Genomic DNA, 210,355 nt, shown 5'->3' on the forward strand with positions numbered 1-210,355 from the left:
TATTATGTATGCTGATAAAATGACGAATTCGATGGATATTGCGATTAATGAAACAAAACGTCGTCGTGAGATTCAGGAAGAATATAACAAAAAACATGGAATTACTCCTAAAACGATTATTAAGCAAGTACGTGATGTGATTCGTGCTACTTCTGTAGCTGAAGAAGAAGAAGTTTATGAAAACGGCATTAGTGCTAAATATAAGAAAATGAACAAAAAAGAACGTCATTTATTTATTCAATCAATTGAAATGGAAATGAAGGACGCAGCGAAGGCGCTTGATTTTGAACGAGCAACAGAACTTCGTGACTTAATATTAGAATTGAAGTCTGAGAGGTGAAGAACTTGAAAAGTATGAATGAAATAATCATTAAAGGGGCCAGAGCGCATAACTTAAAAAATATTGATGTTACGATTCCTCGTAATCAATTAGTAGTTGTAACTGGTTTATCTGGATCAGGTAAGTCATCTCTAGCATTTGATACGATTTATGCAGAAGGTCAACGCAGATATGTAGAATCATTATCTGCGTATGCTCGTCAATTTTTAGGTCAAATGGATAAACCTGATGTTGATTCAATCGAAGGACTTTCACCTGCGATTTCAATTGATCAAAAAACGACTAGCCGAAATCCTCGTTCGACAGTTGGTACTGTAACAGAGATCTACGACTATTTGCGACTTCTTTATGCTCGTATTGGAACGCCGATTTGTCCAAATCATGGGATCGAAATTACTTCTCAAACAGTTGAACAAATGGTAGATCGTGTAATGGAGTATCCTGAACGAACGAAAATTCAAGTGCTTGCTCCGGTGGTGTCTGGTCGTAAAGGTACACATGTAAAAGTATTTGAAGAAATTAAAAAACAAGGGTTTGTGCGCGTTCGTGTTGACGGTGAATTATTTGATGTATCTGATGAAATAGAATTAGAGAAAAATAAGAAGCATTCAATCGAAGTTGTAATTGACCGTATTGTTGTAAAAAATGGTGTAGCATCTCGACTAGCTGATTCTCTTGAAACAGCATTAAAACTAGGAGAAGGTCGAGTTATTATTGATGTAATAGGTGAAGAGGAATTACTTTTTAGTGAACATCATGCATGTCCACTATGTGGATTCTCAATTGGAGAATTAGAACCGCGCATGTTTTCGTTTAACAGCCCATTTGGTGCTTGTCATTCATGTGATGGATTAGGAACGAAATTAGAAGTAGATATAAACTTAGTGATCCCAAATGATGAATTAACTCTTAAAGAAAATGCTATAGCACCGTGGGAATCCATTAGCTCGATGTATTATCCGCAATTACTAGAAAGTGTATGTAATCATTACGGGATTGATATGAATATTCCATTTAAAGACATACCAAAAGATCTACAAGATAAAATTCTTTATGGTAGTAATGGCGAACAAATCTATTTTAAATATGATAACGAGCAAGGTCATGTACGTGAAGCAATGATTGAATTTGAAGGGGTAATTTCGAATGTAGAAAGACGTTTTAAAGAAACATCTTCAGATTTTATTCGTGAGCAAATGGAAAAATACATGGCGCAACAACATTGTCCAACTTGTAAAGGGCATCGTCTAAGAAAAGAGGCCCTTGCAGTATTTATTGGTGGCTTGCATGTCGGTGAAGTAACAAAAATGTCAGTTAAAGAAGCGTTTGATTTCTTTGGATCGCTTGATTTAACGCCAAAACAAGAAAAAATTGCAAATCTAATCCTTCGAGAAATTAGAGAGCGTTTAGGCTTTTTAGTAAATGTAGGTTTAGATTATTTAACATTGAACCGAGCTGCAGGTACATTATCTGGTGGAGAAGCTCAAAGGATTCGTTTAGCGACTCAAATTGGTTCGAGATTAACTGGTGTATTATATATTTTGGATGAGCCATCAATTGGATTACACCAACGTGATAATGATCGTTTAATCTCAACATTGTTAAATATGAGAGACATCGGAAATACATTAATTGTTGTAGAACATGATGAAGATACGATGCTAGCAGCGGATTATTTAATTGATATCGGACCGGGAGCTGGTATTCACGGTGGACAGGTCATATCACAAGGAACGCCAAATGAAGTAATGAATGATCAAAATTCATTAACAGGGAAGTACTTATCGGGTGAGAAATTTATTCCTGTACCGCTTGAGCGTAGAAAAGGCGATGGACGTGAAATTAAAATTGTTGGAGCAAAAGAAAACAATTTAAAAAATGTATCAACTTCATTCCCATTAGGTACATTCGTTGCAGTAACAGGTGTATCAGGATCAGGGAAAAGTACATTAATTAATGAGATTTTATATAAATCATTAGCTCAAAAATTAAATGGATCGAAAGTACGTCCAGGGGAGCATAAAGAAATAAAAGGGATTGAACAATTGGAGAAGGTTATTGATATTGATCAATCACCAATTGGTCGTACTCCTCGTTCAAATCCGGCTACTTATACTGGTGTGTTTGATGATATTCGAGATGTATATGCCGCTACGAATGAGTCAAAAGTTCGCGGTTATAAGAAAGGTCGTTTTAGCTTCAACGTTAAAGGTGGTAGATGTGAAGCATGTCGAGGCGATGGAATTATAAAAATCGAAATGCATTTCTTACCTGATGTTTACGTACCATGTGAGATTTGTCATGGTAAACGATATAATCGAGAAACTTTAGAAGTTAAGTATAAAGATAAATCGATCTCTGAAGTTTTAGATATGACAGTTGAGGATGCAGTTTCATTCTTTGAAAATATTCCTAAGATAAAACGTAAACTTCAAACGTTAAATGATGTAGGTTTAGGTTATATTACATTAGGACAACCTGCTACGACTTTATCTGGCGGAGAAGCACAACGTGTAAAACTAGCTTCCGAGCTTCATAAACGTACGAATGGAAGAACTTTATATATATTAGATGAACCTACTACAGGGCTTCATGTTGATGATATTGCTCGATTATTAGTTGTTTTACAAAGACTAGTAGATAATGGGGATACTGTTCTTGTAATTGAACATAACTTAGACGTTATTAAAGCAGCCGACCATCTAATCGATTTAGGACCAGAAGGTGGAGACAAAGGTGGTACGATCGTAGCAACTGGTACACCAGAGAAGCTATGTAAAGTTGAAGCATCTCATACAGGAAAGTATTTAAAAGCAGTTTTAGAACGTGACAAAGCTAGAATGGAAAAAAGATTAGCAGTGATGGAATCTTAATGTGAAAGAGTAGTTGATTGAAACGAAAAGGGTGCTCAACTCCAGTTGAACTAGCTAAGATAGCAAGCATTCTGAAACGGAAATCAACTATTCTTCTTTTTCTTTGTCAGAATGTTGATCTATAATACGGTCAATACTGTAGTGAAAATCAAGCTCACTAAACTCCTTTTACGAAAATTTGGTCATTAATTGACAAGTAGGACTTAATGACATTCTTAGTTCCTTTTACTTGAAAAGTAGTCCACATTTCTTTAATGTTTTAACATAGAATAAATAATGAAATAGAAAAATAGTAATGATAAAAAAATGAGGGCGTATCGATAGAGAGGAGATTTTTGTGAAAAAACTATATCGATCTTCTAAAGATTCTATGCTTGCAGGTGTTTGTGGTGGATTAGGTAAGTATTTTAATTTGGACAGTACATTAATCCGTTTACTGTTTGTAATATTATTCTTCGTAGGGTTTGGGGCACTTCTATTTGTGTATTTAATTTGGATATTCGTTGTTCCAGAAGAAGGTGACGTGAAATAAATGAGATGGTTATTTTCATTAGCTATTAATAGCTTAGTATTTATTGTAGTAGCAGGATTTCTGCAACCTGATTTTTATGTAAAAAATATTCCAACGGCTATCATTGCTGCGTTGGTGTTATCAATCTTAAATACAATTATTCGCCCAATCTTAATTTTAATCACTTTACCTGTAACCATTTTTACAATGGGATTATTCCTGTTTATTATTAATGCATTTACGCTAGAAATTACTGATTATTTATTAGGGGATGCCTTACGAGTAAATGGATTTGGAACTGCTATTATTGCATCGATTCTAATTAGTACATTCAGTATGTTAATTCAATATTTTGTGTTTGGTTCAAAGGACAAAAAAAAGCATAGTCATCGGTAGAAAAAGAGGAGTCTCTTAAGTTAAAGTACTTTTGAGAGTCTTTTTTTTGTTTTTTAGATTAATGGGATTTGCGAACATTATGTGAACTCCGTTGTTATCTAACTGATGCTAAAACTGATTGGAGTTACTTAATATCGTGATAAATTCACTTTTACATTAATGATTTTTAATCGTTTTAGCGTAGTTAGTGACTTGTCGACATTTTCCCGCAAAGTTTAAAAATGGTACAATATGAGTGATAATACATAATTATTAATCCTTAGGAGGCTTGTATGGCTAAATTACGTACAAAGAATTTAGTTGAGTATTTTAAATTAGAGGTTATTAGTGGAAGTGCGGGTTTGAATCGTTCGATTAACACGACTGACTTATCTCGCCCAGGTATAGAGGTTGCAGGTTTTTTTACATACTATCCATCTGATCGAGTACAATTATTAGGGAAAACAGAATTAACTTTTTATCATAGCTTAACTGACGAAGAAAAACATAATCGATTAAGAAAACTTTGTGCAGATGATACGCCTTGTATAATCGTGACACGTGGTTTAGAAATTCCATCCGAATTAATTGAAGCGGGTGAAGAAACTGGCGTACCTATTTTACTCTCAAACAGTAAGACAACTAAAATGTATAGTAGACTTACGAGTTATTTAGAGGCTAAACTTGCTCCAACTACAGCATTACACGGTGTACTAGTAGATATTTATGGTGTCGGTGTATTAATTACTGGTAAAAGTGGAGTAGGTAAAAGTGAAACGGCTCTAGAGTTAGTAAAACGTGGTCATCGATTAGTAGCAGATGATTCAGTAGAGATTCGTCAAACTGATGAGGATACGCTGATTGGTTCATCACCAGAATTAATTGAGCATTTATTAGAAATTCGTGGATTAGGAATTATTAATGTAATGACTCTTTTCGGAGCAGGATCTGTACGTAATTACAAACGTATTACGTTGAACATTGATTTAGAGACTTGGGACTCCCAAAAGGTTTACGACCGAGTTGGCTTAGACGATGAAAAACTTAAAATATTAGATACAGATATTTCGAAAATCACATTGCCTGTTCGACCAGGTCGAAATTTAGCTGTTATTATTGAAGTAGCAGCGATGAATTTCCGTTTGAAAAATATGGGTGTAAATGCTGCTCAGCAATTTGCAGATCGTTTAGAGAAAGTAATTCAAGGCGGTAATAATGTTAGTGATTTAATTTAATGAAAAAGTGGGGAAATTGAAATGGAGTCAAATATTCAGCCATTAGATAAAGTATTTTTACACTTAGGTCCTCTTTCAATAAAGTGGTATGGGGTATTGATCGGTTTAGGTGTTGTATTAGGTTTATGGTTAGCAATTCGTGAAAGTAAACGACGTGGAATACCTGATGATACATTTTTGGATCTTATTTTAGTAGCTCTACCCTCAGCAATTATAGGGGCTAGAATTTATTATGTACTCTTTGAGTGGAGCTATTATTCTAAGCATGTTAGTGAAATTCCGGCCATTTGGCATGGAGGATTAGCTATTCACGGTGGTTTGATTGGAGCATTTATTGCTAGTTACTTCTTTTCAAAGAAAAGAGGCATTTCATTTTGGAAGCTTGCAGATATTGCAGCACCAAGTATTTTAGTAGGCCAAATGCTTGGACGTTGGGGAAACTTCATGAACCAAGAGGCTCATGGTGGACCAGTAACTAGATCATTTTTAGAAAGTCTTCATTTACCTACTTGGATCATTAATCAAATGTATATTGATGGAACATATTATCATCCAACGTTTTTATATGAATCCTTATGGAGTTTGTTAGGGATTATTTTCTTACTAATTTTAAGAAGAGTGAATCTAAGACGTGGTGAAATGATTTTAACTTATTTAATTTGGTACTCAGTTGGTCGTTTCTTTATTGAAGGACTAAGAACAGATAGTTTAATGTTAACAAGTACAATTAGAATGGCTCAATTTATTTCAGTCGTAATTATCATACTATCTATTATCATTCTTGTTTATCGTAGAGTTAAAGGGTTATCGAATGAGCGTTATTTAGACGCATAAGTTTGTAAAACAGGAGTGGGGAGCACGTTGGAAACTTTAAAGAGAGGGTTACTAGTTGGTTTACAAACTTCTTGGAAAATAGGGAAAATAATTTTCCCTATTTCTTTCATTTTAACGATTATTAAAGAAACTGCACTAATGGACTGGTTTGTTAATATTCTTGAACCATTAATGAGTTTTATCGGTTTAAAGGGAGATGCAGCATTAGTATTAGTTTTAGGAAATGTTTTAAATCTATATGCAGCCCTTGGAGCAATGCTACCGATGGATTTAACTGTTAAGGAGGCATTGATCCTTGCAGTTATGTTAAGTTTTTCTCATAATCTATTTGTTGAAACGACAGTAGCTACTGCTGTAGGAGTTCGAGCATCTTTTGTTGTTTTAGTAAGGATTGGATTTGCAATTATATCTGCTATTTGTATTCATTTCTTTTGGTCTGGTGGAACAGAATTTGTTCATAAAGGCATTGCTGTTGCAGAAAGCGTTAACCAGTCAGGATGGGATATCGTTTATAATGCCATCATCTCGTCATTAATTGGTATTTTAAACCTTATTAAAATTGTTTTTCCATTAATGTTAGTTATTCAAATTGCAAAAGACTTTGGGTGGATGAATTATATAACAAAAGCATTATCTCCATTTACTAAATTAATCGGTGTTGAAGCAAAAGCTGGAGTTACATTAGCTGCGGGATTGTTTTTTGGATTAGCTTTTGGAGCAGGTGTTATGATTCAAGCCGTTAAAGAAGATGGTGTTTCGAAACGAGATTTATACCTCGTTTTCTTATTTTTAGTAGCTTGTCATGCTGTAGTAGAAGATACACTTCTCTTTATTCCTTTAGGGATTCCAGTTTTATACTTATTTTTAATTCGTTTCTTTGTCGCATTAGTTGTTACTTGTATAGTTGCAAGAATCGTAGGAAGAGTAGGTAGAAAAACTGAATCAAGTTTAAAAGCTGAAGTGAAATAGAAAGGAATTTCTTATGAAAATTAATACAATCCTATTTGATTTAGATGGTACTTTAATCAATACAAATGAATTAATTATTGCTTCATTCTTGCATACTTTGAATAAATATTATCCTGAACAATATAAACGTGAACATGTTATACCTTTTATGGGTCCAACTTTAACTGAATCATTCTCTACGGTAGATGCAGAAAGAGTTGACGAGTTCATCTCGGAATATCGTAGTTTTAATATGGAGATGCATGATGAGTTTGTCGAGGAGTATGAAACGGTTTATGAGACGATTGAAACTTTACACAAATTAGGATATAAAATTGGGATTGTCACAACAAAGGCACGAAATGTTGTTGAAATGGGTTTAAGTTTTAGTCGATTAAAGCAATTCTTTGATACTGTTATCACAATTGATGACGTGCAAAATGCAAAACCACATCCAGAACCGATTCAATTAGCTTTAAAAAAATTAAATTCTATTCCTGAAGAGAGTATAATGGTGGGCGATAATTACCATGATATTGAAGGTGGTCGAAATGCTGGAACGAAAACAGCAGGTGTTGCTTGGTCACTAAAAGGTAAAGAATTTTTAGCAACTTTTAAACCTGATTTTATGCTTGAAAAAATGAGTGATCTGTTACCAATTTTAGGAATTGATGAGAATTGAGGAAAACGAAACGCTACCTAATTGAAGGTGAAAATTCACTTTGGCAAGTCTACAAGACTGTTTCGTTTTGGAAAACATTTCGAAATACGATTGTCATTGAAATAGCTCGTTATATCCCTTTCTTTAGACTAAAAAACTGGATGTATAGGAATCTCATTGGAATGAAAGTAGGAAAGTATGCAGCGTTTGCATTTAAAGTAACGCCTGATTTAATGTTTCCGGAATTAATTTCAGTAGGTAAGAATTCGATTATCGGCTATAATACAACAATCTTAGCGCATGAATATTTAATTAATGAATATCGATTAGGAGAAGTCATTATTGGTAATAATGTGTTAGTTGGTGCAAATACGACAATCCTGCCGGGTGTCACAATAGGCGATGGTGCGAAAGTTTCAGCTGCAACACTAGTCAACAAGGATGTTCCAGCTGGTGCATTCGTTGGAGGTAATCCGATGGTTATTATTTCATTACCTCAATCTGAAACTACTATTTAAAAAGTGGTTTTCAATATTTTTTGTTTCGGTTAAAATAATACTTTGACAACTTATTTAGATAATGTGGAAATTGTACGTTCGTCTAAAATTCTTATAATTTGGACGGCGACTATTTCCTCTTTTTATGTGATATACTGTGATAAGCTTGAAAAACTGGAGGATCGAATGTCTGAAAATTTGGGGAATCAAACAAATCAATTTCATAATGTCGTTTCGTTCTCGTTACCGAAAGATTATTTCTATGAAAAAGGGATGAAAGCTTATAATAGTAACGATTCTGAACAAGCGATTTATTATTTAAAAAAAGCTGCTGAAAATGAAGAAAATCAAACAGTTCTTATAGATATTTCTAGAAAGCTTTTATCATTACATCAATATCAAACTACAATAACCATTTTAGAATATATTTTAGATAAATTTCCAACAAATGAGGATGTATATTATTTATTAGCATTTGCATTTTTTGAATTAGGATTATTCCAAAAAGCTAATTTGTATGCTCAAAAGTATTTAGAAATTGGCACAGATGAAGAGCAATTAGAAGAACTAGAAGACTATTTAGATATTATTCATAGTGAAGAAGATGATGATTTAAGTATTAATGATGATTTATTAGTGCTTCAAGAGCGAGTTACAAGCTATTTGGCAAATCATGATTGGAAATCTGCTAAAACAACTTTACTTACTATTGTTGATAAGTATCAAGAATTTTGGCCAGCTTATAATAACTTAGCTTTAGTAGAGCTTCATTTAGGTAATCCTGAGGAAGCTGAAAGAGTATTACAATATGTTTTAGAACAAAATCCAGGTAATTTATCAGCCTTAATTCATTTAACAATGCTAAAAAGAATATTAAATGAACAGGAAATTGCTCTGCAATATCTTGAAGGCTTATCAAATATTGTTCCAATCTCTGAAGAGCACCGTCACAAGCTTGGCGTACTTTTCTATCAGTTCAAGAAGTATGAAGAAGCTTATAAGTTATTTAATTTACTTTACATGGAAAGACCAGATCGAGAAATACAGTTTTATTATATGTTCTGTGATGCAGCTTATCAATCTGGAAGAATTGAAACGGCGGAGCGTATTTGGAATTTTGAAATGACAAGTGAATTTGATGATCATGAGGAATTGGCTCCATGGGCTGAAAAAAAACATTCATCAAATGAAATCGAACAATTAATGGCTGAAACAGAGTACCAAGCAAAATACTCCAATTCGAATAGTGAGAGATGGGGATTAATCTATTTTATGAAGGAATATTATTATGAACAAAAATTCAGTTCAATCCTTCAAGATTTAAATCCATTAGAAAATATTGGTCTTGATGAACAATTAGAACAAGTACTTCTAAATAATATGTGTTATCTAGAGCCGCATCCATCACTGAATATTGCGATTAACGGAGCAAAGAAAGTACAAACGACTTGGGAAGAAGATTATATAATACTACGTAATCATCTTCAATTATGGTTTTTCGCTATATGTGAACTTACATTAAAATATAAAGAATTACCTGTAAATGAAGATGTTTTATTAGCTGCTACACATTATCTTGTTGAAAATGAAGTAAAACGTGTATCACAAAAGAAAATTGCAGCAAACTATAATATCTCTACCTATTTATTAAATAAAGGCATTAACGCCATTCGAAGCTTGTTTTAATACCAGATGGTGTTAATGCAAGCTTTCTTTATTTCTCATTAAGGTAAGTATAAATTGGCAGCAAGGATTTGTACTCGATGTGGTAGCCGATTCTAGAATTAAGTATAAGTGCAACTACGCCTCTGACTTCGCCTTAATGGCTCGTCAGTCGAAGAGTTTTCTTTATCATGAGCATATGATTTGTTGTTTTATGTCATCGCGTATTAGGATAGTGATAGTTAATGAAGTAGGGCAATTAGCCATTTAAGTACAAGGAGTGATTAAGAAATGGAAGAAAAAATTTATGATGTTATTATCATTGGAGCTGGTCCTGCAGGGATGACTGCAGCTGTATATACATCTCGTGCAAATCTTTCTACATTAATGATGGAACGTGGTATTCCAGGTGGACAAATGGCAAATACTGAAGAAATTGAAAACTACCCAGGTTTTGATAGTATTTTAGGTCCAGATTTATCAAATAAAATGTTTGATCATGCGAAAAAATTTGGTGCTGAATACGCTTATGGTGACATTAAAGAAATTATCGACGGTAAAGAATATAAAACAATCATTGCTGGTAAAAAAGAATACAAAGCACGCGCAATTATTATTTCAACTGGTGCAGAATACAAAAAAATTGGTGTTCCAGGTGAGCAAGAGCTTGGCGGACGTGGTGTATCTTACTGTGCAGTTTGTGATGGAGCATTCTTTAAGGATAAAGAATTAGTTGTTATAGGTGGCGGAGATTCAGCAGTAGAAGAAGGCGTATATTTAACTCGATATGCTTCTAAAGTTACAATCGTTCACCGTAGAGATCAATTACGAGCTCAAAAAATTCTTCAAGACCGTGCATTTGCAAATGAAAAAATTTCATTTATTTGGAATTCAACAATTAAAGAAGTTAACGGAACTGATGGTAAAGTAAGTAGCGTAACGCTTGTAGATACTCAAAATGGTGAAGAATCTGAATTTAAAACAGATGGCGTATTTATCTATATTGGAATGCTTCCATTAACAAAACCATTCTTAAGTTTAGGTATTACAAATGAAAATGGATATATCGAAACAAATGATGTGATGGAAACAAGAGTACCAGGTATTTTTGCAGCTGGTGATGTTCGTGAAAAAACTTTACGTCAAGTTGTAACAGCTACTGGAGACGGAAGTATTGCTGCTCAAGCAGTACAACATTATATTGAAGAATTAAAAGAAGAATTATCTAAAACTAACTAATCTTGATTAGAAACAATAAATTGAAATATAAAATTAAGTTTTAGAATTGTGAACGAAATTGTAATATTCTGAAACTTATATGTAATTAGGGTGTAACTCTCTTGAAATATAGTTACTGTAATATAGACAATAACCAGAGAGCCCCCTAATATATATAGGAACATGGATATGCGCTTGTCCATGTTCCCTTTTTTTGTGCACTAAAGTATAAATTTGCAGCGACAAAGAAGGACCGGACGCAGTAAGATTTATTATAAGTTTAACTACGCCTTTAGTCTTCGCGAAAAAGCGCGTAAATCAGGTGAGTTTTCTTTATTTGTCTCCGAAAGTGATCGATTTTGTTCCCTCAACCGTAGTTCGAACCCACAAGATTTTTTCCTTTAGCCAGGATCTTTCAGCCCTAATTCCCACTCTTAACAAGTTGTTGTCTGACTAGTTTAACGGTATAATATAGATTGGGCAGTTTCAACCAACTGCAAGTCCAAATTGTAAGTGAGGTATAAGAAATGCAAAGAGTTACACATTGTGTTTTGGTAAATGAAAATAATATCCTCTTGCTACAAAAACCTAGAAGAAACTGGTGGGTTGCACCCGGCGGTAAGATGGAGCCAGGTGAAAACATTAGAGAAGCAGTTGTTCGTGAATATCGTGAAGAAACAGGTGTTTACTTAAAAAACCCTAAATTAAAAGGTGTTTTTACAATTATTATAGAAGAAGATGCTAAGGTAGTGAATGAATGGATGATGTTTTCATTTTTGGCTACCGAGTTTGACGGCGAAAATCAAGATGAGTGTGAAGAAGGAATTCTTCGCTGGCATGCAATAGATGAAGTGAAAAATCTTCCTATGGCAGCAGGTGACTATCATATTATTGATTATTTACTAAAGGGTAAAGAAATTTTACATGGTACCTTTGTCTATACACCGGATTTTGAACTATTAAGATATCGTTTAAATCCTAGTTAACCTAAATTATAGAAAGGGTTGAGTTAAATGCCTACAAGATCACATGTAAAAATGGTTATTATAACTGGAATGTCAGGTGCTGGAAAGACTGTCGTTGTTCAAGCGTTAGAAGATATCGGTTATTTCTGTGTCGATAATCTTCCTCCTGCTCTACTTCCAAAATTTGTAGAGCTATTAAAGGACCCGGATCACAATACAACAGATAAAGTTGCTCTTGTTATGGATTTACGAGGAAGAGAATTTTTTGATCAGTTAGGAAATTCACTAGATCAATTAATGTCTACTCCTTCAATCATCCCTCAAATTTTATTTTTAGATGCAACGAATGCTGCACTCGTTACTCGATACAAAGAAACTCGTCGCTCACATCCACTTTCTCCAACGAGTTCTCCATTAAAAGGAATTGAGTTGGAACGTACTCTTTTAGCCGAGGTAAAAGGGCGTGCACAATTAATTTATGATACTTCAGATTTAAAGCCTAAAATATTACGAGAAAAAATAATTGAACAATTTAGAGAAAATGAACAAGAAGGTTTTTCAGTAAATATTCAGTCATTCGGTTTTAAGTACGGAATACCGATTGATGCGGATTTAGTATTTGACGTACGATTTTTACCAAACCCATTTTATATTGAATCAATGCGTCCTTTAACTGGCTTAGATGAAGAAGTTTCGTCTTATGTTCTTAAATTTAATGAGACAACCGAATTTATGCTGAAATTAATTGATTTAATTAGTTTCATGTTACCTCAATATAAAAGAGAAGGTAAACGACAACTTATCATTGCGATCGGATGTACGGGTGGACAGCATCGCTCTGTTACTTTAGCGGAGTATTTAGCTAACTACTATAAGGATCAATACGATACGAATGTTAGTCATCGGGACGTTGAAAAAAGGAGTCATAAGTAATGGTTAGTCAACGTTCGAAAATAGTAATAATTGGAGGCGGAACAGGACTATCAGTTTTAGTTCGTGGGTTGAAAAAACATCCCGTTGATATTACCGCTATCGTTACAGTCGCAGATGATGGTGGTAGCTCTGGACGATTACGTGACGAGTTAAAAATTCCACCGCCTGGTGATGTACGAAATGTACTTGCCGCATTATCAGATGTGGAACCGATGTTGGAAGAATTATTCCAGCATCGATTTGCAACATCTGGAGACCTTTCTGGACATTCTCTAGGTAATTTAATGCTAAGTGCAATGACTGCGATTACAGGTGATTTTTACCGTGCAATCATTGAAATGAGAAGGGTATTAAATGTTAGAGGGAAAGTTATACCAGCAGCTAATCAAAGTGTCGTATTAAAAGCTGAATTAGAAGATGGCACAATTGTTTCAGGTGAATCAAAAATTCCTTATTCGGGTAAGAAGATTAAAAGAGTATTTTTAGCACCAGCAAATGTTGAACCTTTAAAAGAGGCTCTTGATGAAATTAATCGTGCTGACTTAATTGTAATTGGACCTGGTAGTTTATATACGAGTATTCTTCCTAATCTATTAGTTACTAAAATTGGGAAGGCTGTTGTAAATTCAAAAGCTAAAAAAGTATATGTATGTAATGTGATGACTCAAGCGGGTGAAACTTTGTATTATACAGCTAGTGATCATGTAAGGGCTCTATACCAGCATTTAGACTCAAGTTTTATCGATACAATTATTGTAAATGAAGGCAAAATGCCTAAAAATATTTTAGAACTTTATAAGGAAGAACATGCTCAACAAGTAGAATTAGATATAAATGAGCTTGAATCTTTAAATCTAGAAATTGTTCAAAAGTCGATCGTTAAATATGATGATAATGTGATTAGGCATGATACAGTAAAGTTAGCTGAAATCTTATGTGATCTAATCCCAACAAAAATAAAAGAATAATGAAAAAATATATAGAGCTAGAAGGAGGGGGTGATTCAAATGTCCTTTGCATCAGAAACGAAAAAAGAATTAACAACGATTGAGATCAAAGATTGTTGTTCAAAGTCGGAGCTATCCTCTTTAATTCGAATGAATGGTTCATTATCAATTGCGAATCGCCAATTTATTGTAGATGTAGTTACTGAAAATGCAGCAATTGCTAGAAGAATATATGTATTAATTAAACGTGTTTATGATGTGGACGTTGAATTGCTCGTTCGTAAAAAAATGCGTCTTAAAAAGAACAATGTATATATTGTTCGAATAAAAGAAGAAGCGAAACATATTTTAAATGATCTTTATATAACTGGTGAAGGATTTACATTTACGAATGAAATAGCGAAAGAGCTAATTGCGAAGAAATGTTGTAAACGCTCCTATTTAAGAGGTGCTTTTCTAGCTGGTGGTTCGGTAAATAATCCAGAGACATCTTCATATCATTTAGAAATTTTTTCACTATATAAAGAGCATACGGAAGAAATTTGTCGTCTAATGAATGAGTTCGGATTAAATGCTAAAACACTAGAAAGACGTAAAGGTTATATTACGTACTTAAAGGAAGCAGAAAAAATTACTGAGTTTTTAAATGTTGTTGGTGCACATTCAGCTTTATTAAGGTTTGAAGATATCCGCATCGTAAGAGATATGAGAAACAGTGTTAATCGTCTAGTAAATTGTGAAACTGCGAACTTAAATAAAACGATTAGTGCAGCCTTTAGACAAATTGAAAATATACGTTATATCCAAAGCTCAGTTGGTTTAGATATATTACCGCCAAAGCTACGTGAAATTGCAGAACTTCGAGTAGCGTATGAGGATGTAACATTAAAAGAGTTAGGTGAAATGGTATCTAGCGGTGCAATTAGTAAATCAGGAATCAATCATCGACTACGTAAAATTGATGAAATAGCTGATAAACTAAGAGCGGGAGAACCAATTAAAATAAAATAAAAGTTAAGAGGGAAGAAAAAATGATTGAGAAAAAAGGGAGAGTACTATTAGAAACTGGAATACAGGCTCGTCCAGCTGCACAATTTGTTCAAGTTGCTACGAGATTTCGTTCAGAAGTATTATTAGCTTACAAAGGTAAACAAGTAAACGTTAAGAGTATTATGGGTGTTATGAGTCTTGCTGTACCTCATGGAGAAGAAATTGTAATTACTGTTACTGGTGACGATGAAGTTGAAGCGATGGAAGCTGTAATGGACTTTATCGGAGAAGAAATTTAATGTAATTGGACATTCACAAGTTGGATGTCCAATTTTTTTCTATAAAAAAACTAGCCGAAGAATTACGGCTAGTTTATTATTATTATTATTATTATTTAATAGCTGCAGTATTAGAAATTACTTTATCAATTAATCCGTATTCTAATGCACGATCTGCAGTCATAAAGTTATCGCGCTCTGTATCACGCTCGATCGTATCTAATGGTTGACCAGTACGATCTGCAAGAATTTTGTTTAATTTATCACGTAAGAACAAGATTCGCTTAGCTGCAATTTCGATTTCAGTAGCTTGACCTTGAGCACCACCTAATGGTTGGTGAATCATAACTTCTGCATTTGGAAGAGCATATCTCTTTCCTTTTTCCCCAGCAGATAATAAGAACGCACCCATTGAAGCCGCCATACCAATACAAATTGTAGATACTTGTGGCTTAATAAAGTTCATCGTATCATAAATAGCCATACCAGCAGTAATACTTCCTCCTGGACTATTTATGTATAATGAAATATCCTTTTCTGGATCTTCTGCCGCTAAAAATAAAAGTTGTGAAACAATTGAGTTAGCTACGTTATCATCGATTGCGCTACCTAACATGATGATGCGGTCTTTTAATAGACGAGAGTATATATCATACGCACGCTCACCACGACTTGTTTGTTCAATAACTGTAGGAATTAAATTCATTTTTTCTCCTCCTTGTTTAAAACAAATGAATGATTAATACAATAATACCTTTAAGGTCAGAAAAGGTCAAATAAAAGAGATGCTATATTTAATGTATTATTTAAACTAAAAAATATTGACCTTTTATAACATATCTATTTATCTAATACTTCAACATCATTAACGACTTTTCCTATTATTAAACGTAACTTTATGTAGTTTTTCTTTTGATTAGTTAAAAAACTAATAACTAAATGATTGGAGTATATTCTAGGCTTGTGGATAGTATGTAGAACCTATCAAAATGAGAACGTGAGAAAGGAAGAAGCAAACAATAAAAAAAGTCCCCTATATACAGAGGACGTCATGAATTTATATTTTTTTGTTTAAATTAAATTTTTGCTTAATTTTCTTTATTAATTTCATACATAAATAAACTATACCACTTAAAATACCAAGTATAATCATTAAATTTAATAAATTTATAGACCCCATTTTTTATCTCCTTTAGTTTTAAAAAGCATACAAATTAAAACTACCAGATGTGGTATTAACTGTAACATACGCATTTGTATATGTATATACAACTAACTCAGCGCTATATTTTTTAGTCTTATCCATAGCTATACTTTTTCCAGTTAAACTAGTACTTAGACTAGAATCGTGTACTAATCCAACTTAAGTACCCCCACTACCTACTACTCTATAAGCAGAATGTGTTGTAACCAATTTCATACTTTTTACTTTAGAAGAACCTGATGCAATACTTGCCTTAATATTTCCTTTATACGAATTTGTTAACAAACCTGAAGTATAATATACCTTGCCTGAAAAATTAACATTTACTCCTTGTGATGTTTTAGTTTTATTAAAGGATTTATTTACTGTGCCTCCCAAAGGCACCCATTTTATAGAACGACCTTGTATAGTAGGTTCAACTGAAATTTGAGCATAATTTTTTATAAAATCTGTATCAGATTTATTAAATGGTTCCCCTATCTTATAAGTAGAATTAATTAAATTAAAAAGTTCTTCAATTTGTTCAGGAGTCAAATCAAGATTTTCAGAAAAAAGTGGCAAATCTGCTGAGCTATTATTATTTTCTGCATGAGATGAGTTAGGAAACAAAAAGAAAAAACCACATAAAATCAAAATAGGAAATAAATATAATATTTTTTTATACAAAATCTCCAATTCAATTAATTTGGAAACGTTCCCTAAAATAATTTTAGCAAAATTTAACAAAAAAATGGAAGTAAATGTGACAACATATCAAAAACTAAAATATTTTTTAATAATGAGTAAACTAGTGGTAATGAAAAAATGCTACGTCTATATATACTAGACAAAGGCATCGAAGGAAAAGGCACACTAAAAAGAATCAAGAAAAAAGCTTATACTGGTATCAACAAGTCATCAAAAAACGGAAAAAACCTATTAAATAATGATCATCAAAGAAGATGCACACAAATCAATCCCATGTGCATCTTCTTCTTTTCCAATTTAAAGAATATTTTCATACTCAAAAAGAAACCTAAATCATTGCGGTCAGAACATTCTAACGATATAATAAAAAACATAAGATTTTCTAAAAATCTCTTTCTAGACATTTCATATTTCTTAATCTTTTTTTAAAACATAACTCAGTGGATAGAGCACGTTTGAATAAGCTACTTAGCGAAACTACAGCGCACCAATCGAGCCACACCTTGAAATTACCTACTGAGATTGGGGTGGGAAATACGAAACTCTTATTTTAACTTATAGTATATTGCCGAGCCGCTACTTGCAATTACATACTGAGGCAAGGGTGGGACAGAGTAAACATATTTATGGTGAAATACCATTCGAGCTGTTCCTTGCTACTACCCCCTGAGATTGGGGTGACAATAAGATATACTTATTTTAACTTTATATTAATATGCGTTCGTAGCTCAGTTGGATAGAGCAACGGTTTCCGGTACCGTGTGTCGCAGGTTCGAATCCTGTCGAGCGCGCTAAAAGAATAAACCGAATGATAAAATCTGTAAATTAACAGATTTATCACTCGGTTTTTATTTTTCCTCCGTTACCTCCTGAATCTCAGTACAAAATCCTACCTTTACCCTACAACTAAAGATGTACTAAAACTCCATCCAATGAAGAATGGGTTCCCTTAACTTAAAATCATATATTTAAAGTAAATAAAGGGAGGTCATTCAAATGGATATGAATTCTTGGTTTCTTGAAGAAATGGCTCAAATCAATAAAGATGAAATAGAAAGAGAATTAAAATTTAAAGAAACCTATAAACTGTACTCAACATGTAAAAAGAAAAAATATTGCATCGACTTAAAAATCATTAAATTCTGTTTCTAATCAAGAGAAGTTTAAAATCATTTTTTTAATTAGAGTCGAGTAATATTATCGATTATTTTTCCTCCTTCTATTTTTTTCCTCTATCCTTTTTCCTAAATATATGATATATTACTCTTTGCGATGAGCTAATTTGAGTAAGACGAGAGATATGCGCAAGCTAAACGCGCGGATGTGGCCGCCCGGTCTCTCGCCTCAAACGCATCAAGACGTCTGCTGCGGCAGGCGTCTTTCTTTTTGTCCATTCCTTTGTGTATAATAGTACATATTAAAATTGAAGGGAATGTTTTTGTGTTAACGATTGCAGAATACACTGTAGAAGAAATAAAAGATCCATTTGGTATCATTGAAGGTGATCGATATGAGTTTATTCTTTATATCAATGTACCAGAGGATGATGAATTATTTAATGAAAAAGGTATATACATAAAAGTGCTTTTTGGAGTAAAAGGTGAAGAGTCGAAATTAATTAAATATGACTTGTATGAAGCTGAGTCTAATCAGTATTTAGATTTTGATTTGGAAGAAGATGAAGAAAAAGAAGTATTTGAATTTTGTAAAACTCATTTAACAGTTGAAGATTAATATTAATGTGTTGTTGAATGACACACTTTAGTTTAGGGAATCGTTTAGATTGAGTAATTTGGCAACACACTATTTTGTGATTGTAAACACAGTACCAATTGAGCTTACACACTGATAAAACACTAATATTTTGAATAAATGTTTCGTCTTGAGGACCTTGATTTATCAAGGTTTTTTTGTTGTGTTTTTAAATAGAAAGATTTTTTAGAATATTGGCATAGAATTTGCAATATTTAAATTGATTCATAACTTGTCCTTGTAACGCGTAATTCTTTTGTCATTATTTGTAAAAATGTAAGCGTTTCATCGACGAGGAAAATTGAGGAGGTGTAGGATGAATATCTTATTGGTATGTTCTGCAGGAATGTCGACTAGTCTACTTGTTACAAAAATGGAACAAGCAGCTAAGGCAAAAGGAATTGAGGCAACAATATGGGCTGTTGCTGGTGATGAGGCAAAAGAAAATTTAGTCAAAGCGGATGTATTACTTCTTGGTCCTCAGGTTCGTTATCTAGTCTCAGAAATGAAAAAGTTAGCTGAACCTAAAGGGATACCAGTAGATACGATTAATCCAGTGCATTATGGATTGATGAATGGTGAAGCTGTGCTGGAAATGGCTTTAAATTTGAAAAAATAAAACGGGGAATTAAAAATCTAGAGAGAAAAGAAGGTGTATTTTGAATGATGCGTTTTGCTGAAAAGTATATAATGCCTGCCGCAGCGAAGTTTGGTAATCAACGTCATTTGTTAGCGATCCGTGATGCGTTAATTGGAATGATTGCCATTACGATGATTGGAGCTTTTGCTGTACTTATTAATAACTTAGGTGGCGCAATCCACGGCTACGATAAAATGATGGAAACAGTCTTTGGTGCAAACTGGAAAACACTAGGCAGTGATATTTGGTGGGGAACATTTGCATTTATGACAGTATTTGCCGTAGTAGGGATCGCGCATAGATTAGCTCGTTCTTATGGTGATGAAGGTTTTGAAGCAATGCTTGTTGCATTAGCGTGTTACTTTGTACTTGTTCCCCAATCATTAGCTGCAGTATCTGTTACGTTAAATGGTGGTAAGACAGCTACAGGTGGAACTTGGGGATTTATTAGTTGGAATTCATTAAACTCAACGGCTTTATTTACAGGAATTATCGTTGCGATTGTTGCGACTGAAATTTTTGTTCGTTTAGCTAGAGTGAAACAATTAGTTATTAAATTACCAGATGGCGTTCCACCTGCAGTATCAAAAGCATTTGCAAAGTTGTTACCAGGTATGTTAACAATCTTTATCGTTGCATTAATTGGCTTATTGTTCAGATTATACATTTCGAACGGCGTATTCTTTAATGATTGGTTAAATTCAGTTCTTGTAAAACCATTAACTGATGCAGCTGATTCATTAGGATTTGCAGTTGCGATTGCATTCTTTGTCCATTTCTTCTGGGCGATTGGATTACATGGTCCAAATATTTTAGGGGGGATTACAACTCCTTTATTAACAACTCTAGGTAACCATAACATCGATTTATATGCAAAAGGTGTGACAGATCTAGATAAGTATTCAGTCTTAGCAGGGCCATTCTTAGATGCATTCGTATATATGGGTGGATCAGGTACTACAATTGGTTTACTTGTTGCAATGTTCTTAGTTAACCGTAAACGTCATAAACAGATGATTGCTTTAGGAACACCTCCAGGATTATTTAATATTAATGAACCAATTATTTTCGGTTTACCAATCGTGTTAAACCCAGTATGGTTAATACCATTTATCTGTACTCCAATTGTTTTAACCATTATTTCTTATTTAGCTGTTCAATCACATATTGTTTTCCCAGTTGTTTCTACAATCCCTTGGGTAACTCCACCAGTAATAGGTGGCTATTTAGCAACAGGTGGTCATTGGAGCGGTGCAGTTTTATCGCTTGTAAACGTAGCGATTTCAATCGTTATTTACTTACCGTTCGTTGTAGTAGCAGAAAGAATGGAAGCTAGAAAATCAACAGAAACGACAAGTAGTAATTCATTAAATGTATAATAGAATGTGAAGGAGAAGAGTGCAAATGCCTACCGACACAAATAATGAACAAATTGCATTTCAGCTTATATTACATTCCGGTAATGCTAAGAGCTTATTAATGGAAGCTATGTATAAAGCCCGTGATGGAGAGTTCGAGGAAGCTCGTAGAAAAGTAAACGAGGCAAATGCCGAACTTAGGCTGGCTCATCATTCACAAACTTCACTTATACAAAGTGAAGCAGGAGGGCAACAATACAAAATTAATATTCTTTTAGTACATGCACAGGATCATTTAATGAACACTTTAACAACAAGAGATTTAGTAGAAGAAATTATTTATTTACATGAGAAAATTTCACTCTAATTATTGATAAAAAAGTGGTGTAGATTAATTCTACATCACTTTTTTTCATAGATCACATAGAACAAAATGTATAATTTAAGTAAGGATCGTAAAGTGTTTTAAAACACTACAATAAAGTACATATAAATCACGACACACTAACAGGGTAATAACACACTAAAACAATTTAAGGAGATTGACGAACAATATTTAACACACTAGATGTTTTAAGTTACTTTCCTTTTAAAGTAAAGAAAAAAGATTTCATAATGATGAGTCCTTATAGGACAAGGTTTCAATGAGTAAATGATCTTATTTTTGAAAATGTCAGAAAAAGTTGGCACGCCATTTGCTATATAAATAGTGTACAAAATAAATAAATAAATAAATTTGTAGATGCTACAGGGGACTGTTTCTTACTTTCAAACAAACCTGTAAGCGCTACACTAATTCTAATACTGGAGGAATAACAATGAATATTTTATTAGCTTGTTCAGCAGGAATGTCTACTAGTTTACTAGTAACCAAAATGGAGGATGCAGCAAAAGCAAAAGGGATTGAAGTGAAGATTTGGGCAGTTTCGGGTGATGCTGCAAAAGAAAACTTAGATAAAGCAGATGTTCTTTTATTAGGACCACAAGTACGTTATTTAGCTGCTGAAATGAAAAAAGTTGCCGAGCCAAAAGGGATACCAGTTGATGTAATCAATCCAGTACATTATGGACTTATGAATGGTGAAGCTGTTTTAGAATTAGCACTTAGTTTAAAAAAATAGTCATGTACGTTGCATACATTTTAAACAAAAGGGAGTCTTAAAAAATGATGAATTTTGTAGATAGATATATAATGCCAGCTGCAGCAAAGTTCGGTAACCAACGTCATTTATTAGCAATACGCGATGCGTTAATCGGGATGATTGCCATTACAATGGTCGGCTCATTTGCAGTTTTATTTAATAATTTAGGTGGAGCGATCAAAGGTTACGACAAAATGATGGAAGCTCTTTTTGGAGTGAATTGGAAAACACTTGGCAGTGATATTTGGTGGGGAACATTTGCATTTATGACTGTATTTGCAGTTGTAGGGATTGCTTATAAATTAGCTCGTTCTTATGGTGATGAAGGATTTGAAGCAATGCTTGTCGCATTAGCGTCATATTTTGTACTAGTGCCACAAACATTAAACACTGTAACGGTTACATTAGAAAATGGAAAAACGGCTACTGGTAGTGTTTGGGGGTTAGTGAACTCTACTTATACTAATTCAACTGCACTTTTTACCGGAATAATCGTTGCCATTATTGCAACAGAAATTTTTGTTCGCCTATCAAGAATAAAGCAATTAGTTATTAAATTACCAGATGGTGTACCACCAGCAGTTTCCAAAGCATTTGCAAAGCTATTACCAGGTATGCTTACAATCTTTGTGATCGCGATTGTTGGATTGTTATTCAGATTATATTTATCGGATGGAGTATATTTTAATGATTGGTTAAGCTCAGTACTTGTTAAGCCATTAACGAATGCTGCAGACTCTTTACCGTTTGCAATCGGTATAGCATTCTTTATTCATTTCTTCTGGATGCTTGGCTTACATGGACCAAATATACTAGGTGGAATTACGACACCATTATTTACAGCTTTAGGAAATGAAAATATTGATTTAGCAGCAAAAGGTGTTACAAAGTGGAGTGAATACAATGTAATGGCTGGCCAGTTCTTTGATGCATTTGTATTCTTAGGTGGATCAGGTGCTACGTTAGGGTTAATCATTTCAATGATATTAATAAATCGAAAACGTAATAAACAAATGATTGGATTAGGTGGGGCACCAGGTTTATTCCAAATTAATGAACCAGTTCTTTTCGGATTGCCAATCGTGTTAAATCCAATGTGGTTAATTCCATTCATTGGTACACCAATTATCTTAACAGTTATTTCATATTTAGCGATTTCTTTAGGGATGGTTCACCCAGTAACTACGAATATTCCATGGGTAACACCACCAATTTTAGGTGGCTGGTTGATTACAGGGGGACATTGGACAGGTGCAGCCTTAGCAGCATTTAACTTAGTGATCTCTGTGGTCATCTATTTACCTTTTGTTGCATTACAAAGACGAATGGAATCTAAAAAAATAAGAGAAGCAGCAAATAATCAAAGTGCTGCAATGTAAGGCAGTTTGAGGAGGATACGAAATGAGTACTTTAACGACAATTGAGCAAACAGCATTCGAATTAATCTTACACGCAGGAAACGCAAAAAGCTCATTAATGGAAGGTATGCAGGCTGCTCGAGCGGGTAATTTAGAAGAAGCAAATAGTAAGATTGAAGAAGCAAAGAAAGAATTAAATCTTGCGCATCAGGCACAAACTTCATTAATTCAAGGTGAAGCACGTGGAGAGAATGTTGAATTAAGTATCTTATTAATTCATGCTCAAGATCATTTAATGAATGCATTAACGATGAGAGATTTAGTAGTAGAAATAATTTTCCTACACGAAAAATTAAATAAATAAGAGAAAATAGAAAAGTAGTTTTCTAGAATGACCGGGCTACTTTTCTCCTATCATATAGAAGGAGTGAAGAAAATGAGAAACGGTATTAAAATAGCAACAATTGGTGGCGGTTCAAGTTATACTCCAGAATTAGTTGAAGGATTTATTAAACGTTATGATGAACTACCTGTAAGAGAGTTATGGTTAGTGGACATTGAAGAAGGTAGAGAGAAACTTGAAATCGTTGGAAACCTTGCGAAAAGAATGGTAGAAAAAGCAGGAGTACCAATGGAAATTCATTTAACACTTGATCGACGTGCTGCTCTTAAAGATGCTGATTTTGTTACGACACAATTTCGTGTAGGCTTACTTGAAGCTCGTATGAAGGATGAGCGTATTCCTTTAAAATATGGGGTAATTGGTCAAGAAACAAATGGTCCAGGTGGTCTGTTTAAAGCACTTCGTACAATTCCGGTTATTTTAGATATCGTTAAGGATATTGAAGAGCTTTGTCCAAATGCTTGGCTCGTAAACTTTACGAATCCTACGGGGATTTTAACAGAAGCGATTTTAAGATACACAAATTTCCGTAAAGTAGTAGGTTTATGTAATGTACCAATTCATATTCACATGAACATTGCAAAAGGTCTAGGGGTAGAAGCTGAGCGTGTGCATATTGATTTTATGGGATTAAATCATATGGTTTACGGAACGAAAGTATTATTAGATGGTGAAGATGTAACAAGTCGTGTTGTAAGTGAATTTGCACGCCCTGCTGAAAGTATGACGATGAAAAATATTAAGGCAATGGATTGGAATCCTGATTTTATTGAAGCACTTGGAGCGATTCCATGTCCGTATCATCGCTACTACTATCAAACGAAAGTAATGCTAGAGGAAGAGCTTGAAGCAGCGAAAAAAGATGGTACGCGTGCTGAAGTTGTAAAAAAATTAGAAGAATCATTATTTGAATTATATAAAGATCCTAATTTAAATAGTAAGCCACCACAATTAGAAAAACGCGGTGGAGCTTATTATAGTGATGCTGCATGCCGATTAATTTCATCTCTATATAACAATAAAGGTGATATCCAACCTGTTAACACAATGAATAATGGTGCTGCTATTGCATCAATTCCAGATGATTGTGCTGTTGAAGTAAGTGCCGTTATTACAAAAGATGGTCCAAAACCACTTACAATGGGTGATTTGCCGGTTGCAGTACGCGGTTTAGTTCAACAAATTAAATCATTCGAACGTGTTGCTGCAGAAGCTGGCGTAACTGGTGATTATAAAACAGCATTACTTGCTATGTGCATTAACCCACTAGTTGGATCTGATCATTTAGCAAAACAAATTCTAGATGAAATGTTAGAGGCTCACAAAGAGCATTTACCTCAATTCTTCAAAAACGAAAAAGTGACAGCAAATTAACGATTAAAAAGAGGGATGTAGCTCGAATGAAAGAGTGCATCCCTTTTTATCATACTAAAAAAAGGGGAATGAATGATGACAAAGCTTATTGTAAATGCAGATGATTTCGGCTATTCAAAAGGTGTAAATTATGGCATTATTGAAGCACATTTGAATGGAATAGTGAACTCCGCGACTATGATGATGAATATGTATGCTGTGGAGCATGGAATTGAATTAGCAAAATTACATCCTACATTAGGATTAGGTGTACATCTTGTATTAACAGCGGGCAAACCATTATTAACTGGTCTACAAACAATCGTAGATCAAAATGGGGATTTCCTTAAAAATAGTTATTGGTATGACAATCCAGTTATTAATGTTGACGAAGTTGAAAAAGAATGGGATGCTCAAATTCAAAAGTTTATTTCTTATGGATTGAATCCTTCGCATCTAGATAGTCATCACCATGTACACATGATCCCAATACTACACCCAGTAATCGCAAAATTATCTCAAAAGTATGATCTCCCAGTCCGGATTTCTCCAAAGAGTCAAATAGACGGAATCACTCCTTTTACGGATCAATTATTAACTGATTTTTATGGTAGTGATATTCCTATAAACTATTTTGAGACAATAGAAGACAGAATAAATAATCGTATTGAGTCAGTAGAGGTAATGGTACATCCTGCATTAATAGATAATTATTTAAAAAATGGTACATCTTATTGCTTTGAGAGATTAACAGAACTAGATATCTTAACGAACTCAAAACTTCCTGAGGGAGTAGAGTTAGTAAAGTATTAATATAGAGTAAAAAGCCAAAAGCCAGTTCCTTCATCGAAGCAACTGGCTTTTTTCTTATTTTATATAAAATTCTTCATCTAATCTGCTAATTTCATTTCTAGAATAAAATTCCATTAAGTAACATATTTCATCATCAGGTATGATAATGTCACAAGTATCCTCTATTTGTTGCATTATTTTTTTAATTTTTAAATATAGCATATAGTCACTATTTATTTTATCTTCTTTATCTTTAAAAGGGATTAGAGGCTGTGAGTTTTGAATTCGGTCGATCATGCAACTCATATGAATAACAATTCCCATTAGATCCTCATTTTTGAAAAATTTATCTGTTTGGACTTGTATATCATTTAAGGCACGTCTAATCACACTAATTACTTTTTTAGCATCCTTTAAAGAAATAGTCTCTTGTAATGTTTCAGCCATTTTTAAATACGTTTCTTCATAAGTGATCAATTCTTGTATTGTCTTTGTAGCCTTCATATTTAATACATCCTGTAAATGAAACGTATTAAATGGAACATTTATATCAAAATTCGAAACAATACAAACGATACTTCGTTCTTTAGATATATCATTTAACATTTTTTGTAATTCATCTTTATTTAAAAGGCTAATTGGCACGATTTCTAGCATCTCTTTATCATAGACCAAGTTATTCGCTAGTATATTTTTAATGGCTATTGCACTTCCCTGACCAGTCAGACATGCAGTTAAAATGACAGAACGATTAAATTCAGGTTGTTTCGTTTTATTCGCATGAGAATTGATGAAGAAAGTAGTTAAGTTTCGCACGTCCTGATAAAGCTCGTCTAAGTTATAACCTAGTGTCGCTTTTCTAGAAGCTTCGATTACATGTGCAGTACTAACCATTTGAATCAATCGTACAGGAATTGAAAATTCAGCTTCAATTATGTCACCGATATATGATAGTGACCCCATATCGATGCAAAGTAGAATTCCATTTAATTTACCTAATGATTTAATATAATCTTTTACACGAATTAAAAAATCCTGAGGTGGTTCACTTAATGGCATATCAATACCGATAACTTCCTCGTTTTCTAGTAGCTCATTTGTTACATTTGCCATCTCTCTAGCAATGCCATTACCGTGAGCTAAAACTATTACTTTTACATTTGAACTAGGCACTTTAAAATCTTCGTTACCATAAACGAAAAACATCGTTATAAATGCTACTTCATCAAATGGGATTGAAACATTTGAAAAATCTTCAATCATTTTTACACATTCAATTGAAACGGAAAACTCTTTTTTATACTGATCTCGGATTTGCGTAATATTTGGATGATAAATTTTCTTGTTTGACTGTATACGTTGTAATAGCGTTTGTATATGTAGGCTAAGTGCAACAAGTATTTTTTCGTTAAATCTCTTACTTAATTTTTCTTCTGCTAGTTTTAGTACTTTTTCACTTAGTGTAACGATTTCAGGCTTGATTATCTTTTGGACATTTTCTTTACTAGATAGTTTACGATTAATAGAAGTTAAATAATGCGTGAAATAGCTTTCGATATCGTTTTCCATTAGTAAGGATAACTCGTCCTGAGCAACGCCACGTTGTTTCAGTTCTTCGTATTTCGTATCAATTCGGTCATAAATTGTATCTGCAGAGTGATCCAATTGTTGGTTACTCGTAATACCCTTTGTTGGTGAAAATTCGAAATGCTCGTTTAACAGTGTGACAGCATGCTTTACTTTTTTTTCAATGAATAAGCCTTCCTTAACATACCAGTTCAAATCAGTGCTATAAATACGTATTTTGTCATGTTTATGTGTAATAAAATCTGCGTAAGCCTTTGCACAAGCTAATTGAATGTCGGCTTTAAGTTGTCCGATATTGTTTTGACACGAATAAAATAGAAAAGAGCGAATAGTATTTGCACTTACAACAATCTCTTTTCCTAGACGAACACTTTCTTCCGTGAAAAATCGTTTAATCAGTGTCAATCTCTCTTCATATGTTCGATCTCGAAGAGCTGGTAATGTAATGACCATTGGGATCCGGCGCGTAAATGTAGATAATAAAGTGGATCCGGGATCCTCTGTTGTTGCTGAAATGATTAAAACATTCGATGTTCGTTCGTTTTCTGTCTCTCCTAGTCTTCTATACAACTTATAATCAATAAACGTAAATAACATTTCTTGACCTTCAGGAGTAAGACGATGAACCTCATCTAAAAATAATATTCCATTATTTGCTTTTTCAAGTAGACCTTTTTGTTCTGTTGCACCTGTATAAGCACCTTTTCTTACACCGAAAAGCTGACCTAATAATAGTTGTGGATTATTTGCATAGTCTGCGCAATTAAAAATAATGAATGGAGAATCCTTTTCTAAAATATTCGAACGAATTGAAAAATCATGCATTCTTTTTGCAAAAGCAGATTTACCAACACCAGTCTCACCGAGAATTAATGTATGCATTCCATTTGGTGGATAGAGTATAGCTGATCTAGCTTTTTCGATGGCAGGTCTTAAACTAATATTTTCCTCATAGAAATATTCATATTGATAGTCTGAACTTGCTGGATTGTATTGAGATTTATTCGGTTGTTGTATACTATGAGACTGAATTTTAAATACAACAGGTCTAGAATTTGTTTTCATTAATAATTCTTCTTTAACTAATTTATTTAAATCACTGCTAACGTTTGCTCTATCTAATCCAAGCTTTTGAGCAATCTCATTTGCGGTAAAACCTTGCTCCTTACTTTGAAGAAAAACTTTATAAATCTGATTTTTTCTGTTCATAATGGCCCACCCATCATAAAGAGTTGTATACTTTTACTATACAGGAAAAAGTAAACGTTTTCACTATATTTAAATTAGTATAACAATTCGTCAAGTACTATGAAAAAGTTAAATATCGAGTAAAATAGTATTAAGGGAGTGAAGTAGTATGGAAATGAATTTAATGCAAAAACAATCATTGAAACTTGCAATGACTCAGGAACTACGACAAGCCATTACAATGCTTCAATTTAATGCCCAAGAACTTACTGATTTTTTATTTGAGCAATCATTAGAAAATCCCTTAATTGAAGTCGAAACTCCTTATAACGATTACACTTCTTCAAAAATCAAACAACAAACTACTTCCAGCGGACAAGGAATGGAGTTATATACTCGAAGAACAGAAACATTACAAGAAGAACTTGTTAGTCAGTTAAATGAGTTGAAAATTGATAATGAGGAATATAAAATTATAAAATATTTAATTTATAACCTAGATAAAAATGGATTTTTGATGGAATCAGACGAAGAGCTTATACATGAATTAAATATTTCTTTCGTTCAATTACAAATCTGCATTGATACACTTCAACGTTTTGAGCCCTCAGGAGTTGGAGCAAGATCGGTTAAAGAGTGCTTATTGATTCAACTAAATGGTCTTGAAGTTGATACAACAATTGCAAAACAGGTTATTAAAGATTATTTTGATTTATTTGTTAATAAAAACTGGAAAGAAATAGCGAAAAAACTAAAGATTAGCTTACCTGATTTACAAAAAGAAATTGACTTAATTTTAACCCTTCAGCCAAGGCCAGGTTTAAATTATTTCCAAGACCAAGTAAATTATGTAGCTCCTGATTTAACAGTTGAAAAAATAGGCGGCGAATTTGTTGTACTGATTAATGATAAAATTATGCCGCGTTTAAAAGTACTTAATGAATACTCTTCAATTTTAAATGGTCAACATGAGAAGGAAGTTTCAACTTATTTAAAGGATAAAAATACGCAAGTTAACTGGTTAATGAAAAGTTTGGAAGAACGAAAATCAACGATGTTAGCTGTAATGAATTGTATTCTTCGAAAGCAAATTGCTTTTTTTGAAAAGGGTCCTGCAAATTTAAAAACTCTTACTTTAAAAGAGATAGCGGAAGAACTTTCATTACATGAATCGACAATTAGCCGTACTTGCAAAAACAAATATGTACAGACACCATTCGGTTTATATGAAATGAAGAAATTCTTCCATCAAGGTGTAAGTGTGGACGGCGAGGAGCTCGCATCAACGAGTGTACAGGTATTCATCAAGCAACTAGTAGATGGAGAAAACAAAGAAAAACCATTATCAGATCAAAAGCTAGTTGAATTATTAGCTGAAAAACATGGAGTGGAAATCTCTAGAAGAACTGTAGCTAAATATAGAGATATACTTAGAATTCCTGGATCATCAAAACGAAAGCGCTTTAGTTAAAAAGGAGAATGGGATGTCGATTAAGTTAACTTTATTTACAAAAGAGAATTGTGGATTATGCGAAGAAGCAAAAGATGCAATTCGTTTGGTCCAATCTGAATATGAAATCGAAATAAATGAAATTGATATTTATTCTGATGACGCATTATTAGAGGAATTTCAACTAATGATCCCTGTTATTCAAATGAATGGGGAAACAGTTGCATACGGAAAAATTCATAAAATTGACATATTAAATGCAATAAATGGGTAGTTATCAGTTGAAAGAAATGATTGACCCTGTTACAATGTAAATGTAGCAGGGTTATTTCACTTCTGGAGTAAATCTTGTTCAAAAAAACAACGTTGAAAAACGCTGTAATTTTTTTAAAACAAGTGGGACATAATATGTCATAGTGGGACACATTAAGACCCAGGTGAATACTCTGTGAAAGAGGAGATGAAAATGAACCAAGTTTTAAAGCTACAACAAAAATTATTACCTGATCTAATACCTGTTATCCAAAAAAGATTTCAAATCCTACAATATATACGAATTATGCAACCGATTGGTCGTAGAAACTTGTCTGCAAGTGTAGGGTTAACAGAAAGAGTACTTAGATCAGAAGTTGCTTTATTAAAAGAGCAAAGACTGATTAATGTTGCATCTTCTGGCATGACATTAACGGATGAAGGACTAAGCTTACTTCTAGACCTAGAAGAACCAATGCGTGAACTGTTCGGTTTGAAAAATATCGAAGACTTGCTTAAGGAAACATTTAATCTTAAAGAAGTAATCGTTGTTTCAGGCGATAGTGACGAGTTGGACTGGGTAAAAAAGGAGATGGGTCGAGCTGCTGTTGGTTGTATAAACCAAAGGCTAGAAACAAATAATATTGTTGCTGTTACTGGTGGTTCCACTTTAGCTGCCGTAGCTGAAATGATGAATGATGACTCTAAAGATTTAAATACCTTATTTGTACCAGCGCGAGGCGGTTTAGGTGAAGAAGTAAGAAATCAAGCAAATACGATTTGTGCAAAAATGGCTGAAATGGCAAAAGGTAATTATCGATTACTTCACTTGCCAGATGAACTTAGTGAAGAGGCCTATGTAACTATGATGGAAGAACCAAGAGTAAAAGAGGTTCTAAATTTAATTCGATCTTCTTCAATTGTCGTACACGGCATAGGAGATGCATTTACGATGGCTAAACGAAGACAATCTTCTTCAGAACAGTTAGAAATCTTAACTGAATCTGAAGCTGTAGGAGAGGCATTTGGCTATTACTTCAATGAAAATGGTGAAGTTGTTTACAGAGTAAGAACAATTGGTTTACAACTGAATGAATTGGAGAATATACCTTATGTACTGGGAGTAGCTGGAGGATCTTCTAAAGCAAAAGCAATGGCTTCTTTCTTAAAGAAAGGTCATGTAAACATCCTCGTCACAGACGAAGGAGCAGCGAAAGAGTTAATTAAAGGATGTACCCTTTAAAATAAAAAAAGCTTCTACCTATTAAAAGGAGGAAATTAAAAATGGCAACTAAAATTGGTATTAATGGATTTGGACGTATCGGACGTATGGTTTTCCGCGCAGCTTTAAACAACCCAAACGTAGAGGTTGTAGCAATCAATGACTTAACAGACGCTAAAACTTTAGCTCACTTATTAAAATATGATTCAGTTCACGGTTCAGTAAACGCTGAAGTAGCAGTTAACGGCGATTCAATCGTTGTAAACGGAAGCGAAATTAAAGTAATTGCTGAGCGTGACCCAGCAGTTTTACCTTGGAGCGATTACGGAGTAGAAGTTGTAGTAGAATCTACTGGTCGTTTCACAGATAAAAAAGATGCTGAAAAACACTTAGGTGGATCAGTTAAAAAAGTAATCATCTCTGCACCAGCTTCTAATGAAGATATCACGATCGTAATGGGTGTAAATGATGACAAATACGATGCAGCTAGCCACAATGTAATTTCTAATGCTTCTTGTACAACTAACTGTTTAGCTCCATTTGCTAAAGTATTAGACGAAAAATTCGGTATCAAACGTGGTATGATGACAACTGTTCACTCTTACACAAATGACCAACAAATTTTAGATTTACCACACAAAGATTTACGTCGTGCACGTGCTGCTGCAATGAGCATGATCCCAACAACTACTGGTGCTGCTAAAGCAGTTTCATTAGTATTACCTCAATTAAAAGGTAAATTAAACGGTGGTGCTGTACGTGTACCAACTGCTAACGTATCTTTAGTTGACTTAGTAGTAGAATTAAATGCTGAAGTTACTGCTGAAGAAGTAAATGCTGCATTTAAAGCTGCTTCTGAAGGCGAATTAAAAGGTATCTTAGGATACTCTGAAGAACCATTAGTATCAATCGACTATAACGGTTGCACAAACTCATCTACAATCGATGCATTATCTACAATGACTATGGAAGGTAACATGGTTAAAATCCTTTCTTGGTACGATAATGAAACTGGTTACTCAACTCGTGTAGTTGACTTAGTAGCTCACATCGCTTCAAAAGGTCTATAATTTTAATAAAAATTAATATGAGGGCGAGGGGATTTTCCTCCCCTCTTTTGTTTGAAAAAATCCTCTTTTGTCACTAATCCAACACAATATTAAAAAATACTCTAGAAATAAATTCCAATTGATGTACATAATCTGTTAAAATTGCGGTGACAATATCACAGAATAGATACGACTTTGTATGAGACGGATCGACCAGTGGAATTGGATATGGATGAATAAAAACAGTACTGGAGGCACCTACTATGAACAAAAAGTCATTACATGACATTGATGTAAAAGGAAAACGCGTATTTTGCCGTGTAGATTTTAACGTACCAATGGCAAATGGTGAAGTAACAGATGATACCCGTATTCGTGCTGCTCTTCCTACGATTCAGTATTTAATAGAAAACGGAGCAAAAGTTATTTTAGCATCTCACTTAGGACGTCCAAAAGGACAAGTAAATGAAGACATGCGTTTAAATGCTGTTGCTACACGTTTAAGTGAAAAATTAGGTAAAAACGTTATTAAAGCTGATGAAGCATACGGACCTAAAGTTCAAGAAGAAATCAGCAAAATGAACGAAGGCGATGTTTTATTATTAGAAAACGTTCGTTTCTACCCAGGCGAAGAGAAAAACGATGAAGCTCTAGCAAAAGAATTTGCTTCATTAGCTGATGTATATGTAAACGATGCTTTTGGTGCTGCACACCGTGCACATGCTACAACTGCTGGTATTGCTAAACATATCCCAGCTGTAGCAGGCTTCTTAATGGAAAAAGAAATTAATGTTTTAGGTAAAGCACTTTCTAATCCAGAGCGCCCATTTACAGCTATTATCGGTGGAGCGAAAGTTCGAGATAAAATTGGTGTAATTGAAAACTTATTAGAAAAAGTAGATAACTTAATCATTGGTGGCGGACTAGCTTATACATTCTTAAAAGCTAAAGGCTATGAAATCGGTCAATCTCTTTTAGAAGAGGATAAAATTGATTTAGCAAATGAATTTATCCAAAAAGCCGAAGCGAAAGGTGTTAAATTCTATATGCCAATTGATGCAATTATTGCAGACAAATTCGGTGAAGATGCAAATACGCAAGAAGTTGATATTGATAGCATTCCTGCAGATTGGCAAGCTCTTGATATTGGACCAAAAACAACTGCTCTTTATGCAGATGTCATTAAGAGCTCTAAATTAGTCATTTGGAATGGACCTATGGGTGTATTTGAAATCGATAAATTTGCACAAGGTACTAAGGGAGTAGCACAAGCATTAGCAGATTCAGATGCTTACTCAATTATCGGTGGAGGAGACTCAGCTGCTGCTGCTGAAAAATTCGGTTTAGCAAATAAAATGAGCCATATTTCTACTGGTGGTGGTGCTTCATTAGAATTTATGGAAGGTAAAGAGCTTCCTGGAGTAGCATTATTAAACGATAAATAAGTCTTATAGCTTTACAATATTTAGTAATTGAAATAGAGTAAGATGTTATGTCTTACCAATTGTAGGAAGGTGTTTCTCATGCGTAAACCAATTATCGCAGGTAACTGGAAAATGAATAAGACGCTTAACGAAGCGATGACATTTGTTGAAGAAGTAAAAAATAGCATTCCATCATCTGATAAAGTAGATTCAGCAGTTTGTGCTCCTGCATTATTTATTGCACCAATGTTATACGGTACAAAAGGAACTGAATTAAAAATTGGTTCTCAAAATGTAAGTGATCAAGATAGTGGCGCTTATACTGGAGAAATTAGCCCAGTAGCACTTAAAGATTTAGGCGTAACTTATGCGATTATCGGACATTCTGAGCGTCGTGAATATTATGGCGAAACAGATGAGTTTATTAATAGTAAAACAAAAAAAGCTTTCGAACATGGTCTTACACCAATTCTTTGCTGTGGCGAAACGCTTGAAGAACGTGAAGGCGGAAAATTTGAGGAAGTTATTCGTACTCAATTAACAGCTGATCTTGCAGGTCTTACAGATGAGCAAGTAAAGAATTTAGTCATTGCATATGAACCGATTTGGGCAATTGGAACAGGAAAATCTGCTACAGAAAAAGATGCACAAGATTCATGTAAATTTGTTCGTGATGTTGTAGCAAGTCTTTATGATGAAACTGTTGCAGAATCTGTACGTGTACAATATGGCGGCAGTGTAAAACCTGAAAACATTAAAGAATATATGGCTCAACCTGATATTGACGGTGCGTTAGTAGGTGGAGCAAGTTTAGAACCAGCTTCTTTCCTTGCATTATTGGAGGCTGTTAAGTAATGAGTAAACAACCAGTAGCGTTAATTATCCTAGATGGATTTGGTTTGCGCGATGAAACATTTGGAAATGCTGTTGCACAAGCGAAGAAACCAAATTATGATAGATATTGGAATAAATATCCTCACGCACAATTAACTGCTAGCGGTGAAGCAGTAGGTCTACCTGAAGGACAAATGGGTAATTCTGAAGTTGGTCATTTGAATATCGGAGCAGGACGTATTGTTTATCAAAGCTTAACGCGTGTAAATAAGGCAATTCGTGAAGGCGAATTCGAAAAAAATGATACATTCATCGATGCAATTAAAAGTGCAAAAGAAAAAGATAAAGCATTACATATTTTCGGTCTACTGTCTGATGGAGGTATTCACAGCCATATTAACCACATGTTTGCTTTATTAAAATTAGCTGCTGAAGAAGGTATGAAAAAAGTATATTTACATGCTTTCCTTGATGGACGAGATGTTGGTCCGACTACAGCTAAAAAATATATCGATCAAACAGAAGCAAAGTTTAAAGAATATGGTGTCGGAGAATTTGCAACAATTTCTGGCCGTTATTATTCCATGGACCGTGACAAACGATGGGATCGTGTAGAAAAATGCTATTGTGCAATGGTATATGGAGAAGGACCAACTTATACAAGTCCGTATGAATTAATTGAAGACTCGTATGCGAATGGTATCCATGATGAATTCGTTTTACCTTCTGTTATGGTAAAAGAAGATGGTACTCCAGTTGCAACAATAAGTGATGATGATTCAATCATCTTCTACAACTTCCGACCTGACCGTGCAATTCAAATTTCAAATGTATTTACAAATGATGATTTCCGTGACTTTGATCGTGGAAGTAAGTTCCCGAAAAATGTTCATTTCGTTTGCTTAACACATTTTAGTGAAACAGTACAAGGTTATGTTGCATTTAAACCAACTAATTTGGATAACACATTAGGTGAAGTTCTTGCTCAAAATAATTTGAAACAATTACGAATTGCTGAAACGGAAAAGTATCCACATGTTACATTTTTCTTTAGTGGAGGCCGTGAAGCACAATTCCCAGGTGAAGAACGTATTTTAATTAACTCGCCAAAAGTTGCAACCTACGATTTGCAACCTGAAATGAGCGCTTATGAAGTAAAAGATGCATTACTAAAAGAAATTGCTGCAGACAAGCATGATGTAATCATCTTAAACTTTGCAAATCCAGATATGGTAGGACATTCAGGAAAACTTGAGCCGACAATTAAAGCAATTGAAGCGGTTGATGAATGTTTAGGAGAAGTAGTTGATGCAATTCTAGCTAAAGGTGGAAAAGCAATCATTACCGCTGACCATGGAAATGCTGATGAAGAAATTACACTTGAGGGTGAACCTATGACAGCTCACACGACGAACCCTGTACCAGTAATTGTTACTGAAGAAGGTATTACGTTACGTGAAGATGGTATTTTAGGTGATTTAGCTCCAACTGTTCTTGATTTATTAAAAGTAGAACTACCAAAAGAAATGACTGGTAAATCACTTATTAAATAAGTGAACAGTTAATATAAAAAGTTATTAATTATGCGTATAACGCAACAAAAGGAGAGATTTTATTATGTCAATGATTATTGATGTTTATGCTCGCGAAGTATTAGATTCTCGTGGTAACCCTACTGTTGAAGTAGAAGTTTATACAGAAGATGGTGGCTTTGGCCGTGCACTAGTACCAAGTGGTGCTTCAACTGGTGAATATGAAGCTGTCGAATTACGTGATGGAGACAAATCTCGTTACCTTGGTAAAGGTGTTGAGAAAGCTGTTGCTAACGTTAATGACGTTTTAGCTGAAGAAATCGTTGGATTCGAAGTAACTGATCAAGTTTCAATCGACCGTCGTATGATTGAGTTAGATGGTACTGAAAACAAAGGTAAATTAGGTGCTAACGCAATCCTAGGTGTATCTATGGCAGTAGCTCGAGCAGCAGCTGATGAATTAGGTTTACCATTATACCAATACCTTGGTGGATTTAATGCGAAACAATTACCAGTTCCAATGATGAACATCATCAACGGTGGTTCTCATGCTGATAATAACGTAGACTTCCAAGAATTCATGATCTTACCTGTAGGTGCTGATAGCTTTAAAGAAGCTATTCGTATGGGTACTGAAATTTTCCACAACCTTAAAGCTGTATTACATGACAAAGGTTTAAACACAGCTGTAGGTGATGAAGGTGGATTCGCTCCAAACCTTGGTTCAAACCGTGAAGCTTTAGAAGTAATCATGGAAGCAATTGATAAATCTGGTTATAAAGCTGGAGAGCAAGTATTCTTAGGAATGGACGTTGCTTCTTCAGAATTCTACAACAAAGAAACTGGTAAATACGATCTTGCAGGCGAAGGACGCACTGGCGTATCTTCTGCTGAAATGGTTGATTTCTACGAGCAACTTTGCAATGATTTCCCAATTCTTTCAATTGAAGATGGTTTAGATGAAAATGACTGGGATGGTCACAAATTATTAACAGAACGTTTAGGTAGCCGAGTGCAATTAGTAGGTGACGATTTATTCGTTACAAACACTAAAAAATTAGCTGAAGGTATCGAAAAAGGTATCTCTAACTCAATCCTAATCAAAGTTAACCAAATCGGTACATTAACTGAAACTTTCGATGCAATCGAAATGGCTAAACGTGCAGGCTACACAGCAGTAGTTTCTCACCGTTCTGGTGAAACTGAAGATAGCACAATCGCTGATATCGCAGTTGCTACAAATGCTGGTCAAATTAAAACAGGTTCTGCTTCTCGTACAGACCGTATCGCTAAATACAACCAATTATTACGTATTCAAGACGAGTTAGGCGAAAGCGCAGTATACCAAGGATTAAAATCTTTCTACAACTTAAGAAAATAATTTAATCAAAACTAAGTGCATTAACAAAAAAACATAATCCATTATAGACACGTTAAAAAGAGAAGGATCGTCACCTTCTCTTTTTTTATTGCCTAAAATATTAAAAAAATGTCATGGATTAACATTCAGTGACATTTTTTTGTAACTTTTAAAGTGAAATTACTTTATTAAGATAAAGTAAAATTATAAATATAACTCTATAAAGATAGGAGGAATTATAATGCGGATATATGAAAAAGTGTTTACAAGTATTAATCGTTTTAAAGAGATTAATTGTAATGAACTAGAAAAAAACATTCAGACTAATTTTAACATCATCGATAAAGTTGCAGTAAACAATGGGGTTATTTTTATACTTGAAAAATTTTCAATCTCATTAGGTTGTAAAATAGTAAGAACAGTCATAATTTATGAAAAAGAAAAAGTTAAAGTAAAGATTGTAACTGCTGGAGGGAAAATAAGTGATTTTCTAGATATGAATTCGTTTAAAAATAAGCATAATGACGTTATAGCTCAGTTGAGAATGATCTAAACTAATTTAATTTTTCCCCTTACCATGGTGACTTTAAATTTTCCAATTAGCAATAATTGGGATTGATTATTAAAGAATTTTAATGTTAAAATAAGAATGTATGTTCTAAGGAACGTTAGTTCTTGTACGGTAAAAATGTAATTGAAATAAGAGAGGGGAAAAAATGTCTAAAACTACTCCAACAGCTTCAAATCCTTCAATGGCTTCTTTGTTAAAAAATCCTTTTATCCAAACGATTCTTTCAGCAGGTTTGTTTATTCAAGTTGGTATTTGGATTCGTAATTTTGCAATCTTATTATTTGTTGTGGAAAAGACGAATGGTGATGCAACTGCCGTATCACTGATTTCAGTTGCTGAATTTGCGCCGATTTTTATTTTTTCTTTTATCGGTGGAACTTTTGCCGATCGTTGGAAGCCAAAGCGAACAATGATTTGGTGCGATCTTTTAAGTGCTGTGTCTATATTTGTTATTTTGTTAGCACTATTATATGGAACTTGGAAGTTTGTATTTTTTGCTACATTAGTTTCAGCAATCTTGTCCCAGTTTTCTCAGCCTTCCAATATGAAATTATTTAAAGTTCATGTACCAGGTGAGCAAATGCAAGCAGGTATGTCTATCTTTCAAACGATGATGGCAGTGTTTATGATTTTAGGTCCAGTATTAGGTACATTCGTATTTCAACAAGCTGGAATGCATGTTTCGATGGGAATCGTAGGTATTGCTTTTCTTATGTCAGCTTTAGTATTAACAAGATTACCTAAAGATGAAGAAGAAGAAAAGGCAGAAAATACAACATCGTTATTGGAAGAGATGAAGTTAGGATTCAAATACGTTTGGTCTCGAAAAATTCTCGTCTATTTAGGTGGAGTATTTGCAGCGGCAGGATTAGGTATAGGTCTTATTCATCCTCTAGCTATTTTTTTAGTAACTGAACGACTGGGATTAGATAAGGAATATTTACAATGGATATTCGCTGCAAACGGAGCGGCTATGATTATAGGTGGTGGCCTAATAATGCTCATATCGAATAAGTTGGCACCGCATGTATTATTATTAATCGGCATGGCGGTCAATGCAATTGGAATATTTGTAATAGGTTGGTCTGAGATATTCTGGTTAACGCTTGTTGCTGAATTCTTTATCGGACTATTTATGCCTGCATTGCACATCGGTATTAATACAATCATCTTAAAAAATACAGATGAAAAGTTTGTAGGCAGGGTAAACGGTATATTAACACCATTATTTATGGGAGCTATGGTCATTACAATGAGCTTGGCAGGAATTTTAAAGGAGCATTTTTCTTTAGTCTCTATTTATCAAGTATCAGCATTATTATTCATTATTGGAATCATCATTATGCTACCAATGTTCAAGATTATGAAGAATGTTGTAGTAGAAATGAAGTCATAAATTTTATTTAAAATATGAAACCTGATTATTCATATAGAGTAATCAGGTTTTTTTATACTATAGTTCCTTATTATCTATTAAAATACTTTTATTTATTTTTTCGATCTACTAGCAAACCCAATTGCGATAATGAGTGCTCCAATTGAGTCTGCGATTAGATCTGTCATCGTATCAAAATTACCGCCGCCTTGAGTATTAGTTCCGAAAAATTGGTCGCTACTGAATTCCCAAATTTCCCATAAGGCTCCACAAAATACGCCAAATGAAAATACAAATAGAAAAATGAATCCAGCGGACATTTCACTTCGAGACTGTTTGGTTGTCAATTTTCCCATTAAATCAATTGCTAAAAACGCGACTAGCGTGCCGCTTAGAAAATGTAAAAACATATCCCACCAGCCTAAACTATAGAATCTTAGCATTGAACCAAGACATAGGGACCCTATTAAAAAAGCAAAATAAGAGAGAATAAAAGGAAATGCAAATCGAATTTTAAAAAACTTATCTAATATGAGAGGCACGAGTGCACAAACAAAGCCACCTAGTGCGATTGGATACCGATAAGAATCGTCTTTCATGAAGAAAATGACGAACAAGACAAGCATTACAATTGCAAAGACAATGCTTAAAATTGTTTGAATGCCTTTTTTCATTTCGAATCCCCCATTCATTCTGTTTTTATCTCAATTCAAACATCAATACATAACATGTTTAGTTAAAATCCAAAAAAATTAGCTTAACTTTGACATAAAAAGTTCATAAAATTGATGAAAAATTGTTAAAAATTAAGCTGAAGAATTAGGGAATCTAGATTAGTATTAAATTGTGGATATGAGTGGCAATTAGTTGGGAGGATAATTATGAACTTTTTCGCATACTTAAAAGATTATATTTGGTATACTATAAAAACATATTTACTTCCATTTATTATTGTTATTGTTTCAATAGTAATTGTTTTTTGGAGATTATTAGGTGATGAATTTACATTTAAATACATACGATTAGAAATAATCTATTTCACTTGTTTTTTCTTATTAGTATCTTTTACAACATATGAGATGAAGGGGCATAAAAATGAATAATTGGGAAGGATTAATTTCGGCGAAGGATCGAACAAAAATCTATTTGCGAAAATATATTCCTGCTGAACCAATTGCTGTGATTCAAATTGTACATGGAATGGCAGAGCATGGTGGAGCTTATGATAAGTTTATTGAATATTTAGTTCATAATCAGTTTGCAGTCTTTATTCATGATCAAAGAGGTCACGGGAAAACTGCTGCGCTCGAAGATGATTTAGGTTTTTTTGGTGAAGAAATTGGCTGGGATGAAGTTGCTAAAGATATCATTTTTATAAGTAAGATGATTGGGAAAGAACTAAAAGATATCCCTTTAATTCTTTTTGGACATAGTATGGGATCTTATTTGAGCAGACGAGTAGTTCAATTAAATGGAGGACTATACGATGGGCTAATTATTTCTGGAACTGGATATGATCCAGGAATACTAAGAAAATTAGGCGTCTTTATTTCAAGTGCAGAGGCATTTTTGATTGGTGCCAATAAGAGAAGTAAAATTTTAGACTTTTTAACGTTTGGAAACTTCAATAATCATTTTAAGTTTCCTAAAACAAAATATGATTGGTTAACAAGAGATGAAGCTGAGATTGATCGCTATATAAAAGATCCATTTTGTGGTTTTATTTGTTCTTCAAGTTATTATCGCGAATTATTGAAAGGGATCGGAATTATACATCGTAAAGAGGAAATAAGGAAGACACCAACCTCATTGCCAATTTATATTTTTTCTGGAGATAAAGATCCAGTTGGTCAAAATGGTGAAGGTGTAAAGAAGGTTTATGGGCTATATAAAGATATCGGATGTACAAATGTACAGTTAAAATTATATGAAGAAGGTCGTCATGAGATGCTTCATGAAACAAATAAAGATGAAGTCCATCAAGATGTGAAAACTTGGATAGAAGAAACGATCTTAAATCATTAAATAAGTGTTGTACTCTCATATTGAAGTATAGTATTCTTCATAGTAGAATAGGAAGTAACAGTACTTTACTGTGGAGGTGAAGAAATGCATACGTTTTTATCTGTACTTTTAATTATTGTTTCAGTACTTATGATTGTTTTAGTTTTACTTCAATCTAGTAAAAGTAACGGCCTATCAGGAGCGATATCTGGTGGTGCTGAGCAACTGTTTGGCAAGCAAAAAGCTCGTGGTTTTGAACTAGTTTTACAAAGAATAACAGTTGTTGTAGCAGTTTTATTCTTCATTCTAACGATTGCTGTAACATATTTTAAACTGTAATAAACAAGCTACCTAAAAGGGTGGCTTTTTATTTTGCTAAACATTTCTCTTCGATAGGAAGATATTTTTCTTAATGATTAAAAAAATACAGCCAGTTTTTCGGCTGTATTTTAGTATGTAGACAATATCTTAAATATTAACCTTTCATTGCAGCCCATTCTTCTTTACTTGGACCGTACATACCTGGAATTGCAAGTCCAGCTTGACGCATTAATACAGTCATTTGGCCACGGTGATGCGTTTGATGTGAAATTGCCATGCGAAGTAATGCATGGATCGGCATTTCAAGGAATCCAAAAGCGTTAATGATTTGATTTAAATCTTTTTCTTTCCATTCTTTTTGTGCTGCTTCAATCATAGCTTTACTAGCTTCTGCGTATTTTTCGGTAATTTCCTTTGCAGTTGCAGGCATCTCTTCCTTGCTCATAGATGCTTCGAATTGCAATCCTGATTGTGAAATGATCGCTTTAATTGCTGTAGTTATATGCCAAGCTAATTCTCCCAAAGAGCTAAAATCTTCACCAATTGATTGATCTAGTGATTCATCTGTCATAGCATTTAGTAATTTGATTGTGCTTGCTTCTTCCATTTTCCATTCAGTAATAAATTCTTCAACATTATTAAACATAACGTATCCTCCTTTTGTTGGGTAAATGACCAACATTATTATTACCACACCTTTCATTAAATCATAACTAGTTAATTAAAAAAACTGTTTATTGGTAAATTATTCAATTGAAAGGTAAAATAAAAGAACAATTTCTTTACGTAAAATTAGTTAAATATTATTGTTTATTATTTATATTGAAGATATCGATTATTAATTTAAATAAACAAAATCATTTATAGATAATATAAAAGTAACGAAAGAAAAAATGGATAGAAAAGTTTTGGAGTGAGTATATATGAGAGTAACAATGCCGAAGCCATTTACGTTTGAAGGTGGAGATCGAGCAGTTTTATTATTACATGGATTTACAGGACATTCTGCGGATGTTCGAATGCTTGGCCGTTTTTTAGAAAAACAAGGTTATACTTGCCATGCACCGCACTATAAAGGGCATGGTGTACCACCAGATGAGCTTGTTCATACGGGACCAGAGGACTGGTGGATGGATGTAATGGAAGCTTATCAACTTCTTAAGGATAAAGGACATCAAAAAATTGCAGCGGTAGGTTTATCTTTAGGTGGAGTATTTGCACTTAAGCTAGGTTATACTGTTCCTTTGAATGGTATTGTCACAATGTGTTCGCCGATGTACATAAAAAGTGAAGAAATTATGTATGAAGGTGTTTTAGCTTACACAAGAGAGTTTAAAAAACGTGAAGGGAAATCTCCTGAACAAATTGAAGTAGAAATGGAAGAGTTTAAAAAAACTCCGATGAATACATTAAAAGCTCTTCAAGGTTTAATAAAAGAAGTGCGTGAAAATGTAGATACAGTATATGCACCAACGTTTGTCGTACAATCTACTGTAGACGAGATGATTAATACTGACAGCGCAAATATTATTTATAATGAAGTGCAATCTGATCAGAAAAAATTAAAGTGGTACGAAAATTCAACACATGTTATTACACTTGGACAGGAAAAAGACATGTTACATGAGGATGTGCTAGCATTTCTTAATGAATTGGAATGGTAGAATGAAATATTTCTGGACAAACTTAAATTAAATACCCTTAACCAGTAAGAAAAAGGAGGGAAAAGTATGAATCAACAATGGAAAGAAAAATTATTGGAATTGATGAAAAGTGAAGATTATAAGCCTTTAAATATTCAAGGGATAGAAGAGGCTATGGAGTTGACTGATGCAAGTGACTTTCGAGAAGTAGTAAAAACGCTCGTTATTCTAGAAGATGAGGGTTATATTGTACGTTCTAGAAATAATAAATACAGTTTACCTGATCAATCTAATTTAGTTAGAGGTAAATTAACTGGCCATGCGAAAGGCTTTGCATTTGTCATTCCAGAAGAAGCAGGAGCAGAAGATGTATTTATTTCACCGTCAGATTTAAATGGCGCTTTACATGGAGACATCGTTTTAGCTCGTATTACAAAAGAAAAAAGTGATGCACGTAGAGAAGGGACAATTGTAAAAATTGTTGAGCGTGGTCAAACGAAAATGGTAGGTACATACCAAGCTCAGAAAAGTTTCGGTTTCGTTATTCCTGATGATAAACGATTCGGAAGTGATATTTTTATTACAAAGAGTAATTCTCAAGGTGCTGTAGAAGGTCACAAAGTTGTTGTAGAACTTACTCAGTTTCCTGAGAATGGGAAAAATGCAGAGGGTATTGTAGTCCAAGTACTAGGACATAAAAATGATCCTGGTGTTGATATTCTATCGGTTATTCATAAGTTTGATTTACCTCAAGAATTTCCTAAGGAAGTAATGGATCAAGCGAATGCTGTACCGGATGAGATTGATGAATCAGCTATTGGCACTCGTCGCGATCTTCGTGATGAACAAATTGTAACGATAGATGGAGCAGATGCAAAGGACTTAGATGATGCCGTTACAGTAACAGCGCTTGAAAATGGTCATTACAAGTTAGGGGTACATATTGCAGACGTTTCATACTATGTGACGGATAGCTCACCGATTGACCAAGAAGCACATGATCGTGGAACAAGTATTTACTTAGTTGACCGAGTTATACCGATGATTCCACATCGTTTATCCAATGGTATTTGTTCATTAAATCCAAAAGTAAATCGATTTACACTTTCATGTGAAATGGAAATTGACCAAAAAGGTGAAGTTGTTAAGCATGAAATTTTTGAAAGTATCATTAAAACAACTGAACGAATGACATATAGCGATGTAAATAAACTATTGGATGAGCAAGATGCTGAATTACGTGAACGTTACGAACCATTAGTCCCAATGTTTGAGGAAATGGCTAAGTTAGCGAAAATATTACGTAATAGACGTATGACTCGTGGGGCAATCGATTTTGATTTTAAAGAATCAAAAGTATTAGTTGATGAAGAAGGTCACCCAACTGATGTCGTTATTCGTGAGCGCTCAACTGCAGAAAAACTAATTGAAGAATTTATGCTTGTAGCGAATGAAACAGTAGCAGAGCATTTTCATTGGCTAAATGTACCATTCATGTATCGTGTTCATGAGGATCCAAAAGAAGAAAAATTACAACGATTCTTTGAATTTATTGCATCATTTGGCTATACAGTAAAAGGTGCTGGAAATGAAATTCACCCGAGAGCGTTGCAACAAGTTCTAGATATGGTTCATGGGCAACCAGAGGAAACTGTCATTTCAACAGTTATGCTTCGTTCAATGAAACAAGCGAAATACGAGGCTGATAATCTTGGCCACTTTGGATTAGCAGCGGAGTATTATACTCATTTCACTTCACCGATTCGTCGATATCCGGATTTAATTGTTCATCGATTAATTCGTAAATATTTAATCGAAGGAAAAATGGATAATGAGACAAAACGTGAATGGGATGATAAATTACCTGCAATCGCTGAACATGCATCCAACATGGAGCGTCGCTCTGTTGAAGCAGAAAGAGAAACTGATGATTTGAAAAAAGCAGAGTACATGCTTGATAAAATTGGTGAAGAGTATGAAGGTATTATCAGCTCTGTTACAAATTTCGGTATGTTTATTGAACTGCCAAATACAATTGAAGGATTAGTTCGAGTTGCTGATTTATCAGATGACTACTATAACTATGACGAGCGTACTTACGCGATGATTGGTGAAAGAACAGGGAAAATTTTCAGAATCGGTGATGAAGTATCAGTTCGAGTAGTGAATGTTAATAAAGAAGAACGAGCAATCGATTTTGAAATTGTTGGCATGAAATCGAATAAACCTCGTAGAAGCGGCGGTAAAGGGCCGGTAAATCTTGGCGGTGGCTCTGGTGGCGGTAGAGGACGAGGTGGACGCGGAAGAGGTTCTTCATCAGATCGAAATGGAGACAGCTCTCGCAGTGGTCGTTCTCGTGGAAGACGAGGAGATAGTTCACGAGGAGATAGTTCACCACGAAATGAAGAGAGAGAAAGCGGACGTGGTGGTAAATCATCGAGAAATAAACGCGATGATCGTTTTAATCCAACGAAAAGTAAAAGTAAAAGCAAAAAGAACAAACCTTTTTACGAAAAAGTAGCAAAAGGTAATAAAAAACGATAGTAAACATAAAAGCAGTGGACATCTTGTCCACTGCTTTATTGACTATTTTAGGTTGCATTATGGTAAAATAAGTAAAGATAGAGAGGTGTTATTTATGCCAAAAGGTGAAGGGAAAGTAATTGCTCAAAATAAAAAAGCGTATCATGATTACTTTATCGAAGAAACATATGAAACAGGAATCGTATTACAAGGTACTGAAATAAAATCATTACGTGCTGGAAAAGCTAATTTAAAGGATTCCTTTGCTCGTGTTCAGGGCGGAGAAGTATGGCTACATAATATGCATATTAGTCCATATGAACAAGGTAATCGTTACAATCACGAACCGCTACGTACTAGAAAATTATTATTACATAATAGAGAAATCGTGAAGTTAATCGGTTATACAAAGGAAACTGGTTATACATTAGTACCTTTAAAAATCTATTTAAAAAATGGCTATGCTAAGCTATTACTTGGATTAGGTAAAGGTAAGAAACAATACGATAAACGTGATGATTTAAAGAAAAAAGAAGCAAAACGTGAAGTGGAACGTGCATTCAGGGATCGTCAGCGAATCTAATTGGATAATTGTTGAAGCATTGGAATTCTGTTTTACTTTTAGAAACAATTGTTAATTGCAAGTTGGACACATTATGCTATAATAAGTTTGTAAGTTAATCAGCAACACAAACGAGCACGATGTGCAGTGTTTATAGATTATGAAGCCTTTTGCTTTATGCTTCGTAAGTCACTCATAGCGAACAGATCTGAATAAGTTCTGGGAGCATTTTATATGGGGACGTTACGGATTCGACAGGGGTAGTTCGAGCTTAAGTCGCGAGTCGAGGGGTCGGCCTCGTTAAAACGCAAAAGCCAATAACTGGCAAAAACAACAATTTCTCTTTAGCTGCTTAATTGCACTAAAGGCTCCTCCTATGTATCGCCCATGTGCATAGCTTAGAGGGGTTCACTCATTAGTGGGCTACGCCGGACCTCGCCGTCTGAGGGGAATGGAAGAGATTAATCAGACTAGCTATCAGGAAGCCTGTCATTGGGCCAAATGGTATGCGAAATTCTAATACAGTGACTACGCTCGTAGAAGCTTAAGTGCCGATATTCTTGGACGTGGGTTCGACTCCCACCGTCTCCACCAATACATATTGTTTGGTGGTTTTTTTATGGTTAAAAATAGGGATTATTAAAACCTCTTAAACACTGGGGTATCAATGTTTAAAAGGTTTTTTTTATTTTAGGAGGATAATGCTGTTTTTTATAGTTTTATTAAATACGGTATATTCTTTGTACATTAATACAGATAATGATAAACGATCTTGATCTATCATTTAGTAAGTTAAAGAGATGGTAAATGTCATGAATGCTGATTATGATGGGGTCAAGCTAGAGGAAGGAATTGAATGTTTGGAAGTTAGATATAAAAAATCAAAATGGATAATTGTTGAAGCTTTGGTAACCAAACTAATGTATTAGAAACAATTGTTAATAGCAACTTCAAATAGTTATGCTATAATAAGTTTGTAAGTTAATCCAACACAAAAGAGCACGATGTGCAGTGTTTATATATTATGAAGCCTTTTGCTTTATGCTTCGTAAGTCACTCATAGCGAACAGATCTGAATAAGTTCTGGGAGCATTTTATATGGGGACGTTACGGATTCGACAGGGGTAGTTCGAGCTTAAGTTGCGAGTCGAGGGGTCGGCCTCGTTAAAACGCAAAAGCCAATAACTGGCAAAAACAACAATTTCTCTTTAGCTGCTTAATTGCACTAAAGGCTCCTCCTATGTATCGCCCATGTGCATAGCTTAGAGGGGTTCACTCATTAGTGGGCTACGCCGGACCTCGCCGTCTGAGGGGAATGGAAGAGATTAATCAGACTAGCTATCAGGAAGCCTGTCATTGGGCCGAATGGTATGCGAAATTCTAATACAGTGACTACGCTCGTAGAAGCTTAAGTGCCGATATTCTTGGACGTGGGTTCGACTCCCACCGTCTCCACCAATACATATTGTTTGGTGGTTTTTTTATGTTTAAAAATAGTGAATTTAAGAGGTTTTTCTTTTTTTGATACAAGTTTTGTTCTAGTTTTATCTGAATTTGTAAACGTAGAGGTTTTTATATAATTATTTACAGCATAAATTTAAAACGACTTTATATCTCATTAGTAACTTGTAATGATTGGAAATATAAATGACAGAATTTTTTTAAAACAAAATTAATTTCTTTAGAGAATAGTTAAAAATCCCCCAAATTAGTAATATCTAATGATGAAAATGATGGAAATATTTTTTTGAAAAAATAAAATTTTTAGAGAAAAGTTAAAAATCCCCCAAATTTGACTGTTTTTATGTTAGTCTTTCGAATCGTCTATATTACTGGGGGTTTAGGTCCTTTGAACTAAAAATAATGAGTAAAAAGACTGATTTCGACGGAAAAATGTCAATATTCTTAAAATTCCACATCGAAAACAGTCGATTTTGGTCATTTTTCGACATCGTATTACTGCAAATTACCCCAATTTAGTTTGCGAATTTTTTAAAGTATTATTAATTTACAGATATTATTTAACATTTTGTAATGTTATTTAATATTTCTACTAGTTAATCACCAAGACGACTTAAAATGGGGGGAAAACATGAAAAAGAGAAAAAATAAACGAAAGATATCGGCTGTTGCATTAAGTGGTGCTATGTTACTAAATGTCGTATTACCTCAAAGTATTATACATGCACATGCAGAATCGAATGTCGATCAAAAAAGCGCATCTGATGGAAAATTTACAGCGGATGAAGTTAATCGCATTTTAGCTGGATTGACACCTGAACAAAAAGCTAGCATCAATAAGCTTACCGGGGCAGATAATTCACAGAAAAACCACGTCGACCAGAAAGATTTAAAAAGTGGGAAAAATATAGATGTAATCGTTCAATTCAAAGTGGATCCAGCAAAGATTCAAATAATAAAGCAATCACTTGCGAAAGGTAGTGCAAATGCTCAAACATTTGCAGCTGACTACTCGGACGCAAAACAAAAGGTTGCTGATGCACACGCAAAATTTAAAGCATTTGTAAATACACAGCCTAGTAAACAAATCGTTGGTGGTAAAGAAGTTTCGACTGACGCAAGAATTACAAGAGAATATACGGATGCATTTAACGGGGTTGCGTTATCGATTCCAGCAAGTATGGTTGAAAAGATTGCAAACCAACCTGAAGTAGCTTCTATATGGTCATTTACAACATATACAGTAGATGAAGGAACACCTTCAAATGGTGAAACAGCTACAACTTCTGAGAGTACTTCTGCTGGAAAACCAACTGCAGCTCTTTCACATTTAGGGATAGATAAACTACAAGCAGAAGGTAATACAGGGAAATTCTTGTCAGGTCCACGTAAAGGTCAAAGAGTTAAAGTTGGTGTTCTTGACACAGGTATTGATTATAATCACCCTGATTTATATAAAGTAACACATGATGAAAATGGAAAAGTATATGAAGGTCACGATTTTATCAATACTGTAGTCGATTCGGATGGAAACGAAGTTTATGTTGATGATCATGATGCAATGGAAACAATTTATCCAGATTGGGAAGCTGCAAGGAAGAAAGATCCTGGTTCAATATCTGCAAATTATAAAGACTATATTACGGAACATGGTACACACGTATCAGGAACGATTGCAGCTAGTACGACAAATAATAGTGACATTTTTTCTGCTAACGGGGTTGCACCAGATGTTGAGCTTCACGGATACCGCGTACTAGGGCCTGCTGGACATGGATCATCTTATTCAGTACTAAGTGGAATTGAACAATCAGTGAAAGATAAAATGGATGTCATTAACTTATCTCTTGGTTCTTTGAATAATGATCCATTTTACCCAACTAGTATTGCGCTTAACAATGCAACGTTACAAGGGGTAATCTGTTCAGTCTCTGCAGGAAATGCAGGACCAGGTGTATCGACAGTTGGTTCACCAGGAACTTCAGCGCTTGCAATCACTGTTGGTGCTAGTACAGTTCCAGAACAAATTCCTGTTCAAACGTTAAAATTCGGTAACACGCCTTACCAAGCACGTTTATTTGGGAAAAATTTTGCAGATGCGGATGATGCATTCAAAGGACTATCTTTACCAATCGTTGATGTTGGCTTAGGAACCCCATCGGAATATGACGGAAAAGATATGAGTGGAAAAATCGCCCTTGTTAAACGCGGAGGAGATACCTTAAATACAAAAATGGCCAATGCGAAAAAATCCGGCGCAAAAGGTATGATTATTTGGAATAATCAAGCTGACGCAGACACACAAGGTTATAATCCAAACTTCTTAGGGATAAGCACTGATAATATATATTCTGTATCAATTACACAAGCACAAGGTCAAGCACTTGTTGATGCAATCAAAGTGGATCCAGGGAACGCAAAGATTACATTCCCGATGATACTTGATAAACCAATCGACAAAAACCCTGACGAATTGGCTGGCTTCAGCTCAACAGGACCAGTAAAAGATTGGAGTATTAAACCAGACGTAGTGGCACCTGGTGTCGACATTTGGTCAACGCAACCATACGATGTGTGGGAACCAAATAGTAATAAAGATTATAAATATGCATATCAATCAATGTCAGGTACATCAATGGCAGCACCTCATGTTGCAGGAATTTCGGCACTTGTTTTAGCTGCACATCCTGATTACACACCAGCAGATGTAAAAACGGCGTTAATGAATACAGCAAAAGATGTAAATACAGATTCAAAAACATATAGTGTATACCAAGTTGGCGCAGGGCGTGTTGATCCGGTTCGAGCAGTTCATTCGGATATTAAAGTCCAAGTGTTAGATAAAACAAATACACTTGGAACAACTGATTCAGGTGAAACGGTTGTAAAACAAATCGATAACATTACTGGAAGCATGTTCTTTGGCTTTAAAGGTAGAGGGGAAGGAGCTCCTAAAGGCTCTGATGATGTTATTCAGACAAAAGATTTTAATGTTGTTAATCAAGGAACTGGAAACAAAACGTTTAACTTAAGTACAGAATTTATTTCTACGAAATTTGCTGGGTCTAATAATGTTGGTCCTGGTACAGGGAATGATGTCAAGATTGCGTTTTCAAATGGTGGTTCGACTGTAAATTCAATTACGGTTAATGGTGGAAACACAGTGAAAACAACTGCGAAAATCACTGTTCCACCAAACGCATTAGACGGAACGTATGAAGGGTATATTCATATAGTAAATGCTACTGATCCGACTGAAAGCTATCGAATTCCTTTCACAATTACGATTGCAAATAAAGGGATTGATTTTGGAGTAGACATTAAGGCGTTTACGATGACAGAGCGATATACAGGAAACTATAATCCAAATAATGGCGGACAACCTGGTTCTGGATATAGATTTTCTGTTAATGGTGCAATGGATAGCGTCTATCTTCTATTGAAAGATAAAGATGGAAAATATTTAGGAATCGTTCAAAATGCTTCAAGTATTAGTAGCGCAGGTCCAGGGATTATTTACGGTCCGATACCAATGCTTAGGAATGGACTATATCTTCCATTTACAAAACCATATGAAGGCTCTCTAGATAATTCTGGAATTGCAACGACGCCAGTTGCAATTAAAGAAGGAGCTTATTCAGTTGAGATGATCGCGACTGATAGTGATGGAAAACAATACACGAAAGAAGATACACTTTATGTAGACTACCAAGCTCCTACAATTAAGATGGATAGTAATTCACAGCCTGGTATTTATGAAATCGATCCTACAGGATACCAGCCAGGACAAGAGATTAAAGGGTTTGATGGTACAGTTTATGATTCAGGTATCGACGTTATGAAAAATAATGGCGAAACTTCGTTGAAAGATTACGATACTGGTAAACCTGCACCTGTAAATCAAGGGCAGAACATGGTCTGGGCTTATCAACCTGGTCCATTTGTAACGAGAATATTTAAAACTGATGCGGATGGTCGATTCCATTTTGGAATTACATCTGATGAGGTTACATCTAAAGGAACTAAATTCTGGTTCTATCCTAGCGACTATGCTGGAGCAGGTGACTTATTATCAACTAAGAAAAAATATTATTTTATTAAAAAAGGATCACCATATGTAACAGTAACATCTTCAGGTGGTGTAGATCCAGAGCAAGAAAGTAAAGGCAAGTTAATCGTTGAACCAAATAAACCTTTCAAAGTAGCAATCACTACGAAAAATGGTAAAGGTATGACAGGTGGTCAATTTACACTTGATACTCGTCGTACGCTGAAATTCTCTAATATTAAGCTTTCTGATGAATATAAACAATATTTAGAAAGTAAAGGAATTACACCTACACTAACAGTTGGTCAGCCATATATTGATGATTATACAGGCAGAGAATCAACAGATATTACAATTTCTGGTATTTCTAATACTGGTGCGCTTGACCAAGATATGAAGATTCTTGAAGCAGATTTGACTTATACAGATGGAGAAGCTTATGTTGGTCCTTTAGATGAAGAATGGTCTGTTCCTAAATCTAGCTTGGTAATCGATAGTAAAGACACAGTAGTCCCTGCTTTCGACACGAATATCGCGTATCTAAAAAACCCGATTTCTCAAATTACAGGCGGTCTATTTGCAGAAAGCTTCCAAGTAAACAATCTGAGCGGTAGCCTTGCAAATATTACGATTGATTCAGGTGCCAAGGTTACGTTGAAAGATGCTGATAACAACAGTTATGTAACTGATAATCCAACGAGTAACACAAACACAATTCAATATTATGGTAATAATGCTGGCACGTATTCAATTACGGCGAAGGCTAGCGATAAACCATATTCAGTTGAAACGTATATGCCAGGTCATTTTAAAGGCTATCAAAAAACACCAGTTATCGGGAATAGCAGATACGGTTTTCAATCAGGAAGTTACTTTGATTTCGCAGACATGGATACACCTAATTTACTTGGTGGAGATGTAAATGGCGATGAAGTGATTGATATGAAAGATTTAATTGCTGAAATAACTGCTTATTATAATTACAAAAATCTTATTTCAACAAATAATCCAGTATTGGCTACTTTAGCTAGCAAAACGGCTTATTTAAATGCTAATAGAAGTGCAGATATTAACTGGATTAAACCAGGAACTATAGGTTATGGACTTGACTATAATGATTTCTATTTCATTTTTAAGAACTTTGGTAAACAAAATCAAAGTGCAATCGACGCTGGTAAAACAGTTTCAGTACCACAGCTTAAAGTTGATCAAGATCAAACGATTTCAACACAATATGGTGGTTCAATTACATTAACGAAAGATGATGGATTGAAGGAAGTCATGAGAAAGCTGAATTTTGCAGGTCCAACGCAAAAGACATCAGTTACACAATTACCAACTTTACAAGATTTGAAAAATGGTTCGTCGGTTTCATTAATACCAACGAGCAATGTATTTTTAGATGATACTGTGTGGAGAAACGCAATTACAAAGGTTGAATTAGGTATTAGCGGTAATTACACTGACATCACGAATGCAATGGTTCCAAATTCAACAAATAAAGCTGTTTCGATCTCAGCTGGATATGTTTATTTCGATCCACAGAAAGGTGTAACTTATGTACCGGCTAAAGTAAGTTTAAACGGTTCAGTATTTAATACGACTGGAACGTATACTGTTCGAATCACGGCCGATGGATATGCTCCAGTAACTAATAGCTTTACAATTGCTTCAGTGCCAATTCCAACACCTACAATTCCAATGGTAACTGATCCAACTAAAGCTCATATTGGAAAAGACATTACGTTTAATTATTCGTTTGCTGACGATGAAAATTGGCGTAAAGGAATCAATAAAATCGTTGTCAAAACAGCTGGTTTTACAACAGGTTTAGATATTACGAATTTGAAGGATGGTAATGGTAATCCTTATTACGATATCAGTCAATCAGGACAAATTACGTTTAAAGCTGATTTATTTAAAACTGATGCAACATTAAATCCGACTAATTTCACAACATATAATGTAGCAATTAATCCAGGTGGAGCAAATTATTTGCCTCAGCAATATAAATTTGAAATCAATTCAACTGGTTTAGATGGCACAATCTATCCAACTGTATCGATTGGTGCAGACTCATCATCAGGTGCTGCTGCCCAACCAATCGGATACGGCATTACGTTTGATACAAAAGGTGGAAATGCTCTTGATACAATCGCTGTGGGGATGAGACCAAACCGAACTAGGTATGGTAGTCAAGGTTTGTTAATTTCAAGTAATGGATCAAACAGCAACCCGCTTCCGGTAAAATCAGGTTATGCATTTGTTGGTTGGTATAATGTCGATCCAATTACGAATGCTTTAACAACTTCATGGGATTCAAATACAATCTTAACAGGAGATATAAAAGTTGCTGCAAAATGGACAGTGAATTTTACACAAAACTATTCTCCTCTTGATAAGAAGAATCCAGAAGGGGCAAAATTAGGTGGTATGGTACTTGGTGAGGGTCCAGTTCAAATTAACTTGCCAGATTATAAAACTACTATTCCATGGTTAACGAACAAGAACGATATTGCTAAAATTGATGCAACATATTATAAAGCAAAAGCAGACGGAACATTTGAAACAACAACAACTACGTACACTTTAGATTCGAGTACGTATGATTTAGTAGATCGTGGAGACGGTAATGGTACGTTAACATTTACGACTGCGACAGAAGCTTATGCAACAGCTCATCCAACTGAAAAGTTTGCATTTAGTCAATCACCAGCTACCACTGGCTATCAATTGACAGTAACTTCTAAAACAGGCGAAACAGTTCAAATTCCAAATGTGAAGCTAGGCTATCGCCGACACATTGATTTAAATGGAGGTACTGTAAAAACTGGACAAGGAGCAATTTTCAATGACGTACTAGCTGCTGGAAAAATAAGTGGTATTGATATGGCATCAGCAGCACAAAAAATTACAAATGGTACACTTTCAATGATGCCGAAGCTTTATTGGGATGCTGCTGGAACAACTGGCAATGATATACCAATGGCGACAGCGGGTGATAGTAAACCGATTAAAGAGAATGAAACTTACTACATCATCTGGGTTAAAACACCTCCGCAAGTAACAAAAGATGTAGTTGGGAATATTGTTGGAAGTGATATTACATTACCATTTGCAGATGACGGTACTTGGAGTAAAAATATCAAGAAAGTAAGCATTGGTTCAAAAGATTTAGTGTTAAATACTGATTATAAAATGACGTATGATTCAGGTACTCATAAAGGTTCGATTATACTTGATAAATCATTATTTACAGCTGGACAAAAAGTAAATGTAACAATTTCATCTGAGGGCTATTTGGATGCAAGCGTTACTGACCAAATAATTGGTTATACAGTAACATTTGAATCAAACGGTGGCGATTCAATTGACTCACAAATCGTTGACTCACGTGTAACAATACCAACAGAACCATCAAAAGCTGGTTATAAGTTTATGGGATGGTACAGTGACGAAGCGCTAACAACACCATTTGATTTCACAAGTGTTGTAACAAAACCAATTAAGCTTTATGCAAAATATGCATTAGCAACATCAATAGTAACACCAGATTCAAGCGATAATGCTTTAGGGAATGATATCACACTAGAATTCAGTGATAAGGAATGGGCAAATGCGATTTCAAGCATCAAAGTTGCAGGTTCAGTTATTGATCCAACGTCATATAAAATCGATGCAATGCACGGCACACTGACAATTGATCAGAGCGTCTTCAAAAAATTAGGTGATTACATTATCAGTATTAGTGCAAAAGATTATGCAGATGTAACAGTGAAACAAAAAATCGTGAATGGATACAATATTCACTATGTCGTAAAAGGTGAAAAGGCACCATTCGAAGTAAAAGACCAAATCGTAGTACGTCGTATCACAGAACCAACAGTACATGGGTACGAATTAAAATGGTTTACAGATGAAGATTGCACAATTCCTTGGGATTTCACAACTTCAGTTTACTCTGCAAAAACACTTTACGGAACATGGAAACCAGCTAAATACACTGTCATTTATAATACACAAGATGCTGGACTTGTAATGTCAGTTAAGGCTGAATTCAACTCATTACTTGATGCTCCAAAACCAACAAGAACAGGCTATACGTTCCAAGGTTGGTATAAAGATGCAGAAGGTAAAACGGCTTGGAACTTTGAAACTGATAAAGTATCAGATGATATGATCCTATATGCGAAGTGGAGTATTAACTCTTACACGATTCACTATAATAGCAATGGCGGCAGTCAAGTGGCTGACAAAACTGCAAATTATGATAGTGTGATTGATTTACCAAAACCAACAAGAACAGGTTATACATTTGTTGGATGGTATACAGATGCAGCGTTAAAGACATCAGTTGGTTCAAGTGTTAGATTAACAAGCGATATCACATTATATGCAAAATGGAGTATTAACTCTTACACGATTCACTATAATAGCAATGGCGGCAGTCAAGTGGCTGACAAAACTGCAAATTATGATAGTGTGATTAATTTACCAAAACCAACAAGAACAGGTTATACATTTGTTGGATGGTTTACAGATGAAACGTTAAAAACACCAGTTGGTTCAACGGTTAAGTTAACAAGCAATATCACATTATATGCAAAATGGAACATTAACACGTATACTGTTAAATTTAACAGTATTGGTGGAAGTTCAGTGGCTACTGTAACAGTGAATTATAATTCAACAATTAGCCAACCAGCATCACCAACAAGAAAAGGCTATGTATTCCTTGGCTGGTATAAAGATGCTACAGGTAAAGTAGCTTGGAACTTTGCGAAGGATCACGTTACAGAAAACACGATGATATACGCGAAATGGGAAGCAATACCAGGTAAACCGTCAAACGGTAAAGCGACAAAGAGCGGTACATCTTCTGTGAAATTAACGTGGTCAAGCGTGTCTGGCGCAGCAGGTTATGAAATTGTTAAATCAACATCAAAAACAGGTTCATATACTCACTTAAGCGATGTTAAATCGACGTCTTACACAAATAATGGATTAAGTAAAGGTAAAACTTACTATTACAAAGTCCGTTCATTCAAAATTGTTGGATCGAAAAAAATCTATAGCGACTGGTCAAGCGTAATTTCAATCAAACGATAAAAATGAAATAACAAGCAGTACAAATTACTCCTAAGTCAAAAAGGGTGGTTAAACACCCTTTTTGAAAATAAAATGATTAGATCAGCTTTTTTCAATTAAAAACTTTCCCTTAAAAATAATTAAAGACAAGAATACAATTTTGTATTTCTTGTCTTCTTTTTTTTGTAATCAGATTAGGAAAAGCAGATTTTAAAGGGAAATTTACAGTTACGGTGAGCATACAAAAAGTTGGTTATTACTTAATATGTCGTTGATAAAGCGGGTAATAAGAGCTGTAATGTAGCATATCAAGTAACTATTAAATAAAATTTAAAAAGGATGTTTCATTCGAATTAAGCCTTTTACAGAGTCTTTCTCTTAATAAGAAAAAAGACAATAATACAATTTAAGTATTCTTGTCTTTTTTTATCATAGTAAAGTTGTATTTATATAAAAGTGCAGTATGAAAAATTCTAAAAAAGTTCTGAATTGCTCCAGAAATTTAGTTGTTTACGATTAGCTGTGCTATTTCCATTGCTTGTACATTTAAATTCATTCTCGAATAATAGTTAAATAATTCCTTCTTAGAGCGCTCTGTTAAAAATGTAAATCCATATTTTATAAACATAGGTAATGCTCGATTATTTAAATAATGATAGTATTCTTTTTCTTTCGACTTTAGTAAATAAATTAAAAGTTTAAATAAATGAACGTATAGAGTGTAACTATTCTTTTTTGCAGTGAAAAGACCAACTTCTGCTTCTTGGATAAGCTCTTCCAATTTAAATGAATTACTTTCATAAGAACTTCGAATATAACCTTCTAAAGAAAGTAAATAGGCTGAACACTCGGTATCTTTTAGTGACATAGAAGCTTTATAATATTTACTTGCTTCTTTAAAGTTTTTACCTCTGTAATATGCATATGCTAAATTATGCAAAACTTTAGCCTTACGATCAGGAGTATTACAGAGTTCGCAGCTCCTAATCAAATTCTTAAAACGATTAATTATTTCTTCTTCTAAAGTGTCTCCTTGTACTTGAATAATCATTAACATTTCAGCGTCAATCACTCGAAGATAGTTATTGATTTGTTTAAAAAATAGATGAGATTTTTCTGCATAATAATAAGCTAAAACAGGTGCACTAATCGTATGATAAGCAACTGCTAAATGGTAATAATATTCGGGGTTTTTGTAAACTGTGTTATCGATTGACTTTAGAATTTGGATTACTTTAGTAAATTCTTGTCTTGCTAAATAATATATTCCTAAAATATGCTTTAATAAATTTTGTTCATATGGAGCTAATTTATCTTCTTTTTTTTGAATTTTTTTGATGATTTTAAATGCCTCGGAACATTTATTATACGTAAGAAAATACTTTGCTCTTAGTAACTGATACATGTCATGATACTCAGAGATTTGGATTAATTCTTCCATTTCAAACTCATAGTTTATTTGGTTCATCTCTTCAGATAACTGCATGATGATTACATCGTGCCAGTGAAGTAGACGCTGTTTGATATTCATAAAACTAGCTACTTCTAATTCCATATCAATACCAAGTCTTTTTGATAATAAATTTATAATTTCAGGTGCGTACTTTGTTTGGCCACATTCTATTTTACTTATATGGGTAACGGAGCAAATATTTTTTCCTAATTGTTCTTGTGTTAGTTTGTATTTTTCTCGATAAAATTTAATAATTTTTCCTTCATACATAACTAAGTCCTCCTCCCATTGCAGGATGTTAAAAAATAGTACCTAATACTAAAATTCTACATTTAACAACAAAATTAGTATATTTAGAATACCGGTATGCAGTGTGAAGTAATACTTAAAGATATATTAAGGAAAAATGAAATATGGATAGGATTTCCACAGGATTGAGCGTAATTAGTGAAGTTATTTATTAATTTTCGAATGACATTACTAATATTTCCATTTATCGATTTAATACTATACAACTAGAAAGTACAATAGATCAACCGAGTTCTCAACTTTATCAAATGTTCACTGTTCAATTGGGGGTAACATAGTCAGAACGATGACTTTGTTACCCCCAATCAAGTGTTCAACCTTGATATGCACTTTATTTTTCTACCTTATTTCCAATTCTAAAAAGTAAAGATAACTGTTTAGCAAGAAAATGAGGTGTATAGGGCATGTCGTTTCTTAACCAAGATACAATCGTTCCTATTAGTGCAGAAGAACCGTACCAAATAATAATATCCCTTTGAATATCCATTTTAACGTGTAAGGAATCAATTTCTCTTCTTTTTGTAATTGTTTCAGTAATGATATCTAATAATTGCTGAGTAAAGATTGGTGTTTGAGTTGAAGCAAGAACAACTTTATAGAACTTAGCATTCTCAGCTATATGTTCAAGCAAGTTTAAGAGCATCAACGAATCGATTTCTTCCATTGATTTAGTATTTATTTCTGACCTTCTTAAAATTTGTTCGATCTCTTTACCCATTTCCTGCGCCATATTTTCTAACATATCCTGTATGTCACGATAATGTAGATAAAATGTAACTCGATTGACCGTTGCTCGTTCCGCTATCCGGTTAACCGTTATTTTACTTATTTCCATTTCCTCAAGTAATTCGATAAAAGCATCCTTAATTAATTGACGTGTACGAGTAATTCGAGGATCTACTCGTTTTTTTGTACCTTCCTTCAAATGAAATCACCTTTCTCATTGAAATTTACAATTATTCCAGATGTGTTTATTATGTTCGGAATGAACTACAGAATTAAAAAGAGTGATAACTACAAAACATTTCTAGAAATATTGTCGGTTGTAAGAATTAGCTATCTATTTATAATGTAATTTATAACATGTTAATTATTAAACACTTTGTAAATTAAGTCCAATATAAAGAGAGAAAGGATTGATGGGGGATTGAGTAAAATTTCTGTTTCAGACACACATTCGATAAAAAAAGGACCTATTATGTTTATTTTGATTTTAGGTGCTTTCCTTGCGACATTAAATCAAACGCTTATGAGTGTTGCCATTCCTGAGCTAATGGTTGATTTTCATATCAAGGCAGCAACAGCACAATGGTTAACAACAGGATACATGCTTGTAAATGGTGTATTAATTCCGATTACAGCATATTTAATGCAACGTTTCACTACTCGTGAACTTTTCCAAGCTTCAATGATAATCTTTTTAGCAGGAACAATTGTATCGGCTATTGCGACCGATTTTCCTGTACTATTAACGGGGCGCTTAATTCAGGCAGCAGGTGCTGGTATTATTATGCCACTACTTACGAACGTTATTTTGACACTATTTCCTCCAGAAAAACGTGGAGGAGCAATGGGGATGGTTGGGCTTGCGATTATTTTCGCTCCAGCAATTGGTCCTACACTTGCAGGTTACGTTATGGAGAATTACAAATGGGAAACGATGTTTTATGGAATGATTCCATTTGCCGTTATTGTAATCGTACTAGGATTCATTTATTTACGTAACGTATCAGATCGAATCATCACTAAATTTGATATTCTTAGCGTTACTTTATCTACAATTGGTTTCGGGGCAATGCTTTATGGCTTCAGCCGAGCTGGAACATTAGGTTGGAAGGATTCAGAGGTAATTAGTACGATTGTTGTAGGAGTCTTATCACTTGTACTCTTCGCATGGAGACAATTGGTATCTAAAAATCCACTACTTGATTTGAGATCATTCAAGTTTAATATGTTCACTTTAACAACAATTATTAATATCGCAGTAACAATGGTGATGTATGCAGATATGATGTTACTGCCACTATATCTACAAAATATTCGTGGTTATACACCGGTCGAGTCAGGACTTCTACTACTTCCAGGTGCACTAGTAATGGGCTTTTTAATGCCAGTTACTGGTAAACTATTTGACCGCGTCGGTGCAAAGTGGCTTGCTATTGCCGGAATGATCATAACTGTTGCCACAACAATTGGATTTACTAACTTAACTGATTCAACTAGTTATACTTATCTGGTTCTTATGTCAACAGGACGCCGAATCGGTATGGCTTTAATGATGATGCCAATCCAAACAGCTGGTTTAAATCAATTACCAAAAGAATTGAATGCACATGGAACAGCCATAACAAATACAATTCGACAAGTTGCAGGTGCTGTTGGTACGTCGCTACTTGTTACAGTTATGACGGACCGCACAAAAACGCATTTACAAGATTTAATTCCTACTGCAGCTACTAAAGGTTTAACACAAGCGCAATTAATTAAAGAAGCATCCATCCAAGGGATTAATGACGCATATCTTGTAATTGTTGGAATTGGAATTTTAGGATTACTACTTTCCTTCTTTATTAAGAAGGTTAAACAAGCATCTTCTGTACAGAATACAGCTCAATTAAAGAAAGTAACAGTAAAAGCATAAATACTAACAATTTAATTGGAGGAATGGATATGAGACTTCAAGACAAAGTAGCAGTAGTAACTGGAGCAGGTTCGGGAATGGGGAAAGCCATTGCTGTCCTATATGCAAATGAAGGTGCAAAAGTTATCGTATCAGATATTAATATAGAAGCAGCAAATGCTACAGTTGAAGAAATCAGATCAAATGGCGGAGATGCTATAGCTGTTATGGCAAACGTTGCAAAAGAAGAAGATATTCAAAATCTAATTAATACAGCAGTAAATACTTTTGAAACAGTAGACATTTTAGTAAATAATGCAGGGATTATGGATAATTTCGAACCTGCTGGTGATATTGAAGATGACAAATGGGAAAGAATTTTTGCTGTCAATACTACAAGTGTAATGCGTGCAACTCGAAAAGTCTTACCGATTTTCTTAGAGAAACAAAGTGGAGTTATAGTTAATGTAGCTTCGGCAGGTGGACTTCAAGGTGCTAGAGCTGGAGCTGCTTATACGGCTTCTAAGCATGCGGTAGTTGGTTTTTCTAAGAATACTGGTTTCATGTATGCAACGAAAGGGATCCGTTGCAATGCCATCGCCCCAGGTGGAGTTGAAACAAATATCGGTTCTTCCATGACGAATATTAATCAATTTGGTATGGGACGTATTCAAGCAGGATTAGGAGTAAATCCAAGAGTTGGTAAACCGGAAGAAATTGCAGCCATTGCGCTATTTCTTGCTTCTGATGAATCGAGCTTTGTTAATGGAACTGTTATTACTGGAGATGCAGGTTGGACTGCGTTCTAATTTAATAAATTGGATAATGATGAGTAAAGACCGTCGTGATATTAGATTGCACCCCTTAAAGTAGATGTTGAAAAAGCCCTCCGTTGGGCAACACTGAATTTAAGGGGTGTTTTTTATGGCAAATTGGAGTATATAAGTTTAAAAATAATCTAAAACCACCAGTTTGTTGTTGGTGGTTTTTTTATGCGTAAACAGTAAAAAGAAAACCCCTCATCTTTTAAAGATGAAGGGTTTTCGAAGGACCATATTATCCAATCTGTTTCTTAGAGTCCTTCTCATCAACCCAAGCCTCTAACTGATCACGACCTGGTAAGTTTTCGATTTTATCAGCAGAGAAAACTGGATCCAATCCTTGTTTCTTTTGAGAAACATAATCTTTTAATAAAGCTTTTACAACTTTAGCTAAACGCGTAATTGCGTAAAGATTAACTAATACCATTAATCCCATGAAAATATCTGCTAAAGACCAAATTAAATCAGCACTATATAAAGCTCCGAATAATACCATTCCAATTACAGCAAAACGGTATAGGTAAATTGATTTTTTCGAATGCTTCATGAAGCTAATATTTGATTCACCGTAGTAATAGTTACCCATAATTGTACTTAATGCAAATAAGAATACTGAAATTGAAACGAATGTTGCAGCAAAATCACCTAGACTTACACGTAAAGATTCCTGTGTTAAAGGAATACCTGATAGTTCAGATGTTTTATAAACGCCTGAAACTAATACGATCATAGCTGTAGATGAACAGATGATAAATGTATCGACAATTACACCTAATGCTTGAATTAAACCTTGTTTTATAGGGTGAGTAACGTCAGCTGTTGCAGCTGCGTTTGGAGCTGAACCCATACCAGCTTCGTTTGAGAATAATCCACGACGAATTCCATGAAGAACTGCAGCACCCATGACACCGCCAAACATTTGTTTAAACGAAAAAATTCCTTCAGAGAAAATTGCACCAAATACATCCGGTAAAATATGGAAATTTGAAAACATTACCCATAAAGCTAGAATAATGTATACACCAGCCTTGATCGGCACTAAAACAGTTGAGAATTTTGCAACTGAATGGACACCACCAAAAATAATTAATGCTGTAATAATAGCAAGTACAATCGCAGTTGTTTTTGTATTTACGCCAAATTCATTATTAATAGAAGCAGCAATCGTGTTTGCTTGTACTGCGTTAAAAATAAGACCAAAAGATAAAGTAATTAAAATACTAAAAATAACACCAAGCTTTCGATTACCTAAGGCTTTTTCCATATAATAAGCAGGTCCACCACGCCATGAAGAACCATCTTTCACTTTATAAAGCTGAGCCAAAGTACTTTCTACAAATGCTGAAGCTGAACCAATTAATGCCATTAACCACATCCAAAAAACTGCACCTGGTCCACCTAATGCCACTGCTGTTGCAACACCGGCAATATTCCCGGTACCAATACGAGCAGCCATTCCGATCATAAATGCTTGTAATGAAGAAACAGTCTTTTTGTCTTTGTCTCTGTTTCGTCCATCAACTAATAATCGAATCATTTCAGGTAAGAATTTAAACTGAATAAATCCTAAATAAACCGTTAAAAATAGGCCAATTGCAACTAATAAAATAACAATTAATTTAGCCCATAAATAGTCGTTGAGTACTGTAATCAAATCTGTCATGAATCCCTCTCCTTTGTATGAATATTCGTAAAATTATTCGTTAATTTTGACTTCAAAGTGTAATAATAAATTATTCTGTCGTTGAAGGCAACGTTTTTTTTAAATGTTTAATCAATTAAAAAAAAAGGCAACATTAAAAAAAGATTAAAAAAGTAAGTGTTCACTTACTTTTTGTTGACGAATTCTATTTCTGTTAATATACTAGAAAAGTAAATAAACACTTACTTTTTTGGATTATGCTAAAAATTGATTTAGTTTCCCTTTTAAACGGTTTTTAAGGAGGTAAATAGTGAATAAGGGAGAAAGAACAAAACATCATATATTAGAGAAGTCGATCCAACTATTTGCGAAAAATGGTTATGATGGTACGACGATTAATCAAATTGCAAAGGAAAGTAAAATTTCCGAAGCGACGATTTATAAGTATTTTAAAAGTAAGCTTGATGTATTGATTACCTGTGTAAAACCTGATATTCAGGACGTTTGGATGGAAGAGGATTTTAGTAAATTTTCAATTGAAGAATTGCTTAGGTTATATGTTGAGAAAAGGATTAAATGGGTAGAAAAGAATCGAAATCAAATTGAGATCTTGATCAGTGAAACTTTACGACACCCTGAACTATCAGAAATTTTCTTTCAACAAATCTATCGTAAAACACCAATTGAAGAAGAAATAGAAGCAAGAATGCTTGCAAAAGAAACAAATTTTCATTTACAAATTCCTATACTAAGTTTAAGTATGATTACAACGATTATATCGATTCTTAATCTACAAAAAGGTGTTCTAGAAAAAGATCCAATGCATATTACAGAAGACACTATAAATAAAATGGTGCAATTAATATTATTTGGGTTAATAGGAAATAAAAGTCCTGAATAAACATGAAAATGTGTTTAGTTTAAATGGGAGAATGGTTTAGTATTACCCTTTATTTTTTTAATAAAAGGGAGTATTAAACTATTTAAATGTAATAAATTGACCAAAATACACGTTTGGTCAATCGGTCTAAAAAGGGGAGTGAGAATGTGTTTAAACAAGAATGGAAAAATATTTTTAAGAAACCAATGACAATTGCTACAATCATTGCGGTTGGTCTTGTACCAATGCTTTACTCATTAATTTTCTTATCTGCATATTGGAATCCTTATAATAATACAGAAAAACTATCTGTCGCAGTTGTTAACAATGACAAGGGTACTGAGTTTAATGATAAAAAGCTTAATGTTGGGAAAGATTTTGTAGAAGGATTGAAAGATAATAAGTCATTCAAATGGAAAGTTACAAATAAAAAACAGGCAATGGAAGGATTAAACGATGAAAAATATTATTTAGTCATCGAATTACCTTCTAATTTTTCCAAAAATGCAGCTACGTTATTAGACGAAAAACCGCAGAAAATGAAATTAAATTATTACACGAATGCGGGTAAAAACTATGTAGGCGCACAAATTGGTACAAATGCAATGAAAGAAGTAAATGCTAATATCTCAAAAGAAATTACAGAACAATATGCTAAATCAGTTTTTGATAATTTCAAGGATATTGGAGACGGCATGACAAAAGCATCTGATGGTGCAGGTAAAATCAATGATGGTGCTGCAAAAATTACAGATGGAACAGATGTATTAAATAAAAATTTAAAAAAATTAAATGACAGCATGATCACATTTGAAAATGGTAGTACAAAACTGAAAAGTGGAGCGACACAATTATCAGATGGTATTAAACAATCAAATGATGGTGCTAATAAATTAAATACTGGTTTAAATACTCTTCTAGAAGGTACGGGTACGTTAAAAGCTGGTTCTGGAGATTTAAATAATGGACTTTCGCAACTTGTTGAAGGCGGTAGTAAAATTGAAACTGGGTCTTCTAAGCTAGAAACAGGAAGTAACCAATTAAATGCTGGACTAAAACAATCTTATGCTGGCGCAACCCAACTGCAAAAAAATGAAGCAGGATTTAATCAGAATCTTGGTGCTACTAATGATGCTCTTAAATCAATCGTTAATGGATTGCAAGATGGTTCTTTAAGTAAAGAAGATTTACAGAAATTAAAAGCAATCTCAAACAGTTTAGATCAACTATCAAAAGGAAGTAATCAAATTAAAAATGGTGTTGATCAAATTGCTGCAGCACAAGGTCAATTATATGAAGGTTCAAATAATCTACTTGCTGGACAAAAAGAATTAAATACAAATTTAAGTTTATTTAATAGTAAATTGAAAGAAGCGTCTAATGGAGCAAATCAATTAGCTCAAGGAAGTAATGATCTATACAATGGTACAAAGGCATTAAGTGAAGGAAGTTCGTTACTTTCAATTGGCCTAGGTAAATTAAATACAGGTGGGGATCAATTAGTCCAAGGGATCAATCAGTTAAATGATGGTTCTAAACAACTATCTGATGGAACGAATAAGTTATATAGTGGGTCTGGAGACTTATTAAAAGGAGCAACTGATTTAACAAAAGGAACAACTGAACTTCATAAATCCCTAAAAGATGGTGGAGATGAAGTAAACAAAGTTAAAACAAGTGATGCAACTGATAAATTCTTTGCAGAACCAACAAAGCTAGTTTCTCATAAAATAAATAATGTAAAAGAATATGGTGTAGGATTAACACCGTATATATTATCTATTGGACTATTTGCTGGTGGATTAATGTTCACTTCAGTTTATCCAATGAGAAAGAACTCTATTGCTCCGACTACTGGTTTAGCTTGGTTCTTTAGTAAATATAGCGTTCTTATTTTCGTGGGGATCATACAATCAATCGTAGCAGATATGGTTTTAATTTATGGTATGGGTCTTGATGTGAAAAACGTGTGGTTATTCGTAGTGTTTACAATTATCACTAGCTTGACCTTCTATTCCTTAATACAATTCTTAACTGTTACATTAGGAAATATAGGGCAATATTTAGTGTTTGTTATGATGTTATTACAAATTGGTGGAACTTCAGGTACATTCCCAATTTCATTAACACCAACATTTTTCCAAACGATTCATCCATATTTACCTATGACGTATGCGATAAAAGGATTCAGAGAATTAATCTCAAGTTCTGTTAGCAAAGGGTTTGTATGGGATCAAGTTTACTATTTATGTGGATTTGCAGCGTTATTCATTATCTTAACAAATGTAACTTTTGCAGTTCGTGTTATAATATCAAAGAAAAAACAATTAAGTGAAATCGAGGCTTAAAACGATAAAATGATAAAAAGGATTGAAGTCTAATTAAAAAAGATTTCAATCCTTTTTTACTATTAGTGAAATAAAAATTTTCTTGAGCTTCAATATGAAGGATAAATTGAATTGAAGATAATGTGAAAATTAGTAGATCAAATAAATAGTGTATATCTAGATAGAATAAACTCGTTTAAAAGATTTCGCCATAAATTTAATTATTGTTATTTAATTTCTAATTTGAAATATGAATTCTCATTTAAGATGCTGAGGATAGGTAATGTATGAATTAAACTAAATATAACAAATGGGTTAATAAATAAAATGTTTTGAGGAGGTGTAAATGTATGTCACATACTGGATATCTAAATTCAAACTTTAATAATTCTTTGTTTGAAAAACAGAAAGTTTATTTACCTTTTGCTTCCAGATCAATTTTTGCAAATCCAGGAAATGTTAAGAGTGCACCGGAATCTATAGAATCGAATGATTATGAGAAACCAATAGTTTCAACCAATAGAAATAATGACGGGGTTTCAGGTTACTTTACAATTAGTTGGCATCCAGATTCCAGGGCAATTATGCACCTAATTGCTATATTTAATGGAATTTACTATCAATATTTGTTTGTAGATGGAAAACAGAATAGTTGGAGTACAAAAGGTAAGGGGATCTATCCTAAAAAACAGCACTTTAAAAAAGAAGATATAGCTTTTCGTGCAGATGGCAGTGGCACGGAATTTGCTATTGATCCATTTTTATTGTATTCAAAATCAAGTAAGCTTTATGGCGGAAACGAAATTCAATCACTTGGTTTTGAAGATACTCAAAAGTATTTTGTTCGTATTTATTCTGTTAATACATATGGAGAAATTAATTTATTATCTAATGAATTGAAAATTACTTTGTAGGAACAAATGATTTTTATTTTTTAAGATGATTGAAAAATTATACAAGAAACCCCAAAAAGGAATAATAATTTTTAAGAAAAACGCAGGCATTGCTAAAGTTTTAACGATAATGTTTGCGTTTTTTGTTTATAAAACATAATCCAATAATTTTAAATAATGTAAACATTAATTCGTTAGTTCTATCTTATTAGTATTAAAATCAGTCGATAATAATAGTGAACTCAAACATTATTAAAGGGTGGAAATTGATGTGGTTCGCTAGGTAAAACGCTAACTAGTAAAATGATTTTATATATTTCAAAAATGAAAACATTATATTCGCTGATAAATGAGAAAATTAAAAAGAATTCCAAATATATAACTCTATTATGTGTAGAAGAAAAAATGAGGAGATTCGAAAAGTTTAATGCAATAATTCCCCAAAGTTTGTGATTTATTAGTATTCCTCACTTGTTATAACAATTTGTTGAAATGGAAATGCTATCTTAAATATATATTTATAAAAGAACATTAGGTGAACTTATGAACAGATTTGATGAACGCCATGCAAGTTTAATTTATTTTCTTTTTGAAAAAAATGATTGGTGTAGTTTAGCTAATTTATCCGAGAAGACAGGGTATTCTCGAAGTACGATTTGGCGAGACATTACTTTTTTAAATTCAGCTTTACCTAAAGGGTGGTTCATTGAAAAAAGTGAAACAGAGGGAGCACGTTTAATTAAATCTCCAAACGGTACCCTTGAGGGCATATGGTCTTATATGAAAAATGAGAATCCATATTTTCAAATCTTAGAGTATATTATTCTTAATAATGGTGTGACGATTAATGAAATTTCAACAGCTTTTCATATAAGTAGATCAACTGTATATAGACAGTTGGATCAAATAAAAGAAGTTGTAGAGGAAGCAGGCATTACTCTTGATACTAGCCCTCTTAAATTAAGTGGTGACGAGAAAAAGGTACGTCGATTTATGATGCAATACTTGGAATATAAGGGGCTAGATTATCTAAACGATTTAAACAATATAGATCTCAAAAATTTTCGAGATACAATCGTAAATTATACTACTGAACTTTCGATTACTCTTCATCTCGGAGCTATTCAACGTTTATCTTTTATTTTAGAAATTATTAATATTAGAATTTCTATGGAGTGTTATGTTTCTTTTTCTAAAGATATTTATGATAAATATAAAAATACTCTATATTTTGATATTGCAAAGAAAATGTTTCCATTTATGGAAAAGTGCCCAACTAGAGAACAACAAACACAAGAAATTTTATACTTTTGTCTCTGTCTTTTAAGTGAAGTTATGCCAAATAATATGACAGAGGAGCTTTATAAAATTCGTATTAAAATGAAAGAGAATAGAGAAGATCCTCGTGTACTGTTTTTAAATGTATTATCAGATTACTTGCACTTTGATTTAGCGCAGGATGATGATTTTCTTTATAAATATTTTTCAACAATTAAACGTACCAAGTATGATACTCAGTTTTATACGGATACTCGCATGAACACTGCGCTTCCATTCTTACCTTATGTGGAGGAACATCCATTATTTATTGGAATTGGAAATTTAGTAAAAAAGCATCTTGAGAATGAAACTATGTCATATGGAAAACTAGAAATTTTAGAATTGTTTTTGTTAGTAGAAGCTTTTTTAATTCGCAAAAAGAATGGTATGAAGATCAATACTGTATTGATTTGTCGTACCTATATTGAAATGGATTATCTTTACGAACTTCTTGATTATCACTTTGGAAAACACCTTGTTATAAAAATTTATGATTTATCAGATATAGATGTAATTAAGAGGCACAATCATTTAGATTTAGTGATATCAACATTAAAAGGTCAATTTTTGAAGGAACATTTACCAGTTTTAAAAATATCTACGTTTCCAACAGAAGCTGAACTAAGTGGAATTAGAAAGTTTATTAATCAATACTTTACTAAACGACTATATTTACATGAAATATTGCCGGATTAATTCTTATAGAAAAAACTCTTAGTCATTATTAGACCAAGAGTTTTTAATATTTTATCAGGTTGTTGTTTGTGAAAAATAACTTATTTAATAATAGTTAAACAAATGAATAAACAATTCTAAAAAAAATTACGTAATTATATATATAAAAGGAGTTCTTTAGATTGTATTATTAAACTAGAATGCTAGAATTTAAAAAATGTTAATAATCGCTAGTATTTTCATACCAGTCTATTATCTATAATTAATTTACTACTCTTGGAACATCTACATTGTACGTTAAATTTATAGTTTTAAGTTCAAAAGGACGCAAGCGATTAATTTAAATTTCGTTTACTAGTGTACGTGTAGCATAGTAATGATTCTTTTCTAAGTAATTTATAATCTCTGTTGTATAAGCACCATATGGGTAAACAATTAATTTGCTACCAGAATCGAACCCGTTATCTAGGAGCCAAGTTTTTGCAGTTTCTATTTCTTCAATTTGTTGCTCTATTGGTAGTGTATCTAGACGTTTATGAGTATTTGTTTGATTTATGATTGCCAAACCATTATTTTGCAGTTCTTTAAGTTGTTCAATATTCCTGAAAATTTTTATATAATGTACCTAGTTAAAAGAAATACTTTAATTTTTAAGATTCAAAATAGTATTATTTGAATAATGAAGAGGTTATAAATAAGAACAAAAAGCATCATCAAGAACGATGATGCTTTTGTTTATTTAACTAAATTTATTGAGAAATAAACATTTGTGTCCATGCGTTAGAACGTGAGTCATAACCTACACCAATTTGATCTAATTTAGAGTTCAAAATATTTGCCCGGTGACCTGCACTATTCATCCATGCTTTTACTACCTCTTCTGGAGTTTTTTGTCCTTTTGCAATATTTTCAGCTGCATGATTATAAGAAATTCCGAATTTTTTCATCATATCAAATGGTGAACCGTAAGTTGGACTATTATGATCAAAATAATTTTTATCAGTCATGTCTTTTGACTTAATACGAGAAACTTTAGATAATTCATTATTAGCTTTAAAAGGTTTTAAACCAGCTTTTGTCCTCTCTATATTAGTTAATTCTATAACTTTTGATTCATATGGAGATAAAGAAGCAGGCACTTCGATTTTTGAAGGTTTTTCAGGTGCTTGATCTATTGGTTTTGATGGTGAATTTGGTATTACTGGTTGAGCAGGCTTAGATGGTGAATTTGGTATTACTGGTTGAGCAGGCTTTGAAGGAACATTTGGTATTACTGGCTGAGCTGGCTTTGATGGGACGTTTGGTTTTATTGGCTGAACAGGATTCGATGGAACGTTTGGTATTACTGGCTGAGCTGGCTTTGAAGGAACGTTTGGTATTACTGGTTGAACAGGTATTAGTGGAATATTAGGTGTAATTGGTTGTACAGGTTTAAATGGTATATTTGGTATTTCTAGTGTTGTAATTTGTTGGTGATCATTGTTAATAGTTTGGCCAAGGTTGCTTACTATATTAGATTTAAACAATTCACTAGGTTGTATGGAATTATTTGAAGGTATTTTATTAGAAAATGTATTATCTATTGATAACTTAGGTAAGATAAAATAATGGTATAAAGCATTATTGAATAGATGATTTTTTTGAATAGAGTGTTTTGTATCAGCATGTGTATGTGTATTAAAAATTAGAGATCCAATTAGAACAGTGAATGTAATTGTTTTTTTCATTTGTAAATCCTCCAATTAAAATTAATGTGTTGTGCTCCTGTCGAGAAGAACAATTTAAGTCTAACAATTATCTATACAAACAATTGTTTCATTATTGAATTGAGTAATTTCTTAGATAATACAATGGGCATTGGTAGTTGTTTTTACTACCTTTTCGAGAAAACGAATAGATAAATTTGGAAACATTACGAAAAAAAATTTGATTTTTTACTTTAACAATATAATCTTCATAATTAAAATAGGTAATTAACTTAAGTTTGCAGACATGATACACTCCGATAATGAGAACATTTGTATCCGATCTAATACAAAAAAAAGCCATCCTTTCTGATTAAGTGAAAGAACGGCTCTTTTTCGTGTGAACTGGTAAATTTAGCTTTTAATTCATACTAAATAATTCATATGTGTATAGAGGTAAATAGAAAATAGTAAATAGACTCAGTGTAATTAAAGAAAGAGTAGCTCGAAACTGTCAGATGTATATCGAGTTTATATCTATCTAAATGGTGAATTAGTTCGTTACCGAAATGTAATTGACGGTGCATTTTATTGGACACGTTTCAAATAGTCTAAAAGCTGGAGATGTTGTACGTTTAGTACCAACAGATGCTAGAGGTGTTCAGGGAAAAGCAATAGAAGTAATTGTACAAGAAAATAATTGGTTAGCTGCTCCAACTTTGAATAAATACCACGAAGGAGATGCGACTTTATCAGGTAAAGTTGCAGAAGGTACTTCTTATGTAAATGATAACTTAATTCGTAAGCGTAACGTAGAAGCAAATGGAGTTGACCTTATTTCTTATTTAGGTGACGCAGGTGCTAAAGTTTGGGGATACCATCAAGGTTGTTCCATTCAAAAGTAGCGCCTACAGTTAATGAATTCATAGGATTGCTTCAATAATGTTTATTTTCATTTAATCAGCTCAGTAATAAGGAATAAAAATGAGGCGACTATTTTATCATAAAAAAGTAACTTAAACAGTAAATGTGAATTATGTCACAAAATAGACAATTTATAGACACGATTTAGACAAATAAGATTAAGTCAAAACCCCTTTGGAAAAGTAAACTAGAAGTAACAAGAGATACCATTGAATGGTTCTCTAAAATTTACTTAATGAATTATTTGTGAAAAAATGTTCAAAGTATGCTCGAGTTTATTGAAAATTTTTTTGAAATGATTTTTATCCTAAGGGGGATGTACTGTGAGTGTGTTAGAGCTTGCAAGAATACAATTTGGTTCCACTACAATTTTCCATTTTTTATTTGTACCACTTTCAATAGGTTTAGTATTTATGGTAGCAATCATGGAAACATTGTATGTTTTTCGAAATAAAGAAGAATATAAAAAGTTAACAAAATTTTTTGGGCACTTATTTTTAATTAATTTCGCAGTTGGTGTTGTGACAGGTATTATTCAAGAGTTTCAATTCGGTATGAACTGGTCTGAATATTCCCGTTTTGTTGGGGATGTTTTTGGAGCACCACTGGCAATTGAGGCACTTTTAGCATTTTTTATGGAGTCTACATTTTTAGGAATTTGGATATTTGGTTGGGAAAAACTTAATAAAAAAATTCATTTAATGTGTATTTGGTTAGTTGCTTTCGGAACGTTAATGTCTGCGTTTTGGATTTTAGCAGCCAATTCTTTCATGCAGGAGCCAGTAGGCTTTGCGATTAAAAATGGTCGTGCAGAAATGACCGACTTCTTAGCAATCATTACAAATCCACAACTTAAAGTTGAGTTTCCTCACACAATTGCTGGAGCATTAGCGACTGGAGCGTTATTTGTTGCGGGTGTAAGTGCGTATAAAATCTTAAAAAAACAGGAAACAGAATTATTTAAAAAAGCATTTAATCTTGCAATGGTGTTCGCGCTAATTGCAGGAATTGGTGTTGCATTTAGCGGACATTCTCAAGCGAAGCATTTAATGAAAACACAGCCGATGAAAATGGCTGCAAGTGAAGGTCTATGGGATGATAGCGGAGACCCTGCAAGCTGGATGGTCTTTGGTCTGATTGATTCGAAAAAGAAAGAAAATAAATATGAGGTAGAAGTACCATATTTATTAAGTTATCTAGCTTATGAGAAGTTTGAAGGTAAAGTACCTGGTATGAATACATTACAAAAACAATATGAAAAAATATATGGTCCTGGAAATTATATTCCACCAGTTAATACAACTTTCTGGAGCTTTAGAATTATGGCAGGAGCAGGAATGGTCATGATCTTAATGTCGATGCTAGGTTTATATTTTAGCTATCGTAAAAAATTAGAATCAAAAAATCTATTCTTAAAGGCATCAATTTTACTAATTTCTTTACCGTTTATTGCAAATACAGCTGGATGGGTTATGACAGAAATAGGTCGCCAACCATGGACAGTATTCGGTTTAATGACTACTGCTGCATCTGTATCACCAAATGTTTCAAAAGGATCACTGATTTTTTCAATCACAACATTTACAACAATGTATGCAATTTTAGCAGCTGTTCTAGTTTACTTGTTTGTAAAAGAAATTAAAAAAGGAACACACCATGTTGAAACTGAAAAAGTTCCTACGGTCGATCCGTTTGAAAGGGAGGTAACAATTGTATGATTGCGTTAAATGAATTATGGTTTTTACTCGTAGCAGTTTTATTTATCGGGTTCTTCTTTTTAGAAGGCTTCGATTTTGGTGTAGGTATATCTACAAAGCTACTAGCCAAAAATGATACTGAAAGAAGAATTTTAATAAACACAATTGGACCGTTTTGGGATGCAAATGAAGTGTGGTTATTAACAGCAGGTGGAGCAATTTTTGCAGCATTCCCAAATTGGTATGCAACGATGTTTAGTGGATACTATATTCCGTTTGTATTTGTATTAATAGCATTAATCGGACGTGGTGTTGCTTTTGAATTTAGAGGCAAAGTTGAAAGTTCTAAATGGGCAAAGGCTTGGGATTGGGTCATATTCTTCGGAAGTTTATTACCACCATTTCTATTCGGTGTATTATTCTCAAGTATTCTTAGAGGAATGCCAATCGATCAAAATATGAATATCTCTGCAGGTTTTACTGATTACGTTAATTTATTCACTGTAGTCGGTGGTGTAACTGTGACATTATTATGCCTATTACATGGATTAATGTTTTTAACATTAAAAACGGTAGGAGAATTAAGAGACCGTGCACGTTCTCTAGCTCGTATGGTAATCATGCCAGTATTCCTATTCTTAGTTGCATTCACTGGTATGGCATATTTTGAAACAGATATGTTTAAAGTAAAAGCATATATAACAGTTCCGCTTATTTTATTAATCGTAGTATCTTATATTCTTGCTACAATATTCATCTTTAAAAAACGTGATGGTTGGTCATTTGCTATGTCGGGTCTTGGAATTGTACTAACAGTCGGGACACTGTTTACTTCCCTGTTCCCAAGAGTCATGATTAGCTCGATCAAAACTACGTATGACTTAACTGTTTATAATGCTTCATCTGGTCCTTATTCATTAAAAGTAATGACAATAGTTGCATGTACACTATTACCATTCGTACTAGGCTACCAAATTTGGAGTTATTATGTGTTTAGAAAAAGAGTGGATGAGAAGGATTTGACTTATTAATGGGAAAAGATCTTATTAAATATAAAGGGATTAATCGTTTATTAATAATCCTATCTTTTTTAACAATTATACAAGTAACGGCAATTATTATTCAGGCATATATGCTTTCACAAGCTATTGTCAGATTGTTCAATGGAAAAAATAGTAGCGATATTTTATACGCTACTATTTTCTTCATTAGCGCATTTGTCTGTCGATATATTATTTCGACGATCAAACAAAAATGTTCGGAGCATTTTGCGGACATTGCTTCAACCGAAATGAAAATGAAAGTTTTGGAGAAGATTTTTAAACTTGGACCTAGATTTGCAAGGAAATCAGGAACTGGTAATATCGTAACGCTTATTATGGAAGGAACTACCCAACTAAGAAACTACCTAGAAATCGTTCCATTGAAAATGATTAACTTAGCAATTGTCTCACCAGTAATCGTGATTTATATTTTCTTTGTTGATAAAGTTTCTGCAATTATACTAATCGTGACATTTCCAATCATTATTATTTTTATGATATTACTCGGTTTGGCAGCTAAAAAGAAATCAAATAAACAATGGAAGGTTTACCGTATTTTATCGAACCATTTTACTGATTCATTACGTGGTCTAGAAACATTAAAATTTCTAGGATTAAGTAGAAAACATATTAAAAAGATCGAAAATGTAAGTGAAAGATACAGAGAAGCAACGATGGGCACATTAAAAGTAGCTTTTTTATCATCATTTGCACTAGATTTATTCACAATGCTGTCAATCGCTACAGTTGCCGTTTTTTTAGGACTTCGTTTGATTGACGGTGTAATTTTATTAGGCCCAGCATTAACAATTTTAATTTTAGCTCCTGAATACTTTTTACCAGTTCGTGAAGTTGGAGCTGATTATCATGCAACTTTAAATGGTCAAGAAGCTGGGAAAGCAATGCAAGATATTTTAGATGAGCAAGAATTTAAGGTTCAAGAACTTACTCATATATCAGATTGGAATTATGCTAGCGAAATTAATATAAAAGATGTATCAGTAAAACCCGAAAAAGATGGTCAAACGATTTTATCAAATATAAATTTGAATATTAAAGGGTTTCAAAAAATTGGGATTGTTGGAGAAAGTGGTTCTGGCAAATCAACGCTTATTGATTTAATAGGTGGATTTTTAGAGCCAACAAACGGGACTATTCAAATTTCTGGTAAAGAGGTATCCCATCTGCAAATAGAAGATTGGCATAAACAGTTAATCTACATTCCACAAAGTCCTTATATTTTCTCAAAAACATTAAACGATAATATAAGCTTTTATAAACCTAATGCTACTACAGAAGAAATTGAAAATGCAGCTGTTCAAGCTGGGTTAACGTCTTTAATAGAAGAATTACCAAAAGGATTAGAAGAAAAAATTGGTGAAGGTGGAAGAGCTTTAAGTGGGGGACAAAGTCAACGAGTTGCGCTTGCTAGAGCTTATCTAGAAAATCGTCCGATTCTTTTGTTAGACGAACCTACTAGTCACCTTGATATTGAAACTGAGTTTGAATTAAAACAAACAATGCTTCAGTTATTCTCTGGTAAATTAGTGTTTTTGGCTACACATCGCCTACATTGGATGAAAGAAATGGATCAAATTATTGTGATGAATGAAGGTAGCATCATTGAAGTTGGTACCCATGAGGAACTATTAATGAAAAAGGGTCATTATTATCGATTAATTCATAGTTAGAAGGTAAGTATATGTTTAATAAAAATGGATGGGTTTTACCATATATAAAAGAAAATCGTCGTTTATTCATAGTTGTGATTTTCTTAAGTTCACTGACTATATTTGCAGCGGCTTCTCTTATGTACACTTCCGGCTATTTAATCTCTAAAGCAGCAACTAGACCTGAAAATATTTTAATGATTTATGTACCAATCGTTGCTGTACGTACATTTGGTATTTTAAGGTCGGCTTCTAAGTATGTTGAAAGATTAGTCGGACACAATACAATTTTAAAAATCTTATCTAGAATGAGAACAAGATTATTTAGTAATCTTGAACCGTATGCACTTACAATCAATTCGAAGTTTAAAACAGGGGATATTCTAGGGTTATTAGCAAATGACATTGAATATTTACAAGATATTTATTTAAAAACTATTTTCCCTGGAATTGCCGCATTGTTTATCTATTTTATATCGGTAGTAGCACTTGGATTCTTCTCCGTACCATTTGCAATATTAACAGCATTAATTTCCTTTGTTTTAATAGGTGTTCTACCGTATTTTTCATTATTAGTTGAAAAAGCGCGAACTTACCAAATAAAAAAGGAAAAAAGTCATTTATATGAAAATCTAACTGATGCAGTTATGGGTATTAGTGATTGGTTATTTAGTGGTAAACATAATAGCTTTATTAAAAATTATAGAGAAATGGATGAATCGTTAAGAAACATCCAAAACAAGGAAAAAAGATTTAGAAGACGTCGCGATCTAGTTGCTCAATGTATTGTAGCAGTCTTAGTTCTGATGATGCTATATTGGGCTGGGAATGAAAGTTTAGCTGGAGAAATTCCAAGAACTTTTATCGCCGCATTTGTTTTAGTTTTATTTCCTTTAACAGAAGCTTTTATTCCACTATCAAATTCTCTTGGAAGTGTCCCTTTATATACCGATTCAATCAATCGCCTTGAAGGGATTAAAGAAGTGAGTCGTGATCAAGAATCACCCAGTATTGAAGGAAATATTGAAGATTATCGAAAAATCGAGTTTAAAAATGTAACTTTTCATTACTCGGAAAACGAAACTATCTTAAATAATGTTTCTTTTACAATTGAGGAAAACAAAAAAACTGCCTTATTAGGCCCGAGTGGTTCAGGAAAATCGACCATTCTTAAGCTAATTGAAGGAGTAGAGAATCCTATTGAAGGAAGCGTTAAAATAAATGAGATCGAAAGTATAGCTTTAGGAGACCAAATATCGAAAGTTGTATCTGTACTTAATCAAAAGCCATATTTATTTGATACTACAGTTATAAATAATATTCGTTTAGGAAATCCAGCAGCAAGTGACGAAGAGGTAATCGAAGTCACGAAAATGGTTGAACTGCATGATTATATAGCATCACTTCCAGAAGGCTATAATACCCCTATGCAAGAAACCGGTGTAAGATTCTCAGGCGGGGAACGTCAAAGAATCGCCTTAGCTAGAATACTTCTTCAAAATACACCAATTGTTATTTTAGATGAGCCAACTGTTGGATTAGATTCAATAACAGAACGAAAACTACTTCAAACGATCTTTAAAGTTTTAGAAGGAAAGACAGTATTATGGATCACACACCATTTAATCGGTGCAGAAATGGCTGATCATATTCTTTTCTTAGATAAAGGTAAAATTGCAATGAAAGGCTCACATGAAGAACTTTTCAAAACTGAGGACCGATATCGCAAACTTTTTGAATTAGATCGACCATTTAGAGTAATTGTATAGATGTTAATCTGAAGACTCTGGCAAATTTGCTGGAGTCTTTATTAGATATTAAATACAGTTTGACGGAAAATGATTTACATGATATATTTATCTCGAATTCGAGATATATTTAATTCAAAATAAATTTTAATAAATTTTTTCAGTATTCTTCAACAATAGATTGACAAAATAAAAAAGCATATATAGATAAATAATTTATATGGAGGAATTAGTATGAACGGTTTAAAAGGGATCCATCACGTAACAGCAATAACTAGCAGTGCAGAAAAAAACTATGAATTTTTTACTTATGTTTTAGGTATGCGTTTAGTAAAGAAAACGGTCAATCAGGACGATATTCAAACGTACCATTTATTCTTTGCAGATGATAAGGGAAGTGCTGGAACGGACATGACATTTTTCGATTTCCCTGGTATTCCAAAAGGAGTACATGGAACAAATGAAATTTCAAAAACATCCTTCCGAGTACCAACTGATGCAGCATTAGATTATTGGGTGAAGCGTTTTGACCGATTAGAAGTAAAACACTCAGGAATAAAAACACTGTTCGGTAAGAAAACATTATCTTTTGTTGATTTCGACGACCAACAATATCAATTAATTTCAGATGAAAATAATAAGGGGATTGCTTCAGGCACACCATGGCAAAAAGGACCAATCCCATTAGAATACGCAATTACAGGACTAGGACCAATATTTATCCGGGTAGCTAATTTCGCATTCTTTAAAGAAGTAGTTGAAAAAGTACTATTATTTAAAGAAATTGATAAAGAAGGTTCATTCCATTTATTCGAAGTCGGTGCAGGAGGAAACGGAGCTCAAATTATTGCGGAGCATAATGAAATATTACCTCAAAGCTTCCAAGGATTTGGTACTGTTCACCATGTAGCATTCCGTGTAAAAGATACGTCTGTATTAAAAGAGTGGATTAAACGACTTGACTCGTTCCGTTTACCAAACTCTGGCTATGTAGATCGTCATTTCTTCGAGTCATTATACGCAAGAGTTGCTCCACAAATTTTATTTGAGTTTGCGACTGATGGACCTGGATTTATGGGAGACGAACCATATGAAACACTTGGTGAAAAGTTATCTTTACCACCTTTCTTAGAACCAAAACGCGATGAAATTGAAGGAATGGTTCGTCATATTGATACTGTAAGAAGTACGAAGGAATTTATAAAAGAATAGAACTTTATATAAAACAACACTTACAATTTATGTGGGTGTTGTTTTTATTTCTACTCCTACTGGAAGCCCGAATACAGTATTTGCATCAAATAGTGCGACAAATCTCCAAAATATTCATGTCAGGACAATAGGGGAAATATAGCACTTACTGATTAAATTAGTGAGTTTTATTAAATAACTCTTAATTAAACTACCAAAAATTACCTAAAAATTTAATGCATAAACCAATTTGTTATTCTAATGAAATATTTCACTGAATAAAAATCTTATGAACTAAAATAATTTTTTAGGAGAGGGAACATGAATAGTACATCTGGTAGGCGTTTATCGAAGGATGATATGGTTACTTTAATACAAAATGGACTAGAGCGGACAACTAATCCGAAAAAGATTGTTATAGTAGGAGCGGGAATTTCTGGTTTAGTAGCAGCTTCTTTATTAAAGGAAGCAGGACATGAAGTGACGATTTTAGAAGCAAATGGTCGAGTAGGTGGTCGGATTTATACGAAAAGAGCACCTTTTATTAATGATCAATATTTGGAATTGGGTGCAATGCGTATTGCTTCTAATCATAAGCTTGTGCTTGAATATATAAATAAATTTAACTTAAAAGTAAATGAATTTGTAAATGGAAAGTCAGAAGATATTATCTTTGTTAACGGGGTAAAGACAACACAGAGGCAATATGAACAAAACCCTGATATTTTAGGTTATCGTATTGCGAATAATGAAAAAGGGGTGAATGTCGATCAGTTAATTGAACGGTCGCTAAAGTCCGCAATGGATTTTATAAATCAGAACCCAGATGAAAATTGGAAAACGATTATTGAAAATTATGATCAGCATTCGATGGATTCATTTTTAAGATATAACCCAATCGGAACACCTTTGTCGCTTGGTGCTGTAGAGAAAGTAAAAGTTCTTCAAGGGATGGAAGGATTTCCGGAGCTTGCTTTTACTGCTATTTTAAGAGAGTTCATTGTATTATTTTCAAAGGAAATTAAGTTTTATGAGATTACTGGTGGAAATGATCAATTACCTAAAAAGTTCTTAACACAATTGAAGGATAATCTATTTTTTGGACAAAAAATGAATAAAATCGTGCAAGAAAATAATCAAGTAACGATTCACTCAGATCATTATACAAGCCATCTGCCTTATCAAACTACTGCTGACTATGCCATTATTACTATCCCCTTTTCATTATTAAACTTTATTGAAGTGGTTCCAAGAAATTTATTTTCTTATGATAAATGGAAGGCAATTAGAGAATTACACTATGTTCCTTCTACTAAAATAGGACTTCAATTTAAAAGTAGATTTTGGGAGAAAGATGGGAAATTAGGTGGGAAATTAACCACAGATTTGCCAATCCGATTTGCATATTATCCGAGTAATCATAATGGTAAAAATGGATCGGGAATCGTTTTAGCTAGTTATACTTGGGAAGATGATGCGTTGATTTGGGATAGTATGTCTGAAAATGATCGGATAATGAATGCTTTAAGTAATTTGGCCACGATCCATGGTAATCAAGTTTATACAGAATTTATTACCGGTTACACTCATAGTTGGGCTCTATATCCATACTCTGGAGGAGCGTTTTCTATGTTCAAGCCAGAGCAAAATAAAGAGCTGACACCTTATATTTCCACTCCTGAGGGGCGAGTACATTTTGCTGGTGAACATACATCTTCTGCGCCTGCGTGGATTGAAGGTGCAGTTGAATCTGGCATTCGTTCTGCTTTTGAAGTAAATAATAGGTCTATTTATGAATGATAAAATTCATTTTTTATATTCGCTTCGAATATAGTGACATTAGTGGATGTCTTTTTATTTGAGGGAGTGATCAGTATGAACGAAAATAATCAAGGACTTCAATTTACCCCTGTGAAATCTTGGAATGTTTTTCATGGCCCAAATGACCCTTGCCCACCAATTGGTACAAAATATTATTCTACACCTCCACACTTATATTTAGGATTTCAGCCACCAGGACTAGAGCAATTTTCATACAAAGAGGCATTGAAAAAAGGTACGTTATGGAAAGTATTTTATGACTTTTACGACAATCCATATAAAGCAAGGAGGGATTAAAAATGACTGAGCAACTTCCTCCAGAGTATTATCAGGATTTAGAGGAACTGCAAGCTGTAGATTTCGTACTTGTAGAACTAACTTTATATTTGGATACTCATCCAAATGATCAAAATGCAATTAACCAATTTAATCAATACGTCCAATATAAAAAACAAATCGAAGCTAATTTCGAATCAAAATATGGACCATTATATCAATTTGGTGGCAGTTATTCAGATCAAAACTGGAACTGGCATAAAGGCCCATGGCCATGGCAGGTTTAGAAGGAGGGAGCATTCATGTGGGTTTATCAAAAAAAATTACAATATCCAGTTAAAGTAAGCACTTGTAATCCTATGCTTGCCAAATTTTTAGTTGAACAATATGGAGGAGCAGACGGTGAGCTAGCTGCTGCATTAAGATACTTAAATCAACGATATTCTATTCCGGATAAAGTTATTGGACTGTTAACAGATATCGGAACTGAGGAATTTGCTCATTTAGAGATGATTGCTACGATGATTTATAAGTTAACAAAAGACGCAACACCAGACCAAATGAAAGCTGCCGGACTAGATACACATTATGCATCACATGATAGTGCTTTGTTCTACCATAATTCAGACGGTGTTCCGTTTACTACTGCTTATATTCAAGCAAAAGGTGATCCAATTGCGGATTTATATGAAGATATTGCAGCTGAAGAAAAGGCAAGGGCAACGTATCAATGGATCATTGATCTTTCTGATGACCCTGATTTAAATGATAGTTTAAGATTTTTAAGAGAACGTGAAATTGTTCATTCACAGAGATTTAGAGAAGCTGTGGAAATATTGAAGGATGATCGACAACAGCGGAAGATTTTTTAGTTGAATGATAGTATTTTGAACCTGTTCCTTGGATTTTATCGGGAACAGGTTTTATTTTTTTGCATGTTTGGAATGATTAGGTTCTTTCATCAGTCAGTTTAAAGGAAAAAGGGGAGGTATTTAAGTAATGCCTCTTATTTTAGACTGATAAAATTGCCCTTTTTTATAGATAATTAGCAGATTTTTATCAAATTTCTGCTTCTATAGAACATATTTGCTAGTTTTCCATTTGAAATGAACTTCTATTGTAGTGTATTCAAGGTCATAATACCTCTACTAGTATAGGTAAATATTAAGTTTATTTGAGATTCTCTTAAGATTAATTGCAGTTCTGCCAAATTTATTTGCGATTCTCTAAATTTAATTGCTGTTTCGTCAAATTTAATTGCGATTTTCAGATTTTAATTGCAGTACACTGTTTAATTGCAGCATATCTTCACTTATTTGCTATTCTAACAGGCTTAATTGCAGCTGAGCCTCAACTCACAACGTCATTCCCATAAAAAAATGAGGGGTCTCCAAGACTCCCTCATTTTATCTTATTTCTTCCTAAGAATCGCAATCAGTAAAGCAATCACTGAAAGGACAGCTGCCCCAATTGACAAAATTAAAGAAGTATTACTTGAACTTGATTTTTCAGTATCTTTCTTAACTTCCGTAGTTTTAACAGTTTCACTTTTAACAGCTGTGTCTTTTACGATATTCGTAATTGAGTGTGGTGCTTCTGATTTTTCGTCACCAGTCCATTCAACAATACTGCCATCTTTATAATATTGATATGCATCCCAAGCTCCATTTACTTCAGCGTCTGGATTTTTGGCCATAAATACGAATTGTTGAAATTGTCCCGCTTGAATACCATCATTTTCTGCACTCCAAGTAACAGATGTAACAACTCCGTTTGCATCTTTTGTTTCGCTAAATTTCCATCCTGAGACAGGCTGATATGAAACAAATTCAAATTTTGATGGTATTTTAAGTGTAACTTTTGTTGTAGCAATTTCTTTTTCAGATGGTACTTTCATTGTGTATGTTTCCCAAGCACCAGGGGTTGAAATTTTAGGGTTAACTACAACATGCGCGCTGGCAATCCCAGTATAGATCATTGTCATCGCGAATGCTGAAGCGATAATTTTAGACGTTTTTAAAATAAATTTTTTCATTTTTGTCAGTCTCCTTTTAATGTAATAATTATTTACTACCTACTATATATTTAAAATCTACATCTACAGAATCGAGAGAGTTCGTTAAAATGTGGACTTTTACATTCCAATGTCCTGCCATATCTGTATAAAATCCTTGTGTTTCATAAACACCTGCCGAATTTTTCTTAACTTGAGTAGTGTTATTTCCCATATTCATGTCAGTATTTTTAAAGGTAAGCGTAACTTGTTGAATAGTGGATACAGGCTCATTATTTTTATCTCGTATATTAATTTTAAATTTGTTTTTTCCGACTATGTTCGGAGTCGCGTGTAATGTAACTGAATAACCTTTATTTAGCTTTGTGTTACTAAAAGGACCAGGTGATTCCATTGCAGTTGGTAGGTTTGTTAATAAGGATGATAGGATTAGAACGATTACTCCGATACTTATTTCAAACCAAACAGATTTTCCTAATTTATTTTTTCTGCGTTTACCTTTGATAAAATGAATCAATCCTAAAAGTAGCATGACTAGAAATAAGATCACTTTTCCGCATAAAACCTTGCCATAGGTTGTATGTAATAAAGAATAAAAGTTAGGTATATACTTTAAGCTTGCGTAAATACCAGTTGCCATTAGTAAAACGACCGATAATGTTGCCCAACTAGAATATCGTTGGATCGATTTCCAGTATACGTCATTTGCCTCATGTTTCTTATGCGTTTTAGGAAGTATATAGCTTATGCCTATTAATCCTCCTAGCCAAATCGAAACAGAGAGTAAATGAATAAAATCAAAGAAAACTGGTAAAAATTCATTTTGCATAGAAGCATGCCCAATAAAAGCTTTTGAGATTAGTAAGAAAATGCCGATTAATAAAGCACTTAACCACCAATAGAAAGAACTTTTTTGTTTACTTCTCCAAGCCATATACAATGAATTAGCTAGAACAATAAGTAGAAGAATTTGGATTACCCATACACTTCCGAATTTAGTACTGTTTATTGTTTCCAATAGCAAATCCTTGTGAAAAATACTTGGCCATGAACCATTGGTATAGTTTTTTGTTTCAACTAAAAGGCTTAAAAGAACACTAAATAAAATTCCAAAATAGAAGATTAACAGTAAAACTTTAGTATTTTTAAAGGTATTAGTTCTATTTTTCTGGTCGTTTTTGTAAATGAATAAACTAAAAAATAAAAGTCCTACAAATAAAAGTAAACTCATGTATTCAATCGAGTAGGTTCCCATTAAGTCTGTATTGGGTAAGGATTGGTTCGGTTTATTCAAGATTATTGATGAAACATCAACTTTTCCTACTCTGAATGGAATGACACCATTTACTGAATGGCCATCACTAGAAATTACCTTCCAAACAATATGATAATTTCCATCTGGTAAATTAGGTTTTAAGTTTCCTTCTAAAATTGAATGATTTTGATTATTTATATTGCCATTTCGCAAATCAACTCGATTCCCTACCTCATCTAAAACTTGTAAAGAATGAAATGCAGACTGTACTGATTCATCAAATTGTATTTGAATACGTTGAGGAGATTTTATAAAAACTTCATTCTCTTTAGGTGTAGATTTGATGATATAGGCATGTGCTGAAGCTAAGGACGGAAATAAAGTAGCAGCAATCAATAATAGTAAGAAAGAAAACCCTATAACTCGGATTTTCATTTTTTTTATGCCACCTCATATCTATTAGAGTGAATTAGAAAATAAAACAACTTCTAAATTTTAAAGTAAAATTGTGATAGAAATGTGATAAACTTTAAAATTTTATTAGAGCAGGGATTAGATAGTAAGATTATTAAACAGTTCTGGACTCTTTATGCAAGCTGGTGAAAACACAAAAAATCCACAAGTAAAACGAATCACTTGTGGATTTTATTTATTTAACAACCAACTTACCAACAGAGTTAGAAGGCTCCAAAGAGATGGTATATTCTCCTTTTAGTGGATTATTTAATAAGAGAATATTTTTTCCAGTTTTCAATGGAATGTTAATACCTAAGTCAGTAGAGGCTAATCTTGTATTGCCCCCAGCATCTGAATCAACATCAACAATAATTTTAGTCATTGTCGCAGGTTTGAATACTGTATTTTTCGGACTAAAACCTGATGGTGTTACGTGAATTGTTGCGTATTGAAGGTCATTTTGATCGTCTTGTTTTGCAGCTTGCTTTTGTGGTTGCCCAATGACACCAACTTTTACTTTATTCATATTAACGGTAAATATGATGACAAATATAAGTAGAATTGAAGTTAATATGATAGTACTGTTTGTTGATTTGGCATGATTTTTTTTATTCTTATTTTTTTGATTTGAATTTGAAACTAGCTTACGATCAACGAAAAATAACAATAGATAAATAAAAATAATAAACAGAATATCCACAATAACAATCGTTTTACTTGAAGTGAATGTCATATAACCGATGACAAACCCGATAAACGCTCCGAGTAGAGATGCTAACGTTTCTGTAACGGCTTTATCAATTAGTTTCTTGGATAGAACAAAAATTAAAATGACTAACAAAAGATTCAAAATGAAAGCCAAGAGTACATTATAATTTGTAGTTAACATGATTAAGAAACTAATTGTAGCTGAGGATACACCGACCAATAAAGAGATCGTTGATTTTAAAGTTCTAGGAAATCTCTCTTTATTTCGATAAAAATGATTAAAGCTATAACACGTAAGAAGGAGTACTAAGAAAAGACTTCCATACTTCAATATCATATAAACACCTCTAAATTCGTTTTAAAGCTAAAGCTTTGAACCAAAGTTCCAATCTGGATACACATATTGAACACTTGGAGCTTTAGCTGGCTCTGATTGTTGAACGTTTATTTTAATGACTGTTTGACCATTAAAGCTTGTTTTTCCGATTGTTCCTGTAATTGTTACCCAAGAATCATTCGTAAATTGCTTTGAAATGGTTGATTCTGCAATAATACCAAACGGTGAAATATCGGCAATACAATGAGTCATACCCATTCGTGCAATAAAAAATTGATTATCTGATAACTTAGGGTCTCTATAGATAAACCCCTTAATTTTAATTTGTTTATTTTGGAAATTGTCGACAAACGTATTCATTGATTGTAGCTTTTCAATAAACCACTTGTCCTTCATCTCGATTGTGCTCTGTTTGTACAGTAGCATCCCAAGTTTAGCGTAATCTTGATCATACACATTTGTTTTGAACATTTTTTTTAAAGCAGGGTCCTCATGACCTTCCACTTCAACAGCCTGTACATTCGTAGAAGCTTGAACAGCTAGTCCTTTAAAATTCATTTCTTTATTATTAGCAAGAGAACTAGAACTCGCATGATTTGGCAAAATATACCCGAGCAATAGAGGGAATAAAAATAAGCTGTAAATAAAAACATCTTTTACGACTGATTTTTTTAAAAGATGATGATGCTCATGACTAAAAACTTGGTCGTGACTATGATCATGATCACAATCACAAATAATGATATGTCTTTTTAATGAAAGAACGGCTATATAGATTTGAACGATTGCGACACTTAACAGAATAGCAGTTGCGATTTTTACATAAATGACAAGCTCTGGAACGATAAATTGCAAGATCTCGTCTGTAAGTGTCAATTGAAAAATATAAATAGCAAGTCCTAAGAGAATAGCAGCTTTTATAAAATGATGAATTGAAGTGGAGTTGATTTTATTTTTCAAAATAGATCACTGCCTTTATAAATTAATAGACTGTAAAACAAGCGTTCCAATGAAAACAAAAATGAAAACTAGCGTACTAAGTAATAAAACAAATCGAGATCGGAAAACAGCAAGCATCATCAAGATCCCTTTAATATTGATCATAGGTCCGAAAACCATAAATCCTATTAAAGAGCTTTTTGTAAAAATCGTTTGAAGTGATTGAGCGACAAAGGCGTCTGATGTTGAACAAAGAGATAAAATAAAGCCTAATCCCATCATTAGGAAGTTTGCCGCTGGACCACTTTTACCTAATTCTATTAAACTATTTTGAGAAATGATAATTTGAAGTAGAGCAACTATGATCGAACCGAAAACTAAGTATTTCCCCATATCAAAAAATTCATTTACTGCATGGCCTACAATCTCAATGAACTTATTATGAGATGCAGTATTGTGTTTATGATCGTGATGATGATGATGATCTTCATTTGATTGAACAGCTTGTTCTCGTAATTGATTTGACTTAACAAATTGAAAAACAATCAGTCCCACGATTAGTGCAACTACAAAAGCAAGTCCCATACGATAATATGCAACAGTTGGTTGATTACGAAAAGCTGTTATTGTTGATAAAAAGACAATGGGATTTAAAATCGGTCCGACTAATATAAAAGTGACCGCAACATACAATGGCATGCCTTTCTTAATCAGTTTACGAATGGCGGGTACCATTCCACACTCACAAATCGGAAAGATGATGCCTAAAACACTTGCTGCGATTATACCTAATAAAGGATTTTTTGGTATAAACCGGCTGACCATTTGATCTGTAACGAACACCTGAAGGATCGCTGAAACGAATACACCGATTAAAATAAAAGGCAAAGCTTCGATAATAATACTAATAAAGATCATCTTAAAGACTTGTAGTTTAGCAATCGAAAAAACTGAACTTAGTCCTGTTGTAGATAAAATATATAATAAAAATACAAATAGTAAGCAAATAATGATTAGAAAATGTCGATTTGAATTGACTGGCGATCTTTTCTCGGTAGCAATACTTCGCAAAGGTTTCACTCTTTCTGTTTAAGATATGATACGTTCAAATAACCAAATTCCACCTAATATAAAGGCAATCGTAGAGGTAGAAATAATTGCATTCCTCGAATACTTCGAGCGATGTAATTGTGCTAATAGTGGTAGTAATAAAAGTACAATCGAAAGCTGAACGACTTCAATTCCAAGGTTAAAGCTAACTAAATCGGCTGCTAATTCACTTTTTGAAAGATGCATTGCTGTTAATAAATCTGCAAAACCCATTCCATGAATTAATCCAAAAATAAAAGTTAATACCCAACGATGGCCTATGTTTTTACGGAAGATATTTTCAATCGCTACATAACATATACTAATCGCAATTGCAGGTTCGACGATATAAGAAGGAATTGAAATGAATCCTAAAACAGTTAGTGTCAAAGTCAAACTATGTGCGACTGTAAAAGCAGTAATTACTTTAGCAAACTGCTTAAAGCTTTGTCTTGCAATCAGTAGTGAAAGTAAAAATAGTAAATGATCATAACCGGTAAGTATATGATTCATACCAAGCTTTAAAAACGTTAACCATCCCTTTGATGATGTATTTGTAGTAGAGTCCGAATGGGATTCTTTTTTTATTACGGCCTGTTGCTGTTGTTTTGAAGGTTGAATTGTGTCCGGATTATTGCTTAATCCCTCAAATGCACTGTCACTAAGAATCATAGACCACATACGGCCTTGATCTGAAAGAGCGGCAGTACTACTATCATGTCCGTATTTCACTTTCAACAAATCAACATAAGTTTTACTTGTACTTGTATCTTTTTCATACAAATGGTCAACAAGACTAATAGATTGAGAAGGTTGAATTGCAGGGTAATCAACCTCAAGGATGAGTTGGGTAGCATCACCTTTGCGGTTAAGTTCCAATTTATTTACCTTTGTCCAATTTTGTTTTTCTCCATTCATTTTCAAAATAAGATTACTCTGGATTGTGGTTTCTATTTTCTTCTTTATTGCTTCAAATTCATCTGGGTCTAACATTCCGTTTTTATTAACATCCCCGCCTGTTAATTCCATGACAGAAACTTCATCTAAAGCAAAGTTCATTGTATTTTTTGATTTTAAGAGATTTAGTGTAGTGTAACTAGCACTTAATGAATGAGCTTCTGCAGTTCGAAAAGATGTACTAAAAAAAATGAGCAAGCAGAAAACTAGGGGAAAAGCACGACTGAATCTATTTTTTGATAAGTAAAAAATACTATTATTCATTTGTTTCCTCCGGGAAATAAAAAGTAAGAAAGACATAGTTATCGTACAAAGTAGATGTTACAGAATTGTCTTAGAATTGTAAAGAGTTCGTAAATTTAGACTAGTATTGTAGAATTTTCTATGATATACATTATATAGTTAACTGGCGTTAACTAAATTCAAGTGAGGAGAGGAGAGCATTTTGTAATTATTTCCCAATGGTAAAATAGTCCCGTGTTTTCAAGAAAAGGTTTTGGTTATTTAGAAATAATCCAATGGTAAAATAGTCCTGTGTTTTTGAAAGAAGGTTTTGGTTAATTAGAAATAATAAATTAAAGTGGGGAAATTTTCATGCACAAAATAATGCATAAGTACAAAAGGTATTTTGGTCTTTTTGCAACGATACTATTGCTATTATCAACAATTAGTCCACAAATGGCTAAAGCAGCCACTTCAACTACTTTAGCAAAATGGGATTTTAGTAATGGACAAGTAACAACACCATCTGCTGGAATACCAGAAAATATGAATAGTAATATAACAACAACTGGTTCTAAGGTTACTGGTTATAATGCTGGCCCTTCTGGGAATACAGTTATTAACGCAAATACATGGTCAAATAATAGTTCTTATTGGGAAGTTTCATTATCAACAAAAAACTATGAAAATATAACTCTTTCATCTAAACAATATAGTTCTTCAACGGGGCCAAAAGATTTCAAACTTCAATATAGTTTGGATGAAAATTCATGGGTTGATGTACCTGGTGGTTCTGTTTCTACGGGAAGTGCTACATGGTCAAGTGGGGGACAACTAAATAATGTAGCGTTGCCAAGTGAGGTAAATGACAAGAATTTAGTTTATTTAAGATGGATTGTCAATTCACCACTAGCTGCAAAAAATGACGGTTCTAATTTTAGTACGACAACTGGTACAAGTCGTATTGCTGATATTGTTATTAATGGTGAGCCAAATGGATCTCCAACTTTAGAAAAAACAGCTACACCTGACGCAACAAAAATTAATTATTCTACAAATTCAACAGTAACTGGAAATGCTGGTGCAGTCGCAAGTAATTCAATTGTAAGGGTTTACAATAATGATAATAAACTAGCTGGTACGACTACGGCTTCAGCGGATGGTGCATTTACCTCTACAGTTACCAATTCACAATCGGTTGTATATATCACTGCACAAGAAAATGGAAAAGCTGAAAGTGATAAAGTTTCAGTAAATTTCTCAGGTTCTGTCGTTCAGAAAACAGCCGCTCCAATAGCTACAAAAATTACTTTTAATTCGTATACAAATGTATCAGGTACTGCAGGAGCAGTTACTGGTAATGCAAGCATAAATCTATATTTCGATGACAATACAATCGTAGCAACTACAACAGCTGCAGCAGATGGTTCATTTAACGTAACATTTGCAAATCCCGGGTCGAAATCAGTAGTTAATTTAGTTGCTCAAGAAGCAGAAAAGAATCCAAGTGATCGAACTGCTGTAAACTATACTGGTCCAACTGAAAACCCAAAAGTCATTTCACCAGGTGACGTAGTATTTAGCCAAATCTATGTAAATGGTGGTAATGGGGGAGCATTCTACAAAACAAAATTTTTTGAACTTTATAATAATACAGATAAAGACATTAATTTAACAGGCTGGTCTATTGCTTATACTTCAGCATCAACAATGAACTTTGGAGCAGGGCAAGCTCTATCAGGCATTATTAAAGCGCATAGTTACTTCTTAGTAGCAGGTAGTACAGGTACGACAGGACAAGCACTTCCTGTGATTCCAGATAGTACGACTACTTTAAACCCAAGTGGTTCAACTGGTGGCGCATTAGTACTTGCAAAGAAAACGACAGCTGTTACAGGAGTAGATGATCCAGACGCAATTGATTTACTAGCGTATACAAATGGTACAGCCGTTTATAAAAACCCTTTATATTGGGGAAATCCAATCTCAGATTCTACAATTGGTGGGGGGACAATCCAACGTAAAACAAATATCGGCACAGACCCACGTTCAGCATATGGACTTGGAAATGGCTGGTTTACAAAAGATCCTTCAAAAGATTTCGTCCTGAATAAACCATCAAGTGCGAACTATTCTTTCGAAATGGTCGTACATAACTCAAAATTTATGCTTTCTCCAGATGGCTCTAAAATAACTTATACAAAATCTAATGGTACATCTAGCGTTACAGGGCAAGCTGGATCAGTACCTGCTTCATCTACTGTAAAAGCCTATTTTGAGAGTGAAGGTAAATTAACTAACGGGCAAGAAGTAACTGCAGAAGCTGACGGTTCTTTTTCACTAAGTTTTGCAGATTCTAGTGATCAGACATCTATCTACTTAACAGAAACTGATTCCACGCAACCTACTCCAAAGGAAAGTTACTATGCGAGAGTAGATGTTGCTGGTAAGGATAAATCAGTTACTTCAATTAGTGAATTAAGAAAAAATGATGAAATAGGATTTCCAATCAACACTGGTTACTCCACTACAATTGAAGGAGTAGCAACTACAGATAATCAACCTAAAGGCGATGTAAGTACAAATTTCTTTATTCAAGATCAGGCAGGTGCAATCAATATTATCAATCATATGAATCCTGCTACTACGATTCAAGCAGGAAATAAATATAGTATTGATGGACGAGTAGTATTTACAGCGGGGATGACTCAGTTTATTCCAACGGCGATTCGCTTTGTTGGAAATGATCATTTACCGGCAGCTACAAATATTACAATCGGCGAGCTAAATGAGGCAACTGAAGGTAAATTAGTTTCATTTACAGGAAAAGTAACAAATGTTCCTACAGAAGGTCCAAATTATGATATTACAGTAAGTGACGAATCTGGTGAAAAGTTAGCAATCGTCCGTATTCAAGGATCCCTAGGTAATATTGAACAAGGTCAGACTTACACTTTTACGGGTATTGTCAACCAATATAAAAAAGCTGCACCTTTTACGAGTGGATATCTACTTTTACCTAGAAACGGAAGTGATGTAAAAGGTCAATTAGTTTTAAATCATACTCCAATTACAAAAGCTTATACAGGAATGGATGCTGCTTTTAATGCCGTTGCAAAGAATGCAGATTCAGTTACGCTTTATTATAAAGGAGAAAGTGACACTTCTTATCGTTCAGTGATTATGGACACTGCAGACCATATTAATTATAATGGGAAAATTTTAGAAGCAGATGTTCCAAAAGTAAAGTTCTACTATTATATCGAAGCGGAAAATGCAGAAGGTAAACAAGCTGTAGGTAGTATTTCAAAGCCTTTAGAAGTGAATGTAGTAGACGATCAAGATGGTCCTAAATTTTTTAATGAGTTACCTGCAAATGGTGATAAAACTGATTCAAGACATCCTGAAATCGTTGTGAAAATGGATGACCCAAGTGGAATCAATCTTTCATCAGCAGCTATTTCCATCGATGGTCAAGATAAAACTTCGATTGCAACAATTAATGACACACAAATTAAAGTAAATCTTACAACTGCAAATGAATTAACTGAAGGTGACCATACCATAACGGTAACTGCAAAGGATAAATTAAATAATCCTTCTACCTTTACATGGAAATTCACAGTTACAGAAAGATTTACTGGTGGAAATCATTACCGTGGAACAACACATAATCATACGAATATTTCTCATGATGCTGCAGGTACTCCTGAAGAAGCATTAAAAGCTGCTGAAAAGTATCATTATGATTTCTTTGCCTTCTCGGATCACTCTCACGATATCGATGCAGATCTTGTTAATAAAGATACTGTTGATCGTAAAGGTTTTAAAGAGAGAACAGGTGGTACCGATTGGCAATTAACAAAAGATTTAGCAAAACAATATACGAAAGATGGTCAATTCGTAGTTTTCCCTGCGTTTGAAATGACATCAACAACATGGGGTCACTCAAATGTATTCGGAACTGAAAATTTCATTGATCGCGTTGTAGAAGGCGGTGCTTACCAAAATTTACAAAAGTATTATGGTTGGGTATTAACATATGACAATATCGTAGCGCAATTCAACCATCCAAAAATGTCTGCAAATGCATTTGATAACTTCATCCCTTATAACAAAAATTTAGACAAGCTATTCACAATGCTTGAGGTAGGGAATGGATCAGGAAAATATTCATATGCGAACGCAGAAGATAAATACTATAGTGCTCTTGATATCGGCTGGCATGTCGCACCAACTTATGGTGAAGATAACCATGATGGAACATGGGGGCAAACGAAGAAGCGTACTGTAATCGTAGCAAAGGATTTAAGTCAAGATGCTCTACTTGATGCAATGAAAAACAAACGCGTTTATATGTCAGAGGATCCTAACTTTTCATTAGATGTATCAGCAAGTGGCTTTTATATGGGATCCACAGTGGATACTGATACATTAGATTTTAATATTTCAGGTAAAGATCCTGTTTTAGAACAAGCTAGTGATTCAGATTATAGCTATATAAAAACTGCTTCTAACGATGCAATCGCAAAAGTAGAATTAATTACAAATCACGGAACAGTGATTGATAAGTATGTTCCAACAGATGATTCAACTACATTTAATTGGAAGCCTAGCTTTACAGTTGTAGGCGGACAACAATGGTTTGTTGTAAAAGTTACACAAAAAGATGGAGACCAAATTTACTCAGCACCAATTTGGTCACAACAGAAAGACTTAGCGGTAAAAGTAAGTGATGTTACGACGAAAGATGGAGCGATTATTGGTGGACTTTCAGCTAATTTAACAGCAGGAATAAGTAACCAAGGATCTTTAGATGTTAAACAAGTAACTGCTCATTTCTATTATGATAGTTTTGATGCAAATCATTTTATTGCGGATGCTTCAATTGATTCGCTTCCATCTAACTCATCAGCAAGTGCTAGTGTTACATGGACGGATCCAGTTCCAGGTACACATAATATCATTGTTGTTTTATCAGCAGCTGATGGACATGATCTCGGTAATAATAAATACGAGCAATCATTTACAATTAAAGCTCCATTAAACAAAGTGGTCATGATTGATGGTTCTCACAACAATGAGAATTCAAAACAAGATACTGGCACATATAAAGATAATTTTAAATTATTTACAACTTTAATGAAGCAACAAGGCTATACTGTAGCAGAAAATTCTTCACCACTTACAGAACAAGTATTAAAGAGCGTTAGTGTATTAGTCGTTACACACCCGGCTACAGCATATTCTGCTAGTGAAATTTCAGAGATTAATAATTTCGTGAAAAATGGTGGTTCTTTATTACTGACAGAAAAGAGTAACTTTGGTGCTACAAATCAAAACATAAATAGTATTTTATCAGGTGTAGGTTCAAGTATTTTAGTAAACAATGACGGTATTTTTGATGAAACAAATGACGGTAACTTCTGGGGAACACCACTGACAGCTAATTATGCAGTTAGATTACACCCAACGCCGAATCAAAAAACAACGTTAACGGATTTTATTCAACCGATTGAGTTTTATAGTGGATCTAGTCTTGCTAAAAATGATGGATCGGGGAATAAAATACCACTAACCGATAGCGATACTGTAAAAGTTCTAGTTCAAGGAAATGAATCTACATTCCAAGATACAACTAGTATTAAATCGGATACTGTAAAATACAATGTTCAAACTTCGAATGGAAAAAATGGTCCAGCATTAGAGCAAGTCACTGGTGGCTCTAGCATTCCGGTCATTGCTTCTGAACAAGTTGGAAATGGTAGAGTATTCGTTTCAGGTATGAATATCTTTAATGATAAACAAATGGATCAAACATATAATCCAAAAGGGAATGACCCGTTTGCAGTAAACGTTGTAAATTGGTTGTCTCATCTTGATCCCGAAGTAAAGTCGATTGGTGATGCTCGTAAGCTTGCAGAAGGAACGAACGCTGTTGTTGAGGGAACAGTAACAGCTACTTCATTCTTTGATGCTGCTTACATTCAAGATGATACTGGTGGAATTATGGCCTTTAATGATGTGCCAGCAGGAAGTCTACAAGTTGGCGATAAGGTACGCATATATGGTCATATAAAAATATTTGAAAATAACTTTGAATTAGAGTTTGGTAGTTTTACAGAGAGTGTTGTAAAACTAGGTAAAGGAACGCCAATCGAAGCGAAGGTTGTTAGTACAAAAGATTCAAATAATGAAGAGAATCAAGGTCAATTAATTAAAGTAACTGGTAAAGTTGTTTCTAAGTATGACGATAATTCCTATGTGATTGATGATGGTTCAGGACCAACATTAGTATTTACAGATGGATATGTTGTGAACCAAAGCGGACCTGTACCAAGCCTAAATATTGGGGATACATTAGAAGCAACTGGTCTAGCAGGTAAATTCTCAGAAGGAAATCGTATACGGGTAAGGGATACGATAGAATTAGTTGGAACTCATACTGCTGCTCCAAAAGCTCCTGTAGTGAATGCTATTTCTGATCAAGATGAGAAAATTACCGGTACATCTGAAGCTGGAGCGAAAGTAATTGCAAAAGTAAATGGTAATGAAATTGCTAATGCAATAGCAGATCATACTGGAAACTTTGAAATGAAAATTACAAAACAAGCAGCTGGTACGAAAATTGTTGTAACAGCAGTTAACTCAGCAAATAATGAAAGTGACAGAGTAGAAGTAACTGTAAGTGATAAGACTGCGCCAAACGCGCCTGTTGTAAATGAAGTACAAGATAATAGTACGTATGTAACAGGAAAAGCAGAGCCGGGATCAACAATCACAGTTTCAAAAGGCATCGTAATTCTAGGCCAAGCAGTAACAAATCAAGATGGTAACTTCAGCGTTTTATTAGATACAAAACAAAGTGCAGGAACAAAACTATCAGTTGTTTCAACAGACAACGCAGGTAATAATAGTTCAATAACTGAAGTAATTGTAGTAGATAAAACAGCACCAAATGCTCCTGTCGTAAATGAAGTACAAGACTATAGTATGTATGTAACAGGAAAAGCAGAGCCGGGAACAACAATCACAGTTTCAAAAGGGATTGTCATTCTAGGTCAAGCGGTTACAAATCAGGATGGTGACTTCACTGTTTTATTATCTTCAAAACAAAGTGCAGGAACAATATTATCAGTTTTTTCAACAGACAAGGCCGGTAATAATAGTTCAATAACTGAAGTAATTGTAGTAGATAAAACAGCTCCTATAAAACCAGTTGTTAATGTAGTAAGTGATTCTGACACACATGTGACTGGGACGGCCGAAGCAGGATCGACAATTTTCGTTTCTGTAGGAAATAAAATTATTGGTTCAGCAAAGACAAATAGTAATGGAAGTTTTGATGTATTAATTGCAAAACAATTAGCTGGAACAGTATTAACAATTGTTTCTACTGATTCAGGAGGCAATAGTAGTGAAAAAGTTGAAGTAACAGTAATAGACAAAACACCTCCAACAGCACCAATTGTTAATACGGTAACGAATAAAGCTGATGTTATTACCGGAACAGCTGAGCCAGGATCTGAGGTGGTTGTTAAGAGTGGTTCTACTAAATTAGGGGAAGTAATTGCTAGTAGTAGTGGTAAATTTACTATTACAATTAATTCTCACTTAAAGGCTGGAACAATATTAACAATAACATCCACGGATAAGAGTGGAAATGTGAGTCCTACGACTACTATAACTGTTGTCAAATTCAATAAAGTTTAAAAAGAGGATTTTAAATCTACACTTTTAATAAGGAAAGCTAAATTTTGGTAAAAAAGATAATACTCATCGTAAAATGTACTGGAATAGATTGGGGCTGTCTCATAAGTCAGGATAACTGACATAAGGGCGGCCCCCTTTTTAAATTCAAAAATAATATGGACGCCCCAGTTAGTGGGAGGTATCCTAGCTAAGATTTTCAATTATAGTTGAAATGATTGCTCTTTTTATGGGTAATTAACAGACTTTTATTAGATTTAGTAAGAGTTGGAACATATTTGAAAGCTTTCAATTAAAAGTAGCTACCATTTGATCATTTTTAGCTCGTAATACCTTAGCTGGTATGGGTAATATTTAATTTTAATTGCGATTCTTTGGAATTTAGTTGCAGTTTCGGTATTATTAATTGCGATTCTCTAATTTTAATTGCAGTTTTACCAATTTTAATTGCGATCTTCAGAATTTAATTGCAGTCCACTGTTTATTAGCACAAATAGACTCCTTATTTGCATCCACTCACCCTCAATTGAACTTAGACAATCTACAAGGCTACCCAAGTAAGCTCATCAAATGTTTTTATGACATAAAATTGTAACATATTCCACAAATCACCATGTTGTTAATAGTATTTCCAAAGTTTATATGATAATATGAAACTATAAATCACGCAAGCGTGATTAATACATGATAAGGAGTGTTAATAGCATATGGCAATTTCTTTACAAAAAGGTCAAAAAGTCGACCTTACAAAAGGAAGAGCGGGACTTTCCTCTTTAATTGTAGGTTTAGGTTGGGATCCAGTGAAAAAAAGTGGTGGTTTCTTCGGATTTGGTAAACAAGAAAACATTGACTGTGATGCTTCTGTTTTAATGTTAGATGAGAATGACAAGTTAAGAAGTGCAAGTGATGTAATCTATTTTGGAAACAAAAAAAGCTTATGCGGTAGCGTAGTTCATTCTGGAGATAATCTAACGGGTGATGGTAACGGTGACGATGAGCAAGTATTTGTTAATTTAAATAAGGTTCCTTCTTATGTACATAAACTTGTATTTGTTGTAAATATCTATGCTTGTGTTCAACGTAAGCAAGATTTCGGTATGATTAAAAACGCATTTATTCGAGTAGTAGACAAGTCAGCAAACGCTGAGTTAGTAAACTACAATATCACTGATAATTATTCAGGATTAACTGCGTTATACCCTGGTGAGATTTATCGCCATAATGGGGAGTGGAAGTTCTCTGCAGTTGGTGAGGGAACAAAAGATATTGCATTAGATAAAATTGTTCAACGTTTTCAATAAATAAAAAACATAATTGAAAAGGAGTGCATTTAAAATGACAGTAAATTTATTAAAAGGACAAAAGGTTGATTTAACAAAAACAAATCCTGGTTTAACGAACATTGTTGTTGGATTAGGTTGGGACACTAATAAGTACAGTGGCGGCAATGACTTTGACTTAGACTCATCAGTATTTTTATTAAATGGAGCTAGCAAATGTGCATCTGAAAAAGACTTTGTATTTTATAACAATACTGTAGGTGGAAATGGATCAGTTGAACACCACGGCGATAACAGAACTGGCGCTGGTGATGGTGACGATGAGCAAGTTACAGTTAATCTAGCAAACGTTCCTGCTTCAGTTGAAAAGATTGCATTTGCGATTACAATTCATGAAGCTGATGCACGTAACCAAAATTTTGGACAAGTAAGCAACTCTTATGTTCGTATTTTAAATGAATCAAATGGGGAAGAGTTAATTCGTTATGATTTAGGTGAAGATTTCTCAATTGAAACTTCAGTAGTTGTAGGTGAATTATATCGTCACAATGGCGAATGGAAATTTAATGCGATTGGTAGTGGATACCAAGGCGGTTTAATTTCATTAGTTAGAGATTACGGATTAGACGCTTAATTTTAACTAAAAAAAGTATTTTGATAGTCAAAAGGGGAAAGTGTGTGTATTTCCCCTTTTTTATGGACATAGTCCAAAAAACTTCTTTCTTATCGTTTAGTACATCTTTAGAAAATGATTTCTAAAGATGTACTAGATTGTAATCTAAGTTTAAAATGTTTTCCTAATGTAATGTTGCATTATTTGGAAGTTCGGGGTGGGATTTTGAATAAACAAAGTAATACGATAAATTTAAATGATCCAAGTTTACTTAGTTCACGTCAAGCGTGTCAAGAATGGGGGATCAATGACTCAACATTACGGAAACGAATAAATGATTTTCCAGACGGTACGATACGTAAATTTGGTTCCTCTTGGGTAGTAACTCGTGAAGGTATGTTAGCAGTTTTCGGACAACCAAAAATGAAATAATGACATCGGAAAGGAGTATCTATATGTCTGCGATCAACCCAAAAGCAATGGATATTAATCAACATGAGTGGTTGAGTATCTTGAAACAACCTTCGACATTAAGACAATCTTATCAAGTAGAAGGTGAAACCATACAGTTTAATCAAATTGCATGGAGAATTTTAGGAACAAACATGGATGAAGATGAGTATTTTGAAAACCTATATGAACTAGTACATGACGAGTCTTTAAATGTCATTCTATTAAGCGAAGAATTAAACAAGACTATTTCGAATGATATGTTACAAGCAGTTCAAAGAATAGTAACAATAAACAGTGCTGAAAATGGATTGTCAGTGAACAGACTAATTGCATTCCTTGAAGGTGAGCGATTAATTCCGAAGCACGAAAATGAGAACATACATAGACATATTCGAGAGCAAATTAAATCTGTATTATCTAGCTTTAAAGATTCACATAAAAATGGATTCCTTGATAGTAATTTTAGAAGGATCATAGTTGATCTCGTAAAATGGTTACATAACCATGTAAATAAATGGATTGAGAGTTTTCCTACTAGTTCTCCATTGATCTTATGGTATGGTGATACAACGCTAAGTGAATGTTATTTCCTTTACTTGCTAATCATTTTAGGTTTTGATGTTGCTATATTTCATCCTGAAGGAAAAGATTCATTATCTCATTTATTAGGTACCAAGAACGACGGAATTAAAATACTACCTTCAACGACATCTTTCGTACCTTTTCCTAAAGAAAAGCCAGTTAGGAAGAGTACAGTTGCCCATAGAGCAACAAAGGAAATTGAGAAATTATTGCATACTGAGGATTCTTTATTATATAAACCATGGCAATTTAGAAACTATGCTCCAAGATCAATTACGTTAAAAACAACCTTTGATGAACTATTCATTTTACATAAAGAAAGAGCAATGTTACGTCCTAATTTTCAAGTAAAAGACAATAGTGTTGAAATACCGGTTTTCTTTATGAAGATTTTAGGTGTGACGAAAAACCATCGTGAATATTGGGAAAAGATTGGCCAACTAACTGAAACTAATTTAGCACTTAAAATAGATAAATTTCCATTTACCCAATTAGTTAAAGGAAACCAACAATATCATTACCAAAATGCTTTAGGGCGTGACGGGATGCTTGACCCCGATAAGATGTTGGTTAGTAACTGGTGGAGATATAAAGAACTTCCGAGCGGATTACAGTTTGGTCTAGCTTCTGCTATATCCAGATATGTTGACAGAGCAAATATTAAGTCACTACCAAATGAAACAAAGGCTCAGACACAACTATTTTTATTTAGCCAATCTATGAATATACCAAACGAAATATTAAGATTACTGCAACAGTTTGATTATACACAACAAGTTCCAAAATTAATTATTTACAATACAGAAAGAGATGGTGAACTAAATAGAAACGACGCAGCACTACTTCTATTATTAAATGAGTTTGGAGTGGATCTAGTTTTACTTAATCCGACGGGTCAGAATGATATCGAACTATTCGTAGATGACAAATTATTCGATTCCCATTGGCTAGATGAAGTTACTTTTGATACTGAATTTCAAGTGTTGCGAGCATCAGGACAGTCACTAATTAAAAATCTATTTAGAAAAATAGTTAAATAAAAGGGGAACTTAAAATGTCTATAAATACACTTACTAGTTTAGAAAAGCAAGATGAAATTTTACAAACGAATGCAAATGATATGAAATTGCAATTAAGAAATGAACCGGAAGTACACCGTCTAGCAAGTTCAATAGACCATAAAAATCAAATAGCTTTATTGGAGTACGGGAAAGAACCAGCAACTGAAATTTCAACCTTCTCAGGTAAAATATTAAATACAATTAAGGCTTCAAGTATGGAAGAATCTAGCGTTCTATTAAAACAATTAGGAAAAATTATGGACCGCTTTGATGCGAAAGATTTTGCAGAAGAAAAAGGGTTTCTTTCAAAAATTTTTAATCGTGGTCAAAAGTTAATTGATAAATTATTTGATAAATATCAATCAATGGGTACTGAAATTGATAAAGTCTATGTAGAAATTACAAAGTATGAACACGAAATGAAAACATCCACAAATACATTAGAACAACTTTACGAGCAAAACGTCGCATATTATATGGAGCTAGAAAAATATATTGTAGCTGCAGAAATGAAAGCAGAAGAATTAAAAACACAACTTCCTGCTTTAACTGAACGAGCTGGATCAGGTAATCAGCTCGCTATGATGGAGTTAGATTCCTTGAAAAATGCGATCGAGTTACTTGAACAACGTACTTATGATTTAGAAATGGCAAAACAAGTTGCTTATCAATCAGCTCCGCAAATTCGTTTATTACAACGAGGTAATACTAAACTGATTGGTAAAATTAACTCAGCCTTTGTAACAACAATTCCAATTTTTAAAACTGCATTAATTAATGCAATAGCAGCTAAGAGACAAAATTTAGTAGCTCAATCAATGAATGAATTAGATAAGAGAACAAACGAATTATTATTACGTAATGCCAATACAATTTCACAGCAAAGCGTGGATATTGCTAGATTATCAGGATCTCCTAGCATTAAGATTGAGACGATGGAAGAAACTTGGAATATCATTATGAAGGGTATGCAAGAAACGAAAGCGATTGAAGAAGAAAATAAAATTCAACGTGAACAAGGTAAATTGCGTTTAGAGCAACTGCAAGAAAACTTCATTAAACTTAAGCAAGGAAAGTAATGATATTAAGGATTATTCAATCGTTTTTAAAAAGTCAGTGGCCGACAAGCTACTGACTTTTGCTTTTTATTGTACTGAATGCTTATTAACTATCTAGTAATACTAAATTATATAATGCTTCTGATTTAGATAATCGGGGAGCCTTTTTAGAGATTATTCATTCTTTTATTTCGAAAAAATGTTATTATAATATAATGAAATGAAAAGTTAATGCTAAAGTACATAGTGTTGTAAATAAATGGAAGATTAGAATAGTGACTCTTAATTAAATGATTAAAGTTGATAAGTAAATAATTCTGAAAGTTCTGTAACAATGATGGAAATATATTGACAATAAAAGTCGCTTTAGTATAATTAATGATTGAAAATGATTATCAACTTCAATGTTAATTAAGGAGAGAACGAAATGATTAGCAATATCAAAATGCCCAAATTAATTGGGATTATCATGTCTTTATTTTTATTGATTGGTCTAGTTGGCTGTTCATCAGATTCAAGTAAAAAGTCTGATAAAAAGTCTTCAAATGAATCTACTGTCACAGTTGATACTAAATTCGGCAAAGTGGAGATTAAAGGGCATCCGAAACGTGTTGTTGCTCTAGGTTGGGGAGATGCAGAGACGGCATTAAGTCTTGGAGTTGAACCAATTGGTGCAAGTGACTGGCTTGCTTTTGGAGGTGACGGTGTAGGACCTTGGTTAAAAGGTGCATATAAAAAATCACCAACTATTCTTGGAACAATGGAACTTGATTATGAGAAAATTGCTTCTCTTAAACCAGATTTAATTCTTGATGTAAAATCTTCGGGTGATGAAGAACGATACAAACGCCTTTCAGAGATCGCTCCAACGGTTGGGGTTCCTAAGGGTGGAGATAATTATTTAACGACTACTACAGACCAGGTGCGAATGATTGCACAAGCCCTTGGTAAAGTAGATAAAGGTGAAGAACTACTTAAGAATGTAGATGTGGCATTTGATAAAGCGGCTAAAGCAAATCCTGAATTTGCAGGTAAAACGGTTGCAGTTGGTGCTTACGATTCTTCAGGTTTTGGTGCATACGTAAAAGGCGATTCTCGTGTTGATTTTGTAACGCGACTTGGATTCAAAAACAAAGAAGAGATTGAAAAATTAGCTAAAGGTAATTTCTTTATTAAAGTTGCTGACGAAAAGTTAGATCTATTAAATGCAGATCTTACGATTGTTTTACCTATTTTTGTTGATCCAAAAGAGATAACAAATAATAAACTTTATCAAAAGATCCCTTCTGTAGCTGATGGAAGATCAATTATTCTTGATACAAACTCTTCAAACGCATTTTCAACAGGAACGGTTCCTGCATTATTATGGGCAATCGATAATTTACCACAACAGTTTAAAAAAGCATTAGAAGGCGGGGAGTAAAACAGTGACAGCGATGAAGCAACCAAAAAATAAAACGACTCAAGTAGTTGGGGAAAATAAAAAAACAATTACTTCAATGCGGTTGCAACGATTTTTGGGCTTCATCGTAGCACTTTTACTTTTGGTAGCCGTAGTGTTCTTAAGTTTAATGATCGGTGCTAAATCCATACCTTTTGAAGTTGTATGGGACGCGTTGTTTTCACCAAACAATAGCTATGACCACACGATCATTCATAATACTAGGATACCAAGAACACTTATTGCACTGATCGTAGGTCCCGCATTTGGACTAGCTGGAGCATTAATCCAGGTGCTGACTAGAAATCCACTAGCGGACCCTGGTATTCTTGGTGTAAATGCTGGGGCGGCTTTCGCAGTAGCGATAGGGATTGGTGTTTTTTCTGTTACATCGATGTCTGCCTATATGTGGTTTGCACTTGCCGGTGCATTAATAGCGACAATTGCTGTGTATGTTATAAGTGGAGGAGCTGGTAAAAAAGCTCCTACACCTGTACAAATTACACTTGCTGGGGTCGCACTTGGTGCCACTTTGAGTGGGATTACTACATCATTAACATTAATAAATAGTAAAGCATTTGCACGAATGTTGAACTGGAGTGTTGGAACATTAACTAGGAGAAGTCTTGATGACCTTTGGCTTGTTCTACCCATTATAATCGTTGGTGCATTATTAGCTTTTGTCATTACGCCTGCCTTAAACGCAATTGCCTTCGGAGATGATCGTGCATCATCTTTAGGAGTAAATGTTGGTGTGACTCGTGCAATCGGTTTGATTGCAATTACACTTTTAGCTGGCGGGGCAACTGCGATAGCTGGACCAATTGGTTTTATAGGATTAATGGTGCCACATTGTGTACGATGGTTTGTCGGTCCAGACCAATTCTGGATTTTTCTATACTCAATAGTAGCAGCACCGATCATACTTATCCTTTCAGATATTATTGGTAGAGTTATATTGTTACCTTCAGAAGTTCCAGTAGGTATCATTACGGGACTAGTTGGTGCACCGATTCTATTGATTCTTGTTCGTAGACGTAAAGCGAGTGGATTATAAAATGAAGTTGATTTGTGGCAAAGGTTTGAATGTAAGAAGGAGTGATTATTATGCGCCCCATTAATTATGGCAGGCACTATCTACAACTGAAATGGCCTGTAAAGGCGCGAATTGATGTGAGGAGCATGATTGTTACGGCAATCCTTCTTATAGCCACGATTGCAATTGCAATGTTTGCATTAATGGTAGGCACACTGAAATTGAGTGTTCATGAAGTTTTATCTGCTTTAATTGGCCAAGCGACAGGGATGACGAGAACAGTTGTGGTCGAATGGCGGTTACCACGAGTGGTGGCTGCGATTGTTTTTGGAGCAGGTTTAGCAATAAGTGGCATGATTTTTCAATCAATCACTCGGAATCCTTTAGGGTCTCCTGATATCATTGGTTTTACCTCAGGCTCTTATACTGGAGCACTTATTGTGCTTCTTGTCTCTAAGTCGACTTCTAACATTAGTGTAGCTGGTGGGGCTTTGATTGGTGGATTCGCAACGGCTCTACTTATCTATTTGCTTGCTTTTCGAAAAGGAACGCAGAACTTTCGTCTTATTATCGTCGGAATAGCAGTTTCAGCGATCTTAGGAAGTATCAATTCAATGCTCCTTATTAAAAGTGATGCAGAGGTTGCGTTGACTGCAGCGGCTTGGGGAGTTGGATCGTTAAATGGGATTGATTGGAAACAAGTAGTTCCTCCAGCAATTGCTGTCATTATTCTCATTATTTGTGCTGGAATCATGAACAGACCATTGCGTGAAATGGAGTTCGGCATGGATGCTGCGAAATCTCATGGTGTTCGAATTGAACGATCCCAACTATTCCTAATTCTTATTGCAGTTGCATTGACGGCTGCTCCAACAGCGGTTATTGGGCCAGTTAGTTTTGTTGCACTTGTTGCACCACAAATCGCTAAACGTATCACCAAATCAGAGGAGAGTATATTACCAGCAGCAATGATGGGAGCGTTTCTTTTACTTGGTGCGGATGTTCTCGCGCAAAGAGTAATTCCAGGAACAATTTTTCCGGTAGGTGTGGTAACTTTATCATTAGGTGGAATATACTTAGTTTGGCTGTTATTTCGTCAAGCACGATCAGCTTAAACGAAATAAAAATGTACAAGGTTTAGTAGGAACTTTCTCGCACAGGGTTTCATGTATTACGATATTCTGATTGAAAGAAGTTGAAAATGAATTATGAAGTTAACAGCGGCAGAAATTCAAAGCCAAAAGACGATTCAAACAGAGTCTAGGCTTTGGACAGAAAACATTACAATCAAATACGATAATCGGGTAATATCCAGAAACCTTTCAGTAGAAATTCCAGACGGATCATTTACAGTAATTGTTGGTCCGAATGGATGTGGGAAATCAACCTTACTTCGAACACTTTCAAATTTGTTAAAGCCATCTGAAGGGCAAATTTTATTAGATGGAAAAGCTATTACATCTTATAAGTCAAAAGAAGTAGCCCGTAAACTAGGTCTATTACCTCAATCTTCAACTGCTCCAGATGGAATAACGGTAGCGAATTTGATCGCTCATGGCCGATATCCATATCAGAGTCTTATAAGACAATGGACTGATGAAGACGAAGCAGCAGTAATGTCTGCGATGAAGCTTACAAATACGAGCGATTTGTCACATCGATACGTAGACGAGCTATCCGGAGGACAAAGACAAAGAGTTTGGGTCGCGATGGTACTTGCCCAACAAACACCAATGCTCCTACTTGATGAACCAACGACTTACCTTGATATTGCTCATCAAATTGAGTTGTTAGAGTTATTTAAAGATCTAAATCATCAAGGGAATACATTAGTTGCTGTTTTACATGATTTGAACCATGCTGCGAGATATGCAGATAATATTATCGCTATGAAGGATGGCCAGGTGATTGCACAAGGAGATCCTCGGGAGATTATCACTGCAAAACTAGTCGAAGAAGTCTTCGGTTTAAAGTGCATAATAATAGATGATCCAGTTGCCAATACACCACTAGTTGTTCCTTTAGGTAAACAGAGTTAACTTGTGATTTAATTTAATATCACTAATAAAAAAATAAGTGAAAATAAATACATTACACTTATTTCTTTATTAGTGATTTTTTGTTAAGTTAATTTTTATAGCTAACTTACTCCTATTTAAAAATCAATTTATCGTCATTAGTTCAACTATTTTTTTATCCTGTTTTTTATTAAGAAATTTTAATTTGAACTAATTGTATTTGTTTGAAATAATCATAGTGGGATAAAAAAGTATTTAATACAATTGTTCTAGTAAATGACAAAGCGGAGAATTCATATGAATAAAGAAATGGAAGTAGTCGATCATCTTGAGGAACTGCGTAAAAGAATTATCATTACAGCAGTTACTTTTATTGTTTTATTTATAATTGGGCTTGTGTATGTAGAACCAATTTATAAATTCTTAACAAAGGATTTAACATATAAACTAGTCGTTTTAAGTCCTGGGGATATATTATGGGTCTATTTTTCGATATCTGCAGTTTTTGCGGCCGTTTTTACGATACCGGTTGCAACTTGGCAAACTTGGTTATTTGTTAAACCGGGTTTACATCCTTCTGAACAAAAAGGGATCGGATTTTATATACCCGCACTATTTTTTCTGTTTGTTTTTGGATTAGTTATTGGCTATTATTTTGTTTTTCCTAATATCCTTAGATTCCTAACGATAATGGGACAAGGTATGCTTGAACAAAACTACACTGTTGATAAGTATTTCTCTTTTCTTTTTAATCTAGTCGTTCCATTTGCTGCATTTTTTGATATGCCAGTCGTGATTATGTTCTTAACAAAAATCGGCATTGTGAAGCCTAGTTATTTACAGAAAGTGAGAAAATATGCATATTTTATCTTAGTAATCGTGGCGTGTTGTATATCACCACCAGACTTTATTTCACATATTTCCGTCTCAATTCCATTAATATTATTATATGAACTAAGTATATTAACATCTAAATCGGTATATAGAAAAAAAGAGGTAAATGAGTAAAAGCTCATTTACCTCTTTTTGTTTCAAAGCATTTTTATAAGATTTATTAAAAAGTCTATACTCTCATAATCTTTTTATTAGTAAATTTTAAACTTTGAACAAGTTGACTAATCATAAATTCTTCATAGGTTATAAAAAGCTAGGCAAATAACTTTTTGTCGGAAAAAGGATGAAGTAAGGAGCATAAACTATGCATTATTCAATTTGGATTACTGTTTTATTTCTTGCCTTTTCATCTAGTATTGATAATTTTGGAGTAGGAATAACTTATGGAATTCGAGGTATAAAGGTTGGATTATTAGCGAATTTAATTATTTCAATCATAGCTTTTATTTTCAGTGAAGCAGGTATTGTTTCAGGTCAGTATATTTCAAAAGTGTTTCCAGGGACACTTTCGAATGTAATCGGTGCATTTTTTTTACTGGTAATTGGACTTAGAATTGTTCTACTTACTTTTCCAAGAAAAGATAAACAGACCATAATAAATAATGATGACGAATCAGTTTCAAATATCGTTACAAATTATTTAAGTTCACCGGAGAAAGCCGATGTTGACCATTCAGGGGACATAAGTAGTTTTGAAGCAATCATACTAGGGACTGCTGTTTCAATGAATGCACTTACGAACGGCCTAGGTGTTGGATTAATTGGACTTTCACCATTTGCAATATCGATAGCGGCTAGTATTTTTAGCTTTTTGGCAATCTGGTTAGGCGTCCTTTTAGGAAAAAAAGTTGCCAATGTGAAAATTGGTGGTTGGTCGCTCGGACAATTTAGTTCCATTATTAGTGGAATTATATTGGTGTTGATTGCGATACACAATCTTGTTTAATAATAGATAAAAGAAAAGAGCCGATGATCGTATTTGAACATCAGCTCTTTTCTTTGTTAGATACTATGCGATTGTAGATTGGGAGATATCCTCTTGTTCATTTTGAACATCCTTCTTTGAAAAAGAAAGATATCCAACTAGAATAATGATGATAATCGATAATACTAGGGTAACTGGCCCACCACCAAATCCAAGTCCACCATGCTTTTGAGATACAGAGCTCCAATCAGAAAATGATGCTCCAACTGGTCTTGTCATAATGTAAGCAAACCAAAATGAGAAAATTTCATTTAGCTTGAAGAACTTTCTTCCAATAACCGGTATTGCTAATAAAACTGTGAACAGTATACCTGATGAAAAATAGCCTAAATGCATTGTTGATGCAGTCATGTCACCAGCAGCAGTTCCTAAAGCGAAAGTTCCCATAACAACTGACCAATACAAGACTTCACGTCGTCGTGTGTAAATGCTGTGTATGGAAAGAGTTTCCTCCATCTTATACCAAATCATAAAAATAATTGCCAGCGAGACTGCAAAAAACACCGTTGATATCGCATATGGAACACCAAGACCAACGTGTACAACGTCTGCGGCTACGGTACCAAATACACTAATCATTACAACAACTAACCAATAAATACTAGGTACATATTTACGGACTTTAAACTGTAAAATTAAAGACAGAATTAGGACAATTAATGCGACTGCAACACCTATTACTGGTGTTAAAGTTTTTACGATATAATCGGAAAACACTTCACCCATACCAGTTGTTAATAACTTAGTAATCCAGAAAAATATTGTTACCTCTGGAACTTTTTTTAACATATTTTCTAATGGTGGATTTATTTTCTTATTTATATGCTTTTGTTCAATTGATTCCATTTCATAATCCTCCTTACTGGATTTAAATATAATGTAAACAAGTTTTATGAAAGGAAAATGAAAATCGTATGTAATTTAGTAAAATTCCATAATTTAGAAATTATTATTGTATATCCAATCGTATTCTATTAGAATCAATAAAAAGAAAATGGGTGATAAAATGATTAAATATCCAGTTTTAAAAAGTGGTGCAACGATCGGGATAACCGCACCATCATCAGGCTTAAAAGTGCAGTTCCACGAATTGATAAAGCAGTCCATTAACCGCATGGAAAGAGACGGATATAAAGTGGAGTGTGGAGAGGTTGTTTGGACGCAGGACAAAGCAAAATCTGCCAATGCTAACAAACGTGCAAATGAATTAAATTTAATGATGAATGATGAGAAAATAGATTTCATTTTTCCGCCGTGGGGTGGAGAGCTTGCAATCGAGATTCTTGATCAATTGGCAATCGAAAGCTTCAAAGAAAAATGGATTTTAGGATATTCTGATACGAGTATTATTTTATTAGCACTTACTTTAACAACAGGGATTGCTACTGCACATGGAACGAATTTAATCGATTTAAGAGGAGAATATTCTGATGACACAACAGCTATGTGGCAGAAGGTATTAACAACTCAATCCGGTGACTCGATCACACAAACTTCATCCGAATTGTTTCAAGCAAAATGGCAGCATGAAAATCCAACACCATATGTATTTCATTTGTCCGAAAAAACAAAGTGGAAAACTATATCGAATAAAGATGAGAAAATCAAAGGAAGGTTGCTAGGTGGATGTATTGATGTGATTAGACATCTTGTCGGAACTCCTTATGGAGATGTACGTTCATTCAGAAGTAAATATATTGAAGAGGAACCAATCATTTGGTATTTCGAGAATTGTGAAATGAATACAACAGATTTAAGAAGATCCATAGTACAAATGAAACTTGCAGGATGGTTTGAAAATTGCGCTGGTATATTATTTGGACGTAGTGCGGCAAATCAAACTGTCGATAACTATACAATAGAAGATGTATATAATGAGTTAAATAAAGAATTAGCAATTCCGATCATTTACGATATCGATTGCGGGCATGTACCGCCTCAAATTACATTAATTAATGGAGCATTTGCAGAAGTAGATGTAAGGGGTGGAAAAGGTAAGATTGTACAGACTTTTATATAATACAATACAAGAAGCGTTTCTTTACAAAAAGAACGCTTTTTAATTTATTTTATTTACTGAAAAGTTTGACTGTAATGTTGTAATGACAATCCGTGTCTCAAAAAAATACTTAATTTAGAGAGGATGGTGTCATGGGAATTTTATTTATCCGTCATGGTCAATATGAAACAGATTTATTAAATGTACATGAAAGAAGAGCAGATATTTCCTTAACTGATTTAGGGGTTAAACAAGTAAATAAAAAGTCTGAAAAAGTAAAAAATGAATTTTCTCAAGAAGCAATCTGGACAAATACGCTAAAAAGAGTGAAAGAAAACTTCAACAATACTGATGGATCGATCTGACGGGATGCGAAATAAAATTTGAAGACGACTTAATGACAGCTTGTCCTTTCCTCAATCCATAATATTCATTATGGCCACTATCAAAATAGCCAGTGCAAAGAAGAAAATCATAAAATAACCAATGTATCGAATAGGTTTTGGTAAACTATGCAACTTAGCATTCGAAGGGTTAGTTGCGTTTCCTTCAATCTTATTAAAATGATCGGTTACATCGTTAAACGACTTTCTTTCTACTAAAACTTCTTGTTCTTTTACTGGTTCATTATCCTTTTTCATTTGAATCTCCCCTTGTAATTTTTCTTTCATTATACACTTACCAATACCATGTAATACAGGAATATTTTACATGAATTATTAATATTCTGTTACATAAATTAAAATATTTTTAAGATTCGCAATAAAATAGGTATTTTTTACCATTAAATTTATGGAAATTTATGTAAATATGGAATAGTACCACAACATAGGAGGGATACTATTTGAAGTTAAAATCTAAAGTTTTAGGTCTAGCAACAGCAGCAGCAATTTCAATTTCTGCACCAACATTTGCTTCAGCCGCTACTCACACAAATGTCACTAACGATAAAGAAGCGTTTGTAGTGTACAATCCGTCAGGAGGTGTACTGGTTCCATTCGCGTTAGCAATAACGATGAATATGAATATAACTGTAAATACTTCTGGTAAAATTGTTACCGATGAATCAATTTATACAACTATTCCTGGAGGAGCACAATTACCATTTAGTGCATCAGTAAATGCTGGTACGATTAAATACTATAAGAATGGTACATATGTATTCACACATTCATTACCTTTAAGTCCAAGTTATGTGAAAAGTCCAAGTGATTTAGCTGATTACAATGCAGCTAAACCGAATACAGACTTAGCTGATACAGCTACATATAAGGCAATTGGATATGCATCATTTATTAGTACTAGTACAACTCCAGCTGCTTATACTGGCGATTTAACTGAAGGGGTGGTGGACTAAATGAATAAAGTTAAAAAAATAGCAGTTGTATCTGCTTTAGTTGCAGGTCTTGGTATTTCTGGTACATTTTATGCTTCGTCATCAACACAAGCTGATAAATCAGAGAATCAAAGAGCTTTTTCAAATTTAGTTAAAGAACATCAAAGCACGAAATCTTTACAACAAAAATCGATCCTAATGATCAATAAGAAAACATATTCAAACAAAGAGTTCTCAGCTTTCAAAGAAAGTAAAAATTTAGTTCAACGAAATAACGGGAAACAAGCTTTAAGCGATGCGAAAATAAAAGAAGATTTTATTAAAGAATCTGTTTTAGAACAAGAAGCAGAAAAACAAAACATTAATGTAACAACAGCAGAAGCAAAGGCATTTGCTGATCAAATGAAGCAAGCTGTTGCTCAATCGCAAGATCCGAATACAAAACAATTTTTAACTGACTATATCTCTGCATTAGGGATTTCAGAAGATGAATATTGGAACAACTATGCAACCCCTGCATACCAAAAGGCATTAAAAATTGGGAAGTTAAAAGGAAACTTCTTTAAGCAAGAAAAAGCGAAGAATGCAAATCTCTCTGATGTTGATTTAAATAGCGCTTGGGAGAAACAACAAGAAAAATTAGTAAAAGAATCAACTGTTGAATCTTTAAACTAACTAGTAGAGAAAGTCGTTACAGGCGGCTTTCTTTTTTTATGAAACTCATTCATTTCCTGCTATTCTTATCATAGTGATAGAAAAGTGGAAAACCATCAACTACTATCACAACTTATTCAATGAATTACTGGAATACAAATACTTTTTATCTCTTCTCGTAAACTTTAAATGAGGTGTTAAATGGAATTTAAAGTTTTTGTATTAGCGAATGAGAATGCTCGATGTCAAATATGGTTCAAAAGGGAAATAGAACATCTAATCGTCAAACTAGAAATAAAAAATACGTTTGAGTCGATTGATTAAATTGAATTTAATACGATTGACCAAAATATTTTAAAGTATCAGTTCTACCAAATAGCAAAGGTTGGAAGAAAACTGTCGGATAAAATATGTAATGAATTAAAATTAAATTATTTAAAAGATAAAGAGACTAATAGATTGTTTATGGTAGAAGTAGAGTAACCGAATACCAAATTCCAACCTAAAAGGACTCTGCATCATATTAGAAGAGTCCTTATTTTATACACACAATCCAAGACTTAAGCATTGATGTTCTTATGCAACGGTACTATTCTCAAAAATGAATACAATCAAAATTTGTTACAAATGCGGTAAAAAAGAATCTATAAGGTTGGTGAGAAGTTCTTTTTTGTGTTCCGATGCTTTTAAATTGAATTATTTACTTTTATCTACAATAGGTTGTACAGCACCAATCATTTTAAATGATTTTGGAGCGGTTAATTCGATCTTTTGAACATCTGCATTTAATTTAGAAGGATATACACCATATAATGACACGCCATTCTTTCCTGAAGTCAAACCTACAAACTTAGTGTTCTTTACAGGTATACGATATTTATCGCTTAGTAGATTTAAATCTTTATCATAAACAGTTAAATCTACAGTTCCTATAACTCCACCTTCTAAAACATATACATTTCCTTTCTCATCAAAAGCAATACTCTTTATTCCGTTTTCTGTTTGTAATTTGACCGGTTGACCATCTATAAAAATAGGTTTGTTGTTGGTAATATCGAATACTGCTTCAATATTTGATTCAGATATTTCATAAACCATATTATTAGCAGAGTTTACGAAAAACTTAGAACTTAATTGTAGCTCCTCAGGGAATTTTACTTTTATCTCTTTGTTGTTGATTGTGAAAGATGTATACGCTGAATCTATTGCAATCTTTGATTCCATATTAGTACCACCAAATCCGTTTGTTAGTTTTATAAGATGGCTAATACTATCAAAATCGGAATGATCTTTTCTAATGAATTTGTTGTCTTTAAATAAGATGTTTTTATCTAAATGAATTAAATGTTCTCCTTTAACATCATCAGAAACATAAAAATTAATTGAACCGTTATTTTCATCAATATAGAGATAACTATGTGAATTTTGTTTTTTAAATTTAAAATCATACAGATCTTTGGGAATAGATGTATTCCCTAACTTATCATTTCTACTACTAATGAACAGTTGATTTTCAGTTGAACGATTTTGTTGCTCGTTGTTACTCTTGTTTGAATTATTATGGGCCTGTTCCTTTTTACTATTCTGTTCATTCGTACTTGTTTTAGTTTGGCTGATTGGTTTTGAACCATCATTATTGGTGCAACCAGTTAAAAGTAATAGTGCTGCCATACTTGCTGTAACTTTTTTGTTCATTCTCATAATAATCCTCCGCTTTTCTATATGATGATATATGTTATTGTAGAGTGAAAAAATAACCATTTATTTCCAATACCCTATCTATTGATTATAAAACACTATAAATAAATTAAAACTATTACATTTCGACATTTTTTGTAATCTTCTACCTTTGAATTTAAATATCATATATTAACAACAGATTTAAGAGCTCTTTAGTTCAAACTGAACTATCGGAATAGTTTGTAAATTACTCAAGGTTATTATTTGGACGTAGTGCGGAAATCAAACTGTAGATAACTATACAATAGAAGAAGTATATAATGAGTTAATGAAGAATTAGCAATCCCAATCATTTACGATATCGATTGCGGGCATGTACCGTCTCAAATTACATTAATTAATGGAGCATTTGCAGAAGTAGAAGTATATGTTGGAAAATAGAATTGTTCAGTCTTTTATGTAATGCAAATACAAAAAGCATTTTTTATAGAAGAACGCTCATTTTTATTAAAATTTAAAAATGAAAACAAGTGCCATTATCGTAATAACCACTGTGAAAATACCGATGACCACTTTTGTGTAAAGTACATATCCATCAGAAAGTTCAGGTTCTTCTTTATACATCCACCTTCTACCCCATAATAAACTTTCTCTTGTATTAAAAAAAGACCATAACAAAATAGCGTAAACAGGAATTAATAATATAAAACATATAATTTTACCAACCATATTTTCGCCTTCTTTCTGAGAATCAACTTATTATAGTTAATTATATACAGAACGTTGATAACAAAATTGCTGATACTTTGATAAATATGTGACTTTTAGATAGCTTCTATTATTTTAGAATACACTTTGTTTCTTTTATTTACTGAAAAGTTTGAACATTGATGTTATAATGGCATTCCGTGTCTCAAAATAATGTTTAATTAAAAGGGGATGGATATAATGGAAATTTTATTAATTCGTCATGGTCAATCTGAAGCAGATTTATTAAATGTTCATGAAGGTAGAGCAGATTTCTTGTTAACTGATTTAGGGATTAAACAAGTTAACAAAATGGCTGAAAGGGTAAAAAATGAATTTGCCCCAGAAGTAATCTGGTCTAGTACGTTAAAAAGAGCGAAAGAAACTGCAACAATACTTTCGGATTTAACTGGATGTGAAATAAAGTTTGAAGACGATTTAATGGAACATAATAATGACGTTTTAGCAGGAGTATCATTTGAAGAAGCAAAAAAAATCGCTATGCCTAAATATCCTCATGAAAGTGTTGAAAATGGGGAGTCTGCAATCGAATTTCGGATGAGAATGGAAATGATTTTTTCGAGAATTTTAGCAAGCTCTGCTAATTTAAATAGAATCGCAATTGTAGCCCACGGGGGTGTTATACATAATTTAATTCTTTCATTTTTAAAAATGCCGATTCATTCAGACTTTGGATTTTTTACGGGTGATACAGGAATTCATTTATTAGAGATTAATGAAAGAGGTAGATTTATACGTTTTCTAAATGATACGAATCATCTTAAGGATCTAGTAGAGGTGGCAAAATGAAAAAGGTCAATGTGGTCTATACGCTTATCCATGATGAAATAAATAAAAGTATTTTAATGGTACAAAATGAAAATGAAGTATGGACTTTACCTGGTGGTGCTGTTGAAGAAAATGAAACACTAAAACAAGCAGCAGTACGAGAGGCGTTTGAGGAAACTGGATTAGAAGTGGAAGTAGGCAATATTGTTGCGATTAATGAGGCTTTTTTTCCTGAAAGAGGACATCATGCAATTTTGATTACATTTAGTGCAAAAATAATCGGTGGAGATCTAGGCATTTCTCATAAAGAGGAAATTCTTCAACTTAAATGGATGGATCTCCAAACGGCAAATCAATTAATGCTCTATCATAAGGCGGGAATTGAAAAATTATTAGAGTCATCTGTTCCTTATACCTTTCAAGGTTAAATAAATTAGATAATTTTAAGAGACTAGGGAGATTACTAAGTGCTTTAATCTCTTAAAATCGTTCTTGTCTCCTAAACTCCTACCTTTAATCCTGCCTTTTTTGTCTTGTATAAGTGCTTAAAAGACTATAACATAGTAATATTATGGCATAATATAAGAAAGTCAAATTATTAAATAGAATCAGGAGCAGTAAAATGATTATCAATAATGAACAAGAATTAGAAGCTTTAAGAAAGATCGGTCGTATCGTAGCGTTAGCGAGAGAAGAAATGAAGGCAAGAGCTGTCGTTGGAATGACAACAAAAGAATTAGATGAAATCGGTAGACAAGTTTTAGAGGAGCATGGTGCAACTTCAGCCCCACAAAAAGAGTATGATTTTCCTGGTACAACATGTATTAGTGTTAATGAAGAAGTAGCTCATGGAATTCCGGGAGACAGAGTACTTCAAGATGGCGATTTAGTTAATGTCGATGTGTCAGCAGCATTAGATGGATACTATGCAGACACTGGAATCTCTTTTGTAGTTGGGAAAGGTGACTTACTAAAAGAGAAGCTTTGTAAAGTTGCAGAAGATGCATTTTGGGCTGCGATGAAAAAAACAAAAGCAGGTTCAAAGCAAAACCAAATTGGAAGAGCAGTATATAATGAAGCAATTAAAAATGGTTTAAATGTAATTGAAAATCTAACAGGCCACGGAATTGGAAAAAGTCTTCACGAAAGCCCGCAACATATTTTAAGTTATTTCGATCCAATGGATAAAGCCTTATTAAAAGACGGACTTGTATTAGCAGTAGAACCATTTATCTCTGCAAATGCAGACCACATTATCGAGTCAGGAGATGGCTGGACATTTGTGACACCGGATAAGAGTTTAGTTGCACAATGTGAACATACAATTGTTGTAACAAAAGGCGAGCCAATCATCTTAACACAGATTTAAGAAATAGGAAAAGCGAAGAATTTAAGTTCTTCGCTTTTATTTTTCCATTACATTTGCTTAGAATAATTTAACTCCCAAGTAAATCCATTTTTATCTCTTACAACAGCAAATCTAGAATTCCAAAATGTATCTTGAAGCTCCATATGAATTTCTCCATCTTTTGATAACTTTTCATAAATTGTATTAATTTCATCTTCAGAACTCATTTCTAGCGTAGTCCAAACATTGTCGCCTTTTACTAATGGTCTAAAAACATCTGCAAAATAAATTACACAATTTTCATTGATATGTAATTCGGCGTGTATGTATTTTCCTTCATGCCCTTTAAACATTTCCATACCATCGCCGGTTTGTGTGTTTTTAATTTCTCCACCAAAGATTTGTTTGTAGTACTCTAGTTCTTCTTTACAGTTTTCAACGTAAATATGAGGTAAAATATTTTTCATTTTTTTCTCTCTTTCTTTTGAATATTTATGTATGAATTGCGAACAATAAGTCACAGTTTTAAGTATAGCCAAATAGAATAGGTATTGTGCTAAAAGTTAAAATATTTTATAATTTAAATAAATTTAAGTTCGAAAAGGAGGTGTAGAAAAGATGTTACGTTTTCAAATGGTTTGCGCACAAATGATAGAATTTTTATATTATTGTCGTGCAAAATTTGCGTTTTTAGCTGTTAACGGGATAGGTCTGTCCATTTTTAACAATTTAACAACTCAAATAAAACGAAAACGTACTCTTTCCTACGACTTCAATTGATAAAATAATTGTGTGATCACACACTTCTATTTAAATCATTATTTAAGCCATGGATGAGTTCATTAATCTATGGCTTTTTTCTATGGATTGGTACGGAAATAGAAGGAGAAAAAATCATGATTGCATGTAGTATAGAAAAAATTTCAAAAATGTTTGGTGGAAATTCACTTTTTACCCAATTATCATTTCAAATACATCAAGGTAGCCGTGTAGGTTTAGTTGGAGCAAATGGAAGCGGTAAAACTAGTATTTTTAAACTTTTAACGGGTATGGAATCACCTGATACTGGTTCAATCCATTTTAAAAAAGGATTAAAAACAGGGTATTTAGCTCAAATTCCTGTTTTTCCAGATGAGATGACTAGTAGGGATGTTTTATTAACTGTTTTTGAAGAATTACGAAAAATAGAAAATGAAATGAAGCAATTAGAAATAAAAATGTCTAATACAGTAGATGAACGTACTTTAGAACAATTGCTAGTCAGTTATGGATCATTACAAGAGAAGTTTAGTAATAACGGTGGTTATGAGATGGAAGCCTCACTTGCGAAAATAGCTAATGGATTAGGAATCACTGACTTACTTACTAAACAATTTGTTTCTTTAAGTGGTGGAGAAAAAACAAAAATTGGATTAGGAATCGTCCTTTTACAACAACCTGATTTACTATTACTCGATGAACCAACGAATCACTTAGATTTATCCGCTATTGAGTGGTTAGGTTCATACTTAAAGGAGTATGAAGGAACGATTATTGTCATCTCGCATGATCGCTATTTTTTAGATGAGGTAGTTAATCATATTTTAGAATTAGAAGATGGTGAAATTAACGATTACCATACAAATTATTCACAATATGTTATTCAAAAAGAAGAAAGATTACTAAAAGAATTCCAGGCTTACGAAGAGCAGCAAAAGAAAATACAAAAAATGAAAGAAACGATTAAACGCTTAAGAGAATGGGCTAATCAAGCAAATCCACCGAATGCTGGTTTGCACAGAAGAGCTAGAAGTATGGAAAAAGCGCTAGAACGAATTGAGAGATTAAAACGCCCGGTCTTACAAAAAAAGAAAATGGCATTTCAGTTAGAGGAATCTGGCCGAAGTGGAAAAGATGTAATTGTTGCAGAAAATCTTTCAAAATCCTTTGCGGAAAAAGTTTTATTTAATCAGCTTAACTTTTCATTATACTATGGCGAAAGAGCAGTTATTGTAGGAGATAACGGGACAGGTAAATCAACTTTATTGAAGATGATTTTAGGTCAGTCATCAATCGAGGAAGGAAAAATTAAACTGGGTAGTAATGTAAAAATCGGTTATTTATCACAACATTACGAACCAATCCATTCGGATCACACCGTACTTCAGGAATTCAGAGAGGAAGTACATGTTACAGAAGGAGAAGCACGTAATATATTAGCTGGCTTTTTATTTTATGGCTATATGGTCTATCGCAAAGTAAGTCAACTTAGTGGTGGAGAGAGAATGAGATTAAGGTTGGCTCAACTTATGTATCAAGATATTAATTTATTAATCGTAGATGAGCCTACTAACCATTTAGATATTGAATCTAGAGAAGTTTTAGAAGACGCTCTTGAAAAATTCAAAGGAACGATTCTTTCTGTCTCGCATGACCGTTATTTCATTAATAAGCTATTTTCAAAAATTTATTGGCTAGACAATGGTAGGTTTTTCGAATTTATTGATGAATACCAAATTGCAAAAGAAAAAATGACGACCTATCGAAATAATAGAGAAAAAGAAAAAGTGATTAAAATAAATTCGTCTTCGAAACCGATTAAAATAAAAACAAAAATTCGAACGATAGAAGATATTGAAAATGAAATCTATTCTTTAGAAGAAGCAGTCAGTGAAATTAATAAACAAATGTTATTTGAAAATGATCTAACCATTTTACAGAATTATCAACGAGAACTTGAAGAATTAGACATAAAAAGTATTGTTTTATATAAAGAACTTGAAGAATGTATTGAGTAAGAAATTACCGTAAGTATTTAAAATATAGGATAAACTCATAGGCGAAAACATCAATTAAATAAATAAAGTTAGTTAAATGTCTTAGTACTTGCTCATGCCTTTATCAGAATTAATAAGTTATAGGGATATGATTCTATTTAGGGTGGTGAGTGCATGAGTTTTGATGAGCTATATAGTCGATATCCTGGACCAGGATATGCTCAACCAGGACATGGACCAGATCAAGGTCAAGAGCATGGACCAGGTCAAGGACAGGGACATGGGCCAGGATACGGACCAGGTCAAGGACAGGGACATGGGCCAGGATACGGACCAGGTCAAGGACAGGGACATGGGCCAGGATACGGACCAGGTCAAGGACAGGGACATGGGCCAGGGTACGGACCAGGTCAAGGACAGGGACATGGGCCAGGGTATGGACCAGGTCACGGACCAGGATATGGACATGGACATGGACCAGGACATGGACCAGGACATGGACCAGGACATGGACCAGGACATGGACCAGGATACGGGCCAGGACACGGACCAGGATATGGACCGGGACATGGACCGGGACATGGGTTTCCTGGACCAGGAGGTTATTGGCATGGAGGATATTATATCCTGAATGGTAGAAGATGGTACTTTGTGCCAGGGGTTGGATGGGTTGTTGTATACTAAAAAATAATAAAGCTGATTAATCTTTTTAATCAGCTTCTACATAAGTAATCTATACCTCAAATGGGTTATTCTGCCTATTTTATTGATAAAAGGTTTACTTTTTAGACTTTCATAAGAGATCACTAACGATTTATAAGCAATAAGAAAAAATACCAGTATCCAACTGATCGGATAACTGGTATTTTAATTATTTTCACTAGAAAGTATAAATTGGCAGCGCAGAAGAAAACTCGACGTTAGTTGCCAATTTTAGGGATTAAGTATAAGTGCAACTACGCCTCTGTCTTCACCTAAGGATCGCCAATCGGCTAGTTTTCTTTATTTTTCAACTCCAAAAACAATTCCGCCTTGCTTTCTCGCAGATTCAGTTACTGTTAATACTAACTTGCTAAGCTCTTTTAATTTTTCATATTCAGTTATATTTGATTCTTTTATAATGCTAGTAATATTTTGGATTTCATATAGCATATCATTTGGTACTTGGCTAACTTCCAATGATTCTCGTTGCTTCGATTTATGGTTAATCAAAGTAATTTTTGAAATTGGAGATGGTTTATCAAGAACTAAAGTTCCAATTTCACCAGTAATTTCACTTTCAATATATGATTGAGAGACTTTAGAGCATTGGATGCTACAAGTGAAGTTTTCATAATTTAATACTAATGTTCCGCTACCATCTATACCGGTACGCAATTTAACAGGTGTATAATTTACTGAGGCTGGTTTTCCGAATAAACCGATCACTACATAAATTGGATAAACACCTAAATCTACTAATGCCCCACCAGAAAATTCGGGAGAGAAAACATTAGGATTCTCACCTTTAAGGAATGCATCATATTTAGAAGAATATTGTAAATAATGCAGATTAGCACTTCTAATTTGGCCGATTTTTTCTAAACCTTCTTTTAAAGCTGTAAAGTTTGGTGAGTGGAAGTTACGAATTGCTTCGAATAAATAAACTCCATTTTCTTCTGCAACTTTAAAGGCATGATCTAACTCTTTAATTGTTGAGAAAATTGGTTTTTCACATATGACATGTTTTTTATTCTTTAATAATAAAATGCTTTGTTCATAGTGTAATGAGTTCGGAGATGCTATGTATACTACGTCGATATCAGGGCTTGTTGCTAACTCTTCAATATTCGTAAAAAACTTAGGAGCGTTGTGCTTTGTAGCAAATGCTCTTGCAGTTTCTTCATTTCTAGAATAGATCGCAGTTAAATTAAGCAATTTACTATCCTTTGAAGCTTCGATAAAACTTTCTGTAATCCAGCTTGTTCCAATGGTACCTAAATTCATTTTTTCAACTCCTAAAAAATAATTAGTTAACTTTATCTTTACAATCCTAATCGAAAGATATGTTAAAATAAAGTAAAATACATCGAAGGAAGTGACATTTTATGAAGAAAATTTGTGTTTATGCTGGTTCAAATCTTGGGAATAGAGAGTCATTTAGTCTTCAAGCAAAAAAACTAGGTGCCTTATTTGCTAGTAATAATATAGATTTAATATATGGTGGATCAAGACTAGGGATTATGGCAGAAATCGCAAATGAAGTATTAAAACAAGGTGGAAATGTCATTGGCATTATGCCTGGTGGATTATTTCGTGGAGAGGTTGCCCATAAAGGGCTAACGCAATTCATTGAGACAGAATCAATGCATGAGCGTAAAGCTTTGATGAACGAGATGTCCGATGGGTTTATTGCACTGCCGGGCGGAATTGGTACTTTCGATGAATTATTTGAAATTATTTGTTGGGCACAAATTGGAATCCACAATAAGCCAATCGGTTTATTAAATGTTGATAACTTCTTTAGCCCTGTGTTAGATTTACTTAAACATGCTATAAAAGAAGGGTTTATGAACGAGAATACCCTTTCATTATTTGTTGTTGCAGAAAATGCAGACGACCTATTAAAACTAATGCAAAACTATGAGCCACCTGTTATGCAAAATAAATGGAAGCAATTAGAAGGAAAGTAATTTATATTTTTTGTACTTTTTCTACCCACAATTTTGTGGGTTTTTTGCGTTTTATTATGAGTTTTAATGAAATTCTTGCAGATTTAGAGGGTTTCTAGATCAACGAAGTTCACAACTTATCAACAATGTTCGATATAAATTCGTACTTTTCAGTCTGAATTCACTAGTTATCAACATACCAAATACACCTGAATTTGAATCCTATGACTTTATGAATAAAAAATTACAACTTTATAAACATTGTTCACAACTTTATCAACAAAGTTAGCATTATGTTGCATTCTATCCACAACCAATATTTTGCATAAAAAAAGGGCTCTTTATGAGAGCAGCCCTTTATCCATCAATTTTCTTGCTTTCTTCTATTTTTAAACCATTTTGCTGGGCTCAGTTTTTTACGATAGTTCGTCATAACATCTTTACCTACAAATACTCCACCAATCCAAAACATTCCTTCTCCAAGAATAACTAATAGAGCGATCAGACCAGCTTTTAAGCTCCCAGAAACAGGTAAAAAAGGTAAAGCAAAGATTAATAAATATGGGATAAATGAGCCAAATACTAAGTAATATGGTATTCTTTTCATAATGTTCTCCTTTCAATTCCTTCCATGAGAATAGCATTAATTATTCAGAAAAGGAAGGGGAAAACTTTACAGTTAGTAAGAGATTATTGCACATTTAGGAGGCCTCAAGATGAATCGAGATATTGTTCTTGAGCTAAAAAGCGTAAATAAGACGATTAACAATCAAAAGATTATTAAAGATATTAGTTTTGAATTATATAAAGGTGAAGTTTTAGGTTTACTTGGGCCAAATGGTTCAGGGAAAACGACGACAATGCGAATGATCGTTGGACTTATGAGTATCACGAGTGGTGAGATTTATATCCAAGGCAATTCGATTAAAAACAACTTTAAAGAATCGATTAAACAGATCGGAGCAATGATTGAAACTCCTGCATTTTACCCTTTTTATAGTGGGTATAAAAATCTAATGTATTTTGCTCGAATGATAGAAGGTGTTTCAAAGGAAAGAGTTCTTGAGGTTATTGATTTACTTGGACTTTCGAATGCCATACATAAAAAGTTTTCAACGTATTCCTTAGGGATGAAGCAAAGATTAGGAATTGCTCAAGCGTTATTACATAATCCTTCAATTTTAATATTAGATGAGCCAACAAATGGATTGGATCCAGCTGGAGTAAGAGAAATCCGTGACTATTTAAAACGTATCGCTCAGGTCGAACAAACAGCAATCCTACTTTCTAGTCATCTATTATCTGAAATCGAATTGATTTGTGACCGCTCAATTATTATTCAAAATGGTCAATTTGTTGAATCAATTGATCTGAATGATAAAAGTGGTGAGAAGCTATTTATTGAAATAGTTGTAAAAAGCACGAAAGTTTTTGAAAGTAGTTTTACAAATAAAGATAACAAGTACAAATTTGACGTTATTAATGATCGATCAATTATGTTTGAAATTGATGAAGAAGAGATTCCTTCATTAATGAAAGGATTGGTACTGGCAGGGATAGAGATTTATTATGTAACTCGCAAAAAAGAAAGGCTAGAAGATTTGTTCATTCAATTGACAGGAGGAAATGTCATTGAGTAATTTTATTCGATTAATTGAGAACGAATTACGTAAAATATTTGTTCAAAAATCATTTATCATAACGTTAATTTTACTATTTATCCCGATTATTGTTCTAGGAAGATGGGATTATGTAGAAAAGGAAAGCGGAGCAGCAAAAGCTGAAAACTGGAGAACAGAATTAAAAATAGAAAATAAAAAGATAGAAGAAGCATTAGCAGGGCAAAACTCTTCAGATTTACCGGAATTTTCCAATGAACAAAAAGAGACATATGAGATCAATAAGTATCGACTTGCACATAATATTTCACCAATTCAACAACACACTGTGTTGGACTTTATGAAAAAAGGTGCGATCGTAACGAACTTTATAGGAATCCTTCTTATTTATTTTGCAAGTAATATGATGTCAAAAGAGCATCAATGGAAAACGATTAATTTCCTGCTCGTTAAACCATCAACAAGACGAATGATCTATTATGCAAAATTTTTAAGCTTGGTGGTATTATATTTCATCTTTTCTTTTGCAATCATCATCTACTCATTTATTATAGGTAGTGCATTAAACGGCTTAGATTTTAGTGCTCAACCGGTATTACAATATGTGAATAAACATGTAGTAGAGCAAGGTATTTTACCAAGTTTACTAAACGATTACTTAATTAATCTACTACCATACTTATTCTTTGTTGCAGTTGCTTATTTCTTATCAACTGTTTTAAGGACAAGCAGTATTTCTTTATTAATAAGCATAATCCTATTAGCAACATCAGATGTGATCGCAACATTATTAAGAACAAAAAGCTGGTCTAAGTTCTTACCATTTATGCACACTGATTTAACGGTTTACACAGAGGGGATCAATATAGAAAACGGCATGAGAATTGAATTTTCTATAGCAGTATTGGTCGTTTATATATTGTTATTTCTTGTTACTGCTGGCGAACTCTTTAAGAAGAGGGATGTTGCTGGGCAATAGAAAAAAGGATAAGGTAAACGCCTTATCCTTTCAGACTGTTGACATACGCTCACTTTCTTCGTTGTTTCGCCTGTCTGCGGTGCTCGTTACCGTTTAGGGTAACTCCGCTCCTCACCAGGCTTCACGCCTCGAAAGACAAGCGCTTGCAATCAGTCTGAAAATCAAGTTTGTAGTAACTTGTCTTTACACTGAAAGGATAAGGTAAAAGCCTTATCCTTTTTCTATTCTTTTCTTTCCTTCAGCATTGATCCGTATGGAATGGTGTTAGTAGTAGATGTTTTGTAAACCGAGCAAACGTTGACTTGTGCAGATTTGTTATACTCCCATTTTAGACATGCGTTTTGGTTGTATTCGACAGATGAATCTGTTGTGAAAAAAATAACAGCTAGACTAAAAATAGTAAATCCACCAATTAGGCCTCGTTTAATTTCATCGCAATTTTCTTTAAGCCATAGAATAGATTTGCGCATATACTCCTCCAAGAGTTTAAAATAAATATAAGTAATTCATTCTATGAACAAAAAGGGTAAGATAATACAAATCTATGGATAAGTTTACCTAGAAGAATATTCCAAATAAAAAGGCATCTATGCCCAAAGATGCCTTTTTTTATAACTATTCTATTTTAGTCCTCTTGTTTCAGTAATCCATATAAGAATATATTCATAATTTCATCTACTACTTCTTTTTGTTGGATATATTGTGAGGTTGTTTGGTCCATATTTAAAAAGGCTTGGCTCAAGACTTGGATATAGATTAGTAATGTTTTGTTTTGAACCTCATTTCGAACTAAACCTAGTGAACGTCCTTCATCGATTAGGGAAATCAGCAATTTGAATGATTTGTTCATTGTAAAATCTAAAACTAATTCTTGTAGTTCAGGGTCCTTTTTCATTAATGCTGTAAACATTTCAAGATTAATTATATCAAGACCGTTTTTCTTACGAATAAATAATTCTTTAATTTTTTCTTTAAATGGAATATCACTTGAAAGCATTTGTTTTGTTTCTTCGTATTGTTGATCCATTAATCGAATAATTGTAGCTTTTAGTAGGGCTTCTTTACTACCATAATAATTGTAAATTGATACTTGTGATACATTCGCTAACTTTGCAATATCTGCTATTTTTATATCATTTAAAGGTAATGACAATAATTTAGTCGTGCTTTTTTCAATGCTATCCATCTTCTGCAGAGTTCGTTTTTTATATCCATCCAATATCGGTACCTCCGTCGCGATCTATACAATAGTATATCATGTTTTGAAATATTTTATTAAAATTATTTCAAAACATATTCTCTTTTTTAGGATTGAGGTATATACTAGTTTTGTAATAATCACAACGGAATATTTCAAAACAAAGCGGGAGGTTCATTTATGTACGCGATTGAAATTAATAATTTAACGAAGACCTATGGCAATTCAAGGGGTATCACAGATATAAGCTTCAATATAGAAGAGGGAGAAATATTCGGATTTATCGGTCCAAACGGTGCAGGTAAATCAACTACAATTCGAACCTTACTCTCGTTAATTTATCCAACGAGTGGTAGTGCAAAAATATTTGGAAAGGACTGTGTACAGTTTGCTCCAGAAATAAAAAAAGAAATCGGTTATTTGCCATCTGAAGTTTTTTATTATGACAATATGAAAGTGATGGATTTGTTAAAATACTCAGCTAGTTTTTATAAAAAAGATTGCACGAAACGAATAAAAGAATTAGCTGAAGTAATGGACCTCGATTTAACGAAGAAAATTGATGATTTATCTTTAGGGAATAAAAAGAAGGTAGGGATTGTCCAAGGATTACTTCATGAACCGAAGTTAATCATATTGGATGAACCGACAAGTGGTCTTGATCCTTTAATGCAACAAAGATTTTTTGACTTATTAGAGGAGGAAAACAAAAAAGGAGCAACGATTTTATTTTCATCTCACATTTTAAGTGAAGTTCAGCGTTTATGTGATCGAGTTGCAATTATTAAAGAAGGTAAGATTGTGACAGTAGAAAAAATAAGCACATTACAAGAAAACAATTACAAACGATTTAAAATAGATAGTCAAAACGGTGTAGATCCAAATTTCTTCAATATACCAGGTGTAAATAATATTGAAATCAAAGGTAAATCGATTAGCTTTATTTTTAAAGGTAATATCAATAAAGTTTTAAAGAAAATAGCGGAAATCGAAATTGAAAACTTATGGATTGAAGAGCCTGACCTGGAGGAAATTTTCTTACATTATTATGAAAAGGAGGCCTAATAAGCAATGAATATTTTTTTACATGAATTAAAAGCTTATCGGAAATCCACCTTTATTTGGACAGCTTCTTTAATGGCAATCGTCGTTTTTTTCTTATCTTTATTTCCAGCTATAGCAAAGGATTATGTACAATTCTCAAAAGTGTTGGAAGGTTATCCTGAGGGAGTAAGAAAAGCACTTGGACTTGAAATTGAGAGCTTTGGAAATGTTTTAGGATTTTATTCTTACGTATTCATTTATATTTCACTTTGTGGAGCAATTCAAGCCATGATTTTAGGTACTTCAATTATTTCAAAGGAAGTACGTGAAAAAACAGCCGATTTTCTTCTAACAAAACCAGTAACTAGAACAAAAGTTATGTCTTCAAAGATTTTTGCTGGTGTTGCTTCGTTAGCGATTACAAATGTATTCTATTTGGTTGCAACGATTATGATGGCTCAGCATGTAAAAACAGCGGATTATAGTAGTAAGTCAATTATTTTACTCTCTGTATCTTTATTTATTACACAATTACTATTTTTGGGAATAGGCATTTTAATATCAGTTGTATTGCCAAAAATCAAAGCGGTACTATCAATCTCTCTTGCGATTGTTTTTGGATTTTTCGTAGTTGGTATGGTGGTAGCAACAGATGAAAGCAATGCCAAACGTTTTCTATCACCTTTTAAATATTTTGAACCGAAATATATCATTGCTCATTCAAAATTTGAATCAAACTTTTTATTCGCGTCGATTGGAATGATTCTCGTTTCAATCATTGTAAGCTACATGATTTATAAGAAAAGAGATATTCACGCGGTATAACTTATAGGAAAGGGAGGGTGGAAATGAATTTATTTTTAAGAGAAATGAAGACATATCGTAAATCGATTATTTTTTGGTGTATCGGAATTGTTTTTTTAGTCGGTAGTGGAATGGCGAAATATAAAGCTACAGCTTCCAATGGCCAAATAACTGACCTTTTTAATCAAATGCCGAAATCTCTTCAAGCTATAATGGGCTCAGGAGCACTAGAATTGTCAAAGGCAAGCGGATATTTTGGCATCTTAGTTTTATATTTATATTTAATGGCAACGATTCACGCGGCAATGCTAGGCGCTAATATCATTGCGAAAGAAGAGCGAGATAAAACAACCGAGTTTTTATTTGTAAAACCTATTTCTAGAATGAAGATCATAACTTCTAAATTAATGAGTGCTCTAGTAAACGTCCTTATTTTTAACGGTATTACGTGGATATCTAGCGTACTAATAGTAGGAAAGTATAGTAAAGGTGAGCATGTAAATGGTGATATAGCTGTGGTAATGGTCGGGATGTTTATTTTACAACTATTATTTTTAGTAATTGGTTCGGCTATAGCTGCAGTTTGTAAAAATTCTAAAAAGGCTGCCTCTTATGCAACTGGTATTCTACTAATCACATTTATCATATCGATTGCAATTGATTTAAATGATCGGATTGAAGGTTTGAAATATCTTACGCCGTTTAAGTACTTTGAAGCGAAAAATATTATGTATGGTGGAGGATTTGACGGTATTTATACAACTATATCGATCGGATTAATTATTCTATTAACGATTGTGACGTATGTTTCGTTTAAGAAACGGGACTTACATATGTAGGTAAAAGCAATTAAATAGAAGAATAAATTGTGTCAAAATCTAAGATAGGAATATTTTGGATTTGTTGACACCTTTTTTATTAAATATTATATTCAGAAAATATTGACATATATTATTAATCGCAATACCTTTATTATAGTAGGTTATTTCTTGCAAGGGGGTAAAACGAGGGGATGTTTCAACCATCAAAAGAATTTGCAGAATTTCTAGATCAAAAAGATTCATTATCAAATTATCGTGATGAGTTCTACTTACAACCCAATACGATCTATTTAGATGGAAATTCGCTAGGACTTCTTTCAAAAAGAGCAGAACAAAGTTTACTAGATTTATTAGATTCATGGAAGACACTTGCAATCGATGGATGGATGCAGGGCGATCATCCATGGTATTATTTTGCAGAAAAATTGGGAGCATTAAGTGCACCATTAGTCGGGGCAAAAGAGAATGAAGTGATTGTAACTGGTTCAACAACTACAAATCTTCATCAATTAATTGCTTCTTTTTATCATCCAAATGGTCAAAAAACGAAAATATTAGCGGATGAATTAAACTTTCCGTCAGATATTTATGCTATTCAAAGTCAATTAAAATTAAAGGGTTTTGACCCAGCAACTCACTTAATTCAAGTTAAAAGCCGTGATGGTCGAACAATTAGAGAAGAAGACATTATTGAAGAAATGACTGATGAAATTGCCTTAATTATTCTTCCAACTGTTTTATATCGAAGCGGTCAATTTTTAGATATAGAGCGCCTAACAAAAGCTGCACATGAGCGTGGAATTGTAATTGGTTTTGATGGATGCCATTCAGTTGGCGCAATTCCTCACAAGTTCCATGAATGGGATGTGGATTTTGCTTATTGGTGTAATTATAAGTATTTAAATAGTGGACCAGGTGGAGTGGGAAGTTTATTCGTTCACGAAAAGCATTTTGGAACAATGCCTGGATTAGCTGGTTGGTTCGGTTCAAATAAAGAAAAGCAGTTCGATATGAAGCATGAATTTGTTCCATCTGATACAGCTGGTGCTTATCAAATCGGTACACCACATATTCTAAGCATGGCACCGCTTGCTGGCTCACTTGAAATGTATAAAGAAGCTACAATTGAGCGAATTCGCGAAAAGTCATTACACAGTACAGCTTATTTAATGAGCTTAATCAACGAAGAATTAAGTGATTTTGATTTTACAATTGGTAATCCACTTGATGATTCATATCGTGGTGGACATGTTTGTCTTGAACACGATGATGCTGCAAGGATTTGTAAAGCATTAAAGTTAAATGGGATTGTTCCAGACTTTAGAGCACCAAACGTAATCAGATTAGCACCAATCGCACTTTATACTTCTTATGTAGATGTTTGGAATAGTGTACAAATCTTAAAGAAAATCATGGTCGAGAAACAATATGAACAGTTTAAGAATGAACGAGAAATCATCGCTTAGGAGTTGTATAAAATGACATTAATCGATATATCAAGAAGACTTGAAGATGGTATGCCTGTATGGCCAGGTGATACAAATTTTTCGTTCCAATTAAGTTGGACAAAAGAAGAAAGTGGCTCTGTTAATGTTGGGAAGTTAACTTTAAGTACTCATACTGGAACGCATATTGATGCGCCATTTCATTTTGATGAAAATGGAAAGAGAGTCATAGATTTAGATCCTAATTTATATGTAGGCATTGCAAAAGTAATCGAGCTGATTGAAGTAGGTAGCATTAAAAAGTCGGATTTAGAAGCTTTTCAATTCGATGGTGTAGAACGTCTTTTAATTAAAACAAACTCATGGAAAAATGATAGCGTTTTCCCAGAGAGAATTCCACATATTGAAAAGGATGCAGCAGAGTTTTTACACGAAAAAGGCGTTAAATTAGTTGGAGTAGATGTACCTTCAGTAGACCCACTTGATAGTAAAGAACTAGAAGCACATCATGCTCTTCATCATGCCGGTATTCATATTCTCGAATCGATTGATTTAAGAAATGTAACTCCAGGTGAGTATGAGCTTTTTGCATTACCGCTACCATTAACAGATGCAGATGGTAGTCCAGTACGAGCGGTTTTACGTAAATTAGTTTAGGGGGAAAATGGAAATGACACAAGAGCAAAAAAAATTGACAGATTACGAGAAGTATATTCGAACAGAAGAATTATTAAGTTTACAAAAACCTGATGAAGAATTATTTTGTCCGGATGAATTAACGTTTCAAACGGTTCACCAAATTGCTGAGTTGCATTTTAAATTAATCATCCAATCTATTCATTTTGCAGATAAACATATGCGTGCAAAAGAGGTTACGAAAGCAACACATCATTTACAACGCATTAATAATCATTTAGTACATTTACCAGCGGTTTTTGACATGGTAAAACTAGTAAGTCCAAGTGACTATCATATTATTCGATTAGCTTTAGGAAGAGGTAGCGGTCAAGATTCTCCAGGATTTAATGAAATCTTAAAATTAGGTCCAACACTTTGGCAGCCATTTAAAGATTTATTAGATGAAAATTTACTTACACCTGTTCAATTACATCAAGATGCAGCTAAAAACTTTGAGTTATTCCAATTAATGCAAGAATTAACTTGCTTCGATGAAAAATTCCAATCATTCCGCAGACAGCATATTCAACTTGTTCGTCGCATGATTGGTATGAATACAAAGAGCTTAAAAGGAGTACCAGCAGAAGCATTAGAACGTGCTGTACGATTTGAATTTTATCCTGAATTATGGCAAACGGTTTGTGACTTAACAGATTTAACTGGATCAAGCTATAATCCAAAGCCACTTTAATTTAAAAGGTTCATAGGAGAAAAAACAGATTCGATTATTCGGATCTGTTTTTTTTTTTTACTTAAAATGGAAAAATTGCATTATGGGTATGATAAGCCCATATGATTTTTTATTAGAGCGGGGTGAGTTCATGGAAAAAAATCTTCAAAAGCAATTAGACTTTGCTGCTTTTTTAAGTGTTATTTCCTACTTAGTTCTTGCGAGTGTAAAAATACTTGTTAGTTTTTATACAAATTCTAGTGCTCTTTTAGCTGATGGACTTAACAATGTGACTGATATTGGTGCAACTTTGGCTGTATTTATCGGAATAAGAATCGCAAGAAAACCGAGAGATTTAGACCATCCGTATGGACATTCAAGAGCAGAGCAAATAGCTACTTTAATTGCGTCTTTTATTATGATGTCGGTTGGATTACAGGTTATTATTGAAAATATTCGATCACTTTTCGTTGGAGAATATGAGACTCCGAATAGACTAGCGGCTGTAGTGGCATTTGCTTCTGGAATTTTTATGTTTGGCATTTATTTTTATAATAATAAAATTGCCAAGAAAACAAAGAGTAAGGGGCTTGAGGCTTCAGCAAAAGATAATTTTTCCGATGCATTAGTTAGCTTCGGAACGACGATTGGTGTTCTAGGTGCTTCGATTGGTTTTCCTATTATCGATCCAATCGCGGCCATTTTAGTAGGTGCGATAATTTGCAAAACAGCATGGGAGATTTTTTATGATGCAACCCTCCTATTAACGGATGGATTCGATCCAGAAGAAATGAATCTCTTTACAGAAACAGTTGATAAAGTACCAGGCGTACATAAAGTTGTAGATTTAAGAGCAAGAATGTACGGGAATACAACAATCGCAGATGTAGTCATTGAAGTAGACGGCGGAATAGATGTGAGTAAAAGTCACGGTATCACAGACCAAATCGAAATGATCTTAAGTGAACAACATGGAATCCAATATACGCACATTCATGTTGAGCCATTAAGGTCAGGGAGAGCAGGAAAGGATTAGTTGGATAATAACGGGAAAGGGGATTGAAAAAGAATTTAAACTTTTTCAATCCCCTTTTTATTTAATTCATATCTTGCCTAATAAATACGATGAAAGAGATTAGTAATGCTGATATTCCCCATATTGATAAATTCATAATAGAGAAGTGCATGTTTAATCCCTCGATGGACGGGAGTTGACCGGCTAAGTAGTCAGTTAGGCCAAGGTTTACACTAAAGAAATATTTTGCTCCTGACCATGATGTAGCGAGTCCGCTTAGAACGCTTCCTGTTATTAAAGCGGCTAGCATAATACCCATTGCAGCGGGTGTTGTTCGTACTAATACGGATACCATAAATGAAAGAGTTCCGATTATTATACAAACAAACCAAGCAAGTCCAAAGGCCATAATAATGTATTGCCATTGGGGGATCAGTTGAACCGAATTAGTTAGTAGTTGGTTATTTTTGATGACAAATCCTGTTAACACAGGTACTGTCCAGCCCTTAAAACTGAAAACAAATCCTGAAACGACATATGCCAATACGCCGTATAGAACGAGTAGAAAAGAGATTAATAAACAAATGGATATGTATTTACTAAGTAACACCTTCCATCTTTTGATTGGACGGGTTAGTAGGATTTTTATCGTACCGTCGCTTCGCTCACCAGATATAATATCGATTGTGATGACCATTACCAATAAAGGTAAAAGTAGCCACCCAATACTTTGTTCAATTAATTTTCGTATAAATGTAGGTGCACCTGGAGTAGTAGGGTTTATGTCGTTATCCAAATAATATTGCTCTTGATCAATTTGAACCTTTAACCAACTTTTCCATTCTTCAGGTATTCCTGATGAATTTAATCTATTTTGTTGGTCGACTATTTTTTGTTGAAGTGCTACTTTCCAATTATCAGTACCAAGTCTTTTAATTGTTTCTTCAGTTTGCTGCAGTTGAGCATAAACAAAAATAGGGATTAACACTGCTAAAATGAAAAAAATAACAAGTATTCTTCTTTTCCTTACCATTTTTTCAATTTCGTTAAAGACGAGTCTAATTAGTTCAGCCACGAACTTCGCCTCCAGTCATTTCCATGAATAAATCTTCCAATGTTTCAGACATTGTTTTAACGCCATTCACTTGTACATCTTCTGCTACGAATTGTTGAATGACCTCATTTATATTAAGAGGCGACATTCGGCACAGTATAAGCTCATCCTTTATTATGATATCTTGAATCGTAGAATCCTTTTTTAATATATCTAGCCCATTTTGTATTGGAGAAACTCGCCATTCAACTCTTTCAGCAGCTTCCTTTACTAATTCTTTTACTGTTGAAACTCTAATCATTTTCCCTTTATTTATAATTCCTACGCGATCGCAAATCATTTCGATTTCACTTAATAAATGACTTGAAATAAATACACTTATATTTTGCTCTTTAACAAGCATATGAATAAATTCACGCAATTCACGAATACCGGCTGGGTCTAATCCATTAGTTGGTTCATCTAAAATAAGAAGTTTTGGACCTCCAAGTAATGCTTGAGCAATTCCTAATCTTTGCTTCATACCGAGTGAATACGTCTTTACTTTTTCATGAATTCGATCCGTTAATTTTACTAAATTTACGACTTCACTTATTTTTTTATCATCTTTAATCCCTAACATTCTCGCAAATTGATTTAGATTTTCCCATCCAGTTAAATAACCGTATAATTCTGGATTCTCTACAATACATCCAATTTGTTGCATCGCTTCTTTGAAATGAGTTTTAACTGGATAACCAGCGATTTCAATTGTTCCTTTTGATGGTTTGATTAAACCGACTAGCATTCGTATAGTTGTTGTTTTTCCAGCTCCATTTGGACCTAGAAAGCCAAATACTTCACCTTCATAAACTTCAAATGAAACGTTATCGACTAGTACTTTTCCTTTAATACTCTTTGTAACACCCTCTAATTTAAGAACTTTATTCATTCGACTCACCTCGAAGCTGACTTCCTATTTTACTAGTTAAGCGATTGGCCATTTCTATATAACCGTCTTTGTTCGGATGAAAATGGTCAGTGTACAAATATTTCTTTTCTTCGTTAAAAAATAAATCGAATGTTGGAATAACGTATGCATTATTAGTTTGAAGTACCGATAATTCGAGTAGATTGTTCCATCTAGAAACAAAGCTTGAAGATGCATCCAAACCTTGAACATTATGAAATGGATTATAATATCCAAACGCATAAATAGATGCTGTAGTATTTTTTTGACGTATTAGTTTAAAAATTGATTGAAGATTATTTTTAAACGTTTTTTCATCTGGTCGATATGTCTTTAAAAATTGTTCATTTAATTGATTAGCGCCAGGAAATAAATCATTACTTCCAATGGAAAGAACAATTATGTCCGCAGTGCCAATCGTTTCTTGTATATTATTTTTCTTTAAATCGTTAAGTAAATTTGATGTTTTTGCGCCACTAACAGCTAAATTAGTGATTGTTGTTGGCTGTTTATACTCTTTTTGTAGAATGTTTTTTAATCTTCCTACATAACCTGTTCCTTCATCATCACCGACACCACGCGTAAGTGAGTCTCCTAATGCAACAATCTTCAGTTTATTATTTTTGGGAACACTGTCATTTTGATTATTTTTCTGAGCGTTATTATTCACGATTAGTTTGCTTTTTTGAGGATTTAAAACAGAATAAGCACCTTTCACGAAGCCATATGATAATAAAAGAAAACAAAGTAATGAAATGAACATGATAAACCGAACAAAATGATTGTATTTCAAATTTTACACCACCAAAAAAGGAAAAATTTTCATTATAAAATCATTATTACCATAATAAAATTAGATTTGCACGAAAAAACCTGTCCTCATAAAAAGAAGACAGGTTTTTTTGTTTTATGAAGCACGTTTTAATTCTTTTACTTCTAATTTTTGTTCATTATTCAAGTAGTAATATGCCATTCCGACACCAACTGAACCACCAATAATATTTCCAAGTGTAACTGGAATTAAATTATGCAATACATCACTAAAGGAAAAGGCTACATCATGTGGCATTATATAAGATAATGTAAAGACTGCTATATTTGCGATACTATGTTCATAACCAGAGAAGAAGAAAGCAAAGACTAATAAAAAGATCAGGAGCATTTTTGCTAGATCATCTTTAAATCTAGTTGGTAAAAAACAAGCAAGACAAACAAGCCAATTACATAAAATACCTTTAAAAAATAAGTGTAAAAATGATGCGTGAATTTTATGGTCAACTACACCTGTTAAAAAATGATCGGTAGGAAATTCCTTTGCTAGACCTGTAAAAAAATAAATAATCGCAAAAATAAATGCGCCAATAATATTTCCTGAGTAACACGCAATCCAGTTTTTTACTAAATCTAGTTTTGAAGTTTTTTTAGCTAAAGTTGAAAACGTAAAATACATCGTATTACTAGTAAATAATTCTCCACCACCATAAATAATCATAATTAATGCTGTAGAGAAAACCAGTGGATAAGCTACAGATGAAAATGGTGAATTTTGCAGTCTAAATAATTCGGCTAATTTTAAACAGACAATGAGAATAAAGCTTATATAAATAGAAGCTAAGGCAGCACGAGTTAAATATTTAATTAAGCTTTGGTCTAGTATTTTCTTTTTTTTAAGAGCTAAATCAATACAATATTGGATACTATCTCGTTCCAAATGGTTTCACTCCCTATGCGCTCTTTGATTAATACATACATAGTATACAGACAAAAAACGACGATAAGTTTGTGAAAATATGAACAAATTATGAAATTGAACAAGTTATATACTAATTATTATTTTTACTTTACATTTATAAATAATCACCTTAATACTGGTTGAAGATATAATATAATTTCATAGTAAACAGGTTTAGGTAAAAAAGGAAAGATCCAAATTAGATCTTGATAACTTAATAATAATATGGAGAGGTGATTTCGTTTGGAAAATGAATTTGAAGCAAAATTTGATGCGTTACTAAAAAAGTACACGGAATTGTTATTAGGAGATTGGTCAGAGGAAAAACAAGCTAAAGTGGAAAAATGGGTAATGTACACATACATATCAAAATCAATGCCCGCATTAGTAAAACATTGGAATGATACATATCCTCAAGCTAAAGAAGAAGTTGTTAATTTAATTAAAGAGATTAAAACGTTAAATGACCAGCATAGAGAAGCTATGGCTAACAAAAATAAGCAATAATATTTATCCATAATTTTCAAAGATGACGGCACTAAATAATTATGATAATATAATATTAAGTAAGGGCATACATTTTTCAATAAACAAAATTCGACAAATTATTAAATAATTGTTTTAACAAATTTTCATAGATGATACATTAGTAATATATAGAGAGAAAAGTAAAGTTTAATTTTGGGGGTAGAGTAATGGAACAAGTTATGAAGAATGCTTTTTTATTTATGTCTAAAAATAAGTTTTTGACTAAAATGGCTAAAAAATATGGCCTAAGATTTGGTGCAGGACGTTTTGTTGCAGGCGAAACAATCGATTTAGCTACAAAAGTTATTAAGGACTTAAATAAAAAGAATTTAAAAGTAACAATTGATTATCTTGGAGAATTCGTTGACACGGTTGAAGAAGCAAATGAAATGGCTGATCACTGTATCGAAGCAATTGAAGCGATTGGAAAAGAAAAATTAAATTCACAATGTTCTCTAAAAATGACTTCGATGGGTCTTGATATTTCTGACGAGTTAGTTTTATCAAACATGCGTCGTATTTTAGAGGCAGCTAAAAAGAATGGTGTATTCGTTACAATTGATATGGAAGATTTCACTCGTTGTGAAAAAACAATTCGTATCTTTAAGCAATTAAGATCTGAGTACGATAATATCGGAACAGTTATTCAAGCTTATTTATACAGAACTGAAAACGATATTACAGATTTAAACAGCTTAAAACCAAATTTACGTTTAGTAAAAGGTGCTTATAAAGAGCCTGCTGAAGTAGCATTCCCAGAGAAAAAAGATGTGGATGAAAACTTCAAAAAAATCATTAAAATGCACTTATTAAACGGTAACTTTACTGCAATCGCTTCACATGATGAAGCAATGATTGAGTATACAAAACAATTAGTAAAAGAACATAATATTCCAAATGATCAATTTGAGTTCCAAATGTTATACGGAATTCGTACAGAGCGTCAATTAGAGCTTGTTAAAGAAGGCTATAATATGCGAGTTTATGTTCCTTATGGTACTGACTGGTATGGATACTTCATGCGTCGTCTTGCAGAACGTCCTGCAAACGTTGCGTTCGTATTAAAAGGTATGTTCAGTAAATAATTTTAAAATTAAAGGCTAACTAAAAAGGATTGAGTGAGGATCCTTTTTAGTCAGCCTTTTTCTCTTTATACAGGATTTTTTTGTGATAAGTAGTTAGTAGTAAAACAACATTATTCATATCATTGCTTAATTCAGCAAGGTCCTAGTTTTGCTATTAAATTTGAGTGAAAAAAGCTTACTGACCCATGTTTTTTTTACCGTACTGCTGATTATTACTTTGTCTACCTTTTTCTTCTTTTTGATCTCCATGACTTGCATTACCTTGAACACTTGCTGCACTAACTCCACCCTTTGATGGATTTCTTTCACGTTTCATATCTTATCACCTCCATTTCTTAGACTAACCTATTTAAATAAAGTTATTAGTAAAAAATGGATTGTAATAAAAAAAGCAGAGGAAGGTAATTAGATAATAAATAAAATTTTATTAATTTGAACTTTTTGTTTATTGCGAAAAATAAGAATTTATCATATAGTGGAAGAAGAGGGCTCATTGATAATGGATTGGTTTATCCAGAAAGTGAATGAGTATTCATTCAAGATATGAGGAGGAGAAATGCATATGATCCAAAAAATTAAAAAAGCCGCTGTACTCGGCTCTGGTGTGATGGGATCTGGTATCGCTGCACACTTGGCAAACATAGGTATTCCAACATTACTACTTGATATTGTCCCAAGAGAACTATCTGAGGAAGATGCTGCAAAAGGTCTTTCTACTGACTCCAAAGAATTTCGTAATCGCTTTAGTCAAACGGCTATTCAGAAATTATTAAAACAAAAGCCAGCTCCTCTTGCATCTAAGAAAAACTTAACATTAATTCAAGCAGGTAACTTTGAAGATGACATGAGTCGTTTAAGCGAAGTTGACTGGATTATTGAAGTAGTTGTTGAAAATTTAGCAATTAAAAAACAAGTATTAGCTAGTGTTGATGCATACCGCAAACCAGGCTCAATCGTGAGCTCAAATACATCTGGTATTTCAATTGAAGCAATGTCTGAAGACTGTTCAGATGACTTCAAGAAACATTTCTTAGGCACACACTTTTTTAACCCACCACGTTATTTAAAATTATTAGAAGTTATTCCTACTAAACATACATCTGAAGAAGTACTTACATTTATGAAAAGTTTTGGAGAAGACGTTTTAGGTAAAGGCGTTGTATTAGCAAAAGATACTCCAAACTTTATTGGAAACCGTATCGGAACTTACGGATTACTTGTAACTGTACAAGAAATGCTTAAAGGCGGATACAGTGTTGGAGAAGTTGATTCTATCACTGGTCCAATGATTGGACGCCCTTCTAGTGCTACATTCCGCACATTGGATGTAGTTGGATTAGATACATTTATCCATGTTGCAAACAATGTGTATGAGCTAGTAGAAGGCGAAGAGAAGGAAGTATTTAAAGTTCCAGAATTTATGAAGGAAATGGCTAATCGTAATTGGCTTGGTAGTAAGTCTGGGCAAGGATTCTTCCTAAAGCAAGGTAAAGAAATCCTAGAATTAGATCCAAGCACATTTGAATATGGAGAAAGAAAAAGTCTAAAAACAGCTTCAACTGAAAGCATTAAACAAGTTAAAGGCTTAGCGAATAAGTTGAAAGCGCTTGTATACGCTGATGATCGAGCAGGTAATTTCTTATGGAGTATTATTAGCCCGGTATTAGTCTATTCAGCTGAATTGTCTGGTGAAATTTCTGATAACATCGTCGGAATTGACCAAGCAATGAAGTGGGGATTTGGCTGGGATTTAGGACCATTTGAAATTTGGGATGCAATTGGTGTATCTAAATCAGTTGTACGAATGGAAAGCGAAGGCCTAACTGTACCGAATTGGGTTAAGAATATGATCGATAGTGGTAACGAAACATTTTATAAGCAAGACAATGGAGTGACTAGTTTCTATCATAATGGCCAATTTGAAGAGCTAGTAAGAAACGAAAAAGAAGTTAAATTAAGTGTTTTAAAAGAACAGGGTCGTATTATTAAACAAAATTCAGGTGCGAGTTTAATTGACCTTGGAGATGGAGTTGCATGTTTAGAATTCCATACAAAGAGCAATGCAATTGGTATGGATATTACGCAAATGATTAACTTCGCAGTTGACGAAGTTTCAAAGAATTATAAAGGTTTAGTAATTGGTAACCAAGCTAAAAACTTCTGCGTTGGTGCTAATTTAGCAATGATTTTAATGGAAGCGCAAGATGACAACTATTTTGAGATTGAAATGGTTGTTAAAGGATTCCAACAAGCAATGATGAAAATTAAGTACTCAGATAAACCAGTAGTTGTAGCTCCTTACGGTATGACACTAGGTGGCGGTACTGAAATTTGTTTACCAGCTGCTAGTGTAGTTGCTTCTTCTGAAACTTATATGGGCTTAGTAGAAGTTGGAGTAGGCTTAATTCCAGGTGGGGGCGGTAGTAAAGAGCTTTACATTAAACAATTAAAACAGTTCCCAGAAGGTATTGAGTTTGACTTGCAAGGTCTTGCAAATCGTGTATTTGAGACAGTTGCAATGGCAAAAGTATCGACTTCTGCTCAAGAAGCTTTTGAAAATGGATTCTTAAATCATGATGATCGCAAAGTATTTAATGCAGATCACTTAATTTATGAAGCAAAACAACGAGTACTTGAGTTATATGAAGCAGGTTATAGCGCTCCGATTCGTGAAAAAGTACCAGTAGTTGGTGAGTCTGGTTATGCAACTTTATTAGCTGGTGCAAACTCAATGTACTATTCTGGTTATATTAGTGAACATGATTTAACTATTGCTAAGAAATTAGCGTATGTAATTGCAGGTGGAAAAGTACCATTTGGAACGTTAGTAGACGAAGAGTATTTATTAAATATTGAACGTGAAGCATTTTTAAGTTTAATTTCTGAAATGAAATCTCAAGCTCGTATGCAACACATGCTTGTAAAAGGAAAACCGTTACGTAATTAATTGGAGATGGAGGGAAGAACATGAGAGAAGCTGTTATTGTAGCGGGTGCGAGAACACCTGTAGGTAAAGCGAAAAAAGGATCACTAGCAACAGTTCGTCCAGATGATTTAGGGGCATTAGTTGTAAAAGAAACATTAAAGCGTGCGGGAAATTACGATGGTCCAATCGATGATATTATTTTTGGTTGCTCTTCGCCGGAAGCTGAGCAAGGATTCAACATGGCGCGTAATATTGGGGCACTAGCTGGATTATCGCATTCAGTTCCAGGAATTACAGTGAACCGTTATTGTTCTTCAGGTCTACAAAGTATTGCTTATGCAAGTGAACGAATTATGTTAGGCCATTCTGAAGCTATTATTGCAGGCGGAGCAGAATCTATGAGTTTACTTCCAATGGGAGGGCATGTTGCTCGTTTAAATAGTAGATTAGTAGAAAATGCACCAGAGTATTATATGGGCATGGGGCATACTGCTGAGCAGGTTGCCAATCGTTATGGTATTTCAAGAGAAGATCAGGATGCTTTTGCGGTGCGTAGTCATCAACGCGCTGCAGCGGCTATTAAAGAAGGGCGTTTTGTAGACGAAATCGTTCCAGTTGATGTAACGCTACGTTCGGTTAACGCTAACAATAAATTAGAAGAAAAGAATTTTACGTTCTCTCAAGATGAGGGTGTTCGAGAAGGTACATCTACTGAAGTATTAGCTAAATTAAGACCAGCATTTAATGTGAGAGGTTCAGTAACGGCTGGTAACTCTTCGCAAACAAGTGACGGGGCAGCAGCAGTGTTAGTAATGGATCGTGAAAAAGCAGAAGCTGAAGGACTAAGTCCATTATTAAAATTCCGTTCATTTGCAGTAGCTGGCGTAGCTCCAGAAGTAATGGGAATTGGACCTGTTGAAGCAATTCCAAAAGCTCTTAAATTAGCAGGATTAAGCTTATCAGACATTGGAATATTTGAATTAAATGAAGCATTCGCTTCTCAATCAATTCAAATTATTCGTCACTTAGGACTTGATGAAGATCGTGTAAACGTAAACGGTGGCGCGATTGCATTAGGGCATCCACTAGGTTGTACTGGTACTAAACTAACTTTATCTTTATTACATGAGATGAAGCGTCGTGGTGAACAGTTCGGGATCGTAACGATGTGCGTAGGTGGCGGAATGGGTGCTGCCGGAGTATTTGAATTAGTCTAATAGATGTACGTAAATAGATTGGTAGAATCATATCTTCAAACAAGTAAATAGAAAATAGGAGGAATTTACGATGGAAAAAACAATCGGTAACTTACTTAAAGGCGGAAGCTTTTTAACAACAGAAGTGACTTTTGATAAAGTTTTTACACCAGAGGATTTTTCAGATGAGCATAAATTAATTGCAAAAACAACTGAAGATTTTGTAGTTAATGAAGTTTTACCTGAATTAGAATATTTAGAGCAACACGAATTTGATCGTACTGTAAGATTATTAAAACAAGCTGGCGAGCTAGGATTATTAGCAGCAGATGTGCCAGAAGAGTATGGTGGAATCGCACTAGATAAAATTAGCTCAGCATTAATTACAGAAAAAATTTCACGTGGTGGTGGATTCTCACTTTCTCAAGGAGCGCACGTAGGGATCGGTACACTTCCAATCGTATTATTTGGAAATCATGATCAAAAGCAACGCTATTTACCAGGATTAGCATCAGGTGAGAAATTTGCAGCTTATGCATTAACGGAGCCAGGTTCAGGGTCAGATGCATTAGGAGCAAAAACTGTTGCTAAATTAAATGCTGAAGGAACTCACTACATTTTAAATGGTGAGAAACAATGGATTACAAACTCTGCATTTGCAGATGTATTTGTTGTATATGCAAAAATTGATGGGGAGCACTTCTCAGCATTTATCGTTGAGAGAGATTATGAAGGTGTTTCGACTGGTCCAGAAGAAAAGAAAATGGGGATTAAATCATCTTCAACTCGTACATTAATATTAGAAGATGTAAAAGTTCCTGTAGAAAACCTTTTAGGTGAAATTGGAAAAGGTCATGTTATTGCATTTAATATTTTAAATATTGGTCGTTATAAATTAGCTGTAGGTACAGTTGGTGGATCAAAACGTGCTTTAGAATTATCTGCAACGTATGCTAACCAACGCCAACAATTCAAAACACCAATTGCAAAATTTAGTTTAATTCAAGAAAAATTAGCAAATATGGCTACAAAAATTTATGCAAGTGAAAGTTCAGCATATCGTACTGTAGGACTTTTTGAGGATCGCTTTAGTCAATTAACTGAAGAGCAAGCAAAAGATCCAAAAGCAGTAGCAGCTGCTGTAGCAGAGTATGCAATTGAATGTTCATTAAATAAATTCTTCTGTTCAGAAGTATTAGACTATGTAGCTGACGAAGGAGTACAAATCCACGGTGGTTATGGCTTCATGGCTGAATATGAAATTGAGCGTATTTACCGTGATTCTCGTATTAACCGAATTTTTGAAGGAACAAACGAAATTAATCGTTTAATTGTACCAAGCACTTACCTTCGAAAAGCAATGAGCGGAGAGCTTCCATTACTTCAACAAGCTCAACAAATTCAAGAAGAGTTAATGATGTTAATGCCTGAAGAAGTTGGAGACGCTCCTTTAGAGCAAGAAAAATATTTAGTACGTAATGCAAAGAAAATTGCGATCATGATTGCTGGTTTAGCAGTTCAAAAATTCGGTAAAGCATTAAGTAATGAACAAGAAATTCTAGTAAATATTGCAGATATCGTAAGTAATATTTATGCAATGGAATCGACAGTTCTACGTACTGAAAAAGCAATTAATAAAGTAGGCTTAGAAAAATCAAACCAAAAATTACTTTATACTCAAGTATTCTGCCAAGAAGCGTTTAATGAAATCGAAGCACATGCGAAGGAAACACTTGTTGCTGTTGAGTCTGGTGATACATTAAGAATGATGACTTCAGCACTTCGTAAGTTTACACGTCATACGCCAATTAATGTCATTGCGAAGAAGCGTGAAATTGCAGCGAATGTATTAGATGAAGAACGTTATACTGTATAAAATTAAAAAACTGCCGATCTGTTGATTGGCAGTTTTTTTTATTTAACATTTGTCATGCAAACATTAAACGGCTTTTAAAACCTCATTTTAGGCTAATAATTCCATAAATTTATTCTCTATTTCATTAGTCGTATGATTTTTGTATTTCCAAAAAATTTGAAGACATTGTTTAAAGCGTTTTAAATTACCTAATTTATATGCTTTATTTACTACATATAGTAGTTCCTGTAGCCCTTCTTCAAATTCATTTTGTGCACATTGATATAAGGCTTGGGCATAATGGAAATGCAAATACAAATACAGTTCTATCTTCCTCCTCGGTTCTTTGGTAGTAGGAAAATCAATAAATAGATGTTGAGAATGATTTAATAGCTCTTTAGCTTCTTCTAATCGTCCAACCTTTACATACCCTTCTATGATTAGTGGTAAAGCAATATAAAAATAGTCACTCTCTTTATACCAAGAAAGGCATTGATCCAAGTAATCTAGTTGACACAAAGAAAGTTTAGGAAATTAAAATACAATTGTGAAGATAGTGCTAGAACCAAATGGCCGGTCAGCCTTCCTTTAAAATGAACAATTGTATCTTCATTTATTATTTATAAAAGTTTAAAGGATATTTTTTCCATAAATTGTGCCATACTAGTAAATGCTGAGAAAAGCTTAATTCTTCAGTAGAAAAAATTTAGAAAAAACTTTATATCAAAAAAATAATCTGATTTTTGATTTGAAAACACCTATAAACACGAACATTATACTAGTTTGAATGAGTGAATGTTGTTATAATGTTGTTGTGCGACAATTTATTACAGAATTTTCGAACGGAACTATTTTAACTCGCATATTCCCTGTGATAAAATAGAGTTTGGGAGGAGTTGCTAAAATGAGTATCATTTTTTATACATATCCAAAATGTGGAACTTGTCGAAAAGCCGCTTCTTGGCTTAAAGAACATAATATTCCGGTTGAAGCAATTGATATTACATTAAATCCACCTTCAAAGGAGTTACTTGCTGATCTTTATAAAGCAAGTGGAATTTCTATAAATAAATTATTTAATACAAGTGGCGTTAAATATCGTGAGCTTGGATTGAAGGATGTTATTCCAACAAAAACTGAGGACGAGCTATTAGAACTTTTAAGCTCAGATGGTAAGTTAATCAAAAGACCTCTACTTTTTAATGGAGATCAGGCGACAGTTGGTTTTAATGAGGAAGTATTTGAAAAGGTTTGGTTATAAAAATAACTATAAAATTTTAGGTAATTAATCAGAGGAGGATTTCACAATGTCAATTCCAAATGAACTACGTTATTCAGAAGAGCATGAGTGGGTAAAAGTTGAAGGTAACAAATACTATATCGGTATTACTCATTTTGCTCAATCAGAACTTGGAGATATCGTATTTGTTGAGCTACCAGAAGTAGGCGATGAACTTACTATTAATGAGCCATTCGGTAGCGTTGAGTCTGTAAAAACAGTATCTGAACTATATGCTCCAATCAGTGGTAAAGTAATCGAAGTAAACTCTGATCTAGATGAAAACCCTGAATTCGTAAACGAATCTCCATACGAAAAAGCATGGATGGTAGTTGTTGAAGCTACAAACGCTTCTCAACTTGATGAGTTAATGACTGCTGGTCAATACGAAGAAATGATTAATCAAGACTAATTATCTAAAATTAAGCGTCCAAATTGGGCGCTTTTTTATTTTATGTGTATAATTAATGTAATAAAGCTTAACTTATTTACATAAAACATTATTTAAAGGGACATTTTCATTTAGGTAAAAAAAGGAAACAACAAAAGGGAAATCGAATATACTATATACAAAAGATTTTTAGTCAAAAGTTTTTGAGTCCTATACATTAGGTGATGCCCAGTGAATATTGAAGATCAAAGAAAAGTTATCATTGTCGAAGGTACTACTGATAAGAGAAAAATACAGACGATTATAAAGGAGCCTGTAGATATTATCTGTACGAATGGTACAGTTGGTACTTCAAAGCTAGATGAGCTTGCTGAAATGTTAGATTTAAGAGAAATTTATGTGTTAGTAGATGCAGATGAGGCTGGTGAAAAGCTTAGAAGACTGTTAAAAAGAGAATTTCCACAGGCAGAGCATCTGTACATTGATAGAAGTTATCGAGAAGTGGCAACAGCTCCGAGTCAACATTTAGCTAGTGTATTATTAGGGGCGGATATTTTAGTATTTACAGATTATTTACGTACAAATTAAAGAGGATTAAAGATCATGCAGCAATGGACAAAGAATGAAATAATGCAAAGAATTCAATCAAAAGAGACGACAGTTATTTATATTTATACCGCAATGTGTGGTACATGCCAAGTAGCTTCTAAAATGCTAGAAATTGTAAATGAGATTCTGCCAAATTTACCTATAAGCAAGGTGAATATTAATGAAATAGTGGAAGAAGCTCAAAACTGGAAGGTTGAAAGTGTACCTTGTTTACTTATTTTTGAAAATGGGGAAATGAAACAAAAAATCTACGCTTTCCAGTCAGTACCATATTTACATGAATTGTTAAAAAAATATAATTTATATATTAAACGATGAGTGCATACTGAATGTTGCACTCTTTTTATTTGGCTTAAAATATTTCCTGATATTAGACATATTTCTCGGGAAATGAGTTGAATGCTGTAGAAATAAAATTAAAATATAGATTTTTATCAAAGTAAATGTCGAGCGAAATATAAAGAATACACCTCTTATCTATGAGAAAATAAGATTAAAGAATCCAAGAAGAGGTGTTTATTATGGAAATCAAGGAGTGGATAGGACAAGCTAGAAACTTATTTATAAAAAAAGAATATTTACAAATTATTTTGCCCATCGAAGAAAGAATTGTAGAATTTAACTGTCTAAATGAAAAATTATTTATAAAGTTAAGTAAAAAGGCTCCTTTTATAGAGATAATTGATCGTTCGATTCCGCAACTTAGAGTTAATTTTTCGAAAGATGGATGGGAATATTTAAATTCAGGTTCGCAAAGATTAGGACTTTTATTAAAACTGAAAGATGCTTCTTTTGAAGGGAACTATCGATTATTACTACTAATGGAAACGATTTTTCAATATACAAGTGTTGAAAACGAAAAAAAACTTTTAGAAAATTGTTGACAATTAGTGTCTAACTTTGTAGAATTGGACTTACGTTAAAGAAATTACGTTAAACAACTTAATAGATCGTAAGATTACTCTTATCGAGAGAGGTGGAGGGACTGTGCCCTGTGAAACCCAGCAACCGTCAATGAGATCGTCATTGAAATGGTGCTAATTCCTGCAAAGCATGTGCTTTGAGAGATGAGAGAAAGGAATACTTTTTGTATGTTAAACCTTTCTGCTCATATGAGTTGAAAGGTTTTTTTATTATTACGAGACTAAAAAAGTACTTTCTTACAAAAAATTGAAAGATGAGTTGTTAGAATGTTTTGAAAGGAGAACGAATGTATGATTCAAATAAATAATGTAAGTAAAATATACAAAGGTAAAAAGGGCACAGTTACCGCAGTACAAAATGTTTCGTTAACGATTGAAGCAGGTGAAATTTTTGGCATGATCGGATATAGCGGCGCAGGGAAAAGTACGCTATTACGTATGCTAAATGGGCTTGAGGCGCCTACATCAGGTGAAGTCATTATAAATGGTCAATCGATTTCGAAATGTTCATCTAGTCAGTTAAGAAAAGCAAGACAGAAAATAGGGATGATTTTTCAGCATTTCAATTTATTGTGGTCAAGAACTGTATTAGAAAATATACTTTTCCCACTTGAAATTGCTAAGGTTCCAAAAAAAGAAAGCATTAATCGTGCGAAAGAATTAATCAAACTTGTAGGTCTTAAAGGTAGAGAGAATGCTTATCCTTCTGAACTTAGTGGAGGTCAAAAGCAACGCGTCGGAATTGCAAGAGCACTTGCTAATAACCCAGATGTTCTTTTATGCGATGAAGCGACTTCTGCATTGGATCCAGAGACAACAGATTCAATATTAGCTTTACTGACAAATATTAATAAACAGCTTGGTATTACAATTATCCTAATTACTCATGAAATGCATGTTATACAAAAGATATGCCAACGAGTAGCTGTAATGGAAAACGGAAATGTAGTAGAAGAAGGCCATGTTGTTGATGTATTTACTCGTCCAAAACAAGCAATTACAAAGAAATTTGTAACACAAATCAAAGGCAATGATGAAGACAGTAAAGTAATTTCTGAAGGTGATGGGAAGGATAATACTTACAAGCTAACCTTTAAAAATGGTCAAGCAGATCAGCCGCATATTTCTGAGGTTGTTAAGCACTTTGATATTGAGATTAACATTTTACAAGGAAAAATTGTTCAAACTGCTGAAGGCTCTTATGGGACAATGAAGATTCAACTTGTTGGAGACATAAATAACATCAAAGAAGCAATTGCTTACTTAGAATCAAAACAAGTTGAAGTGGAGGTAGCATAAGATGACACAACTTTTTCCGAATGTTGATTGGGATGCAATGCTTTTAGCTACTCAAGAAACATTATTCATGACAGTAATAGCTGCGCTTGCAACGTTCATTTTTGGACTAATTATAGGTTTATTCTTATTTTTAACTAGTAAAGACCAGTTGCTTGAAAATAAATTTTTTAATACAATCCTAGCAGCGTTTGTAAATATTTTTCGTTCAATACCGTTTATCATTTTAATTATTTTATTAATTCCATTTACGATCTTTATACTTGGCTCTATGCTTGGAGCAAAAGCAGCATTACCTGCATTAATTATTGGTGCTGCACCATTCTATGCAAGGATGGTCGAAATCGGATTACGTGAAATTGATAAAGGTGTAATCGAAGCTGCAAGAGCAATGGGGGCTAGTACCTTTACAATCATCCTAAAAGTATTAATTCCAGAAGCATTACCAGCAATTATTTCAGGCTTAACTGTTACTACAATCGCAATTGTTGGTTATACTGCAATGGCTGGTGTAGTAGGTGGTGGTGGACTTGGTAACTTAGCATTTATGGAAGGATACCAACGTTCTAATAACCAAGTAACGCTTGTTGCGACAGTAATTATTTTATTAATCGTATTCATTCTTCAATTTATTGGTGATTTAGTAACAACAAAAATAGATAAACGAGCTTAATCATATAAGGGAGGAACTAACAATGAAATTCAAAAAAATCGTAGGAATTTTAGGAGCAGGTGTTTTAGCATTATCTTTAGCAGCATGTAATAAAGGTGGAGAAGATAAAAATAAAGAATTAGTGGTTGGTGCATCAAATGTACCTCACGCAGTTATTTTAGAACAAGCTAAACCAATCCTTAAAAAAGAAGGAATTAACTTAAAAATTGTTAAATTCCAAGATTATGTATTACCAAATAAAGCACTTGCTTCAAAAGAATTAGATGCAAACTATTTCCAACACATTCCATATTTAGAAGCTCAAATGAAAGAAAATGGTTATAAATTTGAAAATGCTGGTGGAATCCACATCGAGCCGATCGGAGTTTACTCTAAAAAATATAAGAGCTTAGATGAGCTGCCAGATGGAGCTAAAATTATCATGAGTAGCTCAGTAGCTGACCATGGTCGTATGTTAAGCTTATTACAACAAGTAGGTTTAATTAAACTTAAAGCTGGAATTGATCCAACTACTGCTCAAATTAAAGACATTGCTGAGAATCCAAAACACTTAAAATTCCAAGCTGATGTAGACGCTGGAATGCTTCCAAAAGTTTATCAAAACAATGAAGGCGATGCAGTGTTAATTAACACAAACTACGCGATTGATGCTGGATTAAACCCAATGAAGGATGCTATTGCTTTAGAAGGTAAAGAATCTCCATATGTAAACATTATCGCTGTTCGTAAAGGTGACAAAGATAAAAAAGAAATCAAAGAACTTGTAAAAGTTTTACACTCTAAAGAAATTCAAGATTTCATCATAAAAAAATATAAAGGTGCAGTAGTACCTGTAAGTCAATAATATGAAAAGAGTGGGTATCCCAGTTGTAATTTTATGGGAACCCTCTTTTTTATTTGAAAAACTAGTAACTGCAAATAAATTTTGAAAATCGCAAATAAAATTGGCAAAACTGCAATTAAATTTAGAGAATCGCAAATAAAGTTTGGGAATTTGCAATTAAATCCCAAGGAATCGCAAAAAAAAATAGAAAATTACCTATAAAAGGTATTACGACCTTAATATTGTACAATTGTTGAGACTATTATGTGGAAGTTTATCAAATACGCAAACTTCTTTCTGAATCGAATAAAAATCTGCTAAATATTTCTAAAAAGATCGATTACAAACAACAAATGAACGAAAATACCTACGACTCCAAAGTACTTGTAATTTAATAATAAAAAAGGGTTGTACATAAGTCAGTGAATCTAACTTTATGAAACAGCCCTTTTTATTTTTAATTCTTCACAAGGATTTGATTTACAGGTGAGATTGGTGGTCGTTCAGCAATAACCTCAATAATATTTTTAGCTGCTATTTCTGACATAGCATCACGAGTTTCATATGTTGCATTTCCGATATGAGGTGTTAATACAACATTTGTAAGTGATTTTAGTTCTTCTGTTATTTTTGGTTCGAATTCAAATACATCTAGAGCAGCACCTGCAATAACACCTTCTTTTAATGCGTCTACTAATTCCTGTTCGTTCGCTAAAGGGCCTCTAGCTGCATTGATAAAAAACGCAGTATCTTTCATCTTGTAAAACTCTTCTTTTCCAAATAAATGGTGTAGCTCGGGTTTGTAAGGACAATGAAGGGTAATATAGTCAGAAGTCTGTAAAAGTTCATCCATTGATCCGTATGTGGCATTTAATTCTTGTTCGAGTTCAGTACTTAATCTTCTTGGTTGATGATAAATAATATTCATATTAAACGCCTTAGCTCGTTTAGCTACTGCTTGTCCAATATTTCCAAAACCGAAAATACCTAAAGTTTTTCCTGATACTTCTGTTCCTCTAAAGAATAATGGAGCCCACCCTTCAAAACCTTTTGTACGGCAAAGTTCGTCTCCTTCGACTATTCTTCTCGAAACAGCTAAGAGAATTCCTAAAGTTAGCTCTGCAGTTGCGTCTGTAGAAACGAGAGGAGTGTTTGTAACATGGATCCCCTTACTAGTTGCATAATCTACATCGATATTATTAAATCCTGCTCCGTAGTTAGCAATAATTTTTACATTTTTAGCAGCATCAATTACTCTTTTTGTGATTGGAGTCGATAGCAAACTTAAAATTGCATCTACCCCACCAACAAGCTCACACAATTCATCTTCTGTAATTAATTTCTCATTTTCATAAACAATGACATGATGATCTTTTAATAATTCCTCAGCCTTTTCTGGGATTTTTCCCGCTACCAAGATATGTGCCAAATTAGAAACCTTCTTTCAACAGTTTAATAAATGAATAATAACGTTTTTATTATAAATGAAGTTTCAAGTTTTTGTTTAATTTAGTATTTGGCAATTTAAAGAATATATTTATTTTTAAGGTCTATCAGCAACATAAAAAAGCAGACAGATGTCTGCTTTTTCATTGATATCTATGATTTAAACTTGCAGTAGGGGGAGTATGTTTTACTGAATAAAACTTATTTAAAGATTGATCTACATATACCCAGCCCTTCCAGCCTAAGTGAATTGTATCTTTTAAGAAAAACTCATCGTATTCATGTGAAGAAAAATCAGCTACTTGGAATCCAGCATCTTCAATTTGTTTTCTTACCTTTTTGTAATAAACTTCTCTACCTTCTTTTGGGAATCCAGCGTAATCATACCATGGTCCATTTACTGGAACGGAAATAAACAACGCTTGCGTATGCTCTTTTTTTAATAATGCTAATACCATTTGAAGGTCATCATATTCTGGCGATACACCATAGTTACTATTTCGTTTATAATTTTTTAAAACTGGAAGACGATTTTGAATGTGCTTTATATAGTATTTATTAATTATTCCGAAATGGTTAGAAGTTGACTCACGTTTGCCAATTTTATCAGCAACTTGTGCTACCCGACCCCAGGATAAATCTTCATATTTTGATTTTTTTAATCGGAAGTTATTATCAGGATCCATTATAACGGTCTCGAAAAGATCTTTCTTTTCAAGTATTTTAAAATAAGTGTAAGCTAACGGTTTTTCAGCCATAGCTTCAAACTTAATTTTTTTGCTATTTGAAATATAAGCATTTAATTGGGTTACTAATAAAGAGTCTTTTTTGATAATTGATAGCGTTAAAAGTCTCTTTGCAATTTGTCTCTTTACTGAATTATCAATTGTATTATTAAAAACGAATGAATAAGTTTGAAGCGCAGAGTAATTAGGTGAAAAATGAGTATCGTCAATGCCATGTGGAATAAACCACTGTGGAGATAAAACAAACACAATTTTTCTATTTTTTATTCCATCACCTAAAGATGCTAAGTCAAGAAAATGAACGATACTTTGTGATCCCCCTCGACCAATTAGATAGGGAGTAAATTCATTTTTTTCTCCCATAAAAAATCTAGAAGGATGGAAGGGGTCTCTTCTAGCTAGTTCTGAAGACCCGAAAATAGGTAGGAATTTTGGGTCTTTTATCATTTTATCTTGAAGCAGAGTCCCTTGAAATGTTTCAGGGTTTAAGGATGCTGCTGTATTATTTAATCGTTCTTTTGTAATAAATAGTTCGTAAAAAGAATTTGGAAGATACAAAGCTAGTAAAAAAATGAGAATAGCTGTTATCATCCCAAAAAATTGAACTTTTTTCATTTTCTAGCCTCTAAAATCGAAATGATTTTATTTGGTGTTGCCCACTCCTCGCGATCGAAGTCAGAAATCGTCACGTTGATACCGAGTTGTTCTTCAATTTCAACTAATAAGCTAACTGTACCAAATGAATCTAATAATCCTTCTTCAAAAATCAGAATATCTGGGTTTTCAATCACTTCATCTGTATTACATAAATCTGCTAAAATGTTTAAAACTTCTGCTCTTAAATTTTCCATTATACTAATTCTCCTTTAGTTAACTAGATGTCCTGAAAATATTAAAAATCCGAAACAAATAAAATGGAATGTAATTATAACCGCCAATACATGTGTTAGTTTAGTATTTTTCCAAATCTTTTTTTTCTTATTGAATTGTTCAAACCAATCAAAACTACACATCAATATGGCTTGGTATAAACCATAAAGTAGGTAATTAATTTGGATCCCATGCCATGCACCCATTAGTAAAAATAAGGTAGTATAACTGATGTAAGAAATATTTCTTCTATTTTTAATCATTTTTTTCTTAGTCAGTAAGAATACCATTCTCATATATACATAGTCGCGAAACCAAAATGATAAGCTCATATGCCAGCGATTCCAAAAGTCTTTTATATTCCGACTAATGAATGGCATATTAAAGTTTTCAGGTGTTTTAATACCAACTATATAACTAACGCCGATTGCAAATGCACTATAACCTGCAAAATCAAAAAATAAGTACAGACTATATGCATACATATACGTTAGATTTGAGACAAATGTATGCCCGAGTGTAAACTGTGTTTGAAGTATATGAACGTTAATTAAATAACCAATTATATATTTATAGAGAAAACCAATAAAAATTTTATGAACACCAATTTGAAAATACTCCCTGTATTCAATAGCCGTTAGCTTTTTTTGACAATCCTGTTGAAATCTCCTAAAACGATCAATTGGTCCAGAAGAGATTGTTGGAAAAAATAATAAAAACTTCAAGAAATCAACAATCTTTATTTCCTTTATACTGTTGTCACGTATTTCAATAATGACTTGTGTTGCTTTAAATGTTAAATAGGAAATTCCTAAAAAGCCTACAAGTGTAGTACTTTCAAAAACTGGTGAAACCTTTACAATCAATAAAGGTAAAATTGATAGAAAAACACTTAAGTAATAAACAGCTGAATGGTTTGAGTTCTTCCGATAAACACTATAACCTTTTATTAAAATAACTACCCAAATTATATAAGTAACTAAATAGAAGGTTTGTATTTTAGAAGAGGAAAAGACTAATAATAAAAACACAAAAGAAAGAAATGTTGTGTAGTTAGTTGATCTTTTTCCTAAAAACCCTAATATGACTGCTGGGATTAGCAGAACAAATAAAATACCGAAAAACGTAAAACTACTGTATGGAATCATTGGTAAGTTTGCTCCAATAATTTTTTTCGATCAACTTTACCGTTCGTTGTCATTGGTAAGCTTTGTAAATAACTAAATTTTCTTGGAATCATATAAGTCGGCATATACTTATTTAATTCTTGTTTTAAAAAACGTGTTAAATGATAGTCCTTTTCGAAATCGTGTTCTTTAACGACTACTAAGCAATGTAAATCTATACACTTACCATCTTTCATCTCTGGTAATATAACGGCAGAATGAACTAATGGTAATCTTCTAATGTTATTTTCAATGTCCTCAATTTCAATCCGATAACCGTGTAGCTTTACTTGGAAATCAATCCTACCTTTATAGAACAATAATCCGTTATCAAAGTAACCAGAATCACCAGTTTTATAGGCGCGCATGCCATTTATTTGATTGTAGGCTGCATCAGTTTTTAACTGATTATTAAGATACCCTTGACTAACGCTTGGACCAGCTATAATAATTTCTCCTGTTTCACCATCTGGAAGTGGGTTCCCCAATTCATCCATAATGTAAATGATTGTATCGTCTTTCGGCGTACCAATCGGTAATGGGGAGTATTGGTTTATGACTTCCTCAGTAATCTGGACGAATGTTACAGCAACTGTGGCTTCTGTTGGACCGTAAGTATTATAAATCTCTGCTTTAGGAAATCTAGATAAAATCTGTTTAGCACTATTATTCGATAGTACTTCACCACAGAAAAGAAAAGTCTTTAAGTTTGGTAGTAACAATTCTCTGAAATTTGGATTCATCATACACATCTCTATAAATGAAGGTGTAGAAATCCAAACCTCAATATCACTTGCCATTAAATAATCGAATAGTGCCTTTGGTCGCTCAATCAAAGATTTTTCAACAGAAATGAGTGTGCCACCGGATAATAACGATGGATATAAATCCATTACTGATAAATCAAAAGAGAAAGGAGCTTGGTTCAAAAAGCGTTGTCCATTGTGTATATTAAAATCCTTCAATATCCAATTGGTAAAACTACATAAGTTTTTTTCAGTAATTTGTACGCCCTTTGGATCTCCAGTACTGCCAGAAGTATAGATAATATAAAATGTTTCATCGTCTTTAACATTGAAATCAGTTAAAGGTTTGACTAGATTTGTAGAATCAATAATCTTCTGTAGTTCTCCAAAATTTATGATATTAATTGAATCAAACCCTAAAGTAATATCTTTTGGTGTAATTAATAAAGTAGCTCCAGAATTTGTAATCATATTTTTGAGCCTCTCAAACGGAATAGACTCATCAACAGGAATATAAGCACAACCTGCTTTTACACTTCCTAAGAAAATGGAAATCATTTCTGCCTGCATATGGCCATACACAATAATGGGCTTTTTTGTAAAATTATTTTTAATCATCCAGCTAGCAATCGCATCTGATTGTTGCTTTAAAGTTTTATATGTTAACGAATAATCACTATTTTGAAATGCGATAGTGTCTGGGGTGTTAATTGCCCAATAATCTATTTGTTCAATAATTGATTTCATCAGTTCACATCCTAAAAATCGTTATATATAAAGGTCCCTGTAAATGAATCTTTAAATCCATATAAGTAGAGTAGTGCAAGTAAAATTGATAAATAAAACGCAGTATAAAATAAAAATCTTAATGCCTTTGAACGGAAAATATGGATTTTACCCATTTGTTTTCACCTTTCTTAATTTTTAGCTAGACGTATTATAACACCGAAAAAAAGATGAAAAATTAACAAAACACCTTTTAAAATTACAGGCAGATAATAAATTATTAAAGGTTAAGTAAATTTTTTCTAATTAAAATCTAAAGATTAATGGACGAGATTGTTAATACAATTAGGATAAAGTAAATGAAATGAACTTTTGTTCTTAGTTCATTACTTATCATAACTTTAAGATAGTAGGTGATTGGATCTAAAAAAATGAACAGTAAAATAGTGGTAAGGTAAAAATAATGGGGAAAAGGGAATATAGGTAAGTCCTTGGCCCTGCTCTATGGGAGATCGGTAGATGATGAAAAAGATTTTTTTGTTCTTGATTCCTAGTTTCTTAACTGTTTTAATAATGTCTCCATTTTGTAGTTTTATCTGGAATAAAAACTCTTCGAAAGTGACAGTTTCGAATTACTCTACTATGAAAAAAGTTGATTTTACTAATGATCAAAATAAGAATACTGGAGAGATTGATCGCTACTTACAGCAAATTCATTTTAACGGAGTTGTTCTTGTTAGGAAGAATAAAGAAAATATCCTTAATAAGGGATACGGTTATCGAGATATACAAAATCAGTTACAGAACACATCAAATACGTACTTTCCAGTTGGCTCAATTTCTAAATTTTTTGTTTCAACGTTGTTAATGCAATTAAATGAGGAAGGTAAAATATCGTTTAACGATCCGATTTCAAAATATATACCGGAATTTCCAAATGGATCAAAATTAACATTATTTCATTTAATTTCACATACTTCAGGGATTAAGAGAGAAAAAGAGTTATTTAATCCAATTTCATCAACTGGTTTAATAAAGAAAATCGTTAAATCAAATGCTCACTACAAACCGTTAAACAAATGGGATTACAATGATACAAATTATATTTTACTTGCTTACGTTATAGAAAAAGTAACTGGAATTCCTTATGGAGAATATATAAAAACACATATTTTCGATAAAGCGAATATAACTGAAATTGGACAAGGTAATGATTTTTATAAAAAAGGGAATCATGCACTAGGTTATTTATTAATTCAATCTAAAAATAATCCGAAGCAATTACGTATTCCAAATTTTAGCTATTTATTAGGCTGTGGAGATATTTATTCAACGGTTTCAGGAATTCAAAAAATGGACGAGGCACTTATTTCGAATAAGCTTATTTTGGCTAAAAGTTTTACTCAATTTATTAAGCCGTATCAAAATCATTATGCATATGGAATTTATAATAAAGGAAAGTATTTATACAATCATGGGGTAGTTCCAGGAATTAATTGTGTGAATGTATTCGATCCAGTTTCGAAAACATATGTAATTGTGTTTTCTAATAGTCAAATAATGAAGCCAAATACATTTGCGATCGCAATGAACTTATTTAAACTAGTTAACAAAATTAGTTGAGAACAGTTTGTCGTTTGATTGTGAGATTCCAGACTCTTATAAAATATTTCATAAATTAAATAAAAGATACTCATACTATTTTTTGATAAAGAAAATAGGAGGAGTCTAGTGAAAAAGTTTCTATATTATTTCTTATTAATCATAATGACTAGCAGTATTAATTTGGGCTCTATTAAATTTGTTAATGCGGAAACGAAAGCCGGGTTTAATGAAAACTCATTAACGAGACATATTAAAATTATTGAACAAAAACTAAATGATGCCCCGATTAAGTATCCACAAATAAGTGGAGCATCTAATTCAACTGCACAACAAAAGGTCAATAGCATCTTAAAACAAGGTGTTGATTTAGCGAAAAATAATCGTTTAAAGCTATTAGAAGACGAGAAAGAAGCTAAGTCAAAATGGGATGCTAGCCAAGGGCCGTGGAGACCGTATGAATATGTTTTTACTTATAAAGTACTGTACAACAATCTTGATAAATTAAGTGTTATTTATAATGAGTATTCATATACAGGTGGGGCACACGGGATGACAATGGGTACTACATTTAATTTTGACGTGAAAACAGGTGATGTAGTTCCACTATCTAAGTTAATAAACGAAAATACAAAATCCGTACAAGAATATGCTTATCAGCAATTACAAAAGAAATATAAAGGATATGTATTAATAAAATCCCCTAACGAAATTGACTTAAGTGACAAAAACCGACTATGGGCATTTGACCATGCGGGAATTAAATTAATCTTTAAAGAATATGAAGTAGCCGCATATGCTGCTGGCATGCCAGAGGTCTTTATACCTGTACAGGTTTATCAATAATAAACTCGTTTTTCTTACATCAATAGAATAACGTGTTCAACTAGATTAAAAAAAGACTATTTTATAAAAATAAATGATTATTATAGCGTTTAAACTTTTTTAAATTAACAAGAAATAACTTTATTTAATTGGCATAATCCTTTTTCTTAGAGTGTTGAAATATAAAACGGTCTTTAGAAAAAAACATTATTGATGTGAAAATTCATTTAATCTGATTAATAAATTGTTATTTTACACTAAGTCAAAGTAAAGGATATTAAATTAGTTTTTTATCGTTAACTTTTTTTGATGAACAAGTTGATTGGAACGGAATGATGCTCTACTCCTATGGGATAAGCGGGAAGGCTGAGACCCCGCAGGCTTGCCGAGGAGGTGAAAGAATCTCGCCCCATGGAAAGCGAGCATCTTGTAGTGGAAATCAACATCACTAAACTCCCTTTACGAAACAAGAGAGTGATTGTTTTTCAACAACGTGAAAAAAGAACCTTCATTATATAAAAGGTTCTTTTCTTTATTTCTTTATATATTTATTTATTTATTTATTTGCTTATTTAATAAATTTGATTAATGAAATTAAACCTTTTCGTAAATAATGGTAGAGTCTGCATTAAAAACATTCATTTGTTATAACAATATAAGAATAAGTTGAACAACTAAATAAATATTGAATAATCTAAAATTGAGTATGTACGATTAATAAAGTGTGTGCTAAAGGTCGTTAAAAACTAAAAGCAAAGAAGTTTACTAAAACAACTTAATCTTCAATCTGTTCTTTTAATAATAAAGCATAAAGATCTTCAACACGTTCGGACATAAATCTTTGTGAGTCTTCAACTCCCTTATTGTAAAAAATAGGTCCAAGTTTTTGTGATATAAAGTCTACTAGTAACATCGAACTTAATTCACTTAATTCTTCGTCTCTTTCTTGTAAGAAATACGTTTGTAGTTGATTAATCGCAAATTTTTGTTGATCTGGTGAAAGCTTAGTTGTTTTAGACATTAAATTCCCCTCTTTTTTAGTTGTGATATTAGTTTTTTTATTTCCTATATATATAGTATCTCTATTTATTCTTTTTTTGCGATAATAAGTTACACGTAATAAAACTTTTTTGGTAAAATAGTGCACAGCTTGAAAATACTTTTTAATTGCTTTAAGATTAGAATGAGAATAAAATGAGAATGAACTTAAAATAGCCATTTTCTATTTTATAGAATTTTTATGTAATATTATGGAGGGTGTAAAATGGGAGCTTCTACATTAAAAATAAAAGACCTTCAAGTAGCAATTGAAGGAAAGCAAATTTTAAAAGGTGTAAACCTTGAAGTAAAAGGTGGAGAAATTCACGCAATCATGGGACCAAATGGTACAGGTAAATCAACTTTATCTTCTGCTATTATGGGTCATCCTAAATATGAGGTAATCGGTGGTAGCATCGAGCTTGATGGCAACGATGTTTTAGAAATGGAAGTTGATGAGCGCGCTCAAGCTGGTCTTTTCCTTGCTATGCAATACCCAAGTGAAATTAGCGGTGTAACAAACGCAGATTTCTTACGTTCTGCAATGAATGCACGTCGCGAAGAAGGCGATGAAATTTCATTAATGAAATTTATCCGTACTTTAGATAAAAACATGGAATTCTTAGAAATGGATCCAGAAATGGCTCAACGTTACTTAAATGAAGGTTTCTCAGGTGGAGAGAAAAAACGTAATGAGATTCTTCAAATGATGATGATCCAACCTAAAATTGCTATTCTTGACGAAATTGACTCAGGTTTAGATATCGATGCGTTAAAAGTAGTTTCTAAAGGTGTTAACGAAATGCGTGGAGAAGAGTTTGGTTGCTTAATCATCACTCACTACCAACGTTTATTAAACTACATTACTCCAGACTTCGTTCACGTTATGATGCAAGGTCGTATTGTAAAATCAGGTGGCCCTGAATTAGCTGCACGTTTAGAAGCTGAAGGATATGACTGGATTAAACAAGAGTTAGGTATCGAAGACGAGACTGTTGGGCAAGAAGCTTAATCGGATAGGAGGGATTCTCATGACAACTGGTACTACAATTCCATTTAGTCAAGAAACAGTTAAGCAGCTTTCTGCACTGCTAAATGAACCTGCATATTTCACAGAGTTCCGTTTAAATGCACTAGCAAAAGCTGAATCACTTTCTCTTCCAAAGCCAGATAAAACAAACATCTCTAGATGGGATTTCTTTGGAAAAGAATTTAATGTTACAGCTGGAAATGTTCCTACAAAAGATCAATTACCAGAGTCAGTAACATCTTTAATGAATGAAGACACTGATCAATCAGTTTATGTACAATATAATGGTTCTGCTGTATATCACTCTCTTTCTTCGGAAGCAAAAGAAAAAGGTGTAGTATTCGTAGATTTACACACAGCGATTAAAGATCACGAAGATCTTGTGAAAAAATATTTTATGACAGAGGCTGTAAAAGTCGATGAAAATAAATTAATCGCTTTACATGCAGCATTAGTAAATGGTGGAGCATTCTTATACATCCCTAAAAATGTTGTATTAGAAAAACCAATCCAATCTATTTTTGTTGTAGATGGTGAAAACGTACCTGCATATAACCACGTTTTAGTTGTTGCAGATGTAAACAGTGAAGTTACTTATGTTGAAAACTATGTTTCTACATCTGCTGATTTAGATGCGGCTGTTGTTAACGTTGTTACAGAAGTAATTACATTAGACAATGCAAAAGTTCGTTATGGTGCTGTTGATACTTTAGCTAAAGGTGTTACTGCTTATGTTGTTCGCCGTGGTCACGCTGGTCGCGATAGCAAAATCGAGTGGGCACTTGGCCTTATGAACGATGGAAACTCAGTTTTCGAAAATGTTACAAACCTAATTGGAGACGGTTCTTTCGGTGACTTGAAAATGGTTACTGTAGGCCGTGGTGAGCAAACTCAAAACTTTACAACAAGCATTATTCACTATGGTAAAGGATCTGAAGGTTGGATCTTAAAACATGGTGTATCAAAAGATGCTGCTACTTCAATCTTTAATGGTATTGGGAAAATTGAGCACGGCGCTTCTAAGTCTAATGCACAACAAACTTCACGTGTATTAATGCTTAGTGAAAAAGCTCGTGGAGATGCGAACCCAATTCTATTAATTGATGAAAATGATGTTATGGCAGGTCACGCTGCTTCTGTTGGTAAAGTAGATCCAACTCAACTGTACTACTTAATGAGTCGCGGTATTCCGAAGAAAGAAGCAGAGCGCTTAGTTATTCACGGATTCTTAGCACCTGTAGTTTCGGAATTACCAATTGAAGAAGTTAAAAAAATGCTTGTTGATGTTATCGAGAGGAAGGTTAAGTAATGGATGTTAAAGCAATCCGTGAAGCCTTTCCGATATTAAATCAAGAAGTAAATGGACATCCTTTAGTATATCTGGATAGTGCTGCAACTTCACAAAAACCTGTTCAAGTAATAGAAGCTGTTGCTAACTACTATAAAGAATATAATTCTAACGTTCATAGAGGTGTACACACTCTAGGAACAAAAGCTACTGATGCATACGAGGGAGCTCGTGATAAAGTTCGTAAATTTATTAATGCATCATCTATTGAAGAGATTATTTTTACTAGAGGTACAACTACTGCAATTAATACAGTTGCTGCTAGCTACGGAAGAACGAACTTAAAAGCTGGAGATGAAATTGTGATTTCTTATATGGAACATCACAGTAACATCATTCCTTGGCAACAGGTTGCTAAAGCTACTGGCGCAACATTGAAATATTTACCATTAGAAGAAGATGGTTCAATCAGCGTTGAGCAAGCAAAAGCCACAATTAACTCAAATACAAAAATAGTTGCGATTATGTACGTTTCAAATGTACTTGGTTCAATTAACCCTGTAAAAGAAATTGCAGCAATTGCTCATCAAAATGGAGCAATCATGCTTGTTGATGGTGCACAAAGTACTCCGCATATGAAGGTTGACGTTCAAGACTTAGATTGCGATTTTTACGCATTCTCTGGTCATAAAATGTGTGCTCCTACGGGTATTGGTGTACTTTATGGTAAAAAACATCTTCTTGAAAACATGGAACCTATTGAATTTGGTGGGGAAATGATTGATTTCGTTGACTTACAAGATTCTACTTGGAAAGAACTACCATGGAAATTTGAAGGTGGAACTCCTATCATTGCTGGTGCAGTAGGTTTAGGCGCTGCTATTGATTTCTTAACTGAAATCGGTATGGATAATATCGAAAAGCATGAACATGAGATTGCGAATTATGCACTTGATCAGTTATCTACTGTAAAAGGCGTAACAATCTATGGTCCGAAGCATCGTGCAGGTTTAGTAACGTTTAATGTGGAAGATGTGCATCCGCATGATGTTGCAACTGTATTAGATGTGGAAGGTATTGCTGTTCGAGCTGGCCATCATTGTGCTCAGCCATTAATGAGATGGTTAAAGGTATCTGCTACTGCTCGTGCAAGTTTCTATCTGTATAATACAAAAGAAGATGTAGATGCTTTTGTAAGAGGATTAGTTAAAACGAAGGAGTATTTCAGCGATGTCTATTAATCGAAACATTGATCTAGATGCATTATATCGTCGCGTGATAATGGACCATTATAAAAACCCTCGTAACAAAGGGGTAGGGGCAATATCAGAAAACGATGTAACAATAAACATGAATAACCCTACTTGTGGTGATCGCATTGAACTTCGTTTAAAGGTTGATGATGGAATTGTATCGGATGCTCGTTTTGACGGTGAAGGATGCTCAATTTCAATGGCGTCAGCTTCAATGATGACTCACGCAATTAAAGGTAAAAAAATAGAGGAAGCTCTACAGCTTGCTCAACTATTTTCAGATATGATGCTTGGAAAAGAATACGATGAATCAATCGATTTAGATGATATTGAAGCACTTCAAGGTGTTTCAAAGTTTCCAGCACGAATTAAATGTGCAACACTTGCATGGAAAGCGATGGAGAAGGGCTTAAAATCAGAGGAATAATCCTCTGAGCTTTAATCCTCCTCTTCTATAAGAAGGGAGTATGAATAATGTCTACTAATTTGCCAGATATTAGTGATTATAAATATGGTTTTCATGACCGTGACGTATCGATCTTCCGTTCAGAGCGTGGTTTAACGAGAGAAATCGTTGAAGAAATCTCACGTATGAAAAATGAACCACAATGGATGTTAGATTTCCGTTTAAAATCTTTACAATTATTCTATGATATGCCAATGCCTCAATGGGGTGGAGACTTAGCAGATTTACGCTTTGATGAAATTACTTACTATGTAAAGCCATCAGAGAAAACAGAAAAGTCTTGGGATGAAGTACCTGAAGAAATCAAAAATACTTTTGATAAATTAGGTATTCCTGAAGCAGAACAAAAGTATTTAGCTGGTGTATCTGCACAGTATGAGTCTGAGGTAGTTTACCACAGCATGAAACAAGACTTAACTGATCTTGGTATCTTATTTACTGATACAGACACAGCTTTACGTGAACATGAAGAAATTTTCAAAGAGCACTTTGGAAAAGTAATTCCACCAACAGATAACAAATTTGCTGCATTAAACTCAGCTGTTTGGTCTGGTGGATCATTCATCTACGTACCTAAAGGTGTTAAAGTTGATACGCCACTTCAAGCGTATTTCCGTATTAACTCTGAAAATATGGGTCAGTTTGAACGTACATTAATCATTGCTGACGAAGGTGCACATGTACATTACGTTGAAGGATGTACAGCTCCTGTGTATACAACAAACTCACTTCACTCTGCAGTAGTAGAAATCATCATTAAGAAGGATGCATACTGCCGATATACAACAATTCAGAACTGGGCGAATAACGTATTCAACCTAGTTACGAAACGTGCTGTTTGTGAAGCGAACGCAACAATGGAATGGATCGATGGAAACATTGGTTCAAAATTAACAATGAAATACCCAGCAGTTATCCTTAAAGGTGAAGGTGCTCGTGGCCTTACACTTTCTATTGCAATTGCTGGTAAAGGACAACACCAAGATGCTGGTGCTAAAATGATTCACTTAGCTCCAAATACTTCTTCTACAATTGTTTCGAAATCTATTTCTAAACATGGTGGTAAAGTAACATACCGTGGTATCGTACACTTCGGTCGTAAAGCAGCTGGATCACGTTCAAATATCGAGTGTGATACGTTAATTATGGATAATGCATCAACTTCTGATACAATTCCATACAACGAAATCTTAAACGACAATATTTCTCTTGAGCACGAAGCGAAAGTTTCGAAAGTATCTGAAGAGCAATTATTCTACTTAATGAGCCGTGGTATTTCTGAGCAAGAAGCTACAGAAATGATCGTAATGGGCTTCATTGAGCCATTTACAAAAGAATTACCAATGGAATACGCAGTTGAAATGAACCGTCTGATTAAATTCGAGATGGAAGGTTCAATTGGTTAATAAAGTTTTTAGTGGAGGCGAACTTTTGAAGTTCGCCTCTTTTTAATATAACTCAAATTTAAAACTCATTTTTATTATTATTACTTCAATATTTTAAATAGAAATGTCTTCTTAAAGATTAAAAGAGTAGGATTTAGTCTAACTTATTTTTATTTTTTACTAAATGGCATCTTGACAATATGGCAGAATTATCAGAATATATAATTATGAATACGTTTGCAGACAGTGAGGGAATATAGTTTATCTTTCAATTCAATTATTAAAAAGAAATTAAGAAATTTTTTTAATGTAATTTGCATACGTATTCAAATTTAGAAAGGTAAATAAAATTACTTGTATTCCAATTCTAAAAAACTATTAACGCGGGTGGAGGCTATTTATGGAACTAATCATTATTTTATTAGCCCTAGGTATGCTAATGTTTATTGCTTATCGAGGATTTTCAGTTATTTTGTTTGCTCCGATATGTGCACTTTTTGCTGTCTTTTTAACAGATCCAGGGCATGTATTGCCTTTCTTTTCTAACATATTTATGGAAAAAATGGTTGGTTTTATAAAAAACTATTTTCCAGTCTTTTTGCTAGGTGCTATTTTTGGAAAATTAGTTGAAATGTCTGGTCTTGCGGATTCTATTGCAAAGACGATTGTTAATTTAGTTGGTGCAAAACGCTCAATGTTGGCAATTGTACTCTTATGCGCCATTTTAACATATAGCGGCGTGAGTCTATTCGTTGTTGCGTTTGCAGCATATCCTTTTGCTGCAAAGTTGTTTCAAGAATCGAATATTCCAAAAAGACTAATTCCGGGAACGATTGCATTAGGTGCATTATCGTTTACAATGGATGCACTTCCTGGGTCACCACAAATTCAAAATGTTATTCCAACAACTTTTTTCAAAACAGATATTTATGCTGCGCCTATATTAGGGATTCTGGGTGCCTTATTTGTTCTTGGTTTTGGCATGCTTTACTTAGAATCACGCCGTATTAAAGCAAAAAAAGCTGGAGAGGGATATTTCGGCTATGGAAATGCGAAAGAAGAAATGGCAGCTGCTGCTGAAGCGACTCAATTATCTACTCAGCAAATAACAATTGATGAGCCTGCTAGTAAACTACGCCAAGTCATGGCATTTGTTCCTCTTACTCTAGTAGGAGTGATGAATAAATTTTTTACTGTAAATATTCCAAAATGGTATCCGGACGGATTTGATTTTTCAAAAATTGGTTTGGACGCTTTTGGGAAAGTTGAGATCGCTAATGTTGTGGGAATTTGGTCTGTTGAACTTGCGCTAATCATTGGAATCTTAGCAACACTGGCTTTTAATTTTAAAGCAGTGAATCTGGACTTTAAAACTGGAATTAATGCAAGTATTGGAGGTGCCCTGTTAGCTGCGATGAATACAGGTTCTGAATACGGCTTTGGTGGTGTTATTTCTTCATTACCTGGATTTGGTGTTGTCCGCGATGGTATTTCACATACATTTTCAAATCCACTTATGAACGGGGCGGTAACGACTAATATTCTGGCTGGAATTACAGGGTCTTCTTCAGGTGGTATGGGTATCGCTTTAAGTGCAATGGGAGAAAAGTATGTCCAAGCAGCGGTGGAACATGGTATTCCTCTTGAGGTTATGCATAGGGTTGTTGCAATGGCATCTGGTGGGATGGATTCCTTGCCACATAATGGTGCGGTTATTACCTTGCTTGCTGTTTGTGGTTTAACGCATAAACAATCTTATCGTGATATTTTTGCTGTAACGATTTTTAAAACATTAGCAGTTTTCTTTGTTATTGGAGTTTACCAACTTACTGGACTTATTTAATCGTTTCAAGCAGGCCTATTAGTGTCCTGCTTTTTTAGAAAAGAGGGGAAGTTATGGCATATTTTGCAGATCTTAATGGAAAAAATGTGTTAATCACCGGTGGAAGTAAAGGGCTCGGATTTGATATTGCAAAAGCCTTTGCCATTCATGGGGCACATGTAATTATTACAGGTAGGCAGGAAACGGTTCTGGAAGAGTCAGTTGCGAGACTAAAGGAGATTCAAAACAAATGCTCTTATATTGTTGCGGATATGCAAGATGTGAATAGTGTATTTGCAATGGTAGACGAGGCTGTTAAAAGAATGGGTGGGCTCGACATATTAATCAATAACGCAGGTGTCAATTTTCCAAAGCCAGCCCTTGAGGTGACAGAAGAAGATTGGGATCAAATTATTGATACGAATCTAAAAGGGTTATTTTTTTGTTCGCAACGAGCAGGAAAACATATGATTCCACAAAGAAGTGGAAAAGTGATCAATATTGTATCCCAAATGGCGTTTGTAGGTTATTTTAAACGAGCTGCTTATTGTTCAAGTAAAGGAGGAGCGGTTCAGTTAACTAAAGCACTTGCAGTTGAGTGGGCAGAACATCAGATTAAAGTGAATGCGGTTGCACCAACTTTTGTTGAAACGGAAATGACGAAAAAGATGTTTGACGACCACCATTTTTATGAAGATGTCTTAAGTAGAATTCCACTTGGACAACTCGCTCGTCCAGCTGATGTAACAGGAGCTGTATTATTTCTTGCGTCGGACATCGCAAATTTTATTACAGGAGAAACCATAAAAGTGGACGGTGGATGGACTGCAATTTAATTAGAGGAGGGTGAAGAACTTTATGAATATCAATGAGAAAATATCGATAATTGGTTCTGGAACGATGGGACATTCCGTTGCACTGTCAGCCGGACTTGCAGGACACCATGTAAAGGTATGGGGCAATAATTCCGAGGATATTGCACGTGGGAAGAAAGGATTATCTGAAAAGCTTCAAGTACTTGAACGTTATGAGGTGATTAGTGGAGAGGAATCTGACCAGATTTTTCAACGTGTTACATTTACTGACGCCCTTGAAGATTGTCTAATAGAAGCAACTTTCATTATTGAGGCGATCCCGGAAAACTTGTCGTTGAAACAAGAATGGTTTCACAAACTCGATCAACTTTGTAGTCCCAATACAATTCTTGCAAGTAATACTTCGGGATTAAGTCCATCAGAAATTGCTATAAATACAAAATACCCAGAGCGTACGGTTGTGACTCATTTTTGGAATCCAGGCCATCTCATCCCGCTTGTGGAAATCGTTAAAGGAAAATACACTTCGGATGATACAGTAAATAGGGCCTTAACTTTGTTGGAGTCTATGAATAAAAAACCAATAGTCGTTCAAAAAGAGATTCTTGGTTCGATTGGGAACCGTCTCCAATATGCTTTATTCCGCGAAGCACAATACATACTTGAACAAGGTGTAGCTACTATTGAAGATATTGATACAGCTGTACGTTATAGTATCGGGCGCCGTCTTCCTGTAACAGGTCCATTTATGAGTGCTGATATGGGAGGCTTGGATGTATTTGACGATATTTCAAGCTATCTATTTAAAGATTTATCAGTAGAACCAGCTTCTCTATCGGTTATGAGAAGTTTGGTTGATGAAGGAAAATACGGTCAAAAAAATGGCGGTGGGTTTTACCAATGGTCGGCTGAATTCTCTAAAGATATGAATGAAGCACGTGAAAAAGAATTGATTAGATGGCTAAAGCAGGACAATCTAGACCATAAGAAAGATCCTGTGATATAATCAAAAAAAAATCTGCATGGAGGAAAATTTTCGTGCAAAAAAATATTACCGCTTCAGATGTGGCTAAATCTCTAGGTATGTCGCAGTCAACTGTGTCTCGAGTATTTACACCGGGAGCAAGCGTATCTGAAGAAACAAGGAAAAAGGTGCTCCAAGCTGCAAGTGAATTGGGCTATCGACCGAATGCTTTAGCAAGGAGTTTAATCACAAGAAAAAGCAATATAATTGGGATTGTAATGGGCGATATAAGAAACCCGTTTTATCCTGATGTTCTTAGTAAGTTTTCAAAAGAATTAAGTAAAAAAGGCTATCATGTTTTATTTGTAAATGCTGAGAATGAAAAGTTAAGCAGTGATGAGGTCAATCGGTTTTTAGAATACAATGTGGATGGTGCTATTGTCACAGATGCGAGTTTACCTTCAGCTGTTGCATCATATTTAAAAGAAAATCAGATTCCAATTGTAATGTTCAACCGTTATAATCAGGATTCTTTATTTCATGCGGTTTCTTGTGATAATGTGGACGGTGGTTACCAGATTGGTAGATACTTGATTGAAAAAGGACACCGTAAGTTTGCATTTATTTCGGGGACACAAAATACGTCCACGAGTAAGGACCGAGAAAAAGGCTTTCGTAATGCCTTGGTGGAAAGTGGCTATAATCTTATTACGGATGATGGAGATTACACTTATGAAGGAGCAAACGGAGCTGCATTACGACTTCTAGGTAGTAATCATCCCCCAGACGCGATTTTTTGTGCAAATGATATTATGGCACTTGGGGTAATTGATGCTGCAAAGAAATTAGGCGTGCGCATTCCAGAAGATGTTTCAATTGTTGGGTTTGATGATATTAGTCTAGCAGAATGGACAGCTTATTCTCTAACTACATGGAAGCAACCTGTAAATGAAATGATTGAAGCAACGATTAATCTTTTGCTAAATGATATCGATCAGAAGGAATCCAATAGTAAGCCACAGAATAAATCCATTCAAGGTATGTTAGTCGAAAGAAGTACGGTTTGTGATCGTACAAAATAATAAAACGAAAAATGACGGGGCTATCATGAGTGGCACCCGTTTATTTTTTCTTACGCAATATCATTCTTTAACAAGTATTTTAATTTTTTTGAATTTTTATTTTGAAAGCGCTTGACAATAGAGTTTAAGAATTTTAACATTAAAGAGTAATGAATACCTATGCAAAACTTTCATTCTTAAATACTCATATATTTTTTTATTTATATTTGCATACGTATTCAAAATAAGAATACGGGGAGGCGCCATCATGGCAAAAATTTTAAAAAGCGGTAAAAGTAAAGCAGAAATTGCACAAGCAGAAGCACAAGTACGTGAAACTGTGCAAAAGATTCTCGAAGATGTTGAAAAACGTGGAGATGAGGCAGTACGTGAACTTTCCGCAAAATTTGATAAATGGTCTCCAGAAAGTTTCCGCTTAACACAAGAGCAAATTGATGAAATCATCGCAAGTGTTCCTGAGCGTGATATTGAAGATATTAAATTTGCACAAGCAAATATTCGCCGATTTGCGGTAGCACAAAAATCAACATTATTAGACCTTGAAGTAGAAACATTGCCAGGGGTTATTTTAGGTCATAAAAATATTCCGGTTAATAGTGTAGGTTGCTATATTCCTGGAGGACTTTATCCAATGCTTGCATCAGCACATATGAGCGTATTAACTGCAAAGGTTGCAGGTGTTAAACGAGTAATCGCATGTACCCCTCCAATCAATGGAGAGATTCCTGCACATACAATTACAGCAATGGCATTAGCTGGAGCAGATGAAATTTACTTACTCGGTGGCGTTCAAGCAATGGCTGCTATGGCGATTGGAACAGAGTCGATTGCACCGGTTGATATGTTAGTAGGACCAGGAAATGCATTTGTTGCCGAAGCAAAACGACAATTATTTGGTCGAGTAGGAATTGACCTTTTAGCAGGGCCAACAGAAACACTTGTTATTGCCGATAAAACGGCTGATGCAGAAATGATTGCAACAGACCTTTTAGGACAAGCAGAGCACGGACCTACTTCACCTTGTGCTTTAATTACTACTTCTGAAAAACTAGCACAAGAAACTTTAGTAGAAATAGAGCGTCAATTAAAATTACTTCCTACTGGTGAAATTGCACGTATTGCATGGGAGGATAATGGAATTATTATTTTAGTTGATAGTTTAGAAGAAGCAGTTGTTGAAGGAGATAAACTAGCTTACGAGCATGTTGAAATTCTAACCGAAGATCCTGAATACTTCCGTCAAAATCTAACTAACTTTGGTGCTTTATTCCTTGGAAAAGAAACAAATGTTGCATACGGTGATAAAGTAATAGGTACAAACCATACACTTCCAACAAAGGGCGCAGCACGTTACACTGGAGGACTATGGGTTGGTAAGTTTATTAAAACTTGTACATACCAAAAAGTTGCACCTGAAGCAACTGCCATGATTGGTGAATATTGCTCACGTCTATGTAATCTTGAAAACTTTGCTGGCCACGCAGAACAAGCTAACTTGCGCGTTCGTCGCTACAGCAAAGTCGCGGTAAAACAATGAGTTAATGAGCGTTACAAAAAACCATTCCTCAGTAATAGTGAGGAATGGTTTTTATGTGAATCTTTAGTAAAACTCCTTCTACTTTACACCCACTTAATTGTTCAGAAAAATAAAGGTTTTTATAAAATAAGATAGTTCTATTTGTGGTAAAATTTAACTTGAAAGGTAAGAGATGTATGAGGAATTTATATATAAGTGGGAGGGTTTTTATGAATTTTAACCTTAAAGAAGCGATTGAAGTTTTAGAAAGAACACCCAAATCATTAGAGTTCCTTCTATCGGGTTTATCAGAATCTTGGTTACAGTGCAATGAAGGGGAAGGAACTTGGAATGCCTCTGAAGTAATCGACCATCTAATTGAGTGTGAAAAAACAAATTGGATTCCAAGGTTGAACTGCATTCTTAACAAAGAAGGAAGTAACCATTTTCCGCCATTCGATCGTTTTTCGCATTTAAATGAAAAACATGAAAAATCAATAGAAGAAAGATTACTTGAATTCAAGAATTTAAGAATGGAAAATATTAATAAACTACAATTATTAGTGGACCCTAATAACCATCTGGAATTAGAAGGGATTCATCCTGACTTTGGCTCCGTTAAATTAAGAGAATTATTATCCACTTTCGTCGTACATGATCTAACCCATATAACTCAAATTACAAGAGTGATGGCAAAAAGATACAAAACTGACGTAGGTCCTTGGATAGCAAATTTAAGTATATTAAAATAATAGCAAGTGTTTATAAAAAGGTATTATTTATACTCGGGGAATTCCGAGTTTTTTTATGTTATGTTAAACTGTTAGTTAAATTAAAGAGAAAATATATTTTTAGTGTATGTAAAAAGGAGAGAAATATAGGTTGGATATCATTCTACAAATTCTTATACTCATCAGTATTGGACTTGCTGCAGGAACAGTCGGATCATTGATTGGTTTAGGCGGAGGAATTATTATTGTTCCAATGCTGCTTAATATTGATCACTTTTTATCCGCATTTTCGACTGTACCTATTCATGTTGCAGTGGGAACTTCACTGATTACAATTGTGTTTTCATCTCTTTCATCCACCCTTTCATATCATAAGCAAAAACGAATCGATTATAAGAGTGGTATTTTATTTTTAATAGGTAGTGTTCCTGGTAGCTTACTAGGTACATACATCAATTCGCTTTTAAATACAGAGCGCTTTACTTTATTTTTTGGTATATTTTTAATCTGTATATCAGTCTTTCTATTTGTTTCTTCAAAATTAAATAGAAAATCAAAGGAAGTACATAAAGGGATTATACGAACATATACAAATGATGAAGGCGAGGCATATACATATAGCTATAGTCTTCCATTGGCGATTTCTTTGTCTATTTGTATCGGGATTATCTCAGGATTATTTGGAATTGGTGGAGGAATATTGTTAGTACCAATGATGGCGTTTTTATTTGGTTTTCCACCTCAGTTAGCTGTTGCGACTTCAATGTTTGTCGTTATGTTTACGACTCTTGGAAGCTCAATTTCATACATAACATTAGGAGAAGTAAATTTCTATTACATTCTTCTACTTATTCCTGGTGCATGGTTTGGTGGGAAAATTGGAGCATATATTAATCAAAAATTAAAAACTGAAACAATCGCATTAATTTTAAGGTTAGTTGTGTTATTTTATGGCATAAAATTAATTATAGAAAATCTTTAAAAAAGGATGGTGGAACAATGGAAACAAATCAAACGTTAAATATTCGGTTGTTCCATACAAATGACATTCATAGCCACTTTGAAACGTGGCCAACAATTGTCGGTTTGTTGAAGTCTAAAAGAGAGTTAGCTAAAGGAAAAAGTGAGGCGACACTTACATTTGATATTGGGGATTTCGTTGATCGATTTCATCCAATTTCAGAAGCCACTCTAGGAAAAGGCAATGTGGAGCTTTTAAATGATGCAAAGTATGATGCAATTACAATAGGAAATAATGAAGGAATTACCTTATCAAAAGGTGAGTTGTTAAACCTCTATGAAGATGCAAAGTTTGATGTATTAGTTGGTAATTTAAACATTTCAGATGAAGGTACCGAGAGTTTCAGCAAGCCTTTTGAAATATATGAAAAAAATGGAGTAAAGCTAGGAGTAATTGGTTTAACAGTCGCTTATCCTGTGTTTTATGAAACATTAGGATGGAGTATAAAAGATCCGTTTAAAATTTTAAATAGCATATTGCCAATTGTCAAAGAGCAATCAGACATTGTCATTATACTTTCTCATTTAGGTATGAGAGACGATCAGAGAATTGCTGAACAATATTCAGGAGTCGATATTATCTTAGGCGCACATACTCATCATTTATTTCCAAATGGAGAGTATGCTGGTGAAACTCTACTATGTGGAACAGGTAAACACGGTAACTATTTAGGAGAGGTTTTAATCACTGTAAATAAAGAGACGAAAAGTATTATCAATACTGAAGCTTCAGTTACTGAAGTACATACAGTCCCAACATCTTACCAAGATGAAATGACGAAAATGATGTTGGCTAATTTAATGAGATTAAGTAAAGAAATTTTAAATGAACCAGTGACACAACTACCGAGTAACATGGGTGTAAATTGGTTTAAAGATAGTCCATTGCTGAAATTATTAGCAAATGCACTTCGCCAATGGACTAAATCAGATATCAGTATACTAAATTCCGGTATTTTACTTGAAGGTTTAAATAATGGCCTTGTTACTAAGGGTGACATTCACCGGATTTGCCCGCATCCTATTAATCCTTGTGTCGTTAAATTGTCTGGTAAGGAATTATTAAATGTTTTAAATCGTTGTGAAGATAAAGAGCTGACTCATTTAAAGATGAAAGGTTTTGGATTTAGAGGGAAAGTAATTGGGAAAATGGTTTACGATGGAATTACTTTTGTTAATAAAGATAAGAAAAGGAATTTGAAAAAAGAGGATCTATTTATTAATGGTGAGATGTTAGATTTAAATCGAATGTATGCGATCGGTACTTTGGATTTATTTACATTCGGTCATTTAATTCCTGCAATTCGAGATGCTAGTCATAAAAGATTTTTTATGCCTGAATTTATTCGTGATGTGTTATTTTCGGCTTTAAAAGATGTTTAAAATTTATCAAGATTAGACAGGTTACACTTTTGTTTTTTTCTCATATTTTAGAATGAGAAAGGAGCGTTGAACTTGATCAATTTAAGCCCAATTAAAATAGATAATCATACATTTAATGCTGTTACGGTTTTACTTCCAAAAACTACATTATTGGTCGTTATGAATGATAACGGATATATTATGTGCGGAGCATTAGATGTAGCTTTATTAAATGAAAGATTGCGCGATCGTCAAATTATCGCAGGCCGAGCAGTTGGTGTGAAAACAATAGAAGAATTATTAAATGCGCCTTTAGAATCCATTACTGTTGAAGCAGAAAAGTTAGGTATTCAAAAAGGAATGATTGGAAGGGACGCATTATTAAAGATGATATAAAAAAAGCCACTAAATTTTTTTTAGTGGCTTCTTGTGTAAACGAAGTACAAAAAAATTGATTTTTACAGCGTATTAACTGTTATGAAGAGCCATATATTTAATAAAAAATTGTTCAAGGAGAAAACAATGAGAGTTGTTGAAGCATCCACACTTGTTCCAGGTACGATCTTAAGAAAGTCGGTTTATAATGAACATGGAAAAATGATCGTGAATGCAAATATTCCTTTAACAGAAGAGATGATTAATCAAATACATAAATTAGCTATTCAATTTGTTTTAGTACATGCTCAATCATCAGAACATTTAAATGGTAAGACAATTATTTCAGACGAACTTCGCACTGATATCACACAAAAAATAGAAGATACTTTTGTTAAATTAATTAGCGAAGATGTTTATTTAAGGGGGCTATCTTTAGAAAAAAACTCATTGAGGCTTAAAGAAATTATAAAATCACTGCAAAACGAATTATGGCAACAGAAGGATGCTTTATCTTTATTGGTTGACGTATTCCTATATGATGAGTATCTCTTTACCCATTCTCTACATGTAGCTATGTATTCTTTAGGAATTGGAACCGTATTAGATTTAAGTAAAATCGAGCTTAATTTACTTGGATTAGGTGCACTTTTACATGATGTCGGGAAGATGGCTATACCAAAAAAGATTTTAAATAAACGGGACCGTTTAACTGAAGATGAATATGCGTTCATGAAACAACATACAATTGCTGGATACGATATGCTACGACAAGTATCTTCTATTCATCCAATTGTTGCGGACTGTGCCTTACAGCATCATGAAAGGATCAATGGGAGCGGCTATCCAAAAGGTTTAGTTTGTGAGGAAATGCATCTGTTCTCAAAGATCATTGGGATTGCCGACTTTTTTGATGCTGTTACTTCAAATCGAGTATATCGAAAAGCAATGCTCCCGCATGAAGGATTAACATTATTAATTAATGCAAGTGATAAATTTTATGATGCTAAATTAATCAGCATATTTAGTGATCTACTAACCGTTTATCCAACGGGGTTACACGTAAAATTGAGTGATGGTAGACAAGGAATTGTTTTTAGTCAAAATGATGCTTCTACAGATCGACCAGTTGTGCTGATAATTGAAGAAAACGGAAGAAAGTTAAGTATTCCTTATGAAGTGAATCTCTATAATGAGTTAAAATTAGAGATTATCGAATGTGACCAAACAATAAAAAGCATTTATTATTAAATGGGATGTTTCAGAGAAATGACTGGAGCATCTTTTTTATTGTTTTTGTACAAATCCATTAAGAATGAACAGGCATTGACATGCATACCCATTAGAAAGGGGGCATGGATCCGATGAAGAGGTTTAAGTACAGACGTGTTCCAAAAAATAAATTTTTTGTTTCAAAAAGAAAATCTTTTGGCGGATTTAAAACTAATTCAGCTCAAATAACCCAAACAATTCGTAATATATTTCCAAATAAATATGTAGTTAGTTGTATTGTTCTATTATTTTTTTCGTTATATGCTTTTTGGGAAATTGATAAAATTTTCACCCCAACGATCTTAAAATATTCTGAGAAACAAACAAAACGAATTGCTTCATTAGTGATCAATGAAGCGTATGAATCGGCATCTAAGGAACTGCAAGGGCAGGATATTATCATTCGGGATGTTGATGAGAATGGTAAGACGATAATAAGTACGAATACATATTTGATCAATAAAATAATTGGTTCTACTACTTCGCATGTTGAAGAGAATATACGTAGAGTTGAAAATGGGGATTTATCATTTTTATCTTTATCAAAAGCAGAAATGAAGAAAATGAAGGCGGATAATGAGGGGCTTTATTTAAAAGTACCGATTGGGGTCGTTACAAATACAGTACTTTTAGGTAAACTTGGACCTACTATACCAGTTCGCTTTTCTGTAGTCGGTGATGCAGTGGCTAATGTTAAACAAGAAGTTAAGCCATTTGGATTTGATAATTCTGTAGTCGAAATTATTATGAATGTAGAAGTAAATATGAATGTAATTATCCCGTTTAGTACAAAATCAACAAAGGTGAAAGTAGAAGTCCCAATTGCTACTGAAATTATCGATGGGGAAGTTCCAAGTTATATTCCATTTACTCCAAATACTCAGGCTAATTCCATCAAAAACAAAGGAAAAAAATAAATTTAAAATAGAGCAGACTAACTTAGTACATTAGGAAAAGTTAGTCTGCTTTTTCTGACTAATGGTTTTAAATTACCTTCTTTATTTGCTTCGATCCTGACGCTCCCAAAGACGTAATTTTGGATAAGGATCAAATGACCACTCTGAATAACCATTGTCTTTGTAAATACCATAGTGCAAATGTGGAGGGAATTTTCCAGATGTCCCTGGAGGTCCATATCCAGTACTTCCAACATAGCCAATCAGTGTTCCTGGCTCGACTACTTGCCCTCTTTGAAGGTCTTTGTTAAAGCCACCTAGATGAGCGTAGTAATGATAATTATTATATAAGTCTCGAATTCCGATTCTCCATCCTCCAATTCGATTCCAGCCCTTTGTCTCAATAACTCCATAGCATGTAGACCTTACAGGAGTACCATAATTTGCAAAAATATCAGTACCTTCATGAACTCTTCGTCCGCCAAAGCTTCGAGGTGCACCCCACGTACTACGATAACTATGTGTACTGCGAATTGGTAATGGGAAGGCATTGCCTTCTATATTTAATTTTCCGTAATATTGATACAAACTAGCGTATTCATCGATAATATCAACAGTTATTGCTCTTTGGTAGTAATCCCATAGCATCATTCGAATATATTGCCTGGTTGGGCCATAGAAATGCAATCGATGAATGAAAGTGTACAGAATATCCTCATCATCTTCTAATGAAGCTTTTCCGTCATTATTTCCATCTAAACCAATGCCGCTAAATAAATGGATAGTAGGAGCGTATGTGTCTTTCTTTACGGGATTTGATAGGCCACTCCAATCCTCTGGTTTAATATAGATCGAAAGGACCCCATTTTCGCGTTTTGGTATATCGTTCCTAACACTACGTACATTTCGTTCATAAGTATCTATAGCTGCAAAGTAATACCAAGGGATAAAGGTTAGTGTTTCACCTTTTTTATATAAGGCCATTCGTTCTTTATTAAGTTGAGCTTGATCAATTTCTTCTGCATTTGTAAATGATGGCATTATGAAGATAACCACCATACAAAAAAGTACAATTATTTTTTTCAAAACCATCATCCTTTAAATTGATTTACATCTATAGTTTGGTTAAAGGAGCGACTTTCATAAATGGAAATTATAGGGATAATAGGAATAATCAAACGAAAGTTTTTCATATCCGCGAAAAATGTAGTAATATATAAACTATTGGAAGAAAAAATGAAATATGTCGTAAACGAATAAACGTTGGAGGAATTTCAAATGGCATCAAAAAAAGAAGAATATTTGAGAAAGCCCGAGTGGCTAAAAATAAAATTAAACACAAATGAATCTTACACAGAATTAAAGAAAATGATGCGATCTAAAAATCTTCACACTGTTTGTGAAGAAGCTCGTTGTCCAAATATCCATGAATGTTGGGCAGTTAGAAAAACAGCTACATTTATGATCCTAGGTGCGGTTTGTACTCGTGCATGTCGTTTTTGTGCAGTTAAAACTGGTTTACCAACTGAACTTGATCTACAAGAACCAGTTCGAGTTGCTGAATCTGTAACACAAATGAACCTTAAACACGTAGTAATTACAGCAGTTGCTCGTGATGACTTAAGAGACGGTGGAGCAGCTGTATTTGCAGAAACTGTTAGAGAAGTTAGAAAAGCAAATCCATTTACTACAATTGAAGTTTTACCATCTGATATGGGTGGGAAATTTGAAAACCTTAAAATGTTAATGGATGCAAAACCAGATATTATGAACCATAATATTGAAACAGTTAGAGAGTTAACTCCACGTGTTCGTGCAAGAGCTACGTATGAAAGATCACTTGAATTTTTACGTAGAGCAAAAGAAATTAACCCTAGCATCCCTACAAAATCAAGCATCATGCTTGGTTTAGGTGAAACAAATGAGCAAATTTACGAAGCAATGGATGATTTACGTGCTGCAGGTGTAAATATCATTACATTAGGTCAATATTTACAACCAACGAAAACTCATTTATCTGTAAAAAAATACTATACTCCTGACGAGTTTGCAGCTCTAAAAGAAGTTGCTTTAGGAAAAGGATTCTCACACTGTGAGGCTGGTCCACTAGTTCGTTCATCATACCATGCTGACGAACAAGTAGAAGCTGCTAAACAAGCATAATAAAAAAGCACTAGCTTAAGCTTATGCTTTCAGACTGAAAATCAAATTATTTGGAAATTGTAAAAGCACTAGCTCATGCTAGTGCTTTTATTTTGATTATTATTTTGAAATTTGATCAAAATGCATGCTTTGTTTATCCACATCAAAACCTGAAGCTAAATCTTTTATTTGTTGCTCTAATTGGCCATCATTAAGCTGACCATATTTATTTAGGTCCTCAATATTATTAATATTTTGTATCGAATTTGAAGTAAAGATATGATAATAACTAGGAAGCGCTGATTGAGCAGTTTTTTCAACTTGCTTTCTAGCTAGTTTTTTATCACCATCTGATCGATAAGCAATCAATACTTCTTGGTCTGTAACTAGTGTAGCTGCATCGTCTATATCAGGAAGCTTTACAACTAAATAAGAAATGAATTTTGACACTTCTTGTTTATCGATCGTTAAAGTATAATCACCATCTTTACCTAAAACATCTTGCTTTTGTAGTCTAGAAAAGCCATAATCTTTGTAAGAGTTATTTGACATTTTAGCATTTACATCGCCTAAATCCATCGGCTTTGTATTTAATTGTTTAGGTGTTGGATTTGTTCGATGTTCATTTTTATATGTTACGTCCTCATAATCGAATTGTCTGGAATGACTTGGACCGAATGAACATCCTGTTAATAAAAATAAGGTTAATAAACAAACTAAATATTTCCGCATATTAAATACCACCTTTTAATAATCATTGTAAAATTAGTATGCCAAAATATTAGTTACATATTTATGGGAGTAAAAGGAAGGAGAATACAAATTGGTTTGCATACAGAATATTTGCTATGAAGTTGTTGAAGATTACCGTGAAGGATTCAATGAAGAAGCTTTTAAAGCGAGATATGCAGAGATCCTTTCAAAGTATGATTACATTGTTGGGGATTGGGGCTATGAGCAACTAAGACTTAGAGGATTTTTTGATGATTCTCAAAAAAATGTTCCATATGATTCAAAAATAAGTACATTACGTGAATATATTTATGAATATTGTAATTTTGGATGTAAATATTTTGTGGTTAAGAAAGTAAAAAATTAAATGATGGGGAAACCCATCTTTTCAGACTGTTGTCAAACGCTTGCAATCAGTCTGAAATTCAAGTTTAAAGAACTTTGTTTATACACTGAAATGATGGGAAAACCCATCATTTTTTATTTTAGGTAAATTACATAAACAAATTTTGTGGATAAAATATTTTTTGATTTTTTGAAAGAATAAAAACCTTGTGGATAAGTTGGAATCTTTCAACAAAAATGTGAATAACTGAAGACTTAATCACAAAAATAGTGGACAACTTTTTAGTTATCCACTATTTTTCAGATTATTTAGTAAAAACAAATTATTTATCCACAGGTTTGAAAAATTAGAAAATAATTTCACTAAGAAAATCTAATAATTCAGCTGCCTTTTCCTCAGAAATTCCGAAAGCAAATTCTAAGTAACCTTCTTCTTTTAAATCATCTGAACCAATAATTGCAAATCGATTACTTTGCATATCCATAATCATAACTTTGCCGTAATGACGATCAGAATATACTAAAGCAAGATCATGTCTTTGCTCTTCTCCCATAAAGCTTACAAAACGAGTCTTTGCTTGAATAGTGTCATCATATAAGAAAAAACGTTCTGACATTTTTTAATTCCTCCATTATACTAAAATAAGATTTGGCTTATATCTTAAATGGTGATGTGCTTTAATATGTCACACAGTAATCTCGTTACATTTAAATGAGTTTCGACTAAGTCTCCACCTAAAAAAGTAACGCCTGTAGTAGCAAAAATTGCATCGTCACCTATTACTAAATCATTTAATGTTAATAATTGTCTTTGGTTTTAGCTTCATTTTTCTTACCGCATCCCATCCAATAAGCAGAGGTAAGGGCAGTTGCTTCAGTAACTATTACAATCTAAGTGCTAGTTCACGCTCCAAAAGTCCAACCCCCAGAAAAATATTCACCTATATAATATAACAAAAATCGGTAAGAAACGCTTTCATTTGTCGATTTTTTTCGAATTTAGCTATAAAATAAATATAAGTCCATAAAATGTAGAAGATAGAATTGAGAAGGAAGTGTACATATGTACTTTGTAAATCGTCAAAACATATTAGATCGAATTGAAATTTTGAATTCAATGCTTGAATTTTATGAGTCAAACAGCCATCCAAAAAATAAAATAGAAGAATTAGCTTTGGAAAGAATGACACATCTTTTGATTGACAGTATGTTAGATATTGGAAATACAATGATTGATGGCTTTATAATGAGGGACCCTGGAAGTTATGATGACATTGTTGATATTCTAATGGATGAAAAAGTTATTACTGCATCAACTGGAGAATCGATAAAAAAATTAATTCCAATTCGAAAACATTTATTACAAGATTACACATCTTCAATTACAGAAAAAATAGTGACGACATTAAGCGAAAATATAGAAGCATATAAGGAATTCCCGGTTGCGGTTCAAGCTTTTCTTGATAAGGAACTAGGAGTAATTAATGCTTTTAGTAGTGATGAGGAAAAATAATCTATTTCAGACTGCCCGCCAAACGCTCGCTTTCTTCGTTGCTTCGTCTGTCTGCGGTGCTCATTACCGTCAAAGGTAACTCCGCTCCTCACCTGCCTTCGCGCCTCGAAAGACAAGCGTTTTCAATCAGTCTGAAAATCAAATTTTAGTATTTTGTCTATACACTGAAATAATTTTCGAATTATTTCTCTATAAAAAAACTTTGAATATTAGACTGTTCGTTTTTTTGCGAAGTGAACAGCCTGACTAGTAAGGAGTGGCAATATGAAAAAATATAAAGGATACTTAATCGATCTAGATGGAACGATGTACCGTGGCGAGGAGCAAATTGAGGAAGCTAGTCTTTTTATAAAGGCTTTGAAGGAAAAAAATATCCCTTATCTTTTTGTAACGAATAACTCTACACGTAGACCAGAACAAGTTGCTGATAAACTTAATTCCTTTAATATTCCAACTACAAAAGAACAGGTCTTTACAACAAGTAATGCCACAGCAAATTACATAAAAGAACAAAAGGCAGATGCTACTGTTTATATGATCGGTGAAGAGGGCTTACAATATGCCTTAGAGGAAGTTGGCTTAACAATTACAGATGAAAATCCTGATTTTGTAATTAGTGGCTTAGACCGTAGTATTAATTACGAGAAATTAGCAAAGGCTTGTATAGCCGTAAGAAATGGCGCGACATTTATATCTACTAATGGTGACATAGCGATTCCGACTGAAAGAGGCTTATTACCTGGAAATGGTTCACTAACATCTGTTATTGCTGTATCTACTACAGTAAAACCAATTTTTATTGGAAAACCTGAATCAATTATTATGGAACAAGCATTAAAAGTTCTTGGTGTTGCAAAAGAGGATACATTAATGATTGGTGATTATTATGATACAGACATTATGGCTGGGATTAATACTGGTGTTGACACATTGATTGTTCATACTGGTGTAACGACAAGGGATATGTTGTCAAATTACGAAACGCAGCCAACTTATTCAGTTGACTCATTAGAAGAATGGATAAAATATATCTAAGAAAACATCTAAACTTAAAAAACCCCACTAGTAATTAATTTACTTGTGGGGTTTTTGTGTTATTTCAAATGAAAAAGTAGTCTCAAATGTTGATTGACTTATGAGACCACTCTTTTTTATTCATCTTCAGCTTTAATTTGATCAGCCTTTTTATGTGCGGCACGATGAGCAAGTCGGCTAGATGCAGCAGCTGCAATCGCTCCAACAATATCATCTAGAAATGTATTTACTAAGCCTGTAGATTTATCATTTAATTTTTCTAAAATTCCAGGTTTTAATTTATCGATGTAACCGTAATTCGTGAATCCAATTGAACCATATACATTTACGATCGATAAGGCAATTATTTCATCAATTCCATAAAGGCCTTCATCTTTTTTGATAATAGCCAACAATGGCTCCTGTAATTTATCTTGCTCTGCCAAAATATCTAATTCAATACCAGTAATGATGGCGTTTTGTATCTCACGCTTTGTCAAGACTCTCTGTACATTGTGTTTACACTCATCCAAAGATAAATTTTCATGATATTTTTTCTGTAAAAAGTAAACTAAATCAGCAATGTCATCGAGCGTAACACCTCTTTTTTCTAATAGCGATAATGCAGTCTTTTCTAAATCGTGATTTAAATAGTCCATTTCATCACCTTTTCCTTATCGATTGATTTAATTACTATAAAAATAACTAAAATGGAGATTTCATAAAATAATTAAAACCTTTATTATAAATTCTTTTTAAGAAATAAGAGGATTAATTATATATGATTCGATATCGAACAAAATTCCCCTTTATAAAAAAAGTTAAACCATAGTAAAAAAATTGTTAATACATATAATTTAATACTTAATGCCTTACCCTTGAACCATTTAACTACATATTTTTGTATAGTACCCGAGTGCTTGGCCTTTGTCTTATGCTTGTCGGGGCTGACCAACCCGCCTCCACATTTTCGTGATGTCTAGTTCCGGCGGGTAGCCCCTCGAGGTCATAAGCCAAAGTCCAATAAAAGTAAAAAGCAACTTTTCTTGGCCTTTGTCTTATGCTTGTCGGGGCTGACCAACCCGCCTCCACATTTCATATATACTACGTCATTTTCTCCCTTTTTGTGTATGGCCATTCGGGTTTATATATAGAAAGTGAAAAAGTAGGGTACAGGTTTTTAGATTTGTGACATATATATTAATTAAGTAGGTATAAGAAGGATGTGAGTGATGATGTTTATTCGCAACCAAAACATCATTCAAGACATGTTTACTCATTATCAAATTCAACCAGCTGAATTACTTCAAGTACAGTCATATTACATGTTTTGGCAGCGGAATAGGGTGTATTTTCTTGCACCCATTGGAAATTTAAAAGAAGATGATTTGCAGGAAATGAAGAGTTTAAGTGATTTTATGAGTTCAACCGGAGATCAATCGGTCGCAACCTTTGTTCAAAATGTTCAAGGGTACTATGTGAGTAAGATTGATGGAAATAATTATTCCTTATTTAAGAGTAACAGACAAAATGAACGCAGTAATAATAACGGTGAAGAACTTGCAATTTTTCATTTAAGAGGGAAAAAATATTCAGATGAATTGAAAAGATTAAATAGGATTGGGAAATGGAAGAATTTATGGGAAAAACGGTTAGAGCAATTAGAAAGATTTTGGCAAAGTAAAGTGAATAGTCATCCCGAAAATTTTTTCGAACAAATATTTATTGAATCTTTTCCTTATTATCTCGGAATGACTGAAAATGCGATTCAATATGTTGTAGATACTGAACTAGATGATATTCCTCAAGTCGTTGATGCAGCAACAATTTGTCATCAAAAAATGACTGAAAGAAGACAAAAAGAAATTCATTTTGCGAAAGTACCGATTGAATGGATTTACGATCATCCAAGCAGAGATCTTGCTGAATGGGTTAGGGATGAGTATTTAGAGAATCCTGATAATTATCAAAAGAAAATCCTCTCATTTTTTTATGGTTATGAAAAGAAAAGTCCATTATCTACTTTTGCGTGGCGTTTGTTATTTGCAAGACTTCTTTTTCCCGTACACTATTTTGAAACAATTGAAGGATATTATTTGGCAAGGAGCGATGCGGATCGGAAAAGGTATGAGCGTAAGTTAGTTAATTATCTTGAAAACACTAATGAGTTTGAATCTTTTCTAGGTGGATTTTATGATTTGATCGGACTACCAACTGCTAAGTTAGGGATTCGTGAAATTAAATGGCTAAAATAAAAGAGAGGGTTTTATACCCTCTCTTCAGACTGTTGACAAACGCTCGCTTTCTTCGTTGCTTCGCCTGTCTGCGGTGCTCATTACCGTCAAAGGTAACTCCGCTCCTCACCAGGCTTGCGCCTCGAAAGACAAGCGCTTGCAATCAGTCTGAAAATCAAGTTTTTAGAAATTTGTCTACATACTGAAGAGAGGGCTTTATACCCTCTCTTTTAATATTGAAAATATATTAGAATACTTGCTCTACCTCAATTACACCAGGTACTTCTTCTAATAAAGCTCGCTCAATACCAGCTTTTAATGTAATAGTTGAACTTGGGCAGCTGCCACATGCACCTAAAAGGCGAAGTTTAACAATACCATCCTCAATATCAACTAAATCAACGTCTCCACCATCACGTAGTAAAAACGGTCTTAATTTATCTAAAACTTCTTGTACTTGTTCTTTCATGTCCATTCATATCGACTCCTTTCACTAATTTTATTATAATCAGTTAAGAGGAAAAAATCTATTACAGAGTACTTTGTGTGTTTGAAATTATTTTCGGACACACCCTTATTGTATGCTAGGAGGAGAAAATGAGTAATAAAATTTTAGTGGAAGTTTTTGGAGCTGAAGTAATATGTGCAAGTTGTGTAGGAATGCCATCATCAATTGAAACTTTTGAATGGCTTCAAGCTGCACTTCAAAGAAAATATCCTGACTTAGCCTTTGATTTTCAATACATTGATATATTTAATGTAGTGAATAATGAAAAAGAAGATTTCGCTGAACGAGTAAGAAATGATGAATTTTTTTATCCAGTAGTTTTAGTAAATGGAAATGTTGTAGGTGAAGGTAATCCAAAATTAAAAGATGTTTATAACGCTATTGAATTATAATGAATTTAAACCCCTTACAAAAATTTAAGGGGTTTTTTTATTGAATATAGATTGTTTTTCTGTAGGGGTCTTATTGTAATTGGTTCTTTCTCAAAAAATTAAAATGTTTTAATAAAATTCACTATTTTATGTAAAATGCTGAAGATTTACATGATAGAATAGAATTGTAAAGACAAATAAATTACAATTTTTGGCATATATATAGAATTGGGAGGAGGGGTGGAATGGTTGCGATTAGTTTATTTGTAATTGGAGTTTTATTAATTATTATCGAAATGTTTTCGTTAACCTTTGTATTCTTGTGGATTGGTATTGCGAGCATTCTAGCATCAGTTGTAAATTATTTAACAGGATCAAACACCTTTACTTTTATCGTTTTTATTGTTAGTGCATTAATTTTGTGGCTTAGTACAAAGAAATTTGCAAAAAGAATCCACCAGCATAAAACGATAGAAAATGGAGTATATGCATTAGTTGGTAAAGAGGTCGTTGTAGCTTCTGTTGAAATAAATGATGATACAGTAGGCACGACCAAAGTTTATGGTGATGAATGGACAATCCGTTCTACTGAACCATTATTTTTAAATGAAAAGGTAATTGTAACAAAAATAGAAGGTGCAACTTTATACGTGAAAAATAACTAATTGAGGAGAAGTGCTATGTCTGATGTAAGTTCTATGGTTGGTCCAATTATTATTGGTATTATTGTTTTGTTTGTTGTGTTACTTTTATTATCAAGTATTCGTATTGTTAGACAATCTGAAGTATATCTAGTAGAACGATTAGGGAAATTTCATCGTAAGTTAGAGAGTGGAATCCACGTTGTAATGCCATTTGTTGAACGTGTAGCTAGTAAAAAAACATTGCGTGAGACTGTGGTAGATTTTCCACCACAATCAATGATTACAAAAGATAATGTTAGTATCCAAGTAGACTCAGTTGTCTTTTATCAAGTAACTGATGTTGTGCGTCATGAGTACGAAATTGCTAATCCACTGTCTGCGATTTCCAATTTGACTGCTACTACGTTACGTAACTTAATTGGGGAATTAGATTTAGATGAAACTTTAACAAGTCGTGATACAGTTAATAATAAACTCCGTTCAATTCTTGACCAAGCAACTGATAAATGGGGAATGAAGGTTAATCGTGTAGAGATCCGAAATATTATTCCACCTATTGATATTCAAAATGCGATGGAAAGACAAATGCAAGCAGAACGTACACGTCGTGAAAAAGTATTAAATGCACAAGGTGAAAAAGAATCAAAAATCCTGAAAGCAGAAGGGGAAAAGCAATCAAAAATTCTTGAAGCAGAAGGGGAGCGTTTAAGCCAAGTTGAAAAAGCTCGAGGAGATAAAGATTCTCAAGTTTTACGCGCTGAAGGGGAAGCGGAAGCAATCATTAAACTTGCTGAAGCGAAAGCTAGAGGGGAACAACTTGTGTTAGATGTTTGGAGAAATGCAGAGCCAACTAAAGAAATGGTTCAATTGCGTTCAATGGAAGCGTTAGAAAAAGTAGCTTACGGTCATGCATCAAAACTTGTTATTCCGACAGACGCTACAAAGCTTTTAGGGATGGTTGAAAGTGTAAAAGAAGTTATTAAATCTGATAAAACAGAATAAAAAAAAGCCCCTTAGCAAATATGGTAAGGGGCTTTTTAGCATATTAATTTTGTTAAAAAGATTTGTTAATCAACCATTGTGGTATTTATACATCCATAAGATTCCAGACTTAATTAATCTTGGAACTCGTCCGAGTAGTGGGCGTTCATTGAATAGTCCAAAACCATGTTTTTTACCTAATGAGCCCATAATACCTTTTAATTTTATTTTAGGCATTACTTCTGGAAGGTCTTCACCTTTCCATTTTTTTTGTAAAACCATAACGATTTGTTCTGCTTGAGCTTCCGCAAGCTGTGCAGAAGGTGCATATGGTAATGATGCACAATCTCCCACTACATAAACATGCTCATCGTTTGGCATGTGATGATATTTCGTTACAACGATTCTTCCTGTATTGTCTTTTTCTACGTCTAAATTGCGGACAACTTCAACTGGTTGAATTCCCGCTGTCCAAATAACAGCGTCACAATGAATTTCATCATCATGGTTAAATAAAGTATTTTTCTCAACCTTTGTTATGTTTGAATTGCTAACAATTTTTACATCGTGCTCAATAAACCAGTTTTGTACATAATAACTAAGTTTTTCTGGAAACATTGATAAAATTCGGCTTCCACGATCAAAGAGTAAAATTTGTAAATCGCTTCTACTTTCTCTTAGTTCACTAGCTACTTCTACACCACTTAAACCAGCACCTACAACACCGATTACTGAATTAGGAGGTAGACTGTTTACATTTTCATAAGCGTTTCTTGTTTTTTCAATTGTTTGAATACTATAAGTATGTTCCGGTGCACCAGGTACATTATGGTATTTATCCTCACAACCTAAACCGATAATTAAATCATCATAAGAAACTGATTTTCCATTGCTTAATTCTACTTTCTTGTTTGCCGTATCAATTGTAGTAATATCTCCATATACAACCTTTAATTTCTCATGAGTTGGTAATGGAATTCTAATGTGTTGCTCTGGAACTGTACCTGCAACTAATGCATAATACTCAGTTTTAAAGCAATGAAAAGAATTTCGATCAATCAATGTGATATGAACATCCTCAGGTAAATCAGATGTTAATAGACGTGACAAAGCACGAATATTTCCATATCCGGCACCTAGTAATACGAGGTTTTTCATAGTTGATGTTCCCCTTTTGTTTTATTAGCGTTGAATGAAAAAATTTTTCTATTTTTCGACAATTATATTATATATATTTTATGTTAAAATAACAACGCCTAACTCGGTAAAATAAAGCTCATTCCATTTATTCTCAAAAGGATTGACGTTTTAAAAAAAAAAGAGTAACTTTATGATGAGCAAGGAGTGAAAAATAGTGAGACCATTAGTCGAATTTTGTATAAAAAACCTAGCAGACGGTGCACAAAAAGCTTTAGAACAGCTTGAACGTGATCCAAATCTAGACATACTAGAATATGGCTGCCTTGGATATTGTGGAAAATGTAGTCTATCACTTTTTGCACTAGTTGAAGGGGAAGTAGTTACTGGAGAAACGGCAACCGAGCTAGTAGATAATATTTATATTTTCTTAGAAGAAAATATGTTGATATAAGAAGCACTGTTAATAATTAACAGTGCTTTTTTCTATTTTTCGAGCTATTTCAACAATATTTTAATCTTCCTTAAAATTCGTTTTAATCTCTCGAAAATTCCCTAAATCAAACAATTCAATATTAGGGAAAAATTACTATTCTTTATATTCATTACTTTAACCAATATTATTTTTATTACGTACACTATTTTTAATTATTGTGCAAAATTAATGCAAAAAAAATGAGCATTCACCTAAGTGAAGCTCTTAAAATGTTTCTATATCGAGAAACGGGGGATGTTCTTATTGTGCTCAATTCATTTAAATTTTATACTTGTATTAATAAAAAAAGTAAGGAGTCATGAAAATGAATTCTTTTCGTTATACAAAAATGCATGGATTAGGAAATAACTATATTTATGTAAATATGTTTGAAGAAAATTTAAAAGAAGAAGAGCTTTCTAAACTTGCAGTTGAAGTTTCAAATATTAATACAGGTATTGGTAGTGATGGAATGATATTAATCTGTCCATCAGAAGTTGCAGATGTAAAAATGCGAGTATTTAATAATGATGGGTCAGAAGCTAAAAATTGTGGTAATGGTCTTAGATGTGTAGCTAAATATGCATATGAACATGGAATTGCAAATAATACTTCATTTAAGATTGAAACGATCAGTACAATTGTTGAAGCAACAGTACATGTTGAAAATAATATTGTTAATCATGTAACAGTAAACATGGGGAAACCAATATTCCAAAGATCACAAATCCCAATGATTGGTGATGAACAGGAATATGCTAAGGACAGAATTTTCTTTGAAGAAAAAAGCTATGAATTTTCAGCAGTTTCGATGGGAAATCCACATGCTGTTTTTGAAGTAACTGATATTAAAAAGGCACCATTAACAACTTTAGGTCCAATTGTTGAAAAACATGATTTATTTCCGGAAAGCGTAAATGTTGAATTTATCGAATGTTTGCCGCATAATGAGATAAATTTCGTTGTATGGGAGCGAGGTTCTGGTGTAACTCAGGCCTGTGGAACAGGAGCCTGTGCTGCAGCAGTCGCTATGATACAAGAAGGTAAATATAAACGAGATGAACCGATAACTGTTCACCTCCAAGGTGGAGATTTACAAATTACTTGGTCTGCTGATGGGGATGTATGGATGAAAGGCCCAGCAGTTACAATAACAGAAGGCATATACTATACTCAAAGAGGAGTGAAATAAATGATTACAGTTACTGAACAAGCAGGTTTAAAAATTAAAGAAATGATTGAAAACGAAGAAGATCAAAACACTTTTGTACGCTTAGGAGTAAAAGGTGGAGGTTGCTCTGGACTTTCATATGGACTTGGTTTCGATCCACAAAAAAATGATGATGACACAGAATTAGAATATCATGGCATTAAGTTTTTAATTGATAATGAAAGTGCTCCAATTTTAAAGGGAGTTGTAATTGATTTCAAGGAGTCATTACTAGGTGGAGGATTTACGATCGAAAATCCAAATGCAATCGCATCATGTGGATGTGGTTCTAGTTTTAGAACAGCTACGAATGCAGGTACACCTGAAGAGTGCTAATTCAGACTGCCCGCCAAGCGCTTGCAATCAGTCCGAAAATCAAGTTTTTAGTACTTTGTCTAAACACTGATAGGATACGTTTGTATCCTATTTTTTCTATTATACAAACTAGGCAAAATTCTTAATTGTTAATATTTTTACAAATTCAGGGTAAATTATTGAATCTTTTTTGAAGTTGTGTACTATTATATAGTGTAGATAAAAATTTGAATTGGTTTTTTAAGAAGTTGGTTGTGAAATGGTTCACGAATTGTGATGTACTTTGTTCAATGTATCACAAGAAAGTTAAAAAAAGACTGCCTATAAAAAGTCCTTATGATTTAAATCTTGTATTTTAGAAACATTGAAGAACTATGACCTGGTTGTACTTTCGCAGTTGAACCAATATATGTTATAGCATGGTTGATTGCTGTTGGTGCTTCACCAAATCTAGAAGCAATTAGTTTAACTTTTCCATCATATGTACAAATATCGCCAGCAGCATAAATACCTGGACCATTTGTTTCCATGTGTGAGTTAACAATGTATAAATGCATGTCATCTATAATAGAATAATATCATATTTTATACCGATTAACTGAGGTGTGGATCAAAAAACAACCAATTTCGCTTAATATTTTGAGAATTCTACCGATAAGATTTATGCTTGAAATATTACACAAAAAACTTTAATATTGTTATAGGCTAATTGTTAACATTTTGTGACAATTATAACGAAATATTTAGACAAATATCCCTATATAATCGTTTGCTCACTTATGTACTAATTTATAATGAGTTAGATTGCTCACTATTGAGCTTAGTTATAAATTTAGAGATATTACGGCAAATTGTAGGTACTTAATATAATTTAAAAGGATGGTATGTATATCATGAATAAGCCTAAGATTGTAATCCTTGGAGCTGGGTACGGTGGAATTATAACTGCAACTCGACTTCAAAAAACATTATCTGCAAATGAAGCGGACATTACACTAGTAAATAAAAACAGTTACCACTACCAAGCAACATGGTTACATGAAAATGCAGCAGGTACATTACACCATGACCGTACACGTCTTGATATTAAAGACGTGATTAATCAAGATAAAATTAACTTTATTCAAGATACTGTTACTCAAATCAAACCTGAAGAGAAGAAAGTATTACTTTCTAATGGCGAATTAGACTATGATTATTTAGTAGTTGGACTAGGTTTTGAGTCAGAAACTTTTGGAATTAAAGGATTAAAAGAACATGCATTCTCAATTGCTAACATTAATGCTGCTCGTCAAATTCGTGAGCATATTGATTACAGCTTCTCTAAATACTACAACACTCCAGTTGAAAAGCGCGATGAGTTATTAACGATTATCGTTGGTGGTGCTGGATTTACTGGTATTGAATTTGTTGGTGAACTTGCAAACCGTGTTCCAGAATTATGCAAAGAATATGATATCGATCGTGATTTAGTTCGTATTATTTGTGTAGAGGCTGCACCAATGGTATTACCAGGTTTTGATCCTGAATTAGTTGACTATGCTGTTTCTCAATTAGAGAAAAAAGGTGTAGAATTCAAAATTGGTACAGCTATTAAAGAATGTACTGAAGATGGGATTATCGTTGCTAAAGGTGATGTAGAAGAAAAAATTAACTCTGCAACAGTTGTATGGGCTGCAGGTGTACGTGGAAATGCATTAGTAGAGGAATCTGGTTTTGAGGCTATGCGTGGACGTGTAAAAGTTACAAAAGATATGCGTGTTCCTGGAAATGACGATGTATTCATCGTTGGTGACTCTGCTTTATTAATTGACGAAGCAAGTAACCGTCCATACCCACCAACAGCACAAATTGCAATTCAACAAGGATTTAATGTTGCACACAACTTAGCAGTACTAGTTCGTGGAAAAGGTGAATTAGAAGAATTCACACCAGACATTAAAGGTACAGTATGTTCATTAGGACATGATGATGCAATTGGCGTAGTTTACGGTAAAAAATTAACTGGTTGGAAAGCTTCATTTATGAAAAAAGTAATTGATAACCGTTATTTATTCGTACTTGGTGGACCAATGTTAGTTCTTAAAAAAGGTAAATTAAACTTGCTATAAGTATATTAGGATATTAGCTCGACGTAAGTCGGGCTTTTTCTTTGTATATTATTTAAATGTGAATTGGCAGCAGGGGGTTGACGTAGTTTCCAATTTTAAGTATTAAGTGTAGGTTCAACTACGCCTCTGTCTTCACCTAAAAGCTCGCCAATAGACGCGTTTTCTTTATCGTAAAGGTGGTCATTATAGATGAATAAAAGAGGCAATGTATGGTTAGGGGTAGCTGGTTTAGTGCAAGACTCTAACGGAAGATGGTTAGTTGTAAAGAAAAAATATAGTGGCTTAAAAGGTTTATGGTCTTTACCAGCAGGTTTTGTAAAACAAGATGAAACTGTTGACCAAGCAGTTTTAAGAGAGATTAATGAGGAAACAGGCGTAAATGCAACTTTAATTGGTTTAATAGGTGTTAGGACTGGCGTGATTCGCGAAGAAATTAGTGATAATATGTTAATTTTCTTATTACAGGCAGATGATACAACGATATCGATTCAAGAAGAAGAGTTATCAGATGCACGTTTTATATCTGAAGAAGAGCTATTAAAGGATCCTACATCTTCATTACTAATTAAATACTTAATTGAAAATCCGCCGAATAAACCAATGAATGTAGTTAAAGGTTTAAACCCGGGAGATCAATTCCAATATACAACCTATCACTTTATTAAGTGATTTTTCAATAATTTGAATTTTTTTAAAATTGACGATAGGACAAGAAGGTTTTACACTGTATATAGAAAAAATGTGGGGTGTTTTTTATATGGTGATGAGTATTCCAGTTTTACTAATTTCAATTTTGTTATTTTTCGTATTAGCTTTTGGAATCGGTTTCCTTGCAAATATGCTTTTTCGAACAACTTGGTTTATGGTAGTAATCTATCCACTATTAATCGTTATGATTGTGGACAAGATTAGTACGGTAAAATATTTTACGAATACTACTGTCGCTTTTGAGACATTAAAGTCAAACTTAATGGCAGTAGGAACTGGTGATATTGTTATTTTAACAGCAGGTTTAGTAGGGGCAATTATGTCAGGAGTCGTAATCCTTTCATTAAGAAAAAATGGATATCAAATGTTCTGACTTCTAACTTTCTCATATATGAGAAAGTTTTTTTTATATTTTTTTTGTTTTAGGGAAAGATGAAAAGATGAAAAGGAGTGAAATGATTCATTGGGTATAAATAAAAAATTATTTAGACGTGTTATTTTATCTATTTTATTCATTATTGCTTTGTTTTCTTCTTTAAAAATCCTTGCAAATATTCAAGTCGCTACTATAAAAGGCTGGTTTAGTGAATCAATTGCAATAAATAAAGTATTTGCTGAAGAAAATAAAACGATCACAAATGAGAGCATAATGATTACGATGGCAAAAAACATCGAACATAATACGAATTGGAATAATTATAAAAAAGTAACAGTTACTGCAACTGGCTATACAGCTGGAAGAGAATCGACAGGTAAAAGTCCTAAAGACCATTCATATGGAATTACTTATTCAGGTGTGGAAGTAAAGAGGGATTTATTTTCAACCATTGCAGCCGACTTAAACGTATTTCCGATAGGAACGGTTTTATTTATTCCTGGCTATGGATATGGCGTGGTAGCAGATAAAGGTGCAGCTGTAAAGGGACATCATCTGGATTTATATTTTCAAACTGTTGGAGATGTATTTGAGCATTGGGGAAAGAAGAAATTGGCTGTTTATATAATAAAGCAAGGGTCAGGAAGATTTACTGAATCAGATCTTAAAGAATTGAATGAACAAAACTCATTACAAGTATTTAGGCAGCAATCAAAGAATCAAATTGGAGAATAGATTATGGAAAAAATAAATTATAGTTTAACAATTAATGCACCAATTGAAGCTGTTTTTGAAGTTGTTGATTCAGATGAGCATTTAAAAAAGTGGATGGATGGTTTCATAGAGAATAAGTATGACGAAAATTTTAACAGAGAAAAACCTGTTGGTCATAAGTTTAAGCAAAAGTTAGAAGAAGATGGGGAAATTCGAGAATATGATGGTGAAATCATTTCTTATAGCCCGCCAAAAGAATTAGGTATTCGATTAAAGCATACTAATTTTACAGCCGATGCGGTCTATCGCTTTTTTTCTGTTGAATCAAATCAAACCCGCGTAGATTATGAATGTAGCTTGGAAATGTCTTCAGTAGTAGCAAAAATGACGGGCTTCATATTCAGTTGGTTCACAAAACGAATTGTAGTAAAACAAATGAGTAGTTTAAAAGAATATGCAGAAAAGCGATTTGATGGTGTATTATAAAAACATGCCCCTTGCATTAATAGCAAGGGGTTTACAACGTTAATAGGATATTTATTTTGAATAAAAGGAAAATCTTTTCATTATCTCGAATTTAAAATAAGTAAAATTTATAATAAAATAGAAATTGTTAAACATAATCTTTTGTTCAAACAAGTAAGCAAAAAAACAGAGTTGTTTAAAGGGAGTAAGCTTTAATGGAGAGGTGGAGGCGTAATGGAGGAGAAAATGACCTTAATGCATGCTTTAGGCATGAAGATAGAGTCTGTTGAAGAAGGCAAAGTAGTGATGAAAATGGAGGTAACGGAAAAAGTACACCAACCGTTTGGTTATTTACACGGTGGTGCTTCAGTTGCTTTAGCTGAAACAGTTGCGAGTGTAGGAACGTTTTCGATGATTGATCAAGAGAATCAACTTGCTTTTGGTCTTGAAATAAACGCAAATCATTTACGTTCTGTTCGTGACGGTGTCGTAACAGCAATCGGAACTGCAGTACATACAGGTAAAACGACAATGGTTTGGGATATAAAAATTTACTCCGAGGATGAGCAGTTAGTTTGTATCTCGAGATGTACAGTTGCGATTAAAGATAAACGAAATTAACATAAAGAGCTGCTAAATTACGATTGTAATTTAGCAGTTTTTTATGACCGAGGATATTAAGGTAATAACACTTGGTAAATGGATCAGTCAGGTTTCTTAAATATTAAAATGTAATTTAAAATGACTATTTCTAAAAAGAAAAAATAGAAACTCATCAATTTTATCTTAAACTTATGGTAAAATAATTAAGTTGTGTATATAAAATTTCGAAGATAAGTGAGACATCCTCTATTTAAGGAATTAGAAATTTTTGAGATAGAGAAGAAAGGAGACATTCGATGAAAAATATATATTACACAGGCTTTAATGCACTTTTATCAATTATTATGTTTACGGTCGCCATTACATTAAACTTCTTTCAAATGACTATAAACTTTTTATCAGTATCTGGTATTCTACAACCACTTACAGATCTACTTCCAGAGAAGGAAATTAGAATCCTTACATTTCTAGGTATAGCATTTCTTTTCTATTTAGTTTTGAGTGGATTCAAATTAATTTCTGATATGATCTGGCAATTTGCGCTACTACTATTCTCAAAGGACAATGAAGGAGTAGACTTATTAGCAACAAAGAAATATTCTTTCGTCTTTTTAATAGGTGGATTAATTGCTATCTTTTTAAATAAATCTTTAGTGTATATTGCTATTATTTTAATAGTATCAGTAATTGCATTTTATATTTTATTTTTAATAAAGCAAAGATCTAACTATACAATTGTAGGGATCATTGGTTTTATAATGATCCAATTAATCGTTTGGGGATTAGTAGGAAGCGGAGTTGTATATGGCGCTTTTACAGTTCTAGCTAAATTTAAAACATCAATGCCATTTTAAAAAAAGTAGCACTTTTGAGTATCTCAAAAGTGCTACTTTTTTGTTTATAGATTAATATAATTGGCCATTTACAACGATATTTTGCCATATGCGCTGAGTAGGTGGATAAGAATAGTTTTTAGGAATTGGGATTCTTTGTTTATCATTACCAATCCACGTACCAATTGTATAATTTGAAGTTAACCCCATGAACCATAGATTCGTATTATCGTTAGTTGTACCTGTTTTACCGCCAATATAGTTTAACGGCATATAGATATGTTTAGCCGTACCATCTTTTACTACAGAGTTTAACATGCTTCTCATCGTTTCGTTTGTTGATGGATTGTAAACACGAATTGCTTTAGGTTCATTATCGTATAATACAGTACCATCTCTTAACGTGATTTTTTTAATAGCGGTATTTTCATAAAATACCCCATTGTTTCCAAATGTAGAGTATGCATCTGCCATTTCTAATGGTGACATACCGACATTGAAACCACCAAGAGCACGACCTAGCTCTACACGGTCTTCATTTGTAATCGTTCTAAACCCAAACTTATCTAAGTATGAATAACCTACACGTGGTGTAAGTTGCTCATATAATCGAACTGCAGCCGTATTAAATGAGTTCTGCATAGCAGTACGTATAGTTACATCCCCGTATTCTTTTTTACTATCATTTTTAGGACAATACGTGCCTTTACAGTAGTTATCTGCGTTTACTTTTGTATCTGGTGTAGCACCAAAGGTTTCGATATATGGTGCATAAACTAGTAATGGTTTAATTGTTGAACCTGGCTGTCTATATGATTGGAATGCTCGATTTAGATTGTGAGGTTCATAGTTTCTTCCACCAGAAATAGCAATAATTTCATGTGTATCATTTCTTATTACAACTGCTGCGCCTTGTGTATTTGTTGAAAGCGTTCCTCGATTAACTGCGTTAACTGTCGCTTGTTGTACTGAAGGACTTAAGCTTGTATAGACTTTTAAGCCTTGATTTTGTAAATATAATGCTCTCTCTGGAACAGTTTTTAATTTTTTTAATTCAGTTTGTTGCGCTGGTGATAGCTTGCTAGTATTAAATTTTCCTTTTTTACCAGCTAAAATACTCTTCAGTTCAGAATCTACGTAAGAATAGTAATCAGGATATTCCTGTGTTTTACTATCTTTCTTTAGCGTAATTTTTTCTTTCATAGCAGCAGTATACTGTTGTTCAGTGATTTTTCCCTGATCTCTAAGTATACCTAAAATTCTTTCTTGACGCTTTTTAGCATTATTAAAGTTTTTCAAAGGATCATATAAAGTTGGGTTATTTGGAATTGTACATACGAAAGCTGTTTGAGCAATACTCAAATCTTTTGCCGATTTGCTAAAATATGCTTTACTTGCAGCTTCAATTCCATAGTTTCGATTTGCAAAATAAATTGTATTAATGTACATTTCTAAAATTTCATCTTTAGAATACTGCTTTTCAAGTTGTAAAGAGATTTGAATCTCTTTTATTTTGCGTTCGACTGTACGTGCTTGAGTTAAATATAAGTTTCTTGCAAGTTGCTGAGTAATTGTACTAGCTCCCTGTTCTATTCCACTATTCGAAACATTCACCATAAATGCCCTAGCAACTCCAAATAAATCAATACCTTTATGTGTATAAAAATATCGATCTTCGGTAGAAATAAAGATATCTTTTACTAGTTGCGGAATATCACCGCTTTTTAAATTAATTCTATTATCACCAGAAGCAGGAATATAAAAAGGATTATTATTTCGATCATAAAAAACACTGTTCTGTGATAAAGAAACAACAGGCAGTTCTTCTACCTTTTTTTTGGGAATATGTTTTGAAGTCTCGTATGCCATCATAGCTTGCTGAGATGTGAAATAAAAGACAAGAAAGCTTATTATAATAATAATAAATCCAATAATTTTTTTCATAATAGCCCTCTATATACTTTCTATTTTTTAATTCGTTTAAAGAAAAAATTAAACGAACGATATTATTTTAACACGATTTTTCATCTTGATGGGTATCTTATGTTATTTTTTACACAAATTGGTTGTATTAATAAAATAAGGAATAAAGTTGAAAATAGGCAATTTGTCTTACTTGAATATTCGTTAATCATATAAGACAATAAATAAAAATCAGAAAATTTATTTTTCTGGAGGTGAGGAAATGAAAGAGCAGTTCCTGTTTATTGATTTTGAATTTACAATGCCCGATGGAAAATCAAAAGGAATTAAATTTTTTCCGGAAATCATTGAAGTTGGTTTTGTAAGTGTCATTAATGATGAGATTAATCAAACATATTCTTCATTTGTTAAACCGCTGCAATTTCCAACGTTATCCTCAAGATGTAAAAGGTTTCTAAATATCTCTCAAGAAAATGTTGACCATGGAATACAGTTAAAAGAACTTGGAGAAATATTAAATGAAGCGACAAAAAACTATAGAACCACAGTGATTACTTGGGGCAACATGGATATGAGAGTATTAAAACATAATTGCGAGGCTGCGAATATTTCATTCCCAATTCATGGGGAAGTAAGAGACTTATGTCTTGAGTATAAAACCTTCTTCGGTAACCAAAATCAAACTGGCCTTTGGAACGCAATGAAAGAGTATGGAAAAGATGGAACTGGAAATCACCACAAAGCACTAGACGATGCATTAACAACATATCATATTTATAAATTAGTAGAAAAAGATAAGCAATACATGAAAAAACCTGCACCAGCGACTTTGGGAGACTTAATTGATTTCTCATTACTAAAGAAAAGAATATCTTCATACTAAAAACCAATTGATTTTAAATCAGTTGGTTTTTATTTTGTTGAATAACAACCATGTCAATTAAATTACCAAATTTTCGAAAATGAGTAGAGTGATGTTGATTTCCACTACAGGACATCCCGAAGTGGAAATCAACATCACAATACTTAATTATCAGTGAAAAATCTTTTGACCAATACCTCATTTTTCTTTGATTATTATAGAATACTTTGTATAATTGGCAGTGGGAGTGATGGGACTATGATGGAGTTTTTATATTTTCCTGAAGATAAAACAGAGTATATACCTGCCGTTATTTCATTAATCATTTTTATGATTGGTGCATTTATTACTTTTTACTTAATTAAAAAGGCATCGCTGAAAGAAGAAAAGCGTATAACAGAATTAATGGAATCAAAAGAAAAAAAATCATTACGTGAATAAAATAATTCAAAATGGGGACTTACTAAGGAAGGTCTCTTTTTTTTGATTTACATCACATTTTTATCACATTTCTGTGATAGATTTATTTTTGTGAATTTATTAGCTAAATAGACTAATTCAAATCTGCTCAACAAAGCGCGTTTAAAACATTAACTATATCGATCTAAAATTTAAGATCTGTTTAATTTAGCAGAATCTTAGGAGGAAATACATATGAAAAAACTACTAAGTCTATTAATTGTCAGCATTATGATTACTGCAGGATGTTCTAATGAGAAGAAGAAGGAACCAGTAGTTGAAAAACCAGTTGATGTAAATATACTTCTGCCGACATCCGAAATAAATTTAAATAAAGAAATTACAATACGTGCTGAAGTTAGTCAAAATAATAAAGCTGTTTCTGACGCTGATGAAGTTCAATTTGAAATTGGTAAAAATGGTGAAGATAGTATTGCCATGCTTGATGCAAAAAATGGTGCAGATGGTATTTATTCAGCTACATACAAATTTACTGATCCAGGAGATTACTATGTAATTGCCCATGTTACTGCTAGGGATCAACATTCAATGCCTAAAAAGGATTTTAAAGTTCAAACTACTACCGCAACTAGTAATAGTAATGGTGAAAAGAGTGAGCATGAAGCTCACAGTGGAGATGATCATCATGGCGATGTAATGATTCATTTAATGGGTACTGAAAATATAGATGCAAATAAAGAAAATCTATTTACGATTCATCTTATGACGAATGATGGAAAACCGCTAGAAAAAGCGAACGTACGAATTGAAACATGGAAAGATGAGCAAGGAAAGCATGACTATACTGATGCAAAAGAAGCTGCACCAGGCGAATATGAAGTTAAGTATACTTTTAAAGAAAAAGGAACAAATACAGTAAAGGTTCATGTTGAAAAAGAAGAACTACATGACCATACTGAAAAAGAAGTCACTGTAAATTAAATAATAATGAAGGCTATCCTATCTTTGATGAATAGAAGGATAGCCTCTTTTATATAAAAGCTTGAAGTCAAGAGCTACTGACTGATATCGCTTTTATGGGGGTGAATATTTTGAGAAAGATTTATATCTTCAGCACGATTTTACTTTTCTTATTTTGTACTGGCTGTGTGCCAAATAATATGTCACATATTAAGGATTCGGAAAATGTCCTTATTTCAGTAAATAAAAAAGTGGGAAGTTTAACGTTCCTAAATTTAGATGACTTACATAAAGTAACAGATTGGAATTTAAATAGAGATGTAAGTGGAGCAGTATTATTACAAGACGGAGAAGATATTGCCTTATATCATCCAACGAATCCAAAAATAGATATTTATCATCTTTCAACAGGGGACCATGTCGATAGTTGGAACGTTGGTATTGGCATTACTAATATAATTTCTTTAAAAAGTAATCAGGTGATTGCTGTAACGAATGGAAAAAAGAATAACATTACATTTTTAAATCGTAAGGGTAAGGTTCTTAAAAAAATTAAAATAGGTAGAAATCCAATTTCGATGGTTGAAGATGCGATTCATCATAGATTATATGTTAGCTTGTTTAATGAACGAAAAGTAATTGGAATAAACTTAAGTAGTTTTAATATTGAACAAACAATCGAAGTACCGTACACATCGGTAGGCTTAATTTTAAACAAAGATTCATCTGAACTATATGTTGGGGGACATGGAAATGGTGAAGAGGAAAATGAGGACGTAAAAGTATATTCAACGATTACTGGTAAGCAACAAAAGTCACTTCATACGCCTTTAATGCCTATTTCGTTTTTTCAAAATGAAGATGGATTGTTTACGATTGCCCATGGAACCAATCAAATTTATAAGTTAAATCCGAATGTAGTTAATCAGACTAAGTTTATTGAAGTTGGATCGAATCCATATACGGCTATTGGTTTTAAACATACTGCGTATGCAGCTAGCTATGATTTAAATAAGCTGTACGAAATAAATACGACAACGATGAAAATTGAAAAAGAAGTTGCAGTAGGAAGAGGACCTTTTCAATTATTGTTAAGAGAGGGCATTCGTCATGATTGAAAGAAAGATATTGATTGTTGATGATGAACAAGAAATTTGCCAATTGGTTGGAATGTATTTAGAAAATAGTGGGTATAGTTGGGACGAAGCAAACAATGGTGAGCGTGCATTGTCAAAAATAAGTCAATCAAACTATGATTTATTAATTTTAGATATAATGATGCCGATAATGGATGGATGGACCCTTTGTAAAAAGATTAGAGAAACATCAAATGTACCTGTGATTTTCTTGACAGCAAAAGGTGAAGAGTGGGATAAGGTAAATGGATTAAAAATGGGAGCGGATGATTATATCGTAAAACCATTTAGTCCTGGAGAATTAATTGCAAGAGTAGATGCAGTTTTAAGAAGAACGAAAAATTCGGATGCTTCCGTTTTACAGATTGGCCAAATCAAAATAAATGAAAAGTCTAGGAATGCTTTTGTATCAGACAAACCTTTATCACTTACTTTAAAAGAATATGATTTGCTTCTTTTCTTTTGTAAGAACCAAGACCACGTTTTTAGCCGCGAACAAATTTTAGAAAAGGTTTGGGGTTTCGATTATTTTGGTACAGCTAGAACAGTTGATACTCATATAAAAACATTAAGAATTAAATTAGGACAGGATGCAGATTATATTTCTACGGTTTGGGGTGTAGGGTATAAATTTGGGATAAACGGATGAGGAAATTACTCTATTCGTTATCGTTTTTACAAAAGCTTTGGTTAACGATTTGTTTAATCGTAATTTGTACAACAATCTTTTTCTTTTTAATGTTTCAGTTTGCATATAAGCAGTTATATGTTTCATACGTTCGTTCCACTTTAATCCAAGAAGGTACAAGTTTAGTAAAACATTATCATAAAACGAATAATGTTAATGACTTTTCAGAATTTGTTTCAAAATTTGATGCTGTTTCAAATGCCAATGTTTTATTTATTAGTAATCCAAGAGATTTAAGTGCATGTATCCCTTATAATGTAAGCCACCAATCTTTCATTACTGAAGATGATCGTGAAACTTTATTAAAAGGAAAAGTGATTACGAAGACAGGATTTGAAAAAAGATTTAAGCATCAAATTATCGGTGTCGTTGTTCCGGTTGTAAAAAAAGAAAAACTTGAAGGAATTATTTATTTACACTTACCTTTAAGGAGTGTTACTGAATTAATCCAACAATCAAAATGGATCTTTACGATTAGTACATTATTATTTGCTTTCATTATTCTTTTAATTGGCAGAAGTATAATAAAACAAATGATTAAGCCTTTATCAAGAATGGAGCAAATATCTTATAAAATGGCAAATGGTGATTACACCGAACGTATACACTACAATAGTGGTGATGAAATAGGAAAATTAGCTACTGCGTTCAACTCGATGTCTGATTCTTTACAAAAAGAAGATGAAAATAGAAAAGAGTTTTTAGCCAATGTTTCTCATGAATTAAGAACGCCGTTAAGTTATGTTAAGGGATATAGTGAAGCAATTTTAGATGGTGTAATAAAACAAGAACAACAACTAAAATATGTTGGTATCATTCTGAAAGAGGCTAGTCGGATGCAAAGATTAGTTAGAGATTTACTTGACTTGGCCACATTAGATGGTCAGCAATTTCCACTTAGTCAAGAACCTAATGTAATTGCTCAGCTAATTGAAGATACAATCGAAACATATTCTCAGATCCTCATTAAACGGAATATTAAAATTCAAAAGAATTTAGATGAGACGATTATCGCAAATGTTGACCCAGATCGTTTTCAACAGGTAATCCACAATTTACTTGATAACTCAATTCGTTACACACCTATAGGTAAAACGATTTATATTACACTATTTCAAGATAAACAAGTTACGTTGGAAATTTTAGATGAAGGAAAGGGAATTCCATCTGAAGAGATTCCACATTTAGGAGAAAGATTTTATCGAGTCGATAAAGCAAGATCTAGAAACGAAGGTGGAACTGGATTAGGACTTGCTATCGTAAAGCATATTATTGTTCAACACAATGGTAAGATAAAATTTATGAATATAGATGGTAAAGGCTTGAAGGTTATTATTACTTTGCCGATATTTGAAATATAATAAATGTGAAAAAGAGTCCAGGTTCGAGGACTCTTTTTTTATACAAAATTTGAAATACGTTCATAAATATGTTCAGGAATTTCTTCAGGAATTAAGTGTCCTGCTTCTGGATAAGTATATAAAGTTGAGTATCTTAAATCACGATGCAATCTTTCGCCTACTTCTAATGGAACTACTTTATCTTTTTCACCCCAAATTAATAGAGTAGGTACAGATATATTTTGTAAATCTTCAGGACTTAAATCACCTTCTCGATCACGAATCATCTTTGTTAATGCTCTAAAAATTTCATCTTGTAAAAAAGGTTCCTTGTATCCGTTTATCATCTCATCATCGATTAACTTCTGATCATGAACAACTGAAATTAGTGAATTCATAATGCCTTGTTTAGCTAAATGCCTTTTTATATATAGATAGAAAAAAGGAAAATAAGATGAAATAATTAAATGTGGATTTGCCCTTCCTAAATAACCAGAACTACATAATAAAATCACTTTTTTAACAAGCTCCGGTTCTTTCTTTGTTACATATAAAGCAATTTGCCCCCCCATAGAATGTCCGACTAAATAAATGTTTTGTAAATTTAAATGATTTACAAGAGAGATTACGACATTCGCAAAGTTATCATACGAATATTTAAAATTTAAATGTTTTCCACTTTTACCAAACGGGGGGAGGTCAATTACGACAACAACATGATCTTTTGAGATAAAAGGGATTAGTCTTCGGAAACTGAAGCAAGATGATAAAAAACCGTGAATTAATACAAATACTTTTGAATCTTGCTTATTGCTATTATGGTATCCGTAAAGTTCATAATAAACATCAAGTCCAGAAACCTTATATGTTGACTGCATTGTTCTAGAATGATTCATCATCCAAACTCTCCTTTAAGTTTTTGGATTATTATGTCCAAACAAAAGGAATACATTCTATATCTAAGTAATGCTCTGTATGTCACCATATGTTATGCAAATCGCTAAAATACTTTTAAATTATAAGTTTTTCGTCAATTCTAATAGAGACAAAGTATTTATTTAAAATAATTGAAATAGCCCAACCTTTAAAGTGACTATAATAAGTAAAGGGATTTTAGAAAAGAAGTGCCATTTATAAGTAGTGAGCAAACTTTAAAAGTTGGTCTGTGTGTGCTAAAATTTAGTTAGTGGAATTGAACGAAAATTAGGAGTGTTTTGAATGGCACAAAACTACAATATTGGAAAAGTTTACACTGGTAAAGTAACAGGGATTCAAACGTATGGTGCCTTTATTTCACTTGATCACCAAACACAAGGACTAGTACATATTTCCGAAATTATTAATGGATATGTTCGCGATATTCGAGACTATATTTCTGTTGGGCAATTAGTAAATGTACGTGTACTGTCTATTGATGAGATGACAGGAAAAATAAGTTTGTCTTTAAAAGGAGCAAGTATCGATCAAGGATTTAATGGTGACGAGAACTTAAAACATGCAGCTAGACTATTAAGAGAGCTTAAACCTGATGGATTTAGCACCCTGCATAAAAAATTAAATGAATGGCTTCGCGTTGAGATGAAGAAAGAAAATATGACGAATTAAAAAGGAAGGGGATTACCCTTCCTTTTTAATTCTTAGAAAAGTATAGATACAAAAGAGACTAATTTCGTCTGCGATTTATCTAACTTCATTTGTTTCAGGATGTGTTCCTAGCTCTTCTGAAGGTTTAAATAATAAGCCAAGGTTAATTAATCCTGAAATACCAACGATACCATAAATAATTCGAGCAAATGCAGAATCTGCACCACCAAAAATTGCTGCAACTAAATCAAATTGAAAAAATCCAATTAAACCCCAGTTTATAGCCCCAATAATTGTAAAAATAAGTGCAATACGTTGTAATGTACTCATATAGGTTAACCTCCTTTTTTATGACCTTCTAACATAGTTTTCCTCAATTGTTTTTGTTTATGTACTCAAAAATAATTATATGAAGAAATGTCTTTTAAGTTTTTGTTAATTTTTTCACATAAATATAGTTGCATTTACTTGCTTTCAATTATTTAATTAGGTACATTGTAAAGGTATTACAACTATTTAAGGAGGTTTGATGTATGACTTCTCATATTAAATTTGACTATTCAAAAGCAAAAATGTTTTTTCAAGATCATGAAATATCATATTTAAGGGATGCAGTGAAATTATTTCACCATACAATTCATGAAAAAACAGGAGCAGGTAGCGACTATTTAGGATGGGTAGAGTTACCTAATGACTATGACAAAGAAGAATTTTCTCGAATTCAAAAAGCAGCAGAGAAAATTAAATCAGATTCAGACGTTCTTTTAGTAATTGGTATCGGTGGATCTTATTTAGGTGCACGCGCTGCAATTGAAATGTTACAACATTCATTTTTTAATATTGCTTCTAAAGAAGAAAGAAAAGCACCTCAAGTTTTCTTCGTAGGAAATAATATTAGTTCTACATATATGCACGATTTAACTCAAGTTTTAAAGGATAAGGATTTTTCTATTAATGTTATCTCAAAATCTGGGACAACTACTGAACCAGCTATTGCATTCCGTATTTTTAGAAAGCTGTTAGAAGAAAAATATGGTGTTGAAGAAGCTAAACATCGTATTTATGCTACAACTGATAAAGCACGCGGGGCATTAAAAACGGTTGCTGATGAAAAGGGATATGAAACATTTGTTATTCCTGACGATGTAGGTGGACGTTATTCAGTATTAACTGCTGTTGGTTTATTACCAATTGCTGCAGCGGGTATTGATATTGAACAAATGATGAAGGGTGCACAAGATGCATATAGAGAATACAACTCTTCAGAATTAGAAGATAATCAAGCATATCAATATGCAGTTGTTCGTAATGTTTTATATAACAAAGGTAAAACAATTGAGATGCTTGTTAACTACGAACCATCTTTACAATACTTTGGAGAATGGTGGAAGCAATTATTTGGAGAGAGTGAAGGGAAAGACCAAAAAGGGATCTATCCATCTTCAGCAAACTTCTCAACGGATTTACATTCTCTTGGACAATATGTACAAGAAGGTCGACGTGATTTATTTGAAACAGTTTTATCTGTTGAAAATTCTCGCCATGAATTAACAATTGAACTTGAGGATAACGACTCTGACGGATTAAATTATCTTGCTGGTAAAACTGTAGATTTTGTTAATAAAAAAGCTTTTGAAGGTACAATATTAGCTCATGCTGACGGTGGAGTACCAAATCTAATTGTTTCATTACCAAAATTAGATGAGTATACTTTCGGTTATACAGTATACTTCTTTGAACTAGCTTGTGCGATGAGTGGATATTTACTTGGTGTAAATCCGTTTGATCAACCAGGTGTTGAAGCATACAAGAAAAACATGTTTGCATTATTAGGTAAACCAGGATTTGAAGAACTAAAAATGCAATTAGAAGAACGTTTAAAATAATATAAAGACAAAAGGACCGTTGTTAAATTTACTTTAACAGCGGTTTTTTTATTGAAATTACAAATTAATATTCATGTTTTTACTTAATAAGAAAATACTATTGAAAAAGGAGGAGAAAAGCATGTATCCTTTAAAATCAAAATTAGAGAATGCAATATTTCCGCTTAATGATATTGAGGGGAAATTAAAAAATCATGGATTTGTAATTGGAGCAAACTGGGAATATGATCATGGGAGTTTTGATTTATTAATGCAGGATGATGACGGGTATCAATATTTAAGATTACCTTTTAATGTTACTTCAGGTTCGTTAGATATGAATGGAGCAGTTATACAATTTGACACTCCCTTTTTATTAACTCATATTTATAATGAGGGGCTAGATGATAATGTTGGTTTAGAGGGGAATTTAACTGGATCATTAAACCAGTTCCAAGAACCAATTGAAAAAGATGGAAAAGTTCCTAGAAAATATCAAATAAAAGGGTTTGAAATTCTTAAGAGAATTGAGGACGAACTTTTATAAAAAAAGAGCCAACCCTTTTGGATTGGCTCTTTTTTGATAGCAATTGTTAAGTAAGTAAGATAAGAAAATCATCTTTTGCAATTTTAATACTTTTATCGGGTCTGATGATTGTTTGTTTATCTCGAATGATTCCAATAATCATTTTATCGTTGTTTAATTCTTCAACTACAATATCGAAATAAAATTTTCCAATCATTTTTTGTTCAACTTCCAAGATTTTTACTGTAAAGTTTTCTAATTGATTTGTTAACTTAAGTACAACATCTGAATATCCTCTATGCATAATCGAACCTGACATTACAAAGGAAGTTAACAAATTCGCTTCAATGATTTCATTGGCGCCAGCTCGATTTGCGTTAATAACTTGATTTTTGGTTAAGATTTCTGCGATACAATTAATTGATTGGTTAAGACCTTTCGTAGCGATGATTGTTAATATTGTTTGCATATCAGCATCTTGCTCATTTTTATTTTGATCAGCTGTAATTAAGATTGTTTTAGCAAATTTTATATTTGCTTTTTCTAAAACTGAGTCATTAGAGGCAGAGCCTTTTACAAAGTGCACCTTATCTAAATCATTAGGTAATAACTCTAAACTTTCATCAATTAATACGATAGAGATCTGGTTTGAAGATGCACGTAGTTGTTTAATAACATTCTTAACTCGTTCATTCCAACCTACTATTATAATATGGTTCTTTCTTGTAAATGTAAGTGTACCTCTAAAATCCGCGTCTTGGTTCCTAAATGTTTGTGCCGTGAACGAAATCATATAAAAGGAACCAAATCCAGTACCTAGTAGAATTAATATAACTGCAAAAAAACGTCCAACTGGAGATAAAGGTACGTAATCACCGTAGCCTACTGTAAACGTAGTTACTATTGACCACCACATACCGTCCCAAACAGTTGGAAAAGTAAATGGCTCAGCGAAATGGATGATCGATCCGAAAATAGCAATCAACGATAATAAAATTAAAGTAATTTTTAATAGTGTATAGGATTTAAAATAGATAGGTTGGTTACGAAATACTTTCAAGCTTATACCTCCATCGCAATTTCGTAACACTTATTTTTACCAATATGCAATAACTTATCACTACTATATACTTTCTATTTCAATTCCACGGATGTTTTTTATTTGTTCAATATCATAATAAATTTCTGTCGTTCTTCGTTTATTAAACACTAATAATTTCATTTGGACATAATGTTCATCATTATTTAATCCTTTTATTTTAATGTTTTTAACTGTAATATCGTGAGCGGTAATTTGATCAATGACAATATTTATATTTTCGCTTCCTAATACTGTTAGCTTCAAACTTATATCTCTTTCTTTTAATCTTTTAGGACCAAGCTTGTTAATTAGGTAAGGAATTAATTCTACACTTATTATTAATAAGCCTACACCTGCTAATGCCTCGGCGTAAAAGCCAGCTCCAACAATTATTCCGATACCCGATGCGCCCCAAATCATAGCAGCTGTTGTTAATCCGGCTATTGTATCATTACCTCTTCGGAGAATTACCCCAGCTCCAACGAAACCGATTCCTGATACTATTTGAGCCGGTAAACGTAACGGATCCATGGTTATATTTAAATAATCACTCCCATGAAATGAAAAGGCAGAACTAATAGAAACAATTGTTAATAGGCAACTCATTATTGAAATAACAAGGCATGTTTTTAATCCAAGAGGTTTTCTTTTTAACTCTCTTTCTAAACCGATAACGGAACCTAACATTGCTGATACTAGTAATTTTATGAGGATATCTGGTTGTAGATCCATTTTCTAAACCCCTTTTCTATATAGTTTATGGCTAATTCGACATTGCCTATTACACTTCCTTCGTACTATATATAAATTTTTTTATCATTTATAAAAAAAATGAAAAAAAGGGCTTGTCATAATCTAAATGGGATGTTATATTTATATACGTCGCCAAGATGGTTCGACAAAAAACGAAATGAAGCAAAAAAAAATAAAAAAATATTGACTCACTGTTGAAGAGATGTTAATATGAAAAAGTCGCAAATGACGCGACAAAG

198 protein-coding genes, 1 tRNA gene, 2 other RNA genes, 3 pseudogenes and 1 riboswitch (1 of these 205 running past the window's edge) are annotated in these 210,355 nt (G+C 33.4%); of the genes and pseudogenes, 153 read left to right on the forward strand and 51 right to left on the reverse strand.

Features of this window, described 5'->3' with window-relative positions; genetic code table 11:
- The 16 genes from uvrB to V5E38_RS23195 all read left to right on the forward strand — a co-directional run.
- Positions 1-340 carry the final stretch of an excinuclease ABC subunit UvrB gene (gene uvrB, locus V5E38_RS23120; protein WP_499211604.1) on the forward strand. The gene continues 1,646 nt to the left of window position 1, outside the view, so only the last 340 of its 1,986 coding nucleotides appear in the window; the start codon falls outside the window, past its left edge; the stop codon is at positions 338-340.
- A gap of 14 nt (positions 341-354) precedes the next feature.
- A complete protein-coding gene (gene uvrA / locus V5E38_RS23125) occupies positions 355-3,213 on the forward strand; it encodes an excinuclease ABC subunit UvrA (RefSeq protein WP_499213631.1) in 2,859 nt (952 codons plus the stop codon).
- 337 nt (positions 3,214-3,550) lie between these two features.
- Positions 3,551-3,745 carry a PspC domain-containing protein gene (locus V5E38_RS23130; protein ID WP_025568734.1) on the forward strand — a complete coding sequence of 65 codons (195 nt, stop codon included), beginning with the start codon at positions 3,551-3,553 and terminating at the stop codon, positions 3,743-3,745.
- Entirely contained in the window at positions 3,746-4,120 is a 375-nt protein-coding gene (locus tag V5E38_RS23135; protein ID WP_025671435.1) for a phage holin family protein, read from the forward strand.
- Positions 4,121-4,392: 272 nt separating this feature from the next.
- Complete coding sequence (hprK, locus tag V5E38_RS23140; RefSeq protein ID WP_097973553.1) at positions 4,393-5,334, forward strand: HPr(Ser) kinase/phosphatase; 942 nt, start codon at positions 4,393-4,395, stop codon at positions 5,332-5,334.
- A 21-nt stretch (positions 5,335-5,355) separates the two neighbouring features.
- The gene (gene lgt, locus V5E38_RS23145; RefSeq protein WP_097973551.1) at positions 5,356-6,168 is read left to right on the forward strand and encodes a prolipoprotein diacylglyceryl transferase; all 813 of its coding nucleotides are present in this window, start codon (positions 5,356-5,358) and stop codon (positions 6,166-6,168) included.
- A gap of 27 nt (positions 6,169-6,195) precedes the next feature.
- Positions 6,196-7,137: a nucleoside recognition domain-containing protein gene (locus tag V5E38_RS23150; protein WP_499211605.1), complete on the forward strand. Its 942-nt coding sequence runs from the start codon at positions 6,196-6,198 to the stop codon at positions 7,135-7,137.
- Positions 7,138-7,150: 13 nt separating this feature from the next.
- Positions 7,151-7,798: a pyrophosphatase PpaX gene (ppaX, locus tag V5E38_RS23155; RefSeq protein WP_097973547.1), complete on the forward strand. Its 648-nt coding sequence runs from the start codon at positions 7,151-7,153 to the stop codon at positions 7,796-7,798.
- Complete coding sequence (locus V5E38_RS23160) at positions 7,795-8,295, forward strand: acyltransferase (RefSeq protein ID WP_097973546.1); 501 nt, start codon at positions 7,795-7,797, stop codon at positions 8,293-8,295. Before ppaX ends, V5E38_RS23160 begins: the two co-directional genes overlap by 4 nt.
- A gap of 165 nt (positions 8,296-8,460) precedes the next feature.
- Positions 8,461-9,960 (forward strand): tetratricopeptide repeat protein, encoded by a 1,500-nt coding sequence (locus V5E38_RS23165; protein ID WP_335479200.1) that lies wholly within the window; start codon positions 8,461-8,463, stop codon positions 9,958-9,960.
- A gap of 267 nt (positions 9,961-10,227) precedes the next feature.
- Complete coding sequence (gene trxB, locus V5E38_RS23170; RefSeq protein ID WP_335448213.1) at positions 10,228-11,175, forward strand: thioredoxin-disulfide reductase; 948 nt, start codon at positions 10,228-10,230, stop codon at positions 11,173-11,175.
- A gap of 506 nt (positions 11,176-11,681) precedes the next feature.
- Positions 11,682-12,140 (forward strand): NUDIX hydrolase, encoded by a 459-nt coding sequence (locus V5E38_RS23175; protein WP_056469826.1) that lies wholly within the window; start codon positions 11,682-11,684, stop codon positions 12,138-12,140.
- A 27-nt stretch (positions 12,141-12,167) separates the two neighbouring features.
- Entirely contained in the window at positions 12,168-13,052 is an 885-nt protein-coding gene (gene rapZ, locus V5E38_RS23180; RefSeq protein ID WP_335483871.1) for an RNase adapter RapZ, read from the forward strand.
- Positions 13,052-14,020 (forward strand): gluconeogenesis factor YvcK family protein, encoded by a 969-nt coding sequence (locus V5E38_RS23185; RefSeq protein ID WP_499211606.1) that lies wholly within the window; start codon positions 13,052-13,054, stop codon positions 14,018-14,020. The genes rapZ and V5E38_RS23185 overlap by 1 nt, the downstream gene beginning before the upstream one ends.
- A 39-nt stretch (positions 14,021-14,059) precedes the next feature.
- Complete coding sequence (whiA, locus tag V5E38_RS23190) at positions 14,060-15,010, forward strand: DNA-binding protein WhiA (protein ID WP_097973535.1); 951 nt, start codon at positions 14,060-14,062, stop codon at positions 15,008-15,010.
- Positions 15,011-15,030: 20 nt separating this feature from the next.
- The gene (locus tag V5E38_RS23195) at positions 15,031-15,288 is read left to right on the forward strand and encodes an HPr family phosphocarrier protein (protein WP_025568719.1); all 258 of its coding nucleotides are present in this window, start codon (positions 15,031-15,033) and stop codon (positions 15,286-15,288) included.
- A 91-nt stretch (positions 15,289-15,379) separates the two neighbouring features.
- Here the strand turns inward: V5E38_RS23195 and clpP are convergent, their stop codons facing one another.
- The gene (clpP, locus tag V5E38_RS23200) at positions 15,380-15,973 is read right to left on the reverse strand and encodes an ATP-dependent Clp endopeptidase proteolytic subunit ClpP (RefSeq protein WP_097973533.1); all 594 of its coding nucleotides are present in this window, start codon (positions 15,971-15,973) and stop codon (positions 15,380-15,382) included.
- Between the two features lie 657 nt (positions 15,974-16,630).
- The gene (locus V5E38_RS23205) at positions 16,631-17,137 is read right to left on the reverse strand and encodes a hypothetical protein (RefSeq protein ID WP_499211607.1); all 507 of its coding nucleotides are present in this window, start codon (positions 17,135-17,137) and stop codon (positions 16,631-16,633) included.
- Between the two features lie 738 nt (positions 17,138-17,875).
- Between V5E38_RS23205 and V5E38_RS23210 the strand changes: the two genes are divergently transcribed.
- From V5E38_RS23210 to chbG, 11 genes are all read left to right on the forward strand, one after another.
- Positions 17,876-17,949: transfer RNA gene (locus V5E38_RS23210), tRNA-Arg, on the forward strand.
- Positions 17,950-18,154: 205 nt separating this feature from the next.
- Positions 18,155-18,310 (forward strand): hypothetical protein, encoded by a 156-nt coding sequence (locus V5E38_RS23215; RefSeq protein WP_499211608.1) that lies wholly within the window; start codon positions 18,155-18,157, stop codon positions 18,308-18,310.
- A 288-nt stretch (positions 18,311-18,598) separates the two neighbouring features.
- Positions 18,599-18,892 (forward strand): DUF6509 family protein, encoded by a 294-nt coding sequence (locus V5E38_RS23220; protein WP_025671447.1) that lies wholly within the window; start codon positions 18,599-18,601, stop codon positions 18,890-18,892.
- A 334-nt stretch (positions 18,893-19,226) separates the two neighbouring features.
- Entirely contained in the window at positions 19,227-19,529 is a 303-nt protein-coding gene (locus tag V5E38_RS23225; protein ID WP_499211609.1) for a PTS sugar transporter subunit IIB, read from the forward strand.
- Positions 19,530-19,573: 44 nt separating this feature from the next.
- Entirely contained in the window at positions 19,574-20,929 is a 1,356-nt protein-coding gene (locus V5E38_RS23230) for a PTS sugar transporter subunit IIC (RefSeq protein ID WP_499211610.1), read from the forward strand.
- A 25-nt stretch (positions 20,930-20,954) separates the two neighbouring features.
- Positions 20,955-21,275, forward strand: coding sequence for a PTS lactose/cellobiose transporter subunit IIA (locus V5E38_RS23235; protein WP_387325798.1), 321 nt, complete (start codon positions 20,955-20,957; stop codon positions 21,273-21,275).
- A 451-nt stretch (positions 21,276-21,726) separates the two neighbouring features.
- Positions 21,727-22,029, forward strand: coding sequence for a PTS sugar transporter subunit IIB (locus tag V5E38_RS23240; RefSeq protein ID WP_097973524.1), 303 nt, complete (start codon positions 21,727-21,729; stop codon positions 22,027-22,029).
- Positions 22,030-22,073: 44 nt separating this feature from the next.
- The gene (locus tag V5E38_RS23245; RefSeq protein WP_499211611.1) at positions 22,074-23,429 is read left to right on the forward strand and encodes a PTS sugar transporter subunit IIC; all 1,356 of its coding nucleotides are present in this window, start codon (positions 22,074-22,076) and stop codon (positions 23,427-23,429) included.
- Between the two features lie 22 nt (positions 23,430-23,451).
- Entirely contained in the window at positions 23,452-23,772 is a 321-nt protein-coding gene (locus V5E38_RS23250) for a PTS lactose/cellobiose transporter subunit IIA (protein ID WP_499211612.1), read from the forward strand.
- 72 nt (positions 23,773-23,844) lie between these two features.
- A complete protein-coding gene (locus V5E38_RS23255; RefSeq protein WP_499211613.1) occupies positions 23,845-25,185 on the forward strand; it encodes a 6-phospho-beta-glucosidase in 1,341 nt (446 codons plus the stop codon).
- Positions 25,186-25,260: 75 nt separating this feature from the next.
- Positions 25,261-25,977 (forward strand): carbohydrate deacetylase, encoded by a 717-nt coding sequence (chbG, locus tag V5E38_RS23260; protein ID WP_499211614.1) that lies wholly within the window; start codon positions 25,261-25,263, stop codon positions 25,975-25,977.
- Between the two features lie 54 nt (positions 25,978-26,031).
- Here the strand turns inward: chbG and V5E38_RS23265 are convergent, their stop codons facing one another.
- Complete coding sequence (locus V5E38_RS23265) at positions 26,032-28,752, reverse strand: sigma-54-dependent transcriptional regulator (RefSeq protein WP_499211615.1); 2,721 nt, start codon at positions 28,750-28,752, stop codon at positions 26,032-26,034.
- A gap of 148 nt (positions 28,753-28,900) precedes the next feature.
- Between V5E38_RS23265 and rpoN the strand changes: the two genes are divergently transcribed.
- The 10 genes from rpoN to V5E38_RS23315 all read left to right on the forward strand — a co-directional run bounded on the left by rpoN (position 28,901) and on the right by V5E38_RS23315 (position 39,821).
- Entirely contained in the window at positions 28,901-30,202 is a 1,302-nt protein-coding gene (gene rpoN / locus V5E38_RS23270) for an RNA polymerase factor sigma-54 (RefSeq protein WP_499211616.1), read from the forward strand.
- 19 nt (positions 30,203-30,221) lie between these two features.
- A complete protein-coding gene (locus V5E38_RS23275; RefSeq protein ID WP_097973595.1) occupies positions 30,222-30,455 on the forward strand; it encodes a glutaredoxin family protein in 234 nt (77 codons plus the stop codon).
- Positions 30,456-30,647: 192 nt separating this feature from the next.
- The gene (locus V5E38_RS23280; RefSeq protein WP_097973593.1) at positions 30,648-31,676 is read left to right on the forward strand and encodes a sugar-binding transcriptional regulator; all 1,029 of its coding nucleotides are present in this window, start codon (positions 30,648-30,650) and stop codon (positions 31,674-31,676) included.
- A gap of 41 nt (positions 31,677-31,717) precedes the next feature.
- Entirely contained in the window at positions 31,718-32,725 is a 1,008-nt protein-coding gene (gene gap, locus V5E38_RS23285) for a type I glyceraldehyde-3-phosphate dehydrogenase (protein WP_097973513.1), read from the forward strand.
- Positions 32,726-32,967: 242 nt separating this feature from the next.
- Positions 32,968-34,149, forward strand: a complete 1,182-nt coding sequence (locus tag V5E38_RS23290) for a phosphoglycerate kinase (protein ID WP_499211617.1) — start codon at positions 32,968-32,970, stop codon at positions 34,147-34,149.
- A 78-nt stretch (positions 34,150-34,227) separates the two neighbouring features.
- Positions 34,228-34,983, forward strand: a complete 756-nt coding sequence (tpiA, locus tag V5E38_RS23295) for a triose-phosphate isomerase (RefSeq protein ID WP_097973509.1) — start codon at positions 34,228-34,230, stop codon at positions 34,981-34,983.
- Positions 34,983-36,515, forward strand: coding sequence for a 2,3-bisphosphoglycerate-independent phosphoglycerate mutase (gpmI, locus tag V5E38_RS23300; protein ID WP_499211618.1), 1,533 nt, complete (start codon positions 34,983-34,985; stop codon positions 36,513-36,515). Before tpiA ends, gpmI begins: the two co-directional genes overlap by 1 nt.
- 64 nt (positions 36,516-36,579) lie before the next feature.
- Positions 36,580-37,875, forward strand: coding sequence for a phosphopyruvate hydratase (eno, locus tag V5E38_RS23305; RefSeq protein WP_387325828.1), 1,296 nt, complete (start codon positions 36,580-36,582; stop codon positions 37,873-37,875).
- Between the two features lie 220 nt (positions 37,876-38,095).
- Positions 38,096-38,407, forward strand: coding sequence for a hypothetical protein (locus V5E38_RS23310; protein ID WP_499211619.1), 312 nt, complete (start codon positions 38,096-38,098; stop codon positions 38,405-38,407).
- Positions 38,408-38,570: 163 nt separating this feature from the next.
- A complete protein-coding gene (locus tag V5E38_RS23315; RefSeq protein WP_499211620.1) occupies positions 38,571-39,821 on the forward strand; it encodes an MFS transporter in 1,251 nt (416 codons plus the stop codon).
- Between the two features lie 92 nt (positions 39,822-39,913).
- Here the strand turns inward: V5E38_RS23315 and V5E38_RS23320 are convergent, their stop codons facing one another.
- Positions 39,914-40,474, reverse strand: coding sequence for a DUF2238 domain-containing protein (locus V5E38_RS23320; protein WP_499211621.1), 561 nt, complete (start codon positions 40,472-40,474; stop codon positions 39,914-39,916).
- Between the two features lie 207 nt (positions 40,475-40,681).
- Here V5E38_RS23320 and V5E38_RS23325 point away from each other — a divergent pair, with 207 nt between their 5' ends.
- The 3 genes from V5E38_RS23325 to secG all read left to right on the forward strand — a co-directional run bounded on the left by V5E38_RS23325 (position 40,682) and on the right by secG (position 42,143).
- The gene (locus tag V5E38_RS23325) at positions 40,682-40,903 is read left to right on the forward strand and encodes a hypothetical protein (RefSeq protein ID WP_098428546.1); all 222 of its coding nucleotides are present in this window, start codon (positions 40,682-40,684) and stop codon (positions 40,901-40,903) included.
- Positions 40,896-41,825, forward strand: a complete 930-nt coding sequence (locus V5E38_RS23330) for an alpha/beta fold hydrolase domain-containing protein (RefSeq protein ID WP_499211622.1) — start codon at positions 40,896-40,898, stop codon at positions 41,823-41,825. The genes V5E38_RS23325 and V5E38_RS23330 overlap by 8 nt, the downstream gene beginning before the upstream one ends.
- 84 nt (positions 41,826-41,909) lie before the next feature.
- A complete protein-coding gene (gene secG, locus V5E38_RS23335) occupies positions 41,910-42,143 on the forward strand; it encodes a preprotein translocase subunit SecG (protein ID WP_025569105.1) in 234 nt (77 codons plus the stop codon).
- A gap of 136 nt (positions 42,144-42,279) precedes the next feature.
- On the opposite strand, the gene V5E38_RS23340 is transcribed toward secG, so the two are convergent.
- On the reverse strand, positions 42,280-42,771 hold the full coding sequence (locus V5E38_RS23340; RefSeq protein ID WP_335483835.1) for a DinB family protein: 492 nt from the start codon (positions 42,769-42,771) through the stop codon (positions 42,280-42,282).
- Between the two features lie 277 nt (positions 42,772-43,048).
- Here V5E38_RS23340 and V5E38_RS23345 point away from each other — a divergent pair, with 277 nt between their 5' ends.
- The 6 genes from V5E38_RS23345 (at position 43,049) to V5E38_RS23370 (ending at position 57,471) form a co-directional block, all read left to right on the forward strand.
- Complete coding sequence (locus tag V5E38_RS23345; RefSeq protein WP_499211623.1) at positions 43,049-43,789, forward strand: alpha/beta hydrolase; 741 nt, start codon at positions 43,049-43,051, stop codon at positions 43,787-43,789.
- A 66-nt stretch (positions 43,790-43,855) separates the two neighbouring features.
- Complete coding sequence (gene rnr, locus V5E38_RS23350; RefSeq protein ID WP_499211624.1) at positions 43,856-46,312, forward strand: ribonuclease R family protein; 2,457 nt, start codon at positions 43,856-43,858, stop codon at positions 46,310-46,312.
- A gap of 94 nt (positions 46,313-46,406) precedes the next feature.
- A complete protein-coding gene (gene smpB / locus V5E38_RS23355; RefSeq protein ID WP_056469927.1) occupies positions 46,407-46,874 on the forward strand; it encodes an SsrA-binding protein SmpB in 468 nt (155 codons plus the stop codon).
- A 215-nt stretch (positions 46,875-47,089) separates the two neighbouring features.
- Positions 47,090-47,447: a transfer-messenger RNA gene (gene ssrA, locus V5E38_RS23360) on the forward strand.
- 506 nt (positions 47,448-47,953) lie between these two features.
- Positions 47,954-48,311, forward strand: a transfer-messenger RNA (tmRNA) gene (ssrA, locus tag V5E38_RS23365).
- Positions 48,312-48,945: 634 nt separating this feature from the next.
- A complete protein-coding gene (locus tag V5E38_RS23370; RefSeq protein WP_499211625.1) occupies positions 48,946-57,471 on the forward strand; it encodes an InlB B-repeat-containing protein in 8,526 nt (2,841 codons plus the stop codon).
- Between the two features lie 481 nt (positions 57,472-57,952).
- Here V5E38_RS23370 and V5E38_RS23375 read toward each other — a convergent pair whose 3' ends face one another.
- Together V5E38_RS23375 and V5E38_RS23380 are read right to left on the reverse strand one after the other, a co-directional pair.
- Positions 57,953-59,173: a helix-turn-helix domain-containing protein gene (locus V5E38_RS23375; RefSeq protein ID WP_499211626.1), complete on the reverse strand. Its 1,221-nt coding sequence runs from the start codon at positions 59,171-59,173 to the stop codon at positions 57,953-57,955.
- Between the two features lie 370 nt (positions 59,174-59,543).
- A complete protein-coding gene (locus V5E38_RS23380) occupies positions 59,544-60,137 on the reverse strand; it encodes a TetR/AcrR family transcriptional regulator (RefSeq protein ID WP_499211627.1) in 594 nt (197 codons plus the stop codon).
- A gap of 273 nt (positions 60,138-60,410) precedes the next feature.
- Between V5E38_RS23380 and V5E38_RS23385 the strand changes: the two genes are divergently transcribed.
- On the forward strand, positions 60,411-61,853 hold the full coding sequence (locus V5E38_RS23385; protein WP_499213632.1) for a DHA2 family efflux MFS transporter permease subunit: 1,443 nt from the start codon (positions 60,411-60,413) through the stop codon (positions 61,851-61,853).
- 29 nt (positions 61,854-61,882) lie between these two features.
- On the forward strand, positions 61,883-62,641 hold the full coding sequence (locus V5E38_RS23390; RefSeq protein ID WP_499211628.1) for an SDR family oxidoreductase: 759 nt from the start codon (positions 61,883-61,885) through the stop codon (positions 62,639-62,641).
- A gap of 247 nt (positions 62,642-62,888) precedes the next feature.
- Here V5E38_RS23390 and V5E38_RS23395 read toward each other — a convergent pair whose 3' ends face one another.
- Positions 62,889-64,316: an alanine/glycine:cation symporter family protein gene (locus tag V5E38_RS23395; protein WP_499211629.1), complete on the reverse strand. Its 1,428-nt coding sequence runs from the start codon at positions 64,314-64,316 to the stop codon at positions 62,889-62,891.
- A gap of 289 nt (positions 64,317-64,605) precedes the next feature.
- On the opposite strand from V5E38_RS23395, the gene V5E38_RS23400 reads away from it, so the two are divergent.
- From V5E38_RS23400 to V5E38_RS23415, 4 genes are all read left to right on the forward strand, one after another.
- Positions 64,606-65,196, forward strand: coding sequence for a TetR/AcrR family transcriptional regulator (locus tag V5E38_RS23400; RefSeq protein ID WP_499211630.1), 591 nt, complete (start codon positions 64,606-64,608; stop codon positions 65,194-65,196).
- 146 nt (positions 65,197-65,342) lie between these two features.
- Positions 65,343-67,523, forward strand: coding sequence for a YhgE/Pip family protein (locus V5E38_RS23405; protein ID WP_499211631.1), 2,181 nt, complete (start codon positions 65,343-65,345; stop codon positions 67,521-67,523).
- Positions 67,524-67,852: 329 nt separating this feature from the next.
- The gene (locus V5E38_RS23410; RefSeq protein ID WP_499211632.1) at positions 67,853-68,416 is read left to right on the forward strand and encodes a hypothetical protein; all 564 of its coding nucleotides are present in this window, start codon (positions 67,853-67,855) and stop codon (positions 68,414-68,416) included.
- A 522-nt stretch (positions 68,417-68,938) separates the two neighbouring features.
- On the forward strand, positions 68,939-70,411 hold the full coding sequence (locus V5E38_RS23415; RefSeq protein ID WP_499211633.1) for a BglG family transcription antiterminator: 1,473 nt from the start codon (positions 68,939-68,941) through the stop codon (positions 70,409-70,411).
- 319 nt (positions 70,412-70,730) lie between these two features.
- On the opposite strand, the gene V5E38_RS23420 is transcribed toward V5E38_RS23415, so the two are convergent.
- Together V5E38_RS23420 and V5E38_RS23425 are read right to left on the reverse strand one after the other, a co-directional pair.
- Positions 70,731-71,006, reverse strand: coding sequence for a polysaccharide deacetylase family protein (locus V5E38_RS23420; RefSeq protein WP_499213633.1), 276 nt, complete (start codon positions 71,004-71,006; stop codon positions 70,731-70,733).
- A gap of 133 nt (positions 71,007-71,139) precedes the next feature.
- A complete protein-coding gene (locus V5E38_RS23425; RefSeq protein WP_499211634.1) occupies positions 71,140-72,117 on the reverse strand; it encodes a CAP domain-containing protein in 978 nt (325 codons plus the stop codon).
- Between the two features lie 539 nt (positions 72,118-72,656).
- Here V5E38_RS23425 and V5E38_RS23430 point away from each other — a divergent pair.
- The 10 genes from V5E38_RS23430 (at position 72,657) to V5E38_RS23475 (ending at position 83,317) form a co-directional block, all read left to right on the forward strand.
- Positions 72,657-72,980 (forward strand): hypothetical protein, encoded by a 324-nt coding sequence (locus V5E38_RS23430; protein ID WP_499211635.1) that lies wholly within the window; start codon positions 72,657-72,659, stop codon positions 72,978-72,980.
- Between the two features lie 342 nt (positions 72,981-73,322).
- Positions 73,323-74,717, forward strand: coding sequence for a cytochrome ubiquinol oxidase subunit I (locus V5E38_RS23435; RefSeq protein ID WP_499211636.1), 1,395 nt, complete (start codon positions 73,323-73,325; stop codon positions 74,715-74,717).
- Entirely contained in the window at positions 74,714-75,727 is a 1,014-nt protein-coding gene (gene cydB, locus V5E38_RS23440) for a cytochrome d ubiquinol oxidase subunit II (protein ID WP_499211637.1), read from the forward strand. The genes V5E38_RS23435 and cydB overlap by 4 nt, the downstream gene beginning before the upstream one ends.
- Positions 75,727-77,430: an ABC transporter ATP-binding protein/permease gene (gene cydD, locus V5E38_RS23445; protein WP_499211638.1), complete on the forward strand. Its 1,704-nt coding sequence runs from the start codon at positions 75,727-75,729 to the stop codon at positions 77,428-77,430. The genes cydB and cydD overlap by 1 nt, the downstream gene beginning before the upstream one ends.
- A gap of 11 nt (positions 77,431-77,441) precedes the next feature.
- Positions 77,442-79,178 carry an amino acid ABC transporter ATP-binding/permease protein gene (gene cydC / locus V5E38_RS23450; RefSeq protein WP_499211639.1) on the forward strand — a complete coding sequence of 579 codons (1,737 nt, stop codon included), beginning with the start codon at positions 77,442-77,444 and terminating at the stop codon, positions 79,176-79,178.
- Positions 79,179-79,391: 213 nt separating this feature from the next.
- Positions 79,392-80,369, forward strand: coding sequence for a ring-cleaving dioxygenase (locus tag V5E38_RS23455; protein ID WP_499211640.1), 978 nt, complete (start codon positions 79,392-79,394; stop codon positions 80,367-80,369).
- Between the two features lie 300 nt (positions 80,370-80,669).
- Entirely contained in the window at positions 80,670-82,148 is a 1,479-nt protein-coding gene (locus tag V5E38_RS23460) for a flavin monoamine oxidase family protein (protein WP_499211641.1), read from the forward strand.
- 75 nt (positions 82,149-82,223) lie between these two features.
- Positions 82,224-82,466 (forward strand): spore coat associated protein CotJA, encoded by a 243-nt coding sequence (locus V5E38_RS23465; protein WP_235821857.1) that lies wholly within the window; start codon positions 82,224-82,226, stop codon positions 82,464-82,466.
- A 2-nt stretch (positions 82,467-82,468) separates the two neighbouring features.
- Positions 82,469-82,732, forward strand: a complete 264-nt coding sequence (locus V5E38_RS23470) for a spore coat protein CotJB (RefSeq protein WP_056468917.1) — start codon at positions 82,469-82,471, stop codon at positions 82,730-82,732.
- A 15-nt stretch (positions 82,733-82,747) separates the two neighbouring features.
- Complete coding sequence (locus tag V5E38_RS23475) at positions 82,748-83,317, forward strand: manganese catalase family protein (protein WP_025569244.1); 570 nt, start codon at positions 82,748-82,750, stop codon at positions 83,315-83,317.
- 539 nt (positions 83,318-83,856) lie between these two features.
- Here the strand turns inward: V5E38_RS23475 and V5E38_RS23480 are convergent.
- The 6 genes from V5E38_RS23480 to V5E38_RS23505 all read right to left on the reverse strand — a co-directional run bounded on the left by V5E38_RS23480 (position 83,857) and on the right by V5E38_RS23505 (position 90,464).
- The gene (locus tag V5E38_RS23480; RefSeq protein ID WP_499211642.1) at positions 83,857-84,480 is read right to left on the reverse strand and encodes a YcnI family copper-binding membrane protein; all 624 of its coding nucleotides are present in this window, start codon (positions 84,478-84,480) and stop codon (positions 83,857-83,859) included.
- Positions 84,481-84,508: 28 nt separating this feature from the next.
- Complete coding sequence (locus V5E38_RS23485; protein WP_499211643.1) at positions 84,509-86,149, reverse strand: copper resistance protein CopC; 1,641 nt, start codon at positions 86,147-86,149, stop codon at positions 84,509-84,511.
- 214 nt (positions 86,150-86,363) lie between these two features.
- Positions 86,364-87,215, reverse strand: coding sequence for a hypothetical protein (locus V5E38_RS23490; protein ID WP_499211644.1), 852 nt, complete (start codon positions 87,213-87,215; stop codon positions 86,364-86,366).
- Positions 87,216-87,242: 27 nt separating this feature from the next.
- Positions 87,243-88,175: a TIGR03943 family putative permease subunit gene (locus V5E38_RS23495; protein WP_499211645.1), complete on the reverse strand. Its 933-nt coding sequence runs from the start codon at positions 88,173-88,175 to the stop codon at positions 87,243-87,245.
- 15 nt (positions 88,176-88,190) lie between these two features.
- The gene (locus V5E38_RS23500; RefSeq protein WP_499211646.1) at positions 88,191-89,225 is read right to left on the reverse strand and encodes a permease; all 1,035 of its coding nucleotides are present in this window, start codon (positions 89,223-89,225) and stop codon (positions 88,191-88,193) included.
- 18 nt (positions 89,226-89,243) lie between these two features.
- A complete protein-coding gene (locus V5E38_RS23505; protein ID WP_499211647.1) occupies positions 89,244-90,464 on the reverse strand; it encodes a HupE/UreJ family protein in 1,221 nt (406 codons plus the stop codon).
- 330 nt (positions 90,465-90,794) lie between these two features.
- Here V5E38_RS23505 and V5E38_RS23510 point away from each other — a divergent pair, with 330 nt between their 5' ends.
- The 12 genes from V5E38_RS23510 to ytaF all read left to right on the forward strand — a co-directional run bounded on the left by V5E38_RS23510 (position 90,795) and on the right by ytaF (position 109,514).
- Entirely contained in the window at positions 90,795-98,135 is a 7,341-nt protein-coding gene (locus V5E38_RS23510) for an Ig-like domain-containing protein (protein WP_499211648.1), read from the forward strand.
- Between the two features lie 704 nt (positions 98,136-98,839).
- Positions 98,840-99,433: a TerD family protein gene (locus V5E38_RS23515; RefSeq protein WP_098233571.1), complete on the forward strand. Its 594-nt coding sequence runs from the start codon at positions 98,840-98,842 to the stop codon at positions 99,431-99,433.
- A gap of 34 nt (positions 99,434-99,467) precedes the next feature.
- Positions 99,468-100,046: a TerD family protein gene (locus V5E38_RS23520; RefSeq protein WP_499211649.1), complete on the forward strand. Its 579-nt coding sequence runs from the start codon at positions 99,468-99,470 to the stop codon at positions 100,044-100,046.
- A 204-nt stretch (positions 100,047-100,250) separates the two neighbouring features.
- A complete protein-coding gene (locus V5E38_RS23525) occupies positions 100,251-100,457 on the forward strand; it encodes a helix-turn-helix domain-containing protein (RefSeq protein ID WP_025671239.1) in 207 nt (68 codons plus the stop codon).
- A gap of 23 nt (positions 100,458-100,480) precedes the next feature.
- Positions 100,481-102,100, forward strand: a complete 1,620-nt coding sequence (locus V5E38_RS23530) for a YceG family protein (protein ID WP_499211650.1) — start codon at positions 100,481-100,483, stop codon at positions 102,098-102,100.
- A gap of 14 nt (positions 102,101-102,114) precedes the next feature.
- Entirely contained in the window at positions 102,115-103,200 is a 1,086-nt protein-coding gene (locus V5E38_RS23535; RefSeq protein ID WP_499211651.1) for a toxic anion resistance protein, read from the forward strand.
- A gap of 406 nt (positions 103,201-103,606) precedes the next feature.
- Positions 103,607-104,602 (forward strand): iron-siderophore ABC transporter substrate-binding protein, encoded by a 996-nt coding sequence (locus V5E38_RS23540; RefSeq protein WP_499211652.1) that lies wholly within the window; start codon positions 103,607-103,609, stop codon positions 104,600-104,602.
- A 13-nt stretch (positions 104,603-104,615) separates the two neighbouring features.
- Positions 104,616-105,677: a FecCD family ABC transporter permease gene (locus V5E38_RS23545; protein WP_499213634.1), complete on the forward strand. Its 1,062-nt coding sequence runs from the start codon at positions 104,616-104,618 to the stop codon at positions 105,675-105,677.
- Between the two features lie 50 nt (positions 105,678-105,727).
- On the forward strand, positions 105,728-106,771 hold the full coding sequence (locus tag V5E38_RS23550; RefSeq protein WP_499211653.1) for a FecCD family ABC transporter permease: 1,044 nt from the start codon (positions 105,728-105,730) through the stop codon (positions 106,769-106,771).
- A gap of 93 nt (positions 106,772-106,864) precedes the next feature.
- Positions 106,865-107,695: an ABC transporter ATP-binding protein gene (locus V5E38_RS23555; RefSeq protein WP_499211654.1), complete on the forward strand. Its 831-nt coding sequence runs from the start codon at positions 106,865-106,867 to the stop codon at positions 107,693-107,695.
- Positions 107,696-107,971: 276 nt separating this feature from the next.
- A complete protein-coding gene (gene tatC, locus V5E38_RS23560; protein ID WP_254664620.1) occupies positions 107,972-108,682 on the forward strand; it encodes a twin-arginine translocase subunit TatC in 711 nt (236 codons plus the stop codon).
- A 190-nt stretch (positions 108,683-108,872) separates the two neighbouring features.
- Complete coding sequence (gene ytaF / locus V5E38_RS23565) at positions 108,873-109,514, forward strand: sporulation membrane protein YtaF (RefSeq protein WP_098861099.1); 642 nt, start codon at positions 108,873-108,875, stop codon at positions 109,512-109,514.
- 63 nt (positions 109,515-109,577) lie between these two features.
- On the opposite strand, the gene V5E38_RS23570 is transcribed toward ytaF, so the two are convergent.
- Positions 109,578-110,399 (reverse strand): COG4705 family protein, encoded by an 822-nt coding sequence (locus V5E38_RS23570; RefSeq protein ID WP_499211655.1) that lies wholly within the window; start codon positions 110,397-110,399, stop codon positions 109,578-109,580.
- Between the two features lie 160 nt (positions 110,400-110,559).
- Here V5E38_RS23570 and V5E38_RS23575 point away from each other — a divergent pair, with 160 nt between their 5' ends.
- Together V5E38_RS23575 and V5E38_RS23580 are read left to right on the forward strand one after the other, a co-directional pair.
- Positions 110,560-111,573, forward strand: coding sequence for a S66 family peptidase (locus V5E38_RS23575; RefSeq protein ID WP_499211656.1), 1,014 nt, complete (start codon positions 110,560-110,562; stop codon positions 111,571-111,573).
- 131 nt (positions 111,574-111,704) lie between these two features.
- Positions 111,705-111,917, forward strand: coding sequence for a phosphoglycerate mutase family protein (locus V5E38_RS23580; protein ID WP_499211657.1), 213 nt, complete (start codon positions 111,705-111,707; stop codon positions 111,915-111,917).
- A 51-nt stretch (positions 111,918-111,968) separates the two neighbouring features.
- Here the strand turns inward: V5E38_RS23580 and V5E38_RS23585 are convergent, their stop codons facing one another.
- A complete protein-coding gene (locus V5E38_RS23585; protein WP_499211658.1) occupies positions 111,969-112,193 on the reverse strand; it encodes an amino acid transporter in 225 nt (74 codons plus the stop codon).
- Positions 112,194-112,396: 203 nt separating this feature from the next.
- Between V5E38_RS23585 and V5E38_RS23590 the strand changes: the two genes are divergently transcribed.
- Together V5E38_RS23590 and V5E38_RS23595 are read left to right on the forward strand one after the other, a co-directional pair.
- Positions 112,397-112,909, forward strand: coding sequence for a hypothetical protein (locus V5E38_RS23590; RefSeq protein ID WP_499211659.1), 513 nt, complete (start codon positions 112,397-112,399; stop codon positions 112,907-112,909).
- Positions 112,910-113,563 carry a hypothetical protein gene (locus tag V5E38_RS23595; RefSeq protein ID WP_499211660.1) on the forward strand — a complete coding sequence of 218 codons (654 nt, stop codon included), beginning with the start codon at positions 112,910-112,912 and terminating at the stop codon, positions 113,561-113,563. It begins immediately after the preceding gene.
- Between the two features lie 675 nt (positions 113,564-114,238).
- On the opposite strand, the gene V5E38_RS23600 is transcribed toward V5E38_RS23595, so the two are convergent.
- A complete protein-coding gene (locus V5E38_RS23600; protein ID WP_499211661.1) occupies positions 114,239-115,243 on the reverse strand; it encodes a hypothetical protein in 1,005 nt (334 codons plus the stop codon).
- A gap of 218 nt (positions 115,244-115,461) precedes the next feature.
- On the opposite strand from V5E38_RS23600, the pseudogene V5E38_RS23605 reads away from it, so the two are divergent.
- Positions 115,462-115,663: pseudogene (locus tag V5E38_RS23605) on the forward strand (LD-carboxypeptidase); the annotation flags it as partial.
- 66 nt (positions 115,664-115,729) lie between these two features.
- Here the strand turns inward: V5E38_RS23605 and V5E38_RS23610 are convergent.
- Entirely contained in the window at positions 115,730-115,951 is a 222-nt protein-coding gene (locus V5E38_RS23610; protein WP_499211662.1) for a DUF6199 family natural product biosynthesis protein, read from the reverse strand.
- A gap of 219 nt (positions 115,952-116,170) precedes the next feature.
- On the opposite strand from V5E38_RS23610, the gene V5E38_RS23615 reads away from it, so the two are divergent.
- From V5E38_RS23615 to map, 3 genes are all read left to right on the forward strand, one after another.
- Entirely contained in the window at positions 116,171-116,779 is a 609-nt protein-coding gene (locus tag V5E38_RS23615) for a histidine phosphatase family protein (protein ID WP_499211663.1), read from the forward strand.
- Positions 116,776-117,186: an NUDIX hydrolase gene (locus V5E38_RS23620; protein WP_499211664.1), complete on the forward strand. Its 411-nt coding sequence runs from the start codon at positions 116,776-116,778 to the stop codon at positions 117,184-117,186. Before V5E38_RS23615 ends, V5E38_RS23620 begins: the two co-directional genes overlap by 4 nt.
- Before the next feature lie 194 nt (positions 117,187-117,380).
- Positions 117,381-118,127 carry a type I methionyl aminopeptidase gene (gene map, locus V5E38_RS23625; RefSeq protein WP_097973449.1) on the forward strand — a complete coding sequence of 249 codons (747 nt, stop codon included), beginning with the start codon at positions 117,381-117,383 and terminating at the stop codon, positions 118,125-118,127.
- Positions 118,128-118,174: 47 nt separating this feature from the next.
- Here the strand turns inward: map and V5E38_RS23630 are convergent, their stop codons facing one another.
- Positions 118,175-118,573 carry a VOC family protein gene (locus V5E38_RS23630; RefSeq protein WP_335476986.1) on the reverse strand — a complete coding sequence of 133 codons (399 nt, stop codon included), beginning with the start codon at positions 118,571-118,573 and terminating at the stop codon, positions 118,175-118,177.
- Between the two features lie 181 nt (positions 118,574-118,754).
- On the opposite strand from V5E38_RS23630, the gene V5E38_RS23635 reads away from it, so the two are divergent.
- From V5E38_RS23635 to V5E38_RS23645, 3 genes are all read left to right on the forward strand, one after another.
- Positions 118,755-118,886, forward strand: coding sequence for an RAxF-45 family protein (locus V5E38_RS23635; RefSeq protein ID WP_286145497.1), 132 nt, complete (start codon positions 118,755-118,757; stop codon positions 118,884-118,886).
- Between the two features lie 116 nt (positions 118,887-119,002).
- A complete protein-coding gene (abc-f, locus tag V5E38_RS23640) occupies positions 119,003-120,883 on the forward strand; it encodes an ABC-F family ATP-binding cassette domain-containing protein (protein ID WP_499211665.1) in 1,881 nt (626 codons plus the stop codon).
- 153 nt (positions 120,884-121,036) lie between these two features.
- A complete protein-coding gene (locus V5E38_RS23645; protein WP_499211666.1) occupies positions 121,037-121,546 on the forward strand; it encodes a hypothetical protein in 510 nt (169 codons plus the stop codon).
- Positions 121,547-121,864: 318 nt separating this feature from the next.
- Here the strand turns inward: V5E38_RS23645 and V5E38_RS23650 are convergent, their stop codons facing one another.
- Positions 121,865-122,848 carry a Gfo/Idh/MocA family protein gene (locus V5E38_RS23650; protein ID WP_499211667.1) on the reverse strand — a complete coding sequence of 328 codons (984 nt, stop codon included), beginning with the start codon at positions 122,846-122,848 and terminating at the stop codon, positions 121,865-121,867.
- A gap of 101 nt (positions 122,849-122,949) precedes the next feature.
- Here V5E38_RS23650 and V5E38_RS23655 point away from each other — a divergent pair, with 101 nt between their 5' ends.
- The gene (locus V5E38_RS23655; RefSeq protein WP_098861091.1) at positions 122,950-123,534 is read left to right on the forward strand and encodes an LOG family protein; all 585 of its coding nucleotides are present in this window, start codon (positions 122,950-122,952) and stop codon (positions 123,532-123,534) included.
- Positions 123,535-123,877: 343 nt separating this feature from the next.
- Here the strand turns inward: V5E38_RS23655 and V5E38_RS23660 are convergent, their stop codons facing one another.
- Positions 123,878-124,120, reverse strand: a complete 243-nt coding sequence (locus V5E38_RS23660; RefSeq protein ID WP_056468839.1) for a transporter suffix domain-containing protein — start codon at positions 124,118-124,120, stop codon at positions 123,878-123,880.
- A 109-nt stretch (positions 124,121-124,229) separates the two neighbouring features.
- Between V5E38_RS23660 and V5E38_RS23665 the strand changes: the two genes are divergently transcribed.
- Positions 124,230-125,153, forward strand: a complete 924-nt coding sequence (locus V5E38_RS23665) for an ABC transporter ATP-binding protein (RefSeq protein ID WP_499211668.1) — start codon at positions 124,230-124,232, stop codon at positions 125,151-125,153.
- The gene (locus tag V5E38_RS23670) at positions 125,146-126,111 is read left to right on the forward strand and encodes an ABC transporter permease (RefSeq protein WP_499211669.1); all 966 of its coding nucleotides are present in this window, start codon (positions 125,146-125,148) and stop codon (positions 126,109-126,111) included. Before V5E38_RS23665 ends, V5E38_RS23670 begins: the two co-directional genes overlap by 8 nt.
- 221 nt (positions 126,112-126,332) lie before the next feature.
- On the opposite strand, the gene V5E38_RS23675 is transcribed toward V5E38_RS23670, so the two are convergent.
- Together V5E38_RS23675 and V5E38_RS23680 are read right to left on the reverse strand one after the other, a co-directional pair.
- Positions 126,333-126,581: a hypothetical protein gene (locus V5E38_RS23675; protein WP_499211670.1), complete on the reverse strand. Its 249-nt coding sequence runs from the start codon at positions 126,579-126,581 to the stop codon at positions 126,333-126,335.
- Between the two features lie 155 nt (positions 126,582-126,736).
- Complete coding sequence (locus V5E38_RS23680; RefSeq protein WP_499211671.1) at positions 126,737-127,330, reverse strand: TetR/AcrR family transcriptional regulator; 594 nt, start codon at positions 127,328-127,330, stop codon at positions 126,737-126,739.
- A 159-nt stretch (positions 127,331-127,489) separates the two neighbouring features.
- On the opposite strand from V5E38_RS23680, the gene V5E38_RS23685 reads away from it, so the two are divergent.
- The 7 genes from V5E38_RS23685 to V5E38_RS23715 all read left to right on the forward strand — a co-directional run bounded on the left by V5E38_RS23685 (position 127,490) and on the right by V5E38_RS23715 (position 133,807).
- The gene (locus V5E38_RS23685; RefSeq protein WP_499211672.1) at positions 127,490-128,374 is read left to right on the forward strand and encodes an ABC transporter ATP-binding protein; all 885 of its coding nucleotides are present in this window, start codon (positions 127,490-127,492) and stop codon (positions 128,372-128,374) included.
- 6 nt (positions 128,375-128,380) lie between these two features.
- Positions 128,381-129,178, forward strand: a complete 798-nt coding sequence (locus tag V5E38_RS23690) for an ABC-2 transporter permease (protein ID WP_499211673.1) — start codon at positions 128,381-128,383, stop codon at positions 129,176-129,178.
- Positions 129,179-129,201: 23 nt separating this feature from the next.
- Positions 129,202-129,996 (forward strand): ABC-2 transporter permease, encoded by a 795-nt coding sequence (locus V5E38_RS23695; protein WP_499211674.1) that lies wholly within the window; start codon positions 129,202-129,204, stop codon positions 129,994-129,996.
- A gap of 173 nt (positions 129,997-130,169) precedes the next feature.
- Entirely contained in the window at positions 130,170-131,444 is a 1,275-nt protein-coding gene (gene kynU, locus V5E38_RS23700) for a kynureninase (RefSeq protein WP_499211675.1), read from the forward strand.
- A gap of 12 nt (positions 131,445-131,456) precedes the next feature.
- Positions 131,457-132,080 carry a cyclase family protein gene (kynB, locus tag V5E38_RS23705; protein WP_499211676.1) on the forward strand — a complete coding sequence of 208 codons (624 nt, stop codon included), beginning with the start codon at positions 131,457-131,459 and terminating at the stop codon, positions 132,078-132,080.
- Positions 132,081-132,093: 13 nt separating this feature from the next.
- Positions 132,094-132,792 (forward strand): tryptophan 2,3-dioxygenase family protein, encoded by a 699-nt coding sequence (locus V5E38_RS23710; protein WP_335476966.1) that lies wholly within the window; start codon positions 132,094-132,096, stop codon positions 132,790-132,792.
- 130 nt (positions 132,793-132,922) lie between these two features.
- Positions 132,923-133,807 (forward strand): cation diffusion facilitator family transporter, encoded by an 885-nt coding sequence (locus tag V5E38_RS23715; RefSeq protein WP_499211677.1) that lies wholly within the window; start codon positions 132,923-132,925, stop codon positions 133,805-133,807.
- A 61-nt stretch (positions 133,808-133,868) separates the two neighbouring features.
- Here V5E38_RS23715 and V5E38_RS23720 read toward each other — a convergent pair whose 3' ends face one another.
- The 4 genes from V5E38_RS23720 to V5E38_RS23735 all read right to left on the reverse strand — a co-directional run bounded on the left by V5E38_RS23720 (position 133,869) and on the right by V5E38_RS23735 (position 137,500).
- On the reverse strand, positions 133,869-134,828 hold the full coding sequence (locus V5E38_RS23720; RefSeq protein ID WP_499213635.1) for an ABC transporter permease: 960 nt from the start codon (positions 134,826-134,828) through the stop codon (positions 133,869-133,871).
- A 25-nt stretch (positions 134,829-134,853) separates the two neighbouring features.
- Positions 134,854-135,771: an ABC transporter ATP-binding protein gene (locus V5E38_RS23725; RefSeq protein WP_499211678.1), complete on the reverse strand. Its 918-nt coding sequence runs from the start codon at positions 135,769-135,771 to the stop codon at positions 134,854-134,856.
- Entirely contained in the window at positions 135,764-136,582 is an 819-nt protein-coding gene (locus V5E38_RS23730) for an SGNH/GDSL hydrolase family protein (RefSeq protein ID WP_499211679.1), read from the reverse strand. Before V5E38_RS23730 ends, V5E38_RS23725 begins: the two co-directional genes overlap by 8 nt.
- A 114-nt stretch (positions 136,583-136,696) precedes the next feature.
- The gene (locus V5E38_RS23735) at positions 136,697-137,500 is read right to left on the reverse strand and encodes a formate/nitrite transporter family protein (RefSeq protein ID WP_499211680.1); all 804 of its coding nucleotides are present in this window, start codon (positions 137,498-137,500) and stop codon (positions 136,697-136,699) included.
- A gap of 264 nt (positions 137,501-137,764) precedes the next feature.
- On the opposite strand from V5E38_RS23735, the gene V5E38_RS23740 reads away from it, so the two are divergent.
- A complete protein-coding gene (locus tag V5E38_RS23740) occupies positions 137,765-138,028 on the forward strand; it encodes a DUF2573 family protein (protein ID WP_056468800.1) in 264 nt (87 codons plus the stop codon).
- A gap of 188 nt (positions 138,029-138,216) precedes the next feature.
- The gene (locus V5E38_RS23745) at positions 138,217-139,134 is read left to right on the forward strand and encodes a proline dehydrogenase family protein (protein ID WP_098232477.1); all 918 of its coding nucleotides are present in this window, start codon (positions 138,217-138,219) and stop codon (positions 139,132-139,134) included.
- Between the two features lie 175 nt (positions 139,135-139,309).
- Here V5E38_RS23745 and V5E38_RS23750 read toward each other — a convergent pair whose 3' ends face one another.
- The gene (locus V5E38_RS23750) at positions 139,310-139,450 is read right to left on the reverse strand and encodes a YuzL family protein (RefSeq protein ID WP_091023494.1); all 141 of its coding nucleotides are present in this window, start codon (positions 139,448-139,450) and stop codon (positions 139,310-139,312) included.
- A 249-nt stretch (positions 139,451-139,699) separates the two neighbouring features.
- On the opposite strand from V5E38_RS23750, the gene V5E38_RS23755 reads away from it, so the two are divergent.
- The 3 genes from V5E38_RS23755 (at position 139,700) to V5E38_RS23765 (ending at position 145,132) form a co-directional block, all read left to right on the forward strand.
- Entirely contained in the window at positions 139,700-142,081 is a 2,382-nt protein-coding gene (locus tag V5E38_RS23755; RefSeq protein ID WP_499213636.1) for a 3-hydroxyacyl-CoA dehydrogenase/enoyl-CoA hydratase family protein, read from the forward strand.
- Positions 142,082-142,101: 20 nt separating this feature from the next.
- The gene (locus tag V5E38_RS23760; RefSeq protein ID WP_499211681.1) at positions 142,102-143,277 is read left to right on the forward strand and encodes an acetyl-CoA C-acetyltransferase; all 1,176 of its coding nucleotides are present in this window, start codon (positions 142,102-142,104) and stop codon (positions 143,275-143,277) included.
- A 70-nt stretch (positions 143,278-143,347) separates the two neighbouring features.
- Positions 143,348-145,132, forward strand: coding sequence for an acyl-CoA dehydrogenase family protein (locus tag V5E38_RS23765; protein ID WP_499211682.1), 1,785 nt, complete (start codon positions 143,348-143,350; stop codon positions 145,130-145,132).
- Positions 145,133-145,219: 87 nt separating this feature from the next.
- Here V5E38_RS23765 and V5E38_RS23770 read toward each other — a convergent pair whose 3' ends face one another.
- Positions 145,220-145,612: a hypothetical protein gene (locus tag V5E38_RS23770; RefSeq protein ID WP_499211683.1), complete on the reverse strand. Its 393-nt coding sequence runs from the start codon at positions 145,610-145,612 to the stop codon at positions 145,220-145,222.
- Positions 145,613-146,015: 403 nt separating this feature from the next.
- Here V5E38_RS23770 and V5E38_RS23775 point away from each other — a divergent pair, with 403 nt between their 5' ends.
- The 8 genes from V5E38_RS23775 to metQ all read left to right on the forward strand — a co-directional run bounded on the left by V5E38_RS23775 (position 146,016) and on the right by metQ (position 151,126).
- Positions 146,016-146,372, forward strand: coding sequence for an arsenate reductase family protein (locus tag V5E38_RS23775; RefSeq protein ID WP_098231638.1), 357 nt, complete (start codon positions 146,016-146,018; stop codon positions 146,370-146,372).
- 46 nt (positions 146,373-146,418) lie between these two features.
- Positions 146,419-146,802: a glycine cleavage system protein GcvH gene (gene gcvH, locus V5E38_RS23780; protein ID WP_098428612.1), complete on the forward strand. Its 384-nt coding sequence runs from the start codon at positions 146,419-146,421 to the stop codon at positions 146,800-146,802.
- Between the two features lie 216 nt (positions 146,803-147,018).
- Complete coding sequence (locus tag V5E38_RS23785) at positions 147,019-147,369, forward strand: ribonuclease M5 (protein ID WP_088014517.1); 351 nt, start codon at positions 147,019-147,021, stop codon at positions 147,367-147,369.
- Positions 147,370-147,384: 15 nt separating this feature from the next.
- Entirely contained in the window at positions 147,385-147,708 is a 324-nt protein-coding gene (locus V5E38_RS23790; protein WP_097976300.1) for a thioredoxin family protein, read from the forward strand.
- Between the two features lie 203 nt (positions 147,709-147,911).
- Positions 147,912-148,274, forward strand: coding sequence for a hypothetical protein (locus V5E38_RS23795; protein WP_097976302.1), 363 nt, complete (start codon positions 147,912-147,914; stop codon positions 148,272-148,274).
- 77 nt (positions 148,275-148,351) lie between these two features.
- Positions 148,352-148,464, forward strand: a riboswitch (SAM riboswitch).
- Positions 148,465-148,604: 140 nt separating this feature from the next.
- Entirely contained in the window at positions 148,605-149,612 is a 1,008-nt protein-coding gene (locus V5E38_RS23800) for a methionine ABC transporter ATP-binding protein (protein WP_499211684.1), read from the forward strand.
- 1 nt (position 149,613) lies between these two features.
- A complete protein-coding gene (locus V5E38_RS23805; protein WP_331224681.1) occupies positions 149,614-150,282 on the forward strand; it encodes a methionine ABC transporter permease in 669 nt (222 codons plus the stop codon).
- Between the two features lie 22 nt (positions 150,283-150,304).
- Positions 150,305-151,126, forward strand: coding sequence for a MetQ/NlpA family ABC transporter substrate-binding protein (gene metQ / locus V5E38_RS23810; RefSeq protein ID WP_499211685.1), 822 nt, complete (start codon positions 150,305-150,307; stop codon positions 151,124-151,126).
- Positions 151,127-151,562: 436 nt separating this feature from the next.
- Here metQ and V5E38_RS23815 read toward each other — a convergent pair whose 3' ends face one another.
- The 6 genes from V5E38_RS23815 to dltX form a co-directional block, all read right to left on the reverse strand.
- Positions 151,563-152,534, reverse strand: coding sequence for a 2-hydroxyacid dehydrogenase family protein (locus V5E38_RS23815; RefSeq protein WP_098565765.1), 972 nt, complete (start codon positions 152,532-152,534; stop codon positions 151,563-151,565).
- A 160-nt stretch (positions 152,535-152,694) separates the two neighbouring features.
- Positions 152,695-153,912: a D-alanyl-lipoteichoic acid biosynthesis protein DltD gene (dltD, locus tag V5E38_RS23820; protein ID WP_499211686.1), complete on the reverse strand. Its 1,218-nt coding sequence runs from the start codon at positions 153,910-153,912 to the stop codon at positions 152,695-152,697.
- Entirely contained in the window at positions 153,909-154,148 is a 240-nt protein-coding gene (dltC, locus tag V5E38_RS23825; protein WP_499211687.1) for a D-alanine--poly(phosphoribitol) ligase subunit DltC, read from the reverse strand. The genes dltD and dltC overlap by 4 nt, the downstream gene beginning before the upstream one ends.
- Positions 154,149-154,163: 15 nt before the next feature.
- Positions 154,164-155,315 (reverse strand): D-alanyl-lipoteichoic acid biosynthesis protein DltB, encoded by a 1,152-nt coding sequence (gene dltB / locus V5E38_RS23830; protein WP_499211688.1) that lies wholly within the window; start codon positions 155,313-155,315, stop codon positions 154,164-154,166.
- Positions 155,312-156,826: a D-alanine--poly(phosphoribitol) ligase gene (gene dltA / locus V5E38_RS23835; RefSeq protein WP_499211689.1), complete on the reverse strand. Its 1,515-nt coding sequence runs from the start codon at positions 156,824-156,826 to the stop codon at positions 155,312-155,314. The genes dltB and dltA overlap by 4 nt, the downstream gene beginning before the upstream one ends.
- An 11-nt stretch (positions 156,827-156,837) precedes the next feature.
- Complete coding sequence (dltX, locus tag V5E38_RS23840; RefSeq protein ID WP_097976317.1) at positions 156,838-156,981, reverse strand: teichoic acid D-Ala incorporation-associated protein DltX; 144 nt, start codon at positions 156,979-156,981, stop codon at positions 156,838-156,840.
- 343 nt (positions 156,982-157,324) lie between these two features.
- Here dltX and V5E38_RS23845 point away from each other — a divergent pair, with 343 nt between their 5' ends.
- Together V5E38_RS23845 and V5E38_RS23850 are read left to right on the forward strand one after the other, a co-directional pair.
- Positions 157,325-158,428 carry a serine hydrolase domain-containing protein gene (locus V5E38_RS23845; RefSeq protein WP_499211690.1) on the forward strand — a complete coding sequence of 368 codons (1,104 nt, stop codon included), beginning with the start codon at positions 157,325-157,327 and terminating at the stop codon, positions 158,426-158,428.
- 108 nt (positions 158,429-158,536) lie between these two features.
- Positions 158,537-159,253 (forward strand): DUF3298 and DUF4163 domain-containing protein, encoded by a 717-nt coding sequence (locus V5E38_RS23850; protein ID WP_499211691.1) that lies wholly within the window; start codon positions 158,537-158,539, stop codon positions 159,251-159,253.
- A gap of 754 nt (positions 159,254-160,007) precedes the next feature.
- Here V5E38_RS23850 and V5E38_RS23855 read toward each other — a convergent pair.
- Positions 160,008-160,253, reverse strand: a complete 246-nt coding sequence (locus tag V5E38_RS23855) for a DUF2164 domain-containing protein (protein WP_387327941.1) — start codon at positions 160,251-160,253, stop codon at positions 160,008-160,010.
- Between the two features lie 243 nt (positions 160,254-160,496).
- Between V5E38_RS23855 and sufC the strand changes: the two genes are divergently transcribed.
- The 16 genes from sufC (at position 160,497) to yunB (ending at position 177,568) form a co-directional block, all read left to right on the forward strand.
- A complete protein-coding gene (gene sufC / locus V5E38_RS23860; RefSeq protein ID WP_056468759.1) occupies positions 160,497-161,282 on the forward strand; it encodes a Fe-S cluster assembly ATPase SufC in 786 nt (261 codons plus the stop codon).
- A gap of 19 nt (positions 161,283-161,301) precedes the next feature.
- Positions 161,302-162,609 (forward strand): SufB/SufD family protein, encoded by a 1,308-nt coding sequence (gene sufD / locus V5E38_RS23865; RefSeq protein ID WP_499211692.1) that lies wholly within the window; start codon positions 161,302-161,304, stop codon positions 162,607-162,609.
- Entirely contained in the window at positions 162,609-163,829 is a 1,221-nt protein-coding gene (locus V5E38_RS23870) for a cysteine desulfurase (RefSeq protein WP_499211693.1), read from the forward strand. The genes sufD and V5E38_RS23870 overlap by 1 nt, the downstream gene beginning before the upstream one ends.
- A complete protein-coding gene (gene sufU / locus V5E38_RS23875) occupies positions 163,819-164,268 on the forward strand; it encodes an iron-sulfur cluster assembly scaffold protein (protein ID WP_499211694.1) in 450 nt (149 codons plus the stop codon). The genes V5E38_RS23870 and sufU overlap by 11 nt, the downstream gene beginning before the upstream one ends.
- A gap of 47 nt (positions 164,269-164,315) precedes the next feature.
- Positions 164,316-165,713 carry a Fe-S cluster assembly protein SufB gene (gene sufB, locus V5E38_RS23880; protein ID WP_097976327.1) on the forward strand — a complete coding sequence of 466 codons (1,398 nt, stop codon included), beginning with the start codon at positions 164,316-164,318 and terminating at the stop codon, positions 165,711-165,713.
- A gap of 379 nt (positions 165,714-166,092) precedes the next feature.
- Positions 166,093-167,535 carry a GntP family permease gene (locus V5E38_RS23885; protein WP_499211695.1) on the forward strand — a complete coding sequence of 481 codons (1,443 nt, stop codon included), beginning with the start codon at positions 166,093-166,095 and terminating at the stop codon, positions 167,533-167,535.
- Between the two features lie 53 nt (positions 167,536-167,588).
- A complete protein-coding gene (locus V5E38_RS23890) occupies positions 167,589-168,350 on the forward strand; it encodes an SDR family NAD(P)-dependent oxidoreductase (protein ID WP_499211696.1) in 762 nt (253 codons plus the stop codon).
- Positions 168,351-168,372: 22 nt separating this feature from the next.
- Positions 168,373-169,335, forward strand: a complete 963-nt coding sequence (locus tag V5E38_RS23895) for a 3-hydroxyacyl-CoA dehydrogenase family protein (RefSeq protein WP_499211697.1) — start codon at positions 168,373-168,375, stop codon at positions 169,333-169,335.
- Positions 169,336-169,367: 32 nt separating this feature from the next.
- Positions 169,368-170,375 (forward strand): LacI family DNA-binding transcriptional regulator, encoded by a 1,008-nt coding sequence (locus V5E38_RS23900; RefSeq protein WP_499211698.1) that lies wholly within the window; start codon positions 169,368-169,370, stop codon positions 170,373-170,375.
- A 247-nt stretch (positions 170,376-170,622) separates the two neighbouring features.
- The gene (gene hisD / locus V5E38_RS23905) at positions 170,623-171,912 is read left to right on the forward strand and encodes a histidinol dehydrogenase family protein (protein ID WP_499211699.1); all 1,290 of its coding nucleotides are present in this window, start codon (positions 170,623-170,625) and stop codon (positions 171,910-171,912) included.
- A gap of 209 nt (positions 171,913-172,121) precedes the next feature.
- A complete protein-coding gene (locus tag V5E38_RS23910; RefSeq protein WP_499211700.1) occupies positions 172,122-172,643 on the forward strand; it encodes a DinB family protein in 522 nt (173 codons plus the stop codon).
- A 139-nt stretch (positions 172,644-172,782) separates the two neighbouring features.
- Positions 172,783-173,604 carry a sulfite exporter TauE/SafE family protein gene (locus V5E38_RS23915; protein WP_499213637.1) on the forward strand — a complete coding sequence of 274 codons (822 nt, stop codon included), beginning with the start codon at positions 172,783-172,785 and terminating at the stop codon, positions 173,602-173,604.
- A 17-nt stretch (positions 173,605-173,621) separates the two neighbouring features.
- On the forward strand, positions 173,622-175,025 hold the full coding sequence (locus tag V5E38_RS23920) for a bifunctional metallophosphatase/5'-nucleotidase (RefSeq protein WP_499211701.1): 1,404 nt from the start codon (positions 173,622-173,624) through the stop codon (positions 175,023-175,025).
- Between the two features lie 72 nt (positions 175,026-175,097).
- Entirely contained in the window at positions 175,098-175,400 is a 303-nt protein-coding gene (locus tag V5E38_RS23925) for a YunC family protein (RefSeq protein ID WP_069034827.1), read from the forward strand.
- 126 nt (positions 175,401-175,526) lie between these two features.
- A complete protein-coding gene (locus V5E38_RS23930) occupies positions 175,527-176,630 on the forward strand; it encodes an HD-GYP domain-containing protein (RefSeq protein WP_499211702.1) in 1,104 nt (367 codons plus the stop codon).
- A 113-nt stretch (positions 176,631-176,743) separates the two neighbouring features.
- Positions 176,744-177,568, forward strand: a complete 825-nt coding sequence (gene yunB, locus V5E38_RS23935) for a sporulation protein YunB (RefSeq protein WP_499211703.1) — start codon at positions 176,744-176,746, stop codon at positions 177,566-177,568.
- 81 nt (positions 177,569-177,649) lie between these two features.
- On the opposite strand, the gene V5E38_RS23940 is transcribed toward yunB, so the two are convergent.
- Positions 177,650-178,639 carry a M23 family metallopeptidase gene (locus V5E38_RS23940; RefSeq protein ID WP_499213638.1) on the reverse strand — a complete coding sequence of 330 codons (990 nt, stop codon included), beginning with the start codon at positions 178,637-178,639 and terminating at the stop codon, positions 177,650-177,652.
- Between the two features lie 186 nt (positions 178,640-178,825).
- Between V5E38_RS23940 and lipA the strand changes: the two genes are divergently transcribed.
- On the forward strand, positions 178,826-179,710 hold the full coding sequence (gene lipA / locus V5E38_RS23945; protein WP_056468726.1) for a lipoyl synthase: 885 nt from the start codon (positions 178,826-178,828) through the stop codon (positions 179,708-179,710).
- A 99-nt stretch (positions 179,711-179,809) separates the two neighbouring features.
- On the opposite strand, the gene V5E38_RS23950 is transcribed toward lipA, so the two are convergent.
- A complete protein-coding gene (locus tag V5E38_RS23950) occupies positions 179,810-180,421 on the reverse strand; it encodes a YhcN/YlaJ family sporulation lipoprotein (RefSeq protein WP_499211704.1) in 612 nt (203 codons plus the stop codon).
- Positions 180,422-180,512: 91 nt separating this feature from the next.
- Here V5E38_RS23950 and V5E38_RS23955 point away from each other — a divergent pair, with 91 nt between their 5' ends.
- Positions 180,513-180,788 (forward strand): YutD family protein, encoded by a 276-nt coding sequence (locus V5E38_RS23955; protein WP_056468720.1) that lies wholly within the window; start codon positions 180,513-180,515, stop codon positions 180,786-180,788.
- Positions 180,789-181,113: 325 nt separating this feature from the next.
- On the opposite strand, the gene V5E38_RS23960 is transcribed toward V5E38_RS23955, so the two are convergent.
- Both V5E38_RS23960 and glpX read right to left on the reverse strand, forming a co-directional pair.
- Positions 181,114-181,383 (reverse strand): DUF3055 domain-containing protein, encoded by a 270-nt coding sequence (locus tag V5E38_RS23960; RefSeq protein WP_025672291.1) that lies wholly within the window; start codon positions 181,381-181,383, stop codon positions 181,114-181,116.
- 15 nt (positions 181,384-181,398) lie between these two features.
- Positions 181,399-181,577 (reverse strand): annotated as a pseudogene (glpX, locus tag V5E38_RS23965) (fructose-bisphosphatase class II); the annotation flags it as partial.
- 252 nt (positions 181,578-181,829) lie between these two features.
- Between glpX and V5E38_RS23970 the strand changes: the two are divergent.
- Both V5E38_RS23970 and V5E38_RS23975 read left to right on the forward strand, forming a co-directional pair.
- Entirely contained in the window at positions 181,830-182,279 is a 450-nt protein-coding gene (locus tag V5E38_RS23970; RefSeq protein ID WP_097976358.1) for a DUF86 domain-containing protein, read from the forward strand.
- Between the two features lie 264 nt (positions 182,280-182,543).
- A complete protein-coding gene (locus tag V5E38_RS23975; RefSeq protein ID WP_097976360.1) occupies positions 182,544-183,314 on the forward strand; it encodes a 5' nucleotidase NucF in 771 nt (256 codons plus the stop codon).
- 116 nt (positions 183,315-183,430) lie between these two features.
- Here the strand turns inward: V5E38_RS23975 and V5E38_RS23980 are convergent, their stop codons facing one another.
- Complete coding sequence (locus V5E38_RS23980) at positions 183,431-183,952, reverse strand: phosphatidylglycerophosphatase A family protein (RefSeq protein WP_499211705.1); 522 nt, start codon at positions 183,950-183,952, stop codon at positions 183,431-183,433.
- A gap of 597 nt (positions 183,953-184,549) precedes the next feature.
- Between V5E38_RS23980 and yutH the strand changes: the two genes are divergently transcribed.
- The gene (yutH, locus tag V5E38_RS23985; RefSeq protein WP_499213639.1) at positions 184,550-185,548 is read left to right on the forward strand and encodes a spore coat putative kinase YutH; all 999 of its coding nucleotides are present in this window, start codon (positions 184,550-184,552) and stop codon (positions 185,546-185,548) included.
- A 226-nt stretch (positions 185,549-185,774) separates the two neighbouring features.
- On the opposite strand, the gene V5E38_RS23990 is transcribed toward yutH, so the two are convergent.
- Positions 185,775-186,002 carry a NifU family protein gene (locus V5E38_RS23990; RefSeq protein WP_025671774.1) on the reverse strand — a complete coding sequence of 76 codons (228 nt, stop codon included), beginning with the start codon at positions 186,000-186,002 and terminating at the stop codon, positions 185,775-185,777.
- 122 nt (positions 186,003-186,124) lie between these two features.
- Between V5E38_RS23990 and V5E38_RS23995 the strand changes: the two genes are divergently transcribed.
- From V5E38_RS23995 to V5E38_RS24005, 3 genes are all read left to right on the forward strand, one after another.
- A complete protein-coding gene (locus V5E38_RS23995) occupies positions 186,125-186,427 on the forward strand; it encodes a DUF1462 family protein (RefSeq protein ID WP_097976363.1) in 303 nt (100 codons plus the stop codon).
- Positions 186,428-186,651: 224 nt separating this feature from the next.
- The gene (locus tag V5E38_RS24000; protein ID WP_097976365.1) at positions 186,652-187,071 is read left to right on the forward strand and encodes an NfeD family protein; all 420 of its coding nucleotides are present in this window, start codon (positions 186,652-186,654) and stop codon (positions 187,069-187,071) included.
- 15 nt (positions 187,072-187,086) lie between these two features.
- Positions 187,087-188,052, forward strand: coding sequence for an SPFH domain-containing protein (locus tag V5E38_RS24005; RefSeq protein WP_429888862.1), 966 nt, complete (start codon positions 187,087-187,089; stop codon positions 188,050-188,052).
- Positions 188,053-188,121: 69 nt separating this feature from the next.
- On the opposite strand, the gene V5E38_RS24010 is transcribed toward V5E38_RS24005, so the two are convergent.
- Positions 188,122-189,189 (reverse strand): NAD(P)/FAD-dependent oxidoreductase, encoded by a 1,068-nt coding sequence (locus V5E38_RS24010; RefSeq protein ID WP_069034814.1) that lies wholly within the window; start codon positions 189,187-189,189, stop codon positions 188,122-188,124.
- Positions 189,190-189,385: 196 nt separating this feature from the next.
- On the opposite strand from V5E38_RS24010, the gene V5E38_RS24015 reads away from it, so the two are divergent.
- The 3 genes from V5E38_RS24015 (at position 189,386) to V5E38_RS24025 (ending at position 191,189) form a co-directional block, all read left to right on the forward strand.
- Positions 189,386-189,622 carry a YuzB family protein gene (locus tag V5E38_RS24015; protein WP_056468696.1) on the forward strand — a complete coding sequence of 79 codons (237 nt, stop codon included), beginning with the start codon at positions 189,386-189,388 and terminating at the stop codon, positions 189,620-189,622.
- Positions 189,623-189,968: 346 nt separating this feature from the next.
- Positions 189,969-190,835, forward strand: coding sequence for a diaminopimelate epimerase (gene dapF, locus V5E38_RS24020; protein ID WP_499211706.1), 867 nt, complete (start codon positions 189,969-189,971; stop codon positions 190,833-190,835).
- A complete protein-coding gene (locus V5E38_RS24025; RefSeq protein ID WP_098565754.1) occupies positions 190,836-191,189 on the forward strand; it encodes a HesB/IscA family protein in 354 nt (117 codons plus the stop codon).
- 320 nt (positions 191,190-191,509) lie between these two features.
- Here the strand turns inward: V5E38_RS24025 and V5E38_RS24030 are convergent.
- Positions 191,510-191,713: pseudogene (locus V5E38_RS24030) on the reverse strand (ferredoxin--NADP(+) reductase); the annotation flags it as partial.
- 348 nt (positions 191,714-192,061) lie between these two features.
- Between V5E38_RS24030 and V5E38_RS24035 the strand changes: the two are divergent.
- The 7 genes from V5E38_RS24035 to V5E38_RS24065 all read left to right on the forward strand — a co-directional run bounded on the left by V5E38_RS24035 (position 192,062) and on the right by V5E38_RS24065 (position 196,999).
- Positions 192,062-193,279, forward strand: a complete 1,218-nt coding sequence (locus V5E38_RS24035; protein WP_141437789.1) for an NAD(P)/FAD-dependent oxidoreductase — start codon at positions 192,062-192,064, stop codon at positions 193,277-193,279.
- Positions 193,280-193,468: 189 nt separating this feature from the next.
- Positions 193,469-193,948 (forward strand): NUDIX hydrolase, encoded by a 480-nt coding sequence (locus tag V5E38_RS24040; RefSeq protein ID WP_499211707.1) that lies wholly within the window; start codon positions 193,469-193,471, stop codon positions 193,946-193,948.
- Positions 193,949-194,042: 94 nt separating this feature from the next.
- Positions 194,043-194,360 (forward strand): YuiB family protein, encoded by a 318-nt coding sequence (locus V5E38_RS24045; protein WP_286133565.1) that lies wholly within the window; start codon positions 194,043-194,045, stop codon positions 194,358-194,360.
- Positions 194,361-194,450: 90 nt separating this feature from the next.
- Positions 194,451-195,098, forward strand: a complete 648-nt coding sequence (locus V5E38_RS24050) for a 3D domain-containing protein (RefSeq protein ID WP_387327881.1) — start codon at positions 194,451-194,453, stop codon at positions 195,096-195,098.
- A gap of 3 nt (positions 195,099-195,101) precedes the next feature.
- A complete protein-coding gene (locus V5E38_RS24055) occupies positions 195,102-195,563 on the forward strand; it encodes an SRPBCC family protein (protein WP_097976377.1) in 462 nt (153 codons plus the stop codon).
- A 213-nt stretch (positions 195,564-195,776) separates the two neighbouring features.
- Complete coding sequence (locus V5E38_RS24060; RefSeq protein ID WP_286133563.1) at positions 195,777-196,163, forward strand: PaaI family thioesterase; 387 nt, start codon at positions 195,777-195,779, stop codon at positions 196,161-196,163.
- 278 nt (positions 196,164-196,441) lie between these two features.
- A complete protein-coding gene (locus V5E38_RS24065; RefSeq protein ID WP_097976379.1) occupies positions 196,442-196,999 on the forward strand; it encodes a DUF5366 family protein in 558 nt (185 codons plus the stop codon).
- Between the two features lie 51 nt (positions 197,000-197,050).
- Here V5E38_RS24065 and V5E38_RS24070 read toward each other — a convergent pair whose 3' ends face one another.
- Positions 197,051-198,922, reverse strand: coding sequence for a transglycosylase domain-containing protein (locus V5E38_RS24070; protein ID WP_499211708.1), 1,872 nt, complete (start codon positions 198,920-198,922; stop codon positions 197,051-197,053).
- 241 nt (positions 198,923-199,163) lie between these two features.
- Here V5E38_RS24070 and kapD point away from each other — a divergent pair, with 241 nt between their 5' ends.
- The 6 genes from kapD to V5E38_RS24100 all read left to right on the forward strand — a co-directional run bounded on the left by kapD (position 199,164) and on the right by V5E38_RS24100 (position 204,328).
- Entirely contained in the window at positions 199,164-199,784 is a 621-nt protein-coding gene (kapD, locus tag V5E38_RS24075; RefSeq protein WP_069034803.1) for a 3'-5' exonuclease KapD, read from the forward strand.
- A 237-nt stretch (positions 199,785-200,021) separates the two neighbouring features.
- The gene (locus V5E38_RS24080) at positions 200,022-200,204 is read left to right on the forward strand and encodes a hypothetical protein (protein ID WP_069034802.1); all 183 of its coding nucleotides are present in this window, start codon (positions 200,022-200,024) and stop codon (positions 200,202-200,204) included.
- Between the two features lie 213 nt (positions 200,205-200,417).
- A complete protein-coding gene (locus V5E38_RS24085) occupies positions 200,418-201,164 on the forward strand; it encodes a FixH family protein (RefSeq protein ID WP_499211709.1) in 747 nt (248 codons plus the stop codon).
- A gap of 110 nt (positions 201,165-201,274) precedes the next feature.
- The gene (locus V5E38_RS24090; RefSeq protein ID WP_499211710.1) at positions 201,275-202,261 is read left to right on the forward strand and encodes a YncE family protein; all 987 of its coding nucleotides are present in this window, start codon (positions 201,275-201,277) and stop codon (positions 202,259-202,261) included.
- The gene (locus V5E38_RS24095; RefSeq protein WP_499211711.1) at positions 202,254-202,928 is read left to right on the forward strand and encodes a response regulator transcription factor; all 675 of its coding nucleotides are present in this window, start codon (positions 202,254-202,256) and stop codon (positions 202,926-202,928) included. Before V5E38_RS24090 ends, V5E38_RS24095 begins: the two co-directional genes overlap by 8 nt.
- The gene (locus tag V5E38_RS24100) at positions 202,925-204,328 is read left to right on the forward strand and encodes a sensor histidine kinase (protein WP_499211712.1); all 1,404 of its coding nucleotides are present in this window, start codon (positions 202,925-202,927) and stop codon (positions 204,326-204,328) included. Before V5E38_RS24095 ends, V5E38_RS24100 begins: the two co-directional genes overlap by 4 nt.
- A 38-nt stretch (positions 204,329-204,366) precedes the next feature.
- Here V5E38_RS24100 and V5E38_RS24105 read toward each other — a convergent pair whose 3' ends face one another.
- The gene (locus tag V5E38_RS24105; protein ID WP_286133595.1) at positions 204,367-205,203 is read right to left on the reverse strand and encodes an alpha/beta fold hydrolase; all 837 of its coding nucleotides are present in this window, start codon (positions 205,201-205,203) and stop codon (positions 204,367-204,369) included.
- Positions 205,204-205,525: 322 nt separating this feature from the next.
- Between V5E38_RS24105 and V5E38_RS24110 the strand changes: the two genes are divergently transcribed.
- Positions 205,526-205,912 carry a CvfD/Ygs/GSP13 family RNA-binding post-transcriptional regulator gene (locus V5E38_RS24110; RefSeq protein ID WP_056468646.1) on the forward strand — a complete coding sequence of 129 codons (387 nt, stop codon included), beginning with the start codon at positions 205,526-205,528 and terminating at the stop codon, positions 205,910-205,912.
- A 75-nt stretch (positions 205,913-205,987) separates the two neighbouring features.
- Here the strand turns inward: V5E38_RS24110 and V5E38_RS24115 are convergent, their stop codons facing one another.
- Positions 205,988-206,221 (reverse strand): DUF378 domain-containing protein, encoded by a 234-nt coding sequence (locus tag V5E38_RS24115; protein ID WP_056468643.1) that lies wholly within the window; start codon positions 206,219-206,221, stop codon positions 205,988-205,990.
- Between the two features lie 203 nt (positions 206,222-206,424).
- Between V5E38_RS24115 and V5E38_RS24120 the strand changes: the two genes are divergently transcribed.
- Both V5E38_RS24120 and V5E38_RS24125 read left to right on the forward strand, forming a co-directional pair.
- Positions 206,425-207,777: a glucose-6-phosphate isomerase gene (locus V5E38_RS24120; protein ID WP_499211713.1), complete on the forward strand. Its 1,353-nt coding sequence runs from the start codon at positions 206,425-206,427 to the stop codon at positions 207,775-207,777.
- A 121-nt stretch (positions 207,778-207,898) separates the two neighbouring features.
- A complete protein-coding gene (locus tag V5E38_RS24125) occupies positions 207,899-208,303 on the forward strand; it encodes a YugN family protein (RefSeq protein WP_098233887.1) in 405 nt (134 codons plus the stop codon).
- A gap of 46 nt (positions 208,304-208,349) precedes the next feature.
- On the opposite strand, the gene V5E38_RS24130 is transcribed toward V5E38_RS24125, so the two are convergent.
- Both V5E38_RS24130 and V5E38_RS24135 read right to left on the reverse strand, forming a co-directional pair.
- Positions 208,350-209,342, reverse strand: coding sequence for a potassium channel family protein (locus V5E38_RS24130; RefSeq protein ID WP_499211714.1), 993 nt, complete (start codon positions 209,340-209,342; stop codon positions 208,350-208,352).
- Positions 209,343-209,405: 63 nt separating this feature from the next.
- Positions 209,406-210,095, reverse strand: coding sequence for an MgtC/SapB family protein (locus tag V5E38_RS24135; RefSeq protein ID WP_387327850.1), 690 nt, complete (start codon positions 210,093-210,095; stop codon positions 209,406-209,408).
- Positions 210,096-210,355: the final 260 nt, after the last annotated feature.

The sequence above is a fragment of the Rossellomorea sp. GAMAL-10_SWC genome (assembly GCF_049568075.1).
Lineage (GTDB): Bacteria > Bacillota > Bacilli > Bacillales > Bacillaceae_G > Gottfriedia.

What these genes read in the sequence shown, in the direction of transcription:
- cydD (WP_499211638.1), top strand. Translation starts at nt 75,727, where the DNA reads ATGGGAAAAGATCTTATTAAATATAAAGGGATTAATCGTTTATTAATA.
- smpB (WP_056469927.1), top strand. Translation starts at nt 46,407, where the DNA reads ATGCCAAAAGGTGAAGGGAAAGTAATTGCTCAAAATAAAAAAGCGTAT.
- dltX (WP_097976317.1), bottom strand. Translation starts at nt 156,981, where the DNA reads ATGGGTAAAATCCATATTTTCCGTTCAAAGGCATTAAGATTTTTATTT.
- secG (WP_025569105.1), top strand. Translation starts at nt 41,910, where the DNA reads ATGCATACGTTTTTATCTGTACTTTTAATTATTGTTTCAGTACTTATG.
- eno (WP_387325828.1), top strand. Translation starts at nt 36,580, where the DNA reads ATGTCAATGATTATTGATGTTTATGCTCGCGAAGTATTAGATTCTCGT.
- V5E38_RS24070 (WP_499211708.1), bottom strand. Translation starts at nt 198,922, where the DNA reads ATGAAAAAAATTATTGGATTTATTATTATTATAATAAGCTTTCTTGTC.
- V5E38_RS24040 (WP_499211707.1), top strand. Translation starts at nt 193,469, where the DNA reads ATGAATAAAAGAGGCAATGTATGGTTAGGGGTAGCTGGTTTAGTGCAA.
- V5E38_RS23995 (WP_097976363.1), top strand. Translation starts at nt 186,125, where the DNA reads ATGAGTAATAAAATTTTAGTGGAAGTTTTTGGAGCTGAAGTAATATGT.
- V5E38_RS23385 (WP_499213632.1), top strand. Translation starts at nt 60,411, where the DNA reads ATGTTTATTTTGATTTTAGGTGCTTTCCTTGCGACATTAAATCAAACG.
- V5E38_RS23890 (WP_499211696.1), top strand. Translation starts at nt 167,589, where the DNA reads ATGGCATATTTTGCAGATCTTAATGGAAAAAATGTGTTAATCACCGGT.
- lgt (WP_097973551.1), top strand. Translation starts at nt 5,356, where the DNA reads ATGGAGTCAAATATTCAGCCATTAGATAAAGTATTTTTACACTTAGGT.
- V5E38_RS23975 (WP_097976360.1), top strand. Translation starts at nt 182,544, where the DNA reads ATGAAAAAATATAAAGGATACTTAATCGATCTAGATGGAACGATGTAC.
- kapD (WP_069034803.1), top strand. Translation starts at nt 199,164, where the DNA reads ATGAAAGAGCAGTTCCTGTTTATTGATTTTGAATTTACAATGCCCGAT.
- V5E38_RS23520 (WP_499211649.1), top strand. Translation starts at nt 99,468, where the DNA reads ATGACAGTAAATTTATTAAAAGGACAAAAGGTTGATTTAACAAAAACA.
- lipA (WP_056468726.1), top strand. Translation starts at nt 178,826, where the DNA reads ATGGCATCAAAAAAAGAAGAATATTTGAGAAAGCCCGAGTGGCTAAAA.
- V5E38_RS23960 (WP_025672291.1), bottom strand. Translation starts at nt 181,383, where the DNA reads ATGTCAGAACGTTTTTTCTTATATGATGACACTATTCAAGCAAAGACT.
- abc-f (WP_499211665.1), top strand. Translation starts at nt 119,003, where the DNA reads ATGATTGCATGTAGTATAGAAAAAATTTCAAAAATGTTTGGTGGAAAT.
- gap (WP_097973513.1), top strand. Translation starts at nt 31,718, where the DNA reads ATGGCAACTAAAATTGGTATTAATGGATTTGGACGTATCGGACGTATG.
- V5E38_RS23775 (WP_098231638.1), top strand. Translation starts at nt 146,016, where the DNA reads ATGAGTATCATTTTTTATACATATCCAAAATGTGGAACTTGTCGAAAA.
- V5E38_RS23325 (WP_098428546.1), top strand. Translation starts at nt 40,682, where the DNA reads ATGAACTTTTTCGCATACTTAAAAGATTATATTTGGTATACTATAAAA.
- V5E38_RS23225 (WP_499211609.1), top strand. Translation starts at nt 19,227, where the DNA reads ATGAATATCTTATTGGTATGTTCTGCAGGAATGTCGACTAGTCTACTT.
- gcvH (WP_098428612.1), top strand. Translation starts at nt 146,419, where the DNA reads ATGTCAATTCCAAATGAACTACGTTATTCAGAAGAGCATGAGTGGGTA.
- V5E38_RS23330 (WP_499211622.1), top strand. Translation starts at nt 40,896, where the DNA reads ATGAATAATTGGGAAGGATTAATTTCGGCGAAGGATCGAACAAAAATC.
- V5E38_RS23630 (WP_335476986.1), bottom strand. Translation starts at nt 118,573, where the DNA reads ATGAAAAATATTTTACCTCATATTTACGTTGAAAACTGTAAAGAAGAA.
- V5E38_RS23930 (WP_499211702.1), top strand. Translation starts at nt 175,527, where the DNA reads ATGAGAGTTGTTGAAGCATCCACACTTGTTCCAGGTACGATCTTAAGA.
- V5E38_RS23370 (WP_499211625.1), top strand. Translation starts at nt 48,946, where the DNA reads ATGAAAAAGAGAAAAAATAAACGAAAGATATCGGCTGTTGCATTAAGT.
- V5E38_RS23510 (WP_499211648.1), top strand. Translation starts at nt 90,795, where the DNA reads ATGCACAAAATAATGCATAAGTACAAAAGGTATTTTGGTCTTTTTGCA.
- V5E38_RS23665 (WP_499211668.1), top strand. Translation starts at nt 124,230, where the DNA reads ATGAATCGAGATATTGTTCTTGAGCTAAAAAGCGTAAATAAGACGATT.
- V5E38_RS23475 (WP_025569244.1), top strand. Translation starts at nt 82,748, where the DNA reads ATGTGGGTTTATCAAAAAAAATTACAATATCCAGTTAAAGTAAGCACT.
- gpmI (WP_499211618.1), top strand. Translation starts at nt 34,983, where the DNA reads ATGAGTAAACAACCAGTAGCGTTAATTATCCTAGATGGATTTGGTTTG.
- V5E38_RS23805 (WP_331224681.1), top strand. Translation starts at nt 149,614, where the DNA reads ATGACACAACTTTTTCCGAATGTTGATTGGGATGCAATGCTTTTAGCT.
- V5E38_RS24025 (WP_098565754.1), top strand. Translation starts at nt 190,836, where the DNA reads ATGATTACAGTTACTGAACAAGCAGGTTTAAAAATTAAAGAAATGATT.
- V5E38_RS23505 (WP_499211647.1), bottom strand. Translation starts at nt 90,464, where the DNA reads ATGAATAATAGTATTTTTTACTTATCAAAAAATAGATTCAGTCGTGCT.
- V5E38_RS23575 (WP_499211656.1), top strand. Translation starts at nt 110,560, where the DNA reads ATGATTAAATATCCAGTTTTAAAAAGTGGTGCAACGATCGGGATAACC.
- V5E38_RS23795 (WP_097976302.1), top strand. Translation starts at nt 147,912, where the DNA reads ATGGAAATCAAGGAGTGGATAGGACAAGCTAGAAACTTATTTATAAAA.
- dltC (WP_499211687.1), bottom strand. Translation starts at nt 154,148, where the DNA reads ATGGAAAATTTAAGAGCAGAAGTTTTAAACATTTTAGCAGATTTATGT.
- V5E38_RS23675 (WP_499211670.1), bottom strand. Translation starts at nt 126,581, where the DNA reads ATGCGCAAATCTATTCTATGGCTTAAAGAAAATTGCGATGAAATTAAA.
- V5E38_RS24000 (WP_097976365.1), top strand. Translation starts at nt 186,652, where the DNA reads ATGGTTGCGATTAGTTTATTTGTAATTGGAGTTTTATTAATTATTATC.
- V5E38_RS24135 (WP_387327850.1), bottom strand. Translation starts at nt 210,095, where the DNA reads ATGGATCTACAACCAGATATCCTCATAAAATTACTAGTATCAGCAATG.
- ytaF (WP_098861099.1), top strand. Translation starts at nt 108,873, where the DNA reads ATGCATTATTCAATTTGGATTACTGTTTTATTTCTTGCCTTTTCATCT.
- V5E38_RS23320 (WP_499211621.1), bottom strand. Translation starts at nt 40,474, where the DNA reads ATGAAAAAAGGCATTCAAACAATTTTAAGCATTGTCTTTGCAATTGTA.
- V5E38_RS23345 (WP_499211623.1), top strand. Translation starts at nt 43,049, where the DNA reads ATGAGAGTAACAATGCCGAAGCCATTTACGTTTGAAGGTGGAGATCGA.
- V5E38_RS23910 (WP_499211700.1), top strand. Translation starts at nt 172,122, where the DNA reads ATGAATTTTAACCTTAAAGAAGCGATTGAAGTTTTAGAAAGAACACCC.
- V5E38_RS24110 (WP_056468646.1), top strand. Translation starts at nt 205,526, where the DNA reads ATGGCACAAAACTACAATATTGGAAAAGTTTACACTGGTAAAGTAACA.
- V5E38_RS23650 (WP_499211667.1), bottom strand. Translation starts at nt 122,848, where the DNA reads ATGAATTTAGGTACCATTGGAACAAGCTGGATTACAGAAAGTTTTATC.
- V5E38_RS23535 (WP_499211651.1), top strand. Translation starts at nt 102,115, where the DNA reads ATGTCTATAAATACACTTACTAGTTTAGAAAAGCAAGATGAAATTTTA.
- uvrA (WP_499213631.1), top strand. Translation starts at nt 355, where the DNA reads ATGAATGAAATAATCATTAAAGGGGCCAGAGCGCATAACTTAAAAAAT.
- sufB (WP_097976327.1), top strand. Translation starts at nt 164,316, where the DNA reads ATGTCTACTAATTTGCCAGATATTAGTGATTATAAATATGGTTTTCAT.
- V5E38_RS23240 (WP_097973524.1), top strand. Translation starts at nt 21,727, where the DNA reads ATGAATATTTTATTAGCTTGTTCAGCAGGAATGTCTACTAGTTTACTA.
- V5E38_RS23555 (WP_499211654.1), top strand. Translation starts at nt 106,865, where the DNA reads ATGAAGTTAACAGCGGCAGAAATTCAAAGCCAAAAGACGATTCAAACA.
- V5E38_RS24085 (WP_499211709.1), top strand. Translation starts at nt 200,418, where the DNA reads ATGAAAAAACTACTAAGTCTATTAATTGTCAGCATTATGATTACTGCA.
- V5E38_RS23595 (WP_499211660.1), top strand. Translation starts at nt 112,910, where the DNA reads ATGAATAAAGTTAAAAAAATAGCAGTTGTATCTGCTTTAGTTGCAGGT.
- V5E38_RS23395 (WP_499211629.1), bottom strand. Translation starts at nt 64,316, where the DNA reads ATGACAGATTTGATTACAGTACTCAACGACTATTTATGGGCTAAATTA.
- V5E38_RS23530 (WP_499211650.1), top strand. Translation starts at nt 100,481, where the DNA reads ATGTCTGCGATCAACCCAAAAGCAATGGATATTAATCAACATGAGTGG.
- kynU (WP_499211675.1), top strand. Translation starts at nt 130,170, where the DNA reads ATGTTTCAACCATCAAAAGAATTTGCAGAATTTCTAGATCAAAAAGAT.
- yunB (WP_499211703.1), top strand. Translation starts at nt 176,744, where the DNA reads ATGAAGAGGTTTAAGTACAGACGTGTTCCAAAAAATAAATTTTTTGTT.
- V5E38_RS23800 (WP_499211684.1), top strand. Translation starts at nt 148,605, where the DNA reads ATGATTCAAATAAATAATGTAAGTAAAATATACAAAGGTAAAAAGGGC.
- V5E38_RS23515 (WP_098233571.1), top strand. Translation starts at nt 98,840, where the DNA reads ATGGCAATTTCTTTACAAAAAGGTCAAAAAGTCGACCTTACAAAAGGA.
- V5E38_RS23165 (WP_335479200.1), top strand. Translation starts at nt 8,461, where the DNA reads ATGTCTGAAAATTTGGGGAATCAAACAAATCAATTTCATAATGTCGTT.
- V5E38_RS23615 (WP_499211663.1), top strand. Translation starts at nt 116,171, where the DNA reads ATGGAAATTTTATTAATTCGTCATGGTCAATCTGAAGCAGATTTATTA.
- V5E38_RS23250 (WP_499211612.1), top strand. Translation starts at nt 23,452, where the DNA reads ATGAGTACTTTAACGACAATTGAGCAAACAGCATTCGAATTAATCTTA.
- V5E38_RS23455 (WP_499211640.1), top strand. Translation starts at nt 79,392, where the DNA reads ATGAACGGTTTAAAAGGGATCCATCACGTAACAGCAATAACTAGCAGT.
- map (WP_097973449.1), top strand. Translation starts at nt 117,381, where the DNA reads ATGATTATCAATAATGAACAAGAATTAGAAGCTTTAAGAAAGATCGGT.
- trxB (WP_335448213.1), top strand. Translation starts at nt 10,228, where the DNA reads ATGGAAGAAAAAATTTATGATGTTATTATCATTGGAGCTGGTCCTGCA.
- tatC (WP_254664620.1), top strand. Translation starts at nt 107,972, where the DNA reads ATGAATAAAGAAATGGAAGTAGTCGATCATCTTGAGGAACTGCGTAAA.
- V5E38_RS23480 (WP_499211642.1), bottom strand. Translation starts at nt 84,480, where the DNA reads ATGAAAAAATTTATTTTAAAAACGTCTAAAATTATCGCTTCAGCATTC.
- V5E38_RS24105 (WP_286133595.1), bottom strand. Translation starts at nt 205,203, where the DNA reads ATGAATCATTCTAGAACAATGCAGTCAACATATAAGGTTTCTGGACTT.
- sufC (WP_056468759.1), top strand. Translation starts at nt 160,497, where the DNA reads ATGGGAGCTTCTACATTAAAAATAAAAGACCTTCAAGTAGCAATTGAA.
- V5E38_RS24080 (WP_069034802.1), top strand. Translation starts at nt 200,022, where the DNA reads ATGATGGAGTTTTTATATTTTCCTGAAGATAAAACAGAGTATATACCT.
- V5E38_RS23545 (WP_499213634.1), top strand. Translation starts at nt 104,616, where the DNA reads ATGAAGCAACCAAAAAATAAAACGACTCAAGTAGTTGGGGAAAATAAA.
- V5E38_RS23470 (WP_056468917.1), top strand. Translation starts at nt 82,469, where the DNA reads ATGACTGAGCAACTTCCTCCAGAGTATTATCAGGATTTAGAGGAACTG.
- V5E38_RS23870 (WP_499211693.1), top strand. Translation starts at nt 162,609, where the DNA reads ATGGATGTTAAAGCAATCCGTGAAGCCTTTCCGATATTAAATCAAGAA.
- V5E38_RS23760 (WP_499211681.1), top strand. Translation starts at nt 142,102, where the DNA reads ATGAGAGAAGCTGTTATTGTAGCGGGTGCGAGAACACCTGTAGGTAAA.
- V5E38_RS24125 (WP_098233887.1), top strand. Translation starts at nt 207,899, where the DNA reads ATGTATCCTTTAAAATCAAAATTAGAGAATGCAATATTTCCGCTTAAT.
- V5E38_RS23600 (WP_499211661.1), bottom strand. Translation starts at nt 115,243, where the DNA reads ATGAGAATGAACAAAAAAGTTACAGCAAGTATGGCAGCACTATTACTT.
- V5E38_RS23685 (WP_499211672.1), top strand. Translation starts at nt 127,490, where the DNA reads ATGTACGCGATTGAAATTAATAATTTAACGAAGACCTATGGCAATTCA.
- V5E38_RS23645 (WP_499211666.1), top strand. Translation starts at nt 121,037, where the DNA reads ATGAGTTTTGATGAGCTATATAGTCGATATCCTGGACCAGGATATGCT.
- V5E38_RS23610 (WP_499211662.1), bottom strand. Translation starts at nt 115,951, where the DNA reads ATGGTTGGTAAAATTATATGTTTTATATTATTAATTCCTGTTTACGCT.
- V5E38_RS23465 (WP_235821857.1), top strand. Translation starts at nt 82,224, where the DNA reads ATGAACGAAAATAATCAAGGACTTCAATTTACCCCTGTGAAATCTTGG.
- V5E38_RS23580 (WP_499211657.1), top strand. Translation starts at nt 111,705, where the DNA reads ATGGGAATTTTATTTATCCGTCATGGTCAATATGAAACAGATTTATTA.
- V5E38_RS24120 (WP_499211713.1), top strand. Translation starts at nt 206,425, where the DNA reads ATGACTTCTCATATTAAATTTGACTATTCAAAAGCAAAAATGTTTTTT.
- kynB (WP_499211676.1), top strand. Translation starts at nt 131,457, where the DNA reads ATGACATTAATCGATATATCAAGAAGACTTGAAGATGGTATGCCTGTA.
- V5E38_RS23660 (WP_056468839.1), bottom strand. Translation starts at nt 124,120, where the DNA reads ATGAAAAGAATACCATATTACTTAGTATTTGGCTCATTTATCCCATAT.
- V5E38_RS23635 (WP_286145497.1), top strand. Translation starts at nt 118,755, where the DNA reads ATGATAGAATTTTTATATTATTGTCGTGCAAAATTTGCGTTTTTAGCT.
- V5E38_RS23655 (WP_098861091.1), top strand. Translation starts at nt 122,950, where the DNA reads ATGAAGAAAATTTGTGTTTATGCTGGTTCAAATCTTGGGAATAGAGAG.
- V5E38_RS23230 (WP_499211610.1), top strand. Translation starts at nt 19,574, where the DNA reads ATGATGCGTTTTGCTGAAAAGTATATAATGCCTGCCGCAGCGAAGTTT.
- V5E38_RS23290 (WP_499211617.1), top strand. Translation starts at nt 32,968, where the DNA reads ATGAACAAAAAGTCATTACATGACATTGATGTAAAAGGAAAACGCGTA.
- V5E38_RS23750 (WP_091023494.1), bottom strand. Translation starts at nt 139,450, where the DNA reads ATGAAACGTGAAAGAAATCCATCAAAGGGTGGAGTTAGTGCAGCAAGT.
- V5E38_RS23315 (WP_499211620.1), top strand. Translation starts at nt 38,571, where the DNA reads ATGTCTAAAACTACTCCAACAGCTTCAAATCCTTCAATGGCTTCTTTG.
- V5E38_RS23255 (WP_499211613.1), top strand. Translation starts at nt 23,845, where the DNA reads ATGAGAAACGGTATTAAAATAGCAACAATTGGTGGCGGTTCAAGTTAT.
- V5E38_RS24010 (WP_069034814.1), bottom strand. Translation starts at nt 189,189, where the DNA reads ATGAAAAACCTCGTATTACTAGGTGCCGGATATGGAAATATTCGTGCT.
- rapZ (WP_335483871.1), top strand. Translation starts at nt 12,168, where the DNA reads ATGCCTACAAGATCACATGTAAAAATGGTTATTATAACTGGAATGTCA.
- V5E38_RS23550 (WP_499211653.1), top strand. Translation starts at nt 105,728, where the DNA reads ATGCGCCCCATTAATTATGGCAGGCACTATCTACAACTGAAATGGCCT.
- cydC (WP_499211639.1), top strand. Translation starts at nt 77,442, where the DNA reads ATGTTTAATAAAAATGGATGGGTTTTACCATATATAAAAGAAAATCGT.
- V5E38_RS23485 (WP_499211643.1), bottom strand. Translation starts at nt 86,149, where the DNA reads ATGAAAATCCGAGTTATAGGGTTTTCTTTCTTACTATTATTGATTGCT.
- ppaX (WP_097973547.1), top strand. Translation starts at nt 7,151, where the DNA reads ATGAAAATTAATACAATCCTATTTGATTTAGATGGTACTTTAATCAAT.
- V5E38_RS23690 (WP_499211673.1), top strand. Translation starts at nt 128,381, where the DNA reads ATGAATATTTTTTTACATGAATTAAAAGCTTATCGGAAATCCACCTTT.
- V5E38_RS23195 (WP_025568719.1), top strand. Translation starts at nt 15,031, where the DNA reads ATGATTGAGAAAAAAGGGAGAGTACTATTAGAAACTGGAATACAGGCT.
- V5E38_RS24005 (WP_429888862.1), top strand. Translation starts at nt 187,087, where the DNA reads ATGTCTGATGTAAGTTCTATGGTTGGTCCAATTATTATTGGTATTATT.
- V5E38_RS24115 (WP_056468643.1), bottom strand. Translation starts at nt 206,221, where the DNA reads ATGAGTACATTACAACGTATTGCACTTATTTTTACAATTATTGGGGCT.
- hisD (WP_499211699.1), top strand. Translation starts at nt 170,623, where the DNA reads ATGGCAAAAATTTTAAAAAGCGGTAAAAGTAAAGCAGAAATTGCACAA.
- V5E38_RS23695 (WP_499211674.1), top strand. Translation starts at nt 129,202, where the DNA reads ATGAATTTATTTTTAAGAGAAATGAAGACATATCGTAAATCGATTATT.
- V5E38_RS23460 (WP_499211641.1), top strand. Translation starts at nt 80,670, where the DNA reads ATGAATAGTACATCTGGTAGGCGTTTATCGAAGGATGATATGGTTACT.
- V5E38_RS23265 (WP_499211615.1), bottom strand. Translation starts at nt 28,752, where the DNA reads ATGAACAGAAAAAATCAGATTTATAAAGTTTTTCTTCAAAGTAAGGAG.
- V5E38_RS23970 (WP_097976358.1), top strand. Translation starts at nt 181,830, where the DNA reads ATGTACTTTGTAAATCGTCAAAACATATTAGATCGAATTGAAATTTTG.
- V5E38_RS23710 (WP_335476966.1), top strand. Translation starts at nt 132,094, where the DNA reads ATGACACAAGAGCAAAAAAAATTGACAGATTACGAGAAGTATATTCGA.
- V5E38_RS23990 (WP_025671774.1), bottom strand. Translation starts at nt 186,002, where the DNA reads ATGGACATGAAAGAACAAGTACAAGAAGTTTTAGATAAATTAAGACCG.
- V5E38_RS23765 (WP_499211682.1), top strand. Translation starts at nt 143,348, where the DNA reads ATGGAAAAAACAATCGGTAACTTACTTAAAGGCGGAAGCTTTTTAACA.
- V5E38_RS23185 (WP_499211606.1), top strand. Translation starts at nt 13,052, where the DNA reads ATGGTTAGTCAACGTTCGAAAATAGTAATAATTGGAGGCGGAACAGGA.
- V5E38_RS23725 (WP_499211678.1), bottom strand. Translation starts at nt 135,771, where the DNA reads ATGAATAAAGTTCTTAAATTAGAGGGTGTTACAAAGAGTATTAAAGGA.
- V5E38_RS23540 (WP_499211652.1), top strand. Translation starts at nt 103,607, where the DNA reads ATGATTAGCAATATCAAAATGCCCAAATTAATTGGGATTATCATGTCT.
- V5E38_RS24100 (WP_499211712.1), top strand. Translation starts at nt 202,925, where the DNA reads ATGAGGAAATTACTCTATTCGTTATCGTTTTTACAAAAGCTTTGGTTA.
- V5E38_RS24095 (WP_499211711.1), top strand. Translation starts at nt 202,254, where the DNA reads ATGATTGAAAGAAAGATATTGATTGTTGATGATGAACAAGAAATTTGC.
- V5E38_RS23790 (WP_097976300.1), top strand. Translation starts at nt 147,385, where the DNA reads ATGCAGCAATGGACAAAGAATGAAATAATGCAAAGAATTCAATCAAAA.
- V5E38_RS23235 (WP_387325798.1), top strand. Translation starts at nt 20,955, where the DNA reads ATGCCTACCGACACAAATAATGAACAAATTGCATTTCAGCTTATATTA.
- whiA (WP_097973535.1), top strand. Translation starts at nt 14,060, where the DNA reads ATGTCCTTTGCATCAGAAACGAAAAAAGAATTAACAACGATTGAGATC.
- V5E38_RS23940 (WP_499213638.1), bottom strand. Translation starts at nt 178,639, where the DNA reads ATGGTTTTGAAAAAAATAATTGTACTTTTTTGTATGGTGGTTATCTTC.
- V5E38_RS23375 (WP_499211626.1), bottom strand. Translation starts at nt 59,173, where the DNA reads ATGTATGAAGGAAAAATTATTAAATTTTATCGAGAAAAATACAAACTA.
- V5E38_RS23410 (WP_499211632.1), top strand. Translation starts at nt 67,853, where the DNA reads ATGTCACATACTGGATATCTAAATTCAAACTTTAATAATTCTTTGTTT.
- V5E38_RS23895 (WP_499211697.1), top strand. Translation starts at nt 168,373, where the DNA reads ATGAATATCAATGAGAAAATATCGATAATTGGTTCTGGAACGATGGGA.
- sufU (WP_499211694.1), top strand. Translation starts at nt 163,819, where the DNA reads ATGTCTATTAATCGAAACATTGATCTAGATGCATTATATCGTCGCGTG.
- V5E38_RS23425 (WP_499211634.1), bottom strand. Translation starts at nt 72,117, where the DNA reads ATGAAAAAAACAATTACATTCACTGTTCTAATTGGATCTCTAATTTTT.
- V5E38_RS23620 (WP_499211664.1), top strand. Translation starts at nt 116,776, where the DNA reads ATGAAAAAGGTCAATGTGGTCTATACGCTTATCCATGATGAAATAAAT.
- V5E38_RS23215 (WP_499211608.1), top strand. Translation starts at nt 18,155, where the DNA reads ATGGATATGAATTCTTGGTTTCTTGAAGAAATGGCTCAAATCAATAAA.
- rnr (WP_499211624.1), top strand. Translation starts at nt 43,856, where the DNA reads ATGAATCAACAATGGAAAGAAAAATTATTGGAATTGATGAAAAGTGAA.
- V5E38_RS24035 (WP_141437789.1), top strand. Translation starts at nt 192,062, where the DNA reads ATGAATAAGCCTAAGATTGTAATCCTTGGAGCTGGGTACGGTGGAATT.
- V5E38_RS23280 (WP_097973593.1), top strand. Translation starts at nt 30,648, where the DNA reads ATGAACCAAGTTTTAAAGCTACAACAAAAATTATTACCTGATCTAATA.
- V5E38_RS23135 (WP_025671435.1), top strand. Translation starts at nt 3,746, where the DNA reads ATGAGATGGTTATTTTCATTAGCTATTAATAGCTTAGTATTTATTGTA.
- V5E38_RS24045 (WP_286133565.1), top strand. Translation starts at nt 194,043, where the DNA reads ATGAGTATTCCAGTTTTACTAATTTCAATTTTGTTATTTTTCGTATTA.
- V5E38_RS23340 (WP_335483835.1), bottom strand. Translation starts at nt 42,771, where the DNA reads ATGTTTAATAATGTTGAAGAATTTATTACTGAATGGAAAATGGAAGAA.
- V5E38_RS23570 (WP_499211655.1), bottom strand. Translation starts at nt 110,399, where the DNA reads ATGGAATCAATTGAACAAAAGCATATAAATAAGAAAATAAATCCACCA.
- V5E38_RS24055 (WP_097976377.1), top strand. Translation starts at nt 195,102, where the DNA reads ATGGAAAAAATAAATTATAGTTTAACAATTAATGCACCAATTGAAGCT.
- V5E38_RS23310 (WP_499211619.1), top strand. Translation starts at nt 38,096, where the DNA reads ATGCGGATATATGAAAAAGTGTTTACAAGTATTAATCGTTTTAAAGAG.
- V5E38_RS23585 (WP_499211658.1), bottom strand. Translation starts at nt 112,193, where the DNA reads ATGAAAAAGGATAATGAACCAGTAAAAGAACAAGAAGTTTTAGTAGAA.
- metQ (WP_499211685.1), top strand. Translation starts at nt 150,305, where the DNA reads ATGAAATTCAAAAAAATCGTAGGAATTTTAGGAGCAGGTGTTTTAGCA.
- dltB (WP_499211688.1), bottom strand. Translation starts at nt 155,315, where the DNA reads ATGATTCCATACAGTAGTTTTACGTTTTTCGGTATTTTATTTGTTCTG.
- dltD (WP_499211686.1), bottom strand. Translation starts at nt 153,912, where the DNA reads ATGAAAAAAGTTCAATTTTTTGGGATGATAACAGCTATTCTCATTTTT.
- V5E38_RS23950 (WP_499211704.1), bottom strand. Translation starts at nt 180,421, where the DNA reads ATGCGGAAATATTTAGTTTGTTTATTAACCTTATTTTTATTAACAGGA.
- sufD (WP_499211692.1), top strand. Translation starts at nt 161,302, where the DNA reads ATGACAACTGGTACTACAATTCCATTTAGTCAAGAAACAGTTAAGCAG.
- V5E38_RS23390 (WP_499211628.1), top strand. Translation starts at nt 61,883, where the DNA reads ATGAGACTTCAAGACAAAGTAGCAGTAGTAACTGGAGCAGGTTCGGGA.
- V5E38_RS24060 (WP_286133563.1), top strand. Translation starts at nt 195,777, where the DNA reads ATGGAGGAGAAAATGACCTTAATGCATGCTTTAGGCATGAAGATAGAG.
- rpoN (WP_499211616.1), top strand. Translation starts at nt 28,901, where the DNA reads ATGGAAATGAATTTAATGCAAAAACAATCATTGAAACTTGCAATGACT.
- dapF (WP_499211706.1), top strand. Translation starts at nt 189,969, where the DNA reads ATGAATTCTTTTCGTTATACAAAAATGCATGGATTAGGAAATAACTAT.
- hprK (WP_097973553.1), top strand. Translation starts at nt 4,393, where the DNA reads ATGGCTAAATTACGTACAAAGAATTTAGTTGAGTATTTTAAATTAGAG.
- V5E38_RS23245 (WP_499211611.1), top strand. Translation starts at nt 22,074, where the DNA reads ATGATGAATTTTGTAGATAGATATATAATGCCAGCTGCAGCAAAGTTC.
- V5E38_RS23715 (WP_499211677.1), top strand. Translation starts at nt 132,923, where the DNA reads ATGGAAAAAAATCTTCAAAAGCAATTAGACTTTGCTGCTTTTTTAAGT.
- V5E38_RS23415 (WP_499211633.1), top strand. Translation starts at nt 68,939, where the DNA reads ATGAACAGATTTGATGAACGCCATGCAAGTTTAATTTATTTTCTTTTT.
- V5E38_RS24065 (WP_097976379.1), top strand. Translation starts at nt 196,442, where the DNA reads ATGAAAAATATATATTACACAGGCTTTAATGCACTTTTATCAATTATT.
- V5E38_RS23490 (WP_499211644.1), bottom strand. Translation starts at nt 87,215, where the DNA reads ATGATATTGAAGTATGGAAGTCTTTTCTTAGTACTCCTTCTTACGTGT.
- cydB (WP_499211637.1), top strand. Translation starts at nt 74,714, where the DNA reads ATGATTGCGTTAAATGAATTATGGTTTTTACTCGTAGCAGTTTTATTT.
- tpiA (WP_097973509.1), top strand. Translation starts at nt 34,228, where the DNA reads ATGCGTAAACCAATTATCGCAGGTAACTGGAAAATGAATAAGACGCTT.
- V5E38_RS23845 (WP_499211690.1), top strand. Translation starts at nt 157,325, where the DNA reads ATGATGAAAAAGATTTTTTTGTTCTTGATTCCTAGTTTCTTAACTGTT.
- chbG (WP_499211614.1), top strand. Translation starts at nt 25,261, where the DNA reads ATGACAAAGCTTATTGTAAATGCAGATGATTTCGGCTATTCAAAAGGT.
- V5E38_RS23920 (WP_499211701.1), top strand. Translation starts at nt 173,622, where the DNA reads ATGGAAACAAATCAAACGTTAAATATTCGGTTGTTCCATACAAATGAC.
- V5E38_RS23745 (WP_098232477.1), top strand. Translation starts at nt 138,217, where the DNA reads ATGGAACAAGTTATGAAGAATGCTTTTTTATTTATGTCTAAAAATAAG.
- V5E38_RS23855 (WP_387327941.1), bottom strand. Translation starts at nt 160,253, where the DNA reads ATGTCTAAAACAACTAAGCTTTCACCAGATCAACAAAAATTTGCGATT.
- V5E38_RS23980 (WP_499211705.1), bottom strand. Translation starts at nt 183,952, where the DNA reads ATGGACTATTTAAATCACGATTTAGAAAAGACTGCATTATCGCTATTA.
- clpP (WP_097973533.1), bottom strand. Translation starts at nt 15,973, where the DNA reads ATGAATTTAATTCCTACAGTTATTGAACAAACAAGTCGTGGTGAGCGT.
- V5E38_RS23885 (WP_499211695.1), top strand. Translation starts at nt 166,093, where the DNA reads ATGGAACTAATCATTATTTTATTAGCCCTAGGTATGCTAATGTTTATT.
- V5E38_RS23175 (WP_056469826.1), top strand. Translation starts at nt 11,682, where the DNA reads ATGCAAAGAGTTACACATTGTGTTTTGGTAAATGAAAATAATATCCTC.
- dltA (WP_499211689.1), bottom strand. Translation starts at nt 156,826, where the DNA reads ATGAAATCAATTATTGAACAAATAGATTATTGGGCAATTAACACCCCA.